This is a genomic window from Bacteroidota bacterium (assembly GCA_016720935.1).
In the GTDB taxonomy this organism is placed as follows: Bacteria; Bacteroidota; Bacteroidia; order AKYH767-A; family 2013-40CM-41-45; genus JADKJP01.
In genome coordinates this window covers 57,672-288,357 of record JADKJP010000005.1, presented here as the reverse complement: position 1 = coordinate 288,357, position 230,686 = coordinate 57,672, and the positions used below count along the sequence as shown (strand labels likewise).

Genomic DNA, 230,686 nt, shown 5'->3' with positions numbered 1-230,686 from the left:
CACGGTCGGCATTATCCCTGAGTTCCGGTAAGGCAGCCCAGTTTTTCGACAAGCTGTAATCAGGTGTGGATCCGGACACTGAATCATATTCCGGAGCGTTTTTTTGTCCTTGGAATTTATTGCTGCAGGAGAATATTAAAAATAAGCATGATAAATACAGCAGAAAACCGCGCTTTAAGAACATGTTTCAAAGATAGACAGCAAAGACTGAAACGCAATGAATTTCAGATTTTCAATGGAATTTAGTATTGTGGAATTTTTCTTCAGCTGCACAGGATACTCCCCGGCAAAAGTGAACCACAGCGGAAGGTAGAAATCTGCGAAGGATTTGCCTAAATCAATTGCCCTTAAACTGATATTCATCCAATGTAGCAGGTTTTTCAGATTAGAATTTGGGTGGCCGGTATTATTTGGACGGGTTGAGATCGAAGAAACCGGGTGTATTGAAGTCATTACCGGTGGAGTAAGGCAATCAACAGGAAGCTAAATTCATATATGCCGGATCATCGAAAGGATCCGACATAGTGTACTTTGTAATTGGGGATGGCCATTCCGACGGAGCACAGTCTTGCGTGAAAGATTTGTCTAGAAAAGGTTGCCGAGTGGTGCCCTTTGAAACGCCCGATGGGATAAATGATAATAGATTAGGCAATCATCTGATCCGCGAAACTCCCGAAGGCATGACATAATAATATAGCTTCCTAACATTCGTCATTCAGATTACAGAGAGGGATGAGAATAAATGTTCAGTGGAGTGAGAGCTTAATTAATTGGCAGGGGTAAATATGGCATAGCTGGTATATAATCCATAGAATAGATTCCCTAATTCTCCTTGAAATTGAAATCTCACATTTTACATCTGACAAGCTTTGATGAGTGGGTGAATCTCACAAAGTATAAGGGGCAACGGATACTTGGAGATACTGCGTAGTGGGTATCCGGCGGAGCGAACGGACACATAACTCATTACATATGAAACCTCAAAGCCCTTTAATCTTTTCTGCAGTCTCAAATACCAACAAACGCCAATCAATTAAATCAAACATCAATCCGAACCTTACAAAATCTACCTGACAATTGCAGCTGGTTTTTTGACGGATGGAGTGGAATAAGTTATCTATTCTGCGTTTTGATAAATTATGTCTTTTACCAATTTCATCGTGTTTGAATCCTGAGCAAAACTCTTTGATACATTGAATTTCAATCATACTAAGTTCGGTCAAAGAATTTATGATATTTGATTTTATTCTTTTAAGAATTTTATTTGTCACTAAGTAATTCCTCCGAATTTCTGAGGGTTTCAGTTCATATGCCCATAACAAAATATTTTCCATTGAACTATTTGGCGGACAAATTGCGTTTACCCCGGCTTTAAGTAAATGGGTAAGTTCAAATTCGCTATGATCAAAGTTGATAACAAGAATTGAGATTTCCGGAAAAGATCGTTTGACTAATTTGATTTTTGGAATTGAATCGAATCCGAGTGATTGATAATTAATTATTAATGAATCAATTTTTTCATGCCTGACTTTTTCAAACAACTCTTGAAAATCTGAAATAAGGATTGATTTTTTTACCAGCTTATCGAAATGATTGAAAAAGAAGGATGCTAAAAAAATTGTAGAAGCTGACTTGTCAAAGTACCCTACAGAAAAAGGCGTATACATGTTAAAGGTTGTTGAATTGAAAAATTAACACACAAAGGAACACAATTCTAAGGAATATTTGGATAATTTCCTACAAGTGGTGATGAGTTACCGTAATTAGCGGTAACTCATCACCTTTTTTTTTGAAATATACAACGTACGTTCGCACGCATTATTCATGGATTTTTCATATTTCCATTTTTAAGCGCTTAAGTAGAATGATTCTAATTAATAATTCCAAATTCCAATTATTATGAAAATAATTATTCAATGGATGCTTGTCCTATTGTTTCTATTCCACTCAACAAATGAGGCTCACGCTCAACAAAGCTCATTCCCTATTTTAGCAATGGATGTTCGAGTTACTCCGATAGATAACGATACAGCTTCGAATGGGTTACCTGATATTTCTGACACAACCATTTTTCGTGGAGTGATGAATGTTCAACTTTTTGATACTACTGGTATTGACAGACTTGAAGTTAAACTGGGAAGCACTCCCGGAGGTGGAGATCTGTTGTCACAGAACTTTGTATTCGATGTTTCGGGTGCTCTTGGAAATGGAACTTCTTACCATAGAAATGGATTTGAAATTTCTCTTGGGCTTGGAGACTTCGCCGGGCTTTTAAATTATTCTGCGGAAGTTAAAATCAAGAAAGTAGACGGGTCTTATACAAGTTCAGTTTCATTCACTCGGTAATTTTAAAAACAAAAACCACAAAGACATGTTCCGGTCCTCAGCAATTCAAAATATACAACTCAGTTTGATCCTCATTTTGGCTACATTCACAAGTTTCTGTTATGCCGGAAATTATACTTGGAATGGCAATACTTCTACTGCATGGGCAACTTCGTCAAATTGGACTCCGTCAGGTGTCCCAGGCTCTACGGATACCGTTACGATAGTAACCGGATCGCGGAATGTCTATTTAGCGGCAAACACTTCGGTTAAGCAACTTACCATCACTTCCGGGACTATTGACCTTCAATCTTATACTTTATCGGTTTCTGCAACCGGTATGTTTACAAGTGGTCAAATTAATAACGGAACATTGAGTTTGTATGGTACTTCTACCATCACATTTAAAGGGACTACATTTGGAGCAATAGTAAGTGCCACAGGAAACAGTATATTGTTGAATGGCTCAACCTTTAATGACAGCTTGAGTGTTGTGAAGAAAGGAACGGCAGGTGACAATGGAAAAGGAGGAAACACTTTTAATGGAGCTGTTTCAATTATTGATAGCGCTTCTGGTAATTTGGTGCTCTCTGACTCTTTTCCGGATGTTTTTAATTCAAGGGCATGGGTAACTAATAGGAGTACAGGTAAAATTTATATCGCACATCGTGGTACAAGTAACCAATTCAATGGCAATGTCACGTTCGCCGGAAAAAATATTTGGTCAAATTATTACGGAACAGCCTCGTACAATGGGAATATTAATTTTGATACACCTAACGGTGAAGTTTATTTTGGTTATTCTAATGGAAGTTGTTCGCTCAGTAGTGGTAAAAATCTATCAATTGGAACAAATGGTTTTAGTGCTGGTTTTCTTTACCTCCGGAATTTTGTTCAGTCCGATTCAACTATTTCAATCAACCTTACGCTTTCTGGTACAGCAAAAATTGCATTTGAAAGCGGTACGTCAATAAAAGCAAATGTATCTGCATCCGCACCTTTCATTTATTTAGAAGGTACACGATTCTTAGGCACATGTTCAATAACAACTACCGGATCAAGTAATATCACTTCATTGGGCGGTTCATATTTTGCAAAAGCAACAACCATGTATCATAATCCGTCTGCTGCATGCACATTCACGAGTGGGAGTACCTCTGTTGACACTTTTGCCTCGCCAGTTGTTCTTAAAAATGGCATTGGAACTATGAGTATAAATAATTCCCTTTTCCTTGACAGTGTTACTTTTAAGAATTTAAATACATCAACAGGTTCTGACAGATATTATATTGCGAATACCGGAAATGCAAGAATGAAAGGAAAAGTTGTTTTAGATAATGCACTTGCTGGAATGAATTTCGGAAATTCAGGAGGGACTACTACTTTGGATAGTTCGGCAAGTATGAGTGTGCTTTCAACTTTCACAGGTAATCTAACATTGAAAAATTTCATTCAGAAAGGTTCGAATTCTGTTTCTATTGCACTTAACAATTCCAGTACTAAACTGATTCTAAATTCAGGGACATCTTTTGAAGGGTCATTTACATATTATGGCAGGAATATCCAACTTAATGGAACAACCTTTAATTCTACCACTGAAATAACTAGGTATGGAACTTCAGGTGATGTGAGTTCTGGTGGAAATATTTTCAATGGAAATACTACGATTCGAGATTCCAGTTCACACAATCATGACTTTATTTTAGCTAATTCGAACATTGATATTTTCAATAACACTATAACGTTTATTCAAAAGGGTACGAATGTGAATATTTTACCAGCGTACAATTCAAATACTATTTTTAGTGGAGATATTAATTTCATAAGCACTTCTCCAATACAATGCGGAGCGAATGGGGGTAAAGTTATTTTTAATGGAAATTATGTTCAATATCTTACAAAGAATTCCGTTGCACCGACATTTAGAAAAATTGAAATTAACAAGCATCGTTCGTTTGTAAAATTAGGGTTTCCTGTTAGTTTAAATGATTCCTTGATTCTTGCAGAAGGAATACTGATTACTGATACAACAAACATTCTCGCTTTAGGGGTGAACGGAATAATTCTAGGTGGAAATGATAGCTCCTATATTTTTGGACCAATGCAAAAGCTTGGTAATTCAAAATTTGAATTTCCGCTTGGAGATTCTTTATTATCAACTGGACCTTATCATCCATTATCCATTTCTCCACCAAGTTCTATCACAGATGAATTTCAAGTACAATATTTCCCTGACAGTTTAAATATCTCTGGAACTTTGGATAGTGTTGATTTAGGTATTTGCGAATATTGGAATGTAAAAAGAATTGCTGGTAACAGCACAATAAAAGTATCCTTGGGATGGAATTCGAATAGTTGTCAGATAGATGATCAACAATATATGGTTGTAAGTGGATTTGATTCATTATGGCATAATTATGCAAAATTTGTTTCAAACCATACAACAGAAGTGTCCGGTATAATCCAATCTTTAAATGAAGCAAGCATTACAGACCACATGTATTTTACTATTAGCAAATATAGTACTCATCCAATAAGTTATACAAGTGTCAATAGAGTTGCAAGTGATCATCCTCGTGGGCTGTATGTTGATAAATTCATAACTTTATATTCTGACCAAAATAATATTTTACAACTTGATAGAAATAAATCAATTCTGGGAGTAGACCTAAGTCCATTCGGTAGTCCTGATGGCGTGTATGAAAAAGAAATAGAACTATTAAATTATGTAAAAGAAAATCGATTTACATATTTGATTTTGTACGGAATGGGATCACTTTTTAATGGAACTTTACAAACAAACAATCCAACCCTATACAATTTCCTTACAAATAGATTGTGTGAATTTATGCAACTTGCTAAAAATAATTACTGCGTAAATTCATTTGGAACAGCTGGGTTTAAAGAAGATTTTTATTTAAGTGTTATTGATTACAACACGAATAATATTTCTATGCCAATATTTAATTTAACTTCAAATGAAAGGTCATTAGTAAATAATGACTCGACATTGATTCGGATAATTGAGGAAACAAATATTGATTCACTACAAAATCAATCTCTCTATATTAATCAATTCTATAGATACTTATTGGGCCTTGGGAGATTGGTCGCAACAAATGGGACCTGCATAAATTTTGATGTTTTGAATGTTGAATATGAATATTGGAATAAAACTGATGATGGTGACGGATTGAGTGATATTGAGAGCAAATGGAATCAGCTTGCAGTTCAAAGCAAGACCCAGACCAGTGGAGGTTCACCTATACCTCCATATTTATTTTCCTTGAGGAGCATTGCTGATAACAATAATTTATTGACAGAAATTTATCTTGGTTATTTAAGAAATGTAGATCCAGATCTTTACCCAGCGAGACTTGCTCCGCAGAATGTTGCAGATACACTTGATGGCCTTGATGGTACCCCCGGGCTTCGAAAACTAACTGATAGAATTCTTTTACATTTTTACAGGACGAATCCATCTGGTATGGTTTCTGGGTCGTATGGAGATAGATTAAATAATTTTAAAGCAATACCTACTTTGGATCAAACAGATATTCACCCAATTTTTAGTTCCGAAGAAAAGGTACATATGGGAGCGGGCGAAGCTTTTTTCGGTGAGTGGTTTGAAAGCCCAATATTAACTGGTGAAAATATCACACCTAATATCTATAGTGCCGAAAAAATATTTTACAATGAATGGCGTGCAAGTTCAAATACGACAAATGATGAGAATTTAGTGTTGCCATATGCGGCACAATGGTTTACGTCAAGTTATATGGTGAATCAATTGGATCATCCGGTAACTTTTTATACAAATGATGCACCAAGATGTACAACGACCACTATCACTTCGGTACGCGTTCAATTTAATTATCAAGGGACTTCTGAAGGTAATATTACCGCAGCTTTTGAATTGAGGGACAAAACTAATAGCTTGGAAATGCCTTCAGTTACTTGTGCCACTAATGTGACAGATGATTACAGTGTCAGTTATCCAATAAATTTATGTCTTCCATCATATGATTTGAGTACATCTAGTGCAAAAAATCCCTACAAAGCTGTTCTTACTTTAACTGAGCATCGGATTGATTGTGACTACACATATAATTGTAGCAGAGATGTATGGGTTAGTAATATCACTCCCCAAATTGAAGTAGTTGGGAATTATTCTTATGATGCAGGTACTAATACTTATTCGATTTGCGAAGGTGAGCCCCTTCTTTTAAATGGTAATATATCTGGAACTTTGCAATGGTATAAAGTTGGAACCACAGGTTCATTAAGCACAGGAAGGTCTTTTGCGCCGACTACCACTGGCGAATATTATTATTACAAATCAAATGGGAGTTGTGTTGGGAATAGCGCTTCTGTAAATATTCAAATACAGGCCAACCCATTAGCTTCGATTACGTCATCGTGTACTGCAAATAACTCAAATGTTGTATTCTTGGCATCCAGTGGAACTAGTTATTTATGGAATGATGGCAGCACCAATCAATCATTAGTAGTAACATCTTCTGGTTCTTCAAGTGTGATAATTACAAATGGAAGTGGATGTACTCGATTTGCCTCTATTAATACTCTGAGTAGACCATCAATTAGTGCTGGGTCTCCAATCAGCTGTAATATTACTTTATCCGAAACTACTTTCGAAGGCTCTTCAAATTATTATTATGAGTGGTTTAAATTTAATCCTAATACCGCCATATGGCAATCAATACAAGCACCTACGACAAGTAATTTGTGCGTTGTGAATAGTGGTGGTCAGTATAAAGTTACAGTTAGTACATTAAGCGGAAATAATTGTAGAACATCAAATCCTTTCACGACCTCTTCAAATACCACAGGTATTACAACGGCATCAGTTTCCCAGCCAACTTGTGGTGGTGGAGCGAATGGTTCGATCAATATCACGGTTCTTGGAAGTGGTAATACTTTCATGTGGCAACCAGGGTCAATTTCTACAGAAGATTTAACTGGATTAGTAGCGGGTACTTACACTGTTACAGTCACAAAATCTGGATGTTCTTCTACCCAAAGTTTTGTTTTAATCAATTCGAACTATAGCGTGCCATCAATAACTCAAACCAATGTCAGTTGTAATGGTGGCAATAATGGACAATTACAAGTGACTGGTACTTGCAGTGGATGTTCATATCAATGGTCAAGTACTCCACCTCAGGCAACTAACCCAGCAATTGATCTTTCATCAGGGATATATACTGTAACTGTTACAAACGGATCATGCAACGGTACAAGGACTGCAAGCATCAGTGAGCCAACTCAATTATTAACTTATGTTTCATCTTATACCAATATTTCCTGCAATGGCATGACTGATGGTTCAAGTGTAGTCACCGCCTATGGAGGAACTGTTCCTTATACTTATCTGTGGTCTCCAGGAAATAGTACAATTGCAAATCCTAGTAATTTAAGCGGCGGCACATATACAGTTACTACTACCGACTCGAAGGGTTGTTCGTCTATTGCTGCAATAATTATTTCAGAACCAGATCAATTGAATGGATCAACTTCTAGTACACCAGCTTCCACACCAAGTAGCAATGATGGGACTGCTTCAGTAAGTATTTCTGGTGGCACATCACCTTATACAGTAAGTTGGAATACAATTCCTGTTCAAACTAGTTTAACTGCAACTAGCCTTGTTTCGGGTGTATACACAGCAACTATTACTGACGCCAATGGATGCACCCGCACTTCATCTGTAAGTGTTTCATTTTTATCTTGCCCCCTGTCACTCTCTACTACTATCACCAATGAAGGATGTATAGGTCAATCCAATGGAATATTAACATTTGTACCAACTGGAAACACTGGGACAGTTAATTTTATATTAAATCCAGGTAGTATTTCGAATTCCACCGGAGTTTTTAGTAATCTGCCCGTAGGTGTTACATATAATGTTACGGCGACCGACGCAATTAATTGTGCCGCAACGGCAAGCCAACATATAACAGGAAATGGATTGCCAACCGTAATTTCATCTTTTTCAAATACCGCATCTTGTTCTGAAGGACAGATTAATCTGTCTGCATCTGGAGCAAGCTCTTATTCATGGTTACCTTCATTGACCTGTACTTCACCATGTTCCACCGCAGTAGTTTCGCCGAGTTCATCTACGACATATACCGTAATAGGAACTGATGTTAATGGATGCAGTTCAAGTTCCACAATTACCGTGGCACAAGATCCATTGTGTTGTCACACATTTGCAAGTTACTCAAATCAATCCGATTTTGATGATCATTCCCCTGCATCAAATACAATATCGGGCTCCAGTAATTTGAATGAATCAGTTGAAATTGGTAATAGCTCAGGATCACCTGCGTATACAATTACTTTGTCAGCGTGTACTCTTGATATTTCTGGTGGCATGACAATCACGGTTCATCCAAATTCAACATTGCATATTACTAGTAGTTCTCTCCTTGAACCATGCGATGAAATGTGGGGTGGAGTCATTGTTGAAGATGGGGGCATCTTAATAGTTGATGGCGGATCTGAAATAAACGGAGCAGAATTCGGGGCTAAATTATTAGATGGATCAAATTTTAGTTCTGATGATGCCACTTTCAGCAGTAATTACATTGGATTATATGTACCACCTGCTTCTTCTAGTTTGAACAACGTGAATTTATTAATGAATAAAACTCATTTTATAGGTACTGCAACACTTCCGTTGCCATATGCTACTCAAAGCACTCAGCCTGGAACATATCCTCTTGCTGGAATTTTCGTTAACGATCTTGCTCTTCTTGATCTGCAAGGTACTGTTGGCGGCACTTTAGCAGACCAAATTTATTTCAACAATTTAAATTTTGGAATCCTGGCACACAACAGTAATGTGAATCTTGAAAATGAAATTCGTTTTGAAAATATTACGAACTATGATAATGGATATCGATCTTTAATTAGTGATCGTTCTGCACTAGGTTCTTCCATTTATTCCGAAAGTTCAACTGGAGCTGAACTTCTAGTGGTATTAAATAACCCGCTATTCTATGGTAATGGAAATGGCATTTCAGCATTTCATGTAAATGCTCATTTAGAAGGAAATAATTTTGGAAATATTTCCACTAAAAATGGTATCCGAATTGTCAATTCTACAAATTTAATTGTAGAAGTGCTTAACAATACAATTCTAGCACACTCTATTGGCATAGATCTTAATTTGAATGACCAAGCACAAAAACTTAATGTTTACGGAAACATAATCAATATGGTCTCCACATCAGGTCAATCAATTGGAATTAGTGCAATGGATGGTGGATTGTCCAGTAATTATTCTGTGCTTTCCCACAATACAATTTACATGGCAACCAGTTCAATCTATTCAATAGGAGTTTTATTAAACTCCTGCAATGCTTATAAAGTCGCATCGAATGATATTTATTTTCCTTCCAGTTTGTCTCCTGAAGGTGATGGTATTCAGGTGAGCGGATGTTCCAATTTAATGCTTACCTGTAATTACATTCAAGGAACCTTTAACTCTCTGAGTAATTCTTCTCAGTACGGAATACGTACCACGTTCAGTCAAGCCGGAGATTATTTTTACAAATGCAATACTGTTGGCCATACTTACGAAGGTTTTTATTTTGAAGGAACTAACAATGGGATTTGGGAAAGTAATTCAATGTTTAGAGATGCCTTTGGTTTGCATGTATCTCGCTCTGGTGAAATGGGTGACCAAATTCATGAAGGTAATTCTTGGAGAGGTTCGTATACTATTTGGGCTGCAAAGCATGAGAATATTCCAGCTCTTTCACATGAACAAATAGTAGCTGATCCTTCAACTTTATTACACATGCCTACTTCAATCGATCCATCATCAGGATGGTTCAACGGAATCTCGGGCACTGAAGCAAGTTGCAGTTCATCAGATATTGATTTTCCTGAATATTGTATGGATCCGGAAATTGTTCCTGTTTCAAACTCCCGGATTTCCCGAAAAGATATATTAACAGCACGGGACAGTGTACATAGTCTGAATTTTGATGAACAAACAGTGTGGTTTTCTAAGAAAAATTTAATGCAGAAGATTTTAATTGATACTACGCTTACGGCAGAAGATACTTCTATCTCGTCTTTTTATGGCAACAACAAATTGGAACTGATGTCAAGGCTTGGTTACCTAAATTTAATGAAAGATAGTTTAACACTTCTTGATTCTGCTTCAACTGCGATTAGTACTATGGACTTGGATAGTTTGGTCCATCTAATTGACTTTGCTTCGTATTGTGATAGCCTGATATTAAACGATACCACTCTTGAAAGCGAAACTATTTACGGTTTGCTGGGTCAGAAGGATTCTGTCCTGGAACTGCTGATGGGACAGGTGATCGATAACCGAGAATCATTAGTATCCATACAAGCTACTTTAATATCAAGAGGAAGTGATCTTCTGGACGGTAACGATACCTTGGCTTCCGGTGATGATTTTATTCAAAATGAAATTGATATTAACCATTTCTACTTATCAAGAGTTTCAAAAAACGACTGGAGTTCGCTTTATCCCGATTCTATGGACATTCTTGCGATTGCTGTTAAATGCCCTTTAAGTAGCGGACCATCCGTTTTTGGAGCAAGGAGTCTTTTTCATTTTATTAATAATGAGGAATATTACAACGATGATTTGAAATGTATTTCTCTAGATACATGTTCTGTTCTTAAACGTCCAAATTTAATTTCAGCTGAGTTAAATTTTGGAGTTTGCAATGGATCTTACGAGTATTCAATTTCTTCCATTAGTGGTGCAACACTTGGATACAAATGGAGCCTACCACCAGGCGCTAGTTTTGTAGGTGATTCTACAGGCAATTCAATTACCGTAACTTTTCCCGATACATTTCAGCAAGGAGAAATATGTGTGCATGGAAGAAATGCATGTGGAGAGGGCTTGGATCGTTGTATGGCTATTTTTGGAGTTCCAAAACCGGTCGACAATATTTCGGGGAACTCAAGTGTATGCGCAAGCGACATTGAGGTCTACACCTGGGATGCTTCTCCAGGCGCAGCCGAATACATCGTGATCGTTCCGGATGGAGCAACTTGTCTAACCGGCAGTCCAACGAATAGTACACTTGCGGTGATTGAATACGGAACAGAAGGAGGAGAAGTAAGTATCATTGCCAGTAGCGCATGTGGAAATTCAGATACAACTTCCCTTGTGATCGACATGAGCTGCCGAACTGGTCACTCGTCTTTGTTCAATACAACACAAGATCATTTACCGTCGATTTATCCAAATCCAACCAATGGTAAAACAACATTGATTTATCATCTGTCCAATTCCAAAGGGTATTTGCAATTAATTAATCTATTCGGAGAAACATTGCAATTGATTGAGTTGAACGGAAAAGAAACAATGACAACATTTGATATTTCCGATTTAGCGCCTGAAGTCATAGGCTACAGGCTAATCGATGGAGAAAACATCGTGAACAATGGAAAAATAGTCATCATTAAGTAATTTGTTTAATCAAATTCTGCTTATCCTAGGGAATTTTAGGCTATATTAGCAGGATGCTTTCTAAATTTCAAAAGCTACTTTTAATATTCTTTTTATTCCCCTGCCTTTTGTATTCCCAAGGGATTAATAATCTATGGCTCATGGGTGATGATTCTCAAAGCGGACCACCCTGGGGAGGAATTAAATTGGATTTTACAGGTGGTGTTCTCCAGATTGGTCAAGAAAATAGGAATATTAATATTAATTGCACCAATGGTTTAATTTCCGATTCACTAGGAAATATGCTATTTATTTCGAATGGTATTTATATTGAAAATGCCAATAAAGATACAATGCAAAATGGAAGTGGATTAAATCCTGCACTCTTTACGACTAATCATACCCAATACGGGTTGACCATGCCACAAGCAAATCTTGTCATTCCAATTCCAGATCATCCAAATCAATATTATTTATTTCACCTTACCAGCGATGATTATCAATCTACCTATTCTGCTTTTTATTTATATTATTCTATAATAGATATGACATCGGATGGCGGTTTAGGTGCAGTTATTTCAAAAAATAATGTTCTAATACATGATAGTTTGGTTGATGGCCGTTTGACTGCATGTAAACATGCGAACGGAAGAGACTGGTGGCTAATTGCCCACAAAAGCAACCACACAAATAAATATTATAAATATTTAATAACACCATTTGGAGTTGATGGGCCTTGGATCCAAAACATTGGAAGTCCAAGAGATGTAACTTTTGGTCAATGCGTGTTTTCTCCCGATGGAAATTATTATGCTTATTACGAACCGACATCTGACTTGGATTTGTTTCAGTTTGATCGTTGTACCGGCGATTTTACTAATGTTACTCATTTAGCCATTAATGATAGTGCGATCAGCGCAGGAGCAGCATTTTCCTCGAACTCAAAAGTGCTATACCTTTCTTCCATGAATTATGTTTATCAATTTGATTTAACTTCCTCGAACATTGCTGCATCTAAAACTACAGTGGCAGTGTACGATGGCTACTATTCTCCGCAACCTCCTTTTGCTACTTCGTTTTATTTGTCTCAATTAGCTCCGGATGGAAAAATATATATCAACTGCGGGAATAGCACAATCGATATTCATGTCATCAATCACCCCGATGTGATCGGAATGGGCTGTGATGTGTGCCAGCACTGTATAAACCTGGGGTTTTACAATGCCTTCACCATTCCCAATTATCCCAATTATTTTTTAGGAGCGGAAACGGGAACTGTTTGTGATAGCTTAACAAATAGAATTTCTGAAATTAATTCAAAAATTAATTTTCAATTCAATCCTAATCCTATTACTGATGGACATTTCACAATTACATATCCGACTTTGAAAACAAAAGGTGAACTTGAAATTATTAATCTTGAAGGAAAAGAAATAATAAAATACTTTTTGCCGGAGTGGAGTAGTATCCAGCATTTGGTTTTGCCTGAATTATCATCCGGGATATATATGGCAAGCATGAGAAGCGGGAGTGTGACTGGAAGTGTGAAATTTATTGTGGAATAAATTCTTACAAGTTTAATTCCTTGTGTTTTTTCTTTTTTACAACTCTTAAGACCTCTAATTCTTTTTTTCTATTTTTATCATCATTGAGTTCTTGAAATATGACATTCTCAATTCCAATTCTTGAAAAGCGAAATTTTCTTCCATTGATTATCACTCCAGTTGGAGATTCCGTCTAAACTGACCACCACTTTTCGTTTGAAACTGACCACCTTTTTTCGCGGCAAACTGACCACCTGATTCCGCGGCAAAGTGACCACCTAATTTAAGAAGAAAATCTGAGATCGGTTGCGATCTAAAATAGATTGAAAAAGGGCTAACATGCTCTTCTAACCAATCCATTTTTGATGGCTAATAAACCGATACTCATGAGCAAATTGCGACACGTCTTAAAATTACATTGCCAAGGGCATAGTAAACTAAGCATCAGCACTATTACGGGGCTATCCCGCAATACAGTAAAGAAGTACCTCTACACATTTGTTGGATTGCACAGCAATTGGGACGAAGTGAGCAAGTTGAGTGACAAAGAACTGGATGAACTTTTTTGCAAGGAGCCAGAAGTTGTCATGGACAATCGAATGGTTGCGCTCTATGAATATTTTAGAGTACATGAAAGTCGTTTAAAGAAACGCGGCGTAACTAGACTAAGCCTTTACCAGGAGTACGTCAAACAATCTCCTGAAGGATACAAACTCACAGCCTTTTATTCCCACTTCAATCTGTGGACACGTCGCGCACAACCCAGCATGCACATGACGCACATTGCAGGTGATAAAATGTATGTTGATTTTACGGGAGAGAAACTGGAAGTAGTTGATCCAACGAGTGGTGAGATCAAGAAGATGGAAGTTTTTGTTGCGATTCTGGGTGGAAGCCAATACACGTATGTGGAAGCGGTGGAGAGTCAGCGTGTGGAAGATTTTATCGGCTGTTGTGAAAACGCTGTTCACTTTTTTGGCGGAACACCAACAGCGATTGTTCCGGATAATTTAAAATCTGCGGTCATCAAAACCAATCGTTACGAGCCCAAGCTGAACGAAAACTTTGAAGCTTTTGCCGAACATTACAACATGGTTGTGCTCCCTGCACGCGCATACAAGCCTAAGGACAAGGCTTTGGTGGAAGGGGCGGTGAAGATCGCATACATCCGCATCTTCGCGCTGCTGCCACCGGAACTACCTGCATCGCTGGAAGAATTAAATGCACGCATCCTTCCGTTGTTGCTTCAACACAATCAGCAAAAGTTCAAAGGGCGTAATTACTCCCGGCTTGAGCAGTTCGAAGAATCAGAGAAACACGCCCTGCAAGCGCTCCCTTCCACTCGTTTTGAACTACGAACATTGCAAGTAGTAACGGTGATGAAAAACGGGCACGTGAACCTGAGCGTTGACAAACATTATTACAGTGTCCCCTACAGTTACATCAGTAAGAAGGTCCGCATTCTGTACAGCAAATCAAAGCTTGAAATTTATTACAAGTATGATGTGATTGCTACGCACCAGCGGGTACGCAGTCCACACAATTATACGACTGATTCCTCTCATCTGGCGACCCAGCATCAGGTAATGGCAGAATGGAATCCGGACTATTTTTTAACGCTGGCACGAGCCATAGGCCAAGAGGTGGAGTTCTATATCGCACAGGTACTTCAACGCAAACAACATCCGGAGCAGGCCTACAAATCCTGCCAGGGTATTTTATCCTTCGCTAAACGTGTCGGACATAAGCGACTCGTCCGGGCCTGCGAGCGAGCGCATGCCTACGGATTGTATCACTACCGTGCTATTGAAGAAATCCTGAACAAAGGGCTGGATTACTTTGATGTTGAAGATGATAAAGTGATGCCCATGCCCAAGCATGAAAATATCCGTGGAAATAATTACTACCAATAAACATAAACTAACCCTTTAAAACAACACCATTATGAATGAGCAAACAATCCAAAAAATGAAAACGATGAAATTAACCGGAATGGCGCAAGCCTTCCGGAGCAGCCTGGAATCCGGCAAAGCAACACAATGTACTGCGGACGAACTCCTGGCAATGCTGATTGACTCTGAATGGGATCAGCGTTACAACAGGAAATTGAGCCGTAGCGTAAAGAATGCCCACTTCCGTTACAAAGCATCTGTTGAACAGATTAGCTTTGAAACAGATCGGGAGATTGACAAAAACCAGGTGCTTCGCCTTGCAGATTGTGATTTTATTAAGAAGAAACAAAATGTAATCATCACCGGAAGTACAGGCATTGGAAAGAGCTATCTCGCCTCCGCATTGGGTCACCAGGCTTGTTCATTAGGATACAAGGTAATGTATGAGTACTCCTCTAAGCTCTTTGCAAGGTTGAAAATGGGAAAGGCAGATGGCAGCTATCTAAAAGAAATCACGCGCATGGAAAAACAAGATATGCTGATCATCGATGACTTTGGAATCCAGCCTCTGGATCAACAAAGCAGGACCATGCTCATGGAAATCATTGAAGACCGCCACGGTAAGCGATCTACACTCATTACCTCACAAGTGCCGATGAATAATTGGTTTGAAGTGATCGGAGAACAGACGATTGCAGATGCGATCTTAGACCGGGTTATTCACGATGCTCATCGCCTGGAGTTAAAAGGTGAATCAATGCGAAAAAAAAGAAGTACCTTAGAATCTGATAAGACAGAAAAAATCAATTAAACCAACAGCCATCAGCAACCAAAATCTCATGTTTTCTTTAACAAATTATGCGAGTAACTTTAGGTGGTCAGTTTGACGCGAAAAGAGGTGGTCAGTTTGAACGGAATCTCCAACTATCTTTAGAAATGCGATTTACATTATCCTTCTTTCTGTTCTTTATCACTTTTTCTGCATTTAGCCAAAACCGGAATTCCATCTGGTGTTTCGGAGACAGTGCAGGGATAGATTTCAGGGACACAATAAATCCTGCTCCATTCGTTTCAGCTATGGATGGAAGGGGTAGTTGTGTTTCTATTTGTGATTCTATGGGTGCATTGCAGTTTTATGCTGATACATACATGCCTTTAGCTATAGCCTATGTCTGGAATGCCAATCACGACACTTTATTGAATTCGGATTCAATAATTAGTGATGGAGTATATAATGAACTCCAGATTGTTCCATTTTCAGGGAATAATGACAAATATTATTTGATTTACACAGGGTGGCCCGTATATTATGACGGAATTTATTATTCAGTAATCGATATGAATCTTGATCAAGGTCTTGGGGCTGTGGTGATAAAGAATATCCAGATCGATAGCAACAGGATTGCGGATTGTCTCCAAGCAGTAAAACATGCTAATGGGCGTGACTGGTGGTTAATATCTAAGCTTTCTAGTACTAACTACACCCAGCATAATCGCTTTCTTGTTTACTTGATTACACCTGATAATATCTCTCCTGAGATCACCTTTGACTTTAATGATGCCACGGATCTGGATTTTCAAAAAATTATTTTTAATCCAGATAACACAAAGGTTATGGTAATAAATGTTAGAGGTTACATGTGTGAATATGATTTTGACCGATGCACAGGAATAGTTAATAATCCCAGACTCATTTATCCGGAAATAACAACCGTACCTTATAATAGACTTCTTTGGGAGGGCAGTTATAGCCCTGATGGAAATATATTTTATGTTACGACTGCCAGGTGGACAGGTGTCGCGGAATCGTATCTTATACAATACGATTTGAATTCAATTGATATCCCCAATAGTGCAGACACAATTGACATGACCTACGCACCAATCGGACCGGGTGCTGTTCGCTTAGCTCCGGATGGGAAAATTTATTATTCACGTGCCTACGAAAGCCCACACCTTAATAGCTTTCCCTATGCTGATTCTATGTATAATTACATTAACATGAACTTAAGTGTTATTAATAATCCCAATAGCATAGGAGTTGCATGCGACTTTCAACCTTTCAGTTTTTACCTCGGTGGAAAACGAACTTATTATGGTTTACCCAATAATCCAAATTATGATTTAGGCCCTGTTATTGGGAGTGTGTGTGATTCTCTTTTAAATTCAGTTCAGGTTTTCAACAAATCTGAACATTTAATCGAAGTTTATCCTACCCCCGTACGAAATGGAAACTTCACTATATCTTACCCAATTGTTAGATCTGAAAGCGGACTTGAAATAATAGACATGGAAGGAAATGTTATAGTAAAATATCAGTTACCTAGATACAGTAGTTATAAGCATTTAGATTTGCCATCTATTTCTTCTGGGATTTATTTAGCAAGGATGATTAGTGTGAGTGGCTCATGGAGTGTGAAATTTTTAGTTGAATAAATTGAACTTCATAGGTTTAATTCCTTATGCTCTTTCTTTTTTAAATCCCTTGAAGCTTTTAATTCATTATTTCTTTTTCTCTCAACACTGGTTTCCTGAAATAACTCTAATGAAATTCCAAGTCTTGAAAAACGAAACTTTTTACCATTGAAAACTACGCCTGTTACCTTTCCACTTCTTTGGTAGGTTTCAATTTTAGACTTATTCAACTTGGAGTAGAAATCATCAAGGGACGATGATCTTTCGTAATTCAATTGCAGTACTTGCAGGAGAGACTCTTTATCCGTTACTCTTCCTGCCCTAATTTTGTATTGATATTCTTTTTCACTGACGGAGTTTTTCATTGTCATTGAATCCAGTTGTAAATAGATTTGTCAAGGATTCAATTTAATTGTAGGATTGTATCTTTATTTCCCTTTTCTTTTTTGTTGAGTATAAGTGGTTGGATGAAGATAAAAGACATAAGCATTCGCTTGAAGGACTTTTTACTTTTTGTTTTTAGAAATACGGTCGGCATTGTCATTTAGCTCGGCAAGGCGGCCCAATTTTCGGGTAGGCTGTAAGCAGGTAGGGATCCGGAGCCTTTCTCAAATTCCGGAATGTTTTTATGCACTTGAAATTCATTAAGCAAGAGAAAAACAAGGCAATTCCCGGTATGAAAACGCAGGATATTGTTTCAGTTATCATGTTCAGTGATGGAGGAATCTATCAAAACACAATAATTTTAATAATTTCCTCGAAAATAGAGTGGTCTTTAGCGTGTGAATATATTTTTTCCCTTGGTATTGACTCCTTACCTTTACGCCCTTCCTTAAAAACTATGAGACAGTATTTCTTCACTCTTCTAGCATTGGTATTTGCCTGCAACTCAATAATTGCCCAGATTCCCGGGCTTAATCTTGGCGGAGGTCCGCAAAGAATTTTTGATGGTAAAATCACCGGAACATTACTGGATTCGTTAACTAAAAAACCGGTTGAGTTTGCCAGTGTCGGTTTGTATGAACAGGGCAGTGAAAAACCGATCGATGGTGTACTCACCGACGGACAAGGAGATTTTAAATTAAAGAATCTCAGAAATGGTATTTACCATCTGAGCATCACTTTCGTTGGTTATGGAACGAAAAATATTGATTCTGTTAAAATCTCAGAGAAGAAACTTGTCGTAAACATTCCGAAGATTTTACTGGCTCCTTCTACAAATTTGTTGAAAGAAACAACTATCGAGGCGGAGAAAGCACTTATCGAAACTAAAATCGATAAGTTAGTTTATAATGCTGAAAAAGACATCACAACAAAAGGAGGTAACGCTACGGACGTTTTGAGAAAAGTTCCCATGGTACAGGTCGATCTTGAAGGAAATGTGATGTTGCAGGGAACTCAAAATGTAAAAATCCTGATCAACAACAAACCTTCTTCTCTCACAGCCGGAAGTGTCGCTGACGCGATGAAAATGATTCCCGCTGATGAAATCGAGAAAGTAGAAGTAATCACCAGTCCGAGCGCGAAGTACGACGCGGAAGGTACCGGAGGAATTATCAATATTATTACCAAGAGAAAAAATATCCATGGTTTCAGCGGAATGGTAAATGCCGGTGCAGGCACACGTTCCAGTAATCTCTTTGGAAATCTGAGTTACCGTACAGGGAAATTGGGCACGGGATTAAACTTTGGTGGTTTCGGATACTCCGGAAAAGGAGAATTGCAGGCGACACGATCCACTCAATACTCTTCCCTGCGACAAGAAGGCGATAATAACAATACCGGCTTTGGTCCATTCGGCCAGATGACACTGGATTATGATTTCACGCAACGATTGAATTTGAACGGATCACTTCGTATTAATGATTTTAATAATTCTTCGAATGGAACTACGGATAATTATTTTTCTTTTAATGGAAACCCTTCCCGGAAATTATTCACTACAGATTACGATACAAAAACCGATGGATTGAATTATGATGCGACACTGGATTTGAAACAGTCATTGAAAAAACCAAACCAGGAGTTTACTTTATCCGGACAACTCACAAACAGTAATCGGAATACGGAATACGATATTTCAAGAATGCTTGATAGTTTGCCAAGATTTCCAATTCTTGAAAACAGTTTGAATAAAAGCGGGAACAAAGAACTTACTATTCAGGCGGATTATTCACATCCTTTGCTGGAGGAATTATTGCTGGAAGTTGGTGCCAAGAATATTATACGAAAAGTAAAGAGTGATTATAATTATAAAATATTCAGTTACATCGCTGATGCTTATTTGAACGATACTTCAAGAAGTAATGTGTTTGATTACGATCAGACCATTTATGCAGGTTACATGCAGCTTTCAGCTACATTGAAAAGATGGGGAATTAAGGGAGGTTTACGTTACGAGCATACTAACCTGGACGGCGGTTTTAATCAGAGTTCATCATCGGTGACCAATTCGTATGAAAACTTTATTCCTACCGCGACAGTTTCATTTACACGTCCGACAAAATTTTCTTTAAAACTGAGTTACACTCAGCGGATACAAAGACCGGGTCTTACCTATCTGAATCCTTATATCAATCAAAGCGATGTCAGCAATATTTCCTATGGAAATCCAAATCTGAGCGCGGAGAAAAGTCAGTCTTTTGAGTTTGGCTGGAATTCATTTCAGAAATTTGGTTCGATCAATCTTTCTGTTTATCACCGCTTCACCAACAACGCGATTGAAGGCATTCGTTTTGTAGATACAAATGATGTATATGTTTCCACGTATGACAATATTGGTAAAAACTACAGTACAGGTGCCAGTATTGGATTGAATGTAATGTGGAAATCGAAAATTTACATGGGAAGTAATTTTAATATTTTTTATTACAAAGTGAAAAGTACAGGGCTGACCGAGAATTTGCAGAACGACGGAATAAACTACAATGTGAGCTTGTATGGTTCTTATGAAATAACAAAAACATGGGGAATTCAGGCTTTTGGAAATTTCAATGGTCCTAAGTTTACAGTACAGGGAAGCTCAACTTCGTTTTGGTATTACAACCTGAGTGCGCGTAAGGAGTTTAAGAATGAAAGAGGAGGGATCGCATTCGGTTTCGACAATTTTGCAACATGGTACATGCATTTCAAAAATAATTACAAGGGAGATAATTTTTCCTATGACAGCGACAATAAAGTTTTCTTCCTCGGCGCACGCGTAAGTTTTGATTATCGTTTTGGTAAAATGGAATTCAGCCAGAAGAAGAAAAAAGGAATTAAAAATGACGATATGAAGGAAGATAATTCCGATCAGAATGGCGGAATGATCAATGGCGGGAAATAATTTCCGCTTTTTAACAATTGTTATTTTCAGAAGTCGGGGCTTCATTTCCCTTCCGCTAATTTAGTATCTTCATAGCCTATTTGAAGGTTATGGCAGCTCCTAAGAAACTATTTCTACTCGACGCGATGGCATTGATTTATCGCGCTTATTTTGCATTCAGCAACAATCACAGGATCAACAGTAAGGGTCAGAATACCTCGGCAATTTTTGGTTTTACAAATACATTGCTGGATGTACTGAAAAAAGAAAAGCCCACACACATCGCTGTTGTTTTTGATACGGCTGCTCCGACATCACGTCACGAAGAATTTGCCGAGTACAAAGCCCATCGTCAGGAAATCCCTGAAGATCTGGCTGCTTCAATTCCGGTTGTGGTAAAATTATGTGAAGCCTTCAATATTCCTGTGATCGCGATGGACGGATTTGAAGCAGATGATGTCATCGGAACACTTGCTCTACAGGCAGAGAAAGCAGGCTTCGATACCTACATGATGACGCCGGATAAGGATTATGGTCAATTGGTGGATGAGCATACATTCATTTATAAACCTGCCCGAGCAGGGAATGGCGCGGAGGTGCTGGGCGTCGCAGAAGTTTGTAAACGATGGGAGATTGAGAGGGTAGAACAGGTAAAAGATATCCTGGGATTGATGGGCGACAGTGTCGACAATATTCCGGGAATCCCGGGTGTTGGAGAGAAGACAGCGATGCAATTGGTAAAACAGTTTGGTTCCATTGAAAACCTTCTCGAGAATACAGATCAGCTTAAAGGAAAATTAAAAGAAAAGGTCGAGAACAATAAAGATAAAGCGATTCAATCGAAACGTCTCGCGACAATCATCACGGATGTACCGGTAAAGGAAAAACTAGATGATCTGATTGCGGTTGAACCGAATCGCGAAGCCTTGCGCGATCTGTTTACCGAACTTGAATTTCGCAGACTGGCGGAGCAATTGGGACTTACAGGTAACCAGACTCAGGAGGAAGCTAAACCGTCCGCAGCAACAACTACAGCGCCAGCGTCGTCTTCAAAGAAAAAAGCAGCAGCGAGTGCTCAGGGAAATTTATTTGATTCAGAACCGGAAGTAATTGTTGAGCCGGAGGAGACTCACCCTGAAGACGCGATTCATCAGACTATCGCGGATGTAAAGCATACTTATCATTTGTGTGATACAAAAGCCAAGCGGGAAGATCTGATAAAGAAATTACTCGATCAAAAATATATTTGTTTTGATACTGAAACAACCGGACTCGATGCATACAAAGCTGAATTGGTTGGTATGTCATTCTCCTGGGCTGCTCATGAAGGCTATTATGTTTCGGTTCCCGCGAATCATCTCGAAGCTCAGGCAATCGTGGATGAATTCAAATCGGTTTTCTCTAACGAATCAATCACAAAGATTGCACAGAATCTAAAATACGATTTATCGATATTGAAGCGTTACGATGTGGAATTGAAAGGAGTTTTGTTTGATACAATGATCGCTCATTTCCTGATTCGTCCGGAAATGCGTCACAGTATGGATGTTCTCGCGGAAACGTATTTGAATTATGCTCCGGTTTCTATTGAAAGTCTGATCGGGAAAAAAGGGAAAGAGCAGAAGAATATGCGGGATATTCCTGTTGAACAGGTGGCGGAGTATGCCGCGGAAGATGCGGATGTTACTTATCAGTTGTACACGGTTTTCGAACCTAAATTAAAATCTACCGGAACAACAAAATTATTTACAGAAGTTGAAATGCCGCTTGTACCTGTGCTTGCAGACATGGAAGCGGAAGGAATAAATATCGATATCAAAGCGCTTCGTGATTTTTCAGCGGTTCTGGAAACAGATATTTCTAAAATTGAAAAAGAAATTCAGGACATGGCCGGGAAGAAATTTAATGTTTCTTCTCCCAAGCAGGTAGGTGAAGTTCTTTTTGAAGATTTGAAAATCGTTGAGAAGCCTACGAAAACCAAAACCGGTCAGTACTCCACCGCGGAAGATGTATTGAGCAAACTCGAAAATAAACATCCGATGGTTCGCAGGATCCTTGATTACCGCGAACTGGTGAAATTGAAAAACACCTATGTTGATGTATTGCCTGATCTTGTTAATCCTGCTACAGGAAGAATCCATACATCGTACAATCAGGTGGTAGCTGTTACGGGCCGACTGAGTTCCGACAATCCGAATCTGCAGAATATTCCTATTCGTACAGAACGTGGAAGAGAAATTCGAAAAGCGTTTATTCCCCGCAACAGTGAATATACACTGCTCTCAGCCGACTATTCACAAATCGAATTGCGGATCATCGCTGAACTCAGCGGAGATCCCGGTATGTTGGAAGCTTTTCGCAGTGGTGAAGATATTCATGCCGCGACTGCTTCCAAAGTGTACAATGTTCCAATTAAGGAAGTCACCGGTGATATGCGCAGAAACGCGAAGATGGTGAACTTCGGAATTATCTATGGTATTTCCGCTTTTGGTCTTGCTGATCGTTTGAATATTTCAAGGACGGAAGCAAAAGGAATTATTGATAACTATTTCATGCAGTATCCGGCAATCAAGGAATACATGGACATGAGCATTGAAAACGCGAGGAAGAAAGGTTATGTAGAAACCATCCTTGGTCGTCGACGCTATTTGCGTGACATTAATTCCGCGAATGCAACTGTAAGAGGATTTGCAGAACGGAACGCGATCAATGCACCAATCCAGGGAAGCGCGGCTGATATGATAAAAATTGCCATGATCCGGATTCATGATGAAATCAAAAAGAGAAATTTGAAATCAAAAATGTTGCTTCAGGTACATGACGAATTGGTCTTCGACGCACACAAATCAGAACTTGAAGAATTAAAAGCGATGGTTGAGAATCACATGAAGCACGCACTGACTTTGAAAGTTCCTGTTGAAGTAGGAGTAGGTTCAGGTGAAAACTGGCTTGAAGCACATTGAGGAATAGTGAAGAGTAAATAGTAGCTATCAACTCTTCACCATTCACTCTTCACCCTTTACTCTCAAAATTCCGCGAAGCAATCGTAGTTTCGTTGAACGACAATTTTTCCGTTTTCGAATTCCATGAACAATGCGAAGAAGGCTTTGATTTCTTCTCCCGGAGGTGTTTTTCCGATAGGTAAAGTAAATGTACCTCTCCACACAACTTCTATGATGACGGTATTACCGGAAACGAATTCACGCTGGATGTCGTAACTCTGACTGGTGACGATTTGTTTTCCCTTATCGGCCCGGTCGATGATGGTTTTGATATCACTAATTCCTCCATGAACATTGAGCATGTTTGGATATTCAATCTGACGGATAGCAGGACTAAAATAGTTTGCGATTTCAGATCCCGATTTACCTGCGGCAAGATCCGCTAATAATTTTCTTGCAATAAGAAGAATTTCCGGAGTGTCCATAAGACAAATTTAAAGTAAAGAGTGAATGGTGAAGTGAGAAGAGTTGAATTAAGCCATGCAACGCGCACAGCAGCAAAATAAAAGTACAGGATTAAAAGGAGAAACGGAATTTTACTCCACCACGAAGTGTGGGTCGCACATAAAAATTTTCATCGGTAAAATTGACATCATAGATTTTTGAAACGCCTACGGTGTCTTGTTTCTGGATATCGGTACGGGAAGAAAGAGTTCCACGCAAGCCGACTCCGTAATACAACTCAAAAGCAAAAGACTTACTCATTTCGTAAACTTTTCCCCACACAAATTCTAAACCGAATTTATGCCGGAATCTGCGCTGGTATATTGCTTCAGTGTATTTGTCCCCTTTGGCATTTGAAGTTTCGTTCTCGAACCATTGGTTGTTGTAATAAAGATATTTGTACACCAGTCCGGGAGCGATATAATCTCTCCATTTCGAATCCTCTACCTGTGGCTTGTACAATTTATAGGCGATACGTGCTGTAAAGCCATGTTCTTCGAAATAGTGTGAATTCGTCCAACTCTTTCCGAACTCGGCCAAAGGAGTGTTTACATAGACCAATCCCGCCGTTAACTCCAGGCTTCTGCGGACGGAGAAAAAGTGTTCATAGTTCAGATTCAGCTCATTAGTCCCGTATTGGGTCAGATCCAAAATCAGTGCATTTTTCTTATAAACCGGAACTTCCTGGGCTCTCGAAAATGAGGCCAGCAAAAGTGCGGCTGAAAGAAGAAAAAACCGATGGATTAGAGACATATTGAAACGAACGGGCAAATCTTCAAAAAAAAAAGGAGATGCCCAATTTTGAGAGTAATTTTATTGGTGAAATACGACCGGATTCTTTAAAAGTTTCCCCTGAAAGAGCCCAGGAGGATATATTAGCATCCACTTGATGAATTCTCGTTTTTCAGAAGAGCGCCCTCCAGGAATGATTAGCGTACTATTTATTCAGAGATAACCAGTTTTCGAACATGACGTTTGCCCCCGGCGATCAGATCAACGAAGTATATACCAGGTGTTTGAACCGGGATTTGGTATTCGTGCGAACCGCTGTGTAATTCCTGGTTGATTATAGAGCTGACCAATCGACCTGTAACATCTCTCAAATTAAGCTCTACACCTTGTCCATCCTTCAACAGAAACTGAACGGTAGTTTTTCCGGCACCCGGGTTCGGATACAGGGCAAATCCCATTTCAATTTCTTCAATTTCATCAACTCCAACCATTGTACCGGAGATATTGATCTCATCAATATAAGTGTTATTTCCACCATTACTGATATTCTCAAACATCAACCGAACATTCGGCTTGAGTCCAAAGGGTTGTAAGTTGATCAAATCCGTTCTCCATTGAGTTGAATTAGGCGTGAATGAATTGCTCACAATTCCCGCTGTAGACAAACTGGTGCCTGATCTTGTGTAACGGTAGTTCCAGGTGCGCCCGCAATTTACAGAACCTGCAATGCGCAATTCATCATTCGACGAACTGAAACGCTGAGCATTTGCGACCTTGATTTCCATGTAGGGCGAAGAAACATTTGAAAAATCTATAGAAGGCATAAACCATTTGTCTACTTGCCCGCTTGTGTTGATATAATTGTTAATGCCAATACTGGCGCTTCCCGCGCTTGCAACATTTGTAAATCTTGTCCATGTAATTCCATTATCCGGATTTGTAACATAACCATCTGTACCGGGGAATGTATTGGCAAATTCAAAACTTTCCATGTAAGGGGGACTCATAGCCGGAGTGCCGGTTACACGAATATATCCTGTACGTGTGAACGAGCTTGATCCTGCCGAATTCGATGCGGTAAGGGTTACATCATAGACACCGGGAGAATTGTAAACAACAGCAGGAAAGGAATCGGTAGATGTAGATGGTGTACCGCCGGGAAAATTCCATGACCAGGATGTTGGAGTACCATTCCAACTCAGATCATGAAAGTTCACTGTAGTTCCTGTGCACACACTGAGATTATCAGCACCGAAATCAGCGGTTGGAACACATACCTGGGTTGCAGATCCATCCGTACCTGTCGCAATAAGATTAGTGGACGTCCATAAGTTGGAACGCATACCAACGGATGAATTCAAAGCGGCATGCATGCGAGTTTTCTGTCCGAGTGTGAACATGCAACCACAATAGGAATACTCCATGTAGTTTTGCACATTCTCAATGATGGGAGGATTGCAGATGGATCCATTTGGATTGCAACTGGTCCATCCTTTTGTTTCAGGTGTATCGGAAACTCCATCATCGCCACATGCTACACCCGGAGAATTGGTGCTTCCCCAAACGTGTGCAAGGTTCAGGTAGTGTCCAACTTCATGACTGAGCACTCTTGATTTGAAAACGGTACTGGCACCAATACTTCCGACATAACTGTACAAGGATATAATCCCATCCACATTTGTTGGAAAAGCTGTGCCGGGATAATAGGCATAAGCCGCGGCTCCTGACATTGGTCCTGCAAAAGAATTGATGACCCAGATGTTCAGATAATTCTGATAAGGCCAGGGGTTTAGTTTTGCATCATCATCCGCGCTCATCGTGAGTGGTGAAACAACACGATCGATTCCGTTCGTGCAATTTCCCTGAGGGTCTTTTGTTGCAAGGCGGAATTCTATTTGAGAATTCGCCGCGATACTCTGAAAAGACGGAGCGATTACTGTTGTATCTGCATTCAATTTACTGTAATCTTCATTCATCACACGGATCGCATCATGGACCTGTGCATCGGAAATATTTTCCTGTCCATAATTGTGTACAATGTGAAATACAACAGGAATAATATACACTATTCCGCCATTCGCGCTTCGCTCGTGTTGATGTTCCGCTTCATAGTTTGCTGTAAACCGGTCCAATTGCTGTTGTTGTAATAACACTTCCGGATGTTTACGTACCGTTTCATTATATATTTCTGTTGTTGCACACAACTTCAATTCTTGCCCTTTTGTTGCCCAGCTCAAAGCCAGAGACAAGAATAGAGCGAGCAGAGATTTATTCATGGTAGAGTATAAATTTTTGGTGATGATTTCCGAAGATGGAAAGTCAGAAACCGGAAACTCAAAGATAAAAATAATTTCAGTTTAGCTCCTGAAAACAGAGTGATTTAGCCATTGGAAAGACAATGTTCATCAAAGAAAGCAGCATTTTCATACAAAAAAAGCCCCCCAATTTTGGGAGGCTTTGTTGTAAGGCTTGTTTGTTTATTTATTCAGAGATGACCAGTTTGCGAACGTGACGTTTTCCTCCGGCAACAAGATCGACAAAATAAATTCCCGGAGTGTGCACAGGAATTTGATATTCGTGAAGACCTGAGTTCAGTTCTTCATTAATCATGGATGTAAGCAATCGACCGGTAACATCCAGTACATTCAGTTGAACCTCTTGTCCTTTGTTTAACAGGAATTGTACTGTCGTATTTCCTGCACTTGGATTAGGATACAGAGCAAAACCCAATTCAATTTCTTCGACCTCATCAACACCTACCAGTGTTCCGGTGATGTTGATTTCATCGACATAGGTATTGTTTCCGCGAGCGCTTGTATTTTCAAACATCAAACGCACATTTGGCTTCAAGGCAAATGGATTGAGATTGATGGTTTCCAATCTCCATTGAGTGCTGTTCGGAGTGAAGGAGGTGCTCACAACACCTGCTGTTGAAAGGCTGGCTCCTGATTTGGTATAACGATAGTTCCATGTTCTTCCACAATTGTTAGAGCCTGCTACACGCAATTCGTCAGTCGAACCACTGGTTCGCTGAGCATTCGCGACTTTAAAAGTCATGCTCGGCAAAGTAACATTTGAGAAATCAATGGCTGGCATAACCCACTGATCGACTGCTCCACTTGTATTGGTGTAATTATTAATACGAATGGAAGCTGAACCGGCACTTGCCGCGGTCGTTATACGAGTCCAGGTAGTACCATTATCAGGATTGTAGACATATCCGTCTGTTCCCGGGAAAACCGTTGTTGTTTCAAAACTTTCAGTGTATGGAATTGTATCCGTCGGAGCTCCGGATACGCGGACGTATGCGCTGCGCGTGTAAGAACTTGTACCCGCGGAATTAGAAACAGTAAGCGTTACATCGTAAGTTCCGGCAGCATTATAAACTACAGCAGGGAATGAATCAGTAGAAGTAGAAGGTGTTCCTCCCGGAAAATCCCATGACCAGGAAGTGGGGTCACCATTCCAGCACAAATCATGGAAGTTAACAGTTGCTCCGGCACAAACAGTCAAATTGTCCGCTTCAAAATCAGTAATAGGAATGCATGTCTGCAAAGGTGAGCCATCTGTACCGGTGGCATTCAGGTTGGTTAATGACCACAAATTACTTCTCGATCCAACAGAAGAGTTCAGAGCAGCATGCATGCGGGTTTTCTGACCTTCAGTAAACATGTTTTCGCAGAAAGAATATTCCATGTAATTCTGAACGTTTTCGATAATCGGAGGATTGCAGATGGAACCGGTGAGGTTACAAGATGTCCAACCCATCGTCTCCGGAGTGTCGGTCACGCCATCATCACCACATGCAACTCCCGGTTGGTTGGTACTTCCCCAAACGTGCGCAAGATTCAGACAGTGTCCTGCTTCATGTGTGAGCGTTCGAGCATTGAACTGGTTACTGGCTCCAATACTACCTACATAGGAGTAAAGGGAAATGATCCCGTCTTTGTTGGCAGGAAAAGCAGCACCGGGGTAGTAAGCATAAGCCGCGGCTCCAGCATGCGCTGAAGAGAAGGTGTTGATGACCCAAATGTTCAGATAATTCTGGTAGGGCCATGGATTTAATTTAGCATTATCGTCGGCGTTATTTGTCAACGCGGAAACAACTCTGTCAATACCATTGGTGCAATTTCCCTGTGGGTCAATATTCGCGAGTCGGAATTCAATCTGGCAATTTGCAGCGATACCAACGAAGGAAGGAACAATAGCAGCAGTGTCCGCATTTCGTTTGCTGTAATCTTCATTCATCACACGAATTGCATCATACACTTGTGCATCAGAGATATTCTCCGGACCATAATTGTGAACTATATGAAAAACAACAGGGATTACATATGCAATTGGCCCGCCGGCATTACGCTCATGTTGGTGGGCTTGTGTGTAGCGAGCTGTAAATTGTTCTAATTCCTGCTGCTGTAACAGAATTTCAGGATGGTTGCGAATAGCTTCCTGGTAAACCTCGTTCGTCGCGCAGGTTTTTCGTTCTTGCCCGTTTGCAGCCCAACCGATCGTTATGGACAATACAAATGCAAGGAGTGATTTTTTCATGATTGATGATAAATTTTGGGTGATTAGTTACGGCGGTTTCAGATGGAAACCGGAGATTTCAAATATAGTGATATTTTCAATTTCCGTTGGGTGGAAAAGCTTGTGTTTTCTTGTTTTTTCGTGGGTTATTGAACCCGAATATCCTGATTTCTATCAAAAAAAAGCCTCCTGATTAGAGGAGGCTTTTTTAAAATAGTTTGAAATCTGGTTTATTCCGAGATAACCAGCTTACGAACATGTCGTTTTCCCCCTGCAACCAGGTCAACAAAGTATATACCTGCCGGCTGCTCCGGAATCTTGAATTCATGTAAACCGGCATTCAGGTTTTCATTCAGGATATTGGTAACCAATCGTCCGGTCACATCCAAAACATTGAGTTGAACATCCTGGCCCCGGTTAAGTAAAAACTGAACAGTTGTATTGCCCGCACTTGGGTTCGGATACAAGGCGAATCCCAATTCAATTTCTTCCACTTCATCAACTCCGACCAATGTGCCTATGATATTTATTTCATCGATATAAGTGTTGTTGCCTCGATCGCTGTTATTTTCAAACATGATACGCACGTTTGGTTTTAAAGCGAAAGGATTCAGATTGACGGATTCCTGTCTCCACTGATTTGCATTTGGTGTGAAAGAAGTACTCACAATCCCTGCAGTCGACAAACTTGTTCCGGATTTTGTGTAACGATAATTCCATGTTCGTCCACAGTTGTTCGATCCGGCCACACGCAATTCATCCGTTGAAGAACTGTTTCGTTGGGCATTTGCAACTTTGAATGTCATGCTCGGTAATGTTACGTTCGAGAAATCGAAAGCCGGCATCACCCACTGATCAGTGGCTCCGCTGGTATTTGTGTAATTATTGATACGAATGGAAGCGGTTCCTGCACTTGCAGCGGTAGTTACACGGGTCCATGTAGTCGCATTATCCGGATTGTACAGATAACCATCAGTTCCCGGGAAAGTAGTCGCTACTTCAAAACCATCCGAATACGGAATATTCAAAGACGGTGCTCCGGAGACACGGATATATGCAGTACGTGTGTATGAACTTGTACCGGCGGAATTGGATGAAGTAAGAGTAACATCGTAAGTTCCTGCAGTGGCATAAACTACAGCAGGAAAAGAATCAGTAGAAGTCGAAGGTGTTCCACCAGGGAAGTCCCATGACCAGGATGTAGGATCACCGTTCCAGCAGAGATCGTGGAAATTTACAGTACCTCCGGCGCAGACAGTAATGTTGTCGGCTTCAAAATCTGTAATTGGCACACATACTTGTATTGGTGAACCATCTGTTCCGGTCGCTGCAAGATTTGCTGGTGTCCAAAGGTTGGAACGGGAACCAACGGAAGAATTCAGGGCTGCATGCATTCGCGTTTTCTGTCCTTCAGTAAACATTACATCGCAGTAAGAATATTCCATGTAATTCTGAACGTTTTCAATAATCGGAGGATTGCAGATTGAACCGGTCAGATTACAAGATGTCCAACCCTGTGTTTCAGGAGTGTCAGAAACATTATCATCACCACATGCAACACCCGGCTGATTTGTACTTCCCCATGGGTGGGCGAGGTTGAGGCAATGTCCTGATTCATGTGTGAGTGTTCTTGAATTTGTCTGACTGCTTGCTCCAATGCTTCCAACATAATCATAGCGTGCAATGATTCCGTCCTTGCTTATAGGATTTGCAGCACCGGGATAGTATGCGTAAGCTGCCGCATTGGCATGCGCGGAGGAAAAGGTATTAATCACCCAGATATTGAGATAATTTTGATGAGGCCATGGATTCAATTTAGCATTGTCATCCGCATTCATTGTGAGATTAGATACTACACGGTCGATTCCATTTGTGCAATTTCCCTGCGGGTCAATATTTGCAAGACGAAATTCGATCTGGCAATTGGCGATATTATTTGCAAAAGCAGGTACAACACTCGCTGTATCCGCATTCTGTTTGCTATAATCCGTATTCATGATGCGAACGGCATCATACACCTGTGCATCGGAAATATTTTCCGGACCATAATTATGAATGATGTGAAATACAACCGGAATGATGAAAAGTGTTCCACCCGCGGAGTTGCGTTGAGCCGAGTGCTCCTGAGCATAACGTGCGGTAAATTGTTCGAGTTCCTGCTGCTGTAATAATATTTCAGGATGCTTTTGAATTGCTTCCTGGTAAACTTCATTGGTCGCGCAGGTTTTTCTTTCTTGTCCGTTTACACTCCAGACGATGCTGGCTGATATGACAAAAGCAAGTAATAATTTTTTCATTGTAGGGAATGTATTTGATTAACTATATGAATCTCCTTGCCCGCTTTTAAAGCAGGATACCAAAGGTAAAAAATATTTAAATTTTCCCCTCTGTCAGGATGAGCATTTGACACTTCCCTGACCCATTTTAAGGGTATTTAACAAACTCCTGAATAAAAATTCATCGGAATTCACCTAAATGGATCAACCGATAGCCTGACGCAGATCTTCAATAAGGTCATTGATATCTTCAATTCCGACGCTTAAGCGGAGAAGTGAGTCCAATACCCCGGATTTCTCTCTGATTTCCTTAGGAATTGATGCATGGGTCATGGAAGCAGGATGTCCGATCAGGGATTCAACCCCACCAAGAGATTCAGCCAGTGAAAAGACTTTTGTACGGGAAGCCATGTCAAAGGCTTCTTCCATTGAATTGCCTTTTAGCGTAAAAGAGATCATACCCCCGAAATCACGCATTTGCTTTTTCGCGATTTCGTGATTGGGATGATCGGGGAAACCGGGCCAGTGGATCTTATCTACTTTGGGATGACCTTTCAGAAAAAGAGCAATGGCTTTTCCGTTGCTGCAGTGTCGATCCATCCGCACATGCAATGTTTTTAAACCACGAAGAACAAGAAAACTATCCATCGGTCCGGGTGTCGCCCCACAGGAGTTGGCAATGAAAGCAAGTTCTTCATGTAATTTATCATCGTTGGTACACAATGCGCCCATCACCACATCACTATGTCCGCCCAGGTATTTTGTCGCGGAGTGAACAACAATGCTTGCTCCCATATCCAGTGGATTCTGAAGGTACGGAGATGCAAAGGTATTGTCGACAACAAGAATCAATTTGTGTTCATTGGCAATCTGAGCACAAGCCCGGATATCAATGATTTTCATGAGCGGATTCGTCGGCGTTTCCACCCATATCATTTTCGTTTTTGCATTGATGTGCTTTTTGATTTCAGCGGCATCGTGCATGTTCACAAAATGAAACACAATTCCAAAATGCTCAAAAATCTTTGTGAACATCCGGTAGGATCCGCCATATAAATCATCCGTAGCAATCACTTCATCTCCGGGGCGACACAATTTTATAATCGCGTCTTCGGCTCCCTGACCGCTGGAAAAACACAATCCGTGTTTGGCATTTTCAAGAGACGCAATACATTTTTCAAGAGCTACACGTGTTGGGTTTTTCCCACGTGCATATGCATATCCTTTGTGTTTTCCGGGTCTCTCCTGTACATATGTCGAAGTCTGATAAATAGGAGTCATGATAGCCCCCGTTGAAGGATCAGGTTCCTGCCCGGCATGAATTGCACGGGTACCGAATGCGTTTTGGTTTTCCATGGTGCAAACGTAGCGGTTTTCTCTGTAGGTTCAAAGTGTTGGGTTTCGGGTTCTGCGTTCCGGGTTGTTTATGTCATTTTAATTCTGCTAGAGATTTTTTTTTAATGCAAATGAAAACCAGCATTAGTTGGGTTGTAAAACCAAACAAGAACTTTAACCTTTGAAATAAAATGGCCACTGTAACTTCTTTCGAAGAATTGGAAATTTGGGTGAAGGCGAGAGTTCTCACAAATAATATTTATTTACTTACAAAGATGCCTGAGTTTAAATCAGATTTTGTGCTCAGAATTCAAATGAGGAAATCGGCAATTTCAATTATGTCTAACATTGCAGAAGGATTTGAGAGATCCGGAAATAAAGAATTTATTCATTTTTTGTTCATTGCAAAAGGTTCAGCAGGTGAATTGCTTTCACAATTGGTAATCGCGTCTGATCAAAAGTTGATTTCAACAATTGAATTTGAAAACTTAACCAGGGAACTGAAAGCTCAGATGCTTCAGGTTGGAAAATTAATTTCCTATCTTAAAAATTCCGAATTCAAAGGGAGCAGATTCAAGAAATAAACTCTCAATGGAGTTTTTAATTAGTCAAAAAGACCGGAACTCAAAACCCGGAACCCGGAACCCGGAACTATTTATAAAACCCCATCTCCTCCACATACGCCCAAACAGCTTCAGGAAGCATGTAGCGGATGTCTTTTTTGTTTTTGATGGCGTCGCGGATAAAAGTGGAACTGAGTTCCATGCGTGGCGCGTTGATGAGTTTTACTTTTGGATGAGAAAATAATTCACTGGTAGCCGATCCGTCGCGGGGATAAACATAGAGTTCATACCCTTCCAGAATCTGCTCGTAGTTTTTCCATTTGTGAAAAGTTTCAATATTGTCGCTGCCAAGCAATAAAACAAATTTATATTCAGGATGTTTTTCCTGTAAATAAGCAAGCGTGTGTATGGTGTAACTCGGTCGCGGTAATTTAAATTCAATATCGGAAGCCTTTAATTTCCTGTTATCTCCAATGGCCAGACGTACCAAAGTCAGACGGTGATAATCCTGCAACAAACTGTGTTTTACTTTCAAAGGATTGTGTGGAGAAACAACAAACCAAACCTGATCCAAATCCGTGAACTCCGCCATATACCCCGCAATCACCATGTGCCCGTTGTGGACAGGGTTGAATGATCCGAAGTAGAGGCCGATTTTCATGGTATTAATTTTCCTACAGAAAAAATATTCTCAATTCATAAAGTTCGAAGTTGTTCAAAATCGACTCCAAACTCCCGACTTTTTATTTCTATTCCCCTCTCAATCCTCAATCCTCAATCCTCAATCTACAATCCTCAATCCTCAATCTACAATCCTCAATCCTCAATCCTCAATCTACAATCCTCAATCCAAAATCTACAATCCCAAAGTCCTTACTTCAAAAACTCCTCCACCAATCTCTCCGCTTCTTCAAGAGCCTTATCAAGATCATCATTAATGATCACTTTGTCGAAACGGAAGGCGTAAGTAAGTTCGTGTTCGGATTTCGCGATGCGGGCTTTGAACGATTCCGCTGTTTCAGAATTACGTGATTTAAGACGTTGGTGCAATGCTTCCACCGATGGCGGCATTACGAAGACTGAAAGTAGCATCTGACCAAAAATCTTTTTGATCTTTAGTCCACCTTCAACATCCACATCAAAGATCGCAACTTTGTGTTCGCTCCAGATTCTTTCGATTTCGGATGTTAATGTTCCGTAAAAACGATCGGTATAAACTTCTTCCCATTCCACGAATTCATCATTCGCGATCCGCTTTTTAAATTCTTCAACGGAAATGAAGTGATAATCTTTCCCGTCGGTTTCGTTCGCACGCTGCGGACGTGTTGTCGCGGAAACAGAAAATTCTATTTTCGGATTTTTTTGCAGGAGATGATGTACAATGGTTGTTTTACCACTACCGGAAGGTCCACAGAACAGTAAAAGTTTCCCTTGTATCATCCTCAGAGAATATTCAGCACCTGTTCTTTTATTCTTTCCAGTTCGTCTTTCATACCAACAACAGATTTCTGCATATTGGCGTCATTGGCTTTCGAACCAATAGTGTTGACTTCTCTTCCGATTTCCTGTCCGATGAAGGAAAGTTTTTTCCCACCGGAAGGGTCGTCTTTCATTGTTTTCAAAAAATAATTCAGATGACTTTTCAGTCTTACTTTTTCTTCTGAAATGTCGTATTTCTCAATATAAAAAATCAATTCCTGTTCGAAACGATTGCGATCAATGTTGTTCACCTGGATAAACTCTTCGAGATTCAGCTGAAGACGTTTTCGAACCAGTTCGATACGTCCGGCTTCGTAGATTTCGAGATCTTTCATGCCAGCATCGATCGCCTGAATTCTTTGTTCGAGATCGCGCGATAAACTTGCTCCTTCCATTTTACGGAACTCCTGGAATGCGGCAACAGCTTTTTCGATCGCTTTCTTCACCGCGGCCCATTCTTCTTCATCGAGCTGGTTTTTTTCGGTATTCAGAACGTCCGGTAAACCAAGAATAATCTTCAGAAAATTTGCAGGAGGTAATTTCAAATCGTCGGAAATTGTTTTCAGCTCTTCATAATACGCCTTGACAAGAGCGGAATTGATGCTGCTCTTTTTTGGTGCCTCCTGAGATTCAACGGAAATGGAACATTCCACTTTGCCACGTTCAATCTGTTTGCTCAGATCTCCACGTATTTCGAATTCCTTTTCACGGTAAAGTGAAGGCAGACGAAGGGTCAGGTCGAAAAATTTGCTGTTGACCGATTTTATTTCGACGGAAATGGTCTTGTTCCCGTGTTCGATAGTTGCATTACCGAACCCGGTCATGGAGCGAATCATGGCTGTGGTTTAATTGAGGACAAAAATACGTTAAGATTTGGCTTTACCAAGCGCAGGATAATTCACCAGGTAAACCCCGGCAAAGATGAGAACACAGGCAATCACCTGAACCGAACTGATTGCTTCATGCGTGATGAGCAGCGAAATCAGTGTCGCAAAGAGCGGTTGGAGGTAAATGTAGAAACTCACCACCGAGGCCGAAAGGTGTTTCAGTCCAACGGTATTCAGCAGGTAAGCGAAAAAGGTCGTGAAGATGAGTACAAAACCCACGCTCAGCCAGACCGTTTGTGTAAAGGTCTGCCATTCAACCTTTGCCAGTCCCGGACTACCAAAAGGAATCACCAGGATCAGACCAAATACAAAGGTCCATTTAATCACCTGCCAGGTATCGTATTTTTTCATCAGCCTTTTTGCACGAACCATGTATAAGGCGTAAGAAGTCGCATTGATAAATACCATCAGATCGCCCATTGCAGTCGGCTTGCCCGTTGTGTGCTGGTATTGCAGAATCAAGGTTACTGCACCTGCCAGACCGAGTGCGATCCCTCCGGATTGTATCCATTTCAGGTGTTCTCTCAGAAACAGAAATGCCATGAGTGTTACCAGAATAGGCGTGGAGGTCATGATCAGGGCGGCATTGATATTTGTTGTACGGCTCAGTCCTTCGAAAAACAAAAGCTGATTGATCGCGACCCCAAACAATCCCAATTCAAAAAAACGCAGGTAATCTTTCTTCTCAATCGCTTTTCTGTCGGCCGGTGCACGATCAAGCAGAAAAAACAAAGTAGTTGCGCACAACACGCGCAGCAGAATGAAAGCAGATGGAGTAATGTAATTTGGCATCGCGATTTTTGCGATACTGAAATTTGCACCGTAAATCAGATTCGCGATAAAAATCGAAATATGCGCTTTGCGGTGATCGGACATTTTCTCCTGTGAATTTCCGGATTGAATATTCTTGTCTAAAAAGGAATTTTAAAACGGTTCCGGATCTTATGATCACAGTTTCCGCAAATTGAAATCAGAATTCGTCACTTCATTATTTCATTGCTGCTTTTGCCGCTGCGACAACTTTTGCGGAATTTCCAATAAAAATTTCTTTGCCGATAATCACTACCGGCCGTTTGAGAAAAGTGTATTCTTCGAGAATATACTTCCTGTAATCTTTTTCAGAAAGAGTCATGTTGTTCAAGCCAAGACTTCTGTATTTCAACGCAACCCGACTGAACAAAGCCTCTGCTGAACCGGATAGTTTGATCATCTCATCCAGTTGTGACGCTGTGATTTTTTCCGTTTTGATATCCTGAAGAACAACATCTTTTCCCGGTTTTAGTTCTTTGAGAATGCGCTGACAGGTGGAACAGGTACTGAGGTGATAAATTTTCTTCATAAAGCTCTGCAATGATAAAGGTTTTCCGGGATAAATATTGGAGCGCCGACAGGTAGTTTCACATCCACCGGCTCACCTGTGCTCCGGTCGTCCCGCACAGGCGGGACTCCCTGCGCCCAGGGCTATTTTAATCAGGAAATCGCTTCGGGATATTTTTATTTCAAAAGAAAATAACCAAAGGCGAGCCAGAGCAAACCTTTGATCAAAAAGAATAAAAAACCAATGAGCCCGACTTTTTTTAAGTAGCTCTTGACTTTGCTTTCTGCTTGTTTATTTTCCGGCTCAGCCATCATGCAAAGAAATAAAAAAAACGGGAGAGAATCGCAGCTTCTCTAAGCACCAACCACTAAGCACCAACCACCAACGCAAAGATGAGGAGACCAGACACATAAATCAAACAGATATATTTTATCTTTGTATAGATAATATTTATGATCATGAATCTACAGCAACTGGAATATATTCTTGCTCTGGACCGTCACCGGCATTTTGCCCGCGCCGCATCACACAGTTTTGTTACGCAGCCTACATTGAGCATGATGGTGCGCAAATTGGAGGAAGAACTGGGACTTGAAATTTTCGACAGAACCAGACAGCCACTGGTGCCTACAAAGGAAGGCGAAGAAATTATCCGCAGAGCCGGGCACATTCTTGCAGAAGTAAACAGACTACGGGATTTTGCTTTGGAAACGAAGGATGGAATTACAGGCGAATTCCGTTTGGGGATTATTCCTACGTTGGCGCCCTATCTGCTTCCTTTGTTCCTGGGACCTTTCGGAAAAAAATTTCCTTCGATGAAATTGTTTATCCGCGAAGCCGTGACCAATGACATCATCCGCCAACTAAAAAGCGGAGAATTGGATGCCGGACTTGCCGCTACACCTTTGCACGAAGATCAACTTGAGGAATACCCGCTCTTCAGGGAAGAATTTTATGCTTACGCTTCAAAAAGCGAGAAACTTCCCGCGAAAAAATACATACTTCCAAAAGAAATAGACATTCATCACCTGTGGTTGTTGCAGGAAGGCCATTGTTTACGCAATCAGGTTTTTAATCTCTGCGAATTGAAAAAACTGGACACGGAAAGTGAACACGTCGCCTATGAAGCGGGCAGTATTGAAACGCTCATCAACCTCGTGGACCGCTATCAGGGAATTACCATCATCCCGGAACTCGCCGCTTTAAAACTCAGTACTCAGCAAAAGAAAAATGTCAGGGAATTCGCCAATCCAAAACCGGTAAGAGAAATAAGTCTGGTAGTCATGAAAAATTTCCCGAGAAAAAAGTTTCTCCAGGCAGTAATGGATGAAATTATAGCGGCCGTTCCTTTGGAAAAGAAAAAATCGCAGACAAAAGTTTTGGAAATCGAATAGCTGCTGCTCCTGAACAAACTATTTTATCGAAAAGAAATCAGTCGATTTTGTGTTTGCTGTTCGTTGAAATATTCTCGACCGACCATTCTACCTGTCTGACAAAAGCATTCTTCCGGACTGTACAATCCGTCTTGGTGCAGATCTTACAGGAGAAGTCCAGGCAGCCATCAGTATGAACAAACAACTCCACACTTTCGCCAAAATGTTCTCTTACGAGTTTTTCCAATTGATCAATTTCATTGTGCGCTTCGTGTACGTTTAAAAACCAGGGAACGGTCATGTGACAATCCAGGTGCAACATTCCGCCATATTTAATGATGCGGAGATTGTGAAGATCTATCCAGTTTTGTTTCCGGTTTTTCTGAAAAGAGGCAACAACTTTTTTTAAGAGATCATTATCCGCTTCATCCATAATCCCGGCCAGGGAAGAACGGATGATTTTGTAGCCGGTAAAAATGATAAAGAAAGCAAATAACAATGCAACAGCACTGTCGAGCCATGCAAGTTTTGTAAAATAAATTAAAATCAGCCCGACGATAATACCCAAAGTAGAGTAGGTGTCGGATTGAAGATGTTTTCCGCTGGCAACTAGTGCCATTGAATTATTTGCTTTTCCTTTACGTACAGCATAATATCCGACAGTGAAATTGATAAGAGCAGTAAAACTCACCAGGTAAATACCATAGTCGAGTTTACCAATAACATGCGGATGCTGCAGATTATTGATTGCTTCGTAAATGATGATAAGTCCGGCTACAGAAATGAGTGTGCCTTCGATTGCAGCGGAAACAAATTCCACTTTGCCATGACCATAAGGATGATTTTCATCTTTGGGCTGAGCACTGAGATATAAACTGTAGAGTCCAATGAAACCGCTCACTACATTGATAGTGCTTTCTAATGCATCAGTAAGAATGGAAACGGAATTGGTAATATACCATGCTACAATCTTGATGACGAACAATACGACACTTACAGTGGCAACAATTTTTTGAAAAGAAAAGTTTTGCCTCGCCGTGTTCATTCTGTTTATTTAAACGAATGCAAGTTAGCAAGCCCCCTCGAGTAAACAAAAAAATCACTGTATAAATTCCCGTGAAACCTTATAAAATCTTCAATCTACAATCTACAATCAAAAATCTACAATCAAAAATCTACAATCAAAAATCTCCAATCAAAAATCCACTAAATTCCTACCTTCATAAAAAAATTATATCTCATTCACATGGACAAACGAATGATCACAACAGCATTGACCCTCGACGGCTACAGAATTGTGGAGTCATTGGGTATTATCCGCGGAATTACTGTCCGGAGCAGGAGTATCTTCGGAAATCTTGCCGGTGGTATCCAGACAATTTTCGGAGGAAACATCAGTATTTACAAAGAATTATGCGAGCAGACCCGGCTTGAGGCGTTTGAAGAAATGATTCAGCACGCCGAACAGCTCGGCGCGAACGGCATCATCAGTATGCGCTATGACGCGAATGAAGTGATGAACGGCGTTACCGAAGTATTGGCTTATGGTACTGCCGTAAAAGTGGAAAAAATCTAATTTAGAACTTTTTCGAAAGAACATTAAAACAAAACCCCCGATTGCGCTGAATTTAGCACAATCGGGGGTATGTATAAATAGGTGTTTTTTATTGGAGAATAAACTGTGAATTACCGAGTAATTCACCATCCGCACCAACAACCTGCACAGTATAGGCGCCGGCTGTTAAATCTGTTGTAGAGATCCGTACAGCATTTTGCTGTGAGCCTGCAACATGGCGGATAACAACTCTGCCGGTAATATCCATCACTGAAATTTTCAGATCCTGATTGAGTCCTTCAAAGCTCAGTGAAATATGATCGTTTGCCGGATTCGGATATAAAGTGAAATTGGATTTTCCTGCTCCGATGCTTTTTACTCCATCGATGAGTACATAGCCAAGGTTCAACCATTCGTTCACCGTTTGGATCGCCAGACCATCATACCCACCAACAGAAGCCATGTATAAACTGTCATTATAAACCAAACCAACCAGATCGCTGATGTTGCTTACATGAGTAGTTTTTTCCGCGCCAATGAGCCATTGGTTGAGAGTCAAATCCCATCCCCAACAATCACCTAATGCTTCAGTTCCTTGTCCGGTTGGATCGCCACCGGCAAAAACAATCAGCGGTTTCATATTGCGGTAAACTGTTCCTGCTCCCAATCTTGAAACTCTTCCTGCAGGATATGCCGGAAGTGCAGTCCATGTGATAGATGTAGGATTAGCCGCATCGATAACTCCCTGGTAAGCTTCATCTATCGGACCTCCGTTGATCTGGGAATAACCTCCAACGAAAATAATCTGGTTGCCATTGATCGCGCCGCGTAATCCTGATGTTGGTGTACCAATAGTTTGTGTACCGTTTGACCAGGTGTCAGTATAGGTATCATAAATCTGCACGATGTTTTGATCGCCACCGCCATCAAAACCTCCGATGTAATAGATGAGTGAATCACGGAAAACGCCGGAAGCATAATCACCAACGGCAATTGGCATTGGTGTTAATGTGCTCCAGGTTCCGGCTGCGATGTCGTACACATAATTGTTTTCGTCAGGCGCAAATCCGGTAGAGTAACCACCGATACAGTAGATTTTTCCACGAACTGTTTGAGCGGAGAACTGGTACTTTGGAGAAGGCATTGGATTTGCGGCGTTCCACAATCCTGTTGCATCGTTGAATGAATTGGTGTTGGCCTGCACTGCGGCAGCGACACCTCCGAAAGAATACAATGTTCCCGGAGAAGTAGAGTAGACTCCATTCAGGTTGAAAGCACCTGCTAAACCAAATGCTCCGACAGTCAGATTTGTTTTGTTAACCCATCCGTAATTTTCAAAGCCTTCGAAAACAGTTACATCTTTTGTAAGTGTGTCATTGTTGTTGTCAGTATCACCGCTCAGTGATGTGTAAACAACGATTGTGTAAAGACCTGTAGCTGCAGGTGTCCAGGGATCGAAGTTCACCTGAGTGGAATTTCCAAAACTGAGAGAGTTTACTGTTTTTGTAGAAGAATATCCTCCTGAAATGGTCATGGTTACATCAAAAGTGTGCACGCCCAGACTGTTATTGATAATTGTAGCTTTTGGTGTTTGCAACGAGAGACCTGTATTCGTTGAAACATCAATTGAACTTGTAGCGACTTCAACAAGAGGAACAATGATAGGAGTAGACCATTTGAACATTGGTGCATCCAGCTCGTTAGATCCTGTCCAGCCAATTGAATCATTTACGAAATCAACATCGGTATGGATAAGTGCATCAGCAACCACCCACGTGTTTCCGTCATTCGGACTAAATGCGGTACCATTCTGAGTGGTAGCTGCAGGATTTGAGAGAAAATAAGTTGAATCCGTACCAGGTACATAACAAGTACTCAGAACAGTTGTAAATCCTGAAGTATTGCTACCTGCTAATGTCCAGGTAGTGCCACCATCCGTTGTACGGATGATGTCTGCAGCGCCACCGGTACTTCCATTTGTCGCGATACCATTGTTCTCGTCACGGAATGCTATAGAACCAATGTAATCACCGACAAGGGGAGTGGAAGCGACAGTCCAGTTCTGTCCATGATCAGTGGATTTGTAAATTCTGCCAAGATTTGTTCCGAACCACATCGAACCTCCATTTGCAGTAAATACGTCCGTAATTCCGAATTCTCCTGCCTGGATAGCTGGTATACTGGAAGAAGGAACTCTTGTCCAGTTCGTACCACCATCGGCAGTGATGTATATTTCAAAATATCCACCTGTCGGGTCGCCCATACACACACCTGTATTTGCATCCCAGAAATAAACCATGTTTGGAAAATTTCCGGAAGCACTGAATGCGGCTGAAGTTTGATGTGTCCAGGTAAAGCCACCGTCTTCGGTTTTTAGAATAGCTCCTGCACCACCGGAAGGATTAAACATTGCAACCCAAGCAGTGTCTTCACCAATCGCGCAAATACTGGAAGGAGACAGTCCTGTCGCGTTCGTGATCAGGCCACCGCTCCAATTTAATCCACCATCGATAGTGCGTGTATATTCCTGCACAGCTGTCGACTGGCTTGTAGGATCAGCTACCAGACCCCAGCAAACATTAGGATTTACCGCGTCAATAAACTGTACGAAGAAACCCGGGGTGATGTTGGATGTTTGCGATACCCATTGTGCTCTCGACGCGGAGAAACTCAGCGTGAGGAGAATGGCTAGTAAAATTTTTCTCATAGGATTATAGATAAGATTGTTGGTTAAACGTAAATAAATTAAGGCTTTTTTTTTCATTTGGGCAAATGGAGATTGGATACTTAACAAGCAGGCGAAATGAATCAGGGAAAAAGCGCGAAAATCCAAGTTCTGTTGGTTTTACCTCTGTAATTTGTCAATTGAATTCGATTGCAATCGGGACATTTCCTTACGGCAGGTTTTTTCCAGACTTCTTTTTTGATATAATGTTTAAATGTATGAAATCAGAAAAAACTATTTTTTCATAAAATTGAGCCACTGATTTTTCAAATGAACACGTTTTTGTTTTATTATTTGTTCAAACTGAATTTTGGTTAATCGTCTATGCATATCAGGACTAAACATGATTTTTTTAAAAATGACAATCGTTGTTTCACGAAAATAACCGAATATTGCAGGCCCGGCAGGAGCCGGGTCTTAAATTTTAGAGTATGGCTACAATTCATATTAATGCTGCACCCGGTGCGTTTGCGGAAACAGTTTTGTTTCCCGGAGATCCTTTGCGCGCAAAATTCATCGCTGAAAATTTTCTGGAAGGCGCCACGGAAGTTACCAATGTCAGGAATATGCTCGGTTTTACGGGAACTTATAAAGGAAAAAAAGTATCCGTGATGGGTTCCGGAATGGGAATACCCAGTTGCAGTCTTTACGCAAAAGAATTGATTACCGATTACGGCGTAAAAAACATTATTCGAATCGGTACGGCAGGTGGTCTAAAAGGAACTAAGCTGAAGGATATGGTTATTGCCATTTCCGCGTCAACCGATTCGAATGTTAACCGGGCGCGTTTGCTTGGATTTGATTTTGCTCCGGCGGCAAATTTTGGCCTTGCAAAAAAAGCGTTTGAAGCAGCGGAACGAAAAAACTATGCAGCATTGGTAGGCTCCTGTTTTTCGTCCGATTTTTTCTACCACCCGGTCGCTAACCTGATTGACCAGATGGAAAAGATGAACATTCTCTGTATTGAGATGGAAGCAGCCGGATTGTTTGGTGTAGCTGCGGAATATGGCGCGAATGCTCTTGCGATCTTAACAATTAGTGATCATATTCGCACAGGCGAAGCAATGACTTCGGAAGAGCGTCAATTGGGTTTAAGCCACATGATAGAGGTCGCTTTGGAGACTTTGTAAGCAACACCGGAAGACTTGTCGAAAGATTACGTTTACTAATTATTGATTTGTTGTATGTATTGTATGAAAATCGGATTATGGATAAAGTCCTGCCGGCTTTCCGGATACTCCCTGGTGGATAAATAGCATTTTAATATTTTTAAGATATTCAATCTGTGTAAAAATCCATACACTATGTTTGATGCAGACTTAATTTTCCGTGAGCTTGAAAAAAATATTGTTGTTTATGAAAATCTTTTTTCAGGATTGAAAAAGGAGCAGATCGATTTTCGTCCGGCTCCCGAAAAATGGAATTTGCTCGAAATTATTTGTCACCTGTATGATGAAGAAAGAGAAGATTTTCGGGCCCGACTGATACACGTATTGAATACTCCTGACTTACCCCTGCCTTCCATAGATCCGCAAGGATGGGTCACTTCAAGAAATTATATTCAACAGGATTTTGATAGTACACTTGGAAATTTTTTAAATGAAAGAAAAGAATCGGTCAGGATGTTAAAATCTCTTCAAAATCCCGACTGGAGCCGTGCTTACATGCATCCAAAATTCGGACCGATGAGCGGAAAGTTGTTTCTTAGCAACTGGATCGCACATGATTATTTGCATATACGGCAGGTGTTGTATACAAAGCACAGCTGGTTAAAAATGCAAACCGGTGAAGATTTGAAATATGCGGGAGATTGGTAGAGCAGTTGAGTGTGAGAGTGTGGATGTGTGAATTTAAAAATTTTGGTACTCTTTACTCTCGTTTCAATGTTTAATTTATGATGGATGATGTTTAAATGATTGAAATATTTTTCTCACAAACAACCAACAACCAGAATTTCGCCCGGTTTAAAAATTGAACTACCCCAAATTTCAAACTATAAAATTTAAATCTTATTTTTCCGCATCACACAAAAACCCCAACTCATGAAAAAAGTTTTAAAAGTTATCGGTGTATTATTATTACTTGTCGCTTTAATTGTCGGCGGTTTTGCCGCATTTATATCGATACGTGGTATTCCTTCTTATGATATTAAAGTTCCGGAAATTGCCAAAGTTGAAATTACTCCCGAACGAGTAGCAAATGGAAAAAAAATAGCCGGAATGCTTTGCAACAGCTGTCATTACAACCCAACTACCGGTAAATTTACCGGCCGTGATTTGAATGAAGTCATGGAATTTGGCAAAATTGTATCCCGCAACATTACACAAGACCCGGAAGTTGGAATCGGAAAATGGACTGACGCGCAGTTGATTTATTTCATACGCACCGGGATTCATCCAATGACAGGGAAATATTCTCCTCCGTACATGCCCAAGTTGATGCACATTTCGGATGAGGACCTGAATTCAATTATTGCTTATTTACACTCAGACGATCCTTTGGTGCAACCCGATAAAACGGAAGGTCCCGAATCTGAACCGTCATTCCTGACTAAATTTCTTTGTCTTGTTGCATTTAAACCATTTCCATTTCCTGAAAAACCAATTCCACAACCTGACACAAGCAATCAACTGGAATGGGGCAAATATCTGACATTGTATGAACTGGAATGCTTTGCATGCCATTCCGCCGATTTTACAAAAATGGATGTCTTTGAACCGGAAAAGTCTCTCGGATTTTTTGGTGGCGGCAATGTCATGCGCAGCACTGATGGAACAATGGTGACGACCATGAATTTGACACCCGATGAAGAAACCGGTATCGGAAAATGGACAGAAGAACAATTTGTAAAAGCCTTGAAAACCGGTATTGTTCCCAATGGACCTGCTTTGCGTAACCCGATGATTCCCTATGTACAATTAACGGATGAAGAGGCAAAAGCAATTTTTGCTTACTTGAAAACAGTTCCAAAAATAAAACATGCCGTAAGCAGAGGATTATAAGAGCAGAAAAAACAAAAGGCGGAATTTTATCCGCCTTTTGTTTTTTCAAGATACCCATAAATTATTTGTTGGGAACAGTGTTCTGAATTCCCGGCATGGACAGAACAGCATTCAACCCATTTCTAGCCTGTGCATGGTTTGGGTTAATGTCTTTTAGTAAATGTTCCCAGGTCTTTTTTGCCATCTCGTAATTTCCGGTAGAAAAATAAGCGCCTCCAAGATTATACAGGATATCATCATTGGATTCATCCAGCTGACTAGCCCAATTGAGAAACTGAATTGCGCCACTGAAGTCCTTATTACTTCCTTTAATCAATCCATTGTTTTTTAAAATCACCGCGAATTCTTTTAATTTCGGCTCACTCCGGTGAAATTCTTTCACCTTCATCCAGGCAGTAAAAGCCTCTTCATATTTTTTTTGATGAAAATAAGCGACCCCAAGATTCAGATACCCGTTTGCAAAACGCGGATAAATTTCAATTGATTTCAAAAGATAAGTGACTCCCTGACTGAGATATTCATCACGTTTCGGAGTGTTTTCGTTTTCGGGAAGAACTGCTTCATTGATAAGGCTTTTCGCGGCATTTGCATTTACAAGCACACTGTTCGTTGATACCTTTACATCATGAGTGAAGAGTGTGAAATCATTTTTCCACTGTGCATTTCGGGGGAGAATTTCCGCCGTGCAAACCAGGGCTATAACCACCAGAATGCTAAGGAGAATTGTTTGTTTGCCTTTTAGTGAATTTAATTTCAGATTTTCTAAGGCATGTATCAATCCCATCGCTAACAATACACAAAACGGGAATGAAATAATATACATTAATCGCTCACTGAATGTAGTTCCGATTTCAACAGCAAGATTCGAAATTAAAAATAAATGCGCGAAGTAAAATAACATGAAGAAGAGCGCAGTATTTTTCTTTTTAAGAAAAAAGTAAATGGTAATACCAATCAGCAACAGGTGAAGTATTACCGAACCGATGAAAAGAATATTTCCAGGCTGAATATATTCTATTTGATTGTATGAATAATCGGAAGAAAGCGGCCATGGATAAAAAAGCATCGCGAAGTACTTCGAGAGTAAATACACTTTTGTTGCGAGCTTTTCCTGCATTGTTCCGAGGATATACTGGTTGTTCAATACTTCCTCCGTTGCTTTTTGTGAAAGATCTGTAACACGTGTTATGGATATTCGAATCAGGGTATACACACCCATGACTGCGTAATAGGGAAGAGAGTAGAGCAGACTCTTTTTGAGTGGTACTTGCAAAATCAGAATAAAGTAAAGCGGAAGCAGGACAATAAAGAGTATTCCGTACTCTTTTGATAACAATGACAAAAAAAGTGAAACACATCCAAGCAGTGCATGAATCATTTTTTTCGACTGAATATATTTACCGCTGAATATCAGAGTTGTCAAATAAAACAGGAATGGAAGTAATTCGTTACGGCTTTTAATGTTCGCGACCACTTCAGAATGGATCGGATGTAGTGCAAAGAGTATCGTGGCAAGAAAAGCAATGTCTGGATTTTTCGGGAAGATGTATTTTCTTAAAAAATACAGCATCAGCATTAGTGTAATTGCGTAGAGTAGGGCGTTGAAAAAATGTCTCACATGCGGATTGTCGCCAAAAATACTCTGTTCAATTGCAAAAGTGGCGATAGACAAAGGTCTGTACCGTCCACCGGAAAACTGCTCCGAACCTCCGTGAGCTTCGTAGAAATAATCCAGCTCGCCATGTGAAAAAATTTTGCCAATACCAGCAGACCCCTTCTGCACCCATTTGTTTTCTTTAATCAGTAAACCATCGTCCAGTGCATATTCATTTGGAATCGTATTGGTGTACAAGATAAAGCCAAGCAGAAAAACTATCAATGCCTGTATATTTACTTTATGTGTAAAAAAATATCCCGGAGCAAGACTCAGTACTGGGATGGTAGCCGATTGGGCTGGTTTGGATTGTTTTTTATGCCTGGACATTTTTTTATATAGAACCTGACTATTCAAGGAATTGTACAATGTACAAAGGAAGGTAAAAATGTGCAAGAGCACCTTTATGAATAAATTTGTAATGCATAAAAAAACTCCCTGTGCGACTGTTGCACAGGGAGTTTTTTGAAATGATTGATTGAGTTTCTGATTTATTCTTTTACCAGTTTAACCAGGGAACTTCCTTTGGAATTCGTAATCGTACAGAAATATATTCCGGACGGCAGGGAACTCAAATCGGTATTCTGTTCGCTTACAATTTTGCGGATCATAAGTGTTTTTCCTTCGATACTGGTCACTTTCAGGGTAGCTAATTCATTTCCTGTTTGTGGGAAGACAAATGTAACCATTGCTGATGCAGGATTTGGAGATGCTTTCAGGAAGAAAGTATTTGTGGGCTCCTGAATTCCAACACTTACACGGATTGTATTTTGTGTAGTGTTGGTCATCACCGGTGGATTGAAATCGAACACGATTCCGGCACGGTTATGAATATAAGTTCCGGCAGGAAGTGAATTCAGGGTTTTGATTGCAAAACTTACATACCCGTTACTTCTTGCCTGATCTGTTCCACTGTCAGGCAATTGAATATTGTAGAAAGTAAATCTGGCGATGCCATTTCCTTCCATATTGAAATTCATCAGGTGAGATGATCCGATCAGACGGAATGATAAGAGATCCAGATTTGCGTCCAAAGTATCCAATACAGTAACGTTTGATGCAGGGGCATTTCCTGTATTCTGGAAATGAACAGTATAAATAATTTCTGTTCCGGCATCAATTTCACCTGATGGTTCAGCAAGTTTTTCGTTTGGATCCCATGCCAGGCTAATGAGCTGGTGGAGGTTCTGAACATTGTTTGTAGGAACTGTATCGTTAAGCGGGCCTATCGTAAGTGTAGAGTTCAGATAATTTCCAAGAACAGCCGATGAATCCGGCATCAGGTATAACATGATGCTTCCGTGTTGTCCGGGTGCAAGATTGGAATAAGCCCATTGAATGGTCTGACCATTTTGAACATCCGGAGCAGGAGTTGAACTGATGAATGAATACAGCGGATCCATCACAAACGTAATGGTATCACTTTCTGTAGCAGTACCATTGTTTTGATAAGAAATTGGCATCGGTTCTGATTGTCCGGGTTTAGCGCCCCAGTTTGGACAATGAACGGCAACTTCATGAACATTGGGTATTTGCTGGAATCCGAAATTCAAACCGTAACAGGATTGAGTTTGTGGATTGCAGGAGATTGTTGCAGGGGAATTGGTTTGGTTCCAGTACAGAATTCCTCCTGTGGAAAGTGAATACGTCTGTGTTGAATCAACAAAGAAGAATGCATAATTACCACCCGCATCTGTGGACACAAAATAATTTCCCGGGAGAAGATTGACTACATGATTTGGAATACCCGGCTCCAGTGTGTCGCGGGAACCGTTGCCATTAAGATCGTTGAACACAGTACCTGTCATGTATCCAAAGTTAACACCTGAGCCACCGCAGGCTCCAAAGTGAAAAGCAAATCCGGAAGGCATATTGCAAGAAAGGCTTACAGGGAAGGAGGTTGTGATTGTAGGGTAAGGATAAGCGTTTGCCCAGTTGCAGGCAGTATCACCCAGGGCAATAAAATCTGCGTTGGTAGTACCTCTCATACCAATTTGAGTGTTGAGCGGAGTACTTACAAGAGCATTGTTTCCGTAAACAAAACGGATGCAATTGGAAGTTTCATAAAGCCAAAGCTGAATATTTACATCGCCATTACCTACAAAATAGGAATAGTGCAACCATTGAACAATACAAATTCTGTTCGGCGCAGTTCCAATAGTGGTGTATTGCAGACTGGCACCGGTAAGGGTGTTTCTAAGGTCAGCGCCAAAAGGAGCAACAATGTTGTTTCTGGCACCGCTGAGTATTGAGTGAAAAGAATTAGTTCCTGTAGAATCCAGTTCAACATATCCATTCGTGTTCACAGACATGTAATCATGTGGTGTACCGGCAAGGTTAAATGTGAAACCAATAGGAATTCCCTGGTAAACAACATCGTCAACGCCCGGGGAATCGAGTGTTGTTCCGGAAATAACATTAAAGGTGTCCAGCGATGCAGTAAAAGGCAAAGCCGCGACCTGGGCATTTGCTGTTGCGGAACCGAGTACACTCAATAGAATTGCACTAACGATCAGGCGTAATTGTTTTTTCATGTGGATTTGGTTTTTAACAATATAGAATGCTTAGGGGGGCAAACCGATGCCAAATTGCAAAGTATTCTTAATAAAACAAAATGAATCTGAATGAATTGTAATAAATCAGGGAAGAATCCAAATTCAGCTTGGATTAAGAGATTGATAACTCAACTGAATCATGAAATTTATTATGTGAATTTTTGGTGAAAAACTCTCATTCACTTTTGACCTGATCTTATTTAGAATTTATCAAGACTTAAGAAATAATAAAACAATTATCCACCCCACTCATGTCTTTCCTTGAAAAAGCGTTCCGGAATTTAGTTATCTCCGATATACAGGAGTCAAGGAAATAAATCATCACCAAGGTGCTTTTTTGTGTCTGAGCAATAAATTAAATGATTGATCAGAAACCTCAACCTGTTAAATCGATATATTCATGGAGCAGGAACCAATCTCATTATCAGAATCTTGAGAGACTTCCAGACCTCAGAAAAATTCCTTAAGTTTGAAGCCTAAGAAGCCGAAAATTACGTGGAAAAGCAATTTGAAATAAAACTACCCCAGTTCGAAGGCCCCTTTGATCTGCTCCTCTTCTTCATAGAACGGGACGAAATCGATATTCACAATATTCCGATTCATACGATCACCAATGACTTCCTGGAGTACATGCACAGGATGAGTGAATTTAACATCGAGGTCGCTTCAGAATTTATTCTTGTCGCCGCGACACTCATGCGTATCAAAGCAAAGATGTTATTGCCACGTCCTGAACTGGATGACCAGGGCAATGAAATCGATCCTCGTCAGGATTTGGTACAAAGACTTTTGTTGTACAAACAATACAAGGCCGCATGTGAAGATCTTCGTGTTTTGGAAGATGACCGTGCGATGAAAACTGAGCGTGGAAATATTCAGCGTGAACTTGCGACCATCGCTTTGCAGAATTCCCATGCGGAGGAATTGATGAATCTCAATCTTTACCAATTGCTCAATACCTTTAATAAGGTCATCAAGCGTTTTGAAGATGAGAAACACAAAGTACATCACAAAATTGTCCAGTATCCATATACCATCTCTGAACAAAAGGTGATGGTACGACAGATGATCGCAGGTAAAGAAAAATTACCTTTTACTGAAGTAATTCTTGCCTGTCATAATAAAGTGCAGGCGATCTTTACTTTCCTGGGGATTCTTGAACTGCTCCAGGAACAAATTCTCCGCATCACCCTGGGAATGGGTTTCAATAATTTCTGGCTCAGCGAAAGCAACGGCGAGATGCTCTAAGCACCCAACACGCCTATGCAACCCGATAGCAGGCAGCTCCTCAAGACGTTTCGTCCATCACGAATCTTCCTGCCAATCGCTTTGGGTCTGGGAGCAGCTACTTATTTGCTGCTAAAGAATTTTGACAGTGAGGCTTTTTCTCATATTTCCTGGGGCTGGAGTTCTTCCTTCTGGATTTTGATGGCGTTGATGATGATGGTGGTGCGCGATGGTGCCTATATGATCCGGATTCGCGCGCTAACCGATGATCAGATCTCCTGGAGAAATTCTTTTAATGTAATCATGTTGTGGGAGTTTTCATCCGCTCTCGCTCCCGGTATGCTGGGTGGAGGATTCTTCTTCGCGATTTTTATTCTCAACAGGGAAAAAGTGAACATGGGGAAAAGCATTACTGCTGTAATGCTTTCTTCGTTTCAGGATGGTGTGTTCCTGGCTATCATGGCTCCGTTGGTATATTTCATTATCGGAAAAGAAAGACTTTTTTCTACATTAAATCTTGAAACATTAAATACAGATAAAATCGGATCGGGATTCTTCTATTCGTTCTGGATTGTCTATTTCATTATTCTTGCTTACAAGGTCTTTGTCGCTTATGCATTGTTTGTGAACCCACGTTTTGTGAAATGGCTTCTCATCAAAATGTTTTCATTGCCGGTTCTGAGAAGATGGAAGCACAGCGCCCTGGAAACAGGCAACCAGCTGGTGATTGCTTCTAAAGGCTTAAAAAACAAAAGCCGTAAATTCTGGTTCAACTCTTTCGCGGGAACGTTCGCTTCCTGGACAGCCCGATATACCATTGTGAATTGTCTCATTCTTGCTTTTCACAATGTACCGGTAGAAAATTTTATTGTATTCGCGCGTCAGGTAGTGATGGGAATTATTATTCTCTTCAGCCCTACACCCGGCGGAAGTGGTCTGGCTGAATTCATGTTTTCAGATTTTCTCGGAGAATTTATACCAAAAGGATTATCAGCCTCTCTCGGTTTGTTGTGGAGACTTGTGAGTTACTATCCTTACCTGTTCATTGGCGCTATCATTTTACCTCGCTGGATTCGCTCCAGATTTTCTAAAACGGAGGCAAAAGAAATTGTGAGTGAATTATAAGGCCAAAAAAAGGGGGGGGGGCCCGGCCCCCCCGGGGGGGGGGGGGGGGGGGGGGGGGGGGGGGGGAGGGGGGGGGGGGGGGGGGGGGGGGGGGGGGGGGGGGGGGGGCGGGCGGGTAGCGGGGGGGGGGGGGGGGGGGGGGGGGGGGGGGGGGGGGGGGGGGGGGGGGCGGGGTTGGGGGGGATGGCCGTGGGGGGGGGGGGGGGGGGGGGGGGGGGGGGGGGGGGGGGGCGGGGGGGGCCGCCCCCGGGGGGGGGGGGGGGGGGGGGGGGGGGGGGGCGGGGGGGGGGGGGGGGGGGGGGGGGGGGGGGGGGGCCGGGGGGGGGGCTCGGGGGGGGGGGGGGGGGGGGGGGGGGGGTGGGGGGGGGGGGGTTTTTTGGGGGGGGGGGGTGGGGGGGGGGGGGGGGGGGGGGGGGGGGGGGGGGGCGGCTCCCCCGCCCCCCCCGGGGGGGGGGGGGGGGGGGGGGGGGGGCGGGGGGGGGGGGCGCGGGGAAAGGGGGCGGGGGGGAGAAAGAAAGGGGGGGGGGGGGGGGGGGGGGGGGGGGGGGGGGGGGGGGGGGGGGGGGGGGGGGGGGGGGGGGTTCCCGCGGGGTGGGGGGGGGGGGGGTGGGGGGGCGGCGGGGGGGGGGCGGGCGGGGGGCGGCCGGGGCGGGGCCCGGGGGGGGGGGGGGGGGGGGGGGGGGCGCGCCGGCGCGGGGGGGGGGGGGGGGGGGCCCCCCGGGGGGGGGGGGGGGGGGGGGGGGGGGGGGGGGGGGGGGGGGGGGGGGGGGGGGGGGGGGGGGGGGGGGGGGGGGGGGGTTTTTCCCCCCCCCCGGGCCGGCGGGGGGGGGGGGGGGGGGGGGGGGGGGGGGGGGCCCGGGGGGGGGGGGGGGGGGGGGGGGCGCGCCCGGGGGGGGGCCGGGGGGGGCCCCCCCCCCCAAGGGGGGGGGGGGGGGGGGGGGGGGGGGCGGGGGCCCCGGCGGGGGGGCCGGGGGGGGGGCCCCCCCCCGGGGGGGGGGGGGGGGGGGGGGGGGCGCCCCCTCCGCGGGGGGGGGGGGGGGGTTTGGGGGGGGGGGGGGGGGCGGGGGGGGGGGGGGCGCGCCACAGGGGGGGGCCCTCCCTGGTGGGGGGGGGGGGCCCCCCCCTCCTTGGGGGGGGGGGGCCGCCCCGCCGCGCCCCCCCCCCCCCGGGGGGGGGGCCCCTCTGGGGGGGGGCGGGGGGGGAAAAACCCCCCCCTTTTTGGCCCCCTGGCCAATAAAACCCCCGGGGGCCGGGGGGGGCCCGGGCGGGGCGGGGGGGGGGCCCCCCCGGGGGGGCCCCCCCCCCCCCCGGGGGGCCCCCCCCCCCCCCGGGCCCGCCCCAGGGGGGGGGGGGGGGGGGGGGGGGGGCCCGGGGGGGGGCGGGGGGGGGGGGGGGGGGGGGGGGGGCCGCCGGGCCCCCCCGGCCCGGGCGGGCGGCGGGGGGGGGGGCGGGGCCCGGCGGGGGCCCCCCCCGGCGCCCCCCGCCCCCCCCCCCCGGGGGGGGGGGGGGCCGGCCCCCCGGGGGGGGGGGCCCCCTTCAAGGGCGGGCGGCCCCCCCCCCCGCGGGCGGGCCCCGGGCCCCCCCCCCCCGCCCCCCCCCCCGGGGGGGGGGCGCCGGGGGGGGGGGGGGGGGGGGGGGGGGGGGGGGGGGGGGGGGGGGGGGGGGGGGGGGGCCCGCGGGGGGGCCCCGCCGCGGGCCGCGCCCCGCGCCGAACGCCCCCGGCCCCGGGCCCGCGGGGGCCCCGCCCCCGGCCCGCCCCGCGCGGGGCCCCCCCCGGGGCCGCGGCGGGGGGGCGGCGGCGCGCCCCCCGCGGGGGCCGCGGCGGGGGGGGGGACCCCCCCCCCGGCAGGGGGCCGGGGGGGGGGGGGGGGGGGGGGGGGGGGCGGGGGGGGGAGAGCCCCCCCCCCCCCCCCGGGCCCCGGGGCCCGGCCCGGACGGCCCGGGGCGCGCGCCCCCGCCCCCCCGGGCCCCCCGGCCCCGCCCCCCCCCCGCGGCCACCGGCGGGGCCCCCCCCCAACAAGGCGTGGGGGGGCTTGGGCGGCGGGGACGGCGGGCCGACCCCCCCCGGGGGGCCGCCCCCCCCCCGCCGGGGGGGGTTTGGCGTCGCCCCCCCCCTCCGAGGAGTGGGGGCGGGGGGGGCCAAAAGAAGGGGCCGCCAAACGCGCCCCCCCCCCCCCGGGGCCCCCCCCCCCCCCCCCCCCGGCCGGCCCCCCCCCCCCCCCCCCCCCCCCCCCCCCCCGGGCCCGGCCCCCCGCGCCGGGACCGGGGGGAACACCCCCCCCTTTTTCCCCCCCGGCCCCAAAAATCTGTTCCAGCACTCTGTGTGATTTGATGCCTGAAAATCCTGTCAGATGCAATTCAAAATATTCCAGGATGTGTTCAATCAATTGTCTTTTGATATCCACCGGAATCGACAGCCTGGAGTTAAAGTCCGGTAATACTTCGAGCAACTGATGGAAATACGCACTTACATCTGCCGGAATATAAAAAGGATGTGAGGGTACATCCGCTTGAAAATGTCCTTCTTGTAAATTGAAAACACAATGTGTTTCATCGTAATCATTCGAAGGAAAGAAACCCAGGTATTTGGAGTACTGTAATAAAAATAACAAGTGAAAATCCGGATTGATAGGATGCTGAAGATCCAGCATCTGTACTGCATTGAAGATGAATTCAAACAAAGACGGATTGCATTCTTCTTCCCGAACAGATTTGTACAATACTTCGTCAAGAAACAATGCCATTGAACTCTTTCGGATATCGAAAGGGATGTTCCGTAAGGCGGGCATCGGTTTTACTTCCGCGACTCTTTGTAAGCCACCGCGCTCTTTATGATAAACCACTAAATCAACCAGAGTGAGCGGCTGGAATACATTGGATTTTATTTTCGCGTTTTTCTTCCGAACACTGTTCACGATATACGACTGAAGGCCGAAAAGTTCGGTATAGATCTTGGCCACAATACTCGTTTCGGAGTAATCGGTGGTGTGAATGACAATACCTCTGGTCTTGTGAAGCATTCCTCAGAAAAATAATTCCGGCAAAAAAATCTGCCATGAAAAAATGTGAACTTAATTCGCGATCAAAACTTTGGTAGTACAGGTTTCAGTACCGTCATCATTTGTGATGAATACAGTATATACACCTGTGTGAACACGCTCCCCGCTGAAATTGGTACCGTACCAGATCGCTTGCCCGCCATTGGATTTGGTATGGTAAACGACATTACCGCTTACATCCGCGATTTTAACATCCGAATTGTCGATCAGTCCGCGGATGGCGATAGGACCATGATATTCGTGCTTCACGGGATTCGGGTAAGCATAATAATCCGAACAATAATCTTTACCCACAGTGGCATCACCACGATAAGAAATGATGCCTTTGTCAGTACCAAAGAATACTTCGCCGGTTCTGTCATCGACAGCGATCGCATTAATTATATTGGATGGTAACGGAGAATTTTCACTTGTAAAATGCAAAAGTTGTTTTGTGCCGTCAGCGGACATCAGAAACGCCCCGCCGTTGTAAGTGCCAAACCATTTCCGGTTTGCTCCATCTACAACTACTGCTGTGACGATTTCGGTTTCTAAAAGATACTGATTGTAACCGTCCTGTTGTATTATTATTTTTTGCGCATCGAAATTACTTCCTGAAAATACATTTCCGGGATTGTAAAAAACTGCAACACCTTTATTCGTACCCACCCAGATCGCACCATCTTTATCTTTTGCCATTGCCCGAACCAACATATCAGGCAAACCACCTTTTCCAACATCGGAATAAATTCTTTTGAAACTGTTGTCGTTAGGATTGGATGCATCATTCTCATTAAAAACACCGATTCCCTGACCTGTACTTGCTCCCTCACGAGCAATGATCCATTTCTGATTGTAGTCATCCACAATTACCTGGTACAAACCAAAGGAAGTAAACTCTGCCGATGGAATTAAAAATGATTCCCAGCTGCCATCAGATCTTCTCACGGCAAGTGGCCTTGGACTTCCTCCGGAAGCGACCCACAAATTATTGTCTTTGTCGAATGCGAGTCCGCCTGTAATGATATATCCGGGTCTCCCGGTATATTCATGAATTTCACTGTTGGTTTGATTGTAAATCTGTACTCCTCCATCACTGCGGTATTCCATCACCCCGCCACCCCATCCGCCAATGAAAGCATGTTTTGAGTCCGAAGGATCCACAGCGACGGTAACCAGAGAGGGAGAACCGCAGGCCAGATAAGCATCGTACAACGAATCCGTCATTTTGTTAAACGTCTTCCAACGATTATCGGAGAATAAATAGGTTCCATTTTTTTGATTGTAACTCGGAGCATCTCCGTTCAAAGAGCCGGATGCAACCCACAGATCTCCATTTTTACTATCCATAGCCCAGTTAGCTTCTGATAAAGGGCCATTAGGAACAATGAATTCACCATTGTTGGGAGAAAATGTAACCCTCACCATTCCATTGTTATAATCCGCAATCCAGAATTCCGTTTTGTCGGGATCATAAAACCCACTCATGATCTGTGCATTGTTGTAAAAATAATTTGTCACATTTTTCACAACGTTTCCGGAAGCATCATAAGCAGTGACTTTCGAATTGGTGCGATACAACAAGAGATCGTGATACGAATCAATTTTTGCTCCTTCAAAACCATCCGCGTGAAATGGTTGCCAGGAATTGTTGTCATAAACGAATAAGGAGTCTTTGTCCCAGGCATCGTTAGTTCTCACCACATAAAACTTTCCCTGAAGTGATGTTGTAGACGTGTAATTTCCATTCGGTTCATTAATCACACTATCTTTAATCCAGGAGGTAAAATTGAAAATGTTCGGATCAGAAATGCGGGCTTTGTAAATTCCACTGTCGCAGACGGCCATGAAATAAGTCCCGTCTGTCGACAAGCCCTGCACATTTACCGCTTTGCTGTTAAAGCCGATGTAATAAGTGTCTTGCACTTCCAGTCTGTCCAGGTCCACAACTACAATTCCGAATTCACAACAAACCATCGCTTTGTTTCCAAGAAAAAGGATGTCGTTTATTTTTTTTCCTCCAATAATATTTTTTCGCTTAATGTCATTCAGGTTCACAATAGTATTATCTGGCATCAGCAGATCTATGTTCGATGACTGATAGCCAATGAAGAGAATATTTTTTTCCGAGTTATAGCGTATTCTGGCAATTTCAAAATCGGACAATCCATTCAATCTTGAATACAAATTAAGTTCTCCTGTAGATTTTGAATAGCTGTACAATCCAAAACCGCTGGCACAATAAATTTTATCCGGACTATCCGCCAGCCCGATCGCACGGTTGTAGGGAATGTGTTCTCGCCATTCACCAATTGCAACAGGCGGGTTGCTTTGTGCCGACAGGAAAAACGGAATTCCTGATAAAAGGAGAAAAAGGCAGGAGAAAACGGAAGCGTATGGTCTTTTCATAGATGTTCGGGAGGAAAATAGGTAACGTCTCTGGCTGCAGTTTATTGTCCCAAAAAACAGCTTTAGCCCAAAATTACGAATTATTCGGCTCTTGAAAAAGAGGCTGTTTTTGATAAAGAATCTGAAGAATTTTCCGGATCAGACCCGTTGAACAATCCCGAGGGAAGTGTATTCATTTCCTTTGGTGAAATGCATCCCGGAATTTTCAAGCGAATCCGGAACAATGGATTCATTGCCCAAGACTTTTTCGCACAACTCTGCAACCTCTTTCACTGTAATTAGCTTCATGCACTGATTATCACCTTTACAGGGCGGTGTCAAAAAATCATGCACGCAGGGACTGCAATAAAGGTTTTTGTAGATGCCATAGGCATTTGGATTTTGTCCATATTGTGTAGGCGATGCCGGACCAAAAAGACAAATTGTTGGCTTGCGAAGAGAAAAAGAAATATGCATCGGGCCGGTATCGTTGGTGATGATCAGCCGGGCTTCATTCAATAACGCAAACAATTCAGGAAGTGTAAATTCTCCGGCTGTGTTGTATACATTTTCTTTTACATCCGGTGACAAAGAAGTATAAATCGAATCGACCCATGGTTTTTCATTTTTGGCACCAATAAGGATGATTGAAAATTCCGGAAAACGTTTTCGGATACCTGAGATGAGGGAAATCACATTTTCTCCGGGCCAACGACGTTCAATTCTCAAGTCAGAGGCATTCGGGTTGATCACGATATAAGTTGAAAGCGACTTTCCGGTTTGAGTTTCCAGTTTTTTCCGGAAGCTTGTTTTTTCTGAATCTTTGACTGAAAAGGGGAATAAGTCATTCACAATTTCCCTGCACCCGATCAATCTCGCCATTTGCAAATAGGATTGAGCTATCGGAGCACGGGCATTAAAAAACATCATGTGTGTATACACACCCATGCGTATGTTTCTTTCCGCACGATAAAATCCAAAACGGTTTCGCGCGCAACTCATCGTTGCTATCGCGGTACTATAATAGGAATACGTTTCCAGGTCGATGTACAGATCAGGTTTTGCGTTCCACAACTTTCGTAATAAACTCCAGCTGCTTTTGAAAAGAGATACTAATCCATGGTCATCGACCGTCCATGTTTCATCAACAGCGTCAATGGATGTCAATAAGGTTGCATTTGCTTTTGCTGTGACAAAATAAATTTTCGAATTCGGAAAACTTTTGCGAAGTGTCTGCAACAAAGGCGTGGCCTGGATGATACTCCCCATTCCAAGAAATTTGCAGACGACAATCTTTCCCGGAATTTTATCGAGAGAATGATCAATACCCATGAATTTACCCAATACACGTGCCGCGAGATTGAGGCCAAAAACAGCCGTGCGCCCGATCCATGCATCAAGAATTACTTTTGTCCGGGTTTGCATACTCATGGTTCTTCTCTCCTCATTTCTACACTCTCTATTTCTGCATCTCCATGCATTGCATAAAGCGTAACCCAGTTTTTATCTTTTTTATGCCAGAGATAAAGCGAACTCATGCGAATGACATAATCTTCCATCATTGGTGAAGGATGAATGCGGAAAATATAGCTTCCTCGTGTTTCATGATCTTTTCCAAAACGAAGAATCATGTCAACAGTCTGGTCCGTCTTCGCTCTTGCAGAAAGCCGGATGTAGATATATGCTGAATCATCGGAATGCTCAGGAATGGATAATGAAACACCCTGACCATTATTCAATGTCTTGGTTTCTTTAATCAATGCAATAGGCGAATTAATTTTTCTTGCTTTCCAGCTTTCATCGTAACGACCCCAGATGTAAGGAATGTCGTTTAGAGCGTATTCAACCGGTAATTCTGATACCAAATCCGGAATGACATCACAGGAATTGAGTTGAAGGTAAGACAAACTCATTGCTCCATCCTTTGACAGCAGAATTTTTATTCCGCTCAATTCATTCTCTCCCGCTTGTGGTTCAATCAGAAAAAACGCCTTCGATGGCCCGCTGTAAACACGGGCATCCCGACGACGATTATCATCGTAACCTTTATTATTAAAATTCGGAACGAATGTAATAGTACCCTGACCTTCAAACCAGGCGCTTAACAATACATAGTATTTTTTACCGGCCTCCAATGCAATTGGAGAGTGCAGCATATTATCAAATTGCGGTGAACCTGCAGGGCGAAGAGAAATGCTGTCGGTCAGCACAGCACCGCTTACAGCAATGTTTTTCAGATCAGCATAATGAACCAGTGTTTTTACATTCAGCGGGGGAACAGTGAAGTTCTTTTTTGCCCAAACGGTGTGGTGATTAATCAGGGCGTAAGGAGAATAATTCTTATAAATATATTCACTGATCTTGTAATGACGCATGCAATTTGGAATCCCGTCGAGCTGATCCCAATAGCTGACAGGATAATTAGAAAATAAAGCAACCGGGAGATCGTAATTTTTCAACCCGTTCAATAAACGATCCTGCATCTCATCGTTGTGTGCCGTATGCGGAATCTGGCAAAGGTAATTTGGTGTCTTTCTTCCAAGATAGTAATACAACATTGGCGAATTACTGAAATCAAGAAATGAAGAAGAGTCGCTGATATTTTTTTTCATCCAAAAATCAAGGTCGCCATAAAAATCACTGCGATACTCCGTTCGTTCGGGAGTACGATCGGTCTTCATTGCGGTTTTCACCGGCAATTCTCCCTGCACAAATTTCATGACCTCATTGTAAACATTGCTACGATCAAGTTCAGGAGTGTTTAATTTATAATTGACAGTAATTACCGTTGCAAGAATAAAGAAGCTGAAAAATTGAATTGCCGGAGTAATGCTTTTTTTACGTGAATAAAAAACAGGACAAACCAGAATAAAGAATCCATAGGAAGTGAAGGCTGTATCCCATTGCTCGGCAAGTGTATGTCGTACCAAACCACGTTGCAGATTGCTGAAATAAAAGATACTTAGAAAAATAATGACGACCGAGACGATTGATGCTCTTGAAGCTGCTTCATTGTTACGAATCAATTTTACAAATGCAAAACCGGCTACCAAAGCAACAGCCACCGGCATGATGAAATAGAGGGAATAGTATTTCATGTCAGTCGCTCCCGAGAGATTGATTAATCCGTAGGCCTGCAGCGATGACAAATAACCTGCCATCTCACCCAATCGGTCGAACAGCAAAGCCGGACCCTGGATAAGAATAGCAATCAGAAACAAAAACAAAGAAGTTACTGCGAAAATTCCAAAACCACGTAAAGCGGATTTACGGTCAGGATTGAAATCAGGATGAACAAACCATAACAAAGCCAATCCGCCAATGCCTGCCATGAAATTTGAAATTCCAAGATCGATTCTCCAGACCATCGTAAACAACATGAGAAAAAAGAATAGAAAATAATTTTTTACCGATTGTTTTTGCAGAATGTTCAGCAGTAGTAATACCGTTAGCGGTACGATGTGATAATAGGTTGGGAGAAGTAAGTCGGTGTATGGATAAAAGAGCGCAACAAAAACGGAAAGAAACGCATTGTCACTCAGACGTAATACCAATGCATAAATCAGAAGTGTCACAACGACTCCCAGTAAAAATCCATAGACAAATACACCCATCGGATCAGGTCCGTTGAATAAGGAATACAGAGCTCCCCAGACCCAGTCTGACATTGCATGCGAACTGAACGTATCGAGAAACGGAATTTTTCCGAAATCAAACCATTGTTGCAAGGGCAAGATCCTGTTGCCATCTTCAAACCAGTCAATATCAGGACTCACAACCGGTTTGTACATCACCAAACCAATGATGCCAACGAGTAAGAATGGAACCCACACCGTATTTAATTTGTGTTTTGCATCCGTAAATAAAGGCTGAGATTTTTTGTAACGACGAAAAACTGCGAAAAGAAGGATGAGCAATCCGGAGACATAAAGTGGAGTAGGGCCAAGGAGCATTCCTCGTTGGCCCAGAATCATGCTGCCTTCAAATGAGAGTAATGAAAGGGCAGGGATCAGCACAAGCGGTGTGGTTACCCGAATTCCCTTGCTTATGGATTGAAATGTAAAATTGAATTTTTTACTTAAAAAGAAATAGACAAAGAGTAAAACTGCCGTCGTAATTCCGATAAAATCAGGGATGGAATGAAAAGCGAATTTGGAAAACAAATTCAGTATATGCCATTGAAGAAAAAACAAGATTGTGGAAATCATCGTTGTCCATCCAAACAACAGCATGTATTCACCATCTTCCTTTTCTTCCCAACTCATTATATTTTTGCCAAGAATACCGGCGAATGCTGCGAACAATATAGCGAGTATCAAATGCATGGAAGATTGCACCTGGCCGCCTAATAGGAGAAAGAACATTAACGAAAAGCCGGCAACACCACACAGATTCAGAATTCGAAGGTCACTCCGACTGATTTTTTTTATCTGACCAACCGTGCTAATTATAAGTCCGATGCTCAATAAAAAAAAGGTTGTGATTCCACGATAATATGTGGAGACACGCTTTACAATATCCAGACTTTCGGATGTCGCCAATGAAATAGGCCGTCCCTGAAATTGTTCCAGCCAGAATGTGCTTTTGTGAAAAAGTATATACGTAATTCCCAAAGCGAAAAATAATGGCAGAAAGACAATCTCATGGAGCCTGCTGCTATCGTCAAACAAAGATTTAATTGTCTTTTTCAGATTCATGGGAATTGTCCGGAGAGGAACGTTTACTTAAGCGGATAAAAATAGGAAATTCCAGTACGTGTCAGGGTATCCTTTCCGTCGGTTTTCATACATCCGCTGTGGATATCCGTGCATTAATGTTTGCGTTCATAAACGGCAAAAACCCTGTTTCGCCAGATTTCAGTGTAACGATCAGCATTTGCCATGTAATAGGATTCAAAAGATGAGTTATTCAGTTCGGAATTATTTGGATCAATACACTTCACAAGATGTGTTACGTGGATCCGTTGAAACATCGAATCATTGGCTTGTTCACTAAGTAATTCAAGGCGGTAAGTAGTATGGCGTTGCGTGTAAAATGACATGGCACGTGCTTTCAGAAACACTATCACCGCATTCTCAGGAGTCTTTTCACGAACAAATTGGATCATTTCCTTTGCTTCAGGAGTCTGCGGACCTTCCGGAATAATTGTTCCTGTTTTTACTGTAGCGTAAAGCATGGTGAATGGCTGGTATAAAAACATGCCCAGGAAAAGTATTAATGCAATTCTGTATTGTTTGATTTTTGTAAGTGAAAGCAAAGCTTGTAATGTTTCAAAAATATACCGGGCCATAAGGGGAACAACCGGAATGAGCATTCTGTATCCTCCATTGAGATAAGGATACAATAACAGCACAACGATGTAAAAGAGAAAAAACCATTCGGAAAAGTTTTTTTGTTTTATGAGTGCTCTGAACCAGCCAATGAGTATGAATATTCCGAGGAGATCGTTCAGTAACATCGCTCTTGACTCAGGAAACATGAAAAGCAAATTCAATTGTTTCAGATACAAAAGAAAAGCCTCCTGAATCATAAACGGATGTGATTCTCCCGCTCCTTTGTAGAAGCCAAAGAAATTTCCCAGCGGAACCGGAAATAAAAGACTGTTCAGAAATAAGAAGAATAAAATTGAAAAGCCAATTACGATCAGTGATGATTTCAACCGGAATTTCAATTTTGAATCCACGTCATTTTTCTTCAGAAAAAAATAATGGAGCAAGAGTGCAGGCAAGGCCACAACACCAATGATCCGTGTGGAAATCATCAGACAAACAACAAGACCAAGGATCAAAAAATGTTTGATAGATGTTTTGTTTTGGTCAAGTAGTAGTATTAGCAGTACAAGCCAAAATGTAAAAGGAAATTCAGAAAGGATTTGTCCTTTTTGTTCTAACAAAAAAGGGTTGTAAACTAAAATCAAAACCAGAAGAATGGATGCGAATTCAGAAAAGAACCGTTTGTAATAACGCACGAGTAACAATCCGAGTCCGATCAAAAACAGCGATTCCAGGATCAAAAAAGGACGTATTTCATAACCGGCAAAAGCGAAGACCGGAGCCAGAACTAACGGAAAACCAACGGGATATGCTTGAACAGCAAATTGTCCCGAGGAGGTGTCGAAAACAAGGCCATTGTCGGTCTGGGCCTTAGCTTCCAACATATTGCGAGCCTGAATCAGGTATTGAGCAAAATCATCACCCCAATCATGCGCATTGGGAACATTGATCAACAACAATGGAATTAAGAGTAATAATGGTACAAATTTGCGCATACAAGTATATTCTCTGTCTTCCCGTTTTCCAGCACAAGGATAGGACACAGTCGTTTGATACACAAGAATTTCGTTTCCTGAATTTTTTTCAATGGCACACTCACACCCGCACTCACACCCATTTTGGTATCAGGTATTAGGTATAAGGTATAAGGATGCTATAGAAGTATTATTGATTAGCTCATTCTTTCCAGCAACCATCAAAACTCGGAACCCGGAACTCAGAACCCGGAACTCAAATTGACAAGAATTCCTTACTTTTGTTCTATTCACTCACATTTCCCATGAAAGAAAGCATTCTCGTCATCGGCGCCAAGGGCCAGATAGGTTCGGAATTAGTTGAAGAATTGCGAAGAATCAACGGCTCCTCGCAGGTGATCGCGACGGATATCAAGGAACCAAGCCCGGAATTACGTGATGGCGGACCTTTTGTACAACTTGATGTACTCGATTTTCCAAAAGTACAGGAAGTGGTGAGAAAGAATAATGTCAAACAAGTATATCTTCTTGCCGCGCTCTTGTCAGCAACAGCTGAACAAAAGATTAAGTCGGCCTGGAAACTGAACATGGAAGGATTGCTGGGCACTCTCGAAATGGCCCGTGAAGAAAAGTTCAAACTCTTTTGGCCCAGCTCTATCGCGGTTTTCGGTCCTTCCACACCAAAAGTGAATACACCACAATTCACAATCACGGAACCGAGTACAGTGTATGGAATCAGCAAACTTGCTGGCGAACGTTGGTGCGAATATTATTTCCAGAAATTCGGAGTGGATGTACGCAGCATTCGATATCCGGGTTTGATCGGATACAAAACGGAGCCGGGTGGTGGAACCACTGACTATGCTGTTCATATTTTCCACGAAGCACTCAAAACCAAAACCTACGAAAGTTTTCTTTCCGAGAATACGGCATTGCCGATGATGTACATGCACGATGCCTTGAACGCGACGATAGGACTCATGGATGCCGATGCATCACGCGTGAAAGTACGGAGCAGCTACAATATCGCTTCCATGAGCTTTACACCGAAACAGCTCGCGGATGAAATTTGTAAACACATTCCTGAATTTAAAATCACTTATAAGCCGGATGTTCGTCAACAGTACGCCGACTCCTGGCCACAAAGCATCGACGATTCAGTCGCACGTGCCGACTGGGGTTGGCAGCATGAATACGATCTCGCCAAAATGACGAAGGATATGCTCGAGCACATTCAGCATATGTTGGTTCACTGAACTTTCATTGAGAATTGAGAATTATGAATGAGCGTATTGTAAGTGCTAATTGAGCAGCTACATTTCAATTAAGAATTAAGAATTTAGAATTGTGAATGAGCGTACTGTCAAGAATATTTTGAGCTGTATATTCGATCACGATTTCAGCTCCCTTTGAAATATTATTAAAGACTTCCCCTTTCACTCTTAGACACAAATTCATAATTCATAATTCAAAGTTCCACCGAATCAATTTGCCTATGAACTCCGCTCAGTTATACATCTACAACTCCCTTTCTCGAAAAAAAGAAGAATTCGCCCCAATGGTTCCGGGCTTTGTGGGAATGTATGTTTGCGGACCAACAGTATACGGACAACCTCATTTAGGACACGCTCGTCCCTACATCACCTTTGATGTTGTGAATCGTTTTTTCGAACACCTCGGTTATAAAGTTCGTTATGTGCGCAACATCACTGATGTCGGTCACCTCGAGAACGATGCTGATGAAGGAGAAGATAAAATCGCGAAGAAAGCAAGAATAGAAAAACTGGAGCCGATGGAAATCGTGGAGCTCTATACAGAAAAATTCCACGAAGCGATGCGCGCGCTGAACAATAGAAATGTCAGTATCGAACCGCGTGCATCCGGACATATCATCGAGCAAATTACAATGATCGAAGAGATCATCAAAAATGGCTGGGCTTATGAATCCAATGGCTCTGTCTATTTTGATGTATTGAAATACAGCAAGACCCACGATTACGGAAAGCTGAGCGGAAGAATTATCGAAGACCTGATCGCGGGCGCCGGCAACGAACGTCGCGAACTCGAAGGACAGGAAGAAAAACGCAATCCGGCTGATTTTGCATTGTGGAAAAAAGCTTCGCCTGAACACATCATGCGCTGGCCTTCACCCTGGAGCGATGGTTTTCCGGGCTGGCATATTGAATGTTCCGCGATGAGTACAAAATATCTTGGTGAAACATTTGATATTCACGGAGGAGGAATGGATCTCCTGTTCCCTCACCACGAAAGTGAAATTGCTCAGAGTAAAGGTGCTTGCGGGAAAGCACCTGTCCGTTATTGGATGCACAACAACATGATTACCATCAACGGACAGAAGATGGGAAAATCGCTGGGGAACTTTATCAATCTCGAAGAGTTTTTCAACGGGTCTCACAAACTGCTTGAGCAGTCGTATTCCGCGATGACAATTCGTTTCTTCGTCCTTCAGGCGCATTACCGCAGTACATTGGATTTTTCAAACGAAGGATTGAAAGGCGCGGAAAAAGGATTGATCCGTTTGCTTAACGCTCACGAAGTACTTCATAAAATAAAATCGGGACCATCTTCCACAAGTGATATCAAAGCTCTTCGTCAGGCATGCTACGACGCGATGCTGGATGATTTCAATACCGCGATCACGATTGCTCAATTGTTTGAAGCAGTCCGCATCATCAATTCTGTAAATGCAGGAACGGAAACTATTTCAGCGGAAGATCTTGATTTGCTGAAACAAACCTATGATGATTTTGTCTTCAAAATTCTCGGACTGAAAGCCGAGCAACAACAAGACAAAGGAGATCTTGACGGTGTCATGCAAATGGTATTGCGTGTACGTGCGGAAGCAAAAACTAAAAAGGATTTTGCAACTTCCGATAAAATCCGTGACGAACTCGCAACGCTTGGTTTCAAAATCAAAGACGAAAAAGACGGCACCACCTCCTGGACCAAAGATTAAAAGCACTGCATTCATGAAAATGACCAAACGCTCTTTGCGTCCTTTGCGAAAACCTTTGCGCCCTTTGCGCGAAATAATTTTCCTTATCTCAGTGCTGGGGATTATTTTATCTTGTAATGATCAAAAGAAACCACAGCCAACTACAACAACTGTAACTCAACCATCTGTCATCGCACCAACCTTTAATGCCGACTCCGCTTACGCTTTCGTAAAAGCCCAATGCGATTTTGGTCCGCGTGTTCCCGGCACCAAAGCTCATGCGGCCTGTGCTGAATTTCTTGAGAAAAAATTTAAAACCTATACTTCAAGTGTCACCGTTCAAACCGGAGTCGTCACCACATTCGATGGAGTAAAACTGAATATCAAAAACATCATCGCCTCTTTTAATCCACAGAGCAAATCACGTGTATTAATTTTTGCCCATTGGGACACGCGTCCATGGGCTGATCAGGATACTGCGCGAACCAACGAACCCATCATTGGCGCAGACGATGGAGGCAGTGGAGTAGGAGTCTTGTTGGAAATAGCACGACAGCTTTCAACGCAAGCGCCTGCAATTGGAATTGATCTCATTTGTTTTGACGCGGAAGACTGGGGTAAAAAAGACGGAGGAGAAGAGAGCGAAGATTCCTATGCTTTGGGTACACAATTCTGGGCTAACTCTCCGCACATTCCTGGTTACATGGCCGATTATGGAATCCTCCTCGACATGGTTGGTGCCAAAGGCGCGCAATTCCGCATGGAAGGATTTTCAAAACAACATGCGCAATTTGTAATTGATAAAGTGTGGAAGACAGCTTCCCGACTCGGTTACAGCGATTATTTCCTGTACCAGGAATCCGGTTATGTAACCGATGATCACGTTTACGTAAACCGAATCAACATTCCTTCCATCGACATCATTCATTCCAATCCTTCAACACGCAGTGGTTTCGGTTCGCACTGGCATACGCATCGTGATAATATGGATATCATTGATCGCAACACTCTGAAAGCCGTGGGACAAACATTGCTGGAGGTGATTTTTTCGGAAGGTAGAGGTGTTTGATGTTCGATGTTCAAGGTTTAAATTGTTGCATTGCCCTCAAATCAAACAATCATTCTACGATAATCTTTTTTTGAATTGTTTGATTTCCGGAGATCATTTGAATGAAATAAACACCTTGTGATAATCCGTTTGAATTAAAGGGAAAAGAATAGGTTCCAGCCCGATGAATTCCTGTCAGCATCCTGCGGATTTCTCTTCCATTCAAATCAAGTACACGGAAAAATGTCTCAGCATCATTATTCAACGAAAAATGTATCACAGAAATTGAAGATACAGGATTCGGATCGCAACGCAGGCTTAAGTCGGCTTGAATCTCCGGTAAAACAGGAATTCCGCTGGTTGAATTCGTGTATTTGATAGTGAGAAAATCAAAGAAGCTTGACGAATGTGTCCGACCAGTAACAACAAGATCATTATTTGCATCCAATGCAAGTGCATACAATTCTTGTTCGCTATTACTTGTGTCTGTGTAGATATGTTCCCAACGTTCATGACCATTCACATCGTAGCTGATGGTAAATCCATTGTAACCTGTATTTGTATTTGAATCATAATAAAATCCGGTGATGTAGATATTGTTTTGTGCATCCTTCACCATTTGTCTGGGCTCATAACTGGAAGCGTTTCCCCAACGGGCTGTCCACAGAGTATCTCCATCGGCATTGAACTTGATCAATTCCATGCGAACGGTGTTTTGAGCGTTGTTGGTGGAACTGTTGCCAAGCAGGTAAATATTCCCTGAGTCATCAATCATAAGATCTTTGAAATTATCAAAGGATTGAGGACCCGGATAATTGAAATATTTTGAATAAAGCAAAGTTCCGGAAGTATCATATTTCAGAAGAACATAATCTGTTTGTGCCGGCCCGGATGTGGCGACCTGACCTCCAACAATCAGATGGTTATCCTGATCAAGGATAATTTTCCAACCGGAATCATAATTATTGGCAGGACTGTTGAACTGGCGAACCCAAACAGTATCTCCATTCGGGGCATATTTGATGGTGAAAATATCTGTCGCGAAATTAGTCCATTCATCACATACTCCTGTTACATAAATATTATTCGCAGCATCAATACACATTCCGTAAATGCGATTGGATTCATTCGGCCCATTGTTGTTAAAAGTTTGATACCACAATTCATTTCCCTGAGGATCGATCTTGATTGTAACAAAGACCGCCGAACCGAGCGTTCCACCATCGAATCCTGCCAGAACAATATTCCCGTCATGATCCATTTCCATCGCGCTTACCTGTGCGACAGATGTATTAAAATCCACAAATTCCCAAAGCGAATCTCCATCTGTTGAATATTTCATCAGACATAATGCCCCACCTGTCGTACTGTAACTTCCATTGACAAAACCCGCGATATAAATATGTCCCTGATGATCGTACAAAATTTTCGTTGCCTGATCGCCACTGGTGTAATTTCTGATCCGACTCCAAACCAGGTTTCCGTTCGGATCGTATTTCGCGAAAATAAAATCTTCATTGGTGTTCCATTCATACGACCATCCGGCCACATAAATATTATTCGCTTCATCAGTAGTAATTGCTTCTGTCTGGTCCCATTGCTGACTGTCCCAGGTTCTGATCCAGGCTGTATCAATCTGCGCTTTGGTATATATGTTCAGAAACAAAAGGACTATGAGTGCAAAAAATGATTTTGACTTTTTCATAGATTCAGATTTAGCTACTCAAAGTTCCTTCTATTTATTTTTTATTAAAATGACTTAGGGCATCAGCATTTCTGCAGTTTTATAGCCTAAAATTCAATAAAATCAGAAGCTTTTGCAGTACAAGTGAAGAGCAATTCGTTCTAAATCATGGAAAGTTTTTTAAAAACGTTTTTATTTTCATTTTTTTCATTATTTTGTCATTCCGGCTTATGTTGATGTCCTTTGATTGTGCCGGAATTCCTGTTTTAATTAGTTTTTAATAAAGTAGAGTTTTCTGTTTAAGTTAATCTTTCTCATCATCCCACATTGTTTCAAATCTAAATCCTCTGTAACATGAAGAAACTATTTACATTATTGGTATTAATACACGCACTTACGCTGAATGCTCAGCGTGCGGAATGGTTAAACGTATCTACAATATCTCCAGGTGGAAGCGGTTATTCTACCAGATCACTTATCGCAGCAGACAACGATAAAAGTGCCTATACATTCAGGGAATTTTCGGATGGATTTATTGTCGCAACCGATACACAATATGCTGTTGGTGCAATTGATCTTTCGATTATAAAAACCGATTCGGCAGGTAATCATATCTGGTCAAAAGTCATTGGTACTAATGGGAATGATACTCCTGAAGACATTTGTACGGATAGTGATGGAAATATTTACATCTCAGCTTTTTTGGAAGGACAAAGCACAATCATGGATGATACCACCTATTCAAATTCAACTTTACATCAGATAATTAAACTGGGTTCAGACGGACAATTTATCCGTTCATATGCCACAAGTGATTTGACGATAATTACATGTAATGGAACAGATGTTTTTGCCGCCAATGCTTCCGCGGTCTTTAAATTGGATTCAGCGTTTAATCAGAATTGGTCAAAAAGTTTTCCATTAAATACCCTTGGATTTTCTATCGGCACATCAAGAAATAAAATATCGAGTTTCGGTCACTATCTGGCTTTTTCCGCGAACGAATTTTTTTCAAGTGCCGGACCGGTGATTGTTGATACAGTTGCAATTCCATTCACCGGAGCAAATATGGACCAGAGTTGTGTAGTACTCATGGATACTAATGGAGCGGCTTATTGGGCCAGAGTGACCGATGGAAACAATGTGTCTAACGAATTTACCGGTGGGGCTTGTACGGATGTTCAGGGCAATGTATACCTGGCAGCAAGTTGTGACCAGGACTTTGTACATGGCAGTGATACCCTTCATTTGAATGGAGGAAACACTGTGGCCGGAGTATTAAAATTTGATCCGAATGGAAACCCGGTTTGGGCCGGACACATTCAAACAAGCGGACATGTGAATTGTACCAATATAAAATCAGACGTTTCCGGAAATGTTTTTGTAATAGGAAATATGGATGGTGTTGTTCAAATAGGCACGTATACAAGTTCGTCGCAGGCCTCGGGTTCCTATGTGGGTGAATATGCTCCTTCTGGAGCAATCAATTTTGTAAAATTCAACAGCAGTGGAGCAAACAGTGGGTCCGTTTTTGGATTGGATGTACATTCTTCAGGTGATTTCTGGATTGCAGGATCACCGGCAATTAACACAGCTTGGGATTGTTTGAATACACCTACAGTGGGAACCATTATTACACCTTCTTATTGGGGACGTTTTACAATGCAAAACAGTATTTCTCCCATTGCGGATTTCAGTTATATCATCAATGGCAATGCATATACATTCACGAATTTGTCTTCAAATACTGATTCTGTAAATTGGGATTTTGGTGATGGGACATTCAGTAATCTGCCGGATCCTGTTCACGTTTTTTCTACAGGATTAAATTATACTGTTGTATTGACGGCCCATTATGGAATCTGTACGGATACGGATACACTTTTTATTGTAGGTGTTGGTGTTGATGAAAACGATCGTTCTCCCTTATTCAGTATCTACCCTTCTCCTGCGAATGAATTTATACAATTGAATTCTCAAGCTTCCATGGAGAAGTTACATATTATCCTTCTTGATATTAGTGGAAGGACTCTTCTCGAACAAACAGTACACCAAAATACCTATAGTTGCATTTTGTCAACGCAGGATTTACCGGACGGAATATATTTTCTAAACATCATGAATGAGGATGGAAAGAAAGTAATACGTTTTGTTGTTCAACATTGAAAAAAGGGTTTGTTTATTTCATGTTGAGTCCGTTAATCAATACTTACTTATTCGATTCGAGGAATTCATTCCCGGCTTGAGGGCATCAATTTTTATATGATTCTACTTCATTTCTTTCGCAGTGAAGTAGAATCATATTTTTTATCAGGACAGGATAAATTGTAATTTCTTTTCTTGAAATAATAACAAAACTGTAAGATCTCTGCTTATTTCGTCTGAATCAAACGTTACCCAAACACGATCTTTTCCGTAAAGAAGGAGTACTTAAAACCCCTGAATTATGAAAAAGATCTTTTCGATTCTTTTTTTGGTAATTACTATTTACTCAGTACCCAACGCGAAAGCGGATTACACGACGAGCTTCGGTGCAAGAGTTGGAAAATTCGCGACCGGTGCGAGCCTTAAACATTTCTTTGACGCACGCGGAAATGTCGGCTTTGAAATATGGGGAACAATTACCCGTGAAGCCAATACCGGTTATATGGGAAAAGCATTCTTTGTGAAACAAGTGCCGATTTTCAATTCCAAACTTCAGATTCCTGTGGATATGGTATTTGGTGTTGGCGGACACTTCGGATTGTTCAAAGAAAATTATTACCACATCGTTGACGGTGAACCAGAATACTACGATCACAATGCTCTCAATGCCGGCATTGACGCGCAATTCGGACTCGAATACAATTCCCGCCGCGTACCTGTAACGGTAGGCATAGATGTAAATCCATACTATGGATTGTTAAACCCCGGCCCGGAATGGCTGGATATGGGATTGACTGTCCGATTCAAATTTTAGGAAAAGGGACGAGGGGCGAGGGACGAGTGACGTCCCCCGCCTCTCGTCCCTCCAATTAAAATTCAGCTTTTAGGAAAAGGGAAGAGGAGCCCTCGTCCCCCGTCCCTCTGTAATCAAAATTCCGCGTTCTTCGGTGTCCGCGGAAACGGAATCACATCCCGAATATTTGTCATCCCGGTCACAAAAAGCATCAGGCGTTCGAAGCCTAATCCAAAACCGGAATGCTCACATGCGCCGTATTTACGCGTATCGAGATACCACCACAAATCTTTTTCAGGAATGTGCATTTCAGTAATGCGTGACATGAGCTTTTCATAATTCTCCTCACGTTGCGAACCTCCGATGATTTCACCAATCCACGGAAACAATACATCCATCGCGCGAACTGTTTTACCATCGTCGTTTTGCTTCATGTAGAATGCCTTGATTTCTTTTGGATAATCCGTAAGAATCACCGGCCTCTTGAAATGTTCAACGAGAAAATTTTCATGTTCCTTTTGTAAATCCGTTCCCCAGTTCACCGGGAACTCGAATTTTTTTCCGGAATTCATCAGGATCTCAACCGCTTTTGTATAAGTCAATCTTTCGAAAGGATTCGAAACAACAAATTGCAAACGACCAACAAGTTCCTTATCGTACATATTGTTGAGGAATTCCAGATCGTCTTTGCAATTATCCAAAGCATATTGGATGAGGTATTTCAGAAAATCTTCAGCGAGATCCATGTTATCCTGGATATCGTAGAAAGCCATTTCAGGTTCTATCATCCAGAACTCCGCGAGATGTCGTGGTGTGTTTGAATTTTCCGCACGGAAAGTAGGACCAAAGGTGTACACATTACCCAATGCCATCGCCGCCAGTTCTCCTTCGAGTTGTCCGGATACAGTGAGATTGGTTGCCTTACCAAAAAAATCTTCTTTGAAATTAATTGATCCGTCTTCTGTGCGTGGAGGATTGTTCAGATCCAATGTTGTGACCTGAAACATTTCTCCTGCACCTTCTGCATCTGAACCGGTAATCACAGGTGAATGCAAATAGAAAAATCCTCGATCGTTAAAATACTTATGGATCGCGAAAGCCATGTGATGACGCATGCGCAGGACGGCACCGAACGTATTTGTACGTGGACGCAAATGCGCGATCTCGCGAAGGAACTCCATCGAATGACCTTTCTTTTGCAACGGAAAAGTTTCATCCGCTCCACCCAGCAAAATAATTTCAGTAGCCTGAATTTCTACAGCCTGACCACTTCCCTGAGAAGCGACAAGTGTTCCTTTTACATGAACACATGCTCCTGTAGTGATTTGCTTCATCAGTTCTTCGTCGAACTTAGCCAACTCAGCAACCACCTGGATTGAATGGATAACAGAGCCATCATTCACCGCGATGAAGGCGATTTGCTTGTTGCCACGTTTGGTGCGCACCCAGCCTTTTACTTCCGTCGGTTTCCCGGTTTCTTTTGAACGAAGCAGATCAATTACCCGAATTGGTTTCATTTTTTTCCTGAATTAAAACAAATTGCTTTCCCTCTGACAAATTATGGATGGGAAAATACCAGGGAGAACAGGATAAATGGAGTAAAATTCAATATCCGACCCCTGATTCCGTTCGCAAAAAAACGAAGATTAAACGGTATTATAAAACCAAACAGGCTTTGAGTTGTTATTTATATGGAAAAGAGAGAACAATGAAGCTTCCGGGATCTCCATTTACAGCTCTAATCCGCTGCAGTCCTGATATCTCCCTATTTCTTCGTATATTTGTATCACCACATTAAAAGATGGAAATAAAGCCGGGTAATCTCCTGAAAAAGATCAATTATCCCGAAGATTTGCGCAAAATGCAGGAAAATGAACTCCCGCAGGTGTGCAAGGATCTCCGGGATTTTATCATTGACATCGTTTCTGTCAATGGTGGTCATTTTGGTGCTTCTTTGGGAGTTGTTGAACTTACGGTAGCCCTTCATTATGTGTTCAATACACCTTATGATCAGCTGGTTTGGGATGTCGGGCACCAGGCTTATGGACATAAAATCCTGACCGGTCGCCGCGAAATTTTTCATACCAACCGTGTCTATAAAGGAATCAGTGGCTTCCCAAAAAGAAATGAAAGTGAATACGACACCTTTGGTGTAGGACATTCCTCAACTTCTATTTCGGCTACTTTGGGGATGGCAGTTGCTTCCCGCCTCAAAGGAGAACACGACCGTCAGCATATCGCGGTGATTGGAGACGGAGCAATGACCGCCGGTCTTGCCTTCGAAGCTCTCAATCATGCCGGTGTCGAAAATTCAAATCTGCTTGTTGTACTCAACGACAATTGCATGAGCATCGATCCGAATGTCGGTGCTTTGAAAGAATACCTCACCGATATTACCACATCGCATACCTACAATAAAATGAAGGATGAAGTGTGGCGATTACTCGGAAAGATCAGCAAGTTCGGTCCGAATGCACAGGAGATAGCTTCCAAAGTTGAGAACGCGGTCAAAACAACATTGCTCAAACAAAGTAATTTGTTCGAGTCATTGCGTTTCCGCTATTTCGGTCCGGTGGATGGTCACGATGTGAATCGTCTGGTGAAAATCATGAACGATCTGAAAGACATTCCGGGTCCGAAAATTTTGCATTGTCTTACCGTTAAGGGAAAAGGATACGAACTCGCTGAGAAAGATCAAACCAAATGGCACTCTCCCGGATTGTTTGATAAAATTTCTGGTGAAATATATAAGCCGCAGGTAGATGCTCCGCAACCTCCGAAATACCAGGATGTTTTCGGGCACTCTATCGTAGAGTTGGCGGAAAAAAATCCAAAGATTGTCGGGATCACTCCCGCAATGCCTTCCGGATGTTCTTTAAACATCATGATGAAAGCCATGCCGGATCGCGCGTTCGACGTGGGTATAGCGGAACAACACGCGGTGACTTTTTCCGCGGGTCTGGCTACACAGGGATTAATTCCATTCTGCAATATTTATTCTTCTTTCATGCAACGCGGCTATGACCAGGTGGTACACGATGTCGCTTTGCAAAATCTGCACGTTGTATTTTGTCTGGATCGTGGTGGACTTGCAGGAGCGGATGGCCCTACACATCACGGGGCATTTGATCTCGCGTTTTTCCGTTGCATCCCGAACATGATCGTTTCCGCACCGATGAATGAAGAAGAGTTGCGGAATCTCATGTATACCGCGCAACTCGAAAAAACCGCGGCGCCTTTTTCTATACGCTACCCGAGAGGCAATGGCGTCATGGTCGACTGGAGAAAACCTTTCCAGGAAATTCCAATTGGAAAAGGACGCATGGTACGTGATGGTGAAGAAGTAGCGATTTTAACAATTGGCCATCCCGGAAATTTTGCGGTGAAAGCATGCGATGAACTTTCCAAAGAAGGATTTTTCCCGGCTCACTTCGACATGCGTTATGTGAAACCGCTTGATGCGGAATTGTTGCACGACGTTTTTTCAAGATTCAAAAAAATTATCACTGTTGAAGACGGATGTATCATGGGAGGATTCGGTACTGCGATCGCTGAGTTTATGCTTGACCACGGCTATTCATCCGCTATCACACGTCTCGGAATACCGGATCAGTTCATTGATCACGGAGAACAAAAGGAATTGTATGCCGAATGCCATTTCGATGTTACGGCAATAAAAAATGCTGTACGCCAGCAGGTAGGCGAATCGGTATTGGTCTGAAAGCCGCATCCGTCGCTGATTTTCACCCCATCTTTTCCGCCGTTTACCAAACAAACGATTTTCTTAACAATTTAAAATTTACCTTACCCTAGGATTAAACTAATTTTATTATCCAAATAGATAGAAGTATTCAGCTTTTATTCTGAGAAATTTTAAAGAAGAAAGGAGACCCAATGAGTTACCCTCATACTCTAAAGGTCGTGTTGATCTTTATATTACTGGCAATCTTCGCTGATTCCCATTTGTATGCTCAGACATACAACATGGCGAATGGTACCATTAATACATGTAGCGGGACATTTTATGATCCGGGTGGTGCAGCAGGAAATTATGCCAACAATACCAATATCACACAATCGTTTTGCTCCAATGCCGGAAACTGTTTGACGGTAAATTTCACCGCATTCCGTACTCAGGGAGGAAATGATTTGCTCACGATTTACGACGGACCAACTACGGCATCGCCGGTGATAGGTGTTTTTTCAGGAACAACATCTCCCGGTTCGATCACCGCTTCAAGCGGTTGTCTGACATTTAATTTTGTTTCAAACGGAAGCACCGTTCGCTCCGGTTGGGCCGCGACTATTTCCTGTGGTGCATGTGGTACCAGCTACCTGATGAATAACAATACTGCAGTGAATACCTGCGGAGGATTGTTTTTCGATGGCGGTGGAAGCGCAGCCAATTACGCGAACAACCAGAATTTCACAAAAACATTTTGCTCTTCCACACCGGGATCTTGCTTGCAAATTCAGTTTACGTCTTTTGCATTACGTACCGGTGATAACCTCACAGTATACAATGGTAACAGTGTCGCATCACCACTGATTGGAACTTATTCAGGAACAACTTTGCCTCCCACCATGTTGTCGTCCTCAGGTTGTCTGACTGTGAACTTTACATCCAATGCAAATCTTGTCGATGCCGGCTGGCAGGCGATTATCACCTGTGAAATTTGTCCGAGCGCGCCTGCAGGTACAGCAACCTATACTCACCCGACAGTTGGTTTGCAAAATACCTATGTTGGAAATAATATGGTGAACACCTGTGGCGGAACTTATACCGACAATGGTGGTATTGCCGGAAATTATTCCAACAATATTGGAACAAGTAGTTTGTTCAGTGACCAGGGTTATTACCGAACATTTTGTCCGAATCAGGCAGGCAAATGTTTGCGTGCGCAATTTTATTCTTTTGGAACTGAACTCGGAATCGATTACCTCGCCATCAGAAATGGCCCGACTCAGGGAAGTCCAATTCTTGGAGCCTGGTGGGGCGGACCACTCACAACATACTCAGCCTGTATGGGTGCAGGAATCGGACCTTACACCTCTACGGATCAAAGTGGCTGTCTGACATTTGAATTCTTCTCTGATGCTAGTGTGGTCAGTTCGGGTTGGGTCACCACGTTTGATTGTGTTCCCTGCGCGAATGGTCCGAATGGTACAGACAACAGTGATTGCCTGATTGGATCTCCGGTTTGTACGGATCAGAGTTTTTCCGATGCAAGTACAGGACCGGGAATTATTTCCGATGGAGGAAACGGATGTGTCCTCAGTGAAAATTTCAGCAACTGGTATAAAATTACTGTGAGTACAGGAGGAAATCTTGGGTTGACAATTGTACCGAATGTCGGTGCAGATGATTATGATTTCGCGATGTATCAAAGCAACAGCTGCGGAGCACTCGGAGCTCCTGTTCGTTGTTCTTATGCTTCCAACACCGGAAATACCGGAATGAATAACGCGAACAATTTGGCAACAAATACCGCTATTTGCGGACTACCAAACAACGGCTCGGATGTATCGGAAGATGTTTGCGGAAATGGCTGGGTGAACGAAATGGCAGTAAGTGTCGGCCAGAATTTTTATTTGCTCGTGAACAAATGGTCTCCGGGAGGTAGCGGGTTTACACTCGACTGGACACTCACCGGAGGCGCATCACTGAATTGCAGTGTGCTTCCTGTCGAATTGATTTCTTTCCAGGCGAATGCCGAATCAAAAATTGTCAGGCTGAACTGGACTACTGCTTCAGAAATCAACAACCAGTATTTTACCACCGAAAGAAGCGCTGACGGAACAGATTTTGAACCAGTTCAAATGGTAGATGGTGCCGGAACAACTACTGTGGTGAAGAACTACGAAACGGTGGATGAAAAACCATTCCAGGGCATCTCATATTATCGATTGAAGCAAACTGATTTTGACGGTAAATTCTCGTACTCCGAAAAAGTCCCGGTTGACTTCAGCGAGAAGAATGACATTTTTTATTTGCAACCAAACCCTGCCGGTAATGAAGTGTCATTGATCTTTAGTTCCGGTGAACGGACCAATTACAATCTGCAGATTCTAAGTACTGAAGGAATTTCTTGTCTCAAAGAAACAGTCATCGCCAATCCGGGAATGAACAAAACACAGATTGATATTTCCGGTTTACCAAAGGGAGTATACATAGTTATATTGGATGACAATCAGAGCCATCGTGTTTCTAGGTTGGTGCATCACTGAGATTGATGGTACTCTTGGATGTGTGATGCATGGAGAGATTTAAAACATCACGCAGTTTGAGAAAAATATTTAGCGCTGTTGAAGCAAAGAATGATAAGGTTTTTTGGAACGATATTTTTTTACACTTCAATTCCGCCTTTCCCGTGCTTCGCTCGTAACCTCGCTACGCCCGGGGTTAGATTGCTAATTTTTTCGCTACTAAATATTTTTTCTTATTCAAAACGTGCATTGATTTTGTTGTTGATTGGTGAAAAAAAATGATCGATTCAAAATTCAAAAAAACCTCCCGTTCACATAGGAGTCCTCATGTTGAAAGGCCTTTTTACTAATAAGGCAAAAAGGACTGAATCATCCGGATTTCCATTTTTCGAAAATCCCGAAGGGATGAAATTATTATAGAAAAAAGCAAACTCCTTGAATCCAAAAGCCCGAAGGGCTGACATGACTTCGGTGAACATGTCAGCCCTTCGGGCTTTTGGAATGACGCGAAACTGTATGTTCTATAATAATTTCATCCCTTCGGGATTTTAAATGTGTAAACTCTACCAGTTAAAAGACTTGTATACCAATCTTATTCAGGTTTCCGAAAATAATAGACGAATAACCTGCATTAGAATTGGTTATGCCGCTTAACCAATTTCGAAAAATGAAGGATGAGCGGTATAAAAACAGAAACACAAAAATGAAGAGAATCCATCGTTTTTGTCCATTCATTTCCATCTTTGTACCATCTGTTTGTGAAAAATGAGATGTTTTTCAAGAAATTGACAAGATAGAATCCTAGTCACTGATGTAGGATTTTGCTTCATTTCATCTCAACTAATTCAAGCCTTTTAACTAAAAAAGAATAAGCAAAGAACTCTCTTCATGCCCCAAAAGAGATCTGTGTTTATTCTAAAGATTGAAGGCCAATGAAAAAGTTATTTTACAATTTATTGATCTGTTCTGTATTGTTATTGGTGTTCACCGGAACAACAAATGCTCAGACCTATCTTCTAAACGCGGCATCCAACAATACTACTGTGAGCACCTGCGGAGGTACGTTTTATGATTCCGGAGGTTCCGGAGGTAATTATGCGAACAACGAGAATTACACCATAAGCTTTTGTTCCAATGCATCTACATGCATAGTAGCGACTTTCACAGCCTTCAGAACACAAGGCGGAAATGATATCCTTACCGTTTACGACGGACCTAATAATACTTATCCAGTATTGGGAACTTTTTCAGGAAGTACGCTGCCGCCGGCTCTGACTTCTTCCAGTGGTTGTCTCACATTCAAATTTGTTTCCAATGGAAGTAATACACGCAGCGGATGGGCTGTAACACTTTCCTGTGTTTCCTGCAGTGGGAATTACAACATGACCAATGGTCTCACGGTGAATACTTGTTCCGGCCTCTTTTTTGATTCGGGAGGTTCCGGTGGAACTTATGCAAATAACCAGACTTTAGTAGAAACGTTCTGTTCAAACTCAGGAAACTGTCTCATGTTTGTATTTACGTCATTCAATACTCAAGCAGGCAGAGATTCGCTGACAATTTTTGATGGAGCATCTACAGCTGCTACACGAATCGGAGTGTACAGTGGAACAACATTGCCTCCGACAATTATTTCTACCACCGGTTGTCTTACCTTTCGTTTTAAATCAGATGCCAGTACTACGCGAGCAGGTTGGAGCGCGATTATTTCCTGTGTTCCATGTCCGACAGCACCGGCAGGTGTGGCAACCTATACTGCGCCAACAACGGGAATGTTGGGAACGTATGTTGGTTCCAATATGGTTAATACTTGTTCCGGTACATTTACCGATGATGGCGGAACCGGCGGAAACTATTCGAACAATGTAAATGGAATCTATCGTACCTTCTGTCCGGATCAACCCGGCACAGCATTGCGCATGCAGTTCTGGTCTTTTTATACTGATAACACTACCACCTTTGGCATTCCGAATGATTATCTGGAAATTCTAAACGGTGCAACTCAAAATAGCCCTCAATTTAACGGGGGGTCGGCATGGTTTGGCGGACCGGTGAACACTTACCAGGCTTGTATGTCTGTTGGTCTCGGTCCGTATATTTCTACTGATCAAAGCGGATGTATCACAGTTCGTTTTAATTCCAATTCAAGCACGAATCGTGCAGGATGGGTCGCAACTTTCGATTGTGTTCCATATGCAGCAGGACCGAATGGTACAGACAATAGTGACTGCGCCAATTCAACAGGTATTTGTAGTAACCAGGCAATTACGGATGCAAGTACCGGTCCTGGTTTGTCATCAGACCTCTCCGGTGCATGTGTACCAACAGAAAATTATACCAACTGGTATACCATCAAAATTCAATCCGGAGGTAAATTAGGATTCACAATCGCACCGAATACCACTGCTGATGATTATGACTTCGCGCTCTTTGGACCAAACCCAACTTGTGGTTCACTTGGATCCCCGATTCGTTGTTCCTATGCCGGCAATTGGGCAGCCTTTCCAAATACCGGGATGAACTCTGCGTCTAATTTGAGTACAAATACAAATGCCTGCGGAGTGAACAACAGCGGATCCGATAATAGCGAAGATGCCTGTGGTAATGGCTGGACAAATGAACTGGGAGTGACTACAGGGGAAACCTATCAACTCGTAGTAAGTAAATGGAGTCCCGGTGGTAGCGGTTTCTCCTTGAACTGGCTCCTCACCAATGGCGCTTCACTCGATTGTTCTGTAACACCATTGCCAATAGAATTGTTGAGCTTCAGCGCGAAACCGGATAACAGCATGGTGAAACTCAGCTGGACAACCGCGACAGAAACAAACAATGACTATTTCACTATTGAGCGCAGCAAAAATGGAATCGATTTCCAGGCCATCGGAATGGTAGATGGAGCCGGTAATAGTACCCAAACAAAAGTTTATTCAACGATTGATGGTGAACCTTCAAAAGGGTTGTCCTATTACCGATTGAAACAAACAGATTATGACGGAAAATTCAGTTATTCTGAAATTGTTCCGGTTCGCTTTGAATCCAAATCAAATATCTTCATTGTTCAACCCAATCCTGCGAAGGACAATATGGATGTTGTATTCAGTACTGAAACTGAAGGCACAGCCGTAGTGCAGATTTTTAATTCACAGGGGCAGGTTGTATTGTCAAAGAAGGTTGATCTCCACGAAGGAGTAAATCGTCTTCCAATTAGCCTGGATTCCTTTATCAAAGGAGTCTATTTCGTAACTTTGGAGAACGGTTTGGAAATTCAAAAGACTCGATTAGTCAAAGAATAAATTCAGGCCGGATAAATTCTCCCGGCTCGTGAATAAACAACTTCAATATATTCTAAGGATCACATGTTATTATGTGATCCTTTTTGCATTCTGGAGATTTTGCTTTTTTATTTTCAATCAAAGAAACCAGGGTGAATTGGCGCTAACGGAAATTCTTCCGGGATTCCTTCACGGAGCCAGGATGGACCTCTCAGTACTTTCATATCTGCTGGTTCTTCCGGTTTTGTTTTGTCTCTTTCCTTTTCGAAATACAGTTTTCAAAAAGATCAGCTTTGTATATCATCTAATCATCGCTGTGCTGCTGACTTTAATTTGTATCGGCAACATCTTGCTTTTTCATTTTTGGGGTAGCCTGATTAATTACAGAGCGTTGACTTATCTCTCCGATCCCAAAGAAATATTTGTATCACTAAGCACATTGCAATTGGTCCTGGTGCTACTTACAATCGCGCTTTTGTTGGGATTGCAAATTTTCATTCTCCGGAAATTAAACAATGTGGATCTTGAAGGACAGGTCAAAAATCTGCCGGCAAAAAAGGCGATATTTCTCGTCGGGATGGCGGGATTGCTTATCCTCGGTATCCGTGGAGGATGGCAAATGTTGCCGATGAATGAAAGCCTTGTGTATTATTCCAAAAAACAATTCCTCAACCAGGTCGCGATCAATCCGGTCTGGCATCTCGCATATGATGTTCGTGCAGCCGGACTCACGGATGAAAATCCTTTCGAAACAATGCCCGAAAAAGAAGCGGAGGAAATTCTTAAAAATTTGTATCGTTCAAATGCAGATTCATTTCCAAAAATACTTTCTGTCGAACATCCCAATATTGTCATTTTCATTCTCGAAAGTCATACTGCTGATGTTGTCGCTTCTTTGGGTGGAGAATCTGGAATTTCTCCGGTGATCGAACAACTGATGAGCGAAGGTGTTTCCTTTTCCAATATTTATTCCAGCGGAGCGCGAACGGATCAGGGTATTGTATCAGTATTGAACGGATGGCCGGCAACTCCGTATCATTCGATCATGCGTTCATCTGAGAAATCGGTCAGACTTCCTTCGCTGCCAAAAGTTTTCGAAAAGAACGGTTATACAACTTCATTTTATTACGGAGGAGAAAGTAATTTCTCAAATCTCAATGTCTATTGCATCAATCAGGGTTTTGATGTCATCCTCGAGCAACAGGATTTTGACAAAGCTACTCCTTCAGGAAAATGGGGAATCTTTGATGAACATGTGTTCAACAAACAATTGAGCGATCTCTCCCATGTGAAACAACCTTTTTTCTCGGTGACCATGACGCTGAGCAATCACGAGCCTTTTGATGTACCCGGACCGGTACGTTTTCCCGGAAATGATGAAGCGAATAAATTCAGAAACTCCGCTGCATATACAGACGCGTGTATCGGCGAGTTTTTCAGGAAAGCGAAAAAAGAATCCTGGTACGCGAATACACTCTTCGTCCTCGTTGCCGATCACGGGCATTTGTTACCGAAACACCGGAATGATTTGTATCCAAATAGTCGGCATATTCCGATGCTCTTGTTTGGTGAACCCATCAAACCAGAGTATCGTGGAATCCAGATCACCAAACTGGGAGGACATCAGGATTTACCTGCTACACTTTTACCGCAACTCGGTCTGGATGCAAGTGAATTTCACTGGAGTAAAAATTTAATGGCTCCTGAAGCAACAAACTTCGCTTATTTCCAGATGGAACATGTTCTGGGCTGGATCGAAGAAAAAAACTGGCTCGTGTATTCGTACAATCGAAAAGACCTCATTCTCCAAAGCCCGAATCCCGATAGCACACTCCTGAAACAATCACTCCACCGCGGACAGGCTTTTATTCAGGAGATTTATAGGGAGTATCAGGGGTATTAGTTGTTGGTGGTTGGTGGTTGGTGGTTAGTGTTTAGTGGTTAGTGCTTGGGAGCTGGCGCTTCAATAAAATGCTGTTAACATTTTAATGCCCATTTTCCCAATAAAAAAACTAATACCTAAAACTCGAAGCCCAGAACCTATTCTTCAAGTTTAAACGTCTCCAAAAACTTCGTCGTATAATTTCCATTGCGGAAATCTTCGTTACGCATCAGTTGCTGGTGAAAAGGGATCGTTGTTTTTACGCCTTCAACGACAAATTCGCTTAGCGCGCGTTCCATGGTATTGATCGCTTCTTCGCGCGTTTGTGCGACAGTGATCAGTTTCGCGATCATGGAATCGTAATTGGAAGGAATCACATAGCCCGCGTAAATGTGTGAGTCAACACGTACACCATGTCCGCCTGGAACGTGCAGTGTGGTGATTTTGCCGGGAGATGGACGGAAATTATTGTATGGATCTTCCGCGTTGATGCGGCATTCGATCGCATGGAGATTCGGGAAGTAATTTTTTCCGGTGATTGGAATTCCCGCCGCGATTTTTATTTGCTCCTTGATCAGATCGTAGTTGATGACTTCTTCCGTGATCGGATGTTCTACCTGAATCCGCGTATTCATTTCCATGAAATAGAAATTGCGGTGTTTGTCGACGAGGAATTCTACCGTACCAACACCTTCGTATTTCACAGCGAGTGCGGCGGCGATAGCGGCTTCACCCATTTTTTCCCGCAACTCAGGAGTCATGAAAGGTGAAGGAGTTTCTTCCATCAGTTTTTGGTGACGACGTTGAATTGAACAGTCACGCTCACTGAGGTGACAAGCTTTTCCATATTGGTCACCTGCAATTTGTATTTCGATATGACGTGGTTCTTCGATGTATTTTTCGAGATACATTCCGTCGTTACCAAATGCGGCACCGGCTTCCTGGCGTGCGGATTCCCAGGCTGCTTCAAAATCTTCCGGTTTCCAAACGATACGCATCCCGCGGCCACCACCACCGGCAGTAGCTTTCAGGATAATCGGGTAACCGATTTGTTTGGCGATTTTCAATCCTGTTTTGAGATCAGAAAGTAGTCCGTCGCTTCCCGGAATAGTAGGGACACCGGCTTTTTTCATTGTCTCCTTTGCATTTGATTTATCTCCCATCTGATCGATCTGATCAGGAGTGGCTCCGATAAATTTCACTCCGTGCTCGGCACAAATCGCGCTGAACTTGGAATTCTCAGAGAGAAAACCATAGCCCGGATGGATGGCATCCGCATTGGTAATTTCCGCTGCGGCCATTATTCTCGGGATATTGAGATAAGAATCACGACTCGGTGGCGGGCCAATGCACACCGCTTCATCCGCGAAACGAACATGCAAACTTTCCCTGTCGGCTGTACTGTATACTGCAACCGTACTGATGCCCATTTCCTTACAGGTACGGATAATGCGGAGTGCAATCTCGCCACGATTGGCGATCAATATCTTTTTAAACATAGTAAATCAGGATTCTAAAACATTTCCGGAATGCTGGTCCGGAGCAATGAATGATGCTAATCGATTGAACCGGCTCAGGAAGGATCTACCAGGAATAATGGCTGATCGTATTCTACAGGAGTTGCATTGTCGACCAAAACCTTTACGATGCGTCCGCCGATTTCAGATTCGATTTCATTGAACAATTTCATCGCTTCAATGATGCACAGCACTTTTCCCGGCTTGATTTCATCTCCAACATTTACAAATACCGGTTTGTCGGGAGATGGTGTACGATAAAACGTACCGATCATCGGAGACTTGATGGTGATGTAATTTGATTCTTCGGCATTTTTTGCTTTTTCAGCAGGTGGTGCCGCGACAGGAGCCGGTGCAGCAGCAGCCGGTGTATGAACCGGTGCATGAACAACATGGTGAGCGGGTGCAGCCGGAGCGGCATGCATTACTGCGCCATGAGTAGTCTTGATAGTAATTTTGAAATCCTTCTGTTCAAGACTGACTTCACTCACACCGCTACTCTGGACAAATTTGATGAGACTTTCAATGTCTTTGAGGTTCATAGATTCTACGCTGGGTTGTGGTTGAGGCTTAGTAGCCGGAGTTTTTTTCTGCTTCATGTGTGGTGGTTGAGTACCCATTCCATTTCCCGATGGTTGGAATCGGGGAAAGGAATTCAAACCTACGTTAAATTCCAAAAAGAGGCAAAAATACCTGCCGAAAAACCACTAAAAAGCTGGATAATTTTAAGCTGAAAATTAAAGGAGATTATTAAAATAATGATAGTTAAATGATTAATAAATCAGTAAAATGACAACTAAAGATTGATTATTGAAAAGATAAAAGGCGAAAAGGTGGTATTAATGGAGGGAAATGATTTTATTGGGATTTGGGATTTGGGTACCAGGTACCAAGTACCAGGACTTGATTTGAAATATGTCGCTGCTATCTCCAACCAATCAAATCAGAAAAAAATAACTGAACCTCAACCCCAAAAAACTTCGAACCAAAAAAAAATTTCAAACCTCAAACCTCAAACCCGGAACCCGGAACTCAGAACCCGAAACCAAATTAAACTCCCCACTTCACCCAAACACTCCCCCAGGTAAATCCTCCGCCGAAGGCCGCAAGGATAAGGTTGTCTCCTTTATTTAATTGTTTCTCGTAATCAACCAGACAAAGCGGAATGGTACCGCTGGTTGTATTTCCGTATTTCTCAATATTCAGCATGACTTTTTCAGGGCCGACACCCATTCTTCTTGCAGTCGCATCAATGATACGTTTGTTGGCCTGATGCGGAACCAACCATGCAACATCTTCCGCTTTCAGATTATTTTTCTCCATTATTTCTGCGGAGACATCAGCCATGCTTGTCACAGCCGCTTTGAAAACCGGCTGACCATCCTGGAAAACGTAGTGTTCTTTTGCGTCAATGGTTTTATGGGACGGTGGCTTCACAGAACCTCCGGCTTTTTGATGAAGGTATACTCGTCCGGATCCGTCACTGCGAAGAATTGAATCCCGTATACCAAATCCTTCCGTATTCGGTTCAAGTAAAACGGCACCTGCGCCATCACCAAAAAGTACACAGGTTGTGCGATCTGTGTAGTCGACGATGCTTGACATCTTGTCCGCACCTACAACAACAACTTTTTTGTATTGGCCTGATTCAATAAACTTGGAACCGGTTACAAGCGCATACAGGAATCCTGAACAAGCGGCGGAAATATCATAACCGAAAGCGTTTTTTGCTCCGATCTTGTCGCAAACAATATTCGCCGTAGCAGGGAAAACGAAATCAGGAGTGGTAGTGGCACAAATCAACAATTCAATTTCAGAAGCATCGATTCCTCTTTTCCGGAGCATTTCTTTAACGGCCGGAGCAGCAAGGTCTGAAGTGCCAAGGCCCTCACCTTTCAATATTCTTCTTTCCTTAATTCCAGTGCGTGAGGTGATCCACTCGTCGGTAGTATCCACCATCTTTTCCAATTCAGCATTGGTGAGTACATAGTCCGGAACGTAGCCGCCAATAGCGGTAATAGCTGCAGTGATTTTGGACATACTTTAAAATTGAGGAGCAAATTTAGTATAATTTGTGAATGTGAAGGAGTACAGGAAATATGAAGAAATGGACCGATAATGCCTTTAACATCTGAGAAAACTCTCTGAGAGAACCGGGAAATAGATGTGAGAGGGATTAATTCAAAACATTATTTCAGTCATGAATTTTTTACCTTTGGAATACATCTTAGCCATTATGAAAACAAAATTCTATCTTCTTCTAGCGCTTCCAATGCTGCTGATTTTGACAACGGTTAGCCGGGCACAACCCTTATCCGGAGCTTATTCTATCGATGGTTCTCTTCCAACTTCCGGAACAAATTTCCAGTCGTTCAATGATTTTGCAACGCGCCTGAGTACAGATGGAGTTTCAGGTGATGTTGTAGCCAATGTAAATTCTTCCATTGCTTATACAGAACAAGTGACCTTTCATACTATTCCGGGCGCAGGTCCTACAGCAACAGTTACTATTGAAGGCAATCTAGCTACCCTTCAAGCGGCAACTACAACTACGGATCGACACATTATTCGTTTGGAAGATGTTTCCTGGATGACGATTCGTGGAATGAGTATTATTTATGATCCGTCGTCGACCGGAGGTTTTTACGGAATCCAGATATATAATTCAGGAAGTCATTTAAGTATTCTGAACAATACCATCCTGATGAATTCAACCAGCACTTTGCACGGAGGAATTGTCGCTTCCGGTTCAACAACCAGCATTCTGGACCCGGGAAATTTTGACAACATTTTAATTGCCGAAAATAATATTACGAGCGGAGGTTATGGTATTTCAGTATATGGCGACGCGGCGAGTCTTGCAACTCAAATAGAAATAGCCAATAACTACATTGCTGATTTCGCTGACAATGGAATTTATATCCGTGAAACTGACGGCGTTCATATCACCGGAAATCTATTGGAAAAGATCGCCAACATTATTTCTTCTGCGAATGCTATACAGATCGCGCAAAACGCGAATATTAACGCGGTCATAGAGAACAATAAATTTCATATCCTTCAGCAAAACAACGGTACACAAACCCTTCGTGGTATTTATCTTTTCAATGGAACCGGTCACCGGGTTTTTAATAATGAGATTTCTGCAAGCGCGCTGACTACCGGAAATTTTACCGGCATAGAAATCCGCACTTCAGCGACCGCTCCTGAAATTTGTTTCAATGTGATTTCCGGTGACGATGCAGCTACTGCTACGGGAAACTTCATCGGTATCAGTGAGGAACTTTCGAATACCAATAGTGTTTTGAAAAATAACCTGATCAGCATTACAAAACCCGGTACTGGTACTCGTGCGGCATTGAAACTCGGCGCTACTTCAACAGTGACTACCGTGCTTCAAAGCAATTACAATGACTTCTGGGTTCCTTCCGGGAATGTAGCGGTCAAAGGCACTACGAATCCGACAATCTATCAAACTCTCGCCGACTGGCAGAGTGCCAGTACACAGGATGCAAACAGTGTTTCGATTGCACCTCTGTTTACATCTCCATCGTTTTTGCTTCCCACCAATCCTGTTTTAAATAATCAAGGTACACCTATCAGTTGGATTGCTTCGGATATAGATGGAAATCCACGGGATCCAAGTACTCCGGATATCGGAGCGTATGAATATTTTGTTTCCGGTATCGAATTGACACATGCTCCTTTACAGGCAGTGATTTCTCCAAATCCTACAGCAGGGAAAATCCGGATTTCTTATTCGGAGAAGATAGATGGAGAAGTTTTCTGTAAGCTTTACGATTACCTGGGAAGAATTCAATTAACAAAAACTGTGAATGGATCCGGGACAATCGATTTTGAACTGGACGATGTGGCTGCAGGAATATATCTGCTTGAAATCAGCAGCCGGGGAAAAAACAGAAGTTTCCGTGTTTTAAAAACACAGTAATTAATCGGAAATGTTTTTTTGGATTGTATTCTGAATAAATATTCAGGAAACGGTTTCTTTGGAAAAAGCTGCGGCAATCTTGGAAGATAATTTCGCTTCCACCACATCCCTGGAAAGAACAATCATGTTTTTAATGGCTTTCGCTTTGCTGATTCCGTGAGCGATAATCACACTGCCATTGACACCCAAAACAGGTGTTCCACCGTAATCTTCGTAATCAAAACGATCAAAGTAAGCGTCTTTAATCCCACGTTTCTTGATCATGGAATAAAATGATTCCGCTTCTTTCAAAATAACATTTCCGGTGAAGCCGTCGCATACAATAACGTCCGCTTTGTTATTGAACAAATCTCTTCCTTCCACGTTTCCGACAAAACGGATTTCTTTCATTTCTTTAATCAGCTGATGCGTTTCTTTCACCAGGAGATTTCCTTTTTCTTCTTCTTCACCAATACTCATCAATCCGACAGAAGGGGAAGCGATGTGCAGAATGTTCTGAGCATAAATTGAACCCAGTAAAGCAAATTGTTGTAACACTTCCGGTTTGCAATCCGCATTTACACCGACATCCAAAATGAGACCCCAGCCACCATTTTCTTTTGGAAGGAGGGAAGCGATAGCCGGACGAAGAATTCCCGGAATAGCTTTCACAGTGAACATAGAACCCACCAACATGGCACCGGTATTTCCGGCGGAGGCGAAAGAATCAATCTTTCCTTCTTTCAGGAGATGAAAGCCAACAGTAATACTGGAATTTTGTTTTTGCTGAAAAGCTTTGGTCGGATGATCCGACATGGAAATGACTTCCGTAGTGTGTACAATTTCAAAAACATCGGCAGGAACCTGTTCCCGTTCCAAAATCGGTAACATCGCCGAACGATCGCCGATGAGTACAAGTTTTACTTCGGAAGGAAGTTCTTTCCAGGCCTGGATTGCTCCAAGAAGCGTTTGCTCCGGTGCAAAATCACCACCCATAATATCAACACCAAGTCTCATGCTGTTTTGCCAGGGAAATGTTAAGCTATTGAAAGATACATAATGAATAAAAAGCAGCTGACATACAGTTCAAAGAACTTGTCAACTGCTTTGTGTCAAATAAGTGGAAGAACGCTTAAGCGTTGGTCTCTTTTTCCATTACCACTTTGCCCTTGTAGTACAATTTTCCTTCGTACCAATGAGCGCGGTGAAACAAATGCGGCTGTCCTGTAGTCGGATCAGTAGCTACGGTCGGCACTTCGGCTTTCCAATGTGTTCTTCTCTTATCTCTGCGTGATTTCGAGTGTCGGTGTTTCGGATTTGGCATTTTATGTTGGTATTAAATGATTTTAGATTTTAGATTGGTGATTTTAGATTGTGATCTCTTCAATCGCATATGCATTGGTTGTAGGGCTAACTGGTCCTTCTTCTGCTACATTTCACCTTCGTCCCCCGTCCCCCGTCCCCCGTCCCTCGTCCCTATTTAATTCAGATTAATTCCCTTCAATCCTTCCCATCTCGGATCCACCGGTGGTTTCTCCTCCTGATCTTCGTGGAGAAGATGTTTCTCCAGTTCTTTCAATACTTCCGGATCACAGTCAGGATTTCCGTTTTCATCTTCGTGAACATTCCGGATCGGAATGATTACGCTGATGTATTCGTAAATGAACTGAGCGATATCCAGCTCATGTTCACGATTTGAAATGACGATCACATCTTCCGCTTCTTCGCCTGCTTCTTCTCCTAATTTTACAATCAGTTCATTGAAGCACTGAATGTCGAGATCAAGATCTTCCAGACAACGATCGCATTGTACTGTTACTGTTCCTTCAATTGTAAAGTCGAGTAAAAGTATGTTCTCTTTTTTTTCAAGAACAACCAATACATCCACCTGTCCTTTTTGAACAATAGAATTTTCAAATCCCTGAAAGAACGAATCCTTTACTTCAAATTGAAATTCATATTCGCCCTTACCCAGACTACCAAAATTGATCACAAATTCTCGTGAGCCGCTCATGAATCCATCCTCCGCAAATAAAGGGGGACAAAGGTAAAAAAAAATGCCTTCAGGTCAAGATTTAGGATGATTGAATCTTCATTGCCAGCAGAATACATGGGAAATTTGGGCATTTAACCGACTTGTTGGAATAATCAGAACCCTTAAAGCCTTGCCTTTTTTAATATATATTTGATAATCAATATTATAACTCACAATCTATGTTACCATTTTCTCATTATTTATGGGCAAATGGAGGAGGATTGCCCTTTTTTGCCCCAGTCTTGCTACCTTCGTGAACACAATCGTTAAAAGTGTTCAAAAAAGCCGGCAAATACCTTTTTTATCCATTTCAGTGGATCTGGCGTTCCCTCTTTTTTATCAATGCGGTAATCACTTTTTTCATTTTTTTCCCTGTTTTCTATGTTTTACTCCGGAGCCGGAAATGGTTTGGTTTAGTCTTCAGAATCAAGAAGATATGGGCTCACTGCATAATTTGGCCTGTTTTTATCTTCTATAAAATCGAAAGAAGATCGGAATTACTTAAGGATCAGGCGTATGTGTTCTGTCCGAACCATACTTCCTACCTCGATATCATGCTTATATATATAAGTATACCCTGTTATTTCCATACGATGGGAAAAGCGGAATTGAGACGGGTACCTTTATTTCGTCACTTCTTTGACCGAATGAATATCCCGGTCAACAGAAAAAGCAGGGTGGATTCACATCGGGCATTCCTCAGAGCCTGCAGTGATATGGATAAAAAAATCAGCATTACTCTTTTTCCGGAAGGTACCATTCATCACAATGGACCGGTGATGGGTCGTTTTAAAAATGGTCCTTTCCGTTTGGCCATTGAAAAACAAGTTCCCATTGTTCCGGTAACATTCATGGATAACTGGGTGCTTCTTCCCGATGATTATTTCAACCGTGTGGGCCATCCCGGGATCGCGCGCGTAATCATTCATGAACCAATAGAAACAAAAGGACTTACCGAAGCCGACATCGAAACTCTGAAAGCAAAAGTATACGAAGTAATTGATGCTCCGCTGAGGGAGAAATATCCCGGTTGGTTTAACAAACCTAAACTGAAATGATGCTTTTTATAGAGTAGAATATGTAGTGATTTATAAAAACAAAAAACCCCCTGATGTCATCAAGGGGTTTTTTGTTTAGAAGAAAATTGATCAGCAATATTCTTCAAATGCGGCTTTCAGATTTTCCGCGATCATTTCAGCGGAACGTCCTTCGATATGATGACGCTCGAGGAAATGAACCAGTTTGCCATCTTTGAAAAGAGCAATTGCGGGTGATGATGGAGGATAAGGCAGGGTGTATTTTCTTGCCTGTGCAGTCGCTTCCATATCTTGTCCGGCGAAAACTGTTGCAAGTTTTTCCGGGTGTTTAGGACTGGTAAGTGACAATTTTACACCAGGTCTTGCTGTACCTGCTGCACAACCACAAACGCTATTTAACACCAATAACAAGGTTCCCTTGCTGTTTGGGATGACTTCATCAACTTTTTCGGGTGTTTTTAATTCTTCAAAACCGACAGTAGTCAGTTCTTGTCTCATTGGAGCGCAGATATATTCGGGATAGGGCATTGTTAATGATTTATAAGGTTAATTCATTGCAAAATTACGATGAAAAACGCTGAAATGGACAGTTTTTTTTAAAGGCCTTTTTTTCAATTTTTTCACAGTTTTTCACAGAAATCCAGTCCGGAAAAAGCCGCATTTCTTACAGTTGACAGATTCGGCCCGCTTTGTAGCAACGCTCCGTCCGCTTCGGGGCTACTTTGCTAATGTTGAGAAAATGAACCATCATGTTGAAAGTCATCCCCCGTATTTTTATCCTGACCACACTTGTCCAGCTGGCATCTTTCGGATTAAAAGCCCAGAATGTTCTGGATAACAAAGTTTACAGAGTTACTGCAATTCAACGCGGAAACAACTCCATCACGAGTATGTCGAATTACGCGGAAGTAATTCCTCCGCTTAGCATTTATATCCCCAATGCCTTTACTCCCAATGGAGATGGTTTAAACGATGCATTCGGAGTGAAAGGAGAAGGAATCAGGAATTATCATTTGTATGTCTACAATCGTTGGGGAGAAGTAGTCTTTGAATCAACCAATCCAAAACTACAATGGGATGGCAACTATGCCGGAAATCCTGTTGAACAAGGAGTATATGTGTATCAGGTTTTCGCTGCCGGACTTGGAAAGAATTCCAGAACAGGCTCTGTTACATTAGTAAGATAATTTTCCACGGGCCCCCACTCGCTCACAATACAAGCAGAACATATGTTCTGCTTTTTTTTATTGTTAAAACCCTTCTTTAATTCAAGCCTTACACAGGAACAATGTGAGTAAGTTTCTCTTTTCATTTTTTCAGGATGACGGTTTTTTATTCTTTATTTCTATTTTTACAGGCAAATACTATTTTTTATGAGCTCTGCAAACAGATATCCTGTAATCATGCTAATCGATGATAACGAACTGGATAATTTCATCAATAAAAAGCTCCTGGAGAACGAACATTTCGCGTCAACAATTCTGATCCATCAATCCGCTATTAATGCTCTTGAGGATTTGAAAAAGAAATCAGCGACTCCTGCTGAATTGCCACATGTAATATTTTTGGATATCATGATGCCGGGAATGGATGGTTTTGGTTTTCTTGAAGAATTTGGAAAGCTTCCGGATGCTGTAAAAAAGCAATCAAAAATTGTAATGCTTTCAACTTCCGAGAGTTTTAAAGACCTTAACAGAGCAAATCAAAGCCGTTACGTTTACAAATTTCTCAATAAGCCATTAAATAAAGCGGTACTTGAGGCCATCAATGTTTGAAGGGATAAATTTTCGGAGTATATTTGACTCTCTTTCCCGGTCAGATGGCAGACAAAAAATTTTCATTTGAAAATGTTCTTCTTGTTGACGACAGTGAAATTGACGTCCTTGTCAATCGCCGTCTCATGGAACTTACTGCCTTTGCGTCACGGGTTACAGTGACCAGTTCGGGTGAAGAAGGATTGCATTATTTAAGAGAAGAATGCAGCAACACCGAACAGACCCCCGAGTGGATTTTTCTTGACATGCATCTTCCGATGATGAGCGGATATGATTTTATCGAAGAGTTTAAATCACTTCCTGATCATATTCGTTCCAAATCCAAAATAATTATTCTTTCTGTTTTCAATAAACCGGAACAGCTGAAAAAAGTTTTTGAAAATTCTTTTGTTGTCGGTCAGCTTGACAAACCATTAACGCAACAAGCGCTTCATGAAATTGCCGCGAATGGAATCAATAAATTCAGCGTTTCTTCCTGAAAAATTCTTTCACCAGTTCCGCACATTCGTTTTCCATAATTCCGCCAATCAGTTTTGTTTTTGGATGCAGTATTTCTTTGGAGGTTTTTAAAAATCCCCGTTTCGGATCAGAAGCACCGTATACAATTGTTCCAATCTGAGTCCAGAAACTTGCTCCTGCGCACATCACACAAGGTTCTAGTGTGACATATAAAGTACATTCAGAAAGATATTTTCCTCCAAGAAAGTTTGAAGCAGCTGTGAATGCCTGCATCTCCGCATGCGCGGTGGAATCATTCAACTGTTCGCTGAGATTGTGACCACGGCCAATGATTCGGTTTTGACAAACCACCACAGCCCCCACCGGGACTTCGTCGATTTTTAATGCAAGAAGAGCTTCCTTGTAAGCTTCTTTCATAAACTGTTGATGCAATGGATCCATGAGGCTGAAAATACAAATTAATTATAGGTGTACCCCAACATAATTGACTACATTGACCGGTAGTCGGAATGTCAGGGAGATCCCAGTCGCGTGATGATTGCGTTTTTGCAGAATTGATTATTCATTATTTTCAGGATTTCATATGGATCAATAAACAAAAAGTCCATGATAATTATCAGGAAAAATATTTATATTGCTTTAATTTTCAATGAATAAAACTATGCAATTATTGTGCATGACAAAATCATAGAATACCTTTGTTTACTCGTTTTCTTTCGACTTTATTATCAAACCACCTAAAAAACATAATCAATGAAAACACTACACATGAAAAAAATCGCATTAACTGTTGCCATGGGATTGGCGACAACTATTTATGTATCCGCTCAGGGATTTAATGTCGGCGTAAATGTTGGCTATGGACTCGGAGCAGGTAATTCTGTTATTGGAGTAAATCAAACTGCATCCACCAGCGAAAATGTAAAAGGTTCTTATGGACAAGGTTTAAATTTCGGATTGAATCTGAATTACATGTTCAGTGAAAATGTTGGCGCTGATCTTGGATTTGGATTTTTGATGGGAAAAGAATTTACCATTACCGATAATTCTACCACAGGTTCTACAGGGGATATGAAAATCAAAGGTAGCATGATGCGTATAATGCCCGGAATTAAAGTTTCCGCAGGCGATGATAAATCAATGAGCCCTTATGGAAGATTTGGTCTTGTTGTTGGTGTTGGCGGAAAAATTAAAGAAAAAGACACCTACACTGGAGCAGGATTTTCCGGTACATACGAATATGAATATTCCGGCGGAAGCTCCTTCGGATGGTATGGCGCTTTCGGTATTGGTTTTGAACTGAGTGATAAAATTAAACTGAACACTGAGTTGATCTCCATCAACCAAACTTACGGTCCTGATAAAGCTGAGAATACAGCGCGCAGTGACGGACAAACTCTTGATCCTGCGATCACTCTTGATGACAGCGATGTTGCATCTAATCCAAATACCGGATTGAAACATTATGTTCCATTCGGAAGCATCGGCCTCAATGTTGGAATTCAAATCGGATTCTGATTTCAATAACTGAAAAACAGAACGGGAGGCCTCCCAAGGGCCTCCCGTTTTTTTATACCTCCCGCGAAATATTTCTACCTTCGCTCTATAAATCATTATTTTATATGTTACGTACCCATACCTGCGGCGAATTAACGCTTGCAAACACCGGAAAATCAGTAATTCTCTGTGGCTGGCTGCAGCGTTCCCGTGATCTGGGAGGAATGACATTCATCGACCTGCGCGATCGCTATGGTATTACTCAGTTGGTTTTCAATATGGAAACCAATGCCGCTTTGTGTGAGTCCGCCCGGAAAATGGGACGGGAATTTGTGATTCGTGTAAAAGGAACGGTAACAGAACGCAGTAACAAGAACGCGAAAATGTCGACAGGTGACATTGAAATACTTGTCGACTCCTTCGAAATTTTAAACGAAGCCAAAACTCCTCCTTTCACCATTGAAGAAAACACAGATGGTGGTGAAGACCTGAGAATGAAATACCGTTACCTCGACATCCGTCGTTCACCTGTGAAGGAAGCGCTCCTGCTTCGTGCAAGAGTCGCGGCAGAAACAAGAAATTATCTGAACAAAGAAAGTTTTGTAGAAATCGAAACTCCGGTCCTGATCAAATCCACTCCTGAAGGCGCACGTGATTTTGTTGTCCCTTCACGGATGAACCCAGGTGAGTTTTATGCCCTGCCACAATCACCGCAAACATTCAAACAGCTGCTGATGGTTGCGGGTATCGATAAATACTATCAGATAGTAAAGTGTTTCCGTGACGAAGATCTGCGAGCTGATCGTCAACCGGAATTCACTCAGATCGACTGTGAAATGAGTTTTATCGAACAGGAAGATATTCTCAATACTTTCGAAGGACTTGTACGTCATCTTTTCGATACTGTAAAAAACCACAACATCGGCGATCTTCCTCGAATCACTTATGCGGAAGCTATGCGGGATTATGGAAACGATAAACCGGATATCCGTTTTGGAATGAAGCTTATCGATTTCACAAAACTTACCAAAGGAAAAAACTTTAAAGTGTTCGATGATGCTGAAACCATACTCGCCATTTGCGCGAAAGGTTGCGCGGAATATACCCGTAAGCAAATCGACGAACTAACAGAATGGGTGAAACGCCCGCAGATCGGTGCGACAGGTTTAGTCTATGCCCGTTACAATAACGACGGAAGCATCAAGTCTTCTGTAGATAAATTTTATTCTCCCGAAGATTTAAAGCAATGGATGGAAACATGCCAGGCAGAAGCGGGTGATCTTGTTTTGATTCTTGCCGGCCAGGAACAGAAGACCAGGAAAGCAATGAGCGAGCTCCGCCTCGAAATGGGAAACCGTTTGGATCTCAGAAAAAAAGACGATTACCGTGCACTTTGGGTGTTGGACTTTCCTTTACTCGAATGGAGCGAGGAAACTTCCCGCTGGCACGCGATGCATCATCCCTTTACATCTCCAAAACCGGAAGACATTACTTTGCTGAGCAGTGACCCGGGAAATGTCAGGGCGAATGCCTACGACATGGTGATCAATGGTGTTGAAGTTGGCGGAGGCTCGATTCGGATATTCAATAAAGAATTGCAACAGAAAATGTTCGCAATTCTGGGCTTCACTCCGGAAGATGCGCAGGCGCAGTTTGGCTTTTTAATGAATGCATTCGAATTTGGCGCTCCTCCTCATGGCGGAATCGCCTTCGGTTTCGACAGGTTGTGTTCTCTGTTTGGTGGCGCTGATTCCATCCGTGATTATATCGCGTTCCCAAAAAACAATGCCGGAAGGGATGTCATGATTGATTCTCCGGCCGCGATTTCACAGGAGCAGCTGAAGGAACTTCAGATCAGTGTGCAGAAATCCTGAAATCTTTAAGGTATTCTCCGGATTCCGGAACGGCTTTAAAATGCGGTTCCGGAATTTTTTTTCCTATCCTCCTTCGGAGATGAACTGCCCGTTCCATTAAGTCAATTCGGAAGATCGAAAAAAATATTTTTAGAATTCCAAAATAGCCAAAAACCAGGCACGTTATTCTGCGAATTTCTTGTTTACATTTTCTATTCTATCCTTACATTTAATCCCACATCCTCATTTCTTCAAACCTATGAAACGCACTCGTTTCCTGCTCAGCCTGCTCGGCCTGTTTTTGTTTTCTTGTTTTTCACGGAATGAAATCCGTATTGCAAACCGCAACTTTGGCGATGAAATAGAACAACAGCAAAACCTGATTTTTACTTTTGATAAAGATCTCGTACCTGATTCATTGCTCAACAACTGGGACACGATTCCCTATGTAAACTTTTCACCTGCAGTGAAAGGAAAATTCAAATGGAACACCGTTCGTGAACTTGTGTTTTCTCCTGCTGTGGGTTTTCGTCCTTCGACAGATTATTCCGCGGAATTATCGGATCACCTTTTGCGTTACACGCGCATGAAATACCGTCTGGAAAACGGTAAGCCTCTTTCTTTTCATACACCTTACCTGAAATTGCAGGAAGTGAAAGGGTATTGGGCGCTCTCTGAAAAGATTCCCGGCCAGGCAGCTTTGAAACTTACTCTTGACTTCAATTATCCTGTGGACCCGGCTAGTACAGCAAAACTCATGAGCTTGCTTGTCGACAATAAACCTGTCGCTTATGAAATTATAACCAGTGCCGTTTCATCTACATTGACAGCCAGAGTGGATGGCTTCAACCGCGATTCTCTTGGAGTTGTGCAGCTCCGTGTTGAAATTGAAAAAGGACTAAAATGCGTTGAAAGCGAGTTTCTCACAAAAGAGAAAACCCAAATTGCGACACTCATTCCTTCACCTGAGAAACTGGAAATCACCCAGGCTTTAAGTGAATACGAAGGAACACAGGGAATGATCCATGTTTATACTACACAATCAGTTGATCCGGAAAATATTGATCAGTTCATCAAACTGAATCCGAAAGTTCCATTTGTTGTCGAAGTTTCAGAGAATGGTTTTTACCTGAAAGGAGTCTTCACCGGAGGAACTTCCTATCAGCTCGATATCTCCAATCAATTAAAAGGTTCTCTTGGTGGAACCATGGAAAAAAATTATTCTGTCCAGGTTCCATTTGGCGAAATGGAACCGACAATCGCGTTTGTAAATACAAAGGGAATTTATCTTTCCACAAAAAGTTCACGGAATGTCGCATTGCAAATTTCAAGTATTCCTAAAGTGGAGGTGAAGGTTTGGAAAGTGTATGAAAACAATATCCTCCACTATTTACGTCAGGGCCGGAATACGGATTACTGGTATGATGATGAGGGCGAATACAATTCCAATGGAGACTACACGTATAACACCTATGATCTTGACTATTTCGGAAATGAAATCTACCAGCGAACTTATGAATCCAAGGATCTGGCAAGACAAAATGGTGTACAGCTGCTCAATCTGAATTTTGACAATCTGGGAGCATTTAAGGGAATTTATCTTGTTCGTGTTGCTTCATCGGAAAAACAATGGCAGAATGCGACCAAGCTGGTGTCCATTTCAGATATCGGAATGATTGTAAAGCAAAGCGATGATGATATGCTAGTTTTCGCCAACTCAATCAAGACGACTGAACCTTTGTCAGGGGCGACAATTGCCCTGATCAGCTCCAACAACCAAACCCTGATGACGGCCACGACCAATTCGGATGGTGTCGCGGCATTTAGTAAAATCAAATCCAAAGGTGCGGATTTCAGAGTGAGCATGGTTACCGCCAAATTTGATAATGATTTCAATTACATCACTTTCTCGGATTCGCGTGTAAACAACTCGCGCTATGATGTTGGCGGACGTCGTGCTGACGAAACAGGCATGATGGCTTTCCTGTATGGAGACCGTGATATTTATCGTCCGGGCGAAACAATACATCTGAATACAATTGTACGTACAGAGCAATGGGAAAATGTGAGCAAAGTTCCTGTACGTGTTACAGTACTCATGCCAAATGGAAGGGAACTCAAAAGTATCCGTGGAACATTGAACCAGCAGGGAGCCCTGGAATCCTCTTTTGAATTGCCCGCAGCAGCAATTACCGGGAATTATGTCGTGGAAGTATTTACATCCAATGATGTATTGCTTACTTCCGAATACATCAGTGTAGAAGAATTTCTACCCGACAGGATTGATGTGAAGGTGAATATGAGCAAGGAAGATTTGAAACCCGGCGATAGTCTGAAAGTGAATCTCGCGGCAGTGAACCTGTTTGGCCCGCCCGCCGCCGGAAGAAAATACGAAATGCAATTCACGGTACAGCGTAAACAATTTGTAGCGAAGGATTTTCCCGGGTACGCTTTTGATATTCATACCGAAAATAAAGTTCCACTTTCCGCCAATGACGTTCGCGAAGGAAAAACCGATGAAAAAGGACTGGCTTCGGAATATTTTAAAGCAAACGAAGAATGGACCGATGAAGGCTTGTTGAATACAAAGGTTTTCACAACAGTCTTTGATGAAACAGGAAGACCGGTGAATCGGGTTAAAAATTTCAATATCTACACGCAGGATGTTTTTTATGGAATGAAGCTCAGTGATTATTATACAACACGTGGAGAATCCATGCGTGTTCCGATGATCGCCACAGATAAAAACGGAAAGGGAATAGCCGCTCCGGTGGAAATTCAGGTGGTAAAATACGACTGGTACAGCGTAATCGAAAAAGATGAATACGGCGGTCGCTATCGGTACATTTCAAAAAAGCGCGAAATACTCCAGACCCAACGTACTGTCAATTTCGCGGCGGGTGGTTATGATTTTGTTTACACGCCAAATGAATCCGGCGAATATGAAATACGCCTTTCCCGTCCGGGCTCCGGACGTTATGTCGCAGTGAACTTTTATTCTTTTGGATGGGGATATACTACTAATACTTCCTTCCAGGTGAACACGGAAGGTCAGGTGGATATCCAGGCGGATAAAAGCAAATACACCATCGGTGACAAGGCGCATATTCTTTTCAAAGCACCATTCAATGGTAAATTACTGGTGACAATTGAATGTGATAAAGTGATTGAATACCGATACCTGACGACTGATAAGAAAGCAGCTGTTCTGGACATTCCTGTGAAAGAGAGTTATATGCCAAATGTGTATATCACCGCTACTTTATTCCGGAGTCTGGATGATGGATCCATTCCACTAACAGTTGGTCATGGATTTTTACCATTGCTTGTTGAAAAAGAAGGAAGCAGACTGCCCGTGACGATCGTAGCGGAGGAGAAATCAAGAAGCAAAACAAAGCAAACCATCAAAGTCAAAACACTGCCGAAACAAGATGTCGAAGTCACACTGGCGGTGGTGGATGAAGGAATTCTTGCACTCAAAAATTATAAAACCCCTGATCCGCATGGATTCTTTTATCAGAAAAAAGCTTTGCTTGTCAATGCCTATGATGTTTATCCCAACCTTTTACCGGATTTGAAATTGAACCGTTCAAGTAGTGGAGGAGACGGGTCCGGAGATTTTGACATGTCGAAACGTGTCAATCCGTTAAACAACAAACGAGTGAAACTGGTGGCTTTGTGGAGTGGGATTTTGCATACAAATGCTGCAGGTGAAGCTCAGTATACTATTGATATTCCTCAGTTCAGCGGTGATCTCCGGATTATGGCTTGTGTATATAAAGACAAATCATTCGGAAGCGCGGATAAACACATGAAAGTCGCTGATCCGATTGTTATCAGTCCGTCAATGCCACGCTTCCTTTCTCCAAAAGATACTTTACGTATGCCTGTGACCATCACCAATACAACGGGAAAACAAGCCGAAGCGATTGCAAAAATCCAGTTGAACGGTCCTTTGAAAATTGTTGGAGAGAGTCAGCAGAAAGTGACCATTAACGCGAATGCCGAACAACGAGTCATTTTCCGTATTGTCGCAGATGCTGCGATTGGTGAAGCAGGAATAAAAGTGGATGTTACCGCGTTCAATGAATCGTTCAGCGACAAAACCGACATCACGGTCAGGCCGGTTACATCATTAATTAAAATCAGTGACTCCGGAGAGCTTACCGGAACCCAAACCATCGATTTGAAAAATAATTTTATTCCGGCAACTGCTTCCGCGAAGCTTGTAATCAGCCAGAATCCTTTGGTGCAATTTACAAGACCACTTTCTTACCTTATCAGTTATCCATATGGTTGTATTGAACAGACAACCTCCACAGCTTTTCCGCAGATTTATTATGCTGATCTGGTGAAAAACATGAAATATGGAAGTATGCGCGATCAGAATCCGTCATCAAATGTTCAGAAAGCGATCCATAAACTGCAAGGTATGCAATTGTATAATGGTTCATTGAGTTATTGGCCGGGAGGTAATGATGAAACCTGGTGGGGAACAAATTATGCGATTCACTTCTTGTGTGAATCACGTAAAGCAGGTTATGAAGTAAACGACCTCACCATACAGCGTGCACTTGCTTACATGGCAAATAAAGTGAAAGAACGTTCAATGTATGACGACTATGGTTATTATGACGAAAGAGGGGGATACAAGGTCCGTAAGATCTTCGCGAAGGAGAATATCTACTCCCTTTATCTCATGGCTTTGTATGGCAAGGCAGACATCTCTTCGATGAATTATTTCAAATCGAATGCACAGGATTTATGCCTGGATAGCCGTTACATGTTAGCTTGTACTTATCTCGCTTTGGGTGACCGTAAAAGTTTTGCAGCTTTGATACCTGCTGCTTTCCAGGGTGAACAATCGAAACGATCATTTGGTGGAAGCTTCTATTCCTATTTGCGTGATGAAGCGATGGTGCTGAACGTGTTGCTTGATACCGATCCGGAAAACTCTCAGATACCGATTCTGGTGCGTCACCTGTCGCAACAGCTGAATAAAGATGAATGGATCAATACCCAGGAAGCTGCTTACTCATTCCTTGCTCTCGGGAAATTTACCCGTAAAATTTCGATGATCAAAGCCAATGCGGATGTCACCATGAATGGTCAGTCAATCGGAAAATTCACCGGTACCGAGTTGGTCCTGAAAAAAGGAATTGCCGGAAAGAGTGTTACTGTTTCTGTCGAAGGCAATGGACATCTCTACTATTTCTGGGAACAGGAAGGTCTGAATGCTGCCGGTGAGGTGAAGGAAGAAGATAAATTCCTTTCTGTACGGAAAACATTCCTGACACGATTCGGTCAACCCATTGCTTCGTTGAAGAATATCAAACAAGGCGATCTGATTGTCGTCAAATTGAATCTGACCAATTTGGAACGTTCAAATGTGGAAAATGTGGTAGTTACCGACATGCTCCCTGCAGGATTTGAAATTGAGAATCCCCGTTTGAACGACAGTCGTGATATGAGTTGGATAAAGGATCAGTCCAGCCCGGATTATTTTGATGTGCGCGATGATCGTATTCACTTCTTTACTTCTGTGGACAAGAACGAGAGGAATTTTTACTACCTCGTCAGAGCCGTCACCCCGGGTAATTTCAGAATGGGACCCGTCAGCGCTGACGCGATGTACAATGGCGAATACCATTCTTACAGTGGTTCCGGTATTGTCGATATTCGTTGATGTTCATTAAGCTATCCCGATCCTGCAGACAGGTATCTTTTGTTCCTGTCTGCCGGAAGGGTACATCGTTTTGCAATTCTAAACCCATTACCATCCGTTTTTAATTTTCAAATCCATGTCGTTTCTCCGGAAATGCCGTCATTTTTTATTTTCCACCCGAATCGGGAGATTTATTTCATTTTTCATTTTTTTGCCTGCAATACTTTTTTTTCTGTTGAATTTTCTTTTTCCCCTGAATTCATCTATAGATTATGCCACAGTCGTCACTGCCAAAGACGGAACTGTCTTACAGGCTTTTTTATCCAAAGATGAGAAATGGAGGATGATGGCAGAGCCTGCAGAGATCAGTCCTCGTTTGAAAACAGCCATTCTCTACAAGGAGGATAAATACTTTTATTATCATCCCGGGGTGAATCCAATCGCGGTGATGCGGGCGGCAGTAAACAATGTTTTTGAGGGCCGACGTACTTCAGGAGCTTCTACGATTACCATGCAGGTCGCTCGTTTGCTCTATCCCGGTAAACGAACCTATCTCAATAAATGCGTTGAACTTTTTCGTGCTTTTCAACTGGAAATGAAATTCTCCAAAGAAGAAATTCTGAGGATGTATTTTAACCTGGTTCCATATGGCGGCAATATTGAAGGAGTAAAAGCAGCTGCTTTGTTGTATTACGGAAGACTCCCGGATAAATTGTCGCTTGGTCAGCTAACCACTCTCGCGATTATTCCTAACCGACCCGGTTCATTGCGTTTGGGCAGAAACTCGGATGCATTGCTTGCCATGCGGAACAAATGGCTGCTCAGGATGAAGGCGGATCATTTATTTCCGGAGAAAGATATCGATGACGCGCTTGCAGAGCCACTTGATGCGGCTCGATCCAATTCGCCGATGGCTGCTCCGCATCTGGCATTCCGCCTGAAAAATAAATTTCCGAATGTTCCCATCATTCATTCGACTCTGGATCCTGTAAAGCAACAAAAAGTATTCAGCCTCACTTCCAATTACAGCAGGCGGCTCCATAGTTTTGGAATTTACAACGCGGCAGTGTTGGTTGTAAACAATCGCACGCATATGGTAGAGGCTTATGTCGGCTCACCTGACTTCCGTGATTCAGATCATGGCGGGCAGGTGGATGGAGTGCTTGCGGTGCGTTCACCCGGCTCTACATTAAAACCGCTGGTGTATGCTTTGGCATTTGATGAGGGATTGCTTACACCAAAACGGATCATCACAGACGTGCCTGTAAATTTCGGAGGCTATTCTCCGGAAAATTTCAATTCCAAATTCAATGGAAATGTTACGGTCGAAAACGCGCTGATGAATTCATTGAATGTTCCTGCCGTCAAAACTTTACACATGATAGGTTTGCAGGCGATGATCGACAAATTGAAGCTGGCTAATTTTGAGCAAACGCGTAAAACAGAAAATACACTGGGTCTTTCTTTAGTTCTTGGGGGCTGTGGTGTGAAACTGGAAGAACTGACCGGACTTTTTTCCTCATTTGCGAATGAAGGCAGGTATTCGCCATTAAAATATGTTCGTGAGGACACTTCGCGACAGTCGGCATCTTTGATTTCCGCATCTGCAGCTTTCATGATCTCGGAAATTCTTTCTCAGGTAAACCGGCCGGAGCTCCCATCTTTCATTCAGGAAAATGCGGTGCATATTCCACGCATCGCATGGAAAACCGGCACATCCTACGGACGAAGAGATGCATGGAGTATCGGTTACAATAAAAACTATACAATAGGAGTATGGATCGGGAATTTCAGTGGGGAAGGAATTCCGGAACTCAGCGGAGCTGAAATGGCGACACCATTGCTCTTTGAACTTTTCAATACGCTTGATTACAATGCGCGTAATGATTGGTTTGTTCAACCGGAAGCTCTTGATTTCCGTCTGGTATGTACAGAATCCGGAAAAGTTCCTGCTCCGGACTGTGAGCATACCGTGATCGATTATTTTCTCCCGGGCATTTCATCGATAGTCACGTGTGATCATGAGAAGAATGTGGATGTGTCTCCGGATGAAAAGATATCCTATTGTACTTCCTGCAGACCTCCAACCGGATACAAAACCTTACGTTATCCCAATATCGAACCGGATTTGATGTCGTTTTATCTTTCTGAACACATTGCTTTCCGTAAAATTCCGGATCATAATCCGGAATGCAGCCGAATTTTTTCCGGGCATCCTCCGCGGATCACTTCTCTGGCGGATAATAAAGAGTATTTGGTAGAAAAGGGAAGCGGGAACGAATTGCAACTCGGTTGTACAGTCGCGAATGATGTCTCTACAGTTTTTTGGTACCTGAATGACCGGTTCTACAAAAGCGCGAAGGCGGATGAGAAAATCTTTTTTAGTCCTGAATCAGGAGCAATAAAGATATCCTGCAGCGATGACAAAGGCAGAAATTCGGATATTCATATTACTGTGCGTTATTACTAAACCGCAGCTCACCCTTATTTTCTGAAACCAAACGGAATGGTTCTTCCTTCACCAGGAGGAAACTGTCCAGGTCCACATAATCGGCAAGCGCGCAAAGATTCATCCCGGATGAAATTCCCAATGTTGTCTCAACCATACATCCAATCATGGTACGCATGCCTTTTTTCTTTGCCTCGGAAAGCAAAGCGATTCCATTTTTGTATCCTCCCGCTTTCATCAGTTTAATATTCACGCCGTCGAATTGTTCCCGCAACAATCCAAAATCAGCGGAATGTGTGATAGATTCGTCAGCGAAAAGAGGAAAGGGGCAATATTTTTTCAGATACCGTGCTTCTTCATCTTTTCCTGAAGGAATTGGTTGTTCAATGAATTCAATTGGAAATTTTTTAATTTTTTCAAGAAAATAGATGCACTCCTCCGGATCCGAATATGCTTCGTTGGCGTCAATCATTAATTTTTGATTACAAAAAGAGGCCAGGTATCTTGTCATTTCGTAACCGGATTCCGCATTGATCTTTAATTTTACAAATGGAAACCTGTCCAATGAATTTTCCAGATAAAAGTTTTTCATCAATGCCGGATCCATGATTGGAATGGTGTAAGATGTTTCGATCTTTCCGGGAGTGGGAATTCCAAGTAAGGTATGAATCGGAACTTTTTTCCGCCTGGATTCAAAATGAAACCATGCTGATTCGATGGCGAAGCGAAGCGCGTACGACAATGCACACTGATCAAAGAGCCTTGGGAGTATATCTTCTGTGATGCTTGTCTCTGCTGCAGTTTTAATAAAACTTTCAAATTGTTGGAGCAGAAGTTCCGGTGTTTCCTGATAACGAATATTCGGAGCAGCTTCTCCGGCTCCTGTGAATTCGCCATCGCTGATTCGCACGATCAGATTTGTTTTCTGATCAGTTGCATTCCTGGAAATCTTCCAGGTGTACTTTAAATCGAGAGTAAGCGGTTCTATCGTCCAGCGGATCATGAAACGAAGGTAAGATTTGATTTATTGATCGGGATTCAGGTATTACGAAATAGTACTTATGTTCAAACGAAACAAAGCCTGATTTGAATTTTCATATCGATATCCGGCTTTTTTTTCGGAATTAGTGTCGATTTGTTCTAAAAGAAGTTCAGATTACCGGAAAAAAACTTGAGTTGAGAGGATTTGATTGTCTGCGAATACAGAATTTGGATGAACCCTATATAAACAAAAGTCCCTCGTTCTTTAGAGCGAGGGACCGTTGCAGACCGCTACGAGAGCGGGAAGCGTTTAGCTTACTTCTTCTTTTTTGCTGCTTTCTTAGTAGCTTTCTTAGCTTTCTTAGCAGCTTTTTTTGCTTTTGCCATAGTTATTAGTTTTTGATTGTTATGACTACTCAAACATATGAAATAAAAAAAGGTTACACCAATTTGACGAATATTTTTTTAAACAATGAAATGTTGATTACGGAGTACACATTTTTTGCATGTATTGTACATCTTTTGCACTCAAAAATAATTTTCATGATCTTCTGAATGCCTTTATTCATGCGGTGTTCAGAGCATCATCAACTTTTTGATTTCACTTTTCGCATTTTAAAACGTGAAGAAAAGCAAAACACGTTTTCAAAGTTATAAACATTTTGAAAGTACCTCAACAGAACAAATTTTGATCAGATTCGTCCGGATTGTCAAAAAAAAAGCGCGGAAAAATCAGATTATGGAAAAAAATTCGTCCGAACTTGGATCGGATTTAAGATTTTGAACTCATCACATGAACATTGTTTGTTTGATCAACATATATGAATTCATTTTTCCCTCTCACTTCATCGTTCATTCGAAATCAATCCTTCATTTGATCTTGGTTCATTCAATAATGTGTCTTCAATTCCACCGAACTCTTTCAAATCGTTGATGCAATCATGAAATAATCCAAATTGTTTTCATTCTGAATTGAAATCGACGTTTTTTGAAGTTTTGTGCAAACTGAATGGAATGTTCTATACATATATATGTATAGGAATCATCATGCGGATCAATTCCGGATGAACAAATCATCCGATCCTACCTGAATGTCGAATCAATTCTGAATTGAATCGGATTAGTCGGCAGGAATGAAGAGAACCTACCTGTATTTTTGATATTTTTGGTTCCCATTGAGCGGAGCCCGATCGAAATCATGTTAAGCACATTCAAAGATAAAATCATTCACAAGGAACTCCGGAACCTGAGGTCGCTGAATGTATTCTCATCTGTGATTGTAACCTCACTGGGCTTCATTTTTGAATTCTCCTACCATGACGGGTATATTCTCATGACCGGACTTTCGGTTTCCATGATTCTTACCGCGAATTACTTTTTATCTTTTTACAGCAGTTTCTACCGGAAACATCTTCCCAACATTACTTATGCATCCCTTTTTCTTTTGCATTTCTGGGCTGTATATGTAGCGTACGTCAGAAATTTTGAAATCGACTTCCTGCTACCGGTATCCATATCGATTTTCATTTTTTCCCTGGTCTTTGACAAATTTTTCAAAAGCCTTTTCTTCATTTTTATCATTACTACATTCATGATGGCCATGATGCTGGTGTCAAACCAATGGCAGCCCGAATTCACCATCACACTTGTCGCTTTATATTCAGGAGCGTTCCTGTCGGACCAGATCCAAAAACGGAAAACAGAATACCAGGAGGAGATACAGACCCAGGAGAATCGTTATGTGTCCCTCATGGAAAACATGAACGATGGTCTCGTTTATGTTGATAATGAATACAAACTGGTATATGTTAACGATCGCTTTTGTGAAATCACCGGATATTCCAGAGAGGCTTTGCTCGGAACCAGTATCATGGAGCTGAGTCCGCAGGATAAACTCAATACCAAACCTTTTGAATTCTTCCGGAGTCTTACTGATGGCAAAGACGTGCGTTGTGAATGTATAATGCGGAAGTTAAACGGGGAAGTGATCTATGTGCAGATGTCAGGAACTCCATATCTCGATGAACATGGTGAAAAAATCGGGTCCATGGTCGTCTTTGCCGATATTCACGCGTTGAAGAGTGCACAGGAATTACTAAAGAAAAGGGAAGAAGGATACAGAACATTCATTGATCAGAGTGCTGTCGGAATCTGGAGAGCTGAATACCGTCAACCAATTCCGGTTACACTTCCTCACAATGAACAGGTCGAACTGCTCCTCGATTCAGGGATCATTGCTGAATGCAATGATTTTATGGCAAGAATGTATGGTTATTCGAGTTCAAATGATCTCGTTGGAAGAAAAATCAGGGATTTCTATTATATCGAAAACAATTATGATGAAGAGAAGACCAGGGAATTGCTCACTTCCTTTATCAAAAACAATTATAAAATCAGTAATGCCGAATCCAAAGAGCTCGACTTGTATGGGAATGTCCGTTTTATGTTGAACAACAATATCGGAATTGTTGAACAAGGACATTTGATGCGGACATGGGGAGTTCAAACCGATATCACAGATCGTAAGAAAACAGAAAAAGAGCTTCTGGAAACCAACCAGGAGCTGGACACATTCTTTTATAAAGCATCACATGACCTGAAAGGTCCGCTTGCAAGTGTAATGGGAATCGTAAATCTGGCCCGACTGGAAAACAAGGATGAAGTCATTGATAAATACTTCGACATGGTGGAAACCAGCATCCGCCGTCTTGACCGGACATTGCTTGATTTGATCGACCTTGCCCGGACACGAAAAGGCACAAGCAAAATCAGTGTGATCAATGTGAAAAGCCTGGTGGAAGAAATTTTACATTCGCTAAAACACCTGCCCACCTATGATCGCATCAACTTTGAGATCAAGATCGATCAGGGCGTTGAGATCACTACCGATAAAGTACTTCTGCTTTCCATTTTCCAAAACCTGATTCACAATGCCATTAATTATTGCAATCAGCAGAGCCCCTGGATTCGTGTTAAAGTGGAAGCGACCGGAAGAGGAATAGAACTGGAAGTAGCAGATAATGGAAAAGGAATTCCTGAACCTGTAAAAAACAGGGTGTTCGAAATGTTCTATCGCGGTCATCCAGATTCAAACGGTTCGGGACTTGGGTTGTTCATTGTAAAGAATGCCCTGGACAAAATGAAAGGTAAGATCAGATTCGTCAGTGAACAGGGTAAGGGGACCATCTTTTATGTTTCCATCCCGAACGCATTGGTAGAAGCAGGCTAAGCCCGGATATTTTTTTTTCGAAAGAATCATTGTATCCCGAACATTCAACTTAAAACCATTGATTATCAAATTCTCATTATCATGATATTGCGTATCGAACATCTTGGAATTGCAGTAAACGACATGGAAAATGCGAACAAACTTTTTTCCGCTTTGCTCGGTGTTCCAAATTATAAAACCGAAACAGTAGAATCAGAGAAAGTAAGTACTTCCTTTTTTAAAGTAGGTGAATCCAAGGTTGAACTTTTAAAAGCCACAGATCCCGAAAGTCCTATTGCAAAATTCATTGCCAAAAAAGGTGAAGGAATTCATCATGTTGCTTTTGAAGTGGACGATATTCATTCAATGATGACTGAATTGCGGAACCAGGGCTTTCAATTGCTTTCAGATGAACCGAAGCAAGGCGCCGATAATAAATTGATTTGCTTTCTCCATCCCAAAAGCACCAATGGAGTATTGGTGGAGTTGTGCCAGGAAATCCGCTGAGTTCCGGATTAATAAATCTCCCTGTTTTCAGAGTAATTGCAGGTCCGTCAATTTTTTTTCTTTCTCCAGCCAAAGGGAATTTAAACCCGCGAGTTTTGCTCCCTCCACGTTTTGCGGAGAATCATCGATGAATAAAGTCGTTGATGCATCAAGATCATTTTCCCGGATCACATATTCATAGATGGAACGGTCGGGTTTTCGTTGATGGATGCGGTGTGATAAGTAGGCCTTTTCAAAGATCCGGTCAAAAATATATTCACCATAACGGTTTTCAATCATCTCTCGAAATGCTTTCTCGTGAATCTCATTCGTATTGCTCAATAGAAAAAGTCTGTAATTTTCTTTCAAACGCGTTAAATAGTCTACATTTTCTTTTGGCAAACCAATGAGAATCGCGTTCCAGGCATGATCGATTTGCTTGTCACTCATGTGTTGTCTTGCATAGGAACGTAATCTGTCGCGAAAACTCTGTGGGTCGATAAACCCTTTTTCGAAATCGTCAAATAAGCGGTCTTGTTTCAGTTGGGAGAAAAGTTCAGAAAAATTGTCCACCCCGAGGTTAATGAATGCATTCGCGGTTCTGTGATAATCAATATCCAGAATAACTCCGCCAAGATCAAAGATGATCGCCTGAATGTTCTTCATGATATTAGTTTTTTACAAAGAAAGTAAATCATAGCGAGAGCTAACGGTACATCAGGATTGCAATTAGATAAAGCGAGAAATAATTGAAATGAAATTCAATGCAATTGATGAAAATGAAGAATATTCGCTTTTCCTTCTTTCCCTTCATCAGAAATATAGAGATCTCCGTCAGGAGTAAAGGCAATACCTTCCGGTTGTTTGAATTGATGTGGATCGAGTTTCTCAACACATTTTATATCACCTGCCGTGTTCAGTACAACCATTTTTTTTCCGGCAGAAGACAAAAGGTAGATATCTCCACTGATCGGATTGATGGCAAGTTCTGATGGTTCAAACAGAAATTCTTTTTCTTTATCCACGGAAGACGTAAACCAATCTGTCCAGCCCGAATGTTTCTTCTCATCTATTTGCAACCAGTTTTTTACAGAATCCGGATCGATTTCATAAACCGGAACTGAATCCAGCGTTTTTGTTGCAAGTGGAAAAGAATAAATGGCTTTAAGATAACGAGCCGCTGTTCCTTTGGCCGGCCTTCCTTTGCATGCGATAAGTAATCGCCGGTTCGCCGCATCGTAACACAGTCCTTCACAATTGTTGCGCTTGTTGAGAAAGGTTTTGTGTGTGATGGTTGTTTGCCCTTCCTCTCCTGCCTGATCCACTTCGAAGATATCTCCATTGCTACACAATACATAAATCGTGTCATTTACATTACTGATTCCTTCGTAATCTTTGTCTTCACCGAAAGACAAATCATTTTTCAATTTATCCTTCCTCACATCGTAAAAATAAATCACACCTTTTTCATCCTGTACACAGGCAAGTTTGGTTGTGTTCCAAAATGTAATTCCACTGATTTCCTTCAAACGACCGGGCAATTTGATCACATCAGCAGGTTTGGAGAGATCATAGGGAAGACAGGATTCGGATTTTTTACCGGAACAGGCGAAAAGAGCTAAATAAATAAGGATCAGCGGTGAAAAAAGAGAGGGTCTACTCATAAAGCTCGGCGAATTTCGGGTTCTGAAATTAACGATTCATGAAGCATTCCCGCCGGAACACTTGTAATTCTTGCGCTCAACCGATACATTTGCCTCCCTTTTCAGATGTAAAGATTTAAATCATTCATCTGAAATACCGGGCCCTTAGCTCATTCGGTTAGAGCAACAGACTCATAATCTGTGGGTGGCTGGTTCGATTCCAGCAGGGCCCACCATTTATTATCTCCTGTTTCAAAATCAGGAAAACAGTTGTTTCGCCTTGCTTTAAGTGTCTGAAAGTCAGCGAAGACCCTTTGAGCCAGAGTATTTTTCTCTCATCACAGATCATCTTTTCAGCGATTCTTTGGCACCATTTTTAGCATTCTCCTTGAAAATTAAAACTATGAAAAAAATAATCATTCTCTTTTTCCTGTGTTCTATCATTCAGGCAAAAGCCGGACAAACTGTTGAAGAATCTTCATCCGGAAACCTCAGCCTTTCGAAGATTACCCACCGTCAGGATGGATTAATCCTGAATTTCACATCTGACGGCTGGCTTACGCTCCCGGCAAACATCACTACCAAACCACTCAGTTCACGGGGATTTGCATTTTACCTGATGGGTGAAAAAATGACTCCGAAAGGAAATATCGGATTGGGTTACGGACTTGGCATCTCTTCCATGAATGTAAGCAGCAATGGTTTCTTTGATGATTATACAAATTCTGATAAGACCTTGTTGCATGCTTATCCCGACAGCATAGACTACGATATCAATAAAATTTCACTTAACTATCTCGACTTAGCTTTGGAATTGCGATTCAGGACCAATGAAAATGAAAGTCACAAACGTTTTAAGTTCAGTGTCGGTGCGAAAGGTGGCTGGCTGTTTCAGGACCATATGAAATTTAAAAATGGAAAAGATAAATCCAAAGTGTATAACCTGGATCATCTGAATGATTTCCAATATGGACTTACAGCAAGAATCGGTTATGGAAAATGGGCATTGAATGGATACTATGGCCTTGCCGGAATATTTGAAAAAAATAAAGGCCCCGAACTGATACCTTTTTCTGTAGGCATTTCAATTACACCGTGATCTTTTAAGAAATAAAATATGAAACGGAATCCTCAACAAGGGTTCCGTTTTTGTTATCAGATGTGCTCTTCAGATACTCAGGATCAGAAATTCACAGATGAATCCGACAGCAAAGCCAGCATAAATTTGAAGTGGCTGATGCGCTCCCAAGGTTAATCGTGCGGATCCCAATAAGCCTGCAAGTAAAAGGCAAAAGAGGATAGGCGTCCGCAAATCAACAAGCATAAAAGTGGATAATCCGAAAAATGTTCCGACGATCCCTCCGATACCAATCATGTGGATGCTGATTTTCCATTTCAAATTGATGATCACCGCGAGCACAACAGCAGCGGCAGCTCCAAGAATCAGCAAATCGAAAATTTTCGGAAGCAGAAGTTCTCGCATCATGTAATACGCGATCATCAGCAGAATCGCATTGCTGATGAATGGAATAATTCGCTCCTCTTTCTTTTCCATTTCAAAAGAATGTATCCATCCGCGACGCAAGAGAAAATAAGAAATGAGAAGTGGTAACAACAGTGTGTTGAGGAGGATGATGGAATAAAGCGCCAGCTTTTCATGTTCCTGTGTTGTGTATGCCAGGTAAGTGCTGTAGTGCAACAAAAAATACAAGGCATAAGTCGGCATCAGCACCGGATGAAGCACTATCGAAAGAAAGCGGGCGAACGAGCGGTTCATAATTCTTTGCGGAGACGTGCTACCGGGATGTCGAGCATCTCTCTGTATTTCGCGACAGTTCTTCGGGCAATATTGTAGCCCTTTTCATTCAGTATTTTTGTAAGCGCGTCGTCTGTGAGCGGATGACGTTTATCTTCCGCACCGATGCAATCGCTGAGAATTTGTTTTACTTCCTTACTCGAAACTTCTTCACCGCTGTCGGTTTGCAATCCCTCGGAGAAAAAGCTTTTCAGAAGAAATGTTCCGAATGGAGTTTGCACATATTTGCTGTTGGCAACACGTGATACGGTAGAAATATCCATTCCGATCTTTTCAGCGATGTCACGAAGAACCATTTTCTTCAGTTTACGGGTGTCGCCTTCCAGAAAATATTCATACTGATAATCCATAATGGTCCTCATCGTTTCAAAAAGCGTATGCTGACGTTGTTTCAAGGCGTCAATAAACCATTTTGCGGAATCCAGTTTTTGTTTTACAAATGTGATGGCTTCACGGTTGGCTTTCGCGTGCTTCTTATCCTTGCTGTAGTGATCCAGCATTTCTTTGTATTCCCTGCTGATTCTCATTTCCGGCGCGTTTCTGGAATTGAGCGTGAGTTCCAGTTTGCCATCGGTATTTGAAATGATAAAATCCGGAATGACATGCTCGACGGATCTTTGTCCCTGGCTCATGGTATTACCCGGGCGCGGATTTAATTTTAAAATTTCGCCGATGGCTGTTTTCAGATCTTCTTCAGAGATCTCAAGGTCACGGGCAATTTTATCGTAATGCTTTTTTGAAAATTCCTCAAAGTGGCTGGAAAGAATTTTGGTAGCCAATTGTGCCGAATTCCGTGTTGAATTTTTTCTTGCCAGTTGAAGCAAGAGACATTCCTGCAAGGAACGCGCACCGATTCCGGGAGGATCCAGGCTTTGGATTTTCTTCAGAATGATTTCCAGCTCACCGGGTTCAGTGGAAATATTTTGCGCGAAAACAAGATCGTCAACAACCGCGGCCAATTCTCTGCGAATGTATCCGTCGTCATCAAGACTTCCAACCAGTTGTTCCGCTATATGATATTGTCTGTCGTCGAGATCGAGCTGGTACAATTGTGCAAGCAACTGGTCCTGAAAATTCCCCTGAACGCTGATTGGAATTTCTCTGCGTTCATCATCCGGAGAAGAATTGTTTACCGAAGTTTTGTAATCGGGAACTTCATCGTCATTCATGTATTCGTCCAGACTGATGTCCTCTTCACGTTCGCTCAATTCCTCATCGTCGTCTGAAGAGTCAATCTTTTCATCCTCATCTGTTGAATATTCATCCTCGTCAGTTTCCGTCCCTTCTTCCAGAGCAGGATTTTCCTGCATTTCTTCCTTAATTCTTTGTTCCAGATTGGCAACAGGAATCTGGAGCAGTTTCATTAATTGAATCTGCTGTGGTGAAAGCTTTTGAAGTAATTTTTGATGTAATCCCTGCCTTAGCGAACTCATACTGACATCTTAATTTGTGGAGATGATAACCGGCTACAAAAATAAAAAGAAAAGGAAGCGTGAAACTCTCCGGACTCAATTATGCCAGATCCAGCCGGTTTCCTGTTTGCCCGTGAGGCTGTCCAGAAAGCTTGCCGCAAGAGTACGATTTTCAAATCCATTATAGCAAACGTAAAAAGCCTTACCCTGATCGATGATTCGGGCTTCAGGATAGCCCTTTTGCTGGAGTTTGCTTACAAAATCATTCGCATTTTCAGGTACTCTGAAGACTCCGGCAATGACGTAGAATGTTTCCTGCTTTTCAGCGGAACCGGAAGAAACAGATGAATGAATGGGATTATTGTCAGACAATGGTCCGGTTACGGGTACCGTAGATGCAACATATACAGTTTCAACTCTTGTAGTTGGCGCAGTGGGTGGAGTAATTGATACTTCCTGTGAGCCAAGACCGGTGTCAGTCATGATTTTTTTCAGGCTCTCTTTATCAAATGGGCTCACCGTTGTCATGGAAGCCGGTTGAGGCGCGACGAGATAAAGATTCAGGGAAAACCAGGCTAATGCCCCTGCGATAGTGAGAACTCCGAGGTAGCGTTGAGTTGTATTTCTCCGTTTCCCGATGGTTCTTCCCGTGTCTTTCAGAGAAGGACGCAGATCTGATTTTTCCTTTTGACGAATTGTCGGAGTTGCCTGTTTTTCTCTTTCCAGTGGAGCAAATGGAACCGGGCTCAATCCGAACGAATCCTTCAGATAATTCACCTGACGGAAAGGTTCAAATTGCAGATTCTTTTCGCTGTCAAAAAACAAGGTGCCCACACGCTCAACGATTACTTTTTTTCCATCGTTGAGTTTTGAGAAGCAATCGTTCACATATTGTTCGATCCTGACTTTTGCTTCGGAATAGGATAACTGTTCAAATTCAACAAGATGGTTGGCGAGTAATCCATCGTTCTGGCGGAGGTAAATATTGAAGGCGATTTTGCGGAAAGGAGGATCAATAATTTGTCTGGAAATATGAATCCTCGATGCATCCTGGGAAGCGAGAAAACCGCCCAAGGACGGAACGATCACACAATCGTGATGATATAGCAAGGCGCTGATGTGGGAATCAATCGGGTTCATGACAGGAATCCTGAACGACGAATGTAGGACAAAAAGAGGCTGTTGCGAAAATTATTTTCCGAAAAGAATGAAAATGATGGGGTTAAAAACTCAACCCCTTAATTTATCCAGCAGGTCATTCAATTGTTTCATTTCCTGATTGTTCAGCTGCGAAAAGAAGTTTTCAAAATTAACATCTTCCTTATCGATCATCTGAAGAAGATCGAGACCTTTTTTGGTGATGACAACATCACAGGCTCTGCGATCTGACTCATTGATATTTCTATCAACAAGACCTTTTGTCCGGAGTTTTTCCACGATACGTGAAGCGTCACTCATTTTGTCAAGCATTCGTTCCCTCAGCAGTTTGATGTTTGCAGGATTGGGATGTTGCCCTCTGAGGATCCGAAGAATATTAAACTGTTGTGAGGTGAGTCCGTATTTTTTCATCAGACAACCATGGTAATTATTTACCCAGTTAAATGTATAAATAAGATTCACCCCCAGTTTGTGGGCTTCAGAACGAAAATTTTTCTGAACGATTTCGTCTTCTAATTTCATGGCTATAGTTTGCATTTAAGATTTAAAAGTGATTCAGGGTTTTCAAAATGCGTGGAAAAGTACTTTATATTTTTATTCGTCATGAATTTAATTCATTGGAACTTCAACGATAAGCAATTCGGCTGTTTCCGGAGCGGTTATTTCAAAAGAATCCGACTCCCAGATTCCAATGGCGTCCCTGCGCTCAAGATCTTTTCCGGCGATATTAACTTTGCCGCTGATCACCATCACATAAGCACCATTCCCTTTTTTCAGCATAGAATAATTTATACTCTTTCCTGCCTCCACAATACTCAAAGATAAAGCGGCATCCTGATGAATATAGAGCTCGTCTTTCTTTTTGAATCCTGAAGCGACAGTTTGGATTTTGTTTATCCGTTCTTTCGGATCAAATGTTTTTTGATCGTAACGTGGAGAGATCCCGTTTTCTTTCGGGAATATCCAGAGCTGAAACAAGTTGGTGCGATCTGTAGCTGAGGGATTAAATTCAGAATGGAATACACCGGTTCCTGCACTCATTACCTGCACATCACCCGGGCGGATGACAGATCCATTTCCCATATTGTCTTTGTGTTCCAAAGCTCCTTCAAGAATGATAGTGATAATTTCCATATCGTTGTGCGGATGCGTGCCAAAGCCTTGCCCTCCGGCAACGATATCATCATTCAATACACGCAGCATTCCAAAATGAACTTTTGCCGGATCGTACCAGGAGGCAAAACTAAAGCTGTGGTGAGCGTCGAGCCATCCGTGATTCGCATGACCTCTTTCTTTTGCAGGATGTAAAAGCGTTTTCATGAGTTCAGAAAGTTTTATTTAGTATAGATTCTCCCTTGCCAAATGTACCCGAAAAGACGATGTCTTCTACCGGCATGCGTACCCTTTCTTTCAGTTCACGGAGACGAAGTGCTTCCGGAAGTAATTCTATATTGCCTGGAAAACCAACAATAATAATACTTATTGGCTCATATCCCTCAGGGATTTCGTAAAATTCTTTCGCTTTAACACTATCAAAACCGCCCATTTGGTGAAGTGAAAGACCCATAGATGTAGCCTGGACCGATAGGTTACCCACTGAAAGTCCCACATCATGTAAAGCATGACGATTCGGAAGATTGTTGTGACTGCTATTTAATTTTGCGATTGTAAGAATAAGAACACTTCCATTCATTGCCCAATTTCTATTCGAAGGAGAAAGGACTTCAAGCATTTTCTGAAATTCCGCTTCGGTCTCCCTGCGAGCAATTATAAATCTCCAGGGTTGTTCATTGAATGCGGAAGGTGCCCAGCGCGCCGCTTCAAACAACTGATAAACGGTTTCGTCATTCATCGGTTTCGGATCAAAAGCACGAATACTTTTTCGATTGGAGATGAATGCATGAATTGGAGGAGGAGCGATGAGCATCTGTTTCAGATATTGTAAGCGATTTTGTTTAAGATGTAAATGGCACGTCTAAAATCAATCAATATTGTAATACATCTGTTGTTCTGTGTGTACCATCACAGAATGGCTTGTTTTTAGATAAGCCACAACGACACAATGCGATATTGCCTTCTTTTGTGTCCTCTGTTCCATCTTTATTTACAAGTACAACTTTACCTTTTACAAGATATGGTCCTTTGTCAACAACGGTGATTTGTACATTTGAATTTTCCATAGTTTCTTCTTTTTTTAATTGTGTGAATGAAAGTGCGCCTGAAGGGCAGGCTTTTATTTGTTGAATGATTTCATCTTTCGTGGCACCTTCAGGTGTGACCCAGGGTCTTGCTGAAGGATTGAAAACTGAGGGCAGACCCCTGAAGCATTTTGTGGAATGAATGCAGAGATGTGGTTTCCAGATAACAGTGAGATCTTCTTTTGTGTATTTTAGAGTGATTTCTTTCATGGTTTTTTATTCCATTTCACGGATTTCAATTGGACCGGACAAGACTTTGTGAACAGGACATTTATCGGCGATAAACAACAAACGTTCACGTTGTTTTTCATCGAGATTCCCTTCGAGAGATACCTGTTTGTAGATGATTGTTTTTTCGATTCCGTCAGTATTCACTTTTTCGAGATTAAGACTGACGGTTATTTTCTGGACATCCCATTCTTTTCTTTCCGCGTACATACGTACTGTGATGGCTGTGCAGGTTCCCAGCGAAGCCAGAAAAAGCTGGTGCGCGGTAGCTCCCATGTCCTGTCCGCCTTTCTCCACCGGTTCATCACCATATAAAGTAACACGACCTGTTTCTACTTTGGTGATGTACTTACCACCATCGTTGGTGACTACTACAGGCTGTTGGAATTTTAACATTGGATTTGTTTTAAATTAATTCAATGAAGGATGCGGCAGCATGAAAGACAGATTGTGATGAAAAAGCAGTTCTGCGATTTCAGGACGCATGTAGCGGATCAGTGGAAGCTCACTGAGGATCTGAATCACTTCGACTTCAGATTCGGCTTCCAGTGTAATCCAGAGACGACCTCTGTCGGCTGCAAGTGAATAAGTAAGAATGATTCCTTTATTCATCAAACGATTTACAGTAGATCGTTGCATCGGAATCAGCGAAAGAAATTCCTGAGTGAATTCTTCGGGTAACCTGGAGGTAACGAGAAATTGTTTCATGGTAGGATAGCAAAATGCCGGTAAACCACACGAAGCAGCTCACCGGCATTTTGATGGCTTCGTTAATTATTGTTTGATAAGAACAGCATCGATTGTAAAATCTACATTGTCGCTTACAACTGCTTCGCCGGTTGCCGCGGCATTCGCGTATTTCAAACCGTAATCTTTGCGATTGATAGTGCCTGTAGCTTTGAAACCTGCTTTTACATTTCCCCAAGGATCTTTTACAGTACCGCCATACACCAGAGGAACTTCAACATTCTTCGTTACATCACGGATAGTAAGTGTACCGGAGAGCGCATATTTATTATTGCCCAAACTTTTGATTCCGGTGCTTACAAATTTGATAGTCGGATATTTTTCAGCATTGAAAAAATCATCAGACATCAGGTGCTTATCACGCATGTCGTTTTCAGTAGTGATACTGTTGACATCCGCTGTTACAGTTACCTGCAGGTCTGACCAGTCGGCTTTCGCTGAAGTAAATGTTCCGTCAAATTTTTTGAATTCACCTTCCACGTCAGAAATCACGAGGTATTTCGTGTTGAAATGGATTTTGGTGTGGGAAGGATCGATTTTCCAGTTTTGCGCAAATGAACTCGCGGAGAGTGTGATCGCAGTCAGAAATAAGAGTACTTTTTTCATTTGGTTAAGATTTAGATTTTGTGATTGCTTAATTGAATTCGGATACAAATATACGTTACAACAATAGATGTTACAACATATAAATTATTTAAAATACTTAAATAACTGAACTATAAACAATTAAAATTCAATAAAGTTTAGAGATTTGGTTAAAAATGTCGGATACCGATGGCATGCCTTGCTGCACGGAGGGTTGCAGCAGCGCTTTCCCGGGCTTTTTCGGCTCCGCGGTTGGCAATTTTGTGAAGGAATGCATCGTCCCCGCTCAATTCATTGATTTTTAGGCGAAAAGGTTCGGTAAATTTGATCATGTCTTCCGCGAGCTGTTTTTTCATATCACCATAGCGAATCTGCATGGTATTGTATTTCTCCTCGAAAAAGGCGAGTGTGTCAGGAGAAGAAACAGCCTGCATGAGCTGAAAAATATTTTTTATCACTTCAGGTTTTTCCTGATTTTCTGTTGTTGGACCGCTGTCGGTCACGGCACGCATCACTTTTTTGCGAATCACTTCAGGCGAGTCGGCCAGGAAAATCGCATTTCCTTCACCTTCACTTTTACCCATTTTTCCTGAACCGTCGAGACCGGGAATTTTCACCAGCTGAGTTCCGAAATTGAAAGCATAGGGTTCCGGAAACAATTCGCATTTGTACATACGGTTGAAACGATTTCCAAAAGTTCTGGCCATCTCCAGGTGTTGTTCCTGGTCTTTTCCCACGGGTACTTTCAGCGCACGGTGAATTAATATGTCCGCGGCCATCAGCACCGGATACGTAAGCAAACCGGAGTTGATATTATCCGGCTGTTTACGGATTTTTTCCTTGAACGAAGTACAACGTTCGAGCTCGCCCACATACGAATTCATGTTGAGTAGCAGGTATAACTCAGCGACTTCAGGAAGATCACTTTGTATATAGAGTGTGGAAATTTCCGGATCCAGTCCGCAGGCAAGGTATTCAACCAAAACCTGCTTTACATTGGTATGTAAATCCGCAGGCGTAGGATGTGTGGTCAGCGAATGGTAATCCGCGATGAAAAAGAAACAGGTGTATTCATGCTGCATCTTGATAAAATTTTGCATTGCTCCAAAATAATTTCCCAGATGCAGGTTGCCTGTGCTTCGAATGCCGCTGACTACAATTTCTTTCATGTGGCGAAAATACGAAAAGCGGGGAAATATTGAATAGTGAAGGGAGGAGAGGGAGTGTGAGTGTGGGGTGTGAGTGTGGGGTGTGGGTGTGAAGTGTGAGTGCGGGAGTGCGAAGTGTGAATATTGCTGTGGGAATCAATAAAGAACACATTTCATCATCCAATATTCTCAAATCTTTCAATATCACACTCCTCCACGCTCACGCTCACACCCACACCCACTCCCACACCCACACCCACACCCACACCACACACCCACACTCACACTTTCACACTCACACTCACTCTTCACCCCCCCACTCCTTCACCTTTCCCTGCATATTCCTTATATTCGTCCTCTCAATTCAAACACTATGAGTTCAAAGTTGAAGACCCTTGAAGGGAAAATTGAAGAAGCCAAATTAGGTGGTGGAAAAAAGCGTATCGAAGCCCAGCATAAGAAAGGAAAACTTACTGCCCGTGAGCGCTTGCATTTTCTCCTTGACGAGGGCAGCTTTGAAGAAATTGGAATGCTGGTTACCCACCGGGCCACGGATTTCGGAATGGAGAATGAGAAATACCTTGGCGATGGTGTAGTTACCGGATATGGTACTATCAATGGTAGAATTGTGTATGTCTTTGCACAGGACTTTACAGTTTTCGGAGGATCCTTGTCTGAAACACATGCGAAAAAAATCTGCCGCATCATGGATCTCGCCATGCAAAACGGTGCTCCGGTTATCGGTCTGAACGATTCCGGTGGCGCACGGATCCAGGAAGGTGTGGTTTCACTCGGCGGTTATGCTGACATTTTTTACAGGAACACGCTTGCTTCAGGTGTTATACCGCAGATCTCAGCCATCATGGGACCTTGTGCCGGTGGCGCGGTGTATTCTCCGGCCATCACTGATTTTATCATGATGGTGGAAAATAATTCATACATGTTTGTTACCGGTCCGAACGTGGTAAAGACAGTTACTCATGAAGACGTGACCTCAGAAGAATTGGGCGGAGCGGTAACGCACGCGACCAAATCGGGCGTGACGCATTTCACCTGTGTGAACGGACTCGAATGCATCAATCTGCTCAGAAATCTGATGAGTTACATTCCTCAGAATTGTGAAGAGCAACCGCCATCTGTTCCCTATGAAGCCGGGGATGAATCACGACCTGAACTCGACAACCTGATTCCTGATACACCGAATCAGCCTTACGATATGCATGAAGTCATTCGTTCGGTCGCGGATGCAGGATCATTTCTGGAAGTGCACAAAGATTTTGCTGAAAATATCATCGTAGGTTTTGCGCGACTTGCCGGTAAGAGTATTGGCATTGTTGCCAATCAACCTGCGCATCTTGCGGGCGTGCTTGACATTCACGCTTCGACGAAGGCCGGACGTTTTGTACGTTTTTGTGATTGCTTTAATATTCCCTTGCTGGTGTTTGAAGATGTTCCGGGATTTCTTCCGGGCACCGATCAGGAATGGAACGGTATTATTGCAAACGGAGCAAAGCTGCTGTATGCCTTTTGTGAAGCGACAGTACCAAGAATTACCGTGATTACACGTAAAGCCTATGGCGGAGCTTATGATGTGATGAATTCAAAACACATCGGCGCGGATATGAATTATGCCTGGCCTACTGCTGAGATCGCCGTGATGGGAGCAAAAGGTGCCGCGGAAATTATTTTCAAAAAAGAAATTTCCGAAGCAAAAGATCCGGAAGCAAAACTCAAGGAGAAAGAACTGGAGTACAATGAACTTTTCGCGAATCCCTACAAAGCAGCTGAACACGGTTACGTGGATGAAGTTATTCGTCCGGCAGATACACGGAAAAAACTGATCACAGCATTTAAAATGCTCGAAAATAAAGTCGCAAAATTACCAAGAAAAAAACACGGCAATATTCCATTGTAATTGAGTATTGGTATTTGTTTTTGTCGTGCTGTTTGCATTTTTAAAATTCAAAATCGAAAAAATGAAAACCGGATTTCTGATCGCTCTGTTCTTTCTTGGAGTAATTCACATTTCCTTGGCGCAGGAAACAGATAATCACCAGGTATCTTCCATCGCTGTACAAGATGCGTTTATTCAAACAGGTTTCATCAGCGGCGGTCCAAGAACAGGAACGATAGAAGATTTCAAAGCACTTGCAAAACAATCCACGTTTTTGAATTCTGAAATCTGGGATTTCTCCCGAAACTCAAGATTATGGATCAGAGTGAGAGGTTTGTTTTCCGCTCAGCTCGGTCTTCGTTTTCGCGATCATCAAAAAACCGCTTACAAATCGAATCCACTTTTACGACTCGGAATTACCTATAGCGGAGGAACGATTTTCTCCGGAGATTTTGAACAGGAGGAAGTGAAGACATCCGATACCCTGATTTCAGGGCAGACCGGAGAAACTTTTATCATCGATTCGGTGACAAGAAGTAATATCACCATGCGTTACAAAACACAGCTCATTCAGTTTGATGCCAACTTGTTGTTTCGCACCAATCCGCAATCCCGCTGGTCGGTCTATGGTGGAATAGGAATTACCGCAGGGGCTTCTCTCAATGCAACTACTGAAATAAATTACTATTCGTATCTCAACACGGAGATGAAAAGTTCTGACGGCACCAGCTATTCTTATCACGGCGACTACGATAAAAACAAACGGGAAATTTTCAGTAACGGAAGTACAACAAATCTGACAGTTTACATTCCGCTTGGCATTGATTTCAGATTAGCCAGAAGAAGTGAGTTCTGGAAACGAATTCATATTTTCTATGAAATGAGACCCGGTATCGAAACCATGAAGATTCCTGAACTCAGGACATATTCAAATGGTACTTTTCAGAATAGTATAGGTTTAAGGGTTTCCTGGGAATAATGATTTTTCGAATACTATATATATAAGCGTCTTCCCAAACGGAATACTCATTTTTCATATCATTTTCGCAGATTCTTCTTGCCGGAAATTTTACTAAACCTTTGGTTATCAGAATTTTCTTGCCTGTTTATGGGTTTCCTTTCCTTATTTAAGGAAGAATCCAAACCTTTTTTTCCTATTTCTGTAAAACTAGTCTCAAAACAGGAATTTATCCATTTTGATTTAAAGGCTTCCAGAAATATCAAAGCATATGAAAAACGCTCGGCAAATCAGGATTTTTATTGTGGAGGATAATGACTTTTACCGGGAATTATTGAAATACAATATTTCATTGAACCCGGATTATGAAGTGACCACATTTTCATCCGGAAAAGAATTGCTGGATAATTTATACAAGCAACCGCATATCATCACGCTTGATTTTTCTTTACCGGATTTTAATGGGGATGAATTGTTGAAGCGGATAAAATCACAATACCCGGATCTCCCGGTGATCGTGATTTCAAATCAGGAAGATGTGCGTACGGCAGTTGAACTTCTGCGTGCAGGTGCTTATGATTATATCACCAAGGATGAAGATACTCGTGATCATTTGCTCCACAGGATTCAAAATATCTGCAAGCAAATTGAACTGAGCAATGAAGTGGATCATCTGAAAGAAGAACTCGGACGTAAATACGAATTCGGAAATGTAATTCAGGGGAACAGTCCTGCCATTCGTCAGGTGTTTGGAATGATGGAGAAGGCGGCGAAAACTAATATTACCGTTTCCATCAGCGGAGAAACCGGAACCGGAAAAGAACTTGTCGCTAAAGCCATACACTACCACTCCGATCGTAAATCCAAACCATTTGTTGCAGTGAATGTCGCCGCGATTCCAAGCGAGTTGCTCGAAAGTGAATTGTTTGGTCATGAGAAAGGTTCGTTTACCGGTGCCATGGCATCACGCGCGGGAAAATTTGAAGAAGCGGACGGAGGAACTTTGTTTCTGGATGAAATCGGAGAAATGGATTTTTCTCTTCAGGCGAAATTGCTTCGCATTTTACAAGAGCGTGAAGTTTCGAGAGTAGGCTCCAATAAAGTAATTAAAATAGATGTACGCGTAATCATCGCTACACACAAAAATTTGCAGGAAGAAGTTCGCAAGGGAACATTCCGTGAGGACTTGTACTATCGTCTGCTTGGTCTTCCGATTTTCCTGCCGCCACTTCGTGAACGTGGTCACGATGTCCTGATCATCGCGAAACACCTGCTCGATACTTTTTGCAGAGAAAACAAAATGGGAAAAATTGGTTTTACACCGGAAGCCCAGGACAAGCTGATCCATTATTATTATCCCGGTAATGTGAGGGAATTGAAAGCGATTGTGGAACTCAGCGCGGTCATGTCGTCCGGTAATTCAATCGAAGCAAGTGATATTCGGATTGAGAATACGGGTTCTATGCAATCTCTTGCTTTCGAAGAAACTTCGCTCGAAGAATACACGATGAGGATTATCCGGCATTTTCTGGAGAAGTACGACAACAATGTTGTGCTTGTCGCGAAGAAACTTGGTGTCGGTAAATCCACCATTTACCGTTATCTGAAAGAAAATAAATTACAACTGACAGCTTGATAGCTGTTTTCATTAATGGAATCAGAATAAATACTGATACGCATTATTCAATTCCTTGATTAATTAAAATACGAATACCAGCGCAATTCATATATGGGTCAACGTTCACTTCTACATTTTCTTCTTCAGGAAAATGAACTCGTCGAAGTTCCGGCTTCACAAACAACAGAACTGCTCACCAAATATTTTATCGAATCCATTGCCAACGACCCGAAAGGTGTCGCGAACCAGGTAGTGGATTTGTTGCTGAATACCAGCAGCAGGCTGGAAGACTACAAAAGAAATTTGTTTGACCAGAATAAAATTCTGGAACAAAACGCCAGGGAGCTTACCGAAGCGAATGCGCGACTGGAACAGGAAACTGTCCGCCAGAGAAATATTTTGCGGAATCTGCGGAATACCGCAACGATGCTGGCCAGCTATTCCAACAAAAATGTTTCCATAGAAGATTCAAACATCGAATTGCTGACCGAGTTGGTGGAGCAACTGATTCAACAACGTGAACAGGACAGGTTGTTGCTGGTAGAAAGTCAGATAAAATACAGTTCACTCGTTGAACAAATGAAGCTGGTTGTTTTTCAAACCGACAGTGAAGGAAATTTTACTTTTTTAAATAAAGCCTGGAGTACCTTATTGGGATACAATCTGAATGATTCTCTGGGGAAAAACATTACCCAATTTATTCATGAGGACGATTTGGAGGAAGCGTATCTTTTAATCCGGGGTATGATCGGAAAAGATGAATCGGAAAAGCAATTCAGAATGCGATTCAGATCGTCCACCGGAGAAATTCTCTACATGGATTTCAACGGGAAAGTCACCTTTGACAGAATGGCAAATGCCCTTGGTTTATCAGGGACATTGAACGATACAACACGTGAACATCTTGCCGCGGAACAGGTAGTCTCTCAAAAGAATTTTTACGAAAATATCCTGAACCAGATGCCGGCGGATATCGCGGTGATGGGTCCTGACCAGCGTTACCTTTTTGTGAATCCTGCCGCTGTGAAAGATCCCGAAGTGAGGAAATGGATTATCGGTAAAAACATGAAGGAATATTGCGAATATCGTAATCGTGATATTTCAATTGCGGATATTCGTGACAGAAGTATTCAAGCCGCAATTCAAAATAAGCATTCGGAAGATGTAGAAGAGGAGTTTTCTTTTCCCAATGGAAAAACACGTTATCATCTGCGAAGGCATTTTCCGGTGTTCGATACTTCCGGAAATCTGAAAAATATAATCGGTTACGGTATTGATATCACGGAACAAAAAGAAGCTCGCCAAAAACTGGCTCTGACCGCTTCCCGGATGACCACGCTGATCCGGAATATGAATGCAGGAATTGTCGTAGAGGATCAAACAAGAAAAATTGTAGTCGCAAACGATAAATTCTGTGAGCTCTTTGGTATTTCATCAGATCCATCAGAATTGCAGGGTACTGATTTTACATCATCTTCTAAACAATGGATGCATCTAGCGAAAGATCCTGACGGATTTGTCAGTCGAATTGACAAAATTCTTTCCCAACAGGAACTGGTGCTGCAGGAGAAAATAGAATTTACCGACGGACGTGTGATGGAAAGGGATTTTATTCCAATCCTTGTTGACGGGAATACGTATCTCGGTCACCTATGGCAATACCGTGATATCACGCAACGCTTGCAGATGGAAACGCAATTGAAGGAAGCGAAAGAAACAGCAGAACAATCTCTTCGTGCAAAAGAGCAATTCCTGGCTAACATGAGTCATGAGATTCGCACGCCAATGAACGCGATACTTGGGATGAGTAATTTGTTGTTGAAAACAGATCTCACTCCAAAGCAGAATCAATACCTGGAAGCGATCCACAACAGTTCGAAAAACCTGTTGGTAATTATTAACGACATTCTTGATTTCAGCAAAATCGAAGCTGGAAAACTGGAGCTGGAGAAAGTTGGTTTCAGGATGAAAAAACTGATCACTTCAACACTTGATTCCTTCCTGTATGCCGCCGCTGAGAAATCTCTTTCCTTGAATTACGAAATCAAGGACCTTGACGAGCCTGTATTGCTTGGAGATCCGGTTCGCCTATCACAAATCATCATCAACCTGGTGAGCAATGCTATTAAATTCACGGAACAGGGTGGAATAAATGTCGTCGTGAAGAAAGTTTCGGAATTGGATAATCAGGTTCGTGTGCAAATTAGTGTAATGGATACCGGCATCGGAATTCCTGATGGTAAATTGAACGCGATCTTCGACAGCTTTACACAGGCGGATGTGGGCGTCAGTCGTAAATATGGCGGAACAGGCCTTGGGTTGTCTATCAGTAAGAAACTGGTAGAAATGCAGGGCGGTGTGATCGAAGTACAAAGCCGTGTGAACATGGGTACTTCATTCATTTTTGAATTGTGTTTTGAACGAGGCACCCAGTTTGATTTGCATGAGGAAAAGAATATCGAAATTCGTCAACTGAAGTCTGGATCGGTTCGCGTATTACTTGCGGAAGACCACGAATACAACCAAATGTATGCTACTTCTTTAATGAAGGAATGGGGTTTTGAAATCGATGTTGCAAAGAATGGTAAAGTGGCCATTGACATGTTGATGAGCAAACCATATGATATTATTCTCATGGATGTTCAAATGCCGATTCTCAGTGGTATTGGAGCAACGAAATTTATCAGGACCAAGCTTTCCGAACCATTGCGCAGCATACCGATCATTGCCATGACGGCGAACGCGATTAAGGGTGATCATGAGAATTGTATCGAAGCCGGTATGGACGATTACATCGCGAAACCATTCGATCCTCAGCAGTTGTACAATAAAGTTTCAAATCTTTTGTACAACCGAAAAGGAGTGCAGATCCAACAAGTAGCTGAAAACAACAAGCCTGAAAAAGGGACCTTGGATCTTTCTGACACTGAGCCATTGGTTGATCTGTCTTTCCTGAAGAAAATGTCGAGAGGAAATCGTGTGTTTGTGATGAATATGATCAATATGTTTTTCGAAACATCACAACCGTTGATCGAACAAATAAAGCGCAGTCACAAAAATGGTGAAATGGAAAAAGTTCGGAAGAACATCCACAAAATGAAACCTTCCGTGGATTCGATGGGAATGAAACTGTTGAAAAATCTTCTCAGTCGCATTGAAAACTCCATCGACAAACAACAGCATCTCGACAAAATTGATGACTGGCTGTGTGAAGCTTACCAGTTGTATGATCGCTCGGAAGAAGCACTGCGCGCAGAGCAATCAAGAATGGAAGTAGCGGTATAGAAATTATTTGTTAGGTGGAACAATAAAGTTGTAACCGGTTCCTTTCAGGGTGATAATTTTCAGTTGAGGGTCGGCACTCAGATGTTCCCGCAATTTACGGATGTATACATCCAGATTTCTTGAGTTGAAAAAGGAATCGTCGCCCCAGACTTTCTTAAGCAAAATTTTGCGGTCGACAACCTGGTTTTGCGCTGCAACCAGGATGTCGAGTATTTGTGCTTCGCGATTGGAGAGTATAATCACTTTGTCCGCCGAATGCAATTCATATTTCCCCGGGAAAAATACGAGTGATCCTAATTTAATTTTATCCTGAACTGCATTTACCAAAGTTCCGGGAGAATTGATACGAAGCTGGTTTTGGATTCTAACCATCAATTCTTCTACACTGAATGGCTTCTTAATATAATCTGTTCCTCCGGATTCAAAACCCTTGATGAGGTCTTCGGTTTGACTTTTTGCTGTGAGGAAAATAATGGGGATTCGCGGATAGAGATCTCTGATACTTTTTCCCAATGTAAACCCATCTGTACCGGGAAGCATCACATCCAAAACGCAAATATCAGGTGAGAAGGAATTGAGAATATCAGTCATCTCATTCCCGTCGGTCCGTAACATCACATCAAACCCCCGGAATTCAAGGGTTTCTTTTACAACCTTTCCGAGGAAGGGCTCGTCTTCTACGTATAGAATCTTCGTTTTCATTTGCTGACTTTCGGGAGATGGATCTGAAAACAAGTGCCGCCTTCTTTCATATTCTCAACAGTTATTGTTCCGCCATGTTGTTGAATCACCGTAGCAGTATAACTGAGACCAAGTCCATGGCCTTTTACCGTATGTCCGCCATCCATAGGAACTCGATAAAATTTATCGAAAATCTTATCCTTGTATTTTTCTTCGATTCCCGGGCCATTGTCACGGATGTAAATTGAAAAGCCTGAATTTGTTTGTTCCAGCTGAACGGATACAATAGGATTTTCTCCTGAATACTTTATTGCATTGTCGAGAATATTCAGAATGGCGCCCTGTAAATGCACGGGGTCGCCGGAGTAAATAAAATTTTCACCCGAGCAACTGAAAGTAATTTTTGCATTGGAACCTGTTGCATGTATCTTAAACGATGTGATTACCTCATTGATCAGCTCATTGAGATTTAGTTCCTTCACATCAAGTGATTGGATCTCTTCTCCGAGCAGGGAAGTATTCAGCACTTTCGCAATGAGTGACTCCAGTCGTGTAATTTCCCTGGAAGCCATGTCGAGGTATTCGGTCGTTTTTATATCCTGCTTACGAATATCAGGATCCTGGAGAGCTTCAACAACAACTTTCACCGTGGATACAGGGGTTTTGAGTTCATGTGATATGTTATCGATGAAGTCGGCCCTTAGTTTGTTTAGCAGAAATTGTTTTCGCAACGATTTGTAAGAAAATACAAATGCCAGTCCTGTGACCGCTACCATTATCAAACCAAACACTATTTGCGGCGATATTTTTTTAAGAATATAAACAGAGAAGTCGCTGACCATGATTCCATATGACAAAGGCGATTCTGTCATCTTTATCAGCAATGATCCCGGAAGAGTTGGCCCGCTGCTATCGGATTCTCCTTCAGCAGTCCATTTTGTGTTGAAGGTCCAATGTTTACGTAAAAAGTCTTCACGTACAAGATTTTTGAATAATGCAGTATCCGCATTGGCATAAATAGATTGTTCGATAGAATGAATGTTGCCGTCAGATGTAGAAACTTCTTTTACAATCAACTTGACACCTTTGAGTAAAAAATCTTTTGTCGAATCACTTTTGTGGATGAATGTGACCGTGTTTTTATTGTGCGTGCCATCGCTGTCGCTGATGACAGTGATAATTGAGTCACGGGAAAATTTATCAAAGTTGGAACTGATTTTTAATTTTTGTTCAAAGACAGATCCTGGCCTCGGAATTGAATTCGTTGAGTCTACGTGTATTTTAAATCCTTCTTTGTTCGCAAGTAAAGGATTAATAAAGTCATTAACCAGCATGGAATCCAGTACTTGTTGTCTGGCATTCATGAAGCTTTCAGACAATTCATTCTTCAAATTATTTTGTTCTTCACGGTACTGTCCTCTCAGCCATATTCCGACCAACACAAAAAGCATTACCTGGGCAATAGCCATCAAAAGGCCAAGCCGGGTTAGTTTGTTTTTGTGTGGATTTTTGGTCATGAAAATACTGATGATAATTCGTTTGAAAGACAAATGTAAACCGCTTGTCCCGTTCACTCAAGCGATTAACCTTAATTAACCTTAATTGACACAGGATTAACCTCAAGGTAGGAAATCTGATGGTACTTTTGAAAAAAAAACACCATGAAGAACATTCTGATAATTACGGCTCTTGCATTGGCATTAAATACTTCAGCACAAACCAGCGGAAAGGTGAGTTATGAGGAGAAGTTCAAACTGAATATTCAGATTGATGATACGGATGCCAACAACGAAATGCTCCGGAATTTGCCTAAGGAAAGAATCTCAACAAAAGAATTAATTTTTAACTCCGAGGCTTCCATTTATAAAAGGGACCCGGCGGGTGATAAAAAGAAAGCTCTGGAAAGTGAAAGTGGAGAAGGGAAGATTGTCATCAAAATGGATGAGCCGGATGATTGTTCGTATACGGATGTAAAGGAAAAAAAAGTTTACGATCAACGAGACTTTATGTCCAGACAATTTTTGATCACATCCGGTTTTGAAGATCAGGTATGGAAGCTGACAGGTAATGAGAAAAAAATTCTGGATTATCCTTGCCAGGAAGCTGTTTTACAAGACACCAATAAAAAAGCGATCGCATGGTTTACTTCAGCCATTCCGGTATCCATCGGACCGAATGGGTATTGTAACCTTCCGGGATTGATTCTGAGTGTTGAAGTAAATGGCGGTGACCAGGTAATGACTGCTACGAAAGTTGATTTAAGTCCGGTTGATGCAAAGCAGATAGTGAAACCAAAGGAAGGAAAGAAAATGACCAAGCCTGAATTCCGGAAAATGGTCGCGGAGAAACAAAAGGAAATGCAGGAAGAGAATGGAGGAGGGAATAATGTCATTATCAAAATTAAACACTGATCGGTTAAGCACAGATTTATTTTAAGGAGGAATGATCCGATTCAGGAAAATAATTGAGATGAGAAGAATCAAAAAAGAAAAATTGAAAGTAATTGTCCGCTTTCTACTGGTGTTCATTCTATGGATACTATCAGGAGGCGCAAAGAAAGTATTTGCCGAGAATTCAGGATTGAAAGGCAGAGTAGTGGATACAACAGGAAGTGCTCTGCCCTATGTCACTATCACATTGCTACAACCGGGAGACAGTACGCTCTCTTATTTTGCAGTGAGCACTTTGCAGGGAACATTTGAATTGAGCAATATTGCCGCGGGCGATTATGTTTTGCAAGTAGCAAGTGTTGGTTTCAATTCAATATATCGCAGAATACACTTTCCTGTTGCCGAGCAGGAACAAGACCCGGTATTTGTACTGCGGATCAGGACAGTCAATCTGAAAGCGGCTGAAATCAATGCGGAAAGAATTCCAATACGATTGAAGAAGGACACTATTGAATACGATGCAGCCGCTTTTAAAACCGCTCCGGATGCGGCGACAGAAGATTTGCTGAAAAAACTTCCGGGAGTTGAGGTCGACAGAAATGGAAATATCAAAGCTCAGGGAGAAGATGTAAAAAATGTACTGGTGGACGGGAAAGAGTTTTTTTCGAGTGATCCGAAAATTGCTACTCGCAATTTACCGGCAGATGCCGTAAAGAAAGTTCAGGTTTACGACGAAAAATCAGATCAGTCGGTGATGACCGGAATAGAAGACGGAGAGAGAAATAAAACCATCAATCTTGAATTGAAAGATGATAAGAAAAACGCGTGGCTGGGTGAGGTGCAGGCGGGAGGAGGAACGGATGAACATTATCAGACTTCAGGGAAAATTTACCGGTTCAGTGGGGAAAACCAGGTTGCGGCTTTGGGAATGCTCAATAATATCAATCAGTTTGGGTTTTCATTTCAGGATTATATGAGTTTCAACGGCGGACTAGGCGGAGATGGTGAGGGATTCAGGATTAATCTTGGTGAGGAGGATGTTCCATTGAATTTTGGTCAGGCGGTGAATGGCAATATCGCTTCGGGCGGAGCTGGATTTAATTTTTCTCATGAAGCAAAAAAAGACAAACGATTTTCATTTAGTTACCTGGCGAATGGAGCAAACAAGTCGTTGCTCGAACAAACACATACACAGAATTTCCTGAACGGATCCTATTTCAGTACTGATGAAAATCTGGAAGAAACAGAGCGTGACCGTGCACATCGGTTTAATTTTGGCTGGAGAAATAAAATTGATTCAACACAAAACATTCGAGCATCCGGGAAATTGAGTATCAGTAATGGCAAACAGGATGATTATATCAGCCAGGTGAATCAGAATGAGAATACTATCCAAAACTCAATGACTTCTTTTGAGGCTCAAAAATCTTGGCTGCTGAGTGGTTCAGCGAGCATCGGTTATTTAAAAACATGGAAAGGTTCCTGGCGATTGTTTAAAATTTCCGCTGACGGTTCGGTGAGGAATAAACGAATTGAGTCGGCACGAAATGGTTTGTTGAGCTTTACGAATCCTCCCACAGATAATTCATACCGTCAATTCCGAACCGATGAAACTTCCGGATACAATGCAAGTGCTACAAGTTTTGTAACACGTGATTTGGGTAATGACTGGTACCTTGAGCCAAAGGTTATTGTTGGAGGAACAGAGGAAAATCTTGACAGAAAGGAAGGCGTTGAGGCGGACACTGAAAATGCGATTGATTCGCTGAGTCCCCGGTATTCGCGTCGTTTTACATGGATTCGTCCGGGAATCACTCTGAAGCAGAGTCGTGAAAAAACGAGAATAGAATTTTTTCTCAGTGAAATAATGTCAAAACACGAGAGGGGGATTATAGGGCTGGAGGAAAGAGGAGATAATTACATCGCATTTTTACCGGGCATGTCTTTTGAAAAAGACATGAAGGGAGGGAAACGATTTGGTTTGGGCTATGAATCTGAAATGGAAGCACCGGGAATATCTCAACTGCTTCCGGTTATTGATCGTTCGGATCGATTGCAAAGCATGGAGGGAAACGAAAGACTTGTTCCTGAAACCCGGCATCGCCTGCATCTGAACTGGCTGAGATTTGACCAGTTTTCTTTTACTTCATTTTTTTCGAATTTATTTTTCACTTATACGCACAATAAAATTAACTGGTCACGGGAAGTGCATCCGGATTTGAGTCAATCCTTAACACTGATCAATGTACCGGACGATTACAGGGCATCTGTTTCATTTGAATATTCGCGTCCTGTAAGAAAATTGGGAATCGCTTTGCATGCAGGTGTGGATGAAAGCTGGAACCAGGGAACAAACAGGGTAAACGGAGTAAGCAATACGCAAACAAATCTGGAACACACATTTAGTTTGCGTTTCGATAACCGTAAGAAAGAAAAGATCGATGCGAATATTGGAGGGAATGTTTCTTTTCGTTCCTCCCGGTATTCCCTGAATTCTGAAATAAACCGTAATTATTTTCAATGGTCGGTTTTTCTTGACCTGAATTATTCCATCACAACGAAATGGCAATTCACGGCATCCGCTGATCTCACAAAGTATGAAGCGGAAGGATTTGCGGCATCACAAACAATCCCTTTGATCAAAGCTTCGCTTTCGAGGAAGCTGTTTAAGTCCAATCGTGGCACCTTAATTTTGGAGGGTTTCGATTTGCTAAACAGAAATACGGGAATAGAAAGAACCGCAGAACTGAATTTTCTTCAGGAGAGAAAAAGTAATACCATTGGAAGATATGTGCTGCTGACTTTCAAATTCAGATTAAATAAATTTGAGAAGAAGGATAATTTCGATATAAAGGTGAATGGGCGGTAAATGAGTACGTAATAAATCAGGGCATGAAATGAAATTTCATGCCCTGATTTATTGTGATCAAAATTATAAGCGATCCTTTCTGAAAAATCTGCAATCTGACTGTTTGATTTTATTCTGCTTTATTTTTTTAAAACAACTCTGATCATAATGTCTTCTTTTTTCTTTTTATAACATTCAAAGACAAATGCGTCATCTCCGGCTTTCAGGATTCGATTTTTTGAAAATTGATATAATTCTATTCCGTTAAATTCTTCGATATCTAAAATAGGAAGGCGCTTGGTTATGCCGAGCGAATCATCAATACTATAGGCGGTCAAATACCCTCCTTTGCCGTCAGTAAATTGTTCGGGGACCTGGTTAGGAAGTAACTTATTATTTTCTTTATTATCGAGGAATATCACATAGTGCATATCCTTTCCCATTAATATTTTATAGCTTAAACCCCCGAGTCCGCTATACCCCATCTGGAGTTTTGGAATTTTTTTCATCCAGGTTAATTTCCCGTCACTGCTTAGTTTGGTAACGAGAATATCATTATAATAATATCTGGTTGTCCTTGAAACACGTCCGTTGAAATTCGATTCTGTAGTCACGGTATATGCTTGTTCTCCTACCAGGACATAACTTCCATCATCTCTTACAATTAGTTCATTTAATCTCAAATTTGCAAATTCGGCATTGCTTTTCGTTTCGTCTTTTTCGTTTCGTTTTTGTTGTTTTTTACTTTCGTTCTGATTCAAGATTTCCATTGGAATTTCAAAACTCTTTGTATCGATTACTTTTCCTGAATTATCAATTTTGAAGGAAATGATTCCGTCTGCATTGCCAAGGTTTTTTCCGGAATTGTAATAGCCGACACAAAGAATTTTATTTTCGGGTAGTCCATATATCCAGAGTTTGCCAATAAATTTTCCAGGCATTTCGAGTGGAATAATTTCAGCTGTGGTTGTATTTGGTTTGTATTTCAATAATTCGATATGAAAATTTGGATCGTCGCCTTTTTTAATTTTGGTGGAATTGTCGTTATAAATGAGGCTTAGTATATATGCATTACCGTCAGCATCAACTGTGTAGTCCATGATGTTCATCTTTTTTTCAGTGTACGGCATCGTGATTTCCTGATTCCAGACAGGTTTCAGGTCTTTATCAAAGATGTTTAAGCCGACGATTTCATTATTTAAGGCATCTCTTTTAATTTTTGGTTTCAAACTATATTGAATCAGCAGGTGGGATCCACTGTAGGATTTTTGGAATAAGTAATTTCCGAATGATGTTCCCATAGGAATACCCATCATTGATGCGGTATTAAATCCTGCTACGTTGTTGGCTTCATAAAGAAATTTACCATTGCCAATCGGTTCTCCTTTGTCAAAGTCAATTTCCCTCATGTACATTTTTTCAGAGTCTTCTTTGTCTTTATTGACAGAGGTATAGAAATAATAATAGCGATCATTAAATTCAGTGATGTATACAATTCTTGCTTTTTTTATTTGTATTCCATTTTCATCAGGGGTATAGTTAAATGAATTTGTTGCGAGCAGTTCCGGTTTTTTTGTATTGAATTTTTGTATGATCATTTTATCATCCGCGAATTTAATGGCCATAGCTTCATCGCCTTTGCTGTAGTAGTCTTTCCAGTAGGAATCGATGACTTGATAAGGTTTACTTGCTGAAACTTTGGGTTGTGCGTAAACACGAGTTCCGAGAATAAGTAATAAGACAACAAAGAAGACATTGTTTTTCATAATGATGTATTTGATTGTATGTGTAATGATAAACCCCTGAAAAATGATATACTGATCAATGAGTATGAAAGATATCGAAGAGTATAAAACATGTCATAATTATTGAAAATATAATTGTTTTGCAAATAATATTGTAAAAGGCCTAAAAGACGATGAATTCGAGAAGAAATCCTGATTAATAAATTAATATCTGAGTTGATTCTACGGACCGAATCGTATTATTGAAATACATCCAAAAGTATGAAATAGTATTTTTTAAAATAGTGAGTAGAAAATCCAACAAGTAGCAATATTGCAAAATGAAGCCGGAATTTAGAGATTGTACATATTATTTAGTTGCATGAAAAACTCAAATATGGAAAAATATTTTGCATAAAATGCGTAAGCATTTTAGTTTGCCCGTCCTGGCTCCGGAGGAGCCAACGCATTGTAGCAATTTTGATGAATGAATGTTGGAGGATAGACACAGTTGAGTTTATCTATCCTCCGAATGTTTGGGATGGAATTTTGGTTACAATGCTTGGACTCCTCCGGAGTCATGTTGCATAATCCATGCGACAATGCTTAGACTGTTCGGGGATTTGCATTAAGTCTCTATTTCGACTCAGGTTTAATTTTTCACGCCTGGCTCCGGAGGAGCCTACGCATTGTAGCAATTGTGGTGATTGAATGTTGGAGGATAGACACAGTTGAGTTTATCTATCCTCCGAATGTTTGGGATGGAATTTTGGCTACAATGCTTTGACTCCTCCGGAGTAGTATTTAGTAATTAATTAGATGCAAGTTTAATTCCCCATTCCTGCTCCGGAGGAGCCTACTCATGGTAGCAATTGTGGTGATTGAAGGTTGGAGGATAGACGCAAAAAAACCTGTCTCGATTTTTGTAATGATTTATCTAGCCCCGGGTGAAGCAAGCTCCTGCTTGCGGAACACGGGAAGGGCGGTGGATGCGAAGAGGAATGTATCGCTCCAAATTCTGAACGCATCGGCAGTTTATTTTTAACTACCACGAGGCCGGAATTAAATCAATTAATTGTTGCTGATGCAGGAGCAGCGACCTTCGACGAATTCCTGCTGTATTGGAATTTGTCTTTCAGCTTCATGATGGGTTTCTCAACGAGATACCATGAACATTCGGCGAATCCAATGGCTGTGATAAAAAGGAAAATGGTCCGGAAGTTCTCTCCTTCAGGGATCAAATTCGGGATCAGTTCTTTCACTTGATTATAAAAATCCGGCATAAAAAAATGATAGAGATAAATTCCATAGCTGATTTTTCCAAGGTGAACAACAAAACTATTTTCAAGCAGCACTTTTGGCAGGGAAGTAAATTTCATTTGTGAGGCTTTCATCACAATAAAAAATGCAAAAAGAGAAAACAGGAAATTGTTTCCGGTTACTACTACAAAATCATAGGCTCTCGGATAGATGATAAAATAGAGAAACGGAAGGAAGGAAAGCGGAATGATAAATTTGTATTTATTGATGCGGTTCAGAATGGATTCTTTATACAGACTCCAATAGGCGAGCAACGCGCCAAGTCCAAGTGAGTCCGCGCAACTGATGGTGAGCGCATTGATGGCAGTAGAATAGCCAAGGTATTGATAATACCAGACTTTGAAAATCACAGAAAGGAGTACAATGCCGATAATAATTTTTTCGATGTGTTTTTTCGGACTGAATAAAATCAGGAATGGCCAGATAAGGTAGAATTGTTCTTCTACTGCCAGTGACCAGAGATGATTGAAGGAACCGATGTAAGGATGGCTGTCGATGGAGACGTAAATATTGGTTGTATAGGTGATCAGCCAGACCCAGATATCTTTTGTGTTTTGAAAATTGATCAGCAGGAGATAGAAGATGGTCAGATAATAGATTGGGAAAATTCTTATTGACCTTCTGAAATAAAATGATTTCAGTACGCTTTTGGTTTTTGTATCGCCTGAAAGTATTTTTTCTTTATTGATGAGCAGGATTTTTGTGATCAGATAGCCGCTGATGACAAAAAACAAATCGACACCTTGTCCGAATGGAAGGCGATTCAGGTAAGTATTTTCGAAATGAATAAAATGACAAATTAAAACACCAAAGACCGCGTAGAATCGGAGTCCGTCTATTTGCCTGTTGTATGAAAGGATTGAATTGTTTTCCAAAATAATTTGAATGCCTTTGATGCAAAGAAATAAAATAATACCAAGTTCTGCAGGGAATAGACCAATTGCTTTCCATCATTTTCAGTGCTTGAATATGAATTCATGGTTTCATGTCAGCTCCCGCCAACGGAAATTTCTCCCAAAACGGGAAAATCAGAAAAGCGAAATCAGCCTTTTTAGTGTAAAAAATGACATATTCTGAGCTGGTCCGACTTTGGCAAGCACGGCCGCGAAAATAAGCGGGATATGTCCAATAAAGCTAAATCTATTGTGATCGTCGATGATGATCGCCACTTCGCATCACTTGTTGAATACGAACTGGAGATGAATGGATTCACGGATGTGAAGACTTTTCATGAGCCTTTGGATTTCATGAACAGCCTCACGGAAGAGCCTTATCTCGTTATCCTGGATTTTCAATTTGATGATACAACCGGATTGGATGTATTGCGGGAAATAAAAATGTTGAATCCGGATATTCATGTGATCATGCTGAGCGGACAGGAATATATCAGCAATGCAGTGAGCACATTGAAATACGGAGCCTTTGATTATGTGGAGAAGAATCAGGATTCATTTGGACGACTTCTCAGTATTATAGAACGATTAACAGTACTTGATAAAGAAGTAGAGTTGACGCATGGAACAGGAATTAAGAAAAAGTTTATGAACAAGATTGGACTAAACGCGATGCTATCGGGTACGATAGGAGCGCTGTTTTCCTCCGGTCATTAATCCAAAAAGGTGTGGGAACCAACGGATCAAAAATCGGAAAAAAAATTCAACAGCTTTGTTTACTGACAGTACTTATTGTTTTAAGTGGATGTCATACACAACGTTTGTTCGTCGGAGATGAAGGCAGTAATGCCGCATTGTCGGATGTATTTTCAAAACAGGCACAGCTTATTCAGCCGGATGATAAAATCACGCTGAGTATCTGGGACCATGAAGAACTCAGTATCGGTTCTGTCTTTGGAATTTACAATTCCAATGAAATCTATGGTAAATGGGTGATGGTTAACAGTGTCGGACAAGTGATGCTTCCGAAAATCGGAGCAGTAAAACTTGGCGGACTTACCATTTCGGAAGCGACAGAAACCTTAACTACAATTTATTCCCGGTTGATCGTGAACCCGGTGATTGTTCTCAAAGTGCTGAATCGTGAGGTGACAGTACTTGGAGAAGTAAAATCACCGGGTACACTCCAACTGGAAAAGGAGTATACCAACCTGGTAGAAATTCTCGGCCGTGCGGGCGGACCGGAATATTACGCGGATGCACGAATTCTGAAAATCATCAGAGGGAAAGACGAAACGAAAAAGGAATACAGTCTTGACCTTACCCGTCTCAGCACTATAGAAAAAGAAAATATCTGGTTGCAGTCGGGCGACATCGTTTACCTGCCTCCATTTAAAAGAAAATCTCTGCAAAGAGAATCCGGTACACTTGTACCACTCGCTGCTATTTTATCCAGCGTGGCCATCTTTTTAACACTTGTGAAATAAGATGGGCGACAAGCAGCAACTCAAAAAATTTCTCTTGCCGGCTATCAAAGGTTTGCCGGTGATCGCCTTGTTCCTGGTGATCGCGATTCTATTCGCTTCGCGGATCTTGTATTACGCGACACCAAAGTATGAGAGTACAGCGATGCTGAAGCTCGATGAAAAGAACAATGGAGTATCGGAGAATAATCTTTACAAGGACTTCGACGTATTTTCTTCATCAGGAAAAATCGCAACGGAAGAAAAAGTCATTCAGAGCCAGGTATTGGTAAAGAAAGCTTTCCGAAATCTGGATTTCAGGATTTCTGTATATAGAATAGGTGATATCCGTAAACGCGAATTGTATAAATCTTCTCCGTTTAAGATTCATTACATCCTTAAGGACAGTGCTTTATTTGATAAAACAGTACAACTTACAGTGCTGAACGATTCCACTTTCCATTTGAAAGTGAGTGCAGGCCGGCAGGAAGTTGATACGACCGGAAATTTCGGAGACATGCTGATCACCAAAGTTGCGGCATTCAGAATAGAACGAAATGATTCACTGATTCAAAGCACGCCTTCTTTCGCGCTGGTTGATGATTACGAATTTATTATTCATTCTGACGAGGCGCTTGTAAATACCGTGATTGGTGACAGGCTCGATGTAAAAGCGCTGGATCGTGATATTCCGATCCTTCGTATTTCCTACGCGTGTGAAGTTCCGCAAAAATCCGCCGACTTCGCCAATGCTCTTGCAGCGGCTTATATCAGTGATTATATCGAAAGTAAATCGGAAGCAGCGGCGAAAACTGTGCAGTTCATCGATGATCGTCTTGATCAAATCGGACGAGAATTGAAAGAATCGGAATTGAAGCTGGAAGAATATCGTTTGAAATACAAGATCATCAATACTTCCCAGGAAACGGAAACCGGTTTACGTAAGCTTTCGCAATTGAAAGTGGAGCAAACGAATCTGGATATGGAAGCGGCGACATTGGATCAGTTGCAGAATTATGTCGACAACCGTAAAGATTTTAACGAAGCCGGACCTGCATTCGATGCGATCTCGGATCCGTTGTTCGCCGACATGATAAAAAACCTGAAATCCTACCAGCAGGAACGCAGGGAATTGCTCACACGATACACGCCTGATCATGAAAAAGTAAAACTCATTGACGGAAAAATCGATGATGTCGTAAAATATAGTCGTGAAGCTATTCTGAATGCAAAGCAAAGTATCCGTGCGAAAAGAGCGGAAATGGATGCGGCAGTAGAAACAGCGGATCACGAGTTTGACAATCTTCCAACGAAAGAAAAGAACATGATTATCCTGGAAAGAAATTTCCAGCTGAATCAAAAAGTTTACCAATTCCTCCTGGAGAAAAGAACAGAAGCTTCCATCGCGGAAGCAGCAACGATCTCTTTTCACAGGATCATACAATACGCGTCGGTTCCCACGACACCGGTCTACCCTAAGCGAGGATTTTTATTAATCCTCGCCGGGGTCACCGGATTATTGTGCGGAGTTTTGTTTGTATACCTGCGTCGTTATGCACGTGGTAAGATTGAAGACAAGGAAATGGTTGAAAAGATGACAAGTTCACCTGTTGCGGGAGTGATCCGGGAAATGGGCGATAGTCCTGTTCAGGAAGGAAACAATTCTTTTTCAGATCTGGCGACCAATCTTATTTTACATGGATTGATCAATGGTAAGAAAATCGTAACCATTACTTCGTCTATACAGGGAGAAGGGAAAACATTTATTGCAAAACATCTTGCTTCCGCGCTTGCAAGAAGCGGATGGAAAGTGGTTATCGCCGATTTGAATCTGCATCACGCTTCAGTTCATACCAATGAATCGATTCGTCAGATTCCGGGAATGAGTGAGTATTTGCGTGGGGAGGTGACATTGGATAAAATCATTCAGAACTCAGGCACACACTCTCTTTTACTTGCCGGAGCCGGACAGGATCGCAGCGACAGTACATTGTTGTTTAGTCAGCCTCAGCTGAAGGAAAAAATCGAAGGGTTGTATGCTTACGGTGATATTATCATTCTGGATACTTCAGCGACAGCCAACGCGATTGACGCGCTAGCGCTGATGAAAATTTCAGATTTAAATTTGTACGTCGTCCGTTCAGAATATACCTCATCGCATTTGCTCACTTATTCGGAAATGCTGAAACAGGATTACAAAATTGAAAATATGTACACCGTGCTGAACGGTTTACACAAAGCGACAAATTTCAACGGAGATCTCACAGGTACAAAGTATTCGTATCAATACAAAGCCAAAGGGTGGAAGGCCCGTGTTTCACACTATGTTAACCACTATTGGAAGTGAAAAAACTGAAAAGTATCTATTTTACTAATCGCCAGGCACCCATCGCATTGATCGATCAGGCCGTGGTGAGCGGAGCCGGTTTTGTTACCGGTGTATTGCTTGCTCGTTTTCTGGGATTGAGCAGTTATGGTGTCTTTGCTATGACCTGGCTGGTAGTGTTGTTTTTCGCGAGTATTCAGCAGGCATTTATTATCGCACCAATGCAAACTTTGCTTCCTAAGAAGACCAAAGAAGAAAAGGACTCCTTCCTTAACATGATGTTTCTTCAGCAATTGCTCTTTGCATTGCTGGTGGCTTTGATAACGTATTTGTTTTGCCGGTTTTCCGAGTTGATGTTTTTTGATTCACTGGAACTTCGTTCCGTAGAAATCATTATGCCTTTGGCGGTGTTGACATACCTGATGAATGAATACTTCAGAAAATTATTTTTTGTCGAAGGAAGAAGTCGTACCGCTTTGGTCCTCGATCTGATATCATACAGCACACAAATTCTGGGTTTACTGGTTGTGGCCTATATGCATCAGCTCAATTTGCAACGTGCCATCATCATCATCGCCTTATCGAACAGCATTTCGTCAACTTATGGTTTGCTAAAAACAAAAAGTCTGCAGTGGCATTTCAGAGAATTTGGTACTCATCTGGTTGAAACCTGGAATTATTCAGGCTGGCTTATAGGAACGTCGCTTCTGCAGTGGTTTTCCGGAAACTTTTTTATTGTGACCGCCGGAGGAATTCTGGGTCCTGTATCTGTAGGAGCGATCCGAATGGCACAAAATATCATTGGCGTATTGAATATTCTTTTTCTGGCCATGGAAAATTTTATTCCATCCAATGCTTCAAAAATTTATCATGACAAAGGATTAAAAAATCTTTACGCTTATTTGCGTCAGGTGATGTTTATGGCCGGAGCGATTACGTTTACATTGATTTTGTCGATAGTTGTCTTTGCACGACAGATTATTGATTTTTTATATGGAAAAGATTATATCAAATATGAAAATGTTCTTTTTGGTTTTGCTTTGTTGTACTTGTTTGTATTCACCGGTTTGTTACTCAGGTTTTTCATTCGTACAGTAGAAAAAAATCGTGACATTTTTATCTCCTATTTACTCAGTGCAGGATTTAGTTTGCTCCTTGCAGCGCCAATGGTGAGTTCTTTCGGAATGGCGGGAGTTTTCGCGGGCCTGATTCTTACACAGGTGATCGTGCAGTTATGGTACCTGTATTCATTAAAAACAGAACTTGTTACAGTATGGAAATAGTTCATCTCATCTTAGGAAAAGCGAATCCACAACGCATGAACGGTGTAAACAAAGTCGTTCATCAGCTGGCTACACATCAATCGATGCTTGGACATTATGTGCAAGTCTGGGGCATCACTCCAACACCGGACGGGGATTACCCTGACCGGAGATACAGCACACGATTGTTCCAGTCGCACAACAACAAGTTCAGGATAGATCATCAGCTTGCGAAAGCGATCCGTGAATCATCCGTAGAAACGAAATTTCATTTGCATGGCGGATTTATTCCGGAATTTTACCACGCGGTGAGAATACTCCACAGCACCGGTCATGAGTTTGTATTTACTCCACATGGCAGTTACAACATGATCGCGATGCAGAAGAATCATTTTATCAAGAGTCTGTATTTTCCTTTGTTTGAAAAATTTGTTGTGTCATCCGCAAAAGCTGTTCATTTTCTTGGAAAGACGGAATATGAAGCGGTAGAAAAACTTTTGCCCGGAAAAAATAAGATCCTGATTCCGAACGGACAGGATTTGAATGAGCTGAAATACAATTTCCGTCCCATCCCAAAAGAGAGGGGAACGGTTTTTGGATTCTGTGGACGGCTGACAGCCTATACCAAAGGTCTGGATCTTATGCTTGAAGCTTTTGCCAAATTCGTTCATGAGGAAAAGCAGCAAGGCGAGTTGTGGTTGATAGGTGATGGAGAAGACAGAGCCTTTCTTGAAAAACGCGCGCACGATCTGAAGATAGATTCACTGGTTACATTTTATGGAGCATCCTTCGGAGAAGAAAAACTGAACACGATTGCGAACATGGATGTTTTTCTACATCCTTCGCGGAATGAAGGTCTGCCCATGTCTGTTCTTGAAGCTTCCGCCTTACTGGTGCCATGCATTGTGAGCGAAGAAACCAATATGGCCTCCTATATCCGTGAGTATCAATCCGGAATCGCCTTACCGGCGAATACGGTTGGAGACATTTGCCGCGCCATGGAAATCGCTGTTCGTGAAATTTCTGAACGAAAATGGGAACAGAAGCGCTATCAGGCACGTAAGATGATCCAGGCGGAGTTTGACTGGAAGAATATTGCCTGTCAGCTCATCAATGCCTATGCAGCCTGATCTAAGAAACAGGTCCTTGCACAAGGGTGTCCATGGAAAAAACGAATTCTTTACAAAAACTGTTTAATATCCTGATCCTGATCCTTCTGATCAAGATTGCAGGATATTTTACCGTTTCGGAGAATGTCGCCATTACACGAATCCTGAAAATTATTTTTCGGACAGGGATGACCCTGGCCATCTTCGGAGTTTACACTTCTCTGAAAAGCAAAGGTTGGCTGGCCAGCTGGTCCTGGAGTAATTCCATCATTCCATTGTTTTATGGAGCCTACCTGGTGTTGGGATTCATTTCATTCTTCTGGTCAACAGATATAGGGTATTCCGCTCTGCAATTGTTGATGAACCTGGAGAGTTTTCTCTTCGCGTATTATTTTATTGCTGTCTTTCTACTCATTCGTAAACACCAGCCTGAGAGTGCAATCCGGCTAAGTTATTTGCTCGGAAATGCGGTGTTTTTTATTCTGTTGATTTTTGTAGTTGGAGTAATTGTCGCACCGGATATTTTTTACCGACTGACACATGGCGGTGAAGAAGCCCGGCTTGGCGGATACCTGATGAATCCGAATGAACTCGGCATGCTTGCTGTTATTGGCGCGTCCATGGTGGCTTTGGAGCTGAGGGAGAATCGAAGCAAGTTCCTACTCATATTCATGATGAGCATTGCTCTGGTTGCGCTTGTACTTACCGGTTCCCGTTCATCGATGATTGGGTTTGTCTTGATTCTACTTTATTTCACACTCCGAAGCGAAAACAAAAAACTGAAAGCAGGTGTGCTGATCGCGATGGCAGTAGCCATGCCATTTGTATTGAGTACCATCATCATCAAGCAAGGAAATGTCGATGAAGTATTGAGCATGACCGGTCGTCTGCCTTTCTGGAAAGCTTTGCTCACAGAGGGTTTGCCGAATGAACCTTTGTTCGGTTATGGTTACATGCGTATTGCTTACAAAGATTATTTCCAGAGCGTGCACACCTATGCCGGACAGATGACTCACAATACATTTATTCAGGTGTTGATGAATCTTGGTATTGTCGGTTTTCTGCTTGTTATATTGCAATTGGGAATCACGATTCGGTTTTTTCTTCGTTCAAAAGACATTGAGAAAAAAAGTTTTTTTGTCGCTTTGTTTATTCCAATTCTGATCAATTCATTTACTGAGTTCGGGATCTTTGGGGAAACCAATTATGGTATTCTTTTTTATCAATTGCTGATCTTTTACGGAGTCTTGCAATACAACGAGAATCTTTCGCGAAGAGAAAGAGTAATCATGAATACCGGTAAAAAGATCGGTTTTTCAGAAAAATTTGCCGGTTAATCATTCCAATTTTGGGATTTCGTTCCCATTTTACAACAAAGGAAATTTTCAAAGTGCATTAATTAAACAGAAATCCATTCTTTTCTGCATGGCATGGTTTACGGTAATGAGGCTCGAATTTATCACCTCACATGTCCAGATTTCAGAATTCCGATTTGTCCATTCTCCTTCGATTGTTTTCAGGAGAGGGAAAAAAAGTATTTGTTTGTTCCGATGACAAAGGAATAGACCACAACAGCCCGTTTCCCATCCATGTTTTTCACCGGGAAGAATCGATACCTGATTCCGGGCATCTGGTTTTATTGGTATCTGATTCGGGTTTTCTCGATAAGATCAATGATCTCCGGAAGTTTGACCAGGTATTTCTGATTTCAGGTGAAGGAAAATCAATTCATGGATTTCATCATTATGCCTTTCATGGCGTTTGCAATCCCGACAAGACTTTGCGCTGGATTTATCCTTGCGATTTGCAAAAGCCAACGTTTTTAAATTTATACAATGCAGGCACAATTAAGGGTAGAATATTTCAGACACTGGTAAAACTGGCTTTCAGATTTGGATTGCGGTCCGCGCCGGCGTCACTTTCGTTCAGTTTGTATTCTCGCCAGCCTTCCCGTTTGGATAATTTGCTCCAACAGGTAAAACACGATCAGTATTCCATTTTTACAGGAACTATAGGTGTGAACAGGAAATGCGTTGTTGAGATCAATACAAAAGGTAACACCACACATTTTATAAAGATCCCTTTTAGCAGTCATTCCGGTTTGCTGATTCGAAATGAAAAGCAAATGCTGAACATCATGAAAAGTTCCGGTTTCAGAAGCATGGAAACACCTCAGGTGTTGCATGTTGAGGAGATGGACGCCGAAGTGATTGAGAATATTAAACCTGAAAAAATTCAACGCAGCATTGAGTTTACCCATTTACACGCGGGTTGTCTTGTGGAGCTCTATCTGAAAAACCTGACTGTTGACAAAGTCCGTTCGACAGAGTTCATGGAAAGGGTTTTACAGAATATCTATTTAGCAAAAGGAAACCTTGTAAAGAACCCATTGCCTGTTGCGGAGAATCTGCTGGAGAAAATCAGGCAGTTGCAAAAAAGTATAGACATGTCGGCAACGGTGCATCTTGGTATGACACACGGGGATTTTACTCCATGGAACATGTATGCAGGAGAAAAAAAACTGTACGTATACGACTGGGAATTAGCACGCCGGGACGCACCGGTATTGTTTGATGTGATTCACTTCATTTTTCAACGCGAAGTGATGATCAACAAATCATCTATTGAAAAAATTGAAGCGGAAATCCGAAAAGCTTTTGATCAGCCTGCGCTAAAAGAATTGATCCGGATTTTTAATATTGATACTGAATTGCATTACAGGTTGTACCTGATGTCCACCATCAGTTATTACCTCAACATCTATTTGTTACAGGAAAAATTGCATCCGCAGGCATTCTGGCTGATGGAAGCATGGGATGAAGCATTGAGCAGAACCTTGCCGGTGAATAGCACGACCAGTATGCGTCGTGCATGCATTCGCAATTTCTTCAGACAAATTAAAAACAGGAAGTATGCTTTGCTGAAATACATTCATGCCAGCATTGATGATCTTCCCGAATATTCTGACCTTGATTTACTGGTTGCAAAAGAAGAAGTACCCGGAATTCTGACTGTATTAAAAAGACAGTCAGGGGTGATCAAAACAAATGTCTACAAGAAATCATTTATGACCACTGTAGAATTGTTTTTTGAGGATCAATCATTTCTTTCGCTCGACCTGATTCATACTTTTCAGAGAAAAGCGTTGAATTATCTGGATGCAGGTAAGATTCTGCGCAGTGCGACGACAAACGCGGAAGGCATTCGTGTGCCTGAAAAACGTTTTTGTTTTGAATATACCTGGTTGTTCTATACGCTGAATCATTCTTCTGTACCTGAACGATACATCAGATATTACAGTCAGATGGACAGTGTCGTACGCGGACAAATATTAAACCATGTGCACTCTTCCTTCGGGTTGCGTTGTGATGGACTGGAAGATTTATTTCAGTACAAAATTTCAATGCAAAACCAGGTAATGACAGCCATCAGGAACCTGCATGCTAACAATACTGTTCGTCGCATTCAGTCGGCACTGAGTTATGCGATAGATACTGTACGTGATCTGATCAACCGCCGGGGTTTTGTCATTACGCTCACAGGTGTTGACGGCGCTGGAAAATCAACCATCATTGCAGGAATAGAACAAATGCTTCAGGAGAAATTCCGGAAAAAAGTTGTGGTGGTTCGTCACAGACCATCCCTATTCCCCATTCTCAGTGCATGGAAACACGGTAAAGCAAAAGCGGAGGAGATCTCTGTAAGCAAGTTGCCACGCACCGGGACTAACAAAAGTACTTTATCATCCTTGTTTCGATTTATCTACTACTATACGGATTATTTATTCGGACAATTTTATATCTACTTCCGGTATAATCTTCGCGGTATTATTGTGGTGTACGACAGGTATTATTTTGATTTTATCGTTGATGGAAAGCGTTCAAATATACACATGAACCCGAAAATCACTCGATCCTTGTACAAACTCTTATTTAAACCGGAAGTGAATATTCTGTTGTTTGCCCCGGTTGAAGATATTCTGAAAAGAAAACAGGAGCTGGATGCTCAAACGATTCATGAGCTTACAGAGAATTACCGTGAACTTTTTGAACGATTGTCGATGCGTTCAAAGGATGCGATGTATGTTCCTGTTGAAAATACCGATAAGCAGGAAACCCTGCGTGTTATTGAATCCGCGATTGTAAGAGCCGCTTAAAAAGATATACCTACATGAAACAGGTGATGGAACAACTAATCCGCTTGCGTAACCCCAACTTCTCTTTTGACAGGGAAGTTCGCAGCGGATTGTTGCTTTCCTTTTTTACTTCCTTTCTGGTTCAACTCCTGAGAGGAACAAAGCTCCTCGTTTATGGAAAATACGCGAAAGGCATAGCACTCGGGAGAGGTGTACGTTTTTTTTATACTTCAAACATGAGCATCGGACAATTTGTGAAAATCGGTGATCACACTACCTTAAACGCGACAGGTAAAGGACGCCTGGTCATTGGAAAAAACAGCGGAATAGGTGCATTCAGCAGAGTGATCATTTCAACCTCTTTCAATAATCTCGGCAGTCATATTCATCTCGGAGAAAATGTTGGTATTGGAGAATTCGCCTATCTCGGTGGAGGAGGAGGATTGGAAATTGGCGACGATTGTATCGTTGGACAATATTTTTCCTGTCATCCCGAAAACCACAATTATGATAATCCTGAATTATTGATTCGCGAACAAGGTGTAACGCGCAAAGGAATTGTGATTGGTAAAAATTGCTGGATAGGTTCGAAGGTAACAATTCTCGATGGCGTTACCATTGGCGACAATTGTGTGATCGCGGCCGGAGCAGTTGTGAATCGTGACATGCCTGCAAATTCTGTAATCGCGGGAGTTCCGGCACGGGTTATTAAAACAAGGGACAAAGAGTCTGTATTAAATATTCAAAGTTTAGCTTCCTGATATTTTTTTATTCAAATGAAAAAGACAATTCTTGCAACAGCTTACGCGGTGAACCCTTACAAAGGTTCAGAAGATGGAATGGGCTGGAACTATGTGTGCCAGATCGCACGCTTTAATAAGGTAATTGCTGTTACCAGGAAAAATAACCGTGAATCAATAGAGAAATATTTGCGCGAACATTCTGTAGCTGAAGCTGAGAATATTCGCTTCCTGTATTATGATCTTCCAAAATGGACACGCTTCTGGAAAAAAGGTCCATTGTTGTCGATGATTTATTATTACATGTGGCAATTGTTTTTGCCGGTATTTGTAAAAAGACAAAAAGTTGAATTTGATATCGCGCATAACCTGAATTTTCACAATGACTGGACCCCAACCTTTCTGTGGGTTTTTAAAAAGCCCCTGGTGTGGGGTCCGGTAGGGCATCATCCAAAAGTTCCAAAGGAATACATTCTGCCGGTGTATGGATGGAAGTCTTATGTAGCGGATAGATTTCGTTGGGTTTTGAAACTGGCGTTCTGGAAATTTGACCCATTCCTGAAAATTTCAGCAAGGAAAGCTGATATCATTTTGTGTATGAACACCGCTGTAGCGGATCATTTAAAATTTGATACAAAGAAAATGGTAATCTGTTCCTCTGTAGCTTCAGAGGCAACTCCTGAACAAACAAAAATTCAGGATTCAGGATTGCGAATCATTTCTGTTGGAAGATTTGTATGGCTGAAAGGTTTTGATATTACGATTCGATCCTTCGCGAAATTTTACCATGAGCTGAATGAAAAAGAAAAAGAGGGAGTTCACCTGACTCTTGTAGGCGATGGTCCGGCTGCCAATGCTTTGAAAAAGCTCACGAAGGATTTGCAGGTGGAACATGCTGTTACTTTTATACACTGGATTCAGCGTTCGGAATTGAAGTCTTTGTACAATCAAAGCGATGTATTTCTGTTTCCATCACACGAAGGAGCGGGAATGGTGGTTGCTGAGGCGATGTCTCACGGTTTGCCGGTAATCTGTTTTGACAATTGCGGTCCAGGTGAATTTGTAAATATTGGAAGCGGACTGAAAGTAAAATACAGTACGTATTCCCAATCGATAAATGATTTTGCAAATCAATTGATGCGCGTTCATTCGGATCGTGAACTGCTGCGAAATCTGAGCCTTTCTGCCTCACTTACCTTCCGTGAGAAATACGAATGGAATGTAAAAGGAAAATTGCTTCAGAATGTTTATTCAACCCTACCACAGCGAGAACGATTAATCTGTGTTCATTTGTTGAACGATTTCAGCGGAAGTCCGCTTGTGCTTGCCAACGCGATTCGTGGTTTTGTTCAGAATGGAAAAAATGTTGAGTTGTATACATCTTCCGCAACACAGGATGGTTTTCTTTCCGGTTTGGGTGTTAAGGAAAATAAATTCTGGTATCGCTTCCGGGAGAATAAGTGGAAACGATTACTGGCGCTTAGTGCCAGCCAGCTGCATTTGTGCGGTTTGTTATTGTTCAGGTTAAGGAAAAGAGATACTGTTTATGTGAACACTCTGCTTCCTTTTGGTGCCGCCGTAGCCGCAAAGATCAGAGGTGTTCGTGTAATTTACCATTTGCACGAAACATCAATGAATCCACCGGTATTGAAGTGGTTTCTGAAGAAAGTGGTACAATGGACAGCGTCTCATGTCGTTTATGTTTCCAGATTCCTTCAGGAGAAAGAACCTGTGAATGGACCGGAAATGCATGTTGTGTATAACGCATTGAGCGATGAGTTTCGTCATCGCGGGAGAGCACATCATTATGAAGTAAGTGCTGAAAAGCCGTTCACAGTGCTGATGTTGTGTTCCATGAAGGAATACAAGGGAGTAAATGAATTTGTAACGTTGGCGCGTCGTTTACATTTGGTAAAATTCGAACTCGTACTCAATTCTGAAAAGAATGAAATCGATAGTTTTTTTGCCGGACAGGAATTGCCTCCGAATCTTTTTCTTTTTCCAAAACAAAAAAATGTTCACCCCTTTTATGAGCGGGCATCGTTGGTACTGAATTTATCGCATCCTGATAAATGGATAGAAACTTTCGGAATGACAATCCTGGAAGCCATGAGTTATGGAATTCCCGAACTGGTTCCGAATATTGGCGGCCCAAGGGAAATTGTTGATGATGGCGAAAACGGTTACAGGATTAACGTGAACGATCTTGACAAGATAACCGAGACCATCCTTTATCTGGCAATGAACCGTGGAGAATGTCTGAGGTTGTCTACTCAGGCGAGAAGGAAAGCTGAATTTTTCAGTATTGATTCCATGCATCGGCAATTGGATGAGGTATTATCATCCTGAATGAATTATTCGAGCAAATTTGTAAGCAAACATTACTCGATTTCTTTTTTCCAAAATGATTCTTTTTCCAGTAATGGGAAAGAGTGTACTTGAATTTACATTTTTTTGGAACTTGTTTCGTTTTTTAATTAAAAACAGATTAATAGTAAAAATTGACTTGTACTTTTTCGTTTTTTATCAAACCCTTTTTTTTGGATTCCACTGTTATTTTCCTGATAAAAGAAAAAATTCCCGTAAATGGAATTTTCTCAAATCGAAAACCTTGAAATTGGCTTAAGAACACGGTTTTTCCATGATGGCATGGCTCTGGTAAATGGCAGAGCCAAATGAAAGCCTCCCGTATTATGAATTATTTTAGGAAATTTTGTTCATGCCTTGTTGTGACGGCCTTATTTCTATTTGCCTTCACAAGTTCAAAAGGTGCAAACTACTATAGCCGGACCAGCGGAGGTCTCTGGACTAATCCTGCAACGTGGTCGACTGTAACTTATGGTAACGCAACAAATACAGGAACCTATCCCCAGGCAGGTGACAACGCATATATCGGAGATGGTTATATCGTGTATTTTAATACGAATACAACTGTCGCAAACATTTTTGTTGGACAAGGCAGCTCAGGCGAACTTCAGTTTTATAACCTGGCTGTTTACTGGCTTACAGTTACAGGTAACATTACTGTTTACAATGGAGCAAAATTCAGATATACTTATAATAGTACACTCACTCATCAGGTATACCTGAGCGGAGACCTTACAAACAATGGAGAAGTTGATTTTTATTATGACTCAAATGATCTGGTCAATTTGACATTTCAAGGGGCAACAAATAGTGTAGTTTCAGGTGTAGGTTCCTGGGATTTGAATTCTGTTTCAATGGTGAAAATTACTTCCAAGTCTTATTACATGGAAGTTCAGGATTACAATTTCGAATCCGCAACTCGCACACTGAATCTTACCTACGGTACATTTATTCACAATAATTCAGGGACTTATGTTTTTGGTCCATCTGCTGATTATACTCTTATCGGAAATGTAAATATTGACGCCCGTGCAGGTACTCTGAATTTTGCACCGACATCGACATATTTGAATTTACAAGGTGGATTGTATGTTTCCGGGGGTACCGTTAATGTTGGAGCTACTACAGGCACAGGAGGTATTCGAAGTGACCAGCAAATCGCAGGAATTGTACCTTATCTTGAAGTGTCAGCCGGACTTTTAAAAGTATATGGAAGTATCAGTTTCAAAGTTGGTTCCTTCGCGGAGCCTTTCAGTTTTAGAATGACAGGAGGCGATGCGCTGATCAATTGCGGTTCAACCGGAGTGAGTACAGAGGTATTTTATATGACAGACCTCGCGGCAAGTTCTTTTGTAATGAGTGGTGGGACATTTACCATTGAAGAAAATAATACAACCGGTGGAACTATTATGGATTTTTCTTTTTGTGGTAATGTTGGAACGGTGAATGTTACCGGAGGCGTTGTTCAGTTCGGAAATGCCAGCACTACGAACAATACAAATTTTAACTTCAAGCCATTTCCGAACGCTACTTATCCGGCGTTCCGTATTTCCGGAGCCGCAGCAAGTAATAACAAGTTGCAACCCTCCAATGGATCTACAGCGAATTTCAGATTACTGGGATTGGACATCGAGGCAGGAACTACTTTTGATATTCGTTCCATTGCCGGTGCAGCAGGAAATTCCAAGAACATGAGTTTGCGCGGGACACACGATGGCACAAACACATTTACCAACGATGGAACATTTGTTTGCCGTTCCGGAACAGTCAGTTTAGATGGTACTGCAGCTCAGGAAATCAGTGGAACTGTGATGCCTGTGTTTTACAATCTTACAATGAACAATGCTGCCGGCGCTACACTTACAACTCCGGTTTATGTATACAATTATTTGTCGATGACCAGTGGAATCATCAATACAGATTATACCAACATCATCAATATTGGTTCATCAGCAAATGCGAATGTTGGAAATTCAACTTCCTTCATCGACGGACCGATGAATCAGATTTACAGACAGTCTGCAGCAGCTGCTGGTTATTTCCCTCTCGGGAAAGGAAGTCATTGGAGACCAATGGTACTTACTCCGTCACATACTACCAACGACAGTGTAAACTATATTGGTGAAATGATTGAAACAGCGGCTAGTTCCCTTGGTTATTCATTGCCTGCATCTTTATCCGCAGTTTCAAATATCCGTTACTGGCTTATCACCAATACCAAATCAAGTATTTTTAATTCAGCGACAATTCAGTTGTATTATGGTACAGACGACGGAGTAACAGACCGTTTAAATTTACGTGTTGCTGAAGGAATTTCACCTCAATGGTATAACCGTAATGGAACCGGAACTGCAAATGGAACCGGATCCATTACATCTTCGTCATTCAATGCTTGGGGAAGTGTTTTTACTCTGGCTAACGCTACGGGTGGTAGTAATGCTTTGCCGGTTGAGCTGGTCAGCTTTACTGCTGAACGCTTGGATGACGATGTGAAACTTGACTGGACCACAGCATCTGAAATAGATAATTCCTATTTCACAGTTGAACGTTCTGCAAATAATCAGGAATATATTCCTGTAGCATCTGTTCGTGGAGCGGGAAACAGCACTTCAACTTTGAATTATACCGCCTTCGATGAAAATCCTCTGTTCGGGGTTTCTTATTACCGGTTAAAACAAACGGATTATGATGGTGCATTTACCTATTGTGATCCGGTGAAAATTGAATTTGGGAAAAAACCGGGAATCTCCGTTTCTCCAAACCCTGTGACAGGTTCAGATCTGAACATACAAATGACAAACATCCGCTCTGAAAATGTAGAAGTCAGCGTGAAACGTTCGGATGGCGCACTAGTGTATCAAAGGAATTATCCGGGAAGTCTTTTTGACGGAAACCTGCATCTCGACGGATTGGAATTGGGGAGAAACGGCATGTACATTTTAACTGTTGTAGCCGATGGTCAGTTTTATCAGGAAAAACTGATTACCCTTCCCTGATCCTTTTATTTTTAAAACGCACAAAAGATGAAATTAATATACACACTGGGCTTATCGCTTGCCGGAATTGTTTTCACTTTGCAAGTGCAGGCAATTGATAACAACCCAAAAGCTAAAGAAGAGTTTCCGAAAAAATTCGAAACAAATTCACTCGAAGCTATTCGTGATTTTTCCAATAGTATTGATCATCCGGTAGAACCTCTGCCGGAGGTATATAGAATGGAAGGAACACGCGAGCTTCCAAAGGCATTTGTAAAATTTGATAATGACAAGAATCAAATCATCACGACTCAGGAAATGAAACTGGCTATTCAGTCTTATTCCGCCGGGAAAGCCAATGTAGAGAAGACGGAACTTTGCCAGTTGATTGATTTCTTTTTTAACCAATACAAATAAAAGTACCGATTTATGACCAAGACAAAAGTTGCCATTATCGGTACTGCAGGTGTTCCCGCCCGTTACGGCGGATTTGAAACACTGGCGCATCACCTCGTTGATCAGTTGCACAACGATTACGACCTTACCGTCTATTGTAGTTCATCCTACTATCATCGAGATGAGCAGGTAAAACAATTCAATGGCGCCCGCCTGGTATACCTTCCGCTCAACGCGAATGGTCTGCAAAGTATCTTCTATGACATCATTTCCATTATTCACGCGTTGCGTTACGCGGACAAATTATTAATTCTCGGAGTCAGCGGTTGTATTCTTCTTCCATTCATTAAACTGTTTACGAATAAAAAAATCATCGTAAACATCGATGGCATGGAATGGAGACGTCAGAAATGGAGTTATCCGGTACGCAAATTTTTGAAACTGTCTGAATACTGCGCGGTGAAATTTTCCGACGCGGATATCACCGACAACGCGGCAATTCAGCGGTACACTGCCATGCACTACAAAACACTCAGCCACATGATCGCCTATGGAGCGGATCATTGTGCTGCAGAAGCGATCTCTCCTTCCAATGTTTCCCGATATCCATTTCTCAGCAGTCCGTATGCTTTCAAGGTGTGCAGGATAGAGCCGGAGAATAATATTCACATGGTATTGGAAGCCTTCGCGAATTTTTCCGCTTTCCCGCTCGTGATGGTTGGAAACTGGAGCAACAGCGAATACAGCCGTGGTTTAAAGAAAAAATATTCCTCAAATTCAAATCTCATTCTACTGGATCCGATTTATGATCAGCGTGAACTGAATATTCTCCGTTCCAATTGTACTGTGTACATCCATGGACATAGCGCCGGTGGTACAAATCCTTCTCTTGTAGAAGCGATGTATCTCGGATTGCCTGTCTTCGCTTACGATGTGAATTTTAACCGCGCCACAACAGAAGGTAAAGCCCGCTATTTCCATAGCGAATCAGAACTCTTGTCGATGCTGCAACAGGTGAAACCGGAAGAGCGTGAAGCACTGGGCCGTGAGATGAAGGCTATTGCCAACCGTCGGTATACATGGCCGGCGATTGCACAACGTTACAGGTTTGTACTTAATACAGCCTTCGAAAAACGAACCATCACTCCGCGTGTGGCTTCCATTCCGGTGCAGACAGCATTGCGTCTGGGTGTGCGTCACCTTCAGCAAAGCAATGTTTTTGAAGAACGAAAAATCGCGCAGGCATGAACACAATTACTTATCTCATACTTTCCATCCTGAGTAGCTACGTGATTACACGTTTGCTGATTCCTTTTGTGATTTCAGCAGCGAAGGAACGTAATCTGCTCGATCAGCCGGATGCGAGAAAACAACACAAAGAAGCGATTCCCGCAATGGGAGGAATCGCCATCTTCCTGTCCTTCGCGACAGTGGGATTCTTCTGGATCGGTTCCGGAAGTTTTGACCAGGTGAAATACCTGTTTCCTGCAACGATTGTTTTATTCGCCACCGGTTTGTGGGACGATATCCGTGCCTTGAGCGCAGGAAAAAAATATTTCTTCCAGCTTATCGTAGTCGTGCTGGCAGCAGTCGGCGGTTTCCGTGTCACGGATTTACATGGATTTTTTGGTTTACACGAATTACCTCTCCTTTCACAATACCTTGTAACGATTGTATTTGTCACCGCTGTGATCAATGCCTACAACCTGATCGATGGTGTTGATGGGCTCGCGGCCGGATTATCATGTCTCGCCTCGATATCTTTCGGAATCCTGTTTTATCTCAGCGGAGAATTATTTTTCTGCGCGCTAAGTTTTATTCTAGCCGCTTCTCTGCTTGGGTTTTTGAAATTCAATTTCAACCCGGCCAAAATCTTTATGGGCGATACCGGTTCTCTGATGCTCGGTTTCCTGCTCGCGATATTTGGAATTCGTTTTCTTTCGATTCCTTCATCAGTTCTTGAGCCACTTGGTATTGTCAATCCATTCAGTCTGCTTGTAGGATTCCTGTTCCTTCCTGTATTTGATACAATTCGTGTCTTCACGATTCGCATTTGCAAAGGACATTCTCCTTTCCGTGCCGACAGAAGACATTTACATCATTTGCTCCAGAAAAATAATTTCAACGCGATTGGAATCTGCATTACCATGTATTCCACCGCGCTGCTCTTTACCGCACTTTCCTGGTTTTTACAGGAACTCAATACCACCCTGACTGCTGTGCTGATCTTTTGCTGCGCCGTTGCTCTCGCTGAAATACTCACGATCGTGTATGTTCTGCGTTCTCGCAAACAGCTCGCTACCGCTTCACGTGATATCGCTCAGTACAAAAAGTCGAATCAGTTTATTAAACACATTTTGAACGCATGACCTTTATGAATACGCAAAAAAGTAAAAAAATATTTGTAGTGGAAGACAATCGTATGTATGCTTCCATGATCGAAAATCATTTATCACAGTATCCCGATTGTGAAATCAAATTGTTTTATAATGGAGAAGACTGTTTGCTCGCATTTGATCAGAACCCGGATGTTGTATTGTTAGATTTTCATCTCAATGTCGACGATGATACCGCGAAAACCGGTTTTGATTATCTGAAAATTATCAAAGAAAAAAATCCGGAGCAGGCTGTCGTGATGCTTAGTTCAATGGAAGATGTGAAACAGGTTGTCGATTTGTTAAAAATCGGCGCCTATGATTATGTGTTGAAAGATGATATGGCCTTTGATAATCTGGACAAAGTCATGAACAACCTGAACGGTGTATTGTCAATCCGTAACGAAGTAAAATCACTGCAAACTACAGTGAAAAAGCAGAACCGTCGTTTTGCATGGACTTTATTTGGAATTGTAGTCCTGGTTGCGCTGAGTTTCCGCTTTATCCATTAACATAGAAATTTACCCCCTACCCCCAATTTTTTGAATTCCCCCGGTTGCGCCCCCACGCCCTCAAACCTGCTCCGTATGAAGCAGGTTTTTTTATTTATCAGAATGAAAATTCAGACCTCTTCATTGATGATTTTATATCTATTTTTGGGCATCGGAAAACCAATTTGAATCATTCCTGATTCTCCGATTTCTCCCGGTATGAATATTCTTCTTCTCGGTTCAGGTGGTCGTGAACACGCGCTGGCCTGGCAAATGAAACAAAGCAAACATTGTGATCATCTGTTCATCGCTCCAGGAAATGCGGGAACAGCGGAATGCGGTGTGAATGTGGGCATTGGTGTTTCTGATTTCCAGGGCATCCGTAAACTCGTGATGGAAGAGGATATTCACCTGGTTGTGGTTGGTCCGGAAGAACCGCTCGTAAAAGGAATTCATGATTTTTTTCTGGCTGATCCTGTCCTGCACAAAATTCCTGTCATCGGTCCTGTTCAGACCGGAGCGGAATTGGAGGGAAGCAAAGATTTCGCGAAAGCGTTTATGAAACGCCATGGAATTCCGACAGCAGCGTATCAGACATTTACCAAAGAAGAATTAGCACAGGCGAAAAAATTTCTTCGCACACTTTCTCCACCTTTTGTCTTGAAAGCGGACGGACTTGCTGCAGGTAAAGGCGTTGTTATACCAACAACTCTTGAAGATGCGGATCGTGAACTGGATGAAATGCTCGGTCAAGCAAAGTTTGGCGCAGCCAGCGAGAAGGTGGTTATCGAAGAATTTCTAAAAGGAATCGAACTTTCTGTTTTTGTTCTGACCGATGGAAAATCCTACAAACTCCTTCCTTCCGCGAAAGACTATAAACGTATTGGCGATGGTGATACAGGATTGAATACCGGTGGAATGGGAGCAGTGTCACCCGTACCCTTCGCGGATGAACAGTTTCTTAAAAAAGTGGAGGAACGCATTGTCCTCCCAACCGTAAAAGGATTAGCCGAAGATGGAATCCATTACGTTGGATTTATTTTTATCGGACTGATGAATGTGGGAGGAGAGCCTTTCGTAATTGAATACAATGTACGCATGGGCGATCCGGAAACGGAAGTAGTGATACCACGAATACAAACGGATCTGGTGGAATTACTTTTCGCTACCGGTAAAGGAAAACTCTCCCAAGTTGAATTGAAAGTGGATCCACGTACAGCAGTCACGGTGATGATGGTGAGCGGAGGTTATCCCGGAGATTATCAAAAAGGAAAAATCATTCGTGGAATTGAAAATGTTCAGGACAGTCTGGTTTTTCATGCAGGTACTGCGAAGAAAGATCACGACATCACTTCCGCCGGAGGAAGAGTACTTGCAATTACTTCCTTTGGCGCGAACATTTCCGAAGCAAGAGAAAAATCCTATAAAAATATCTCGAAGATTTCTTTTGACGGAGCCTACAACAGAAAAGATATTGGGATGGATTTGATTTCGGATTAAGGTAGTGTGGGTATTCTAATGCCGACGGAGTTTTAATTGGTGACCAACATCTTAGTTATAGGTTATTGAGTTATTAGGTTATTAAGTTATTTGTGCCTGTTCTAATTAATGTCTCGCTAAATTAATAACCTCTATTTATAAAACTTTATGCTTTTATAATTCCACACTCATTAGAAGGACCACAAATAACTTAATAACCTAATAACTACTATCAAATAAAAAATCCCACCCCAATAAAGTGGCAGGATTTTTACAGGCAAGGCCTGAAAATTTTTAGTCGAACTTCTCCACTTCTTGGTGTTGACGCATGTAATTGAGCCATGCGAAAAAAGCGATGAAGCCAATGACAATCAGGAACTTGTTGAACCAAAGTCCCATAAATGGCACCATTTTGAAGATGCCGTTAAAGAAGTCGCCGAGGAAGTACCAGAATCCGTCCATGTGATGTGTTGATTTCTGGGGCAAATATAGAAGGAAATCCGGATTTTCAACACTTAAAATTCTATACTTTTAGCGTCAATGATTCGCTTTTTCAAATCGCCCCAGCCGGCAGCCCTGATTGTTATCCCCTTCATCGTCTTGATCTTATGGGGACAAAAGGCGCTCAATATCACCGTGCTGAACGATGAAACTGCCATGCCTTTGTGGGGAATCATAGCCGGACTGATGGAAAGTCTGCCCGCTTTCCTCAGGTATATACTGTTGGCCGGACTGATCAGCCTGGAAGCCATCTATTTGAACCTGCTCCTGAACCGTCACGAAGTACTTTACAAAAACTCCTATTTGCCTTCGCTTTGTTTTGTGTTGGCAATCTCAGCTTCTTCGGTTTTACTCGAGATTCATCCGGTGCATTTTGTGAACCTGATTTTTCTCCGCGTGTTCGACAAGATATTTTCTCTTTTCAAAAATGAAAGTCCGATACGTGCATTGTTCGACAGCGGATTTTTACTGGCAATCGCCGCATTGATTTATTTACCCGCCCTGCCGGTGTATTTGTTACTGTTGCTCGCCGTTAGTTTGCTCCGACCTTTCAGTTGGAAAGAATGGCTGGTGATGCTCATCGCGTTTGGCTTGCCTTATTTTTTTATCAGCGTTTATTTTTTCTGGGAACAAGGACTCATCGAATTCTGGAAATCTTACATCGGAAAATTCAAACACCTCTGGCCACAGCTGAGTATGCAATTCTCCCTCGCGGAAGAAGTCCTGTTGATGGTGATGGGAGGTTTACTCCTCTTGTCTTTGCTGAAACTCCGGAGCAATTATTACAAAAACATCATTCGCACCCGAACCTACCAGCAAATCATATTTTTATTTTTACTGATCAATGGTGCGGCGGTCCTGCTCATTCACAAAATTGAATGGATCCATTTCGCGTCCTTCGCGATCCCCTTCGCGATTTTTTACGCCTACTATTTTGTTTCCGCAAAAAAGAGATTGTGGTTCGCGGAACTGTTGCTCTGGATTTTTGTCGGAGCAGTGTTGTGGAATCACTTCTAAACTTTTTTAGAAAAAAAATTTTGGAACGACACTCTTGTTCCATTTAATCCCGCCCCGCCCGTTCTCCGCTCGTCCCTCGCTTCGACCGGGGTTAAATTACCGGGTAATCCGCAATAAAAAAACATTCGTGCATTCGTGGCAATAAAAAAAACATTCGTGCATTCGTGGCAATAAAAATCTCGGATGAATTCTTTCCACAAAACGACTCATCACGTACAAATGAATGATGAGAGAAATGATGGCAAGAAATGTCTAACCCCGCTTATCAAGCCACTTGTCTTCCATCTTGCGCATCTCAGCCTGGGATTTAGGATTCTTGTCGGAATAGCCCAGCAAATGAAGCACACCATGAATCATCACCCGATGCAATTCATCCTGAAAAGTAGTTTTGAATCTTTTCGAATTCGTCAACACCGTTTCTACACTAATAAAAATATCCCCTTCCACAGTTTTCTTCTCTGAAGAATTGTCGAAGGTGATGATGTCAGTATAATAATTGTGTTTCAGATAATCCTTATTCATCTGCAACAGCTTTTTATCGCTGCAAAAAATGAAGTTTAAATTCTCCAGTTTGTATCCTTCCGAACGAATCGCCTTGATGATCCATTTCCTGAGCCCGTCCTGATGCAGAAAACGGAATTTTACTTCTTCTTTGAAAAAATGTATGTTCATTTTCTTTCCATTATGTCACGAAAATAGCAAATGATATCTCGCGGAGCTTTGTACATTTGAAAAAAGATTCCATTGCATGCGGAAAATCTGTAATTCCTTTCTCTTGCTTTTGTTCTCAGTGTGCGCAACAGCTCAAACCGGTGAGGATTTCAGCTGGTGGAATACTATTCATCACTGGGACGGACATACCAGCTGGGAACAATACATGACCATTTCTCCGGCTTTCATGGGCCCGAATGCATTGCCTGTTCCGGAAATTCAGAATGCAAAATTATCCGATGAAATCCAGGTGGAACAACTGGCAGGATATCAGTTCAGCACCGGCGATAAAACCAAAGATCTTTTTTCACGAGTATATATTCCTTTGCATGAAGACAAAGTAGGTCTGGAACTCTATGTTGTGCCGATCGAATCCTTCGAAATGGATACCGCAACCCGTGATGTGCGTGCAGCCCGCACCCGGAGCGGGAAAGGAGGCGCCGGTGGAGATATTTATTTTTCCACACACATTGCAATTCTCAGTGGCAAAGAGAAATGGCCGGACATCAGTCTTGAACTTGCCTTCCGCTCCGCATCCGGAACACGCCTCCGCGATGCCCGCTATACCGATGCTGCCGGATATTTTATGGATCTTTCTTTTGGAAAAAATATTTTACTGAATAAAGAAAAGGAATTCACGCTCCGTCCTTATGTGATGGGCGGTTTCTATTCGTATCAAACCTACGACATCCAGCATTTACAAAACGATGCATTATTGTATGGAGCCGGACTGGATTTCAATTCAAAAAAGATTTCAATCTCGCAGCAATTCGGAGGATATTCCGGTTACCTGGATATCGGAGACAAGCCGATGGTTTATCGTGCCATTTTCAAATACAAAAACAAATTTGTCGACTGGAAGCTCTGGTATCAGTGGGGCCTGAATGATTTTCCTTACCAGGGAATACGTGCAGGAATAATTGTACATCGAAAGATGCCTTGAACCTTTGCGCCCTTTGCGAGGGAACAAGTTGGCCAAAAAAGGAGGTAAGACTTCTGTCTCCCTCTTTCCGTCTAACCAAAACGTATTTGGACTTAATTATTTCCCAATTTAAAATTCATCTCAACCACGCGTCCGTTTTCTGAGAAGATGAGCTGATCGGTAAGATGCTTCATCAGAAAAATTCCGCGGCCACATTCTTTTTCAAGATTTTCAGGCGCGGTAGGATCGGGGAGATTGTAATAATCGAAGCCCGGACCTTCGTCGGCGATAGTCACAGTGATTGCATTGTGATTGTGCGCGAAAGAAACACTGATGTTTTTATGAGGATCCGATTTGTTGCCATGGTAAATGGCATTGGTCACCGCTTCTGTTACGGCAACCAGCATGTTACCAAACATGTCCTCGCTAACATTGTATTTGCTGCGAACATCGTCTATCATCCGCTCGACGACAGATATACTCTCTGGGTTGGATTGTAGTTTCAAAGTCTGGCTTTCTCCGTCCACGGACATATCTAGTGAACTATTTTTCAAGTGATTGGAAATATTCGTTGACCTTCTGTTTATAATAGGAATTCAGAGATGGCGGAACGGTCCGCAGCAGCTCCATTTCCTTTAACTTTAATCTTTTATACTCTTCAAATTCGGAAGGGTTACGATGCTGTAAATTTTTTGCTTCTTCGGATTTCCGCTGCTCGTCCTGATCCCTTTCCCGCTCGGCTTTCTCGCTCTCTAACAGGCGGGTAAGGATGTCCTGCTGGCGTTTCAGGGTTTCTTCAGAAATCATGCGATTTACGATGTCTCTCTCAGTTTCTTCCATGCGATTGGCTACGTCCTGAAGGTTGCCGAGGGTGTTCTTTCCGTCCTTATTTTCCTGAAGATTAAGTTTTTGCAATTCATTACGGATATATTCCTGCTCAGCCGCCATTTTCGCCAGTTGTTCGCTCATTCCCTGACCCTGCTGTCCGGGTTTTCCGGGTTTTGGCTTATTGCCTTCCTTTTTCATCTGCTCTTTTGCCTTCTGCATATTTTTATTGAGCTCTTCCTGCATTTTCCGGAGTTCGGCCAGAGAAGGGTTTTTGTTGCCAGGTTTTTTACACGCTGCTGACGGCATGGCACTGGCCTGCTGTTGTTGCATTTGCTGCAAAGCTTCGCTGAGCATCAGGGTGAGATTGTTCACCGCGGTCATCACAAATTGTTGACGACTCCGGGCTTGTGAAACGGAACGATCTTCAAGATTGCTGAGGGCTTCGTCCATGTTCTGATTCACCGCCGCGATTTCCTGGTTTACTTTACTTTGGATCTGGATCACACGTTTACTCAACGCGAATAAAGAATCCTCAATCATCTTCGCGTCGTCTTTCAGTTTTCTTTGCTGCTGACTCATCTTCAGGTACTGCGGATTGTTGATGTCCATAGTCCGCAAATCCTGCATCACTTTCTCCTGATCAAAGGACAAGCGAAGCAGGTTTTCCAACAAAGCACGCATGGCTTTCATGTCTTCTTCCGCCTGTTCCTGCTGCATTTGTTGTTGCATTTTTCCCATCTGCTGAGCCATCTGATCCATCTTTTGCGCGGCATTTTTCTGTGACTTTGAAGCTTTGCCGTTTTTCTTGCTGTCGAGAGATTCAGAACTGTTCTGCATTTCACTCTGAATGTCCTGTTCTTCTTTATCGGTATTGGGAAGATCCTCCTTTTTTTCCAGCGCTTCGTTTTTCTTCTCAAGCTCGTCCATGTCCTTGCGAAAATCTTCGAATTCTTTATTCAGCTGATCCTGTTTATCCTTGAGATCTTTGCTGTCGGCGTTTTTATCTTCAGACTGTTTGGAGAGATCGTCTTGTTTTTTTGCAAGCTCATTCAGCTTCTCGATATTTTCATCAAGTTTCTGTTCGAATTCCATCTTTTTGAAAATCTCGATCGTACGCTCCAGTTCTTTCTGAAGGTCTTTATTGTCGAGTTTCATTTGTCCCAATTGCTCCTGCATCTTATCCTTGTCTACGGCGTTCTCCATTAATTTCTGGAGTTCATCCATCAGCTTTTGCAATTCAGGAGTCATCAGTTTATCCATGAGCGCCTGCAATTGATTTTGCTTCTCAAGGATATCTTCATTTACTTTTTTATACTCTTGTTCTTCTTTGTTTTTCTTTTCGTTTTTCGCGCGCAGTTCAGCGAGTTTTTTCTCGAGTTCCTGTTGCTTTTTCAAAAGCTCTTCCGCTTTCTTCTTTTCTTCCCAGCTCATTTCTTTTTTATCCATGAGCTTTTTGGTGAGTTCACTCAGATCCTTCTGAAGTGATTTCGCCAGCGCGATACTCTCTTTCAGATCATTCTTTATTGACTCGTTATTCTTTTCCTTGTTCTCTTCGATTTCTTTCAGAGAAGGAGCTTTGAATACCTGTGTTTGTGAACGAGTAGTTTTTGGACCGGTGAGACCGTCGTTATCCGCAACTTCAAAATAGAATTCGATTTCATCACCGGCGCCGATGTTCACATTCGCTAAATCCCAATAGTAGAAAAATTGATCGGTTGTGGTATTTCTATTGAAGGGAATGGTTTCGGTATAAGACTTATTTTTATTCAGACTGGAATCAGCTGTTTTCAGGAAATGATAATTGAACGAAAGTTTTGTAAATCCGTAGTCGTCTTTGATCAGTCCTTTGAAGAAGGAACGTTTGGTAGAGAAAGAATCCTTTTGTTGTTCTACAGAAATGCTTGGATACAAATCCGGAATCACTGAAATTCCAAAATGCATCGAGTCTTTGTTGCTGAGGAATGCGTTGCTGTTGGTGACAGTATAACCATCGTTCCGGAAAAATTTCCTTGAAAAATTGAACACATTTTCTCCGATACGATTCAGTTTAACCGTCGTATCCTGGAAAGACATGCGGATGGCTTCAGTGTTTTGTGTGTTGAAAGTCCAGTTGACTTTCGTTCCCGCCGGTATAACAAGATCACCTGTGTTTTCGAGATTTTCATCCGCCTTGTGCAGGTAAGCAGGATAACTGAGACTCACCTGGAAATTCATCAGAACCGGATTGGGTAATGCTTCCAGAGTGTATTCCGGTGAATAAAATCCATCAGCGAAGAGGCGGAATGTTTCAGTCTTCTGAAGATTGCGGAACGTATAATGAAAGGAGGTGAGGTTTTCTTTCTCCAGCTTAAACTGATTTTCACCGATTTCAATAAATGCTTCAGCAGGAACTTCTTTTCCGTTCACATGAACATCCAATTGGTAGTCCTGTTGCTGAATCGCTTTCAATTCTTTGTTGAGTACTTCGAAAACGAAAGGAGCGGGTTTTTCAAAATAAGTTCCGTGCTCGATCAAACGACGTGTACTGTCTTTGATGAGTGATGGCGCGGTAAATAAAATCACCACCAAAGCGAAGAGTGGAATGAGCGCGTAACGCGCATAACGTTTGTTCTCACCAATATTGATCGCGCTGACAAATGGAACAGGTTTCAGCTCTTCCGCTTTTTGATTGATACTCGCTTCGATCAGATCGGTATGGATCGCATTAGCCCCAATCCGTCCCCCGTCCCCCGTCTCCCGTCCCTCATCCGCTTGCTTTTTCAATTGGAGTACATTCAACAATTTGTCTTCCACATTGGTAAAATGTTTTCCGATAATTTCAGCGGCCTGTTCGTGAGAAATTAATTTACCGATACGATAGAGGTGCATCAGTGGTAGTATCACAAAACGGCCGAGGATAAAAAGGATTCCGGCGATGAATGAATAAAAGAAAACAGTGCGGAGTGTAGTATTGAAATGTCCGAAGTATTCCAGTGAAGTGATGAGCAGGTAAAAAGCCAGACTCAGCGTAAAAGCATAGATCGCCCCACGAACCAACTGGTTTTTGTAGAACTTCCGGATGAAAGCGTCCAGCTTATGGATTAGGACCTGATAGTTATCTTGCATCTGTTGAAATCGATATTTACAAAGATAGTAAAGTAACGTCAGACGTTCACGGATATTGGCTCCCGGGAGGTTGCTGGTTGTCGGTTTTTGGTTGTTGGAAGGGTGTCCTCGATAACCTGAACAATGTTAAAATTTAGTTAAAAATCCTCAATTTACGCGGTTGGGAGTCTGTTAATTTTTGGATTCCTTGTGGGCCAAATAAATGATATGCTTTCTTATACTGACCTGGATGTTTGGATTCATACACGTAAACTGATAAAAAAGGTTTACGAAGGGACCAGAAAATTCCCTAAAGAAGAAATATTTGGATTGACTTCTCAAACAAGAAGATGTGCGGTTTCAATCATACTCAATATTGCTGAAGGTTGTGGCAGATATCACAAAAAAGATGTGCTGCATTTCATGCACATTTCAAACGGATCACTGAACGAATTGGAAACTGCATTGTACTTATCTCTTGATTTCAATTACCTGACAAAAGAAGAAGTAGATGAATTACTTTCAGATTGTCATCGATGTAAAAGACTACTAAAAGGTTTTATTAAATACCTTGAAAAATTGGATCAAAAAGTGTAAATTTTTCTCAACCAACAACCAACAACCAACAACCAACTTGCGTCCTTTGCGCCTTTGCGTGAAAATTATCTTAAGTGTTCTTAATAAACCGGCCAAAAACTCCCAACGGCAACTTATGCCCGGAAGTAGCCTGGAGATAGAGTTCGCCGGTGTTCAGGCCTTTGGATCCGGATAAAAGATTTTCTATGATAAGAGAGGAGAATCCGAGGGAATAGGTGTTCAGAATGAGAAAATGCTCCTGGTCGTCGAGAAGTGTGGTCACCAGTTTCATCATTTCATTGATAGAATCTTCGAGCTTCCATCGCTCACCGTCAGTTCCATGACCGTAAGCCGGTGGATCGAGGATGATTCCATTGTATTTTTTACCACGCTTCACTTCACGTTTCACAAAGGTGAGCGCGTCTTCTACAACCCAACGGATGTTATCCAGATTGCTGAGCTCCATATTTTCTCTTGCCCAGGAAACCACTTGTTTGACAGAGTCGAGGTGAATCACATCCGCTCCGGAAGCTTTCGCGGCAAGAGATGCTCCCCCGGTATAGGCAAAGAGATTCAGGATTTTTGGTTCCGGAGTTTTGAAGGAGGAAATACTTTCCGCTATGTAATCCCAGTTACAAGCCTGCTCGGGAAAAATTCCAACGTGCTTGAAAGAGGTGAGGGAGAGACGAAATTTTATAGGAAGTGTCGAGGGACGAGGGGCGGGGGACGATTCTGCCTCTGCTTTTTGACTTTTGCCTTTTAACTTTTGAATTTCCAAGGGGTATTCAATCGTCCAGCGATCCGGCATTTCTTTCAGCTTTTTCCAGGTTCCTGATGAGCTGGAATTCGCAACAAAGCGGACATGCGCTTTTTTCTCCCATTCTTTCTGCGACAATTTCGGATCCCAAACAGCCTGTGGTTCAGGCCTGATGGTAACGTACTTTCCAAATCTTTCCAGTTTCTCAAAATTCCCACAATCGATCAGTTCGTAGTCGGGGAAATGGGTGGGAGTGAGTAGTTGCATTGCACGAAAGTAGAAAATTAGGGGCGGGGGACGAGGGGCGGGGGACGTTTTTTCATAAGGCTTCTTTGAAAATAAGTCAAAAGTCAAAAATTAAAAGTCAAAAACCACCAAATTCCCAACCATAACACCGTCCATTTCCCTTTCCCAGCCCATAATTCATAATTCATAACTCCCAACTCATAACTCCCAACTCATCCCCTCCCTCCCGCACGAAAATTATTTCCCAAACCCCTTGCACTTTTGAATATCTGCTCTACATTTATACCATCATTAAAACCTCAAATAATCTCAAAAGATGTCTTCGGAACACACTGATTCACAAATGACTATTGAAAACCTGCAACTGAAAGTAGAAAATCAGCAAAAACTGATAAATCAGTTAACTCAGGAAAATGAGGAATTGTATCATCAATACAACCATTTGATGATCAGAAATGGGAAGATGTTGAAACGCGTGGATGATTTGCAAAAGATCATCGACGATCTGCATATCCGGATTGAGGAGTTACAGCTGATCAACGGCAATATGCTTCAGCTGAATGATCGTCTGAGAAAACGTACAGATAGTGCCATTTCAACAGGTAATGATCCTGGAAACAGAGGCAATGACTATTTAAGTCCGTATAATGATACTTTAAAAACCCATCATTCAGTTTTGGATCCATCCTCGCAATTTGACCTGGATGTTCTTTATGATCGCTGGAGAGGATTCCCGGGTCAGGTCGCATTGAATGCTCCGAACCTGCGCAAACAGGTATTGATGATGGTTCACCTGTACAACAACAAATCTCTCAGAGCTGCGGAATTGTTCAACCTTACCGGAGTGGGCGGTGTTACGGGTGCCCGATATGTTTCAGCTTTGAAGAAATTCGGCCTCATTCGTTTCACAGGAGCCAGAAAAAAGGGATCTTATGAAATCACTGCAGCAGGTACAGCCTTTATCGAATCCAAAGAACCGGTAAATGCTTCTTCCTTATCAGACAGTCCTTCATCTTTTGCCATCTCCGAAGGCGGTATCCCCGTTAAATCCGAAGTAAAAATTCCGGAGCCATCGGTAATGGATCACAATGATCTTTAATTAGGGGACGGGGGACGATGGGACGGGTGACCTTTATTTAAAGAGGGACGAAGGGACTTGGGACGAGGGACAGACAGGATACTGTAGGTTTCACTTTCCAATTATTGCAATATTTTTCTTTTCTAAAGTGTTAATTGCACTCGTCAGCATCGATATTATTGAATCGAGTGTAGCTGTTCTTGATGTGATAATACTATCCTTCAGGAGAAATTTTGATTTTAGGTACCATCCCCGGCTTTCTCTTGCTGATCCCCTAGATATTTTTAGAAAATGAGAATATTCTTTTCCAAATCCGCGACCGTAGCCTTCTTCGATATTTGCTGAAATTGAACCAACTGATCTAATCAGTTGTCGGCAAATCTCCCTTCCACGAATATCGGACAACATTTTTTCAGTATCTCCCCAACACTCGTCCCACAATTGCATAGACAACATATAATATCTTAGTTCTTCCAAACGATTCATGCCCGCAATCTGCCTTGGAAAAATCGCATTTACAACCTCTTAAAATAGAATTAAATTGCATTTCATTTAGCGAGAATTCCGTCCCCCGTCCCTTCGTCCCCTTAAACTAGAATTTAATAATAATTTATTGGCGAGCACACCGTCCCTCGTCCCCCGTCCCCCGTCCCTTCGCCACCCTTCTAATGTCCCTCTCGAAAAAAACTATCTTTGCCGTATGAATAGAAAAGTTAGAGTTCGTTTTGCTCCGAGTCCGACGGGTCCATTGCATATGGGTGGGGTGCGGACTGCCTTGTACAATTATCTTTTTGCCAAACAAAACAACGGAGATTTTATTCTTCGTATTGAAGATACCGACCAGAACCGTTTTGTTCCCGGCGCGGAAGAATACATCATCGAAGCATTGAAATGGAGTGGAATTATTCCAAATGAAGGTGTGGGTTTTGGTGATGGTCCACACGCTCCGTACAGGCAAAGCGAACGCAAAGGTTTATACAAACAGTATGCTGATCAGCTGGTAAAATCCGGCCATGCTTATTATGCATTTGACGAAGCGGAAGCTCTTGAACAATTGCGTAAGGACATGGAATCGCGCAAGCAGACATTTGCATACAACGCGCAAACACGGGTTAATCTGAAAAACTCTCTTACGCTCTCTGCTGCCGAGACTGAAAAATTATTATCCGAAGGAACACATTATGTCATTCGTCTGAAAGTACCGGGCGATGAAGAAGTGCATCTGACAGACATTATCCGTGGTGAAGTAAAAGTGCATACATCACAAATGGATGATAAAGTATTATTCAAGAGCGATGGAATGCCAACCTATCATCTGGCCAATGTTGTGGACGATTACCTCATGAAAATCACTCATGTGATTCGTGGTGAAGAGTGGTTGCCATCAGCTCCATTGCATGTTTTACTCTACCGTTATTTGGGATGGGAAAATGTGATGCCACAATTCGCGCATCTTCCTTTGTTGTTAAAACCGGATGGTAATGGTAAACTCAGTAAACGTGATGGCGACAGACTCGGCTTTCCGGTTTTTCCACTCAACTGGACAGATCCTGAAACCAAAGAACTTTCTTCCGGTTATCGTGAGAAAGGATATATCCCTGCAGCGTTTGTGAACATGCTCTCACTTCTTGGCTGGCATCCGAGCGACGACAAGGAATTATTTACGATGGAAGAATTGATTCAGGCATTTTCTCTGGAAAGAGTGAGTAAGAGCGGAGCGAAATTTGATCCTGAAAAAACGAAATGGTTCAACGAACAATACCTGCGACAGCAACCGGATGCGGAATTGGCCGCTCACCTGAAGCTTGCCGTGAAAGCAAAGTATCATTTCGCTGACAATGATCACAGGATGCAGGATGCTTTCCTCTTGCATGCAGTCAGACTGATGAAAGAACGCGTTCATTTTGAGTCTGAGATGCTGGAGATTGGCTCCTATTTGTTTGAAGCACCAATCACATACGATGAACAGGTAATTACCAAACGATGGAAACCTGAATTGGCGGAGTTCTTTGTTCAACTGGTTGATGCTTATAAATCAGCATCTACCTGGAACGAAGCGGAGGCGGAAGCAACTTTTAAAGCGGTCGCGGAAAAAGTCCAGCGTAAGCCGAATGAACTTCTGCAATTGTTCCGCGTCATGGTAAGCGGACAGGGTGGAGGATTACATCTCTTCAGCATGGTCGAACTGCTTGGCCGTGATGAGATCGTTGGAAGAATCAATAAAGCATTAAACACATTACAAACACATGCCTAATTCTTTGCGTTCTTTGTCCCGATGGGAAGAAATTATTTCACGCAAAGAACGCAAAGGGAAAGATAGATTATGAGCACAGAAAAAGGTCCGAATTTTTTAGAAGAAATTATCCGGGAAGACATAAAGAGTGGAAAACACAACGGACGTGTACTCACGCGATTCCCCCCGGAGCCGAATGGATACCTGCATATCGGACATGCAAAAAGTATTTGTTTGAATTTTGGTCTTGCCAAAGAATTCAATGGCATGACGAATCTGCGTTTCGATGATACCAATCCTGAGAAGGAAGAAACCGAATACGTTGAAAGTATCAAAGCCGATATTCAGTGGCTGGGTTTTCAGTGGGCGAATGAATTTTATGCTTCTGATTATTTTCCGAAGCTCTATGATTTTGCTGTTGAGCTGATCAAAAAAGGATTGGCATATGTAGATGATTCCACTCCCGAAGAAATCGCCGCGCTGAAAGGCAGTCCGACAGTGCCTGGAAAAGACAGTCCGTACAAAAGTCGTAGCGTCGAAGAGAATATTGATTTGTTTGAGCGGATGCGTAAGGGTGAATTTAAAGACGGAGAAAAAGTGTTGCGCGCGAAAGTGGACATGGCATCTCCCAACATGCACATGCGTGATCCGATCATGTATCGCATCAAACATACGCCGCATCACCGCACCGGAGATGCATGGTGTATCTACCCGATGTACGATTACGCGCACGGACAAAGCGATTCCATAGAACAGATCACACATTCGATCTGTACGCTGGAATTTGAAGTACATCGTCCGCTGTACGAGTGGTTCATAGAACAACTGGGAATTTTCCCGAGTCATCAGTATGAATTCGCGCGACTCAACCTGAATTACACAGTGATGAGCAAGCGAAAACTTTTACAATTGGTAAAAGAAAATCATGTGAGCGGTTGGGATGATCCGCGCATGCCTACCATCAGTGGTATGCGGAGGCGTGGCTATACACCGGAGAGCATCCGTCGCTTTTGTGACATGATTGGTGTCGCGCGCAGAGAGCATGTCATCGACGTAAGCATGCTGGAATTTTGTGTGCGTGAAGACCTGAACAAAATCGCCAACCGTGTGATGGTGGTGATGGATCCGGTGAAGCTGGTAATTACCAATTATCCGGAAGGCAAATCAGAAATTCTGAAAGGAGAAAATAATCCGGAGAAAGAAGATGGGGGAGAAAGAGATCTTCCTTTCAGCCGGGAATTATGGATTGAAAGAGAAGACTTCAAAGAAAATCCTGAAAAGAAATTTTTCCGTTTGGGTCCGGGATTGAAAGTGAGATTGAAAAATGCTTATATCATTCAGTGTGAAAGTTACGATAAGGACGACGATGGCAACATCACAGAAATCCGTTGCACCTACATTCCGGAAAGTAAAAGCGGCAGCGATACGAGCGGTATCAATGTGAAAGGAACGATTCACTGGGTGAGTATTCCTGACGCGATTGATGCGGAGGTGCGTGTGTACGATCGTTTGTTCCGTGTAGAAAATCCTGCCAGTGAAGAAGGCGATTTCAAGGAATACATGAATCCAAACAGTTTGCAGGTCATTTCCAGAGCAAAAGCGGAACCATCACTTGCGACTACTTTACCGGGAGATAAGTTTCAGTTTATCCGCAAAGGATATTTCTGCACTGACAAAGACAGCCGTCCCGGCAAATTGGTTTTCAATCGCACGGTAGCATTAAAGGATTCCTGGGCGAAGCAGCAGAGTGTTGTGACGTTTGAATAGCGATGGAGTAATTAAGTTATTAAGTTATTGAGTTATTTCCGTTCATTTAACGAAGCGCTAATCTAAAATCAGCAATCTACAATCAGCAATCCATTGGGTTATTAAGTTATTAGGTTATTGAGTTATTTGCGTTCATTTAACCGAGTACTAATCTACAATCCGTTGGGTTATTAAGTTATTAGGTTATTGAGTTATTTCCGTTCTTTTAAAAAGAGCGATAATCTACAATCTACAATCATCAATCTACAATCAGCAATCCATTGGGTTATTTGCGTTCATTTAACCGAGCACTAATCTACAATCTACAATCTACAATCTACAATCAGCAATCCTTTGGGTTATTGCCACAGTTCAAAGCCACGATAATCTACAATCAACAATCTAAAATCTACAATAACTGATCTGTTTTTTCAAAATGCAAATTCATCTCACTTCAATCCGGTTCTACGCGTACCACGGGTGTCTTCCGGAGGAAACAAAAATTGGCGGACATTATACTGTAGACCTCACGATCGAAACTGATTTCTCCGAAGCAGCGAAGACGGATGATCTTAGTAAGACTGTGGATTATTGCGATGTATTTGAAATTGTAAAGAAGGAAATGTCAATCCCGTCAAAGCTCATCGAGCATGTCGGAAAAAGAATCGCGGATTCACTTTTGAAAACCATCCCACGTATTGATGCAGTTAAAGTTTGCGTAACGAAAATTGCACCGCCTATGAATGGAGACGTTGCTTCTGTGAGTATTACAATTGAAGAGAAGCGGTTAAAATCGTAAGGCCATAAGAATAATTTTCGGTTCGTAAATCACGATAATTTACATATGATGATTCAGCATTCGAGGATATCGCAATTTGCGACATCCTCGAATGCTTTTCTATTTCTGGTCATTTGTATTTTTGAAATGGAATAAGAGAACGCCGGTTAAATAAGCCTGGTTCAATGGATGACGTCATTCTTTCCTTCCCCCGTCTCCCGTCCCTCGTCTCCCGTCCCCCGTCCCATTCTTCATAATCCTGAATCTCAGAGTCAAAACTTCCCGTGTTTTAAGCAGAAAACCTTAACTTTTCGCTAAAAAACACGTAAAAAAAGCCATTCGTAGCGATGAACCTACGTTACTTTTTACTATCATTGCAACCCGATTTCATGGTCCTGTGGCCGAGTGGTTAGGCAGAAGTCTGCAAAACTTTGTACAGCGGTTCAAATCCGCTCGGGACCTCAAAGGGCATTTTCCCTAAAAAGAAAGACTGCTAATCATCTGATTAACAGTCTTTCTTTTTTTTGGTCCAGGTGATGTCATCTTATAAATAACCTAATTTGTTTCACCTTTTGTTTCACCTGGGTGGGTCAATGTTTCACCTTAAATCTGTAATGGATTTTAAACGTGCAAATGGAGGCCAAATATTTTCCTGTGCTGTTGAAGATGAGTATACCTTAAGCTAATTCGGAATGAAGTCCGGATTCTTGTATTCTTCATACAACACATTATAAAACTTTAATGATTCTTCTCTGGTTGGCTGAGCATAAATATCCGTTGGGGTCTGTTTGGGTTTATGTCCGATCCAGGCTGAGATCAAATGTCGTGGCACTCCATTTCTACCACATACTGTAGTTGCGAAGGTATGTCTTGCAACCCGGTGGGTAATGTGCTTGTTCAAACCGCAGGCATCGCTTAATGTTTTTAAGTATACGTTTAATTTCTGTTGGCTCAGTTTTGGAATTATATAACCTGTGTCTTCCTGCTCCTTAGAATACTTTTTTAAGATTGCCACTGCTGGTGGTAAAAGCGGAGTATAGACATTACTATTGGTTTTCTCCTGCTCATCGAGAAACACAAAACACACGCCATCTTCTTCAAAAAATATTTTTCATTTTAATTTTAGATAAATCGGAATACCTCATTCCTCCCATGAACACTGACATCAACAGATAATCCCTAACGGTTTCCAGACTCTTATTGTCCAAGCGTTTTTTAGCGATTTGTATCAACTCTTGGTTGATCAGTATGTTTGATTTTGGCTTTGACTGAATTAGTTTAAAGTCGGAAAATGGATCCACAGAAATCAATTTTAAACTTCTGGCACGATGAAGTGATGATCGAAGTTTTGAAAGGTATTTGTTCGCTGAATTTCTGTTCATTGATCGATGAAGTTTTGATGTTTCCAGGTCATTAAAAAGTCATAAAAATTTCGCAAAAAATGCAGAATCGATAGTATGTAATACAACATCGGTTTGTCCCTGGGACTCTATAAATGTTTTTAGATGTTCTTTGGTTGTCCGGTAGTGCTGTACCGTTGGTTTGGTGTAGTCAGTTGTATTTTTTTCAGCATATTGAATAAAATTGTCAAAGTAAGCGAGTAGGGTAAACGTATAACCTTCAGCTGAGTCCTTATCGATTTTATTTTGATAGATTTTTTTGATGATTGAGGATGAGATCGGGAGCCCCTTTGCTTCACGATGTTCAATAATTTTTAGTAGTTCCGATTCAAAATGAATCAGCTGATGGTATGATTGCATGTTTTTGCTTTTATTGTTAAAGGTTTCATTTATGGGGTCCCAATCGTTATTTTTAATCCATATGCCTGTGGTGAATTCAGACTTTTTCCGCTCTATCGTCAGGCGACAATATATCGGATATTGCTTCAATTTGGATTTGAAGATATTTGGATAAAAATGGATTGTAGGCTTGATCTTTTTTGAATGATGCTCATATAGGATGGTGAATTCACCACCTGTATTAACGAATTCGAACTCCGGTTTAATGATGTTTTCATCTAAAAGGGAAGCTCGGAGTCCTCTGACGGTTTGGAGGAGTCGCTGACATCATCGGAAGAGTCGATCTCAGTTGGCGGTTCATCAATTTGGTCGCCATAGTCTGGAAAGGTGTCATTGGCAATCATTTCCAGTTCGTCTTCCAGAGTGATTGGTGTGCAACCTTTGCGAAAATGGTTAGCAGCCTTCAAGACCGCTTTTGCGCCATATTTCCGATTGCGGAAGAGCCCTGCCTGATCAAAATTTCTAACAAATTGAATGGAAAACAATTTTCCCAGGCCATAGAGATGCCAGTCGAACAAGTCAAGTTCGTTGACGCAATAATTAATAACCATCCTGAAATCTTCTTCCGAGATTTGTTCTTCGAACAGAATTTTTTATAAAAATTTTATCGATCGTAAGGAGGTAAAAATCGGCCCTACAAATGCGTTCATAAGCACAAAGAAGTACATCTATTCCAATGCTGCCGAATTCATGCTTTACCAGTCGCCAGTCGGAGGACCTTTGCCCCGGTTGTGAGAAGTAAATTGAATCTTTCTTGGCGATTCGCCCACCTTTGCTTTTTGTTCTTCTTGCATGACCTGAATTTTTTGACAAAAATAAAGGCCATTACCTTGTGATTTTGGTATTGATAGTTAATTATAAAATGTGAAGATTCCCAGTCAATTATAAATTATTAATTAGAAATTCGAGCGCACCTTCTCAAGTTATTGTAATAAAAATCTTCTTTGTTCAAACATTTTTCTTGTTGCTTGCTAACACCAACAAAGATAGTCAGTAGCTCTCCAATTATATAGAATCGTTTGCGCACATTTCTGAAATGATTCCGCAATAATTGATCAAGTGAGTATACAATCCAATTCTTAAGCCAGCGATGTGTTGATCTTTTGTTTCTTCCCTGGAGGGTATTTATAAAATTTATGACCATATTTAAATTTTGATGTTCCAATTGTATTTTAGCAATGTATTTTTCACCAATTGCTGATTTTATATAGTAATTGACAGCCTGTTTTATAAATATTAATGTTTCGGAATCGAACTGGTCATAAGTTTTAAGATTGTGTGATTTAAGGTTAAATGTTCGCTTTCGAATATTTTTGTCATCAAGATCTTCTATAGTTTTTAAAAATTCAATCACTGAATGTCCAGGTACAAAGTCCTTTGCTGAAACATCAAGGAAAAATTTTAAATTTTGATAAAACAGTAAAGGAACAACGACACAGTAAGGATTAATTGAGGATTCGGAATTTTTCAGTAATTTCTTAACTTTAGTTGCAATTTCTTTATTTACCCATAAATATTGGTTCCAATCAATAATGTCCTTTTCGAGGTATTTCCTCGTAGTTATTTCTACTTTATTGTAAAGGTTATCCATTTCATTGGTATTATTTTCATCTTCATAAATTTCATCTAAAAATGGAATAGCACATTTTGTAAGTGGCACTCCTTTTTCTCGAAAATTCTCAATAGTTATATCTTCATAGAAGCTCAGGTTCAATATAAATTTAGTTGATTTTTTGTAGGAGAGTCCTTTGTCCATAAGGTCTAATTTTAGAAAATAATTATCGGGAAAATATTTTTGATGCTAGGTCCGGATTGGATTAGTCGAATATCGATTGATCCAGACCTGATTGATAAACAAATCAAACATCCAAGTTTTTCATAAAATTAGCAAATAAGAAAATATTGGCACTGAAAAGCTCAAAAAATACCTGAAAAAAAATTGAAAAATTTCAATGGTAGACCATTGGTTGAGAAAAATGATGATAAAGTACACGTCGTTTGATGCGTATATGTGGTGCGGGATGTCGAACTGCTATTTTTACCCGGTAAAATAAGATACGAAATTATGGTCTTAATTAAGAACGTAATTTAGTCTTATTGATCATCTCAATAATATTCTTTAATGTATTCGTATGCCTTGTTGAAGAGCTCCTCATCTTTAATTTGATACTTCGTCCACAATACTTTTCGGAGTTCTCTTTTTACTTCACGCTCTCCAACGGTCGAGTTTTGCCATCCATCAAATCGAACCACTCTCACAATTTCATCGATGTCGTTTACAATGCGTTCAACGATGACAGGAGTTGTATCGGTTTTTAGTTCAAGGAACAATTCTGTCAATGCCGCTTTTGCATTTTTCTGTTCGCTTTCAGGTTCAACACCCTTTTCTGCTTGCAGCGTTTCTTTGGCAATTTGACACAGCTCTTTGATGAATTCAATGGAGTTGATCAACCCTTTTTCTGCTTTGTCACGGATTGCTTCGAGCCGTTCACTCAGCTTCTTGAAGGTAGGATGATTACCATGTTTATGAATTCTGCTGATAAGAATTTTCAAAACATTCTGGGCCTGCTTTGGGTCTTTTTTGTGCATTAAATCGTCAATCACTTCAGCATCCAGAACCATTTCTTCCATGTCCTGATTGATTCCTGAGACATGGACGTGTTCATGAATGAGCGCTGTGGTTTGAGCACCTAAGACATGCCAAAGGAGCCTTCCATTGTCATCTGATGCTGGTTTTACGCAGGTATATACCTGCGATAACCACTTGTAGTCTTTTTGAAATTGATTAAGAACCGGATCTGGTGATAATGCTTCCCATAGTTTAGTTAAGCTGCTAAAATCCTTTGCGAAAGCATCCCGCTTTTCATTGGTATTGATGCAATCTTGCGCCTTTGAAAGGCCTTCAAAACCGGAAATGCTCTTGTCCACTCCGGTAAAATGATTTAAGCATTTATCCACCCATTCCGGAAGTTTGTCTTTCAGTTCCTGTAGATTGGTAATAACTGTTTTTACACTTTCTTCGTCAAACGCCAGTGCTTTGGCTGTGTCATCGAATACCCCAAAATAATCTACGATTCTGCCAAAAGTTTTATTGGGAAACAATCGATTGGTTCTGCAAATTGCCTGTAACAGTGTGTGATCTTTAAGTGACTTGTCCAGGTACATGGTTTGCAAAACCGGGGCATCAAAACCGGTTAAAAGTTTAGCAGTTACAATCAGGAATTTCAAGGGAGAATCTGCATCGTTAAACCTCTCAACAACTTTCTCCTGTTTATCTTTATCCATCGCCCATTTTTGTTTGAATTCAAAGTCATCATTGGCGGATGAACTGATAACTACTTCACTTGCTTCGGGATTTAGAAGTTTGTCAATTTCGTCTTTGTATTGAATGCAGGCATAACGGTCAGGTGTCACGATCATCGCCTTTAGGCCTTCCGGTTCTACATGGGCTTTAAAGTGTGTAACAATGTCGGAAACAATGGTTCTTACACGTTCAGGGGATTTCAAAAAGACAGACATCTTAGCTGCCTTCTGACTGAGTTTGTTCCGATCGTCTTCGCTGAGGTCATTTGCTAATTCTTTAAAAGCAATGTCCAAACTTTCTTTGTCAATGTGATAATTGGGCAAGCGGGGTTCAAAGTGCAATGGCAAGGTTGCATTGTCTCTGATACTTTCCTGGAAGGTGTAACGACTCATGTATCCGCCACTGTCCTGCTCTGCACCGAAAGCCCAAAATGTGTTTTTATAAGCTTTATTGATAGGGGTTCCAGTCAACCCAAAAAGGAACGCATTTGGCAAGGCATTCCGCATCTTTCTTCCTAAATCACCTTCCTGTGTACGATGCGCTTCATCCACCATTACGATGATGTTGTCCCGTTTATTCATGTCAGGATAAGCATCTTTGAACTTGTGCACCATCGTAATGATGATTTTCCGGGTGTCCTGTTCCAAGAGGGTATGTAATTCCCTGATGCTATCGGTGGTAATCATATTGGGCACTTCGGCGGTATTGAATGTGGCTGTGATTTGTGTATCCAAATCAACTCTGTCCACCACGATAATTACGGTTGGATTGTCCAGGTCTTGTTGCTTTCTGAGTTTTTGAGCGGCAAACAACATTAGCAAAGATTTCCCTGAACCTTGAAAATGCCAAATAAGACCTTTTTAATTTTGCCTTCCTGGACCCTCTGCACAATGGCATTGGCTCCTTCGTATTGCTGATACCGGCAAACAACTTTTATTTTTTTCTTCTTGCTGTTGGTTGCGTAAATGGTGTAGTACTGAAGTATGTCCAGAAGAGTCGAAGGTTTCAGTAAGTGAGTGAGTTGTTTCGCTACATCCTGTAGTCCAATGAAGCGCCCAAGTTCATCTTTTTCATCCTCCAATCGCCAGGGTGCCCAAAACTCAAGAGGTGTTCGAACTCCTCCGATGAAAATCTCTTTCCCTTCCGTAGCGAAGGAAAATACATTGGGTACAAAAAGTTGAGGAACCGCATTTTCGTAAACAACATTAATGTCATGAGCGCCATCAAACCAGGTCACAGATGGCCGAACTGGGGTTTTGGCTTCACCTACAACGAGAGGGATTCCATTAACAAAGAGTACAATGTCTGGGATCTTAGTTTCCCTGGTTCGAATTTTGAATTGATTGCAAAGTATGAAGCTGTTATTTTTTACAGCTTCATAATCAATCAATCGAACGGCCACATGTTCGTTATTTTTCCCAATAGGAAGCGTTACTTCATTTCGTAACCATTTGGAAAATTCTTCATTGGCCCTTACCAATCCCACATTGTTTACGGTAATGAGAATGGCCCGGAGTTTATGAATTACTTCATCAGCTTTATCGGGGTTGGCTGCTAAATCTGGATTAAGACGACAAAGGGCGTCCTTCAATTCCTTATCAACAAATACTTCGGTAATATCCCGTTGTAATAAATCAGCCTGTAGATATTTCCATTTTACCGAATCATATTCTACAGAATCTTCCTTTACTACGTTGCCTTGCACGGCATTCAAATTCACTCCTGTGAGTTGGTGAATGATAAAGTGCTCTACGGTATTTTGTTCATTGAACGCCATGAATTATGAAATTTCAAGACGGCTGCCGTAGTCTTGTAAATGATTGGCTGCAATCAGGATGTATTTTTCCTGGAACAGTTTGCGTTTTCTTTCAGACCAATTGTGAATGGTTGATACAATATCTTCTTGGTTAATATTGGGCTTTTCTTTTCTTACAAAGTCAACTGTCGCTAAAATCTCTAATGACAATGCAGATTGAAAACCGTCTATCAGCTTTACTAAGTTGGATAGCCTTGTTCTTTGTTCTGAACTAAGTTCATTTTTAATATAATAACTTACTTCATTAATCTTGTCATATTGCAATTCCAAGGGTTCAAAAGCTTTTGCATTCATTTGTTCCAAGCCCTTTAAATATTTGCCATTTACATTGTGTAGCAAGTGTTCAACCTGAACTGAATAGGGCCCATAATGACTTGCTTCAAATTTCAGTTTGTTCAAGCTTTTTTCTCCCAATCTTTGTAAAAAGTATGCTAACTTATTGGCAACAAAAAGACTTGCGTTTTCACCCAATGACTCATAATAGAACATGGCATAAAGCACCATAGCTCTGGCTGGTGTTAGCTTTATTTCTTTGTTGGCATCTTGTTGTTTTAAAATTTCTTTTACAGCTTCATTAGGTTCAAACACCTGAATATTGACATGGTTTAAATGTCCAAGATGTTTTTCTATCATTGGTTTTACCTTTTCCCATTTTAATCCTCCGTTACCACAACCCAATGGTGGAATGGCAATACTTTCAATTTTATATTCATCAATAACTTTAGCTAATTCTTGCAATCCTGCTTCAATGTATTCGTATTTGGATTTCATAAACCATTCGGTCTTCGTAGGAAAATTAATTATTATCTTTTCTCCTTCCAAGGTTTGCTCTTTAACCACAAGTAATTTACCAGTTAGTAATTCTTTCTTTTTACAGGCGGCAATATAAATTTTAAAATTCATTGGAAAAGCTTCTTTGAATTGCAATGCAATTCCTTTACCCATTACACCAACTGTGTTAACTGTGTTAACTAAGGCTTGGGTATGTGCTTCTAACAGATTTCCTTTTAAATATAGCATCAGTAATAAAATTGATTGTGTGGATTAACCCGAACGGAAATTCCCAGTCCGAGGCGATTTACTATTTCTTCAACAAAAATTTTCCGTTGTACGTTTAGCACAACTATGCAACTTATGCAATTTACTGGCACATGATTCCTTACCAAAAATTCCGCTTGTTTTCTTCGCATCCTATCAAAGTCGTCTTCAGTGTTACGCCATTGCCTTTCTGCTACCATTTCCCAGTCCACTTCACCAAGGTTTGCAATATCGTTGTAAAATTCCGTGATGGCATTTTTTGCATGACCATCTGTAAAACACCATGCTCCAACATTTTGAATTAAAGTGTTCACACGACAAACAATATATACTATTGCTTCCTGTGGTCTCCGGGTAATTCCTCTGTATCCTGTTACAATATTTAAAAGCATGGGCGACAAAGGGCCAAAATAAAATGGAACATAATCGCCCAAAACACCATTGGGGGGATTGATCCCAACTGGGTAATCATTTCGTTGTGCAATCAGGCCTGTATCTCCAATATTAATGTAGTTCGGATCTGATTGTGGATATTTCACACAAGTTGACCCCCTTGTTTCACGCTAAATTGACCCCATAGTTAACTGCTTTTTCATGACTGAAGATTGTGATAAATGTTAGTTAAGATATTAATTTTCACCATTCATTTCCTACTGTTTCTGTTTTTCTTTCCCAAAGATCGCCTTTTAATCCAATGCGGATAGAATCGTGAAACAATGCGGTCCAGGATGGCGGCAGCAATTGTTTTTTGCCAATCAGATCGAACCATTGTTTTACCGGTACTTGTGAGGTAATCATCAGAGAACCTTTTTCCGTGACGGTCTTCAACCACTTCCATCAGCGAAGCCTTCCTTGTGCGTCGAAGGGTGCAGACCAAAATCACAGGCAGAAGAAGGTCTTGTTTTTCGATACGTAGCATCACGGATGTGGGAACCATCGGCCTTGCCATTTTTAATTTAGTGATCAGTCAGAAGTATTCGAGTAAAATAACTTTGTATCCATTGATACAAGCTTGATAACCCAAGGCGGATGCCAGATAACTTTTTCCTACGCCGGTACTTCCGGTGTGATGATGTTTTGTTTCTACCAATAAACGTACAGCGCAAGACGATGAACTCCATTCTTGTCAAGGTTTTCTGTTTTGATCGAAGATCAAATCTTCGATGTTTGCCTTGTAGCGGAACTTAGCGTTCTTTGCCGCGATCAATCTTACGGTTGTGCCGTTCGTCCCATTCGGATTCTAGCCAAGAACCCCACCATTTCGTCCGGTGTGTAACGACTAGTTTGTCCTGATTCTAATGTGGTGCTAAGGCCCGCATCATTCCATAGAACTTCATGTGTTTCATTTTTTGCAACGTTGCTTCATCCATGATTTTTTGTTTTTTAAAGTTTAACTTATTGATAGTATTCTTCTCCACGAATGTTTTCGTGCGAAGGCATTTTGTTGTTGGTTCTTCTTGTTCCCGCCCGCATAGTGTCCATTCCTTTCTCCAAGATGTTTTGATGATCTTGTAATTAATGACCATATTCCATAGCTCGCTGACAGGCCTTGATCAATCGATCTGTGCCCACTTTCTTTCGAAGCCCAAAACACCTTAAGCAGGATTTGTAGCATTGTTCCGGGTGTTGTTGTTCTCAAAGATGCCTTCGATAAATAATTTTACATCGGGATGAATCGATTCTGCCCACTTGATAAAACGTTCTGTTGACCACCCGCCCACAGCGATGTGCAGAAGCTTGGAGGACTTTGCTGCAGAAGTATAATTGTAAGGACTGCGTAAACGGTTATGCAAAGCGGATGCGTTCGTATTTGTAGTAAATTTCACAATGGAACTAGAGTAAATAATTTTACTTTGTACCGATGTATTTAAACGGTACACTGTAATAGTGCTTATCTTCCCCAGGCACACGTGCCCGCTTTTCTTAACTGTAACGATACCTGATGCTTGAACTCATACCGAAGCTTTGGTAAGCTTGTAATGCTTTCGTTGACTTCTTCGAACTGTTGTAAACGAGTGTAATTCTTCCTTTCATTGGTGTAGAATTGTGTTCCTGAGTGTAGAACATAATCAGTTTGTTCAACTCTTCTAATGAAGCCGCCGGTTGCGTGGGAGATTTGAGATACGATTGTAGATGATTCTCACAGCTCCCTTCAACTAACGACTTGTCACGTGGCCGGTAGGCGCGAGCAGGAAGAGCAGTAAACTGATAGTGCTCAGCAAAATCTTCAAACGCTTCGTTTAATGTTGGCCGTATTTACTGCTTTTTGTAACAGCTGATCTTAAATTGTCCGGCACCACTGCTTGCGGTACTCCACCAAAAAGTGTAATGCATTTTCACATGCGGTAATAAAATCTTCCTCTTGTTGAGACAGGCTTGCTTGTGCATAGGGTGAGTTGGCTGCAACCAAGGATGGCAACAAAAACCTCTACCCCTATGATCTCGCCACTTTAGTATATCTACGATATGTAATTTTTCTCCTGCGTAATCAATGAACATTTTATCTCCTGCTTTGTGCACCATGGCATCGTAGGGTGGACACGATTGACCACTGGCGATAACCGATACAGAAGCGAGTGTATTTATATCCGTCGGGATGTTTGGTTAAATATTCTTTCCATATTTTTCCCGCGTCATTCCTGTACGTCGAAGTGCTTTGTCCATGTAGGGATAGAACGAAAGCAAATCTTTTCCCGGATTGCTCAGTTCTAGCATAAGGAGGTTTGCCAAATATTTGGACAGATCCCGTTCAGGAAATCATATTTAATTCATCGTAGTGCAGGATGAGTTTCCCGGAAAATGGGGATGTATTTTTTTACCGTATTGCGCGCAATGCCCGTTTGCACACATGATAAATTTGGTACCTTTACTATGGGTATAAAGGGGATGATCTGTTTAATTTTATTCATTCCGATGAGTTTATTTGCTATTTTTCTCTATATTTATGACACAAGTTGCATCATTAAATAAAGAGCTATGGTCTAGTTAAATCACTCATCTATCAGACATAAAAACAGGGGGTCAATTGGGAAATAGGGGTAATTTCCCTGAAACATGGGGCAATTTTAAAATGAAACGTAGGGAATTAGCCTGAAATTTCCAATAGTGTAGGTATAACCATTTCAACTGATGAAATAATCACATCTTTACCGAGCGTAGTTAGTTATCAATGGTATAAAAACGGGTTGCCTTTTGGATCAAATTCTTTTTCGAATTATATAACAATGCCAGGAACTTATTCTGTAAAGCTTATTTATCAGGGTAGCACTTCTTGTGTTGGGCCTGACACTACGATTAACTAGTCAATATGCAGTCATTTCTTTGTCAAATTCTCCCCAGCTCCGATCTTATCAAGTAATTCACCGGTTTGTCAGGGTGGAGATATAATCTTAGCTACCATTCCGAACGGCGGTGCCAATTATAATTGGTCTGGGCCTAATGGATTTAGTTCAAATTCCGTTTCTGAAACAATTTATTCTGTCGATTCAATTTATTCTGGGTATTATTACTGTTACATTATTAAAAATGGATGTCAGTCTGCAATTGATTCTATTCTAGTTTCAGTTTATCCTTCTACAAATGCTTCTTTTGGTTACAGTGTTAATGGCGACACAATATCATTTATTAATACTTCACTAAACTCAACATCATTCACCTGGAACTTCGGCGATGGACAGACGTCAAATCAGACGAACCCAGTTCATGTTTTTTCAGCTGCCGGTAATTATATAATTTGCCTAACATCTAATTCGGCAAACTGTAACCCAAATTCATATTGTCAGCAAATTCAAGTTGGAGGTGCTGTTTCAAACAATAATAGTAATTTTGAAAAATTATTTTATCTTCCTTCAACGCCAGGTCCTGGGCAAATAATGTTTGGAGCCACCGATATTGTTCAATCAGAGATTGACAGCGGATATGTTTGTATTGGATACGAATACATTCAAACCGGACCTAATAGAATACAGTATTTTAAAGTTAACAAACAAGGTCAATTACTTTGGGTAAGAGAATTTCCCCCTCATTCATATACAGATGTGCCTCATTCCATCATTAGATCGGGATCAGGCTATGTAATCTCCTTCACTGTAATGGGTAATATTTACGGATTGTTTAAAATTGATGAACTTGGGAATATTCAATGGATGAAAAAGTATGATATACAATTACCCATTTTGAATAGTACTAGTTCAGGAGGTATTATTTGTTCATCATCCGGCTCAAACAATATTTCTGTCGTTAAATTAGATGATAATGGGAGTATTTTGTGGCAAGAGCAATTGGATTTTACATCACTTGGAAATCATTTCCTAACTGTGAACAGTATAATTGAAACGACTAATCAAGATTTTATCATTACTGGTGATATTGATACAATTCCAGGCTCTGGCTTCACAGGTAGAAATGGACTGATAATTAAAATAGGTTTTAATGGAAATCTAATCTGGGCAAAGCAAATTGGTTTCAGTTCTGAGGACGATTATTTTACATTCGAATGGAAAAATTGATGGAGAGTTAATGTTTTTGGGCATAGTAAATCTTATGGGCCATGTCCGGATTTATTGTGAGATGATTCTAGCGGAAATGTTATTAATACGTTTTTGATGCCTCTTACAGGAACCTTATATAATATCATTGAGTTAGCAAATAATCATTATTTAACCACCGCCAATTCATCAGTAATTGAATTTGATTCAAGCTTTGGATTTGTATCATCAAAGGCGATGAAAATTGATCCAAATTCGACTTTTAATAAGCGAAGACCTACATTTGATGACAATTTTGTTTTTGTTGGGAATCAGACTGATCCCAATACTAATGAAACCAAGTACGCAATTATAAAATTTGGAACGAATACCACCAGTTGTTTGGATTCATTAATAAACTTTACTAACCAAGCAGTTTCAAATTCAGAGATAGCTTTATTTCCTACAGTGGTCCCCTGGGTTTAATCGCAACAATTTATTCAGGAAGCTCTTCTGCTTCTTCTTTGTTGGATTCTAGTTTATGTCATATATGCAACTTAATAGCACACATTGATACAATTGGGGGAGTAACATTTTGTTCTGGTTCAAATGTAGAATTGATTGCCGATTCTGGAATGACTAGTTATTTATGGAGTAATGGTGATACGAATCAGTCCGTTACAGTTGAACTTTCTGGAAATTATTCGGTTTCAATACAGGATAATTATGGTTGTTTTTCAAATTCAGCGCCATTAACTGTTATAGAATATCCTCTCCCTTATGTTTATTCCGGGATTGAACAAACGATTTGCACAGGAAGCTCTGCCATTCTTGGAAATGCAGGAGTTAGTGGGAACACATATGCTTGGTATCCAACATTTAGTTTAGACGATTCAACAATTTCTAATCCTACGGCAAATCCATTAAGTACGACAACTTACCAGCTTACGGTTACTAATGTTTTCAATTGTTCTGATTCAAATTCCGTAACAGTTTTTGTCAATCCTCCACCACTGGTCAATGCCGGTGCTGACCAGACAATTTCAGAAGGTGTATCTGTAATCCTTGGGGATAGTCCTACTGCAAGTGGGAATGGGCCTTTTGGTTATTATTGGTTCCCGCAAGCAGAACTTGATTCAATTTTCGTTTCAAATCCCACTGCCACCCCTAGTAATACCACAACATACACAGTGTCTGTAATTGATTCAAACGGTTGTTCTGCCAGCGATAATGTTTCAATTACTGTTGTGCCCTTAAATTGTAGTTATCTGCTTTCAGATACATTATTCAATTTCACAAGTACTGGTGGTTCTCATGTTTTCGATTTCGTTCTAGTTCGAGTTGTCAATGGGAGGTTAAGTAACACAATTCCTTGATACAAGCATCTCCAAGTTCCATGCAAACCGGTAATGGGAGTGTGATAATAAATGCGGATTCTGCAATGGTTCTCCACGTTCAGGAAGTTTTATTGTTGCGGGAGTATCGTATGAGGTCTATCAGGACTGTACTTCACCTATTCCATGTACAAATCCTGTCGCTGGTTTTGTTGGCTCGCAAACCAGTGGAAATTGTCCTTTTACTGTCGATTTTATTGATACATCTGTTACCACAGGAGCTACTAGCTGGTTATGGACAATCTATAATGGTGCAGGTTCTCCAGTTATTTCAACTGTTCAAAATCCAACGGCTATTCCTTTTAATTATCTAGGAAGTTTCCTCGTAAAATTGGTTGTTATAGACAGTTGCGGTAGTGATTCTATACTTGTTCCTGATTATATTACTGTATCTTGTACGACAAGTATTGGAAATTTGTTGATTCCAGATCAATTCCAGGTTTACCCAAATCCCACTAGTAATTACATTTACATTGCAGCGGAAAATATTGAAAACGAAGAATACATCTTTTCGTTAAGGGATATCGTTGGTCAAGAATTGACCTCAGAGAAAGTAGATGTTAAAGATAATATACTATTGAAAAGGTTAGATGTTGCACAACTGACAAGTGGAATTTACATGCTTTCAATAGAATCTAACTTATCGAAATGGAGGATTAAAATTTACAAACTTTAGGTGTGAATGTTTCACTTTTTGTTTCGCCTTTCAGGTATTTGATGAAACATGGGCGGTGTAATATGTGCAATATCAAATAGATACGGATAAATCTTTACAGCGGTTCAAATCCGCTCGGGACCTCCAATTTCTATTCATTAGAAGACATCAAGCCTCATTTCGCAAGAATGAGGCTTTTTGCTTTTCATTAGGAGACGTTAGGACTCGTTAGGATGAAGAAGTGATTCGCTGAGGATTCGCAAAGAGGGTTTTGGGTGATTCGCTAAACAATGGTGTCTGCGGAAACATGGAAGTATTTTCAACTTCTTCTCAAAGACCTAATTTTAGAAAGATCCATAATAATCAATGTTAATAAAATACCAAAGAGAATTAAGGATGCACCAATTGTCCCCAAATTCATACCACCTTTTATTACAGGCTTTGTCATGAAATCGCCGAATGTTGCTCCAAATGGACGAGTTAAAATGAAGCCCAACCAAAAAAAGAATGACAGGAGATATTTTAGTAAAGTAGAAAAATAGTACTAATACTAATAACAAACTTCCAATCACGATTGCTCCTCAAGAAAAACCACGTCAGGAACTGTAGGCAAGAAAATCTCCTAATGATGTTCCTAAAGTATTCGAAAATAAAATTGATGTCCAATAAAATAATTCTGCTCGAATTGATTTGATATGCACAACATCTAAGGACTTTTCAGTTGCTTTCCAAACAACAAGAGTTATAATTAAAAAAGTTGCTAAAAGTAGTGAGCTAATTGTGTAGCCAAAGCCCATTGATCGACTCATGAAATCCGAGATAGTTGTTCCTGCAGTGCTGGTTGAGAGTATGACCGCCCAAAAAATGAAAGGATTATATTTTTTTGAGAATAGCTGTGCTATCAAGCTTACAAAGAAGAAACTTAAGAGAATAACTGAACTAATTGCATAACCTATTTGCATGGTCATTGAAAGCAAATCTCCTGCTGTTTCACCTAAAGTTGTGGCGCATATTTTCATTATCCAAAATGAAATTGTGATGGCAGGAGTTTATTCATGTGCCTGAATTGTTTTTAAAATAATTGTCATACTGTTTTAATTTGTTATGTTATATTTGAAATATTTACCATTTTAATAATACTCCTATTTGATTTTGATGTTGAACTATAGTAAGTTCTGTTTTGTATTTCTGTTTTGCTGCCATAGAATTAAAAGCTGTTTGATGTGTTTTGTTAAAATTATTTACCACTTGCTTTCCGCATAAATATCCCAATAGTGCTCCGACAAAGACATCGGATGACCAGTGTTCATGTTCGGTTAATCTTGATACTCCAATCAATGTTGCTGCGGAATAACATACTATTGGAATAATAGTAGTCTCATTATATTGTAAAGCAAACACTGTTGCGATTGAAAAAGCTGTCGCTGTGTGTCCTGACGCAAAAGCATCGAATGATGACCCGTTTTTTTGATGGCTAATTCCTGATCGTATTGTGCCAGTGGACCATACCACAATCCGCCTTCTTTTTGGCTGTTGTTGTAGGATGCGTTTGGTCGTTCTCTTCCTGTAACTTGTTTTATGAGTTGTATCCATACGCCGATGTTATCATTGCTTGTGTTGAAAGCAAAGTTGTTTGAACTCCTTTTTCATTTTTGAATGCCGCACTCAATAAGCCAAATGCAAATGTAGCACCAATGCCATAGTTGCCTCCCAATTCTGTAATGATTGGTGAAGATTTATTTACCCAGTTGTAATTTTGCTTTTTTGTCTTTGCCCAATCATCAATGTCGCCATCATTCTCAATTAGGAATACTGTTATTCCAATTGCTCCACCTGTAATTATCCATTGTTTTGCTGTAAAACGAAAAGGTGCAGTTGCTTGTTCACTGAAGTTGTGAAATAATGAAGGAACATAACCTTGTGGGGAGCGAAAGGAAAAGATCTCGCCAGTTTTGTAATAACTTCTTGAAGGTATTTGCGAAAACGCAGTTGAGATAAAAAGCAGTAGGCTTGACAGAAGAAATAGTTTGATATTTATTTTCATCATAATTTTTTAACGAGTGATATTTCATTTACATGTCCGTTAGCGAGGTTAAGTCATTCTTATCCTTTTTAGTTTCTATGTTCGAATTCTAAATGAAACATTCTCAATGATGAAATAGTGGTTTCGGCAGTTTATTCATTTAGTTAAATTGATTTTGAACCAGTGTTATTTTCAGATAGATAGTTTAGATAATACTCATAAGCCATGAACCATAGGGAGTATACTGTCAAGCGACCCCAAAAATCGACGAAAGGTAAAGTTGCTAAATCTGGAGAAAGTTTGTTGAAATAACCAAGAAGAAGGAATACTGGAATGTTGAGACAGACTATAACAATAATCGTTGTTTTAAACAAACTCTTTCTCGGTAAATATTTTTTATATAGAGCGTAACCGGTGAACCAAGCGAATAAACACATAACCTTCCCCAGAAATCTATAAAGACGATTGCCCGAGGAGTTGAGGAAAATACTTGAAAATATGCAAGTAGAAGAAAAATAATTGCATTTAAAGCAACCAATATACCTAAGAGTTGTCGAATTACTAGTTTTGACATTGTGAATGTTTTTTAAAAATTAAGCAATGTCGTTGCAAAAAGGAGACCTAAACACTACGCAATGAAACGGCGCATTAAACCTGAAACCATTTTGCAACAGACATTGTCAAATACTTTTTTATTTAATAAATTGAACGACTATTCAATTACAATCTTTCCGTCTTCTTTGAAGGCTACAGACTTTTTATCCCTTCCGTTTTTAATGTCAGCTTCATATATACTGCCATTTTTTGCTGTTTCTGTTTTGTCTACTTCAACAATTTTCCAACCAGGATAATGTTTTTGGATTTCATTGTAAACAGGTACAGGCAATTCTTTAACTGTAATTTCTTGTTCCGTTTCTATCCAAATTCCATCAAAGGTATAGTTAGCAGAGATTTTATTTCCGTTTAGGGTAAACTCAGCTTCCCATTCTTTTGCGTTTTCTTTACCCCAATTTACTTTTGCAACAGTTGGGAACATTTTTTTGAAGGTTTTCAGAACGGCATCAGGAGGCGTCATTGCTTGAGTACAACTACTAAATACTGCGATGCTCACTATCATTAAAATTACTTTTTTCATTTTGTTTCTTTTTTTGAGTTAACTTTATTTTTGTTCTAAATATTTGCACAAGCTATTTAACAAGTATAATTGTGGAAATCTAAATACATTTATTCTGGATAAACAAACAAGACTGAATCTGAAAGAGCATACGAGCCAAATACTCCAATTGCATCAGGAAATTGAAGGGGTTTTAAAAATACCGGTTCAACAAATGGATTAAATTGAGATAGCTTTTGCCGATCCAGCTGATCATAAAAATCAGCTGCATTTTTTATCAATGGTTTGAATGAAGACATAACCGGCATCGTTGGCTTTGTGTTTATAAGCAGGCTCCACAACGATCTCCTGAGGTAACCCATCCTGATTTTTATCTTTGTAAACAGCACGGCCGGTTTCTTTAACGTAAAAGAAGGAGCCATGTGTACATAAGCTATAGATGAGCGTTTCTCCATAAGTGGTAGTACTATCAATAGTACGTGTCATTTGATATCTATAGAAATTAGGTTCACCCGGAATATCATTAAAATCTACAATCACTCCTTCATGTTCACCATAAATATCACTGAAAATTGAAGTGTAACTTGCTGCTGCAATAACTGTTTTAGTTTGATTCGTGGTTGTTTGAGCCGAGTATGTCTTTCCGTCAACAGTTAAATTAAGGGTATATGTTGTATTAGGCTGAACGTTGTTTTGACTTTTGTAAAAATATTCATATTCGCAAGTAAATAGATTTTCAGCTGAATCAATTTGTAGTGTTTCAGTACCAAAACTACTGCTGATAATAACAGATGCGTTTCGAACAAAGAGATCCTTGTTATACACCAAAGCATCGAAATACGCAACTGAACTGTTGAGTGACAATTTTATTGGATCTCCCGGCTTTAGCATACACTCTATAACAGGTTTTGTGCTATATGGTAGTGGTGTGACGGAAATATCTTTGTACATGATTCAATAGAAAACAAGAACATGGCAGTTGCAATAATATTTAATGCAAAAGCAATATGATTTTTTAATTTCATCTTATTTTAAAATTTGAAGTTATAACTAACACTTGGAGTAATTGGTAAGAGTGAAACTTGTATTGCTTGGCGTTGTTTTGTAACCGGATCCACGGTTAAGTAAACGAAATAGGCATTTTGTCGACTATAAACGTTGTATAAACTAAATACCCACGACTGATCGTATTTGTGTTTAAATATTTTCCGCTCTTTAGAATAAGTCGCAGAAAGGTCCAGGCGATGGTATGAGTTTAAACGTGCATTGTTTCGATTGGTATAATCATAATAAATGCCATCATAAAGCGTCCCACCTCCAGGAATATTTGCTCTGCCAACGGGAAGTGTGTATGCGTTTCCAGTGTTGAAAATAAACTCTCCTGAGAACGTCCATTTTTTACTAAATTCATAAACACCGACAATTGAAAGGTTATGTCGTTTGTCGTATTTGAATGGAAAAGTGTTCCCGAAATTGAGATCTGGAAATTTTTGATTTGTCCATGATAGAGTATATGAAATCCAGCCGGATAATCGGCCAATGTTTTTCTTGACAAAAAATTCTGCACCATAACTCCAGCCTTTCCCAAATACTAGATTACTGTCGATATTTGTTTGTTCTAATAATTGTGAGCCTTCTTTAAAAGCAACTTGATTTTGCATGGTTTTATAATAAATTTCTACTGAAGTTTCCCATCGATTCTGCTTAAAGTTTCGGAAATAACCTAACGAATATTGTTCAGACCGCTGCGGTTTAGTAATCTTGCTTGAAGGAATCCAAATATCTGTAGGTAAAGATGCTGTCGAACTTGGTACAATATGAAGGAATTGGTTCATCACAGTGTATGCAGCTTTCAAAGATGAAAAATCATTGACAACATATTTCACTGTAGCCCTTGGCTCAAACTTGACATACGAAATATTTTTGTCTATGAAGGAAGGAACACGTACACCAAAGGTTTAGTCCGAATTTCTCGGAAACATTTAAATCATCGTTTATATACATAGCGATTTCACTATTGTACTTTTTTGGAATATTATTTATATCAAGATTTGTTATAGGTGTTTTCTTTGGAATCTTAGCGGATTTGCCACTTGGACTAAAAGTGTGATAAGTGTAATCAATACCGAAATGTATAGTATGCTTTGGATTTGGGAAATATTCGAATGCTGTTTTTCCGGAAATGTCATCAATTGCAGAATAAAATTGAGAGAATATTTACCTTGAATTGATGACAGATTCAATAAATATGAATTGTAAATTAAGGAGGTATTTGAAAACAATTTTTGACTAAATAGATGATTCCACCTTACTGTTGCAGTACTATTACCAAATCTGATTCCATAATTCAAACTACTTGCATCTGTATACTGTGCATTGTCCTGCCCTTTAAAGAAACTTGCGAAGACCCTGTCTTTTTTCGCTAAGCTTATAATTTATCTTTGCATTTAGATCATAAAAATTATAGGAGTTGCCATCTCCAAATGCTTTTAACGGTTTTAAAATTAAATCAATATAGGTTCTCCGAGCAGAAACAATGAAAGATGCTTTGTCTTTAACAATTGGGCCTTCAATTGTTAGATTGGAAGTAATTAAACCTAAACCACCTGCAACATGAAATTTTTGATTATTGCCTTCTTTCATTGTAATATCAAGAATGGAAGAAAGCCGTCCCCATATTGTGCAGGGAAGCCTCCTTTAATTAAAGTGACTTTGTTTAGTGCCCTTTCATTAAATGTACTGAACAGCCCGAATAAGTGATTGGGATTGTAGACAACAGCTTCGTCCAATTGAACCAAATTTTGATCTGCATTCCCTCCTCTAACAAAAAGCCGGTTGTTCCTTCTTGACCCGCCGATACACCAGGAAGTAATTGTATCACTTTTTAGTACATCTGGTTCTCCAAGTATAGCAGGCAACAATTCTATTTTTTGAATAGGTACATCAATTACTCCCATTTCAGTTTTGGTAACGTTTCTATTTGACTTTTCAGCTGAAATAGTCACTGTTCCTAATTCATTCATTGAGGATTCTAATAACACATCCAATGTAATATTATGATCCAGCTTAATTTTTAATCTGTGCCTTATATCCTAAATATGAATATACAACTCCGAGCGTATCTGTCTTTGGTACACTGATTGAGTAGAATCCATAACTATTTGCAACTGTACCAGATTTTGTATTTGTTATGAAAACATTTGCTCCTATCAGAGCCTCTCCTGTATTCGAATCCTTCAGATAGCCGCTTAAAGTGAAGTTTTGACCAAAAGAAAATAATGGGGTCGCGAAGAGGAAAAAATAAGGTTTTTGATTGTCATGGCTAACGGTATCTGAAATTATACTGCTAACCTAAAGTGTAAATGTGTTTTAAAGTTGAAGTTGCCTAAGAATAAAAAAAAAATTCAACAATTAAAATTCCAGTTTGTCGTTCAGATCCGATTTTTATAGGATGATTTTATCAGTCAAAAAGATTTCAAATTTATGCAAAGTACCATTATGCCCATAGATTATTTTGAATTTATAATAATCGCAAATTTGTTTCACTATGGAAAGTCCTAAGCCAATGGACTCAACTGCAGGATTAAATTTTGTAAAGCGATTAAAAAAGCATTTCTTCTTTTCCCATAGCGGGTTTCGGAATTAGAAATTGAAAAACAATTTTCCGTTATTTTAATTTTAACTACTCCATTTTCCCAATTATGCCGAATTGAGTTTTGTAAGAGATTAGAAATAAGTATATCGGCCAGAATTGGATTCATATTTAATTCTACTGAGCTGCTGTAATCCTTTGTAAGTGAAATAGATTTATTTCTTATGCTGTCTTCAAATGCAAGTATTGTTTTATCTGTGAGGGCTGCTAATTCGATGTAAGAGTATTCATTAAATTGCCCGTTTTCGATTTTTGTAAGAAGCAAAAGTGATTTGTTTAAGTGTGAAAGTTTATTTACAGCCTTCTCGATTTCCTGAATTTGCTCTATACTTTCTTCAGATAAATGAACGTCTTGCATTAAAACATCCATTCTCGTCTTAATAATTGCCAAAGGAGTTTGTAACTCATGTGAAGCATTTTCCGTAAACTGTTTTTGACTTTTTATAATCGGTAAATAGTTTACTAGTCATAGAATTAAGGACAATGTTTAAATCTTGAAATTCCTTTGTTGTCGTATTTTGAATTTGAAATGGCTCAGTATCAGAAAATGAAAGATTTCTTAATTTGTCTAGTGTAAAATAAAATGGACTAAAGAGTTTGCGTGACACAAATCTGTTAATAGAAACAACGACAATCAAGATCAAAGCAAACATGATAGCAAGTGCAATAGAAATACTTTCAGCTAATTCGTCAGTTTTAATATTTGAATGAGTAATGCTTAATTCATAAGTGTTACTATTTATTTTGAAAACAGAATTTAACTGACGAAAAGGTGCAAACTCCATTTCAGAAGAATCATATACCGTTGTATCTTTAAATGTATTTCCAAATGGCAATGAAATATCAGACAATCGACTATCAACGTCATTATCTGCATCTTTAAATATGAAGCTTTAGCATCGCCACTTGTCCTTAGATTTTCTACAATAATACTTTTCTTGCAAGCAGTGATTCGTATTCATTTTCGTTTATCTGCTGGTTTATTATTAAAAACAAAATAAAACCACTGATAATAAACACAGGAATTAAAGATAGAAATAGGCTTATCGTTGTTTTATTAAGTAGTTTCATGTCGTCTTGAAATTATAGCCCATACGATAAACAGTTCGTATATAATCCGCACATCCATTTTCTAATAATTTCCTTCGAAGATTTTTTATATGAGTATAAAGAAAATTATAAGTATCTGCTTGATCAACGTTGTCCTCCCACAGATGTTCCACTATAGCACTTTTGGAAATAATCCTGTTTTTATTCGAAAAGAAAATAGAGAAGTAAATCATACTCCTTTAAAGTTAACAAGAGTTCCTTGTCATTAGCAAATGCTCGTTTCGCTAATAGATCTATTCTAATTTCATTGAAAACTAAAATATTACTACCATCATATCTTTTTACGTCTTAATATTGCTTGAATTCGTGCATTGAGTTCTGGTAGATGAAATGGTTTTGTTAAATAATCATCCGAACCCAATTGCAGACCTTTTATTTTGTCCTCTAAAGAATGCTGTGCTGAAATAATTAGAATCGCAGATTCTAAGTTTACTTTTTTTAATTCTTCAATTACCTGAAATCCTGAACCATTTGGAATGTTAATATCAACAATTATACAATCATAGTCGTAGTGTTGTATTTTATCTGAAGCAGTATGATAATCTTCAGCAGTATCACAAATATAGCCTTCACCTGAGAGATACTTAACAATTACTTCTAACAATGATCGTTCATCTTCAACAATCAATATCTTCATCGGTTCATTTTTGCTAAATATAAAGAATTAAAAGTGTTTTAAACTTGAAGAAGAACTTACATTGACTGCATCCTTTCATTGGATTCCGGTAGAATTGTTTCAAATATGGATAATTCTTAAGATTATGGTATTTGATTTATATACCAACAATCTCCACTCGATAACAATATCCAAATTTTAAACTAACCCATTGCACCCGCCAGCTCGCCCATGTATTCTTACAGGAAAAAGGACATGGACGCATTCGAACAAATCGTTGGCCAGCTTCTGGTAGAAGAAAAGTATTGGGTTAGACATTCCGTAAAGATCGATCTTACTCCTGAAGAGAAAAGAATCATCAACAAACCTTCAACGCCAAGGCCGGAGATTGACATAGTGGCTTATAACACAACAACCGATACAATCTACCTGCTTGAAGTGAAGTCTTATCTGGATAGTCCCGGTGTTGTTTATGAGCATGTAGCAATTCAACAAGACGAACAGGCGGGCCGTTACAAGCTGCTTACCGCAAAGAACTACCGTGAAACACTCGCGAAACGGTTACATCAAGATTGGTGCAAATCCGGTCACATCCGGCAAAGTACAAGGATTTCATTCGGACTAATTGCCGGAAAGATTTACCGGAATAGAGAGCTTGAACTCCGGAAATACTTTGAAAAGCAAGGATGGTTGTTCTGGGGCCCAGCGGAAATCAAGAGCCGAATTCTACTGCTTCCTGAAAAGGGTTATGAGAATAATGCGGTAACGATTGCTGCTAAGATCTTGACCAGGAGTTAAGAATATTGGAACTTCGGTTTATTTGAACTAAGGTTGGTTTACCGGTGCGAAATAAACGTTACGGCCCCGCTCGGCGGAATGTTTGCGCGGTGGCCTGTGTGTAGGGGCATTCCGCCGCACACAGTACTTCCGGGTTGTTCAATGGATGTATTTCAATTCAGTAAAATAAATTGTGCAGGTTGATTACCGAAACTTTCACCGGTCCCTTTAGTCCCGCATAATCTCTGGCACTGCTGTAATAATATTGCTCAGGAAACTCGACAATACCTTCCATCACAGGGTTATTATGAATGTATTTGATTTTCGAAAGGGTGAATGTGGGGCTGTAAACCTCTTCAGCATGATTGTTATATTGCCAAAGCTGATGAGCAGATTTTTTTGTTTGCTTTTCTCCACCCTGTTCGAATATTTTCAACAGCCATTCTTTCCGGCTTTCTCGCCCAAGCCGGATTTCATTAATTAACGTACCACTTGTGAATTTCTTAAAGTCGCGCATCACATTACTCAGATCCGAATTCTTAGCCCTTGCATTCAGATGGATATGACTGGTCATAATGACATAACAAAATATTTCCAATCCCTTTTTTTCTACGCAGTAGTTCATGCTGTCACAGAGCATCTGCTTATATTTTTCTCTGATAAATACATCGACCCATTCAACAGTGGTCAATGTCATGAAATAGGCGCCCTCTTGTTTGTGTATCTGATAGGCATTTGGCATCGTGCAAAGATGCGGTCTGACACTAACCAATTGCAACCAACAAATGAAGGATCTTTAATTAGGAAATTCAATGAGAAATAAGTTGTATTAAAAAAAAGGTCTTTCAACCCATACCTTTTTGCATTATTCTACAGACACAATTTCTTTTAAAGATTCCGTTTATCACAAGGTATAACCATTCGTTGATTCCATTAAAAAGAATTTGATTAAATTGGCTTCAACATTCTATAGAGAAATTGCAGCAACAAAAATATGAAATGAATAAATACAAATGAAAATGATATTGAAGTACTGTGTGCGGCGGAATCCCCTAACGCACAGTCTTACGCGCAAAGATTCCGCCGAGCGAGGTTTGAACCAGCGAAGTCTAAGAATGAAGATGGAATTTTATTGTTAAAAGTAAAAATATTCGCCCTCAGGCAATCTTCAACCTAATTAGTTCATGTGCCACTTCTTGTATTCCTTCCATAATACGCTCAACCTGACGTGTAGAAGGTTTCTTTTTACCGGAGATGTATTGAGCAAGCAATGATTGATGCATGCCTATTCTTTCTCCAAGTGCTTTTGCATTGATTACTTTGTAGTATGCAAAAAAGGACGCCAGATCGAATTGAAAATCCAGATCGGCTTCTTTGAACAAAGCTTTATGATGATGCTTCTGATGAAGATTCAATGCATCGATCATGTTTTTTCGAATCTCCTCAATTGAATCGCCCATTGTACCAACAGGGAGCGAAACCTTCTCTGCATAAGCAGAAAAACCATCACTTGTTTTTTCTATAATTATCTTAATTTTCATTTTTTCTGAATTAGTTACTTGAAACTTATTTTGCTATTTAATGAATGCCACATTTACTTTAGTCCTGCAGCCTTAAGTATTTTATTCGCTAGCCCTTTTCCAATTTCCTTGCTTCCATGTACCGGTACTGTGATTGTGCATTTCTTTGTAGGATGAGCCATGATATGGTGACTGCCTTCAACTCTTAGAATGTACCACCCATCTTTTTTAAGAATCCTCAGAAATTCATTGTACTTCATTTAGCAAAGGTAATATATATATTACCTAAACAAAATAAATTCTTTGACAATTTCTTTCAAATTAACTTTAGCCAAAGAAAAAGAGAATATTTAAAACATCCTTTTTGTCAAAATTTCACTAATTCTAGCCCTAAAACGTTTCGCTAACGACTCGCTTTTCAAAACCCCTCTCCGCATCGGCAAGCAAACCAAGAGCATATAAAACCCGGGCGAATCCGCTCGGGACCTCCAAATTAAAGCGCCTGAAATTTTTTCAGGCGCTTTTTTAATTACTAAGGGTTTGGAAGAAGTCTGTCCTATCGGGATACAGCGGTTCAGATCCGCTCTGGACCTCCAATTTCAATTCATTAGAAGCCATTAAGCCTCATTTCGCAAGAATGAGGCTTTTTGCTTTTTATAACCCATTGCATCCGTCAGCATTCCCATACAACAATGTCTGAACCAGGATTTGTCTGATAAAAGGATCTTCAGGATACTGAACTTATTTGATCCAACCACTATCAAATAAATGGAACGAAACGGACTTATACTTTAATCAGGTTATTTCGGTAATCAAGGATCAACTGATAAGGGAGATTTTCTCATTTCAATTACACTATCCCTAAATCTAATCTAAAAATTTATCTGTATCGAAAAATAGCGTTTGATCTAATTGTGTTTTAGTTTCAATTACTATTTTTAATTACCCGCAAGATCGTCTTTTTGTCTTTCTGAAAAATAATAATTGTATACAATCCTGTGGAAAGATCTTCTCCTAATTCTACATTGCCAACTACCCTCAGATGTTCTTCTACTTGCTTTCCGCTGATATCATAAATATAAACAGTTGCCTGTTGGCCAAGGAGCATATAAAAAGTTTTGGTAAATGGATTCGGATAAATGTGATTAGCAGGATTTGCAGTTTCAGCATCAATTCCGGTACATACAGAAAATGTAATTTGAACCGTATCTGAATTCATACAACCGGAGCTGTTCTCGACAATCACAAAGACCTCTGTGGTTCCGGTTCCGGTTCCACTGCTGTCAATTGTGAGTGATGACAAAGTGGAGCCATCGGACCATGTGTATGAAGAAAAACCTGTTCCGGCATTCAATGGAATTGAATTATCATCACAAATGCTCGTATCATTTCCAATTGAAACGGTTGGTGGTGGAAGCACGATAATAGATGCAGTAGATGAATCGGAACAACCATTGTTATCGGTGTAGGAATATGTAAGAGGAAAAGATCCGCTTCCTGTCAGTGCAGGATAAAAAGATCCTGACAATACTCCGTTTCCAGCGTAGACTCCTCCTAAGGGTGATCCACCGCTGAGCAGGAGCGGACTACTGTTTTCACAAAGTGAAAAAGATATTGAAAATGAAACAACCGGAGTTGGATTTACATCTATTGTTGAAGCAGCAGAATTTGAACATCCGTTTCCATCGGTGTATGTGTACAAAATCGGAATGCTTCCAATGCCGGATATCGCCGGATCAATGATTCCGGATACAACTCCGGGGCCACTGTAAACTCCTCCGTTAGGGAATCCACCGCTTAGGGTAACCGGACTACCATTTTCGCAGATTGAATTATTTGGTAAAAGTGTAACAATAGGTATTGGGTTAACTGTGATCGAAGAGGTCTCAGAGTTTGAGCAACCATTGTTATCGGTATATGAATACGCAACAGGAATATTTCCCGTGCCGGAGATTGATGGATCAAAAAAGCCGGATGTCACCCCGTTCCCGGTGTAAACTCCTCCCAAGGGTAGTCCTCCACTCAAAACAATCGGACTTTCGTTTTCACAGACTGAATCATTTATTAAGAATGTTACAATCGGCAATTGATTTACTGTGATTGAAGAGAACGCTGAGTTGGAACATCCGTTACCATCGGTGTGCGAATACATAACAGGAATTAGCCCATCACCGGAAAGTGAAGGATCGAAAGTTCCGTTTGAAATGCCATTGCCGATATATTCGCCGCCTGCTGGTGATCCACCTGTGAGAACAAAGGGGCTCGCGTTTTCACAAATGGAATTATTGAGTGTTAAGATGACGGCAGGTAATGGATTGACAGAAAGTGTCAATTCATTCTGAACCTGACATCCATTGATCGTTGTAGTAACAGTGTAAATGGTAGAGGATACCGGAAAAGCAAAAACATTATTTCCACTTGTCGCGGACAAACCGGAAGCCGGAGACCATGTATAGTTTCCGCCTCCTGAAGCTGTTAGTGTTACGGTATCACTTACGCAAAGAGTATTCGAACTAGCCTGAGCATTGACTGAATATGTTCCACTGCTTTTTGATCCGACGGGAGGATTTGTTGTCAGATAAGAAGTTAAATTTCCGGCTCCGTTGTATTCAAAAACAGAAAAGTAATATGTTATACCTTCTGTTAGTCCGCCAACTGTCACGGAATTACCGCTGCCTTTATAAACAACATAGTTGCCGCTTCCCAGATTATCTCCTGACCCGAAAATACTATTTGCAACATAGTTTGTTCCATTCACCGGTATTTGATGTACAGCTGAACCTTCATGCGCGATAATAATTCTACCTATACCATTGCCCGGAGTAAAATTTAAAAACAGATCTTTGCAATTTGTATTGCTTATACCGAGATTCGAGGCTGCAATAGTTGGCTGATTGACTGGAGCAGGACTAACTTTTTCAATGAAGTAATCAGAAAGTAAATTACCAGCTAAATTATAACTCCCGAAAGTCGCGTTTCCGGTGTAAATCCCTGTACATAAAATGTTCCCATCCGGATCACTGGTGATTCCGTAGGCTATATCTCTCTGTGTACCACCATATGGTTTTACCCATTGACAATTTCCATTCAGGTCATATGCGGCGATGAATACATCCCTGTTGCCTGCCGCTCCTGCATAATGTGTATCGAAATATCCGTGATCGTCAAGTTGCCCGGTAATGTAGACCATGTGATTCATCGAATCCAGCGTAATCCCATTCGCCATATCTTCGTAAGGACCGCCTGCTTTTTTCGCCCACATAATATTTCCTGAAGGATCATATTTGACAATTAAAATATCAGAGTTGCCCGAAGAGGTCAAGGTTGTATTTCCGATAGTAACTGAACCTTCAAAATAACCTGTAGTATACACAAATCCATTTTCATCGATTGCTATGCCGTCATATTCTGATGTACCGCAGCAATTACTTTTAATCCATATTAATTGACCATTTGCATCATACTTTACCAAAAAACTACCGGTTGTGCCGTTGTTTGTTATTGTGGTGCCGGAGAACGTTGCCTGGTTGGTAAAATAACCTGCCACATATATATTTCCATTGTTATCAAAGGTGATTCCCTTACCGCGATCTTCTCCTGTGCCTGCACCTTTCTTCGCCCATTGAACAACACCGCTTGAATTCATTTTCAATGTATAAACATCAGAAAGACCAGCAGGAGTAAGGTGAATATTGTCGAAATAAATATGCGCAGAATAAAATCCGGTAAGAAAAACATCACCGTTGGAATTCGTCATCAGTGAATAACCTTTGTCGCTTTCTGTACTTCCAAATCGTTTGGCCCATACGAGTTGCCCATTCGTGTTGTACTTGCTGACGAAGATGTCATTCCCGCCTGCTGAAATCAACGAAACCGTCGAAGAGAATTCAGCAGTGTCTTCAATTTCACCGGTTGCATAGCAATTATGCAAATTGTCAACAGCAACTCCATAACCAACATCTCCTCCACGACCGCCTGCATTGCGTACCCATTTTAATGTTCCGTCAGGTGAATATTTACCAACAAAGATGTCGTGTATCCCATTGGAAGAAAGTTGCATTCCTCCATCGAAATGTGTGGTATATTCAATCTGCCCTGAGACATACACATTTCCGGAATCATCCGCAGTTATCGCATTCCCGTCTTCATAACCTTGTGATGTCGCTGCATGGGCCCATTTTACTGTTTGGGCATTTATCTTAGAAAAAGAAAAGCATGAAATAATTATTAATAACCCTAATTTGAAAAATTCATGGTCTTTGTCATATGTAAAGTTACCTGCTAACATGCTATTAAAATATGATCAATATCAAATTGATTATTGCGGTTTCTCAAACCTTGCTTCCCTACTGTTTATTGGCTTTTCGCTTTAAAACAGAACAATATCTTTGATTTCAGAGATTAAAATTTATACCTCATGCAACATTCACAGATTTAAATAAAATTTAAAACATCTTATTGATGATTAATGTCATTCCTTTCTCATAGACAAGATGTCGGTAACCATTGATTTATGCGGATTGCAGAAGGAAGGAGTCTGTCAATTGCAATGGGCTTGATTATTTTATTTAAAAATGCTCAATAAAAAGCTACCTTGCATAGTACTTTTTATTCAGAATAAATGAAAAGCATCTCAACGCTGCTCCTTTTTTTCAGTTTATTTTATTTAAACGCATCAGGTCAGGTTAGATTCAATAAAACCTTCGGAGGCACTTGTGATGTCGAAGGAACATTTGTTCAAATGTGTCACGATTCAGGTTTTGTAATTGCTTCGAATAATTGTTATGGAGCTTATATTATTCGCACCGATTTTTCCGGGGACACGTTGTGGACAAATACTTTTACTGACACACTCTCCACTGGTCCAATTCATTATCCGGCTCTTCCAAAGATTAATTGCATCAAAGAAACACCCGATTACGGATTTATTATGACTGGCACATTAGATATTAATGGATATTGTCGCAGGATAGACAGTGCGGGTAATAAACTCTGGTCTAACGACCAGCCTTTTCCTTATCCCCAGAATGGAACGGGGTTCGCAAATATTTTGATTCAGGATACGGGTGGATATATTATTGCCGGATATTCTGATGATATAGGTCCTGATAACTATGCTTTTTATTTTGGAATCACGGATGGAGGTGATACAACCTATACCAATACCTACGCTTCCGGTGGAGGAACACACCAGGATTTTAAACAGACAGACGACAGCGGCATCATACTCCTGAGGTACGATCAAGGCACCAATGAAAACTTCCTGGAGAAGCATGGGGGAACAAATGGAAGCTGGTCACATTTGATAAACTATTTTCCCTACTGTATTCTTCCCATAGGTGATTCGGGTTATATCTGTGGATCTTATTGTCTGTTCTGCCTTCAGTTTACAAATTAGGGTTGGTCAGATCAGACAGCCTGGGGGATTCACTCTGGTCAAAGGAGCTCGGATTCATCCCGCTTGATATTGTCCCTGTAAATTTACCGGGCGATTCAGGTTATGTGATGATCGCCAATATTTACCGGCCTACTCAGACCTTTGATTATTTAAATCCTTTCTGTGAAGTACAGAATTCAGAAATACATCTTGTCCGAACCGATCTTGAGGGAAATATTCTGTGGGACAGAATCTATGGCGGATCCATCCTGGATATTGCAAGCAATCTTGTCGAAACTCAGGATCAGGGATTTTGTACGCTTGGCTATACAAGAAGCGAATCAGGGCATTCTGAAATAATATTCATCAAAACAGATTCACTCGGCAATGACCATTAAGCTATTCCGGATCTTTCTGATAGTAATTTTAATTCCTGTTTCCGGCCGGGGGCAAATGGCATTTCAGAAATATTATTTCTCTTCCCCAACCAACACCAGGGCCCGGATATTTGAAGCACCCGACAGCAACCTGATCATTGCAAGACAGACTATTGTTAATGGTGTCGGTCATTTGCAGGTAATTAAAGCGAATCAGAACGGCGACACCATTTGGTGTAAAACAAATTACGATTCATTGATCAGGCAATTTAATTCTGCTTCTCAAACAACGGATGGAAATATTTTCATTGGAGGTGTGAATGAAGATTCAAATACAAACATGCGTGGTGCTGTGATTAAAATCGATACTGCCGGAAATGTACTTTGGACCAAGATCATGTCTGATACAATTGTAAATTGCGTTACACTTATTCAACAATTGAATAATGGCGATTTGCTGATTGGCGGAATGTTGAAAGATTATCCCTACAATTCGAATACCGAAGGAATACTTATGAGATGTGATTCAACAGGAAACAGCCTTTGGTATTCTCATGATTACAACAATCCATACCCGGAAAATGTCACAGAAAGAAGTGACGGAGGGTTTGTTATTAGAGGGCAATACTATTTTAATTATCCCGCATATTATATCGCCCGATACGATCAAGTAGGTAATCGGTTATGGCAGCGGCCGCAGTTAGGGTTACAAAACAATTCACCTTTATATTATGACGCAGACTCGATCATTGTTTCCATCGGCTCCAAACAACTTTTGCGATTCGATTCAACGGGCACAATTGTTGGTACCATCAATTATGTTTTCGGTGACGAAACATTTTCAATAATTCGAACCAACGATTTTGGCTACTTAATTGCTTCAATAGTCAATATCAGTTTTACCGAAAGCAAAGCAGTATTTTCGAAAGTCGACAGTCTCTTTCAACCCGAATGGCAAAAAACAATTCAAAATTATATCATGGAAAGTCCGACCACGTGTTTTCAGTCACGTGCCGGTCGTTACTACTTCATGGGAAATATTGATTCGTATCAACATCAGTTAAAAGGATTTTCTATAACGGGTTTCGATACAACAGGGATCAATACTTCAGTGCCATCGGTTCATGATGAAGCAATAATTTGCAACGAATTTTATCCGAATCCATTTCAAAATTATTCCCAAATGGATTTATCGAAAGAGATAACGAATGCTGAAATTATTATTTTTGATATTTTCGGCAGACAAATAAGAATTATTCATTCAACAGGTAATAAAGTGATTCTCGATAGAAAGGATATGTCACCAGGAATATATTTTTATCAAATCAATGTGAAAGGAACAGTACTTTGCACAGGAAAAGTTATTGTGGCTCAATAGAAAGAGGGCCATAATTCCAATTTAATTGAGTCGCTCTTTCTAATCTGGCGTTAATTATTGTTTTATACCGCTGCCAGAGTTCTTTGCGATCCATTGGTTTGAAGTGGTTTAGTTAAAGAAATTCTCTATCTTCAGGAAATCCTTCACAGCCCAATCGTTCAAGTATGAAATTTAAACTACTTTTTTTTCTGACACTCATTTCATTTTACTCAAATGTTTCAGGTCAACCTTTTGTCAGAAGTTGGTTTAAAACCTGGGGAAATGATTCTGTTCCTGCTACAATGAATTTTTTAAATGAATGTGCAGATGATTTTGGGAATGTGTATACCCATATTAAAAAGGATACTGTTTGGACTACCACGATTTCAATGATTACGAAATATAATTCTTCCGGTCAGCGTGAATGGGAGCGTTCGTATTATAATCCTTATGATGGTAGAGCATATACGACTCAAATTAAATGTGACCAAGTCGGAAATGTATATCTGGGCGGAGGCGAAAAAAGTGCTGCAGGAAAAAACACAATGTTGTTATTGAAATATGATTCTGTTGGAACTCTTCAATGGAAATTCAATTTTCCATTTCCCATAACACAAGCAGGAACAATTCAGGGATATACTTTTGACAGTCTGACGAATATCTATTTAACGTCTACAGTATATATAATGGATGGAGCAAATCAACACGAAGATATCCTGATCACGAAGCTGGATTCATCAGGAAATGTGATCTGGAATAAATACATGAATTATCCTGACACAACAGAATTACACAGCCAGGCAGGAGATATTGTCGAAGATAATGTGGGAAATTTTGTGATAAGCGGTTATTCACAGGATTCCAGTATCCTGGCAAAACTTGATCCCTTGGGAAATTTTATTTGGCTTCAAAATAAACCGATCACCCATACATCGTACAGGTTTGTCCTCGATAATTATAATTCTATTTATTCTTTCTTTGATTCATCCTCATTTTCCATTTTGATAAAAATAGACTCTTCAGGAACGGATCTTTGGCAAAAAAATATTACTCAACTTGATTCATGTAAAATAAATTATCTGACCTGTAAGAAAAATTATCTTTATACAGCAGGTGATCGTGGAATTTTAAAATTGGATCTAAACGGAGATTCTCTATGGCGCAGACACTATAATACCGGACCCGGTTTTACTGACGAATACAAAAAAATTGCTGTTTCTGAAAATGAAGATGTTACCGTTGCCGGAAATCTTAATATCAATCCGCCAACATATGGAATTGATCTTGGAATTACTCGATATGATTCATCAGGAAATCTGAAATGGCATCTACAATACAATAATAATTTGAACACAAATGATGATTACAAAGATGTAATACTAAATTCCACTGATAATTTGTTTGTCGGTTCAGAACAATATTTCAAAAGAACGTGTCCTCAACTAATTAGTATTTCACCGGACACATTAACAATAATTTCTGATGTGCATAGGAATTATCAGCAGAGCGATGATTATTCTACTAAAATTGCAAAGGATAATTCAGGCAATATTATTATCGCAGGGGATCTGCTTTCATCAGATTTAGAACAAGCAATTGGTGTGGTAAAGTATGATAATTCGGGAAATGAGATCTGGGACAAAACCATAAAAAAAGTCAACAGCATTTCTTATCTCACTTCGCTAAATACAGATGATCATAATAATATTTACATCACGGGCGCTCATTACACATCTATAACATATAAATCTGAAGGCAGATTGATTAAACTGAATTCGAATGGAGATACAATCTACCAGATTACACATCAAATTACTCCGTATTATATAGAGTCATTCTTGAATTTTGTATCCGATCATTCAGGGAATATTTATTTACTGGAAACGGGAAAGGATTCATCCGGTCTCTATTTTTTTCAGATCCTGAAATATGATTCTTCAGGAAATTATATCTGGAATAAATTTATTGCAGATTCTGCGGAATCGTCCGGGAAAATTATCATTGATGAATACGACAATATTTTCTATTCTTACAGAACGTTTGGCACTGTGTCGCGGGATTGGGATATTGTTGTTTCAATGATGGATACAGCAGGAAATGACATCTGGACAACACAATATGATAGTCCGAATAATTCATTTGATGTCGCGACTGACATGAAACTTGATCATGATAAAAACATTGTATTAGCCAGTATATGTGGAATATCAGATTGGGATCTCAATGTTATAAAACTTGACAGCACCGGACAATTTTTATGGAATTCTGTTTTCATTCCTCATGATTTAACGATTTCTTTCCAGTACCGCCTTGCTATTGATGAGAGCAATAATATTTACATTGCCGGTTTCGAAGATTCCACAAATGTCATAAGGCATGGAATCACAATTAAACTTGAGCCCGATGGCACTTTTGGCTGGAAAAATCAAATACGGTCCAATAGTCATTTTAATAGAAGTGATTGTAATGCAATTGCTGCCGGAAACGGCTTTGTATATGTTTCCGGTTCTGCTTATAATTCAAGCGATCATACCTATCTTTTTTTAGCAGTGTATGATACATTGGGTGCATTGGTCTACCTTGACAGCATATCTGCTCCCTATTCAACTGCCGGAGATCCGCAGCAGGGATTACAAATTATTTATGATGCCAGTTGTGTCTATTTAACGGGGAGAGTTTACACTGCTGCTGAAGAAGCAGAGTTTTCTGCCTTCAAATATTGCAATTCACCTGTTGGAATTTCTGAAAATCATTTTCCCTCTATTGATTTTTCAATTTTTCCCAATCCATCAAATGGAACCTTTTCAATTCACTATAATGCCAGGGAGAATTCAAAAGCGGAAATTGAAATCTATAATTTAGTCGGGGAAAATATTTTGAAGAAACAGGTTTCTCTGATTGCCGGCCAAAATGAATTTCAATTCAATGAGAAATTATCTTCAGGAAGTTATTTTGTGAGAATTAAGTTAAACAAAGATTACTTTATTTCAGAGAAACTGATCATATTGGATTAATACACTGAGTTCCAATGATGCCACTGTCGGTACATTCTTAACAAAATTGTGCTTTCAATACATCCCTCAGCAGAGAGTTTGAACAATTTATATTCTACCTTTAATATTGTTATTCCTTCGCGGAGGCTAAAAACTTTTCAAATGAAAAAAATATATTTTACAAATATTGATTTTTTGTACAACCAGTCTGAATGGACAGCAATTGGATTTTGTAAAATATTATTCACTTTTCCAGTACAATTATGCAAATGCACTCTGTGTTACGCATGATAATTACCGGTTGGTGACCGGTTCCACAACACTGCATAATGTCGATAATATTTATTACCTGATGAAACTGGATTCATCGGGTAATTTTATCTGGTCAACATTCGGAGATGTGCACCTGGATGGCGGTGATACAGATGGATGGGTAGTAACCGAACTTTTAAATGGCAACCAGGCAATCAGCTGCGCACTTAGGACGAAAATAAAGAGATGTTAAAATGAAATTGCATGTTTTCGTGACCACAACACGCTAAGTTTTTAATAAAAATATCCACCACGAAGGATCTCCAAATTTATTTTTTATTCGCCATCAACCAGGCCTGAACCAATCTCAACTTACCAAAAGGCACTTTGCCATCCGATTTCATACGTGCGGCTTTTAGTTCCAACGTACCATCCGGGAAAAACTCTGAAATAGATTCAATTTCACTCTTCTTCAACAATTGTTCGATGTTGATAAGCTTGTTTTTTATTGCAATTGCCAGATGTCCTTCAATTGTAGATTCTGCAAGATTTCGGTGAGTGCAAATTTCCGATAGTTTTTTACCGGAGTTGAAAAGCTCAATGGTTTCTTTCACAGTAGGAGAGAGAAGCGTGGATTTATTTAGTCCCTTACTTTTTGATTTTTCAGCACTGAAGTTTAAGGGAATATTGTTGTCTACACAATAATCGTGTATGATACGGAGAACTTCGTCACCATATTCCTTTACTTTGTGTTTCCCAAAACCAACGATATTCAGGAGTGAAGCTTTGTCGCCCGGCAAGTTCTTACAACAGTTTTTAATAGCCTGATTACTGAATATCATGTAAGCCAACACATCGGTTTCTTCTGCAATTTTATTTCGGTAAGCTTCGATCAATTCATACAAACCGGAACGCTGTTCGGCGGTTTTTTCCTTTTCATTTGGCAGGAATGAACTTTTTGGTTGTACAAGACTCTCGGGAATTAATTTTTTCCATGTTGCCAATTCGTTTGAATGAAACCCTTTTTTACATAGTTCTATTTTGATAAGACTATGTATCAAATGTTCATGAATTTCCTGCAACAGTTTATCAATTAATCGTGATTCTTTTCTTGTACTGATTTTTAAAGGATGATCAAGGATAAGTTGTTTCCATTCCGTCCATTGTGTGGAAAAATATACAGCTGCCTCAGCGATTCTCGTATTTAATTTTTCATTTAAATCAGGATTCGGATTTTCATTCCAGAGGCTTTGTAATTGTTGCCTGAATTTATCAGCAGTACCATTTATATTCAGGTATTTTGTTGATACAGTATCCAGCCAATTTCGATTTCCCGGAAATTTCTTATACTCTTCCATTTCCTTTTTGAATTTTTCAAGCGGGAAATTCAAATGATCAAATGAAAATACATTGAATAACATTTGTCTCATGTAATCCTGACGGGCTTTCTCAAAAACCATCGGAAGAGATTTCTCGTCGTGTTTGGTTTCCTGCCAGAATTTCAAATTCGCATGCGGACCAAGAAAACGGTCGTTCAGGGGACTTGTGAGAATCAATCCTTCCAGTGTTGTTGCCCGGCTTAATGCAACATATACCTGTCCATTCGCAAATGCATTTTCTGAATCGATTACAACTTTGTCGAAGGTGAGACCCTGACTTTTGTGAATGGTTATTGCCCAGGCCAGGCGAAGTGGATACTGGGTAAAAGTTCCCAATATCGTTTCCTTCATTTCTTTTGTGATCGGATCAACGGTATACGAAAGATTTTCCCAGATATGTTCGCCAACAACAATTTTGACATCATCGCATTGAACCACAATTTCATCATCTGAAATCTCAGAGACAATCCCAATCTTCCCATTGTAAAATCTTTTTCCTTCCAGGTCATTTTTGATAAACATCACCTGTGCACCCTTTTTTAGAACAAGTTCTTTTTCTGCAGGGTTAATGTGTTCTGGAAAATCACCTTCGACAGCAGCTTTGAACTTAAAAGATGCGGAACTGAGTCGGTTTAGTTTTACTTCATTAATTTTATTCGCATTTGCATTGTGAGTAGTGAGTGTAATGTACCCATCACCATCTTGAGAAATAAAATTCGGTTTCAGCCGTTTGTTTAATAGCTCAAGATGTTCTTTGGTAAGAATATTTTCCCGTAAACCATTTAGTATATTGATAAAGCTTTCATCTTTTTGACGGAAAATAGTTTTCAATTCAACCATCACCGGGATGTTATCTCTTAGCACATGGCTGTCAAAGAAAAAATTTGAAGAATAATAATTTTTCAGTATGTGCCACTCATCCTCTTTCACTACCGGTTGTAATTGGTAGAGATCACCGATGAAAAGGACCTGAACGCCACCGAATGGAGCTTGTTTGTGTCGGACAGCACGAAGGAGCGTATCAATAGCATCGACTGTATGTGCAGCAACCATACTTGCTTCATCGATCACCAGCAATTCCAATGCATTGAGTAAATTTATTTTTTCAGAATTAAAACGTACTCTTGATAAAAGCGATTTCTTGTCAACACCGAAGGGAGTTTCATTCGTTGCCGGAATAAAAGGACTAAAAGGCAATTGGAATAATGAATGCAATGTAAGTCCGCCTGCATTGATCGCAGCTACTCCGGTTGGTGCTGCAACAGCCATATTCTTTACCGGATTATCCTTGAGGTATTTTAGAAATGTCGTCTTTCCTGTTCCTGCTTTTCCTGTAAGGAAGATGTTAACGTTTGTTTCGTTAACGAATTTTAAAGCAAGTTCAAATGCCTCGGTTTTTATTGGGTTCATTCATTCTGAAGTGTCGGGTAAAGATAAATGATTTGGATGCAGTAATTCTGGCAAATCGCTTTAGTGTCTAAAAATTCTTCCTGCCCTTGAATCACATGGTATTATCAATTCTGCATTGGAGGAGTTTATTTCTTTAAAATCCAATTTCTGTTCGTTTTGTGGATGAATTCCCGAACTGGTTTTCTTTGGTGTGATAAAAATCTGATAGTAACATTGTTTCATTCAGCTCCAGTTCACTTAAGCCCAGATGTTCTTTGAGCAGCTGACTTTTGTGTAAGCTTAATCCTTCAAATTTGTAGGACGCAATGAGTCGCCCTTTCCTTAACAACGCTTCGTCTATATTTTTTAGATCCGTATTGAATGTGCAAATAACAATAGTTCCAAGACATTCACCCAAAATGCCATCTGTTAGATTTAACAGCATAGAGATATTCGAATTCACAGTAGTTTCTCTTGATTTTATCAATTGTTCTGCGTCCTCAATTATAAAAATGGAATTTGGATTTTCAGTAAGAATTCGGGTCATTGAAGGTGAATCCAGTTCTCCGGCAATTGAAGGGGGAAGAAAAATAATTTGTTTTTTGAAGAGGTTAATCAGGAATCGGATGTAAGTTGATTTACCGGTTCCCGGCTCTCCGTGCAAAAGCACAAGTCCGGATTGATCTTTTTTCGAAAGGGTGTCTAACAATAATGAATGCACCTGAGCCAGATCGTCATTGTAATTTAAAGATAAATTTAATTTTGGTTTTTTTACTACGATTGGAAGTAATTCATGTCCGTAATGTCCTGACGAAAGCAGGTTGATGTTTTGCTGACTTCGTCTTTTTCTTTTTTCGAAAAAACATTTTTCATAAAACTTCGCTTTTTCTTCCGATTTTGAACTAAAGAAAATTTTAATTTCACCCGTCAGTTCAATTTCAATGATTACCTGATCTGCAAGAATAAAGACAACGTTTGTATATTTATATTTGAATTTTTCCGGAAGCGAATACTTTATATAATGTTTTTCTAATATTTCAGTCTCAAATTCAGTTTCAATACGTTTAATTACTTTATCGACTGAGCTATGCATGATACTGATTCTGCTGGGAATTTGTTGAAAATAAGACAGAAATACATGGTAAACGTTCAAGTATTGCCTGACACTGTCAAAAATCAAGGGAGTTGTATGTTTCAGACTCAGAGCAGTTTCTTCTCTCGCAGATAACTTTTTTATTATTTCAATTGTTTCATTTTCCATTTTGAAAATTATGTTGGAAGTGGAATTAATGTTTGAATTGTTGTTTTCTGAAATGCGATATGTAATTGTGCAAAAGTAAAATGAGAGTTTATGCGATACAACCAATATATGCGGGATGTTATACTAAACCAGATGGGCTAAGGTTGGGGAGAAGTTTATTGTAAGGACAATTCAAAGATCAATGGACGCTGTTATTTTTTCGCGTTCAAAATTTCATCTTCCTGGTTTCAATAGATATATTTCGAAAGATCAGTTAGGAGAAATTGAATCTTTTGGTTTCCAAATTTGCACAGAAGGGTATTTGATTTATTTAATGCGGGGCGAGAATGTTCGTCTTGCAATTATTGATTGAAAAGATGTATCTTCGTAATTATGATTGCTCAATTCACTCCTACACTTTTCTGGGATACTGATATTAATTCCCTTTCTGAAACCACTCATGCCGGTTATATTATTGTGCGCGTATGTATGTTGGGTACATGGGAAGATTGGCTTCTTTTAAAGAAAGTGTATGGAATAGATAAGATACAATCAGAACTTTTAAGTGCACGATCTCTGGATCCAAAAACATTGAATTATTTTAGTCTAATTCTGAATATCCCTAAAGAAAAATACCGATGCTTTTCCTTTCAGCCGTCAGTCCCAAAGCATTGGAATTATTAACGGAACTTCAGGACCTTTCGCTGCTGGAAAAATTTTATCTGGTAGGAGGCACTGCACTAGCGCTACATTTAGGGCATAGAATTTCCGTTGACCTTGATTTTTTTACTTCAAAGGAATTTGACACCTCTGGTTTTATTGAAAAAATACAAGAAAAGCACTCAATATCTCTTTTAGCTCAGGCTGCTAATTCACTGACTCTCGATATTGATTCAGTAAAAACAGATTTCATCAGGCATAACTATCCATTAATTAGACCTATTTTGTTTATTGATGGAATAAAACTTGCTTCCGTTGAGGACATTGCTGCTATGAAACTGAACAGTACAGTGAACCGTGGGTCAAAGAAAGACTTTTTCGACGTTTGCGAATTGCTCAAACATTATTCCCTGAAACAACTGCTCTCTTTTCATTCAGAAAAATACGATTTCTCTTCTCAGATGGTAGTACTAAAAAGTCTTGTCTATTTTGAAGATGCTGAAAAAGAACCTGATCCTGTTTCCACGAATTCTACAAGTTGGCAATATGTAAAAGTGAAGCTTAATGAGGAAGTAAGAAAATATAGCATATAGCCTAAATGCAAACAAATGCACAAGGCTAAGAAAACTGTGGTCAATATTGGTTCCTGAAAACCGAAGGAAATCTCGGAAGGCGCCTGTTCATTGAACAGACGCCTTGTTTATGATTAACACGTGAATCAGAGGTTACTGGAGACTCCTATTTTTTATAAATAATTTTGAAGGAAAAGAATTTCGGTGAGAATGAAAGCATATTAAGGCCTTGATAAAATCAGCAACAAAGCTAAATTGTTTTCGATAAGACCATAATCCGATGATTCAACCAAAGCTTTCCCTAAAATTTTCTGCATCGCCTGTTCCCTGAAATTTCTACTAATAGGAATTTGTTTGTTGCTAACTGTTATTTCATTTAATATTCGTGTATTCGTGGCATTAGAATATCTAGCTAAGTATTATAATATTCTTGTCAAGAGTGCGTCGAGAAAAATTAAATCGACTTTGTTTTGAGAAATAACCGGAAGAGCTTTCATCGGATTTTCTGCTTTTCCGCTATATAAATACAGATGGATAATCGAATTATTCTTCAAATGGATTAAGCAGCATTTAAAAATGAAATCCTTTTGGGGACTTCCTCAAATGCCGTGAAGACACAAATCTATATTGCCATTATCACTTATACTTGATTGCAATTATCAGAAGTCGACTTAAGCTAAATCGTAGATATTACGAAATTTTACAGATTTTAGGGTCTCACTTTTAGATAAAACCCAGTTAAATCAACTACTTTCAGACCTTGTCAATCAAAATGTTAAAGAACAAATTTATAACCAATTGGAACTTAGCTTAAACTAATCGGAAACTAGTGATGTCCATTCAGAAATCATTATTTCAATTTCCGTCACAAATTTCTGAAACAGTCCAAATTATATAAGCAATGAAATTTTAATAAAATTTTGGATGAAAACATTTAATTTATACATTGTTCTTAATAATCCTTTTGATGATACTTCGTTTTGATTTTTATTAGAATTTTCTTCAACGCATTCAAACTACAAACCATATAACCATGAAAGCACATCTAATTATTTTCATCTGCCTGTTAAGTTTTGAATTGTCTTACAGCCAGGCGCCACTTGCTATTCCTTATCAGGCTGTTGCCAGGGATAATTCCGGCAACCTGATCAGCAATCAGGCGATTTCGCTTCGTTTCAGTTTGCACGAAGGGTCTGCCGGAGGAAGCATTAGTTATAAAGAATTTCATAGCACCACTACGAATGCACTTGGCTTGTTCAGTGTGAACTTTGGACAAGGGACTCCGCTCACTGGCACTATAAGTTCAGTGAATTGGGCTACATCCGCAAAATTTTTACAAGTTGAAATGGATGTTAGCGGTGGAACAAACTATATCAATATGGGTACAACTCAAATGATGAGTGTTCCATACGCATTGTTAGCAGGCAAAAGCAGTGACCTGACGAGTGGAATAAGCAATGGAAATACTTTGCGATGGAATGGAACGGCCTGGATTGTAGATAGTACATTGACAAATAAAGCAACGAATCTTGGAATAGGAACTACGAATCCGAATGCGTCTGCATTGTTGGATATCAGCTCTACTTCAAAAGGGTTGTTGATACCGCGTATGAGTACTACACAGCGCAATGCGATCGTTTCGCCTGCGGTGGGGCTGCAAATTTTTAATACAGATGATCAGTGTATTGATATGTATGATGGCTCAAATTGGATCAAGACATGCGGATTGAAAGTAACAGGAGTTGCAACAGATCCTGCGCATCCAACTACGAACAGTTGGACTCAAAAATCAAATTTTTCCGGAGCAGGAAGGCAAAGTGGAATTGGGTTTTCTATCGGAACAAAGGGATATGTCGGGCTTGGAAATGATCAGAGTATTGCCTTTTCTGATTTTTGGGAGTATGATCCAACGACAAATGCATGGACACAAAAAGCAAACTTTGGTGGAGGTGCTAGGGATAATGCGTGTGGTTTTTCAATAGGCAGTAAAGGATACGTGGGTACCGGAGCGAATAGTCTTAATGTATATTTTAATGATTTTTGGGAATATGATCCTTCTTCAAATATCTGGACTCAAAAAACCAATTTTGGGGGTGTCGCAAGAACCGGTGCGGTTGGTTTTTCTATTGGCTCGAAGGGATATATTGGAACGGGAGTTACATCAACCATCTATACGAACGATTTTTGGGAATATGATCCTTCTTCAAATATCTGGACTCAAAAAAACAATTTTGGAGGTGTCGCAAGAACCGGTGCGGTTGGATTTTCCATTGGTACAAAAGGATATTTGGGAACAGGAGGATTTGGTGCAACTTATTTAAATGATTTTTGGGAATTTGATCAGGCTGCAAATGCATGGGTTCAAAAGACAAGCTTTAGTGGTGTTGCAAGAACTTATGCAGTAGGATTTTCAATTGGTTCAAGGGGATACATTGGAACGGGATCTGGTCCCAGCCTACCAACAGTATTTCAAGATTTTTGGGAATACAATCAGGCTACAAATTCCTGGCTACAACGCGCGAATGTTGGGGGAGGGACAAGGCAATTGGGAATTGGATTTGCAATTGGAAACAAAGGTTATATAGGACTTGGGAGTTCAAGTGTATTAAAAACAGACTTTTGGGAATGGTTAGATGATAATGTTACCGGAATTCAATTGAGTACCAGTACAACTGCATCTAATAATTCTTCATCAGATGGCAGGTGGGTCGCCAACAATAATCTGTTATATAATGCTATTGGCGGAAGTGTAGGAATCGGAACAACTTCTCCGGTTTCAAAACTGGATATTAAAGGAGGAACAACAATTGGTTCAAATTATGCCGGTTTGTTTATGGCTCCAAACAATGGAGCCCTTATTGAAGGAACAGTCGGAATAGGTACTGTTTCTCCTGTGTCCAAACTGGATGTAGAAGGATCAGTGAGTATCGGGACATCCTATTCAGGATTGATCCCGGCACCAACAAATGGAGCTATAATAGAAGGCTCTGTTGGAATTGGAACAACAAACCCTTTGTCAAAGCTCGATGTTGATGGATCTGTCGCGATTGGCGTGAGTTATTCAGGGTCAGTTTCGGCACCGGTAAACGGAGTTATTATTGAGGGAAGTGTTGGAATTGGAACCTCAGTCCTAAATTCAGGATCAAAATTGGAAGTGGCGGGTGAAGTAAGAGCTAACGGTAACAATGCAAATCTCAATTTACAACGAACTACAGGTCCCAATTATGTGAACTTTAATGATGCTCAGGATTTTCATTTGAGAAGCATTTCTCCAATTGCTGCAAATGCGAATAATCGAATGACAATTAGCTCTGCAGGTTTTGTAGGTATTAACAACGAGACGCCTGCTAAACAATTGGAAGTAATTAATGCAAATGATGAAGCCATACGTATTTTAAGTGGGTCAGCAAGTGCGAATACGTGTTATTCAATGGGCCGTACCAGCACTGAGGGTAGACTTGCTCTTGCTTCAGGAAATGCTCAGTTTTCTCCTGATGCAGTCGCAGGTGATGTGATTCTCCGCGCCGAATCCAGTACACAGAAATTAATTCTTGCTACAGGAACAGGAGCTTCTGCCTTGATTGTAAAAGGAAATCTGGTTGGCATTGGAACAACTGTACCCAAAGCACGATTGCATGTGGTTGGAAATAATGGTACTATCAATAATATTAATATTGGATTTTTTGATTACCATGCTGTGATGACGACTCTCACGCCATGGACCGGTGGACTTGCCACGGCAATCTTTGAAGGAAATGTTATCACCACTCAAAGTTTTATTGCTACCAATGGAACACCTACACTTTCGGATATGCGTTTTAAGAATGTAGCAGGAAGAAGTAATTCGGCTCTAGATTTAATTACACTTAACCAAATAAAGATTACTGATTATTTATTCATTGATACGATTACTCTTGGGAATAAAATTCAGAAAAAAGTTATTGCTCAAGAAGTGGAAAAAGTTTTTCCAAATGCAGTAAATACAATTAAAACACATATACCGAACATTTACGCTCTTGCGAAATCACTCACAAATGTTAATGGGAATTTACAAGTTACAATGGCAAAGCCTCACGATTTAGTTAAAGGCGACCAGGTTAAATGGATTGACCCTACCGGAACTACCCATTACAATCAAGTCTCTGCTGTTCTTTCAGAAGAATCTTTCGAACTCGATGCCAAGGAGAATGTTTCTCAGGCATTTATTTATGGAAAAGAAGTGAGTGACTTCCGTACTGTTGACTATGACGCAATTGCCATGTTGAATGTTTCTGCAACTCAGGAGCTAGCCAGGCAAATTGTAATTCTGCAAGCAGAAAACGAAAAATTACATGCCGAGAATAGTTTGTTTAAGTCAGACATCGCTTCCATAAAAGCCCAGCTGGGAATGGATGTGAAGGCTGAAAAGTAAGCTTAATTCTCTTTCAGATATTCTGAAGCTACAAATCAACATACCGGATTTGTCTCGTAATGTTTTATTGTCAATCATTTTTTTGCAATAGAATTCAATGCACTATTCATTAGCGTTTTATCAATTTCTTTCCTAAAATTTTATTTAATGCCTGTTCCCGAAAATTTCTACTAATAGGAATTTGTTTGTTGCTGACATTGATTTCATTTCCATTTATACTTTCGATTGCATGCAAAGCAACAAGATAGGACTTGTGAACTTTGACAAATAAATCCGGCGGTAATGATGCTTCAATTCCTTTGAATGTGAGATAAGTGATATATTTCTTTTCTTTTGTTTCAATCAATACATAGTTTTCCATTGCTTCAATGTAAAGCACCTGATCAAAACAAATTTTATCAAACTTGTTCCCGTTTTTTATATAGAAATGATTGTCTTGGGCATTTGGTTTACTTAACCCTGAATTTTCCGGCAATAGTTTTTTCAACAGATAGTAGTCGTATGCTTTGTTGCAGGCTTTGATAAATCTGTCGAGAGGAACAGGCTTCAGAAGATAGTCAAGAATATCCAATTCATAACTTTCAATCGCGTATTCCGGAAAAGCGGTTGTGATAATTACCATCGGAGGGTTTTTCATGTTTCTGATAAAATCTATTCCGCTCATCTTTGGCATTTGAATATCCAGGAAAATCAGATCGACTTTGTGTTCGCACAGAAAACTGAAGGCTTTCACCGGGTTTTCCGCTTTACCACTTAAGGTCAGAAAATCTATTTCATTCACGTACTCCTCAATGCCTTTTCTTGCCAGAGGTTCGTCGTCAATGATGAAGCATTTGAGTGGGTTCATAGCTGTATTTTTAAATTGACTTCAAATGAATTCTGCTCTTTACGGATATTCAGGTCATGGTTGCCGTTGTAGATGAGTTCCATTCGACGTTTCACATTGTTCAGACCAATTCCTCCGTCTTTGTAATCAGGGTTTCCTTTATTACTTTCGCTTGTATTATAAACCTGAAACTGAAACACGTTCTCGTTCTTATCAAGATAAATCCGAATCGCATTTTCTTTTTCATGAAAATTGCTTACGTGTTTGAATGCGTTTTCTACAAAGGAGATGAGGAGCAAAGGTGCAATTTTGAATTCTCTTACTGATTCAGAGCATTCAAAAGAGATTTTAAAATTCTCTTCTTTTCGTAATTTCTGTAATTCGACATAACTTTTCAGATAATTGATTTCTTTCTCTATTGAAATTTCCCGGGCACGGCAATCATACAACTGGTAACGCAACATTTCTGAAAATTTCAAAAGACTGTATCTGGCATTTTTATTTTCCTTTTCAATCTGAAAGAATATTGTATTGATCGAATTGAAAAGAAAATGAGGATTGATCTGCGCTTTTAAGAAATTAAGTTCCGCTTCGGTCTTTTCTTTGAGTAATTGTTCAAACAGTTTTTCAGATTCAACTCGTCTGGTCAGCATTTCAATGGTAAAACCAAAAACTGTCCCGATCACCATGATGATGTAGGAATTGAAGATCTGATATGAAAATTTTGATGAGAGTTCCTCAAGTCGAGGCGTCATTGTTCCCCTAAGCATGTGAATTTGCCAGTCGGCAAACTGAAATATCCGACTAAAAAGAATGATTATGAAAAGGAAGAGAAAAGTAAATGAAAAGTAGTACTTCCTGAAAAGTAACCGGGGTACAAGTAAGCGATTAATAATAAGGCATGCTGAAATAACGCAGATCATATCCACCACTGCCAGTAAAAGTGTTGTGCCAAATTTCCCATCGGTAGAATAGGCCCAGCGATAAGCAATGATGATCAAAAAATACGCGGAAGAAGAAAATACTTTGAAGATTTTCACGACGATACTTTACACAATAATAGCAGGATTGACCGTCATGAGAAAGTCATTTACACGAGAAGCGGTTCATGTTGGATGAAATGGGAGTTATACATGACGACAGGCGAGATTTATCAATATGAAGGGAATTGGGGTCTTTTCAATTTTATATCGGGTGTTTAGCGCCTCTTGTGTAATATGTTTGACAAGCATTCTGATGTTCCTTTTTTTTATAGAAAAATTATAGCCATGCGTCTCTTTAAAAAAATCTCCCTTGTTATTTTATTCATTCTCGGAATGCACATTCAAGCGTACTCTCAATGGGTACAAAAGAGTTCCCTTCCCGGAAATCTTGCCATCCGCGATGGTGCGGTTACCTGGGTGATAGGTTCGAAGGTCTACATTGTTGGTGGAAATGGGCACAATGATCTTCTGGAATATGAACCGGTGAATGAGCTTTGGACATCAAAAGCTCCTATACCACAAGGAGTCACCATGTTTGGAATGGGATTCGTTTGTAATGGGAAAGGATATTTGTGTGGTGGGAACAGTCAGAATTTCTCGTACTACAATTCTCTCTGGGAATATGATCCACAACTCGATTTATGGACACAAAAAAGATTTCCCTACAGGAAAGCGAGCTGATGGTTTTGCTTTTTCTCTGGGGAACAAAGGTTATGTCGGATGTGGAGATGACAGCTCTTTTGTTTACTCTGACTTTTACAGATATGATCCAAATACAGATGATTGGACAGCCATGCCAACATTTCAGGGAGGATACAGAATGTGGCCATACGCGTTCGCTGTTCACGGGAAAGGATATGTAGGAGGAGGGAATCAATTGACTGAAATGAATGACTTATGGGAATTCGATACACTTGCCAACAGCTGGAGCCAAAGATCTTCCTTACCGGGGAATCCAAGGCAATGTGCTGTTTCGTTTGCCTCTGCTGATTATGGATACGTCGCTCTCGGTCAGGCAGGATTCGCAACTGTTTTTGATGATGTGTACCAGTATGACCCTGCCAATGACTCCTGGGATACTTTGCCGGTTTTCAGTCCTGGCGGAAGAGCATGGGCGGCCGGTTTCGCTTTTGTAGATAATATTTATCTGACAACCGGGTGGAATTTCAATACGTTTTATAGAGATATGTATATGTTGGATATATCAACGAGCATTAATAGCCCACTAAAAAATCCTAACTCAGTTCGAGCGTATCAAATATCAGGAAAAATTGTCGTTGAGTTCAAAAATGATTGGAATGAATCAACGCGTGCAGAACTAATGGATGTTCAAGGAAGAGTAATCAAAACGGTGGAGAGTATGCAGTCAGGAAAAGGTACACAACGAATGTTCATTAATTGTGATGAAATTCCCCGGGGTGTATATTTGGTGAATGTGAAATGCGGAAATGAATTTACTTCCTGTAAGGTAATGCTCTTTTAGACTGTTGTCCTTAATTTTCCCCGAAATAATTTTTGAACTGTCATGAATTATTCCGTCCGGCTTTTGATGAATGAAAGTAAATGAACCTGAAAAAATGGGATGAATCTCCGGAATTAATTTCAGGTCTGTCAAATGAAGAAATGATGTGTCAGGATTGTGAACAAACGTTTATGGCCACTATCAACAATACAAAATAATATTGCAGTGATTTTTTTGGTCTATGCAATTAATAATGGTCGAAATGATGATTCAATTTATTAAAATCATTTCGATTATGGTCTTGCTACAATCAGCAGTATTTGCATGTTGTTTTCCGCCAAACTGTAATCAGCAGATTCTACGAGGACATCTCCGGTCAAATCTTCTGTTACATACCCGGTAAGAAACATCTGCGACGCATTTTCAATGAGAATATAGTCCGATGTTTCGATCATTCCATCTTGTAATCCGGGGGATATTCCATCAGATACATCTCCGCTCCAAAGACCATAAAATCCATCTCCAAGCGTTGCAAGATTATTTCCGTAAGCCTTTGTGATGACATCGGCAAATTCAACGGTGTCATTGTGTTGTAATAGTTGAGCAGCTGCACTCCATGTTTCCAGACTGTTACGATGACGGATAACAATGAAATACTGGCCACCGGAGAAAGATCCGGGAAAATTAACAGAGCAATTTCCGTCTGTATGTAATAATGTGCGGGAGCTGAATTCAATTCCATGAACGGGTGAGCTGTTCCTGAATTCGATTGTGATTGAATCGCAAGCCGTTGGATCGGAACTCAAACCGCTGCTAAACAATGGAGCCCGCATTTCCTGATTTCCCTTGTAATATCCCTGAATAAAGAGATGTAAGTGAACGGTCATAGAAGCGTTAGCTGTTGTTCCAACAGGAATTGTTTCAGTTGTCATACAACCATTCGCATCGGTAACTGTCAGAGAATAAGTTCCAACAGGAACGCCGGTTAAATTTTGGCTTGTGCTACTATTGCTCCATTCGTATTCATAAACCGGCGTACCTCCTGAAACATTTACATTGATTCCACCATCGCTTCCTCCAATGCTAGTGACAGAATCTACACTATAGTAAATCGAAAGTGCTGATGGTTGAAGAAGTGTAACAACAATACTGGCAGTGCATCCCGTGGCATCAGTAACTGTATAGGTTGTCGTGCCGGCGGTTTGAGAAAACACTCCTGTCCCGTTGTATGGAGCGGTTCCTCCTTGTGCACTGATAGTGACAGACGAACTCCCTCCAAAGCAGGAGATGGCAGAATGTGATTCTGAAATGTTCAGATTGCTGATGGTTAGGTTCAATTGTGCCGTTGAATCGCACCCTGCAGCATTGGTAAAACCGGATATAGAATAAATACCTGAATTCGTATAGGTGAAACCATTCCACGCATAACTTCCACATGCAGTTAATGTGGTCGTGGATGAAGTACTTGCATTGACCGATAGCAATGCAGCGGAAGTTGTGTCCTGACCTGAAACATTACTCCAGATAGCTCTGTAACGTTTTCCGTTATCGGATGCAGAAACCACAAAGGATAAGGATGCGCTTGTCGCTCCTGAAATATTCGACCATGAAGAACCGTTGTCGGTACTAAGTTGCCATTGTACAGCGGGTGTCGGAGATCCTGTCGCGGAGGAAATAAATGTGGCTGTTTGTCCCTCGCATTTTGTTTGTGCAAGGGGATCCAGGCTGACTGAAGGAAGAAGGAGGAAATTAGTGGTACCCCATATCGGCCCTGTGCTGCTACTCAAAGTCCCGGTAGCACCTCCGCTGATTGAATTACCTGCTGTTAAACCACAGCCTTCATTGAATCCCCATCTTCCCAGGAGTCCTGTTCCATTGCTCAGTTCAAGAGAATAGTTTGAAAGAATCTGTGTTGGACTTCGGTCAACGTTCCAGATTCGCACCTCATCAATTTTTCCGTTGAAAAAACCTGCCGCGACACCAGTAGATGTCATTGCGGAACCGACACAAGCATGTTGTATACTTGTATTGGCCGGGAAAATATTGGTACCGATGTCAAGAGTTTTATCGAGAATACCATTGATGTATAATTTCCAGACTGCGGTAACCGGCTCATATGTGGCCGCCACGTGAGTCCAGGTATTCGAAGGAATTATTGCATTTCCGATAACAGCATGATTTGGTCCGATTCCTTCTTCGAAATCAGCGGCAAGTTTATTTCCGACCAATCCGAGGAAATAATTCATATTGATATTCGCAGGAGTTTCCGCTTCACCTCTTCCTTTGGTCACGATCGGAACGACAGCGTTTGTTCCTTCAAGTCCACCGCCACCGGCACCACTGGTAGTGGTGGTTACTCCGGTTCCTTCAATATTTATCCAGGCTTCCAATGTGAAGGCGGATGCATTCAGGGAAGGAGCTGCGCCGAAACTCACATAATTTGATGTACCATTAAAGTCAAGATTAGAACCAAATAAAGTATTTTGGTTAAAACCGGTTGCCCAGGTTGCCCCATTTACAAGTACAGCCGGAGGGCGAGTTGGGATAGCATTCGATGCTTGCGTTCCGCTACCTTCATTAAAGCCCCAGCGTGAAACCAGTCCGGTGCCGGAGTTCATTTCGGCGCTATAGCTGGCAAGAATTTGAGAATCACTTCTGACCACATTCCAGATTCTTACTTCATCAATTTTTCCATTAAAAAATCCTGCTGCCGTTCCCGTAGAAGTCAAGGCTGAACCGATACTTGCATTTACATTGCTAAGCGATTGTGGTGTAAAACTGGCTCCTAAGTCAAGTGTTTTGTCAAGGATTCCATTGACATAAAGTTTCCATGTATGCAGGCTTACATCATAGGTTGCAGCTACATGTGTCCAACATGTACCCAGAGTTACATTGCCTGTAACAGGATGATTGGCGGACGTTGCATTGTCCTCAAAATCCGCTGTCAGTTTATTGGTGGCAGGATCGTAACCCAGAAAATAATTTACATCTACGTTTGCCAGTTCCGCTTCCGCTCTGCCTTTTGCAAGAATTGGAATAACAGTAACGCCTCCGGATCCGGTGCTGGTAGTTACACCTGTTCCTTCAATTTTAATCCACGCTTCCAAAGTAAAATTCGTCAGGTGTAAGGAAATATCGTTTCCAAGGCTTGCATATTGTTGTGTTGCTGAATTCAATGCTATTGAATACGGGCCGCAGTGGTTGATGGTGAGATTTAACAAAGCCGTTGAATCACAACCCGCAATGGTCGTTAAGCCGATAGAAGAATATGTACCTGAAGTAAAATAGGTAACACCATTCCAGGTTACCGAATCGCATGCTGTCAATGTAGTTAAGGAAGAACCATTGTTATTAATCGTGAGTACCAGAACTGCACTGGAATCACAACCGGCAGAATTTGTGAAACCATTGACAATGTATGTTCCTGTTGCAGTGTACGTATTTCCATTCCATGTATAGTGATCACATGCAGTAACCGAATTGGACGACGACGACGTGTTGTTAATGGTCAGGATGAGTGTAGCCGTAGAATCGCAACCTGCACTATTGATGAAACCTGTTGCAGTATATGTTCCTGAGGAATTATACGTGGTTCCATTCCAGGTATAGCTTTCGCATTCGGTTACAGATGTGACAGAGGAAGTTGGTGAACTAATAGTCAGTTGGAGAATTGCGATTGAATCACATCCCGCGGCATTCATCAAGCCTGTACTTGTATAGATCCCGGAAGAAGAATAAGTCGAGCCATTCCAGAGGATGCTTCCGCATGCAGAAAGGACAGATGTAGATGTAGTGAATTCTGCAATTGATAATTGAGCAGCGATGCTCGTATCTGTCCCGAAGGCATTGCTCCAGATGGCCCGATATAGTTTTCCGTCATCCGAGCCATGAGCAGTAAATGAGAGATTCGGATTTACCGCTCCTGCACTATCCAACCAGCTTGCGCCATTGTCAGTGCTGATTTGCCATTGAACTGCTAATGCAGGATCTCCCCCTGCTGCAGAAACAAAGGAAATAATAGTTTCAGGGCATACGGATTGACCAATGGGTTCTGTTGTGATAACAGGAGCAGATCCTCCTGTAGCCGTGAAGGACCAGATTGGACCAACGGTTGTGTTAAGCCCATCGCTGATTTCAACATACCATTCATACGATTGACCAGACTGTAACAATGGCCACTGCATGCAACTCACAGATCCGGAACTGACGTTTGTATTTGTACCTAACAATGTGAATGCTTGTGTGAGGTTAACAGGGAGGGAGAAATCACTTGATGAACCGGTGAATGATGTATTACTGTAAGGAGAATAGGATTTCACCCGAAGTTGATTCTGATCGGGCAGAAATTGCATGATGCGCAAATATCCATTTCCTCCATTGGTGTAACCGCTTTGATAATCGGACATCAGAGTATGTACAGTATTTCCATTGAATACATCTGTTCGGCGACCTTCACCGGGGACATGTCCTGCAAGCATCAGGATCAGGTTAGGGTTGTCTTTCAGATCATCATAAATCTTTTGGCCGGGACCCTGGAAGCTTGCAGGGTTACCTGATCCCAAAATATTATGACTTGACAGGATTGCTTTTCTATTGCTATACGTTTTTAAAAGAGCGTCTGCCCAATCGAGTACCGGTTGCAGAGATGCGGTAGTAGTATTTGCATAATATTCGATGCTGATGTGAATAAAATCGATTCCACCTGCATTAAAAAGTTCGAAATGGTTGTCATTATTTGAATTGTAATGACCTCCATAATACCCTCTTCCTGAAAATCGAGATACACCAAAATATTGATTGTAGTAATTAGTGGTTCCGTCAGGATTTCCAATTGGTCCCTGATCATGATTTCCAACACAAATACCATAAGGAATTCCATCAACAATCGGAACGTTGGGGAATTCGATATTCTTCATGGATGTATCTGCCCGCATCCATTCGATTAAATTCGCGTCACCATTTTGAGCACAATCTCCGAGTTGAACAACAAATGCTATGTTGCTGTCCAGCCGGTGATCAGCGATCCATTGTGTTTGTGCTTTGAAAATTCCATTATGACCACCACCTCCGCTATTTAGTCCTTGCGGTTCTTCAGTATAAAATTGAGTGTCTGGTAGGCCTATGATTGTGAATTTATCGGCGGTAGATGTTAAACTTCTTCCGTAGAATCTGACTTCCAGATTTCCGCCGTTCGGATCGCTTACTGTTGTACAAAGTGTAGGACTGGTAGTTCCTGAATTTGAATTAGCGGCAGGTGAAGGACCAGAAGGCTGGTTGGGAGCAAAACTTGTTGAAGATCCAAGTACCCAGGTTGGGCTGCCGATTATGGTTCCATTCACTCCTCCTGAAATACTGTTTGTAGCAGTAGCTCCATTGCAAAATCCCGCTGCAGCAGCATCGTCAAATCCCCAACGTCCTAATAAACCTGTTCCGTTTGTGAGTTCAACTGTATAATTGGAAGAAATTTGTGAACCGCTGCGTTCAACATTCCAGATGCGAACCTCATCAATCTTACCGTTGAAAAATCCCGCCGCAACACCGGCAGACGTAAGCGCGGAACCAACACCAGCGTGCTGGATACTGGTATTGGCAGGGAAAATATTGGTGCCAATGTCGAGTGTTTTATCCAGAATACCATTTATATACAATTTCCATATTGAGGCAACCGGTTCATAGGTGGCTGCCACATGGGTCCATGTATTAGAAGGAATTGAAGCATTGCCAATAACAGCATGATTTGGACCAGTTCCCTCTTCGAAATCTGCCGCAAGTTTATTGCCTACAAGTCCAAGGAAATAATTCATATTAATATTCGAAGGAGTTTCTCCTTCACCTCTTCCTTTCGAAACAATCGGGACAACCGCATTCACTCCTTCGAGTCCACCACCACCGGCACCGCTTGTTGTAGTTGTAACACCTGCACCTTCAATATTGATCCAGGCTTCCAGTGTGAAAGCGGAAGCATTCAGTGTTGGCGATGCACCAAAGGTTACATAGCTTGATGTTCCGTTGAAATCCAGGCACGAACCATTCAACATATTCTGATTATATCCCGCGCCCCATGATGGACTGCTTATTAAGTTTGCGGAAGATCCTCCTCCAACAGAATTTGATGAAAGAGATCCGGTGCCTTCGTTAAAACCCCAACGTGAAATCAATCCTGATGCTGAAGTAAGTTCTATATTATAATTAGCAAGAATCTCGGCGTCGCTTCTGACAACATTCCAAATCCGTACTTCATCAATTCGCCCTAAGAAAAATCCGGATGCGACACCAGTAGAAGTAAGGGCGGTACCAACAGATGCAGACACGTCACTGAGAGATTGAGGAGTAAAATTTGCTCCTAAATCAAGTGTTTTATCCAAAATGCCATTTACGTACAATTTCCATGTATGCAGAGTTACATCATAGGTGGCAGCAACGTGTGTCCAGCAAGTTCCGAGTGTGGCATTGCCTGTAACGGGATGATTCGCAGAAGTTGCATTGTCTTCAAAATCTGCTGTAAGTTTATTTGTGGCAGGATCATAACCTAAAAAAATAATTTACATCTACAGCAGGAAGCTCAGCTTCTGCTCTTCCTTTTGCAAGTATAGGCACAATGGTAACACCTCCTGATCCAGTGCTGGTTGTTATCCCTGTTCCTTCAATTTTTATCCAGGCTTCCAGCGTAAAATTACTGAGGTGATTTGATGGATCATTCCC

At 41.1% G+C, this 230,686-nt stretch carries 165 protein-coding genes, 2 tRNA genes and 4 pseudogenes (2 of these 171 only partly in view); 81 read left to right on the top strand and 90 right to left on the bottom strand.

Translation table 11 applies throughout. The features are described 5' to 3' along the window. Window positions 1-79, bottom strand: the 5' portion of a protein-coding gene (locus IPP86_07720; GenBank protein ID MBL0138402.1) for a DUF3089 domain-containing protein. It extends 875 nt beyond the left edge of the window; the window shows 79 of its 954 coding nt (coding positions 1-79); the start codon lies at window positions 77-79; its stop codon lies off the left edge, out of view. A gap of 901 nt (window positions 80-980) precedes the next feature. Further along, a complete protein-coding gene (locus IPP86_07715) occupies window positions 981-1,667 on the bottom strand; it encodes a response regulator transcription factor (GenBank protein MBL0138401.1) in 687 nt (228 codons plus the stop codon). A gap of 232 nt (window positions 1,668-1,899) precedes the next feature. Here IPP86_07715 and IPP86_07710 point away from each other — a divergent pair, with 232 nt between their 5' ends. From IPP86_07710 to IPP86_07685, 6 genes are all read left to right on the top strand, one after another. After that, window positions 1,900-2,346: a hypothetical protein gene (locus IPP86_07710; GenBank protein MBL0138400.1), complete on the top strand. Its 447-nt coding sequence runs from the start codon at window positions 1,900-1,902 to the stop codon at window positions 2,344-2,346. 76 nt (window positions 2,347-2,422) lie between these two features. After that, window positions 2,423-11,818, top strand: coding sequence for a SprB repeat-containing protein (locus IPP86_07705; GenBank protein MBL0138399.1), 9,396 nt, complete (start codon window positions 2,423-2,425; stop codon window positions 11,816-11,818). Window positions 11,819-11,958: 140 nt separating this feature from the next. Beyond that, window positions 11,959-13,362 carry a T9SS type A sorting domain-containing protein gene (locus IPP86_07700; GenBank protein ID MBL0138398.1) on the top strand — a complete coding sequence of 468 codons (1,404 nt, stop codon included), beginning with the start codon at window positions 11,959-11,961 and terminating at the stop codon, window positions 13,360-13,362. Window positions 13,363-13,706: 344 nt separating this feature from the next. Then, window positions 13,707-15,254: an IS21 family transposase gene (locus IPP86_07695; GenBank protein MBL0138397.1), complete on the top strand. Its 1,548-nt coding sequence runs from the start codon at window positions 13,707-13,709 to the stop codon at window positions 15,252-15,254. Between the two features lie 31 nt (window positions 15,255-15,285). Further along, window positions 15,286-16,044 (top strand): ATP-binding protein, encoded by a 759-nt coding sequence (locus tag IPP86_07690; GenBank protein ID MBL0138396.1) that lies wholly within the window; start codon window positions 15,286-15,288, stop codon window positions 16,042-16,044. A 47-nt stretch (window positions 16,045-16,091) separates the two neighbouring features. Further along, on the top strand, window positions 16,092-17,669 hold the full coding sequence (locus tag IPP86_07685; GenBank protein MBL0138395.1) for a T9SS type A sorting domain-containing protein: 1,578 nt from the start codon (window positions 16,092-16,094) through the stop codon (window positions 17,667-17,669). A gap of 8 nt (window positions 17,670-17,677) precedes the next feature. Here the strand turns inward: IPP86_07685 and IPP86_07680 are convergent, their stop codons facing one another. Continuing rightward, entirely contained in the window at window positions 17,678-18,013 is a 336-nt protein-coding gene (locus IPP86_07680) for a hypothetical protein (GenBank protein MBL0138394.1), read from the bottom strand. A 476-nt stretch (window positions 18,014-18,489) separates the two neighbouring features. Here IPP86_07680 and IPP86_07675 point away from each other — a divergent pair, with 476 nt between their 5' ends. Both IPP86_07675 and polA read left to right on the top strand, forming a co-directional pair. Beyond that, window positions 18,490-20,973, top strand: a complete 2,484-nt coding sequence (locus IPP86_07675) for a TonB-dependent receptor (protein ID MBL0138393.1) — start codon at window positions 18,490-18,492, stop codon at window positions 20,971-20,973. An 89-nt stretch (window positions 20,974-21,062) separates the two neighbouring features. Further along, window positions 21,063-23,915: a DNA polymerase I gene (gene polA / locus IPP86_07670; GenBank protein MBL0138392.1), complete on the top strand. Its 2,853-nt coding sequence runs from the start codon at window positions 21,063-21,065 to the stop codon at window positions 23,913-23,915. Between the two features lie 62 nt (window positions 23,916-23,977). On the opposite strand, the gene IPP86_07665 is transcribed toward polA, so the two are convergent. From IPP86_07665 to IPP86_07640, 6 genes are all read right to left on the bottom strand, one after another. After that, window positions 23,978-24,379, bottom strand: a complete 402-nt coding sequence (locus IPP86_07665) for a nuclear transport factor 2 family protein (protein MBL0138391.1) — start codon at window positions 24,377-24,379, stop codon at window positions 23,978-23,980. 91 nt (window positions 24,380-24,470) lie between these two features. Then, window positions 24,471-25,151, bottom strand: a complete 681-nt coding sequence (locus IPP86_07660) for a hypothetical protein (GenBank protein MBL0138390.1) — start codon at window positions 25,149-25,151, stop codon at window positions 24,471-24,473. Window positions 25,152-25,339: 188 nt separating this feature from the next. Continuing rightward, window positions 25,340-27,406 carry a PKD domain-containing protein gene (locus tag IPP86_07655; GenBank protein MBL0138389.1) on the bottom strand — a complete coding sequence of 689 codons (2,067 nt, stop codon included), beginning with the start codon at window positions 27,404-27,406 and terminating at the stop codon, window positions 25,340-25,342. A gap of 205 nt (window positions 27,407-27,611) precedes the next feature. Then, window positions 27,612-29,678: a PKD domain-containing protein gene (locus IPP86_07650; GenBank protein MBL0138388.1), complete on the bottom strand. Its 2,067-nt coding sequence runs from the start codon at window positions 29,676-29,678 to the stop codon at window positions 27,612-27,614. Between the two features lie 209 nt (window positions 29,679-29,887). Beyond that, window positions 29,888-31,954, bottom strand: coding sequence for a PKD domain-containing protein (locus IPP86_07645; protein MBL0138387.1), 2,067 nt, complete (start codon window positions 31,952-31,954; stop codon window positions 29,888-29,890). A 183-nt stretch (window positions 31,955-32,137) separates the two neighbouring features. After that, on the bottom strand, window positions 32,138-33,289 hold the full coding sequence (locus IPP86_07640) for a cystathionine gamma-synthase (protein ID MBL0138386.1): 1,152 nt from the start codon (window positions 33,287-33,289) through the stop codon (window positions 32,138-32,140). Between the two features lie 170 nt (window positions 33,290-33,459). Between IPP86_07640 and IPP86_07635 the strand changes: the two genes are divergently transcribed. Then, on the top strand, window positions 33,460-33,852 hold the full coding sequence (locus IPP86_07635; GenBank protein ID MBL0138385.1) for a four helix bundle protein: 393 nt from the start codon (window positions 33,460-33,462) through the stop codon (window positions 33,850-33,852). 67 nt (window positions 33,853-33,919) lie between these two features. On the opposite strand, the gene IPP86_07630 is transcribed toward IPP86_07635, so the two are convergent. The 5 genes from IPP86_07630 to IPP86_07610 form a co-directional block, all read right to left on the bottom strand. Then, on the bottom strand, window positions 33,920-34,492 hold the full coding sequence (locus IPP86_07630; GenBank protein MBL0138384.1) for a nicotinate-nucleotide adenylyltransferase: 573 nt from the start codon (window positions 34,490-34,492) through the stop codon (window positions 33,920-33,922). A 212-nt stretch (window positions 34,493-34,704) separates the two neighbouring features. Continuing rightward, window positions 34,705-35,271, bottom strand: a complete 567-nt coding sequence (gene gmk / locus IPP86_07625; GenBank protein ID MBL0138383.1) for a guanylate kinase — start codon at window positions 35,269-35,271, stop codon at window positions 34,705-34,707. A gap of 2 nt (window positions 35,272-35,273) precedes the next feature. Then, the gene (locus IPP86_07620) at window positions 35,274-36,146 is read right to left on the bottom strand and encodes a YicC family protein (GenBank protein MBL0138382.1); all 873 of its coding nucleotides are present in this window, start codon (window positions 36,144-36,146) and stop codon (window positions 35,274-35,276) included. Window positions 36,147-36,176: 30 nt separating this feature from the next. Further along, window positions 36,177-37,073, bottom strand: a complete 897-nt coding sequence (locus IPP86_07615) for a DMT family transporter (protein ID MBL0138381.1) — start codon at window positions 37,071-37,073, stop codon at window positions 36,177-36,179. Window positions 37,074-37,185: 112 nt separating this feature from the next. Further along, the gene (locus tag IPP86_07610; protein MBL0138380.1) at window positions 37,186-37,536 is read right to left on the bottom strand and encodes a hypothetical protein; all 351 of its coding nucleotides are present in this window, start codon (window positions 37,534-37,536) and stop codon (window positions 37,186-37,188) included. 437 nt (window positions 37,537-37,973) lie between these two features. On the opposite strand from IPP86_07610, the gene IPP86_07605 reads away from it, so the two are divergent. Next, window positions 37,974-38,909 carry a LysR family transcriptional regulator gene (locus IPP86_07605; GenBank protein ID MBL0138379.1) on the top strand — a complete coding sequence of 312 codons (936 nt, stop codon included), beginning with the start codon at window positions 37,974-37,976 and terminating at the stop codon, window positions 38,907-38,909. A 37-nt stretch (window positions 38,910-38,946) separates the two neighbouring features. Here the strand turns inward: IPP86_07605 and IPP86_07600 are convergent, their stop codons facing one another. Continuing rightward, complete coding sequence (locus IPP86_07600) at window positions 38,947-39,933, bottom strand: cation transporter (GenBank protein ID MBL0138378.1); 987 nt, start codon at window positions 39,931-39,933, stop codon at window positions 38,947-38,949. A 201-nt stretch (window positions 39,934-40,134) separates the two neighbouring features. On the opposite strand from IPP86_07600, the gene IPP86_07595 reads away from it, so the two are divergent. Then, window positions 40,135-40,464 (top strand): YbjQ family protein, encoded by a 330-nt coding sequence (locus IPP86_07595; protein ID MBL0138377.1) that lies wholly within the window; start codon window positions 40,135-40,137, stop codon window positions 40,462-40,464. 88 nt (window positions 40,465-40,552) lie between these two features. On the opposite strand, the gene IPP86_07590 is transcribed toward IPP86_07595, so the two are convergent. Continuing rightward, window positions 40,553-43,150 carry a T9SS type A sorting domain-containing protein gene (locus IPP86_07590; protein ID MBL0138376.1) on the bottom strand — a complete coding sequence of 866 codons (2,598 nt, stop codon included), beginning with the start codon at window positions 43,148-43,150 and terminating at the stop codon, window positions 40,553-40,555. A 449-nt stretch (window positions 43,151-43,599) separates the two neighbouring features. Here IPP86_07590 and deoD point away from each other — a divergent pair, with 449 nt between their 5' ends. The 3 genes from deoD to IPP86_07575 all read left to right on the top strand — a co-directional run bounded on the left by deoD (window position 43,600) and on the right by IPP86_07575 (window position 46,170). Then, window positions 43,600-44,298 carry a purine-nucleoside phosphorylase gene (deoD, locus tag IPP86_07585; GenBank protein ID MBL0138375.1) on the top strand — a complete coding sequence of 233 codons (699 nt, stop codon included), beginning with the start codon at window positions 43,600-43,602 and terminating at the stop codon, window positions 44,296-44,298. A 174-nt stretch (window positions 44,299-44,472) separates the two neighbouring features. Next, window positions 44,473-44,985, top strand: a complete 513-nt coding sequence (locus IPP86_07580; protein MBL0138374.1) for a DinB family protein — start codon at window positions 44,473-44,475, stop codon at window positions 44,983-44,985. A gap of 225 nt (window positions 44,986-45,210) precedes the next feature. Continuing rightward, the gene (locus IPP86_07575; protein MBL0138373.1) at window positions 45,211-46,170 is read left to right on the top strand and encodes a c-type cytochrome; all 960 of its coding nucleotides are present in this window, start codon (window positions 45,211-45,213) and stop codon (window positions 46,168-46,170) included. A gap of 61 nt (window positions 46,171-46,231) precedes the next feature. Here the strand turns inward: IPP86_07575 and IPP86_07570 are convergent, their stop codons facing one another. Together IPP86_07570 and IPP86_07565 are read right to left on the bottom strand one after the other, a co-directional pair. Beyond that, window positions 46,232-48,154 carry a hypothetical protein gene (locus IPP86_07570; protein MBL0138372.1) on the bottom strand — a complete coding sequence of 641 codons (1,923 nt, stop codon included), beginning with the start codon at window positions 48,152-48,154 and terminating at the stop codon, window positions 46,232-46,234. Between the two features lie 161 nt (window positions 48,155-48,315). Next, a complete protein-coding gene (locus tag IPP86_07565) occupies window positions 48,316-50,358 on the bottom strand; it encodes a T9SS type A sorting domain-containing protein (GenBank protein ID MBL0138371.1) in 2,043 nt (680 codons plus the stop codon). A gap of 516 nt (window positions 50,359-50,874) precedes the next feature. Between IPP86_07565 and IPP86_07560 the strand changes: the two genes are divergently transcribed. After that, on the top strand, window positions 50,875-51,627 hold the full coding sequence (locus tag IPP86_07560) for a segregation/condensation protein A (protein MBL0138370.1): 753 nt from the start codon (window positions 50,875-50,877) through the stop codon (window positions 51,625-51,627). A 15-nt stretch (window positions 51,628-51,642) separates the two neighbouring features. Then, on the top strand, window positions 51,643-52,731 hold the full coding sequence (locus tag IPP86_07555; protein MBL0138369.1) for a flippase-like domain-containing protein: 1,089 nt from the start codon (window positions 51,643-51,645) through the stop codon (window positions 52,729-52,731). A 2,345-nt stretch (window positions 52,732-55,076) separates the two neighbouring features. Here IPP86_07555 and recO read toward each other — a convergent pair. The 5 genes and pseudogenes from recO to IPP86_07530 all read right to left on the bottom strand — a co-directional run bounded on the left by recO (window position 55,077) and on the right by IPP86_07530 (window position 64,425). After that, window positions 55,077-55,751: pseudogene (recO, locus tag IPP86_07550) on the bottom strand (DNA repair protein RecO). A 51-nt stretch (window positions 55,752-55,802) separates the two neighbouring features. Beyond that, complete coding sequence (locus tag IPP86_07545; protein ID MBL0138368.1) at window positions 55,803-58,178, bottom strand: hypothetical protein; 2,376 nt, start codon at window positions 58,176-58,178, stop codon at window positions 55,803-55,805. A gap of 138 nt (window positions 58,179-58,316) precedes the next feature. Next, the gene (locus IPP86_07540) at window positions 58,317-59,582 is read right to left on the bottom strand and encodes a glycosyltransferase family 9 protein (protein MBL0138367.1); all 1,266 of its coding nucleotides are present in this window, start codon (window positions 59,580-59,582) and stop codon (window positions 58,317-58,319) included. A 2-nt stretch (window positions 59,583-59,584) separates the two neighbouring features. Beyond that, window positions 59,585-62,854, bottom strand: a complete 3,270-nt coding sequence (locus IPP86_07535; GenBank protein ID MBL0138366.1) for a hypothetical protein — start codon at window positions 62,852-62,854, stop codon at window positions 59,585-59,587. A 113-nt stretch (window positions 62,855-62,967) separates the two neighbouring features. Continuing rightward, entirely contained in the window at window positions 62,968-64,425 is a 1,458-nt protein-coding gene (locus tag IPP86_07530; GenBank protein ID MBL0138365.1) for a hypothetical protein, read from the bottom strand. A 284-nt stretch (window positions 64,426-64,709) separates the two neighbouring features. On the opposite strand from IPP86_07530, the gene IPP86_07525 reads away from it, so the two are divergent. The 3 genes from IPP86_07525 (at window position 64,710) to IPP86_07515 (ending at window position 68,429) form a co-directional block, all read left to right on the top strand. Then, the gene (locus IPP86_07525) at window positions 64,710-65,660 is read left to right on the top strand and encodes an NAD-dependent epimerase/dehydratase family protein (GenBank protein ID MBL0138364.1); all 951 of its coding nucleotides are present in this window, start codon (window positions 64,710-64,712) and stop codon (window positions 65,658-65,660) included. 239 nt (window positions 65,661-65,899) lie between these two features. Continuing rightward, a complete protein-coding gene (locus tag IPP86_07520) occupies window positions 65,900-67,381 on the top strand; it encodes a cysteine--tRNA ligase (GenBank protein MBL0138363.1) in 1,482 nt (493 codons plus the stop codon). A 19-nt stretch (window positions 67,382-67,400) separates the two neighbouring features. Continuing rightward, window positions 67,401-68,429, top strand: coding sequence for a M28 family peptidase (locus IPP86_07515; GenBank protein ID MBL0138362.1), 1,029 nt, complete (start codon window positions 67,401-67,403; stop codon window positions 68,427-68,429). Window positions 68,430-68,478: 49 nt separating this feature from the next. Here the strand turns inward: IPP86_07515 and IPP86_07510 are convergent, their stop codons facing one another. Next, a complete protein-coding gene (locus IPP86_07510; GenBank protein MBL0138361.1) occupies window positions 68,479-70,113 on the bottom strand; it encodes a T9SS type A sorting domain-containing protein in 1,635 nt (544 codons plus the stop codon). A 333-nt stretch (window positions 70,114-70,446) separates the two neighbouring features. Between IPP86_07510 and IPP86_07505 the strand changes: the two genes are divergently transcribed. After that, window positions 70,447-72,258: a T9SS type A sorting domain-containing protein gene (locus IPP86_07505; GenBank protein MBL0138360.1), complete on the top strand. Its 1,812-nt coding sequence runs from the start codon at window positions 70,447-70,449 to the stop codon at window positions 72,256-72,258. Between the two features lie 280 nt (window positions 72,259-72,538). Beyond that, complete coding sequence (locus tag IPP86_07500; GenBank protein MBL0138359.1) at window positions 72,539-73,051, top strand: hypothetical protein; 513 nt, start codon at window positions 72,539-72,541, stop codon at window positions 73,049-73,051. A gap of 113 nt (window positions 73,052-73,164) precedes the next feature. On the opposite strand, the gene asnS is transcribed toward IPP86_07500, so the two are convergent. Next, window positions 73,165-74,547: an asparagine--tRNA ligase gene (gene asnS, locus IPP86_07495; GenBank protein ID MBL0138358.1), complete on the bottom strand. Its 1,383-nt coding sequence runs from the start codon at window positions 74,545-74,547 to the stop codon at window positions 73,165-73,167. 284 nt (window positions 74,548-74,831) lie between these two features. Between asnS and IPP86_07490 the strand changes: the two genes are divergently transcribed. The 4 genes from IPP86_07490 to IPP86_07475 all read left to right on the top strand — a co-directional run bounded on the left by IPP86_07490 (window position 74,832) and on the right by IPP86_07475 (window position 84,412). Beyond that, the gene (locus IPP86_07490) at window positions 74,832-76,751 is read left to right on the top strand and encodes a 1-deoxy-D-xylulose-5-phosphate synthase (protein ID MBL0138357.1); all 1,920 of its coding nucleotides are present in this window, start codon (window positions 74,832-74,834) and stop codon (window positions 76,749-76,751) included. A gap of 173 nt (window positions 76,752-76,924) precedes the next feature. Next, window positions 76,925-79,258 carry a T9SS type A sorting domain-containing protein gene (locus IPP86_07485; protein MBL0138356.1) on the top strand — a complete coding sequence of 778 codons (2,334 nt, stop codon included), beginning with the start codon at window positions 76,925-76,927 and terminating at the stop codon, window positions 79,256-79,258. 911 nt (window positions 79,259-80,169) lie between these two features. After that, a complete protein-coding gene (locus IPP86_07480) occupies window positions 80,170-82,530 on the top strand; it encodes a T9SS type A sorting domain-containing protein (protein ID MBL0138355.1) in 2,361 nt (786 codons plus the stop codon). Window positions 82,531-82,558: 28 nt separating this feature from the next. Then, window positions 82,559-84,412, top strand: coding sequence for an LTA synthase family protein (locus IPP86_07475; protein ID MBL0138354.1), 1,854 nt, complete (start codon window positions 82,559-82,561; stop codon window positions 84,410-84,412). Window positions 84,413-84,549: 137 nt separating this feature from the next. Here the strand turns inward: IPP86_07475 and accC are convergent, their stop codons facing one another. The 3 genes from accC to IPP86_07460 form a co-directional block, all read right to left on the bottom strand. Beyond that, the gene (accC, locus tag IPP86_07470; protein ID MBL0138353.1) at window positions 84,550-85,890 is read right to left on the bottom strand and encodes an acetyl-CoA carboxylase biotin carboxylase subunit; all 1,341 of its coding nucleotides are present in this window, start codon (window positions 85,888-85,890) and stop codon (window positions 84,550-84,552) included. A 74-nt stretch (window positions 85,891-85,964) separates the two neighbouring features. Beyond that, window positions 85,965-86,450 carry an acetyl-CoA carboxylase biotin carboxyl carrier protein gene (gene accB / locus IPP86_07465; GenBank protein ID MBL0138352.1) on the bottom strand — a complete coding sequence of 162 codons (486 nt, stop codon included), beginning with the start codon at window positions 86,448-86,450 and terminating at the stop codon, window positions 85,965-85,967. A gap of 508 nt (window positions 86,451-86,958) precedes the next feature. Further along, window positions 86,959-87,948 carry a ketoacyl-ACP synthase III gene (locus IPP86_07460; protein MBL0138351.1) on the bottom strand — a complete coding sequence of 330 codons (990 nt, stop codon included), beginning with the start codon at window positions 87,946-87,948 and terminating at the stop codon, window positions 86,959-86,961. A gap of 196 nt (window positions 87,949-88,144) precedes the next feature. Between IPP86_07460 and IPP86_07455 the strand changes: the two genes are divergently transcribed. Next, entirely contained in the window at window positions 88,145-89,857 is a 1,713-nt protein-coding gene (locus IPP86_07455) for a T9SS type A sorting domain-containing protein (GenBank protein ID MBL0138350.1), read from the top strand. Window positions 89,858-89,899: 42 nt separating this feature from the next. On the opposite strand, the gene plsX is transcribed toward IPP86_07455, so the two are convergent. The 3 genes from plsX to IPP86_07440 form a co-directional block, all read right to left on the bottom strand. Continuing rightward, on the bottom strand, window positions 89,900-90,853 hold the full coding sequence (gene plsX / locus IPP86_07450; GenBank protein ID MBL0138349.1) for a phosphate acyltransferase PlsX: 954 nt from the start codon (window positions 90,851-90,853) through the stop codon (window positions 89,900-89,902). Between the two features lie 115 nt (window positions 90,854-90,968). Beyond that, complete coding sequence (gene rpmF / locus IPP86_07445) at window positions 90,969-91,160, bottom strand: 50S ribosomal protein L32 (protein MBL0138348.1); 192 nt, start codon at window positions 91,158-91,160, stop codon at window positions 90,969-90,971. Window positions 91,161-91,316: 156 nt separating this feature from the next. Beyond that, window positions 91,317-91,850 (bottom strand): DUF177 domain-containing protein, encoded by a 534-nt coding sequence (locus IPP86_07440; protein ID MBL0138347.1) that lies wholly within the window; start codon window positions 91,848-91,850, stop codon window positions 91,317-91,319. A gap of 539 nt (window positions 91,851-92,389) precedes the next feature. Between IPP86_07440 and IPP86_07435 the strand changes: the two genes are divergently transcribed. Beyond that, window positions 92,390-92,929 carry a 1-acyl-sn-glycerol-3-phosphate acyltransferase gene (locus IPP86_07435; GenBank protein ID MBL0138346.1) on the top strand — a complete coding sequence of 180 codons (540 nt, stop codon included), beginning with the start codon at window positions 92,390-92,392 and terminating at the stop codon, window positions 92,927-92,929. A 90-nt stretch (window positions 92,930-93,019) separates the two neighbouring features. On the opposite strand, the gene IPP86_07430 is transcribed toward IPP86_07435, so the two are convergent. Next, the gene (locus tag IPP86_07430) at window positions 93,020-93,436 is read right to left on the bottom strand and encodes a BrxA/BrxB family bacilliredoxin (GenBank protein ID MBL0138345.1); all 417 of its coding nucleotides are present in this window, start codon (window positions 93,434-93,436) and stop codon (window positions 93,020-93,022) included. Window positions 93,437-93,657: 221 nt separating this feature from the next. Here IPP86_07430 and IPP86_07425 point away from each other — a divergent pair, with 221 nt between their 5' ends. From IPP86_07425 to IPP86_07415, 3 genes are all read left to right on the top strand, one after another. After that, window positions 93,658-94,095, top strand: coding sequence for a gliding motility-associated C-terminal domain-containing protein (locus IPP86_07425; protein ID MBL0138344.1), 438 nt, complete (start codon window positions 93,658-93,660; stop codon window positions 94,093-94,095). A gap of 186 nt (window positions 94,096-94,281) precedes the next feature. Continuing rightward, a complete protein-coding gene (locus IPP86_07420; GenBank protein MBL0138343.1) occupies window positions 94,282-94,683 on the top strand; it encodes a response regulator in 402 nt (133 codons plus the stop codon). Window positions 94,684-94,727: 44 nt separating this feature from the next. Further along, complete coding sequence (locus tag IPP86_07415) at window positions 94,728-95,162, top strand: response regulator (GenBank protein ID MBL0138342.1); 435 nt, start codon at window positions 94,728-94,730, stop codon at window positions 95,160-95,162. On the opposite strand, the gene IPP86_07410 is transcribed toward IPP86_07415, so the two are convergent. After that, window positions 95,146-95,583, bottom strand: a complete 438-nt coding sequence (locus tag IPP86_07410) for a nucleoside deaminase (GenBank protein ID MBL0138341.1) — start codon at window positions 95,581-95,583, stop codon at window positions 95,146-95,148. The genes IPP86_07415 and IPP86_07410 overlap by 17 nt on opposite strands. A 327-nt stretch (window positions 95,584-95,910) precedes the next feature. Between IPP86_07410 and IPP86_07405 the strand changes: the two genes are divergently transcribed. From IPP86_07405 to pbpC, 4 genes are all read left to right on the top strand, one after another. Beyond that, window positions 95,911-96,660 (top strand): outer membrane beta-barrel protein, encoded by a 750-nt coding sequence (locus IPP86_07405; protein MBL0138340.1) that lies wholly within the window; start codon window positions 95,911-95,913, stop codon window positions 96,658-96,660. Window positions 96,661-96,764: 104 nt separating this feature from the next. Further along, window positions 96,765-98,513 (top strand): aspartate--tRNA ligase, encoded by a 1,749-nt coding sequence (gene aspS / locus IPP86_07400; GenBank protein MBL0138339.1) that lies wholly within the window; start codon window positions 96,765-96,767, stop codon window positions 98,511-98,513. A 238-nt stretch (window positions 98,514-98,751) separates the two neighbouring features. Next, entirely contained in the window at window positions 98,752-104,178 is a 5,427-nt protein-coding gene (locus IPP86_07395) for an alpha-2-macroglobulin family protein (protein MBL0138338.1), read from the top strand. Window positions 104,179-104,293: 115 nt separating this feature from the next. After that, on the top strand, window positions 104,294-106,627 hold the full coding sequence (pbpC, locus tag IPP86_07390; protein ID MBL0138337.1) for a penicillin-binding protein 1C: 2,334 nt from the start codon (window positions 104,294-104,296) through the stop codon (window positions 106,625-106,627). Here the strand turns inward: pbpC and IPP86_07385 are convergent. Beyond that, window positions 106,608-107,609 carry a dipeptide epimerase gene (locus IPP86_07385; protein ID MBL0138336.1) on the bottom strand — a complete coding sequence of 334 codons (1,002 nt, stop codon included), beginning with the start codon at window positions 107,607-107,609 and terminating at the stop codon, window positions 106,608-106,610. The two genes, pbpC and IPP86_07385, sit on opposite strands and share 20 nt — an antisense overlap. A gap of 1,176 nt (window positions 107,610-108,785) precedes the next feature. Between IPP86_07385 and IPP86_07380 the strand changes: the two genes are divergently transcribed. Continuing rightward, the gene (locus IPP86_07380; GenBank protein MBL0138335.1) at window positions 108,786-110,816 is read left to right on the top strand and encodes a PAS domain S-box protein; all 2,031 of its coding nucleotides are present in this window, start codon (window positions 108,786-108,788) and stop codon (window positions 110,814-110,816) included. A gap of 81 nt (window positions 110,817-110,897) precedes the next feature. After that, a complete protein-coding gene (gene mce / locus IPP86_07375; protein ID MBL0138334.1) occupies window positions 110,898-111,302 on the top strand; it encodes a methylmalonyl-CoA epimerase in 405 nt (134 codons plus the stop codon). Between the two features lie 27 nt (window positions 111,303-111,329). Here the strand turns inward: mce and IPP86_07370 are convergent, their stop codons facing one another. Both IPP86_07370 and IPP86_07365 read right to left on the bottom strand, forming a co-directional pair. Continuing rightward, the gene (locus tag IPP86_07370; protein ID MBL0138333.1) at window positions 111,330-111,947 is read right to left on the bottom strand and encodes an HAD family phosphatase; all 618 of its coding nucleotides are present in this window, start codon (window positions 111,945-111,947) and stop codon (window positions 111,330-111,332) included. Window positions 111,948-112,042: 95 nt separating this feature from the next. Further along, a complete protein-coding gene (locus IPP86_07365; GenBank protein ID MBL0138332.1) occupies window positions 112,043-112,945 on the bottom strand; it encodes an SdiA-regulated domain-containing protein in 903 nt (300 codons plus the stop codon). Window positions 112,946-113,083: 138 nt separating this feature from the next. Between IPP86_07365 and IPP86_07360 the strand changes: the two genes are divergently transcribed. Both IPP86_07360 and IPP86_07355 read left to right on the top strand, forming a co-directional pair. Further along, window positions 113,084-113,160 (top strand) — tRNA-Ile (locus IPP86_07360). Window positions 113,161-113,327: 167 nt separating this feature from the next. Further along, window positions 113,328-114,023, top strand: a complete 696-nt coding sequence (locus tag IPP86_07355) for a PorT family protein (protein MBL0138331.1) — start codon at window positions 113,328-113,330, stop codon at window positions 114,021-114,023. Between the two features lie 69 nt (window positions 114,024-114,092). Here the strand turns inward: IPP86_07355 and IPP86_07350 are convergent, their stop codons facing one another. The 11 genes from IPP86_07350 to trpS all read right to left on the bottom strand — a co-directional run bounded on the left by IPP86_07350 (window position 114,093) and on the right by trpS (window position 122,237). Then, window positions 114,093-114,701 (bottom strand): hypothetical protein, encoded by a 609-nt coding sequence (locus IPP86_07350; GenBank protein ID MBL0138330.1) that lies wholly within the window; start codon window positions 114,699-114,701, stop codon window positions 114,093-114,095. Continuing rightward, window positions 114,698-116,173 carry an RNA polymerase factor sigma-54 gene (rpoN, locus tag IPP86_07345; GenBank protein MBL0138329.1) on the bottom strand — a complete coding sequence of 492 codons (1,476 nt, stop codon included), beginning with the start codon at window positions 116,171-116,173 and terminating at the stop codon, window positions 114,698-114,700. Before rpoN ends, IPP86_07350 begins: the two co-directional genes overlap by 4 nt. A gap of 75 nt (window positions 116,174-116,248) precedes the next feature. Continuing rightward, complete coding sequence (locus tag IPP86_07340; protein ID MBL0138328.1) at window positions 116,249-117,292, bottom strand: SPOR domain-containing protein; 1,044 nt, start codon at window positions 117,290-117,292, stop codon at window positions 116,249-116,251. 90 nt (window positions 117,293-117,382) lie between these two features. Then, complete coding sequence (locus IPP86_07335) at window positions 117,383-117,832, bottom strand: MarR family transcriptional regulator (protein MBL0138327.1); 450 nt, start codon at window positions 117,830-117,832, stop codon at window positions 117,383-117,385. A gap of 87 nt (window positions 117,833-117,919) precedes the next feature. Then, window positions 117,920-118,630 carry a pirin family protein gene (locus IPP86_07330; protein ID MBL0138326.1) on the bottom strand — a complete coding sequence of 237 codons (711 nt, stop codon included), beginning with the start codon at window positions 118,628-118,630 and terminating at the stop codon, window positions 117,920-117,922. A 4-nt stretch (window positions 118,631-118,634) separates the two neighbouring features. Next, window positions 118,635-119,237, bottom strand: a complete 603-nt coding sequence (locus IPP86_07325; protein ID MBL0138325.1) for a nitroreductase family protein — start codon at window positions 119,235-119,237, stop codon at window positions 118,635-118,637. 58 nt (window positions 119,238-119,295) lie between these two features. Further along, window positions 119,296-119,718 carry a (4Fe-4S)-binding protein gene (locus tag IPP86_07320; protein MBL0138324.1) on the bottom strand — a complete coding sequence of 141 codons (423 nt, stop codon included), beginning with the start codon at window positions 119,716-119,718 and terminating at the stop codon, window positions 119,296-119,298. 6 nt (window positions 119,719-119,724) lie between these two features. Next, window positions 119,725-120,132, bottom strand: a complete 408-nt coding sequence (locus tag IPP86_07315; protein MBL0138323.1) for an OsmC family protein — start codon at window positions 120,130-120,132, stop codon at window positions 119,725-119,727. Window positions 120,133-120,147: 15 nt separating this feature from the next. Further along, entirely contained in the window at window positions 120,148-120,444 is a 297-nt protein-coding gene (locus tag IPP86_07310) for a hypothetical protein (GenBank protein MBL0138322.1), read from the bottom strand. Between the two features lie 66 nt (window positions 120,445-120,510). Next, window positions 120,511-121,089: a YceI family protein gene (locus IPP86_07305; GenBank protein ID MBL0138321.1), complete on the bottom strand. Its 579-nt coding sequence runs from the start codon at window positions 121,087-121,089 to the stop codon at window positions 120,511-120,513. A gap of 149 nt (window positions 121,090-121,238) precedes the next feature. Continuing rightward, complete coding sequence (gene trpS, locus IPP86_07300; GenBank protein MBL0138320.1) at window positions 121,239-122,237, bottom strand: tryptophan--tRNA ligase; 999 nt, start codon at window positions 122,235-122,237, stop codon at window positions 121,239-121,241. A 352-nt stretch (window positions 122,238-122,589) separates the two neighbouring features. Here trpS and IPP86_07295 point away from each other — a divergent pair, with 352 nt between their 5' ends. The 4 genes from IPP86_07295 to IPP86_07280 all read left to right on the top strand — a co-directional run bounded on the left by IPP86_07295 (window position 122,590) and on the right by IPP86_07280 (window position 129,971). Further along, window positions 122,590-124,131, top strand: coding sequence for an acyl-CoA carboxylase subunit beta (locus tag IPP86_07295; GenBank protein MBL0138319.1), 1,542 nt, complete (start codon window positions 122,590-122,592; stop codon window positions 124,129-124,131). Window positions 124,132-124,192: 61 nt separating this feature from the next. Beyond that, a complete protein-coding gene (locus IPP86_07290) occupies window positions 124,193-125,089 on the top strand; it encodes a hypothetical protein (protein MBL0138318.1) in 897 nt (298 codons plus the stop codon). A 250-nt stretch (window positions 125,090-125,339) separates the two neighbouring features. Continuing rightward, window positions 125,340-126,704: a sigma-54-dependent Fis family transcriptional regulator gene (locus IPP86_07285; protein ID MBL0138317.1), complete on the top strand. Its 1,365-nt coding sequence runs from the start codon at window positions 125,340-125,342 to the stop codon at window positions 126,702-126,704. A 93-nt stretch (window positions 126,705-126,797) separates the two neighbouring features. After that, on the top strand, window positions 126,798-129,971 hold the full coding sequence (locus tag IPP86_07280; protein MBL0138316.1) for a PAS domain S-box protein: 3,174 nt from the start codon (window positions 126,798-126,800) through the stop codon (window positions 129,969-129,971). A 3-nt stretch (window positions 129,972-129,974) separates the two neighbouring features. Here the strand turns inward: IPP86_07280 and IPP86_07275 are convergent, their stop codons facing one another. After that, on the bottom strand, window positions 129,975-130,673 hold the full coding sequence (locus IPP86_07275) for a response regulator transcription factor (GenBank protein MBL0138315.1): 699 nt from the start codon (window positions 130,671-130,673) through the stop codon (window positions 129,975-129,977). Continuing rightward, a complete protein-coding gene (locus tag IPP86_07270; GenBank protein ID MBL0138314.1) occupies window positions 130,670-132,226 on the bottom strand; it encodes a HAMP domain-containing histidine kinase in 1,557 nt (518 codons plus the stop codon). Before IPP86_07270 ends, IPP86_07275 begins: the two co-directional genes overlap by 4 nt. A gap of 87 nt (window positions 132,227-132,313) precedes the next feature. On the opposite strand from IPP86_07270, the gene IPP86_07265 reads away from it, so the two are divergent. Beyond that, window positions 132,314-133,063: a GLPGLI family protein gene (locus tag IPP86_07265; GenBank protein ID MBL0138313.1), complete on the top strand. Its 750-nt coding sequence runs from the start codon at window positions 132,314-132,316 to the stop codon at window positions 133,061-133,063. Between the two features lie 58 nt (window positions 133,064-133,121). Next, on the top strand, window positions 133,122-135,911 hold the full coding sequence (locus IPP86_07260) for a TonB-dependent receptor (protein MBL0138312.1): 2,790 nt from the start codon (window positions 133,122-133,124) through the stop codon (window positions 135,909-135,911). A gap of 119 nt (window positions 135,912-136,030) precedes the next feature. Here the strand turns inward: IPP86_07260 and IPP86_07255 are convergent, their stop codons facing one another. After that, entirely contained in the window at window positions 136,031-137,656 is a 1,626-nt protein-coding gene (locus IPP86_07255; GenBank protein MBL0138311.1) for a hypothetical protein, read from the bottom strand. A gap of 1,025 nt (window positions 137,657-138,681) precedes the next feature. After that, a complete protein-coding gene (locus IPP86_07250) occupies window positions 138,682-139,809 on the bottom strand; it encodes an acyltransferase (protein ID MBL0138310.1) in 1,128 nt (375 codons plus the stop codon). 246 nt (window positions 139,810-140,055) lie between these two features. Between IPP86_07250 and IPP86_07245 the strand changes: the two genes are divergently transcribed. The 15 genes from IPP86_07245 (at window position 140,056) to purD (ending at window position 160,966) form a co-directional block, all read left to right on the top strand. Next, entirely contained in the window at window positions 140,056-140,544 is a 489-nt protein-coding gene (locus tag IPP86_07245) for a response regulator (GenBank protein ID MBL0138309.1), read from the top strand. Between the two features lie 11 nt (window positions 140,545-140,555). Beyond that, window positions 140,556-141,314: a polysaccharide biosynthesis/export family protein gene (locus IPP86_07240; GenBank protein ID MBL0138308.1), complete on the top strand. Its 759-nt coding sequence runs from the start codon at window positions 140,556-140,558 to the stop codon at window positions 141,312-141,314. A gap of 1 nt (window position 141,315) precedes the next feature. Continuing rightward, entirely contained in the window at window positions 141,316-143,637 is a 2,322-nt protein-coding gene (locus tag IPP86_07235) for a polysaccharide biosynthesis tyrosine autokinase (protein ID MBL0138307.1), read from the top strand. Continuing rightward, on the top strand, window positions 143,634-144,899 hold the full coding sequence (locus IPP86_07230) for a lipopolysaccharide biosynthesis protein (protein ID MBL0138306.1): 1,266 nt from the start codon (window positions 143,634-143,636) through the stop codon (window positions 144,897-144,899). Before IPP86_07235 ends, IPP86_07230 begins: the two co-directional genes overlap by 4 nt. Next, window positions 144,890-146,008: a glycosyltransferase gene (locus tag IPP86_07225; protein ID MBL0138305.1), complete on the top strand. Its 1,119-nt coding sequence runs from the start codon at window positions 144,890-144,892 to the stop codon at window positions 146,006-146,008. The genes IPP86_07230 and IPP86_07225 overlap by 10 nt, the downstream gene beginning before the upstream one ends. A 32-nt stretch (window positions 146,009-146,040) precedes the next feature. Next, on the top strand, window positions 146,041-147,324 hold the full coding sequence (locus IPP86_07220) for an O-antigen ligase family protein (protein ID MBL0138304.1): 1,284 nt from the start codon (window positions 146,041-146,043) through the stop codon (window positions 147,322-147,324). Window positions 147,325-147,455: 131 nt separating this feature from the next. Continuing rightward, on the top strand, window positions 147,456-150,143 hold the full coding sequence (locus IPP86_07215; protein ID MBL0138303.1) for a hypothetical protein: 2,688 nt from the start codon (window positions 147,456-147,458) through the stop codon (window positions 150,141-150,143). Between the two features lie 14 nt (window positions 150,144-150,157). Then, a complete protein-coding gene (locus tag IPP86_07210; GenBank protein MBL0138302.1) occupies window positions 150,158-150,883 on the top strand; it encodes an acyltransferase in 726 nt (241 codons plus the stop codon). A 15-nt stretch (window positions 150,884-150,898) separates the two neighbouring features. Further along, window positions 150,899-153,211 (top strand): glycosyltransferase, encoded by a 2,313-nt coding sequence (locus IPP86_07205; GenBank protein MBL0138301.1) that lies wholly within the window; start codon window positions 150,899-150,901, stop codon window positions 153,209-153,211. A gap of 344 nt (window positions 153,212-153,555) precedes the next feature. Next, window positions 153,556-156,225, top strand: a complete 2,670-nt coding sequence (locus IPP86_07200; GenBank protein ID MBL0138300.1) for a T9SS type A sorting domain-containing protein — start codon at window positions 153,556-153,558, stop codon at window positions 156,223-156,225. A gap of 27 nt (window positions 156,226-156,252) precedes the next feature. Continuing rightward, on the top strand, window positions 156,253-156,621 hold the full coding sequence (locus IPP86_07195; GenBank protein MBL0138299.1) for a hypothetical protein: 369 nt from the start codon (window positions 156,253-156,255) through the stop codon (window positions 156,619-156,621). Between the two features lie 12 nt (window positions 156,622-156,633). Further along, on the top strand, window positions 156,634-157,848 hold the full coding sequence (locus IPP86_07190; GenBank protein MBL0138298.1) for a DUF1972 domain-containing protein: 1,215 nt from the start codon (window positions 156,634-156,636) through the stop codon (window positions 157,846-157,848). Next, window positions 157,845-158,969: an undecaprenyl/decaprenyl-phosphate alpha-N-acetylglucosaminyl 1-phosphate transferase gene (locus IPP86_07185; protein MBL0138297.1), complete on the top strand. Its 1,125-nt coding sequence runs from the start codon at window positions 157,845-157,847 to the stop codon at window positions 158,967-158,969. Before IPP86_07190 ends, IPP86_07185 begins: the two co-directional genes overlap by 4 nt. A gap of 5 nt (window positions 158,970-158,974) precedes the next feature. Continuing rightward, window positions 158,975-159,487 carry a response regulator gene (locus IPP86_07180; protein ID MBL0138296.1) on the top strand — a complete coding sequence of 171 codons (513 nt, stop codon included), beginning with the start codon at window positions 158,975-158,977 and terminating at the stop codon, window positions 159,485-159,487. A gap of 198 nt (window positions 159,488-159,685) precedes the next feature. Further along, window positions 159,686-160,966 (top strand): phosphoribosylamine--glycine ligase, encoded by a 1,281-nt coding sequence (gene purD / locus IPP86_07175; GenBank protein MBL0138295.1) that lies wholly within the window; start codon window positions 159,686-159,688, stop codon window positions 160,964-160,966. A 273-nt stretch (window positions 160,967-161,239) separates the two neighbouring features. Here the strand turns inward: purD and IPP86_07170 are convergent, their stop codons facing one another. Next, window positions 161,240-161,407 carry a hypothetical protein gene (locus IPP86_07170; protein ID MBL0138294.1) on the bottom strand — a complete coding sequence of 56 codons (168 nt, stop codon included), beginning with the start codon at window positions 161,405-161,407 and terminating at the stop codon, window positions 161,240-161,242. 78 nt (window positions 161,408-161,485) lie between these two features. On the opposite strand from IPP86_07170, the gene IPP86_07165 reads away from it, so the two are divergent. Further along, complete coding sequence (locus IPP86_07165) at window positions 161,486-162,463, top strand: hypothetical protein (protein MBL0138293.1); 978 nt, start codon at window positions 161,486-161,488, stop codon at window positions 162,461-162,463. A 252-nt stretch (window positions 162,464-162,715) separates the two neighbouring features. On the opposite strand, the gene ybeY is transcribed toward IPP86_07165, so the two are convergent. Further along, entirely contained in the window at window positions 162,716-163,135 is a 420-nt protein-coding gene (ybeY, locus tag IPP86_07160) for an rRNA maturation RNase YbeY (GenBank protein ID MBL0138292.1), read from the bottom strand. A gap of 76 nt (window positions 163,136-163,211) precedes the next feature. On the opposite strand from ybeY, the gene IPP86_07155 reads away from it, so the two are divergent. Next, the gene (locus IPP86_07155) at window positions 163,212-164,117 is read left to right on the top strand and encodes a hypothetical protein (GenBank protein MBL0138291.1); all 906 of its coding nucleotides are present in this window, start codon (window positions 163,212-163,214) and stop codon (window positions 164,115-164,117) included. Window positions 164,118-164,209: 92 nt separating this feature from the next. Here the strand turns inward: IPP86_07155 and IPP86_07150 are convergent, their stop codons facing one another. Further along, window positions 164,210-164,629, bottom strand: a complete 420-nt coding sequence (locus IPP86_07150) for an ATP-binding protein (protein MBL0138290.1) — start codon at window positions 164,627-164,629, stop codon at window positions 164,210-164,212. A gap of 10 nt (window positions 164,630-164,639) precedes the next feature. Further along, the gene (locus tag IPP86_07145; protein ID MBL0138289.1) at window positions 164,640-168,029 is read right to left on the bottom strand and encodes a DUF4175 domain-containing protein; all 3,390 of its coding nucleotides are present in this window, start codon (window positions 168,027-168,029) and stop codon (window positions 164,640-164,642) included. Between the two features lie 207 nt (window positions 168,030-168,236). Here IPP86_07145 and IPP86_07140 point away from each other — a divergent pair, with 207 nt between their 5' ends. Beyond that, window positions 168,237-168,605, top strand: coding sequence for a four helix bundle protein (locus IPP86_07140; protein MBL0138288.1), 369 nt, complete (start codon window positions 168,237-168,239; stop codon window positions 168,603-168,605). Between the two features lie 70 nt (window positions 168,606-168,675). On the opposite strand, the gene IPP86_07135 is transcribed toward IPP86_07140, so the two are convergent. Continuing rightward, window positions 168,676-169,608, bottom strand: coding sequence for a class I SAM-dependent methyltransferase (locus IPP86_07135; protein ID MBL0138287.1), 933 nt, complete (start codon window positions 169,606-169,608; stop codon window positions 168,676-168,678). Between the two features lie 295 nt (window positions 169,609-169,903). On the opposite strand from IPP86_07135, the gene IPP86_07130 reads away from it, so the two are divergent. After that, window positions 169,904-170,686 carry a hypothetical protein gene (locus tag IPP86_07130; protein ID MBL0138286.1) on the top strand — a complete coding sequence of 261 codons (783 nt, stop codon included), beginning with the start codon at window positions 169,904-169,906 and terminating at the stop codon, window positions 170,684-170,686. Window positions 170,687-170,776: 90 nt separating this feature from the next. Here the strand turns inward: IPP86_07130 and IPP86_07125 are convergent, their stop codons facing one another. Continuing rightward, window positions 170,777-171,151: a four helix bundle protein gene (locus IPP86_07125; protein ID MBL0138285.1), complete on the bottom strand. Its 375-nt coding sequence runs from the start codon at window positions 171,149-171,151 to the stop codon at window positions 170,777-170,779. 214 nt (window positions 171,152-171,365) lie between these two features. Between IPP86_07125 and IPP86_07120 the strand changes: the two genes are divergently transcribed. From IPP86_07120 to IPP86_07105, 4 genes are all read left to right on the top strand, one after another. Continuing rightward, window positions 171,366-172,919 carry a glutamate--tRNA ligase gene (locus tag IPP86_07120; protein MBL0138284.1) on the top strand — a complete coding sequence of 518 codons (1,554 nt, stop codon included), beginning with the start codon at window positions 171,366-171,368 and terminating at the stop codon, window positions 172,917-172,919. A gap of 69 nt (window positions 172,920-172,988) precedes the next feature. Next, window positions 172,989-174,665 carry a glutamine--tRNA ligase/YqeY domain fusion protein gene (locus IPP86_07115; GenBank protein ID MBL0138283.1) on the top strand — a complete coding sequence of 559 codons (1,677 nt, stop codon included), beginning with the start codon at window positions 172,989-172,991 and terminating at the stop codon, window positions 174,663-174,665. A gap of 415 nt (window positions 174,666-175,080) precedes the next feature. Beyond that, window positions 175,081-175,443 carry a dihydroneopterin aldolase gene (gene folB, locus IPP86_07110; GenBank protein ID MBL0138282.1) on the top strand — a complete coding sequence of 121 codons (363 nt, stop codon included), beginning with the start codon at window positions 175,081-175,083 and terminating at the stop codon, window positions 175,441-175,443. Between the two features lie 370 nt (window positions 175,444-175,813). Continuing rightward, window positions 175,814-175,884: transfer RNA gene (locus tag IPP86_07105), tRNA-Cys, on the top strand. Between the two features lie 220 nt (window positions 175,885-176,104). Here IPP86_07105 and IPP86_07100 read toward each other — a convergent pair. The 11 genes and pseudogenes from IPP86_07100 to IPP86_07050 form a co-directional block, all read right to left on the bottom strand. Beyond that, window positions 176,105-176,500 carry a tyrosine-type recombinase/integrase gene (locus IPP86_07100; protein ID MBL0138281.1) on the bottom strand — a complete coding sequence of 132 codons (396 nt, stop codon included), beginning with the start codon at window positions 176,498-176,500 and terminating at the stop codon, window positions 176,105-176,107. Between the two features lie 343 nt (window positions 176,501-176,843). Further along, window positions 176,844-177,311, bottom strand: coding sequence for a phage integrase SAM-like domain-containing protein (locus IPP86_07095; protein ID MBL0138280.1), 468 nt, complete (start codon window positions 177,309-177,311; stop codon window positions 176,844-176,846). A gap of 128 nt (window positions 177,312-177,439) precedes the next feature. Then, window positions 177,440-177,772, bottom strand: coding sequence for a hypothetical protein (locus IPP86_07090; GenBank protein MBL0138279.1), 333 nt, complete (start codon window positions 177,770-177,772; stop codon window positions 177,440-177,442). A 341-nt stretch (window positions 177,773-178,113) separates the two neighbouring features. Then, window positions 178,114-178,977 (bottom strand): hypothetical protein, encoded by an 864-nt coding sequence (locus tag IPP86_07085; protein ID MBL0138278.1) that lies wholly within the window; start codon window positions 178,975-178,977, stop codon window positions 178,114-178,116. 350 nt (window positions 178,978-179,327) lie between these two features. Then, a pseudogene (locus IPP86_07080) lies at window positions 179,328-182,302 on the bottom strand (HsdR family type I site-specific deoxyribonuclease). 3 nt (window positions 182,303-182,305) lie between these two features. Beyond that, window positions 182,306-183,361: a macro domain-containing protein gene (locus tag IPP86_07075; protein MBL0138277.1), complete on the bottom strand. Its 1,056-nt coding sequence runs from the start codon at window positions 183,359-183,361 to the stop codon at window positions 182,306-182,308. Continuing rightward, the gene (locus tag IPP86_07070; GenBank protein MBL0138276.1) at window positions 183,361-183,918 is read right to left on the bottom strand and encodes a DUF4433 domain-containing protein; all 558 of its coding nucleotides are present in this window, start codon (window positions 183,916-183,918) and stop codon (window positions 183,361-183,363) included. The genes IPP86_07075 and IPP86_07070 overlap by 1 nt, the downstream gene beginning before the upstream one ends. A gap of 97 nt (window positions 183,919-184,015) precedes the next feature. Continuing rightward, window positions 184,016-184,177, bottom strand: a complete 162-nt coding sequence (locus tag IPP86_07065) for a hypothetical protein (protein MBL0138275.1) — start codon at window positions 184,175-184,177, stop codon at window positions 184,016-184,018. 169 nt (window positions 184,178-184,346) lie between these two features. Further along, complete coding sequence (locus IPP86_07060; GenBank protein MBL0138274.1) at window positions 184,347-184,469, bottom strand: ATP-binding protein; 123 nt, start codon at window positions 184,467-184,469, stop codon at window positions 184,347-184,349. Window positions 184,470-184,974: 505 nt separating this feature from the next. Beyond that, on the bottom strand, window positions 184,975-185,205 hold the full coding sequence (locus tag IPP86_07055; GenBank protein MBL0138273.1) for a hypothetical protein: 231 nt from the start codon (window positions 185,203-185,205) through the stop codon (window positions 184,975-184,977). Between the two features lie 97 nt (window positions 185,206-185,302). Next, entirely contained in the window at window positions 185,303-185,446 is a 144-nt protein-coding gene (locus IPP86_07050) for a hypothetical protein (protein MBL0138272.1), read from the bottom strand. Between the two features lie 1,238 nt (window positions 185,447-186,684). Between IPP86_07050 and IPP86_07045 the strand changes: the two genes are divergently transcribed. The 4 genes from IPP86_07045 (at window position 186,685) to IPP86_07030 (ending at window position 189,915) form a co-directional block, all read left to right on the top strand. Next, window positions 186,685-187,887: a PKD domain-containing protein gene (locus IPP86_07045; GenBank protein ID MBL0138271.1), complete on the top strand. Its 1,203-nt coding sequence runs from the start codon at window positions 186,685-186,687 to the stop codon at window positions 187,885-187,887. A 96-nt stretch (window positions 187,888-187,983) separates the two neighbouring features. Continuing rightward, complete coding sequence (locus IPP86_07040) at window positions 187,984-188,331, top strand: hypothetical protein (protein MBL0138270.1); 348 nt, start codon at window positions 187,984-187,986, stop codon at window positions 188,329-188,331. A gap of 149 nt (window positions 188,332-188,480) precedes the next feature. Next, window positions 188,481-189,221 carry a hypothetical protein gene (locus IPP86_07035; protein MBL0138269.1) on the top strand — a complete coding sequence of 247 codons (741 nt, stop codon included), beginning with the start codon at window positions 188,481-188,483 and terminating at the stop codon, window positions 189,219-189,221. 349 nt (window positions 189,222-189,570) lie between these two features. After that, window positions 189,571-189,915 carry a T9SS type A sorting domain-containing protein gene (locus IPP86_07030; protein MBL0138268.1) on the top strand — a complete coding sequence of 115 codons (345 nt, stop codon included), beginning with the start codon at window positions 189,571-189,573 and terminating at the stop codon, window positions 189,913-189,915. A 298-nt stretch (window positions 189,916-190,213) separates the two neighbouring features. Here IPP86_07030 and IPP86_07025 read toward each other — a convergent pair. The 12 genes and pseudogenes from IPP86_07025 to IPP86_06970 form a co-directional block, all read right to left on the bottom strand. After that, window positions 190,214-190,913 (bottom strand): annotated as a pseudogene (locus tag IPP86_07025) (hypothetical protein). 103 nt (window positions 190,914-191,016) lie between these two features. Next, window positions 191,017-191,487: a phosphatase PAP2 family protein gene (locus tag IPP86_07020; GenBank protein ID MBL0138267.1), complete on the bottom strand. Its 471-nt coding sequence runs from the start codon at window positions 191,485-191,487 to the stop codon at window positions 191,017-191,019. Beyond that, window positions 191,471-191,941, bottom strand: a complete 471-nt coding sequence (locus tag IPP86_07015) for a hypothetical protein (GenBank protein MBL0138266.1) — start codon at window positions 191,939-191,941, stop codon at window positions 191,471-191,473. The genes IPP86_07020 and IPP86_07015 overlap by 17 nt, the downstream gene beginning before the upstream one ends. Window positions 191,942-192,629: 688 nt before the next feature. Beyond that, window positions 192,630-193,052: a PepSY-like domain-containing protein gene (locus IPP86_07010; GenBank protein ID MBL0138265.1), complete on the bottom strand. Its 423-nt coding sequence runs from the start codon at window positions 193,050-193,052 to the stop codon at window positions 192,630-192,632. Between the two features lie 240 nt (window positions 193,053-193,292). Then, window positions 193,293-193,982, bottom strand: coding sequence for a DUF4249 family protein (locus IPP86_07005; protein MBL0138264.1), 690 nt, complete (start codon window positions 193,980-193,982; stop codon window positions 193,293-193,295). An 80-nt stretch (window positions 193,983-194,062) separates the two neighbouring features. Further along, complete coding sequence (locus IPP86_07000; protein MBL0138263.1) at window positions 194,063-194,887, bottom strand: TonB-dependent receptor; 825 nt, start codon at window positions 194,885-194,887, stop codon at window positions 194,063-194,065. Between the two features lie 532 nt (window positions 194,888-195,419). Further along, a complete protein-coding gene (locus IPP86_06995) occupies window positions 195,420-195,674 on the bottom strand; it encodes a hypothetical protein (protein ID MBL0138262.1) in 255 nt (84 codons plus the stop codon). Then, window positions 195,671-196,054 (bottom strand): Plug domain-containing protein, encoded by a 384-nt coding sequence (locus IPP86_06990; protein MBL0138261.1) that lies wholly within the window; start codon window positions 196,052-196,054, stop codon window positions 195,671-195,673. Before IPP86_06990 ends, IPP86_06995 begins: the two co-directional genes overlap by 4 nt. 43 nt (window positions 196,055-196,097) lie before the next feature. Continuing rightward, window positions 196,098-196,373, bottom strand: a complete 276-nt coding sequence (locus tag IPP86_06985) for a carboxypeptidase-like regulatory domain-containing protein (protein ID MBL0138260.1) — start codon at window positions 196,371-196,373, stop codon at window positions 196,098-196,100. Between the two features lie 215 nt (window positions 196,374-196,588). Beyond that, the gene (locus tag IPP86_06980; protein MBL0138259.1) at window positions 196,589-197,131 is read right to left on the bottom strand and encodes a HAMP domain-containing histidine kinase; all 543 of its coding nucleotides are present in this window, start codon (window positions 197,129-197,131) and stop codon (window positions 196,589-196,591) included. Then, complete coding sequence (locus IPP86_06975; GenBank protein ID MBL0138258.1) at window positions 197,088-197,534, bottom strand: hypothetical protein; 447 nt, start codon at window positions 197,532-197,534, stop codon at window positions 197,088-197,090. The genes IPP86_06980 and IPP86_06975 overlap by 44 nt, the downstream gene beginning before the upstream one ends. Window positions 197,535-197,750: 216 nt before the next feature. Continuing rightward, window positions 197,751-198,430: pseudogene (locus IPP86_06970) on the bottom strand (response regulator transcription factor). A 234-nt stretch (window positions 198,431-198,664) separates the two neighbouring features. Between IPP86_06970 and IPP86_06965 the strand changes: the two are divergent. Further along, the gene (locus tag IPP86_06965) at window positions 198,665-199,207 is read left to right on the top strand and encodes an NERD domain-containing protein (protein ID MBL0138257.1); all 543 of its coding nucleotides are present in this window, start codon (window positions 198,665-198,667) and stop codon (window positions 199,205-199,207) included. Window positions 199,208-199,364: 157 nt separating this feature from the next. On the opposite strand, the gene IPP86_06960 is transcribed toward IPP86_06965, so the two are convergent. The 4 genes from IPP86_06960 to IPP86_06945 all read right to left on the bottom strand — a co-directional run bounded on the left by IPP86_06960 (window position 199,365) and on the right by IPP86_06945 (window position 204,994). After that, entirely contained in the window at window positions 199,365-199,928 is a 564-nt protein-coding gene (locus IPP86_06960; protein MBL0138256.1) for a transposase, read from the bottom strand. Between the two features lie 415 nt (window positions 199,929-200,343). Then, the gene (locus tag IPP86_06955) at window positions 200,344-200,727 is read right to left on the bottom strand and encodes a helix-turn-helix transcriptional regulator (GenBank protein MBL0138255.1); all 384 of its coding nucleotides are present in this window, start codon (window positions 200,725-200,727) and stop codon (window positions 200,344-200,346) included. 53 nt (window positions 200,728-200,780) lie between these two features. Beyond that, the gene (locus tag IPP86_06950; protein ID MBL0138254.1) at window positions 200,781-200,966 is read right to left on the bottom strand and encodes a type II toxin-antitoxin system HicA family toxin; all 186 of its coding nucleotides are present in this window, start codon (window positions 200,964-200,966) and stop codon (window positions 200,781-200,783) included. 665 nt (window positions 200,967-201,631) lie between these two features. Beyond that, window positions 201,632-204,994, bottom strand: a complete 3,363-nt coding sequence (locus IPP86_06945) for an SBBP repeat-containing protein (GenBank protein ID MBL0138253.1) — start codon at window positions 204,992-204,994, stop codon at window positions 201,632-201,634. Window positions 204,995-205,327: 333 nt separating this feature from the next. Here IPP86_06945 and IPP86_06940 point away from each other — a divergent pair, with 333 nt between their 5' ends. The 5 genes from IPP86_06940 to IPP86_06920 all read left to right on the top strand — a co-directional run bounded on the left by IPP86_06940 (window position 205,328) and on the right by IPP86_06920 (window position 211,315). Beyond that, on the top strand, window positions 205,328-206,104 hold the full coding sequence (locus tag IPP86_06940; protein MBL0138252.1) for a hypothetical protein: 777 nt from the start codon (window positions 205,328-205,330) through the stop codon (window positions 206,102-206,104). A 2-nt stretch (window positions 206,105-206,106) separates the two neighbouring features. Next, the gene (locus IPP86_06935; GenBank protein MBL0138251.1) at window positions 206,107-206,481 is read left to right on the top strand and encodes a hypothetical protein; all 375 of its coding nucleotides are present in this window, start codon (window positions 206,107-206,109) and stop codon (window positions 206,479-206,481) included. Beyond that, on the top strand, window positions 206,471-207,838 hold the full coding sequence (locus IPP86_06930; GenBank protein MBL0138250.1) for a T9SS type A sorting domain-containing protein: 1,368 nt from the start codon (window positions 206,471-206,473) through the stop codon (window positions 207,836-207,838). The genes IPP86_06935 and IPP86_06930 overlap by 11 nt, the downstream gene beginning before the upstream one ends. A 164-nt stretch (window positions 207,839-208,002) precedes the next feature. Continuing rightward, window positions 208,003-210,831, top strand: a complete 2,829-nt coding sequence (locus IPP86_06925; GenBank protein ID MBL0138249.1) for a T9SS type A sorting domain-containing protein — start codon at window positions 208,003-208,005, stop codon at window positions 210,829-210,831. Between the two features lie 166 nt (window positions 210,832-210,997). Next, window positions 210,998-211,315 carry a hypothetical protein gene (locus IPP86_06920; protein ID MBL0138248.1) on the top strand — a complete coding sequence of 106 codons (318 nt, stop codon included), beginning with the start codon at window positions 210,998-211,000 and terminating at the stop codon, window positions 211,313-211,315. Between the two features lie 76 nt (window positions 211,316-211,391). Here the strand turns inward: IPP86_06920 and IPP86_06915 are convergent, their stop codons facing one another. Continuing rightward, on the bottom strand, window positions 211,392-213,851 hold the full coding sequence (locus IPP86_06915; GenBank protein MBL0138247.1) for an AAA family ATPase: 2,460 nt from the start codon (window positions 213,849-213,851) through the stop codon (window positions 211,392-211,394). A gap of 133 nt (window positions 213,852-213,984) precedes the next feature. Continuing rightward, entirely contained in the window at window positions 213,985-214,923 is a 939-nt protein-coding gene (locus IPP86_06910) for an AAA family ATPase (protein MBL0138246.1), read from the bottom strand. Between the two features lie 785 nt (window positions 214,924-215,708). Between IPP86_06910 and IPP86_06905 the strand changes: the two genes are divergently transcribed. Together IPP86_06905 and IPP86_06900 are read left to right on the top strand one after the other, a co-directional pair. Then, complete coding sequence (locus tag IPP86_06905; GenBank protein MBL0138245.1) at window positions 215,709-216,323, top strand: nucleotidyl transferase AbiEii/AbiGii toxin family protein; 615 nt, start codon at window positions 215,709-215,711, stop codon at window positions 216,321-216,323. A gap of 1,012 nt (window positions 216,324-217,335) precedes the next feature. Next, complete coding sequence (locus tag IPP86_06900; protein MBL0138244.1) at window positions 217,336-220,713, top strand: hypothetical protein; 3,378 nt, start codon at window positions 217,336-217,338, stop codon at window positions 220,711-220,713. Between the two features lie 109 nt (window positions 220,714-220,822). Here IPP86_06900 and IPP86_06895 read toward each other — a convergent pair whose 3' ends face one another. Beyond that, window positions 220,823-221,560, bottom strand: a complete 738-nt coding sequence (locus IPP86_06895; GenBank protein ID MBL0138243.1) for a response regulator transcription factor — start codon at window positions 221,558-221,560, stop codon at window positions 220,823-220,825. After that, window positions 221,557-222,579 (bottom strand): histidine kinase, encoded by a 1,023-nt coding sequence (locus IPP86_06890; GenBank protein ID MBL0138242.1) that lies wholly within the window; start codon window positions 222,577-222,579, stop codon window positions 221,557-221,559. The genes IPP86_06895 and IPP86_06890 overlap by 4 nt, the downstream gene beginning before the upstream one ends. A gap of 228 nt (window positions 222,580-222,807) precedes the next feature. On the opposite strand from IPP86_06890, the gene IPP86_06885 reads away from it, so the two are divergent. Both IPP86_06885 and IPP86_06880 read left to right on the top strand, forming a co-directional pair. Beyond that, window positions 222,808-223,203, top strand: coding sequence for a hypothetical protein (locus tag IPP86_06885; GenBank protein MBL0138241.1), 396 nt, complete (start codon window positions 222,808-222,810; stop codon window positions 223,201-223,203). After that, a complete protein-coding gene (locus tag IPP86_06880) occupies window positions 223,145-224,005 on the top strand; it encodes a T9SS type A sorting domain-containing protein (GenBank protein MBL0138240.1) in 861 nt (286 codons plus the stop codon). The genes IPP86_06885 and IPP86_06880 overlap by 59 nt, the downstream gene beginning before the upstream one ends. Window positions 224,006-224,277: 272 nt before the next feature. On the opposite strand, the gene IPP86_06875 is transcribed toward IPP86_06880, so the two are convergent. Further along, window positions 224,278-230,349 (bottom strand): metallophosphoesterase, encoded by a 6,072-nt coding sequence (locus IPP86_06875; protein MBL0138239.1) that lies wholly within the window; start codon window positions 230,347-230,349, stop codon window positions 224,278-224,280. Window positions 230,350-230,506: 157 nt separating this feature from the next. Continuing rightward, on the bottom strand, window positions 230,507-230,686 hold the 3' portion of the coding sequence (locus tag IPP86_06870) for a hypothetical protein (protein MBL0138238.1). It continues 102 nt past the right edge of the window; 180 of the gene's 282 nt are visible here — the last part of the coding sequence; its start codon lies off the right edge, out of view — the gene reads right to left on this strand; it ends in the stop codon at window positions 230,507-230,509.

Excerpts from the sequence above, each read along its gene's own strand:
- IPP86_06925 (MBL0138249.1), top strand. The coding sequence starts at position 208,003 with ATGAAATTTAAACTACTTTTTTTTCTGACACTCATTTCATTTTACTCA.
- IPP86_07355 (MBL0138331.1), top strand. The coding sequence starts at position 113,328 with ATGAAAAAAATAATCATTCTCTTTTTCCTGTGTTCTATCATTCAGGCA.
- IPP86_07485 (MBL0138356.1), top strand. The coding sequence starts at position 76,925 with ATGAGTTACCCTCATACTCTAAAGGTCGTGTTGATCTTTATATTACTG.
- IPP86_07215 (MBL0138303.1), top strand. The coding sequence starts at position 147,456 with ATGTCCAGATTTCAGAATTCCGATTTGTCCATTCTCCTTCGATTGTTT.
- IPP86_07020 (MBL0138267.1), bottom strand. The coding sequence starts at position 191,487 with ATGGATACAACTCATAAAACAAGTTACAGGAAGAGAACGACCAAACGC.
- IPP86_07395 (MBL0138338.1), top strand. The coding sequence starts at position 98,752 with ATGAAACGCACTCGTTTCCTGCTCAGCCTGCTCGGCCTGTTTTTGTTT.
- IPP86_07255 (MBL0138311.1), bottom strand. The coding sequence starts at position 137,656 with ATGAAAAACAATGTCTTCTTTGTTGTCTTATTACTTATTCTCGGAACT.
- IPP86_07645 (MBL0138387.1), bottom strand. The coding sequence starts at position 31,954 with ATGAAAAAATTATTACTTGCTTTTGTCATATCAGCCAGCATCGTCTGG.
- IPP86_07365 (MBL0138332.1), bottom strand. The coding sequence starts at position 112,945 with ATGAGTAGACCCTCTCTTTTTTCACCGCTGATCCTTATTTATTTAGCT.
- IPP86_07010 (MBL0138265.1), bottom strand. The coding sequence starts at position 193,052 with ATGAAAAAAGTAATTTTAATGATAGTGAGCATCGCAGTATTTAGTAGT.
- IPP86_07380 (MBL0138335.1), top strand. The coding sequence starts at position 108,786 with ATGTTAAGCACATTCAAAGATAAAATCATTCACAAGGAACTCCGGAAC.
- IPP86_07620 (MBL0138382.1), bottom strand. The coding sequence starts at position 36,146 with ATGATTCGCTCCATGACCGGGTTCGGTAATGCAACTATCGAACACGGG.
- IPP86_07610 (MBL0138380.1), bottom strand. The coding sequence starts at position 37,536 with ATGAAGAAAATTTATCACCTCAGTACCTGTTCCACCTGTCAGCGCATT.
- IPP86_07385 (MBL0138336.1), bottom strand. The coding sequence starts at position 107,609 with ATGATCCGCTGGACGATAGAACCGCTTACTCTCGATTTAAAGTACACC.
- polA (MBL0138392.1), top strand. The coding sequence starts at position 21,063 with ATGGCAGCTCCTAAGAAACTATTTCTACTCGACGCGATGGCATTGATT.
- IPP86_07430 (MBL0138345.1), bottom strand. The coding sequence starts at position 93,436 with ATGCCCTATCCCGAATATATCTGCGCTCCAATGAGACAAGAACTGACT.
- aspS (MBL0138339.1), top strand. The coding sequence starts at position 96,765 with ATGTTACGTACCCATACCTGCGGCGAATTAACGCTTGCAAACACCGGA.
- IPP86_07190 (MBL0138298.1), top strand. The coding sequence starts at position 156,634 with ATGACCAAGACAAAAGTTGCCATTATCGGTACTGCAGGTGTTCCCGCC.
- IPP86_07330 (MBL0138326.1), bottom strand. The coding sequence starts at position 118,630 with ATGAAAACGCTTTTACATCCTGCAAAAGAAAGAGGTCATGCGAATCAC.
- IPP86_07125 (MBL0138285.1), bottom strand. The coding sequence starts at position 171,151 with ATGAATCGTTTGGAAGAACTAAGATATTATATGTTGTCTATGCAATTG.
- IPP86_07115 (MBL0138283.1), top strand. The coding sequence starts at position 172,989 with ATGAGCACAGAAAAAGGTCCGAATTTTTTAGAAGAAATTATCCGGGAA.
- IPP86_07415 (MBL0138342.1), top strand. The coding sequence starts at position 94,728 with ATGGCAGACAAAAAATTTTCATTTGAAAATGTTCTTCTTGTTGACGAC.
- IPP86_06895 (MBL0138243.1), bottom strand. The coding sequence starts at position 221,560 with ATGAACCCACTCAAATGCTTCATCATTGACGACGAACCTCTGGCAAGA.
- plsX (MBL0138349.1), bottom strand. The coding sequence starts at position 90,853 with ATGAGACTTGGTGTTGATATTATGGGTGGTGATTTTGCACCGGAGCAA.
- IPP86_07545 (MBL0138368.1), bottom strand. The coding sequence starts at position 58,178 with ATGAAAAGACCATACGCTTCCGTTTTCTCCTGCCTTTTTCTCCTTTTA.
- IPP86_07555 (MBL0138369.1), top strand. The coding sequence starts at position 51,643 with ATGCAACCCGATAGCAGGCAGCTCCTCAAGACGTTTCGTCCATCACGA.
- IPP86_07490 (MBL0138357.1), top strand. The coding sequence starts at position 74,832 with ATGGAAATAAAGCCGGGTAATCTCCTGAAAAAGATCAATTATCCCGAA.
- IPP86_07590 (MBL0138376.1), bottom strand. The coding sequence starts at position 43,150 with ATGAGAAAAATTTTACTAGCCATTCTCCTCACGCTGAGTTTCTCCGCG.
- IPP86_07265 (MBL0138313.1), top strand. The coding sequence starts at position 132,314 with ATGAAGAACATTCTGATAATTACGGCTCTTGCATTGGCATTAAATACT.
- IPP86_07455 (MBL0138350.1), top strand. The coding sequence starts at position 88,145 with ATGAAAACAAAATTCTATCTTCTTCTAGCGCTTCCAATGCTGCTGATT.
- IPP86_07290 (MBL0138318.1), top strand. The coding sequence starts at position 124,193 with ATGAAAACCGGATTTCTGATCGCTCTGTTCTTTCTTGGAGTAATTCAC.
- IPP86_07500 (MBL0138359.1), top strand. The coding sequence starts at position 72,539 with ATGAAAAAGATCTTTTCGATTCTTTTTTTGGTAATTACTATTTACTCA.
- IPP86_07275 (MBL0138315.1), bottom strand. The coding sequence starts at position 130,673 with ATGAAAACGAAGATTCTATACGTAGAAGACGAGCCCTTCCTCGGAAAG.
- IPP86_07325 (MBL0138325.1), bottom strand. The coding sequence starts at position 119,237 with ATGCTCATCGCTCCTCCTCCAATTCATGCATTCATCTCCAATCGAAAA.
- IPP86_07520 (MBL0138363.1), top strand. The coding sequence starts at position 65,900 with ATGAACTCCGCTCAGTTATACATCTACAACTCCCTTTCTCGAAAAAAA.
- IPP86_07515 (MBL0138362.1), top strand. The coding sequence starts at position 67,401 with ATGACCAAACGCTCTTTGCGTCCTTTGCGAAAACCTTTGCGCCCTTTG.
- IPP86_07690 (MBL0138396.1), top strand. The coding sequence starts at position 15,286 with ATGAATGAGCAAACAATCCAAAAAATGAAAACGATGAAATTAACCGGA.
- IPP86_07050 (MBL0138272.1), bottom strand. The coding sequence starts at position 185,446 with ATGTTCTACACTCAGGAACACAATTCTACACCAATGAAAGGAAGAATT.
- accB (MBL0138352.1), bottom strand. The coding sequence starts at position 86,450 with ATGAACCTCAAAGACATTGAAAGTCTCATCAAATTTGTCCAGAGTAGC.
- IPP86_07260 (MBL0138312.1), top strand. The coding sequence starts at position 133,122 with ATGAGAAGAATCAAAAAAGAAAAATTGAAAGTAATTGTCCGCTTTCTA.
- IPP86_07195 (MBL0138299.1), top strand. The coding sequence starts at position 156,253 with ATGAAATTAATATACACACTGGGCTTATCGCTTGCCGGAATTGTTTTC.
- IPP86_07350 (MBL0138330.1), bottom strand. The coding sequence starts at position 114,701 with ATGAACCGCTCGTTCGCCCGCTTTCTTTCGATAGTGCTTCATCCGGTG.
- IPP86_07370 (MBL0138333.1), bottom strand. The coding sequence starts at position 111,947 with ATGAAGAACATTCAGGCGATCATCTTTGATCTTGGCGGAGTTATTCTG.
- IPP86_07660 (MBL0138390.1), bottom strand. The coding sequence starts at position 25,151 with ATGTCTCTAATCCATCGGTTTTTTCTTCTTTCAGCCGCACTTTTGCTG.
- ybeY (MBL0138292.1), bottom strand. The coding sequence starts at position 163,135 with ATGAACATACATTTTTTCAAAGAAGAAGTAAAATTCCGTTTTCTGCAT.
- IPP86_07065 (MBL0138275.1), bottom strand. The coding sequence starts at position 184,177 with ATGATTACCTCACAAGTACCGGTAAAACAATGGTTCGATCTGATTGGC.
- IPP86_07090 (MBL0138279.1), bottom strand. The coding sequence starts at position 177,772 with ATGGTTATTAATTATTGCGTCAACGAACTTGACTTGTTCGACTGGCAT.
- purD (MBL0138295.1), top strand. The coding sequence starts at position 159,686 with ATGAATATTCTTCTTCTCGGTTCAGGTGGTCGTGAACACGCGCTGGCC.
- IPP86_07130 (MBL0138286.1), top strand. The coding sequence starts at position 169,904 with ATGTCTTCGGAACACACTGATTCACAAATGACTATTGAAAACCTGCAA.
- IPP86_07695 (MBL0138397.1), top strand. The coding sequence starts at position 13,707 with ATGGCTAATAAACCGATACTCATGAGCAAATTGCGACACGTCTTAAAA.
- IPP86_07340 (MBL0138328.1), bottom strand. The coding sequence starts at position 117,292 with ATGAACCCGATTGATTCCCACATCAGCGCCTTGCTATATCATCACGAT.
- IPP86_06965 (MBL0138257.1), top strand. The coding sequence starts at position 198,665 with ATGGACGCATTCGAACAAATCGTTGGCCAGCTTCTGGTAGAAGAAAAG.
- IPP86_07700 (MBL0138398.1), top strand. The coding sequence starts at position 11,959 with ATGGGTGATGATTCTCAAAGCGGACCACCCTGGGGAGGAATTAAATTG.
- pbpC (MBL0138337.1), top strand. The coding sequence starts at position 104,294 with ATGTCGTTTCTCCGGAAATGCCGTCATTTTTTATTTTCCACCCGAATC.
- IPP86_07595 (MBL0138377.1), top strand. The coding sequence starts at position 40,135 with ATGGACAAACGAATGATCACAACAGCATTGACCCTCGACGGCTACAGA.
- IPP86_07575 (MBL0138373.1), top strand. The coding sequence starts at position 45,211 with ATGAAAAAAGTTTTAAAAGTTATCGGTGTATTATTATTACTTGTCGCT.
- IPP86_07680 (MBL0138394.1), bottom strand. The coding sequence starts at position 18,013 with ATGAAAAACTCCGTCAGTGAAAAAGAATATCAATACAAAATTAGGGCA.
- IPP86_07315 (MBL0138323.1), bottom strand. The coding sequence starts at position 120,132 with ATGTTAAAATTCCAACAGCCTGTAGTAGTCACCAACGATGGTGGTAAG.
- IPP86_07170 (MBL0138294.1), bottom strand. The coding sequence starts at position 161,407 with ATGGACGGATTCTGGTACTTCCTCGGCGACTTCTTTAACGGCATCTTC.
- IPP86_07535 (MBL0138366.1), bottom strand. The coding sequence starts at position 62,854 with ATGAATCTGAAAAAGACAATTAAATCTTTGTTTGACGATAGCAGCAGG.
- IPP86_07140 (MBL0138288.1), top strand. The coding sequence starts at position 168,237 with ATGCTTTCTTATACTGACCTGGATGTTTGGATTCATACACGTAAACTG.
- IPP86_07410 (MBL0138341.1), bottom strand. The coding sequence starts at position 95,583 with ATGGATCCATTGCATCAACAGTTTATGAAAGAAGCTTACAAGGAAGCT.
- IPP86_07280 (MBL0138316.1), top strand. The coding sequence starts at position 126,798 with ATGGGTCAACGTTCACTTCTACATTTTCTTCTTCAGGAAAATGAACTC.
- IPP86_07510 (MBL0138361.1), bottom strand. The coding sequence starts at position 70,113 with ATGAAAAAGTCAAAATCATTTTTTGCACTCATAGTCCTTTTGTTTCTG.
- IPP86_07540 (MBL0138367.1), bottom strand. The coding sequence starts at position 59,582 with ATGCAAACCCGGACAAAAGTAATTCTTGATGCATGGATCGGGCGCACG.
- IPP86_07640 (MBL0138386.1), bottom strand. The coding sequence starts at position 33,289 with ATGGAAAACCAAAACGCATTCGGTACCCGTGCAATTCATGCCGGGCAG.
- IPP86_07650 (MBL0138388.1), bottom strand. The coding sequence starts at position 29,678 with ATGAAAAAATCACTCCTTGCATTTGTATTGTCCATAACGATCGGTTGG.
- IPP86_06960 (MBL0138256.1), bottom strand. The coding sequence starts at position 199,928 with ATGCCAAATGCCTATCAGATACACAAACAAGAGGGCGCCTATTTCATG.
- asnS (MBL0138358.1), bottom strand. The coding sequence starts at position 74,547 with ATGAAACCAATTCGGGTAATTGATCTGCTTCGTTCAAAAGAAACCGGG.
- IPP86_07570 (MBL0138372.1), bottom strand. The coding sequence starts at position 48,154 with ATGTCCAGGCATAAAAAACAATCCAAACCAGCCCAATCGGCTACCATC.
- IPP86_06900 (MBL0138244.1), top strand. The coding sequence starts at position 217,336 with ATGAAAGCACATCTAATTATTTTCATCTGCCTGTTAAGTTTTGAATTG.
- IPP86_07715 (MBL0138401.1), bottom strand. The coding sequence starts at position 1,667 with ATGTATACGCCTTTTTCTGTAGGGTACTTTGACAAGTCAGCTTCTACA.
- IPP86_07205 (MBL0138301.1), top strand. The coding sequence starts at position 150,899 with ATGAAAAAGACAATTCTTGCAACAGCTTACGCGGTGAACCCTTACAAA.
- IPP86_07150 (MBL0138290.1), bottom strand. The coding sequence starts at position 164,629 with ATGTCCGTGGACGGAGAAAGCCAGACTTTGAAACTACAATCCAACCCA.
- IPP86_07310 (MBL0138322.1), bottom strand. The coding sequence starts at position 120,444 with ATGAAACAATTTCTCGTTACCTCCAGGTTACCCGAAGAATTCACTCAG.
- IPP86_06940 (MBL0138252.1), top strand. The coding sequence starts at position 205,328 with ATGAAAAGCATCTCAACGCTGCTCCTTTTTTTCAGTTTATTTTATTTA.
- IPP86_06955 (MBL0138255.1), bottom strand. The coding sequence starts at position 200,727 with ATGAAAATTAAGATAATTATAGAAAAAACAAGTGATGGTTTTTCTGCT.
- IPP86_07155 (MBL0138291.1), top strand. The coding sequence starts at position 163,212 with ATGCGGAAAATCTGTAATTCCTTTCTCTTGCTTTTGTTCTCAGTGTGC.
- IPP86_06885 (MBL0138241.1), top strand. The coding sequence starts at position 222,808 with ATGCGTCTCTTTAAAAAAATCTCCCTTGTTATTTTATTCATTCTCGGA.
- IPP86_07185 (MBL0138297.1), top strand. The coding sequence starts at position 157,845 with ATGAACACAATTACTTATCTCATACTTTCCATCCTGAGTAGCTACGTG.
- rpmF (MBL0138348.1), bottom strand. The coding sequence starts at position 91,160 with ATGCCAAATCCGAAACACCGACACTCGAAATCACGCAGAGATAAGAGA.
- IPP86_07210 (MBL0138302.1), top strand. The coding sequence starts at position 150,158 with ATGAAACAGGTGATGGAACAACTAATCCGCTTGCGTAACCCCAACTTC.
- IPP86_06915 (MBL0138247.1), bottom strand. The coding sequence starts at position 213,851 with ATGAACCCAATAAAAACCGAGGCATTTGAACTTGCTTTAAAATTCGTT.
- IPP86_07220 (MBL0138304.1), top strand. The coding sequence starts at position 146,041 with ATGGAAAAAACGAATTCTTTACAAAAACTGTTTAATATCCTGATCCTG.
- IPP86_06910 (MBL0138246.1), bottom strand. The coding sequence starts at position 214,923 with ATGCATAGCTCAGTCGATAAAGTAATTAAACGTATTGAAACTGAATTT.
- IPP86_07635 (MBL0138385.1), top strand. The coding sequence starts at position 33,460 with ATGGCCACTGTAACTTCTTTCGAAGAATTGGAAATTTGGGTGAAGGCG.
- IPP86_07085 (MBL0138278.1), bottom strand. The coding sequence starts at position 178,977 with ATGGACAAAGGACTCTCCTACAAAAAATCAACTAAATTTATATTGAAC.
- IPP86_07120 (MBL0138284.1), top strand. The coding sequence starts at position 171,366 with ATGAATAGAAAAGTTAGAGTTCGTTTTGCTCCGAGTCCGACGGGTCCA.
- IPP86_07655 (MBL0138389.1), bottom strand. The coding sequence starts at position 27,406 with ATGAATAAATCTCTGCTCGCTCTATTCTTGTCTCTGGCTTTGAGCTGG.
- gmk (MBL0138383.1), bottom strand. The coding sequence starts at position 35,271 with ATGATACAAGGGAAACTTTTACTGTTCTGTGGACCTTCCGGTAGTGGT.
- IPP86_07135 (MBL0138287.1), bottom strand. The coding sequence starts at position 169,608 with ATGCAACTACTCACTCCCACCCATTTCCCCGACTACGAACTGATCGAT.
- rpoN (MBL0138329.1), bottom strand. The coding sequence starts at position 116,173 with ATGAGTTCGCTAAGGCAGGGATTACATCAAAAATTACTTCAAAAGCTT.
- IPP86_07245 (MBL0138309.1), top strand. The coding sequence starts at position 140,056 with ATGTCCAATAAAGCTAAATCTATTGTGATCGTCGATGATGATCGCCAC.
- IPP86_07035 (MBL0138269.1), top strand. The coding sequence starts at position 188,481 with ATGACTAGTTATTTATGGAGTAATGGTGATACGAATCAGTCCGTTACA.
- trpS (MBL0138320.1), bottom strand. The coding sequence starts at position 122,237 with ATGAAAGAAATTGTAGTCAGCGGCATTCGAAGCACAGGCAACCTGCAT.
- folB (MBL0138282.1), top strand. The coding sequence starts at position 175,081 with ATGCAAATTCATCTCACTTCAATCCGGTTCTACGCGTACCACGGGTGT.
- IPP86_07165 (MBL0138293.1), top strand. The coding sequence starts at position 161,486 with ATGATTCGCTTTTTCAAATCGCCCCAGCCGGCAGCCCTGATTGTTATC.
- IPP86_07295 (MBL0138319.1), top strand. The coding sequence starts at position 122,590 with ATGAGTTCAAAGTTGAAGACCCTTGAAGGGAAAATTGAAGAAGCCAAA.
- IPP86_07405 (MBL0138340.1), top strand. The coding sequence starts at position 95,911 with ATGAAAAAAATCGCATTAACTGTTGCCATGGGATTGGCGACAACTATT.
- IPP86_06930 (MBL0138250.1), top strand. The coding sequence starts at position 206,471 with ATGACCATTAAGCTATTCCGGATCTTTCTGATAGTAATTTTAATTCCT.
- IPP86_07565 (MBL0138371.1), bottom strand. The coding sequence starts at position 50,358 with ATGAAAAAACAATTACGCCTGATCGTTAGTGCAATTCTATTGAGTGTA.
- IPP86_07600 (MBL0138378.1), bottom strand. The coding sequence starts at position 39,933 with ATGAACACGGCGAGGCAAAACTTTTCTTTTCAAAAAATTGTTGCCACT.
- IPP86_07015 (MBL0138266.1), bottom strand. The coding sequence starts at position 191,941 with ATGATGAAAATAAATATCAAACTATTTCTTCTGTCAAGCCTACTGCTT.
- IPP86_07605 (MBL0138379.1), top strand. The coding sequence starts at position 37,974 with ATGAATCTACAGCAACTGGAATATATTCTTGCTCTGGACCGTCACCGG.
- IPP86_06995 (MBL0138262.1), bottom strand. The coding sequence starts at position 195,674 with ATGAAAGAAGGCAATAATCAAAAATTTCATGTTGCAGGTGGTTTAGGT.
- IPP86_07675 (MBL0138393.1), top strand. The coding sequence starts at position 18,490 with ATGAGACAGTATTTCTTCACTCTTCTAGCATTGGTATTTGCCTGCAAC.
- IPP86_07580 (MBL0138374.1), top strand. The coding sequence starts at position 44,473 with ATGTTTGATGCAGACTTAATTTTCCGTGAGCTTGAAAAAAATATTGTT.
- IPP86_07710 (MBL0138400.1), top strand. The coding sequence starts at position 1,900 with ATGAAAATAATTATTCAATGGATGCTTGTCCTATTGTTTCTATTCCAC.
- IPP86_07525 (MBL0138364.1), top strand. The coding sequence starts at position 64,710 with ATGAAAGAAAGCATTCTCGTCATCGGCGCCAAGGGCCAGATAGGTTCG.
- IPP86_07285 (MBL0138317.1), top strand. The coding sequence starts at position 125,340 with ATGAAAAACGCTCGGCAAATCAGGATTTTTATTGTGGAGGATAATGAC.
- IPP86_07630 (MBL0138384.1), bottom strand. The coding sequence starts at position 34,492 with ATGAAAATCGGCCTCTACTTCGGATCATTCAACCCTGTCCACAACGGG.
- IPP86_07075 (MBL0138277.1), bottom strand. The coding sequence starts at position 183,361 with ATGCTATATTTAAAAGGAAATCTGTTAGAAGCACATACCCAAGCCTTA.
- IPP86_07460 (MBL0138351.1), bottom strand. The coding sequence starts at position 87,948 with ATGTCCAAAATCACTGCAGCTATTACCGCTATTGGCGGCTACGTTCCG.
- IPP86_07665 (MBL0138391.1), bottom strand. The coding sequence starts at position 24,379 with ATGGACACTCCGGAAATTCTTCTTATTGCAAGAAAATTATTAGCGGAT.
- accC (MBL0138353.1), bottom strand. The coding sequence starts at position 85,890 with ATGTTTAAAAAGATATTGATCGCCAATCGTGGCGAGATTGCACTCCGC.
- IPP86_06945 (MBL0138253.1), bottom strand. The coding sequence starts at position 204,994 with ATGTTAGCAGGTAACTTTACATATGACAAAGACCATGAATTTTTCAAA.
- IPP86_07615 (MBL0138381.1), bottom strand. The coding sequence starts at position 37,073 with ATGTCCGATCACCGCAAAGCGCATATTTCGATTTTTATCGCGAATCTG.
- IPP86_07320 (MBL0138324.1), bottom strand. The coding sequence starts at position 119,718 with ATGAAAGAAATCACTCTAAAATACACAAAAGAAGATCTCACTGTTATC.
- IPP86_06990 (MBL0138261.1), bottom strand. The coding sequence starts at position 196,054 with ATGAATGAATTAGGAACAGTGACTATTTCAGCTGAAAAGTCAAATAGA.
- IPP86_07225 (MBL0138305.1), top strand. The coding sequence starts at position 144,890 with ATGGAAATAGTTCATCTCATCTTAGGAAAAGCGAATCCACAACGCATG.
- IPP86_07420 (MBL0138343.1), top strand. The coding sequence starts at position 94,282 with ATGAGCTCTGCAAACAGATATCCTGTAATCATGCTAATCGATGATAAC.
- IPP86_07200 (MBL0138300.1), top strand. The coding sequence starts at position 153,556 with ATGAATTATTTTAGGAAATTTTGTTCATGCCTTGTTGTGACGGCCTTA.
- IPP86_07440 (MBL0138347.1), bottom strand. The coding sequence starts at position 91,850 with ATGAGCGGCTCACGAGAATTTGTGATCAATTTTGGTAGTCTGGGTAAG.
- IPP86_07145 (MBL0138289.1), bottom strand. The coding sequence starts at position 168,029 with ATGCAAGATAACTATCAGGTCCTAATCCATAAGCTGGACGCTTTCATC.
- IPP86_07480 (MBL0138355.1), top strand. The coding sequence starts at position 80,170 with ATGAAAAAGTTATTTTACAATTTATTGATCTGTTCTGTATTGTTATTG.
- IPP86_06880 (MBL0138240.1), top strand. The coding sequence starts at position 223,145 with ATGATCCACAACTCGATTTATGGACACAAAAAAGATTTCCCTACAGGA.
- IPP86_07005 (MBL0138264.1), bottom strand. The coding sequence starts at position 193,982 with ATGTACAAAGATATTTCCGTCACACCACTACCATATAGCACAAAACCT.
- IPP86_07685 (MBL0138395.1), top strand. The coding sequence starts at position 16,092 with ATGCGAGTAACTTTAGGTGGTCAGTTTGACGCGAAAAGAGGTGGTCAG.
- IPP86_07505 (MBL0138360.1), top strand. The coding sequence starts at position 70,447 with ATGAAGAAACTATTTACATTATTGGTATTAATACACGCACTTACGCTG.
- mce (MBL0138334.1), top strand. The coding sequence starts at position 110,898 with ATGATATTGCGTATCGAACATCTTGGAATTGCAGTAAACGACATGGAA.
- IPP86_07235 (MBL0138307.1), top strand. The coding sequence starts at position 141,316 with ATGGGCGACAAGCAGCAACTCAAAAAATTTCTCTTGCCGGCTATCAAA.
- IPP86_07335 (MBL0138327.1), bottom strand. The coding sequence starts at position 117,832 with ATGAAATTAGAAGACGAAATCGTTCAGAAAAATTTTCGTTCTGAAGCC.
- IPP86_07305 (MBL0138321.1), bottom strand. The coding sequence starts at position 121,089 with ATGAAAAAAGTACTCTTATTTCTGACTGCGATCACACTCTCCGCGAGT.
- IPP86_07040 (MBL0138270.1), top strand. The coding sequence starts at position 187,984 with ATGCCTCTTACAGGAACCTTATATAATATCATTGAGTTAGCAAATAAT.
- IPP86_06905 (MBL0138245.1), top strand. The coding sequence starts at position 215,709 with ATGCTTTTCCTTTCAGCCGTCAGTCCCAAAGCATTGGAATTATTAACG.
- IPP86_07425 (MBL0138344.1), top strand. The coding sequence starts at position 93,658 with ATGTTGAAAGTCATCCCCCGTATTTTTATCCTGACCACACTTGTCCAG.
- IPP86_07530 (MBL0138365.1), bottom strand. The coding sequence starts at position 64,425 with ATGCGCAAATTTGTACCATTATTACTCTTAATTCCATTGTTGTTGATC.
- IPP86_06950 (MBL0138254.1), bottom strand. The coding sequence starts at position 200,966 with ATGAAGTACAATGAATTTCTGAGGATTCTTAAAAAAGATGGGTGGTAC.
- deoD (MBL0138375.1), top strand. The coding sequence starts at position 43,600 with ATGGCTACAATTCATATTAATGCTGCACCCGGTGCGTTTGCGGAAACA.
- IPP86_07180 (MBL0138296.1), top strand. The coding sequence starts at position 158,975 with ATGAATACGCAAAAAAGTAAAAAAATATTTGTAGTGGAAGACAATCGT.